This is a genomic window from Snodgrassella sp. W6238H11 (genome assembly GCF_016100525.1).
GTDB classification, from domain to species: domain Bacteria; phylum Pseudomonadota; class Gammaproteobacteria; order Burkholderiales; family Neisseriaceae; genus Snodgrassella; species Snodgrassella alvi.
Genome location: NZ_JACFSH010000004.1, coordinates 1 through 200,503, shown reverse-complemented (window position 1 = coordinate 200,503; position 200,503 = coordinate 1). Strand labels below are relative to the sequence as shown.

General features: G+C 42.6%; 199 protein-coding genes and 1 tRNA gene. 54 read left to right on the top strand and 146 right to left on the bottom strand.

Annotated elements, in window-relative coordinates; genetic code table 11:
- The first annotated feature begins 268 nt into the window (after nucleotides 1-268).
- The 3 genes from H3V00_RS09080 to H3V00_RS09070 all read left to right on the top strand — a co-directional run bounded on the left by H3V00_RS09080 (nucleotide 269) and on the right by H3V00_RS09070 (nucleotide 2,733).
- A complete protein-coding gene (locus tag H3V00_RS09080; protein WP_025330151.1) occupies nucleotides 269-988 on the top strand; it encodes a helix-turn-helix transcriptional regulator in 720 nt (239 codons plus the stop codon).
- 516 nt (nucleotides 989-1,504) lie between these two features.
- The gene (locus tag H3V00_RS09075) at nucleotides 1,505-1,771 is read left to right on the top strand and encodes a S24 family peptidase (protein ID WP_198207501.1); all 267 of its coding nucleotides are present in this window, start codon (nucleotides 1,505-1,507) and stop codon (nucleotides 1,769-1,771) included.
- A 263-nt stretch (nucleotides 1,772-2,034) separates the two neighbouring features.
- Nucleotides 2,035-2,733: a S24 family peptidase gene (locus H3V00_RS09070; RefSeq protein WP_025330150.1), complete on the top strand. Its 699-nt coding sequence runs from the start codon at nucleotides 2,035-2,037 to the stop codon at nucleotides 2,731-2,733.
- A gap of 126 nt (nucleotides 2,734-2,859) precedes the next feature.
- On the opposite strand, the gene H3V00_RS09065 is transcribed toward H3V00_RS09070, so the two are convergent.
- The 40 genes from H3V00_RS09065 to H3V00_RS08870 all read right to left on the bottom strand — a co-directional run bounded on the left by H3V00_RS09065 (nucleotide 2,860) and on the right by H3V00_RS08870 (nucleotide 31,516).
- Complete coding sequence (locus H3V00_RS09065; protein ID WP_198207502.1) at nucleotides 2,860-3,006, bottom strand: hypothetical protein; 147 nt, start codon at nucleotides 3,004-3,006, stop codon at nucleotides 2,860-2,862.
- Nucleotides 3,007-3,416: 410 nt separating this feature from the next.
- Entirely contained in the window at nucleotides 3,417-3,629 is a 213-nt protein-coding gene (locus H3V00_RS09060; protein ID WP_025330149.1) for a BrnA antitoxin family protein, read from the bottom strand.
- The gene (locus H3V00_RS09055; protein WP_198207503.1) at nucleotides 3,626-3,907 is read right to left on the bottom strand and encodes a BrnT family toxin; all 282 of its coding nucleotides are present in this window, start codon (nucleotides 3,905-3,907) and stop codon (nucleotides 3,626-3,628) included. Before H3V00_RS09055 ends, H3V00_RS09060 begins: the two co-directional genes overlap by 4 nt.
- A gap of 191 nt (nucleotides 3,908-4,098) precedes the next feature.
- Nucleotides 4,099-4,431 carry a hypothetical protein gene (locus H3V00_RS09050; RefSeq protein WP_025330147.1) on the bottom strand — a complete coding sequence of 111 codons (333 nt, stop codon included), beginning with the start codon at nucleotides 4,429-4,431 and terminating at the stop codon, nucleotides 4,099-4,101.
- Nucleotides 4,431-4,907, bottom strand: coding sequence for a hypothetical protein (locus H3V00_RS09045; RefSeq protein WP_025330146.1), 477 nt, complete (start codon nucleotides 4,905-4,907; stop codon nucleotides 4,431-4,433). The genes H3V00_RS09050 and H3V00_RS09045 overlap by 1 nt, the downstream gene beginning before the upstream one ends.
- A 44-nt stretch (nucleotides 4,908-4,951) precedes the next feature.
- Nucleotides 4,952-5,593, bottom strand: coding sequence for a hypothetical protein (locus tag H3V00_RS09040; RefSeq protein WP_025330145.1), 642 nt, complete (start codon nucleotides 5,591-5,593; stop codon nucleotides 4,952-4,954).
- A gap of 10 nt (nucleotides 5,594-5,603) precedes the next feature.
- A complete protein-coding gene (locus H3V00_RS09035) occupies nucleotides 5,604-6,542 on the bottom strand; it encodes a phage tail protein (protein WP_198207505.1) in 939 nt (312 codons plus the stop codon).
- Between the two features lie 128 nt (nucleotides 6,543-6,670).
- Nucleotides 6,671-7,279 (bottom strand): DUF2612 domain-containing protein, encoded by a 609-nt coding sequence (locus H3V00_RS09030; RefSeq protein ID WP_198207507.1) that lies wholly within the window; start codon nucleotides 7,277-7,279, stop codon nucleotides 6,671-6,673.
- 20 nt (nucleotides 7,280-7,299) lie between these two features.
- Nucleotides 7,300-8,496 (bottom strand): baseplate J/gp47 family protein, encoded by a 1,197-nt coding sequence (locus H3V00_RS09025; RefSeq protein ID WP_198207509.1) that lies wholly within the window; start codon nucleotides 8,494-8,496, stop codon nucleotides 7,300-7,302.
- Entirely contained in the window at nucleotides 8,493-8,846 is a 354-nt protein-coding gene (locus H3V00_RS09020; RefSeq protein ID WP_174829849.1) for a hypothetical protein, read from the bottom strand. The genes H3V00_RS09025 and H3V00_RS09020 overlap by 4 nt, the downstream gene beginning before the upstream one ends.
- The gene (locus H3V00_RS09015) at nucleotides 8,843-9,553 is read right to left on the bottom strand and encodes a phage baseplate protein (protein WP_198207511.1); all 711 of its coding nucleotides are present in this window, start codon (nucleotides 9,551-9,553) and stop codon (nucleotides 8,843-8,845) included. The genes H3V00_RS09020 and H3V00_RS09015 overlap by 4 nt, the downstream gene beginning before the upstream one ends.
- Entirely contained in the window at nucleotides 9,531-10,427 is an 897-nt protein-coding gene (locus H3V00_RS09010; RefSeq protein ID WP_198207513.1) for a hypothetical protein, read from the bottom strand. Before H3V00_RS09010 ends, H3V00_RS09015 begins: the two co-directional genes overlap by 23 nt.
- Nucleotides 10,417-10,695 carry a hypothetical protein gene (locus H3V00_RS09005; RefSeq protein ID WP_198207515.1) on the bottom strand — a complete coding sequence of 93 codons (279 nt, stop codon included), beginning with the start codon at nucleotides 10,693-10,695 and terminating at the stop codon, nucleotides 10,417-10,419. The genes H3V00_RS09010 and H3V00_RS09005 overlap by 11 nt, the downstream gene beginning before the upstream one ends.
- Entirely contained in the window at nucleotides 10,692-11,318 is a 627-nt protein-coding gene (locus tag H3V00_RS09000; protein ID WP_198207517.1) for a phage baseplate protein, read from the bottom strand. Before H3V00_RS09000 ends, H3V00_RS09005 begins: the two co-directional genes overlap by 4 nt.
- Before the next feature lie 98 nt (nucleotides 11,319-11,416).
- Nucleotides 11,417-12,049, bottom strand: a complete 633-nt coding sequence (locus tag H3V00_RS08995; RefSeq protein WP_198207525.1) for a type II toxin-antitoxin system death-on-curing family toxin — start codon at nucleotides 12,047-12,049, stop codon at nucleotides 11,417-11,419.
- On the bottom strand, nucleotides 12,046-12,255 hold the full coding sequence (locus H3V00_RS08990; RefSeq protein WP_084585036.1) for a hypothetical protein: 210 nt from the start codon (nucleotides 12,253-12,255) through the stop codon (nucleotides 12,046-12,048). The genes H3V00_RS08995 and H3V00_RS08990 overlap by 4 nt, the downstream gene beginning before the upstream one ends.
- Before the next feature lie 80 nt (nucleotides 12,256-12,335).
- The gene (locus H3V00_RS08985; RefSeq protein ID WP_198207527.1) at nucleotides 12,336-12,620 is read right to left on the bottom strand and encodes a HigA family addiction module antitoxin; all 285 of its coding nucleotides are present in this window, start codon (nucleotides 12,618-12,620) and stop codon (nucleotides 12,336-12,338) included.
- Between the two features lie 61 nt (nucleotides 12,621-12,681).
- Complete coding sequence (locus H3V00_RS08980; protein WP_198207529.1) at nucleotides 12,682-13,326, bottom strand: RDD family protein; 645 nt, start codon at nucleotides 13,324-13,326, stop codon at nucleotides 12,682-12,684.
- Nucleotides 13,327-13,429: 103 nt separating this feature from the next.
- Nucleotides 13,430-13,936, bottom strand: a complete 507-nt coding sequence (locus H3V00_RS08975) for a hypothetical protein (protein WP_110413954.1) — start codon at nucleotides 13,934-13,936, stop codon at nucleotides 13,430-13,432.
- A 573-nt stretch (nucleotides 13,937-14,509) separates the two neighbouring features.
- Entirely contained in the window at nucleotides 14,510-15,100 is a 591-nt protein-coding gene (locus H3V00_RS08970) for a DUF4236 domain-containing protein (protein WP_198207531.1), read from the bottom strand.
- A 58-nt stretch (nucleotides 15,101-15,158) separates the two neighbouring features.
- On the bottom strand, nucleotides 15,159-15,596 hold the full coding sequence (locus tag H3V00_RS08965) for a hypothetical protein (protein WP_198207533.1): 438 nt from the start codon (nucleotides 15,594-15,596) through the stop codon (nucleotides 15,159-15,161).
- Nucleotides 15,593-18,025 (bottom strand): glycoside hydrolase family 19 protein, encoded by a 2,433-nt coding sequence (locus tag H3V00_RS08960; protein WP_198207535.1) that lies wholly within the window; start codon nucleotides 18,023-18,025, stop codon nucleotides 15,593-15,595. The genes H3V00_RS08965 and H3V00_RS08960 overlap by 4 nt, the downstream gene beginning before the upstream one ends.
- A complete protein-coding gene (locus H3V00_RS08955; RefSeq protein WP_025330135.1) occupies nucleotides 18,006-18,206 on the bottom strand; it encodes a hypothetical protein in 201 nt (66 codons plus the stop codon). Before H3V00_RS08955 ends, H3V00_RS08960 begins: the two co-directional genes overlap by 20 nt.
- An 8-nt stretch (nucleotides 18,207-18,214) precedes the next feature.
- The gene (locus H3V00_RS08950; protein ID WP_198207537.1) at nucleotides 18,215-18,622 is read right to left on the bottom strand and encodes a hypothetical protein; all 408 of its coding nucleotides are present in this window, start codon (nucleotides 18,620-18,622) and stop codon (nucleotides 18,215-18,217) included.
- Complete coding sequence (locus tag H3V00_RS08945; RefSeq protein ID WP_198207539.1) at nucleotides 18,622-19,071, bottom strand: hypothetical protein; 450 nt, start codon at nucleotides 19,069-19,071, stop codon at nucleotides 18,622-18,624. The genes H3V00_RS08950 and H3V00_RS08945 overlap by 1 nt, the downstream gene beginning before the upstream one ends.
- 3 nt (nucleotides 19,072-19,074) lie before the next feature.
- The gene (locus tag H3V00_RS08940) at nucleotides 19,075-19,596 is read right to left on the bottom strand and encodes a Rha family transcriptional regulator (protein WP_198207541.1); all 522 of its coding nucleotides are present in this window, start codon (nucleotides 19,594-19,596) and stop codon (nucleotides 19,075-19,077) included.
- Between the two features lie 92 nt (nucleotides 19,597-19,688).
- Nucleotides 19,689-21,155, bottom strand: a complete 1,467-nt coding sequence (locus H3V00_RS08935; RefSeq protein ID WP_198207543.1) for a DUF3383 domain-containing protein — start codon at nucleotides 21,153-21,155, stop codon at nucleotides 19,689-19,691.
- 8 nt (nucleotides 21,156-21,163) lie between these two features.
- The gene (locus H3V00_RS08930) at nucleotides 21,164-21,670 is read right to left on the bottom strand and encodes a hypothetical protein (RefSeq protein WP_198207545.1); all 507 of its coding nucleotides are present in this window, start codon (nucleotides 21,668-21,670) and stop codon (nucleotides 21,164-21,166) included.
- A complete protein-coding gene (locus tag H3V00_RS08925) occupies nucleotides 21,640-22,020 on the bottom strand; it encodes a hypothetical protein (protein ID WP_232335968.1) in 381 nt (126 codons plus the stop codon). The genes H3V00_RS08930 and H3V00_RS08925 overlap by 31 nt, the downstream gene beginning before the upstream one ends.
- Nucleotides 22,007-22,588: a hypothetical protein gene (locus H3V00_RS08920; RefSeq protein ID WP_198207547.1), complete on the bottom strand. Its 582-nt coding sequence runs from the start codon at nucleotides 22,586-22,588 to the stop codon at nucleotides 22,007-22,009. Before H3V00_RS08920 ends, H3V00_RS08925 begins: the two co-directional genes overlap by 14 nt.
- 1 nt (nucleotide 22,589) lies before the next feature.
- A complete protein-coding gene (locus tag H3V00_RS08915) occupies nucleotides 22,590-22,997 on the bottom strand; it encodes a DUF4054 domain-containing protein (RefSeq protein ID WP_198207549.1) in 408 nt (135 codons plus the stop codon).
- A 9-nt stretch (nucleotides 22,998-23,006) separates the two neighbouring features.
- Nucleotides 23,007-23,318, bottom strand: a complete 312-nt coding sequence (locus tag H3V00_RS08910; RefSeq protein ID WP_198207551.1) for a hypothetical protein — start codon at nucleotides 23,316-23,318, stop codon at nucleotides 23,007-23,009.
- Nucleotides 23,319-23,371: 53 nt separating this feature from the next.
- On the bottom strand, nucleotides 23,372-24,373 hold the full coding sequence (locus H3V00_RS08905; RefSeq protein WP_198207553.1) for a DUF2184 domain-containing protein: 1,002 nt from the start codon (nucleotides 24,371-24,373) through the stop codon (nucleotides 23,372-23,374).
- 11 nt (nucleotides 24,374-24,384) lie between these two features.
- Nucleotides 24,385-24,861 (bottom strand): hypothetical protein, encoded by a 477-nt coding sequence (locus H3V00_RS08900; protein ID WP_198207555.1) that lies wholly within the window; start codon nucleotides 24,859-24,861, stop codon nucleotides 24,385-24,387.
- 10 nt (nucleotides 24,862-24,871) lie between these two features.
- Nucleotides 24,872-25,990, bottom strand: coding sequence for a DUF2213 domain-containing protein (locus H3V00_RS08895; protein ID WP_198207557.1), 1,119 nt, complete (start codon nucleotides 25,988-25,990; stop codon nucleotides 24,872-24,874).
- Nucleotides 25,987-26,790 carry a phage minor head protein gene (locus tag H3V00_RS08890; protein ID WP_198207559.1) on the bottom strand — a complete coding sequence of 268 codons (804 nt, stop codon included), beginning with the start codon at nucleotides 26,788-26,790 and terminating at the stop codon, nucleotides 25,987-25,989. The genes H3V00_RS08895 and H3V00_RS08890 overlap by 4 nt, the downstream gene beginning before the upstream one ends.
- A complete protein-coding gene (locus H3V00_RS08885) occupies nucleotides 26,741-28,294 on the bottom strand; it encodes a DUF1073 domain-containing protein (protein WP_198207561.1) in 1,554 nt (517 codons plus the stop codon). The genes H3V00_RS08890 and H3V00_RS08885 overlap by 50 nt, the downstream gene beginning before the upstream one ends.
- The gene (locus tag H3V00_RS08880) at nucleotides 28,291-29,634 is read right to left on the bottom strand and encodes a PBSX family phage terminase large subunit (protein WP_198207563.1); all 1,344 of its coding nucleotides are present in this window, start codon (nucleotides 29,632-29,634) and stop codon (nucleotides 28,291-28,293) included. The genes H3V00_RS08885 and H3V00_RS08880 overlap by 4 nt, the downstream gene beginning before the upstream one ends.
- Nucleotides 29,627-30,175 (bottom strand): terminase small subunit, encoded by a 549-nt coding sequence (locus tag H3V00_RS08875; protein ID WP_198207565.1) that lies wholly within the window; start codon nucleotides 30,173-30,175, stop codon nucleotides 29,627-29,629. The genes H3V00_RS08880 and H3V00_RS08875 overlap by 8 nt, the downstream gene beginning before the upstream one ends.
- Nucleotides 30,176-30,406: 231 nt before the next feature.
- Nucleotides 30,407-31,516, bottom strand: a complete 1,110-nt coding sequence (locus H3V00_RS08870; RefSeq protein ID WP_198207567.1) for a Fic family protein — start codon at nucleotides 31,514-31,516, stop codon at nucleotides 30,407-30,409.
- A 188-nt stretch (nucleotides 31,517-31,704) separates the two neighbouring features.
- Between H3V00_RS08870 and H3V00_RS08865 the strand changes: the two genes are divergently transcribed.
- From H3V00_RS08865 to H3V00_RS08855, 3 genes are all read left to right on the top strand, one after another.
- Complete coding sequence (locus H3V00_RS08865; RefSeq protein ID WP_198207569.1) at nucleotides 31,705-31,953, top strand: helix-turn-helix domain-containing protein; 249 nt, start codon at nucleotides 31,705-31,707, stop codon at nucleotides 31,951-31,953.
- Nucleotides 31,954-32,259: 306 nt separating this feature from the next.
- A complete protein-coding gene (locus H3V00_RS08860) occupies nucleotides 32,260-32,433 on the top strand; it encodes a type II toxin-antitoxin system HicA family toxin (RefSeq protein ID WP_100126501.1) in 174 nt (57 codons plus the stop codon).
- A gap of 161 nt (nucleotides 32,434-32,594) precedes the next feature.
- The gene (locus H3V00_RS08855; RefSeq protein WP_084585141.1) at nucleotides 32,595-33,026 is read left to right on the top strand and encodes a type II toxin-antitoxin system HicB family antitoxin; all 432 of its coding nucleotides are present in this window, start codon (nucleotides 32,595-32,597) and stop codon (nucleotides 33,024-33,026) included.
- Between the two features lie 200 nt (nucleotides 33,027-33,226).
- On the opposite strand, the gene H3V00_RS08850 is transcribed toward H3V00_RS08855, so the two are convergent.
- The 9 genes from H3V00_RS08850 to H3V00_RS11680 all read right to left on the bottom strand — a co-directional run bounded on the left by H3V00_RS08850 (nucleotide 33,227) and on the right by H3V00_RS11680 (nucleotide 36,668).
- Nucleotides 33,227-33,742, bottom strand: a complete 516-nt coding sequence (locus H3V00_RS08850; RefSeq protein WP_198207571.1) for a hypothetical protein — start codon at nucleotides 33,740-33,742, stop codon at nucleotides 33,227-33,229.
- An 18-nt stretch (nucleotides 33,743-33,760) separates the two neighbouring features.
- Nucleotides 33,761-34,039: a hypothetical protein gene (locus tag H3V00_RS08845; protein WP_084585126.1), complete on the bottom strand. Its 279-nt coding sequence runs from the start codon at nucleotides 34,037-34,039 to the stop codon at nucleotides 33,761-33,763.
- 9 nt (nucleotides 34,040-34,048) lie between these two features.
- The gene (locus H3V00_RS08840; RefSeq protein WP_084585127.1) at nucleotides 34,049-34,342 is read right to left on the bottom strand and encodes a DUF1364 domain-containing protein; all 294 of its coding nucleotides are present in this window, start codon (nucleotides 34,340-34,342) and stop codon (nucleotides 34,049-34,051) included.
- A gap of 2 nt (nucleotides 34,343-34,344) precedes the next feature.
- Nucleotides 34,345-34,944 carry a DUF1367 family protein gene (locus tag H3V00_RS08835; protein WP_084585128.1) on the bottom strand — a complete coding sequence of 200 codons (600 nt, stop codon included), beginning with the start codon at nucleotides 34,942-34,944 and terminating at the stop codon, nucleotides 34,345-34,347.
- 2 nt (nucleotides 34,945-34,946) lie between these two features.
- Nucleotides 34,947-35,294, bottom strand: coding sequence for a DUF1064 domain-containing protein (locus H3V00_RS08830; RefSeq protein ID WP_084562290.1), 348 nt, complete (start codon nucleotides 35,292-35,294; stop codon nucleotides 34,947-34,949).
- Nucleotides 35,224-35,574: a hypothetical protein gene (locus H3V00_RS08825; protein WP_084585129.1), complete on the bottom strand. Its 351-nt coding sequence runs from the start codon at nucleotides 35,572-35,574 to the stop codon at nucleotides 35,224-35,226. The genes H3V00_RS08830 and H3V00_RS08825 overlap by 71 nt, the downstream gene beginning before the upstream one ends.
- Nucleotides 35,575-35,844: 270 nt before the next feature.
- Nucleotides 35,845-36,198 carry a hypothetical protein gene (locus tag H3V00_RS08820; RefSeq protein WP_100125139.1) on the bottom strand — a complete coding sequence of 118 codons (354 nt, stop codon included), beginning with the start codon at nucleotides 36,196-36,198 and terminating at the stop codon, nucleotides 35,845-35,847.
- A gap of 42 nt (nucleotides 36,199-36,240) precedes the next feature.
- Entirely contained in the window at nucleotides 36,241-36,363 is a 123-nt protein-coding gene (locus H3V00_RS11575; protein ID WP_084551498.1) for a helix-turn-helix domain-containing protein, read from the bottom strand.
- Between the two features lie 200 nt (nucleotides 36,364-36,563).
- The gene (locus H3V00_RS11680) at nucleotides 36,564-36,668 is read right to left on the bottom strand and encodes a Cro/CI family transcriptional regulator (RefSeq protein WP_110413925.1); all 105 of its coding nucleotides are present in this window, start codon (nucleotides 36,666-36,668) and stop codon (nucleotides 36,564-36,566) included.
- Between the two features lie 112 nt (nucleotides 36,669-36,780).
- On the opposite strand from H3V00_RS11680, the gene H3V00_RS08805 reads away from it, so the two are divergent.
- Nucleotides 36,781-37,503 carry a S24 family peptidase gene (locus tag H3V00_RS08805; RefSeq protein ID WP_084585132.1) on the top strand — a complete coding sequence of 241 codons (723 nt, stop codon included), beginning with the start codon at nucleotides 36,781-36,783 and terminating at the stop codon, nucleotides 37,501-37,503.
- A 62-nt stretch (nucleotides 37,504-37,565) separates the two neighbouring features.
- Here H3V00_RS08805 and H3V00_RS08800 read toward each other — a convergent pair whose 3' ends face one another.
- On the bottom strand, nucleotides 37,566-38,312 hold the full coding sequence (locus H3V00_RS08800; protein ID WP_084551450.1) for a LexA family transcriptional regulator: 747 nt from the start codon (nucleotides 38,310-38,312) through the stop codon (nucleotides 37,566-37,568).
- An 811-nt stretch (nucleotides 38,313-39,123) separates the two neighbouring features.
- Between H3V00_RS08800 and H3V00_RS08795 the strand changes: the two genes are divergently transcribed.
- The 10 genes from H3V00_RS08795 (at nucleotide 39,124) to H3V00_RS08755 (ending at nucleotide 45,827) form a co-directional block, all read left to right on the top strand.
- Complete coding sequence (locus H3V00_RS08795) at nucleotides 39,124-39,495, top strand: hypothetical protein (RefSeq protein ID WP_100125138.1); 372 nt, start codon at nucleotides 39,124-39,126, stop codon at nucleotides 39,493-39,495.
- 188 nt (nucleotides 39,496-39,683) lie between these two features.
- Nucleotides 39,684-40,520, top strand: a complete 837-nt coding sequence (locus H3V00_RS08790; protein WP_084551452.1) for a hypothetical protein — start codon at nucleotides 39,684-39,686, stop codon at nucleotides 40,518-40,520.
- Nucleotides 40,521-40,603: 83 nt separating this feature from the next.
- Nucleotides 40,604-40,942 carry a hypothetical protein gene (locus tag H3V00_RS08785; protein WP_084551453.1) on the top strand — a complete coding sequence of 113 codons (339 nt, stop codon included), beginning with the start codon at nucleotides 40,604-40,606 and terminating at the stop codon, nucleotides 40,940-40,942.
- A gap of 162 nt (nucleotides 40,943-41,104) precedes the next feature.
- Nucleotides 41,105-41,929 carry a hypothetical protein gene (locus H3V00_RS08780; protein WP_084551454.1) on the top strand — a complete coding sequence of 275 codons (825 nt, stop codon included), beginning with the start codon at nucleotides 41,105-41,107 and terminating at the stop codon, nucleotides 41,927-41,929.
- Between the two features lie 235 nt (nucleotides 41,930-42,164).
- Entirely contained in the window at nucleotides 42,165-42,299 is a 135-nt protein-coding gene (locus H3V00_RS11570) for a hypothetical protein (protein WP_255454428.1), read from the top strand.
- A gap of 215 nt (nucleotides 42,300-42,514) precedes the next feature.
- Nucleotides 42,515-42,766, top strand: a complete 252-nt coding sequence (locus H3V00_RS08775; RefSeq protein ID WP_174829823.1) for a hypothetical protein — start codon at nucleotides 42,515-42,517, stop codon at nucleotides 42,764-42,766.
- Nucleotides 42,767-42,778: 12 nt separating this feature from the next.
- Nucleotides 42,779-43,246, top strand: coding sequence for a single-stranded DNA-binding protein (locus tag H3V00_RS08770; protein ID WP_084585134.1), 468 nt, complete (start codon nucleotides 42,779-42,781; stop codon nucleotides 43,244-43,246).
- Between the two features lie 143 nt (nucleotides 43,247-43,389).
- On the top strand, nucleotides 43,390-43,959 hold the full coding sequence (locus H3V00_RS08765; RefSeq protein ID WP_084585135.1) for a hypothetical protein: 570 nt from the start codon (nucleotides 43,390-43,392) through the stop codon (nucleotides 43,957-43,959).
- A 96-nt stretch (nucleotides 43,960-44,055) separates the two neighbouring features.
- Nucleotides 44,056-44,319: an ORF6C domain-containing protein gene (locus H3V00_RS08760; protein ID WP_084551457.1), complete on the top strand. Its 264-nt coding sequence runs from the start codon at nucleotides 44,056-44,058 to the stop codon at nucleotides 44,317-44,319.
- A 977-nt stretch (nucleotides 44,320-45,296) separates the two neighbouring features.
- Nucleotides 45,297-45,827 carry a site-specific integrase gene (locus H3V00_RS08755; protein WP_198207573.1) on the top strand — a complete coding sequence of 177 codons (531 nt, stop codon included), beginning with the start codon at nucleotides 45,297-45,299 and terminating at the stop codon, nucleotides 45,825-45,827.
- Between the two features lie 51 nt (nucleotides 45,828-45,878).
- Here H3V00_RS08755 and H3V00_RS08750 read toward each other — a convergent pair.
- Nucleotides 45,879-45,954, bottom strand: a tRNA-Ala gene (locus H3V00_RS08750).
- Between the two features lie 238 nt (nucleotides 45,955-46,192).
- On the opposite strand from H3V00_RS08750, the gene mltG reads away from it, so the two are divergent.
- The 6 genes from mltG to H3V00_RS08720 are packed head-to-tail and all read left to right on the top strand — an operon-like array spanning nucleotide 46,193 to nucleotide 50,764.
- The gene (gene mltG / locus H3V00_RS08745; RefSeq protein ID WP_198207575.1) at nucleotides 46,193-47,197 is read left to right on the top strand and encodes an endolytic transglycosylase MltG; all 1,005 of its coding nucleotides are present in this window, start codon (nucleotides 46,193-46,195) and stop codon (nucleotides 47,195-47,197) included.
- A gap of 15 nt (nucleotides 47,198-47,212) precedes the next feature.
- The gene (tmk, locus tag H3V00_RS08740) at nucleotides 47,213-47,839 is read left to right on the top strand and encodes a dTMP kinase (protein ID WP_025330087.1); all 627 of its coding nucleotides are present in this window, start codon (nucleotides 47,213-47,215) and stop codon (nucleotides 47,837-47,839) included.
- The gene (gene holB, locus H3V00_RS08735) at nucleotides 47,836-48,825 is read left to right on the top strand and encodes a DNA polymerase III subunit delta' (protein ID WP_198207576.1); all 990 of its coding nucleotides are present in this window, start codon (nucleotides 47,836-47,838) and stop codon (nucleotides 48,823-48,825) included. The genes tmk and holB overlap by 4 nt, the downstream gene beginning before the upstream one ends.
- A gap of 9 nt (nucleotides 48,826-48,834) precedes the next feature.
- Nucleotides 48,835-49,194 (top strand): PilZ domain-containing protein, encoded by a 360-nt coding sequence (locus H3V00_RS08730; protein ID WP_025330085.1) that lies wholly within the window; start codon nucleotides 48,835-48,837, stop codon nucleotides 49,192-49,194.
- Nucleotides 49,194-49,970 (top strand): TatD family hydrolase, encoded by a 777-nt coding sequence (locus H3V00_RS08725; RefSeq protein ID WP_078474247.1) that lies wholly within the window; start codon nucleotides 49,194-49,196, stop codon nucleotides 49,968-49,970. Before H3V00_RS08730 ends, H3V00_RS08725 begins: the two co-directional genes overlap by 1 nt.
- A 2-nt stretch (nucleotides 49,971-49,972) precedes the next feature.
- The gene (locus tag H3V00_RS08720; protein ID WP_078474246.1) at nucleotides 49,973-50,764 is read left to right on the top strand and encodes an MBL fold metallo-hydrolase; all 792 of its coding nucleotides are present in this window, start codon (nucleotides 49,973-49,975) and stop codon (nucleotides 50,762-50,764) included.
- Nucleotides 50,765-50,864: 100 nt separating this feature from the next.
- On the opposite strand, the gene H3V00_RS08715 is transcribed toward H3V00_RS08720, so the two are convergent.
- The 12 genes from H3V00_RS08715 to H3V00_RS08660 all read right to left on the bottom strand — a co-directional run bounded on the left by H3V00_RS08715 (nucleotide 50,865) and on the right by H3V00_RS08660 (nucleotide 61,655).
- The gene (locus H3V00_RS08715; RefSeq protein WP_078474245.1) at nucleotides 50,865-51,974 is read right to left on the bottom strand and encodes a hypothetical protein; all 1,110 of its coding nucleotides are present in this window, start codon (nucleotides 51,972-51,974) and stop codon (nucleotides 50,865-50,867) included.
- A 269-nt stretch (nucleotides 51,975-52,243) separates the two neighbouring features.
- Complete coding sequence (locus H3V00_RS08710) at nucleotides 52,244-53,056, bottom strand: urease accessory protein UreD (RefSeq protein WP_198207578.1); 813 nt, start codon at nucleotides 53,054-53,056, stop codon at nucleotides 52,244-52,246.
- Nucleotides 53,056-53,691, bottom strand: coding sequence for an urease accessory protein UreG (ureG, locus tag H3V00_RS08705; RefSeq protein WP_084553257.1), 636 nt, complete (start codon nucleotides 53,689-53,691; stop codon nucleotides 53,056-53,058). The genes H3V00_RS08710 and ureG overlap by 1 nt, the downstream gene beginning before the upstream one ends.
- 151 nt (nucleotides 53,692-53,842) lie before the next feature.
- Nucleotides 53,843-54,400 (bottom strand): HupE/UreJ family protein, encoded by a 558-nt coding sequence (locus tag H3V00_RS08700; RefSeq protein ID WP_084553258.1) that lies wholly within the window; start codon nucleotides 54,398-54,400, stop codon nucleotides 53,843-53,845.
- Between the two features lie 22 nt (nucleotides 54,401-54,422).
- Entirely contained in the window at nucleotides 54,423-55,142 is a 720-nt protein-coding gene (locus H3V00_RS08695) for an urease accessory protein UreF (protein WP_198207580.1), read from the bottom strand.
- 13 nt (nucleotides 55,143-55,155) lie between these two features.
- Nucleotides 55,156-55,671, bottom strand: a complete 516-nt coding sequence (gene ureE / locus H3V00_RS08690) for an urease accessory protein UreE (RefSeq protein ID WP_084548079.1) — start codon at nucleotides 55,669-55,671, stop codon at nucleotides 55,156-55,158.
- Nucleotides 55,668-56,168, bottom strand: coding sequence for a hypothetical protein (locus H3V00_RS08685; protein ID WP_084553261.1), 501 nt, complete (start codon nucleotides 56,166-56,168; stop codon nucleotides 55,668-55,670). The genes ureE and H3V00_RS08685 overlap by 4 nt, the downstream gene beginning before the upstream one ends.
- Before the next feature lie 20 nt (nucleotides 56,169-56,188).
- On the bottom strand, nucleotides 56,189-57,910 hold the full coding sequence (gene ureC, locus H3V00_RS08680) for an urease subunit alpha (RefSeq protein WP_198207582.1): 1,722 nt from the start codon (nucleotides 57,908-57,910) through the stop codon (nucleotides 56,189-56,191).
- 100 nt (nucleotides 57,911-58,010) lie between these two features.
- Nucleotides 58,011-58,325: an urease subunit beta gene (gene ureB, locus H3V00_RS08675; RefSeq protein ID WP_084551343.1), complete on the bottom strand. Its 315-nt coding sequence runs from the start codon at nucleotides 58,323-58,325 to the stop codon at nucleotides 58,011-58,013.
- A 91-nt stretch (nucleotides 58,326-58,416) separates the two neighbouring features.
- Nucleotides 58,417-58,719, bottom strand: a complete 303-nt coding sequence (ureA, locus tag H3V00_RS08670) for an urease subunit gamma (protein ID WP_025330073.1) — start codon at nucleotides 58,717-58,719, stop codon at nucleotides 58,417-58,419.
- A gap of 480 nt (nucleotides 58,720-59,199) precedes the next feature.
- On the bottom strand, nucleotides 59,200-60,990 hold the full coding sequence (locus tag H3V00_RS08665) for a 2-isopropylmalate synthase (protein ID WP_025330072.1): 1,791 nt from the start codon (nucleotides 60,988-60,990) through the stop codon (nucleotides 59,200-59,202).
- Between the two features lie 239 nt (nucleotides 60,991-61,229).
- Nucleotides 61,230-61,655: an excinuclease ATPase subunit gene (locus tag H3V00_RS08660; RefSeq protein ID WP_198207584.1), complete on the bottom strand. Its 426-nt coding sequence runs from the start codon at nucleotides 61,653-61,655 to the stop codon at nucleotides 61,230-61,232.
- A 33-nt stretch (nucleotides 61,656-61,688) separates the two neighbouring features.
- On the opposite strand from H3V00_RS08660, the gene H3V00_RS08655 reads away from it, so the two are divergent.
- Nucleotides 61,689-62,333 (top strand): 4'-phosphopantetheinyl transferase superfamily protein, encoded by a 645-nt coding sequence (locus H3V00_RS08655; RefSeq protein WP_198207586.1) that lies wholly within the window; start codon nucleotides 61,689-61,691, stop codon nucleotides 62,331-62,333.
- Here H3V00_RS08655 and H3V00_RS08650 read toward each other — a convergent pair.
- The 20 genes from H3V00_RS08650 to rluD form a co-directional block, all read right to left on the bottom strand.
- Nucleotides 62,317-63,543, bottom strand: coding sequence for a beta-ketoacyl-ACP synthase (locus H3V00_RS08650; protein WP_198207588.1), 1,227 nt, complete (start codon nucleotides 63,541-63,543; stop codon nucleotides 62,317-62,319). The two genes, H3V00_RS08655 and H3V00_RS08650, sit on opposite strands and share 17 nt — an antisense overlap.
- Complete coding sequence (fabG, locus tag H3V00_RS08645) at nucleotides 63,537-64,271, bottom strand: 3-oxoacyl-ACP reductase FabG (RefSeq protein WP_370570104.1); 735 nt, start codon at nucleotides 64,269-64,271, stop codon at nucleotides 63,537-63,539. The genes H3V00_RS08650 and fabG overlap by 7 nt, the downstream gene beginning before the upstream one ends.
- Nucleotides 64,264-64,731, bottom strand: coding sequence for a hypothetical protein (locus tag H3V00_RS08640; RefSeq protein ID WP_078474304.1), 468 nt, complete (start codon nucleotides 64,729-64,731; stop codon nucleotides 64,264-64,266). The genes fabG and H3V00_RS08640 overlap by 8 nt, the downstream gene beginning before the upstream one ends.
- Nucleotides 64,712-65,932 carry a beta-ketoacyl-ACP synthase gene (locus H3V00_RS08635; protein ID WP_198207592.1) on the bottom strand — a complete coding sequence of 407 codons (1,221 nt, stop codon included), beginning with the start codon at nucleotides 65,930-65,932 and terminating at the stop codon, nucleotides 64,712-64,714. The genes H3V00_RS08640 and H3V00_RS08635 overlap by 20 nt, the downstream gene beginning before the upstream one ends.
- Nucleotides 65,925-66,365, bottom strand: coding sequence for a hypothetical protein (locus H3V00_RS08630; RefSeq protein WP_198207594.1), 441 nt, complete (start codon nucleotides 66,363-66,365; stop codon nucleotides 65,925-65,927). The genes H3V00_RS08635 and H3V00_RS08630 overlap by 8 nt, the downstream gene beginning before the upstream one ends.
- Nucleotides 66,359-67,612, bottom strand: coding sequence for an NAD(P)/FAD-dependent oxidoreductase (locus H3V00_RS08625; RefSeq protein ID WP_084551340.1), 1,254 nt, complete (start codon nucleotides 67,610-67,612; stop codon nucleotides 66,359-66,361). Before H3V00_RS08625 ends, H3V00_RS08630 begins: the two co-directional genes overlap by 7 nt.
- A complete protein-coding gene (locus H3V00_RS08620; RefSeq protein ID WP_110413907.1) occupies nucleotides 67,599-69,947 on the bottom strand; it encodes an MMPL family transporter in 2,349 nt (782 codons plus the stop codon). Before H3V00_RS08620 ends, H3V00_RS08625 begins: the two co-directional genes overlap by 14 nt.
- On the bottom strand, nucleotides 69,931-70,533 hold the full coding sequence (locus tag H3V00_RS08615; protein WP_078474300.1) for an outer membrane lipoprotein carrier protein LolA: 603 nt from the start codon (nucleotides 70,531-70,533) through the stop codon (nucleotides 69,931-69,933). Before H3V00_RS08615 ends, H3V00_RS08620 begins: the two co-directional genes overlap by 17 nt.
- Before the next feature lies 1 nt (nucleotide 70,534).
- Complete coding sequence (locus H3V00_RS08610) at nucleotides 70,535-70,984, bottom strand: thioesterase family protein (RefSeq protein ID WP_096765686.1); 450 nt, start codon at nucleotides 70,982-70,984, stop codon at nucleotides 70,535-70,537.
- A complete protein-coding gene (locus H3V00_RS08605; RefSeq protein ID WP_041879321.1) occupies nucleotides 70,968-71,918 on the bottom strand; it encodes a glycosyl transferase family 2 in 951 nt (316 codons plus the stop codon). Before H3V00_RS08605 ends, H3V00_RS08610 begins: the two co-directional genes overlap by 17 nt.
- Nucleotides 71,911-72,651 carry a glycosyltransferase family 2 protein gene (locus H3V00_RS08600; RefSeq protein WP_198207596.1) on the bottom strand — a complete coding sequence of 247 codons (741 nt, stop codon included), beginning with the start codon at nucleotides 72,649-72,651 and terminating at the stop codon, nucleotides 71,911-71,913. The genes H3V00_RS08605 and H3V00_RS08600 overlap by 8 nt, the downstream gene beginning before the upstream one ends.
- Nucleotides 72,648-74,351, bottom strand: coding sequence for an AMP-binding protein (locus H3V00_RS08595; RefSeq protein WP_198207598.1), 1,704 nt, complete (start codon nucleotides 74,349-74,351; stop codon nucleotides 72,648-72,650). Before H3V00_RS08595 ends, H3V00_RS08600 begins: the two co-directional genes overlap by 4 nt.
- A gap of 2 nt (nucleotides 74,352-74,353) precedes the next feature.
- Nucleotides 74,354-74,902, bottom strand: a complete 549-nt coding sequence (locus H3V00_RS08590) for a membrane protein (RefSeq protein WP_041879327.1) — start codon at nucleotides 74,900-74,902, stop codon at nucleotides 74,354-74,356.
- Complete coding sequence (locus H3V00_RS08585) at nucleotides 74,895-75,152, bottom strand: acyl carrier protein (protein ID WP_025330056.1); 258 nt, start codon at nucleotides 75,150-75,152, stop codon at nucleotides 74,895-74,897. The genes H3V00_RS08590 and H3V00_RS08585 overlap by 8 nt, the downstream gene beginning before the upstream one ends.
- Nucleotides 75,153-75,189: 37 nt before the next feature.
- A complete protein-coding gene (locus tag H3V00_RS08580) occupies nucleotides 75,190-75,447 on the bottom strand; it encodes a phosphopantetheine-binding protein (protein WP_025330055.1) in 258 nt (85 codons plus the stop codon).
- 3 nt (nucleotides 75,448-75,450) lie between these two features.
- Nucleotides 75,451-76,176 (bottom strand): 1-acyl-sn-glycerol-3-phosphate acyltransferase, encoded by a 726-nt coding sequence (locus tag H3V00_RS08575; protein WP_232335973.1) that lies wholly within the window; start codon nucleotides 76,174-76,176, stop codon nucleotides 75,451-75,453.
- A gap of 41 nt (nucleotides 76,177-76,217) precedes the next feature.
- Nucleotides 76,218-76,949 (bottom strand): beta-ketoacyl synthase chain length factor, encoded by a 732-nt coding sequence (locus tag H3V00_RS08570; RefSeq protein WP_037392580.1) that lies wholly within the window; start codon nucleotides 76,947-76,949, stop codon nucleotides 76,218-76,220.
- A gap of 401 nt (nucleotides 76,950-77,350) precedes the next feature.
- On the bottom strand, nucleotides 77,351-77,878 hold the full coding sequence (locus tag H3V00_RS08565; RefSeq protein ID WP_198207602.1) for a DUF6882 domain-containing protein: 528 nt from the start codon (nucleotides 77,876-77,878) through the stop codon (nucleotides 77,351-77,353).
- A gap of 320 nt (nucleotides 77,879-78,198) precedes the next feature.
- Nucleotides 78,199-78,990: a peptidoglycan editing factor PgeF gene (pgeF, locus tag H3V00_RS08560; protein ID WP_174831600.1), complete on the bottom strand. Its 792-nt coding sequence runs from the start codon at nucleotides 78,988-78,990 to the stop codon at nucleotides 78,199-78,201.
- A gap of 9 nt (nucleotides 78,991-78,999) precedes the next feature.
- Complete coding sequence (gene rluD, locus H3V00_RS08555; RefSeq protein WP_084553288.1) at nucleotides 79,000-80,130, bottom strand: 23S rRNA pseudouridine(1911/1915/1917) synthase RluD; 1,131 nt, start codon at nucleotides 80,128-80,130, stop codon at nucleotides 79,000-79,002.
- On the opposite strand from rluD, the gene H3V00_RS08550 reads away from it, so the two are divergent.
- Nucleotides 80,129-80,935, top strand: coding sequence for an outer membrane protein assembly factor BamD (locus H3V00_RS08550; RefSeq protein ID WP_038648650.1), 807 nt, complete (start codon nucleotides 80,129-80,131; stop codon nucleotides 80,933-80,935). The two genes, rluD and H3V00_RS08550, sit on opposite strands and share 2 nt — an antisense overlap.
- 304 nt (nucleotides 80,936-81,239) lie before the next feature.
- Here H3V00_RS08550 and speD read toward each other — a convergent pair whose 3' ends face one another.
- From speD to H3V00_RS08530, 4 genes are read right to left on the bottom strand one after another with little or no spacing between them, the layout of a single operon-like run.
- Complete coding sequence (speD, locus tag H3V00_RS08545) at nucleotides 81,240-81,617, bottom strand: adenosylmethionine decarboxylase (RefSeq protein ID WP_025330048.1); 378 nt, start codon at nucleotides 81,615-81,617, stop codon at nucleotides 81,240-81,242.
- Nucleotides 81,605-83,443, bottom strand: coding sequence for a DUF4178 domain-containing protein (locus H3V00_RS08540; protein ID WP_198207604.1), 1,839 nt, complete (start codon nucleotides 83,441-83,443; stop codon nucleotides 81,605-81,607). The genes speD and H3V00_RS08540 overlap by 13 nt, the downstream gene beginning before the upstream one ends.
- A gap of 8 nt (nucleotides 83,444-83,451) precedes the next feature.
- Nucleotides 83,452-84,495: an SPFH domain-containing protein gene (locus tag H3V00_RS08535; RefSeq protein ID WP_084551306.1), complete on the bottom strand. Its 1,044-nt coding sequence runs from the start codon at nucleotides 84,493-84,495 to the stop codon at nucleotides 83,452-83,454.
- A 31-nt stretch (nucleotides 84,496-84,526) separates the two neighbouring features.
- On the bottom strand, nucleotides 84,527-84,925 hold the full coding sequence (locus H3V00_RS08530; protein ID WP_037391781.1) for a DUF350 domain-containing protein: 399 nt from the start codon (nucleotides 84,923-84,925) through the stop codon (nucleotides 84,527-84,529).
- 197 nt (nucleotides 84,926-85,122) lie between these two features.
- Between H3V00_RS08530 and H3V00_RS08525 the strand changes: the two genes are divergently transcribed.
- Together H3V00_RS08525 and H3V00_RS08520 are read left to right on the top strand one after the other, a co-directional pair.
- Entirely contained in the window at nucleotides 85,123-86,631 is a 1,509-nt protein-coding gene (locus H3V00_RS08525) for a polyamine aminopropyltransferase (RefSeq protein WP_198207606.1), read from the top strand.
- Nucleotides 86,632-86,644: 13 nt separating this feature from the next.
- Nucleotides 86,645-88,273 carry an FAD-dependent oxidoreductase gene (locus H3V00_RS08520; RefSeq protein WP_198207608.1) on the top strand — a complete coding sequence of 543 codons (1,629 nt, stop codon included), beginning with the start codon at nucleotides 86,645-86,647 and terminating at the stop codon, nucleotides 88,271-88,273.
- A gap of 77 nt (nucleotides 88,274-88,350) precedes the next feature.
- Here H3V00_RS08520 and H3V00_RS08515 read toward each other — a convergent pair whose 3' ends face one another.
- The 6 genes from H3V00_RS08515 to queC form a co-directional block, all read right to left on the bottom strand.
- Nucleotides 88,351-89,760 (bottom strand): FAD-dependent oxidoreductase, encoded by a 1,410-nt coding sequence (locus H3V00_RS08515; RefSeq protein WP_198207610.1) that lies wholly within the window; start codon nucleotides 89,758-89,760, stop codon nucleotides 88,351-88,353.
- Between the two features lie 49 nt (nucleotides 89,761-89,809).
- Complete coding sequence (gene gltB, locus H3V00_RS08510) at nucleotides 89,810-94,276, bottom strand: glutamate synthase large subunit (protein ID WP_198207612.1); 4,467 nt, start codon at nucleotides 94,274-94,276, stop codon at nucleotides 89,810-89,812.
- Between the two features lie 463 nt (nucleotides 94,277-94,739).
- Entirely contained in the window at nucleotides 94,740-95,696 is a 957-nt protein-coding gene (gene lipA / locus H3V00_RS08505) for a lipoyl synthase (protein WP_025330040.1), read from the bottom strand.
- On the bottom strand, nucleotides 95,693-96,337 hold the full coding sequence (lipB, locus tag H3V00_RS08500; protein ID WP_025330039.1) for a lipoyl(octanoyl) transferase LipB: 645 nt from the start codon (nucleotides 96,335-96,337) through the stop codon (nucleotides 95,693-95,695). The genes lipA and lipB overlap by 4 nt, the downstream gene beginning before the upstream one ends.
- Nucleotides 96,334-96,606 carry a YbeD family protein gene (locus H3V00_RS08495; protein WP_025330038.1) on the bottom strand — a complete coding sequence of 91 codons (273 nt, stop codon included), beginning with the start codon at nucleotides 96,604-96,606 and terminating at the stop codon, nucleotides 96,334-96,336. Before H3V00_RS08495 ends, lipB begins: the two co-directional genes overlap by 4 nt.
- Nucleotides 96,607-96,716: 110 nt before the next feature.
- A complete protein-coding gene (gene queC, locus H3V00_RS08490; RefSeq protein WP_198207614.1) occupies nucleotides 96,717-97,379 on the bottom strand; it encodes a 7-cyano-7-deazaguanine synthase QueC in 663 nt (220 codons plus the stop codon).
- A gap of 201 nt (nucleotides 97,380-97,580) precedes the next feature.
- On the opposite strand from queC, the gene tsaD reads away from it, so the two are divergent.
- The 4 genes from tsaD to H3V00_RS08470 are packed head-to-tail and all read left to right on the top strand — an operon-like array spanning nucleotide 97,581 to nucleotide 101,500.
- Nucleotides 97,581-98,603: a tRNA (adenosine(37)-N6)-threonylcarbamoyltransferase complex transferase subunit TsaD gene (tsaD, locus tag H3V00_RS08485; protein WP_174829796.1), complete on the top strand. Its 1,023-nt coding sequence runs from the start codon at nucleotides 97,581-97,583 to the stop codon at nucleotides 98,601-98,603.
- Nucleotides 98,604-98,642: 39 nt separating this feature from the next.
- Nucleotides 98,643-100,547 (top strand): ATP-binding cassette domain-containing protein, encoded by a 1,905-nt coding sequence (locus H3V00_RS08480; protein WP_198207616.1) that lies wholly within the window; start codon nucleotides 98,643-98,645, stop codon nucleotides 100,545-100,547.
- A gap of 24 nt (nucleotides 100,548-100,571) precedes the next feature.
- A complete protein-coding gene (locus H3V00_RS08475) occupies nucleotides 100,572-101,057 on the top strand; it encodes a hypothetical protein (RefSeq protein ID WP_025330034.1) in 486 nt (161 codons plus the stop codon).
- A 20-nt stretch (nucleotides 101,058-101,077) separates the two neighbouring features.
- Nucleotides 101,078-101,500, top strand: coding sequence for a DUF4124 domain-containing protein (locus tag H3V00_RS08470; RefSeq protein WP_198190273.1), 423 nt, complete (start codon nucleotides 101,078-101,080; stop codon nucleotides 101,498-101,500).
- 318 nt (nucleotides 101,501-101,818) lie between these two features.
- On the opposite strand, the gene H3V00_RS08465 is transcribed toward H3V00_RS08470, so the two are convergent.
- The 5 genes from H3V00_RS08465 to H3V00_RS11450 form a co-directional block, all read right to left on the bottom strand.
- Complete coding sequence (locus H3V00_RS08465; RefSeq protein ID WP_198207618.1) at nucleotides 101,819-102,766, bottom strand: hypothetical protein; 948 nt, start codon at nucleotides 102,764-102,766, stop codon at nucleotides 101,819-101,821.
- 110 nt (nucleotides 102,767-102,876) lie between these two features.
- Nucleotides 102,877-104,442 (bottom strand): glycine betaine/L-proline transporter ProP, encoded by a 1,566-nt coding sequence (proP, locus tag H3V00_RS08460; RefSeq protein WP_084550064.1) that lies wholly within the window; start codon nucleotides 104,440-104,442, stop codon nucleotides 102,877-102,879.
- 191 nt (nucleotides 104,443-104,633) lie between these two features.
- Nucleotides 104,634-106,790, bottom strand: coding sequence for a YccS family putative transporter (yccS, locus tag H3V00_RS08455; protein ID WP_198207620.1), 2,157 nt, complete (start codon nucleotides 106,788-106,790; stop codon nucleotides 104,634-104,636).
- Nucleotides 106,791-106,918: 128 nt separating this feature from the next.
- Nucleotides 106,919-108,610 carry a glutamine--tRNA ligase/YqeY domain fusion protein gene (locus H3V00_RS08450; protein WP_198207622.1) on the bottom strand — a complete coding sequence of 564 codons (1,692 nt, stop codon included), beginning with the start codon at nucleotides 108,608-108,610 and terminating at the stop codon, nucleotides 106,919-106,921.
- 262 nt (nucleotides 108,611-108,872) lie between these two features.
- Nucleotides 108,873-109,031, bottom strand: coding sequence for a hypothetical protein (locus H3V00_RS11450; protein WP_180296330.1), 159 nt, complete (start codon nucleotides 109,029-109,031; stop codon nucleotides 108,873-108,875).
- Nucleotides 109,032-109,450: 419 nt separating this feature from the next.
- On the opposite strand from H3V00_RS11450, the gene H3V00_RS08445 reads away from it, so the two are divergent.
- The gene (locus tag H3V00_RS08445; RefSeq protein ID WP_198207623.1) at nucleotides 109,451-109,879 is read left to right on the top strand and encodes a hypothetical protein; all 429 of its coding nucleotides are present in this window, start codon (nucleotides 109,451-109,453) and stop codon (nucleotides 109,877-109,879) included.
- A gap of 487 nt (nucleotides 109,880-110,366) precedes the next feature.
- Here H3V00_RS08445 and H3V00_RS08440 read toward each other — a convergent pair whose 3' ends face one another.
- On the bottom strand, nucleotides 110,367-111,149 hold the full coding sequence (locus tag H3V00_RS08440; protein WP_198207625.1) for a DUF3304 domain-containing protein: 783 nt from the start codon (nucleotides 111,147-111,149) through the stop codon (nucleotides 110,367-110,369).
- A 57-nt stretch (nucleotides 111,150-111,206) separates the two neighbouring features.
- On the opposite strand from H3V00_RS08440, the gene H3V00_RS08435 reads away from it, so the two are divergent.
- A complete protein-coding gene (locus tag H3V00_RS08435) occupies nucleotides 111,207-111,437 on the top strand; it encodes a hypothetical protein (RefSeq protein WP_198207627.1) in 231 nt (76 codons plus the stop codon).
- Between the two features lie 101 nt (nucleotides 111,438-111,538).
- Here H3V00_RS08435 and H3V00_RS08430 read toward each other — a convergent pair whose 3' ends face one another.
- From H3V00_RS08430 to H3V00_RS08355, 16 genes are all read right to left on the bottom strand, one after another.
- Nucleotides 111,539-112,315 (bottom strand): DUF3304 domain-containing protein, encoded by a 777-nt coding sequence (locus H3V00_RS08430; protein WP_198207629.1) that lies wholly within the window; start codon nucleotides 112,313-112,315, stop codon nucleotides 111,539-111,541.
- A gap of 324 nt (nucleotides 112,316-112,639) precedes the next feature.
- Nucleotides 112,640-117,196, bottom strand: coding sequence for a phospholipase effector Tle1 domain-containing protein (locus H3V00_RS08425; protein WP_198207631.1), 4,557 nt, complete (start codon nucleotides 117,194-117,196; stop codon nucleotides 112,640-112,642).
- A 308-nt stretch (nucleotides 117,197-117,504) separates the two neighbouring features.
- The gene (locus H3V00_RS08420; protein WP_198185602.1) at nucleotides 117,505-118,281 is read right to left on the bottom strand and encodes a DUF3304 domain-containing protein; all 777 of its coding nucleotides are present in this window, start codon (nucleotides 118,279-118,281) and stop codon (nucleotides 117,505-117,507) included.
- A gap of 400 nt (nucleotides 118,282-118,681) precedes the next feature.
- Complete coding sequence (locus tag H3V00_RS08415) at nucleotides 118,682-119,458, bottom strand: DUF3304 domain-containing protein (RefSeq protein ID WP_198207633.1); 777 nt, start codon at nucleotides 119,456-119,458, stop codon at nucleotides 118,682-118,684.
- A gap of 67 nt (nucleotides 119,459-119,525) precedes the next feature.
- Entirely contained in the window at nucleotides 119,526-120,302 is a 777-nt protein-coding gene (locus H3V00_RS08410; RefSeq protein ID WP_198207635.1) for a DUF3304 domain-containing protein, read from the bottom strand.
- Between the two features lie 405 nt (nucleotides 120,303-120,707).
- The gene (locus H3V00_RS08405) at nucleotides 120,708-121,490 is read right to left on the bottom strand and encodes a DUF3304 domain-containing protein (RefSeq protein WP_198207637.1); all 783 of its coding nucleotides are present in this window, start codon (nucleotides 121,488-121,490) and stop codon (nucleotides 120,708-120,710) included.
- A 67-nt stretch (nucleotides 121,491-121,557) separates the two neighbouring features.
- Entirely contained in the window at nucleotides 121,558-122,334 is a 777-nt protein-coding gene (locus H3V00_RS08400; protein WP_198207639.1) for a DUF3304 domain-containing protein, read from the bottom strand.
- 398 nt (nucleotides 122,335-122,732) lie between these two features.
- On the bottom strand, nucleotides 122,733-123,515 hold the full coding sequence (locus H3V00_RS08395; protein ID WP_198207641.1) for a DUF3304 domain-containing protein: 783 nt from the start codon (nucleotides 123,513-123,515) through the stop codon (nucleotides 122,733-122,735).
- 389 nt (nucleotides 123,516-123,904) lie between these two features.
- Entirely contained in the window at nucleotides 123,905-124,687 is a 783-nt protein-coding gene (locus H3V00_RS08390) for a DUF3304 domain-containing protein (RefSeq protein ID WP_198207643.1), read from the bottom strand.
- A 337-nt stretch (nucleotides 124,688-125,024) separates the two neighbouring features.
- The gene (locus tag H3V00_RS08385) at nucleotides 125,025-129,521 is read right to left on the bottom strand and encodes a phospholipase effector Tle1 domain-containing protein (RefSeq protein WP_198207645.1); all 4,497 of its coding nucleotides are present in this window, start codon (nucleotides 129,519-129,521) and stop codon (nucleotides 125,025-125,027) included.
- Between the two features lie 19 nt (nucleotides 129,522-129,540).
- Entirely contained in the window at nucleotides 129,541-129,681 is a 141-nt protein-coding gene (locus H3V00_RS08380; protein ID WP_157785007.1) for a hypothetical protein, read from the bottom strand.
- A gap of 136 nt (nucleotides 129,682-129,817) precedes the next feature.
- A complete protein-coding gene (locus H3V00_RS08375) occupies nucleotides 129,818-130,594 on the bottom strand; it encodes a DUF3304 domain-containing protein (RefSeq protein ID WP_198207647.1) in 777 nt (258 codons plus the stop codon).
- Between the two features lie 400 nt (nucleotides 130,595-130,994).
- Nucleotides 130,995-131,777, bottom strand: a complete 783-nt coding sequence (locus H3V00_RS08370) for a DUF3304 domain-containing protein (protein ID WP_198207649.1) — start codon at nucleotides 131,775-131,777, stop codon at nucleotides 130,995-130,997.
- A 398-nt stretch (nucleotides 131,778-132,175) separates the two neighbouring features.
- Nucleotides 132,176-132,958: a DUF3304 domain-containing protein gene (locus H3V00_RS08365; RefSeq protein WP_198207651.1), complete on the bottom strand. Its 783-nt coding sequence runs from the start codon at nucleotides 132,956-132,958 to the stop codon at nucleotides 132,176-132,178.
- 400 nt (nucleotides 132,959-133,358) lie between these two features.
- Complete coding sequence (locus tag H3V00_RS08360) at nucleotides 133,359-134,141, bottom strand: DUF3304 domain-containing protein (protein ID WP_198207653.1); 783 nt, start codon at nucleotides 134,139-134,141, stop codon at nucleotides 133,359-133,361.
- A 401-nt stretch (nucleotides 134,142-134,542) separates the two neighbouring features.
- Complete coding sequence (locus H3V00_RS08355; RefSeq protein ID WP_198207655.1) at nucleotides 134,543-135,319, bottom strand: DUF3304 domain-containing protein; 777 nt, start codon at nucleotides 135,317-135,319, stop codon at nucleotides 134,543-134,545.
- A 543-nt stretch (nucleotides 135,320-135,862) separates the two neighbouring features.
- Here H3V00_RS08355 and H3V00_RS11675 point away from each other — a divergent pair.
- From H3V00_RS11675 to rnz, 3 genes are all read left to right on the top strand, one after another.
- On the top strand, nucleotides 135,863-136,105 hold the full coding sequence (locus tag H3V00_RS11675) for an MFS transporter (RefSeq protein WP_198207734.1): 243 nt from the start codon (nucleotides 135,863-135,865) through the stop codon (nucleotides 136,103-136,105).
- Between the two features lie 63 nt (nucleotides 136,106-136,168).
- Complete coding sequence (locus H3V00_RS11670; RefSeq protein ID WP_198207658.1) at nucleotides 136,169-136,402, top strand: lysozyme inhibitor LprI family protein; 234 nt, start codon at nucleotides 136,169-136,171, stop codon at nucleotides 136,400-136,402.
- Nucleotides 136,403-136,505: 103 nt separating this feature from the next.
- On the top strand, nucleotides 136,506-137,423 hold the full coding sequence (gene rnz / locus H3V00_RS08340; protein WP_198207660.1) for a ribonuclease Z: 918 nt from the start codon (nucleotides 136,506-136,508) through the stop codon (nucleotides 137,421-137,423).
- Between the two features lie 261 nt (nucleotides 137,424-137,684).
- Here the strand turns inward: rnz and H3V00_RS08335 are convergent, their stop codons facing one another.
- Nucleotides 137,685-138,245: an NAD(P)H-dependent oxidoreductase gene (locus H3V00_RS08335; RefSeq protein ID WP_198207662.1), complete on the bottom strand. Its 561-nt coding sequence runs from the start codon at nucleotides 138,243-138,245 to the stop codon at nucleotides 137,685-137,687.
- A 114-nt stretch (nucleotides 138,246-138,359) separates the two neighbouring features.
- Here H3V00_RS08335 and H3V00_RS08330 point away from each other — a divergent pair, with 114 nt between their 5' ends.
- A complete protein-coding gene (locus H3V00_RS08330) occupies nucleotides 138,360-138,707 on the top strand; it encodes a helix-turn-helix domain-containing protein (protein WP_198207664.1) in 348 nt (115 codons plus the stop codon).
- 934 nt (nucleotides 138,708-139,641) lie between these two features.
- On the opposite strand, the gene mqo is transcribed toward H3V00_RS08330, so the two are convergent.
- From mqo to uvrB, 3 genes are all read right to left on the bottom strand, one after another.
- A complete protein-coding gene (mqo, locus tag H3V00_RS08325) occupies nucleotides 139,642-141,153 on the bottom strand; it encodes a malate dehydrogenase (quinone) (RefSeq protein ID WP_198207666.1) in 1,512 nt (503 codons plus the stop codon).
- Between the two features lie 399 nt (nucleotides 141,154-141,552).
- The gene (locus H3V00_RS08320; RefSeq protein ID WP_198207668.1) at nucleotides 141,553-141,993 is read right to left on the bottom strand and encodes a hypothetical protein; all 441 of its coding nucleotides are present in this window, start codon (nucleotides 141,991-141,993) and stop codon (nucleotides 141,553-141,555) included.
- A 163-nt stretch (nucleotides 141,994-142,156) separates the two neighbouring features.
- The gene (gene uvrB / locus H3V00_RS08315) at nucleotides 142,157-144,184 is read right to left on the bottom strand and encodes an excinuclease ABC subunit UvrB (protein WP_084547167.1); all 2,028 of its coding nucleotides are present in this window, start codon (nucleotides 144,182-144,184) and stop codon (nucleotides 142,157-142,159) included.
- A 499-nt stretch (nucleotides 144,185-144,683) separates the two neighbouring features.
- On the opposite strand from uvrB, the gene H3V00_RS08310 reads away from it, so the two are divergent.
- Nucleotides 144,684-146,099 carry a P-loop NTPase fold protein gene (locus H3V00_RS08310; protein WP_198207670.1) on the top strand — a complete coding sequence of 472 codons (1,416 nt, stop codon included), beginning with the start codon at nucleotides 144,684-144,686 and terminating at the stop codon, nucleotides 146,097-146,099.
- A gap of 129 nt (nucleotides 146,100-146,228) precedes the next feature.
- Here the strand turns inward: H3V00_RS08310 and H3V00_RS08305 are convergent, their stop codons facing one another.
- The 3 genes from H3V00_RS08305 to H3V00_RS08295 all read right to left on the bottom strand — a co-directional run bounded on the left by H3V00_RS08305 (nucleotide 146,229) and on the right by H3V00_RS08295 (nucleotide 149,166).
- Nucleotides 146,229-146,690: a hypothetical protein gene (locus H3V00_RS08305; protein WP_198207672.1), complete on the bottom strand. Its 462-nt coding sequence runs from the start codon at nucleotides 146,688-146,690 to the stop codon at nucleotides 146,229-146,231.
- Between the two features lie 360 nt (nucleotides 146,691-147,050).
- Nucleotides 147,051-147,875, bottom strand: coding sequence for an amidohydrolase (locus H3V00_RS08300; RefSeq protein ID WP_198207674.1), 825 nt, complete (start codon nucleotides 147,873-147,875; stop codon nucleotides 147,051-147,053).
- 22 nt (nucleotides 147,876-147,897) lie between these two features.
- Nucleotides 147,898-149,166, bottom strand: a complete 1,269-nt coding sequence (locus H3V00_RS08295) for an MFS transporter (protein ID WP_198207676.1) — start codon at nucleotides 149,164-149,166, stop codon at nucleotides 147,898-147,900.
- Nucleotides 149,167-150,183: 1,017 nt separating this feature from the next.
- Here H3V00_RS08295 and H3V00_RS08290 point away from each other — a divergent pair.
- Nucleotides 150,184-150,444: a hypothetical protein gene (locus tag H3V00_RS08290; protein WP_025330001.1), complete on the top strand. Its 261-nt coding sequence runs from the start codon at nucleotides 150,184-150,186 to the stop codon at nucleotides 150,442-150,444.
- Between the two features lie 461 nt (nucleotides 150,445-150,905).
- Nucleotides 150,906-151,334 carry a hypothetical protein gene (locus H3V00_RS08285; protein WP_144353310.1) on the top strand — a complete coding sequence of 143 codons (429 nt, stop codon included), beginning with the start codon at nucleotides 150,906-150,908 and terminating at the stop codon, nucleotides 151,332-151,334.
- Nucleotides 151,335-151,343: 9 nt separating this feature from the next.
- Here H3V00_RS08285 and H3V00_RS08280 read toward each other — a convergent pair whose 3' ends face one another.
- The 7 genes from H3V00_RS08280 to H3V00_RS08250 all read right to left on the bottom strand — a co-directional run bounded on the left by H3V00_RS08280 (nucleotide 151,344) and on the right by H3V00_RS08250 (nucleotide 159,846).
- On the bottom strand, nucleotides 151,344-152,261 hold the full coding sequence (locus H3V00_RS08280) for a lysine exporter LysO family protein (protein ID WP_198207678.1): 918 nt from the start codon (nucleotides 152,259-152,261) through the stop codon (nucleotides 151,344-151,346).
- 112 nt (nucleotides 152,262-152,373) lie between these two features.
- Entirely contained in the window at nucleotides 152,374-153,150 is a 777-nt protein-coding gene (locus H3V00_RS08275; RefSeq protein WP_025329998.1) for a ferredoxin--NADP reductase, read from the bottom strand.
- 268 nt (nucleotides 153,151-153,418) lie between these two features.
- Nucleotides 153,419-156,088 (bottom strand): preprotein translocase subunit SecA, encoded by a 2,670-nt coding sequence (gene secA, locus H3V00_RS08270; RefSeq protein ID WP_198207687.1) that lies wholly within the window; start codon nucleotides 156,086-156,088, stop codon nucleotides 153,419-153,421.
- Between the two features lie 449 nt (nucleotides 156,089-156,537).
- The gene (locus H3V00_RS08265) at nucleotides 156,538-156,954 is read right to left on the bottom strand and encodes a DciA family protein (protein WP_198207689.1); all 417 of its coding nucleotides are present in this window, start codon (nucleotides 156,952-156,954) and stop codon (nucleotides 156,538-156,540) included.
- Between the two features lie 107 nt (nucleotides 156,955-157,061).
- Nucleotides 157,062-157,838 carry a ferredoxin--NADP reductase gene (locus H3V00_RS08260; protein WP_198207691.1) on the bottom strand — a complete coding sequence of 259 codons (777 nt, stop codon included), beginning with the start codon at nucleotides 157,836-157,838 and terminating at the stop codon, nucleotides 157,062-157,064.
- 47 nt (nucleotides 157,839-157,885) lie between these two features.
- A complete protein-coding gene (locus H3V00_RS08255; protein WP_084547743.1) occupies nucleotides 157,886-158,668 on the bottom strand; it encodes a J domain-containing protein in 783 nt (260 codons plus the stop codon).
- 20 nt (nucleotides 158,669-158,688) lie between these two features.
- Complete coding sequence (locus tag H3V00_RS08250) at nucleotides 158,689-159,846, bottom strand: PLP-dependent aspartate aminotransferase family protein (RefSeq protein ID WP_084564614.1); 1,158 nt, start codon at nucleotides 159,844-159,846, stop codon at nucleotides 158,689-158,691.
- A gap of 256 nt (nucleotides 159,847-160,102) precedes the next feature.
- On the opposite strand from H3V00_RS08250, the gene folE2 reads away from it, so the two are divergent.
- Together folE2 and dsbD are read left to right on the top strand one after the other, a co-directional pair.
- Nucleotides 160,103-160,876, top strand: coding sequence for a GTP cyclohydrolase FolE2 (gene folE2, locus H3V00_RS08245; RefSeq protein WP_084550769.1), 774 nt, complete (start codon nucleotides 160,103-160,105; stop codon nucleotides 160,874-160,876).
- Between the two features lie 149 nt (nucleotides 160,877-161,025).
- Complete coding sequence (dsbD, locus tag H3V00_RS08240) at nucleotides 161,026-162,885, top strand: protein-disulfide reductase DsbD (protein WP_232335970.1); 1,860 nt, start codon at nucleotides 161,026-161,028, stop codon at nucleotides 162,883-162,885.
- 77 nt (nucleotides 162,886-162,962) lie between these two features.
- Here the strand turns inward: dsbD and H3V00_RS08235 are convergent, their stop codons facing one another.
- The gene (locus H3V00_RS08235) at nucleotides 162,963-163,334 is read right to left on the bottom strand and encodes a hypothetical protein (RefSeq protein ID WP_025329990.1); all 372 of its coding nucleotides are present in this window, start codon (nucleotides 163,332-163,334) and stop codon (nucleotides 162,963-162,965) included.
- Between the two features lie 251 nt (nucleotides 163,335-163,585).
- Between H3V00_RS08235 and recC the strand changes: the two genes are divergently transcribed.
- From recC to H3V00_RS08205, 6 genes are all read left to right on the top strand, one after another.
- On the top strand, nucleotides 163,586-166,810 hold the full coding sequence (gene recC, locus H3V00_RS08230; RefSeq protein WP_198207693.1) for an exodeoxyribonuclease V subunit gamma: 3,225 nt from the start codon (nucleotides 163,586-163,588) through the stop codon (nucleotides 166,808-166,810).
- The gene (gene recB, locus H3V00_RS08225) at nucleotides 166,810-170,436 is read left to right on the top strand and encodes an exodeoxyribonuclease V subunit beta (RefSeq protein WP_198207695.1); all 3,627 of its coding nucleotides are present in this window, start codon (nucleotides 166,810-166,812) and stop codon (nucleotides 170,434-170,436) included. Before recC ends, recB begins: the two co-directional genes overlap by 1 nt.
- 54 nt (nucleotides 170,437-170,490) lie before the next feature.
- Entirely contained in the window at nucleotides 170,491-170,892 is a 402-nt protein-coding gene (locus H3V00_RS08220; RefSeq protein WP_025329987.1) for a hypothetical protein, read from the top strand.
- A gap of 480 nt (nucleotides 170,893-171,372) precedes the next feature.
- Entirely contained in the window at nucleotides 171,373-172,008 is a 636-nt protein-coding gene (locus H3V00_RS08215; protein ID WP_198231801.1) for a hypothetical protein, read from the top strand.
- A 296-nt stretch (nucleotides 172,009-172,304) separates the two neighbouring features.
- Nucleotides 172,305-173,621, top strand: a complete 1,317-nt coding sequence (locus H3V00_RS08210) for a DUF445 domain-containing protein (RefSeq protein WP_198207699.1) — start codon at nucleotides 172,305-172,307, stop codon at nucleotides 173,619-173,621.
- A gap of 105 nt (nucleotides 173,622-173,726) precedes the next feature.
- A complete protein-coding gene (locus tag H3V00_RS08205; protein WP_198207701.1) occupies nucleotides 173,727-175,808 on the top strand; it encodes a TonB-dependent receptor domain-containing protein in 2,082 nt (693 codons plus the stop codon).
- 81 nt (nucleotides 175,809-175,889) lie between these two features.
- On the opposite strand, the gene H3V00_RS08200 is transcribed toward H3V00_RS08205, so the two are convergent.
- From H3V00_RS08200 to H3V00_RS08190, 3 genes are all read right to left on the bottom strand, one after another.
- Nucleotides 175,890-176,408: a Spy/CpxP family protein refolding chaperone gene (locus H3V00_RS08200; RefSeq protein ID WP_198207704.1), complete on the bottom strand. Its 519-nt coding sequence runs from the start codon at nucleotides 176,406-176,408 to the stop codon at nucleotides 175,890-175,892.
- Nucleotides 176,409-176,577: 169 nt separating this feature from the next.
- Nucleotides 176,578-178,986 carry a membrane-bound PQQ-dependent dehydrogenase, glucose/quinate/shikimate family gene (locus H3V00_RS08195; protein ID WP_198207706.1) on the bottom strand — a complete coding sequence of 803 codons (2,409 nt, stop codon included), beginning with the start codon at nucleotides 178,984-178,986 and terminating at the stop codon, nucleotides 176,578-176,580.
- 444 nt (nucleotides 178,987-179,430) lie between these two features.
- Nucleotides 179,431-180,606, bottom strand: coding sequence for a phosphoglycerate kinase (locus tag H3V00_RS08190; protein WP_198207708.1), 1,176 nt, complete (start codon nucleotides 180,604-180,606; stop codon nucleotides 179,431-179,433).
- A 252-nt stretch (nucleotides 180,607-180,858) separates the two neighbouring features.
- Here H3V00_RS08190 and H3V00_RS08185 point away from each other — a divergent pair, with 252 nt between their 5' ends.
- The 3 genes from H3V00_RS08185 (at nucleotide 180,859) to H3V00_RS08175 (ending at nucleotide 182,342) form a co-directional block, all read left to right on the top strand.
- On the top strand, nucleotides 180,859-181,242 hold the full coding sequence (locus H3V00_RS08185) for an MAPEG family protein (RefSeq protein WP_025329980.1): 384 nt from the start codon (nucleotides 180,859-180,861) through the stop codon (nucleotides 181,240-181,242).
- 54 nt (nucleotides 181,243-181,296) lie between these two features.
- On the top strand, nucleotides 181,297-181,716 hold the full coding sequence (locus tag H3V00_RS08180) for a GFA family protein (protein WP_198207710.1): 420 nt from the start codon (nucleotides 181,297-181,299) through the stop codon (nucleotides 181,714-181,716).
- Nucleotides 181,717-181,871: 155 nt separating this feature from the next.
- A complete protein-coding gene (locus tag H3V00_RS08175; protein ID WP_198207712.1) occupies nucleotides 181,872-182,342 on the top strand; it encodes an ester cyclase in 471 nt (156 codons plus the stop codon).
- 118 nt (nucleotides 182,343-182,460) lie between these two features.
- On the opposite strand, the gene H3V00_RS08170 is transcribed toward H3V00_RS08175, so the two are convergent.
- From H3V00_RS08170 to H3V00_RS08145, 6 genes are all read right to left on the bottom strand, one after another.
- Nucleotides 182,461-183,642, bottom strand: coding sequence for an acetyl-CoA C-acetyltransferase (locus H3V00_RS08170; protein WP_198207714.1), 1,182 nt, complete (start codon nucleotides 183,640-183,642; stop codon nucleotides 182,461-182,463).
- Nucleotides 183,643-183,672: 30 nt separating this feature from the next.
- Nucleotides 183,673-184,338, bottom strand: a complete 666-nt coding sequence (locus H3V00_RS08165) for a 3-oxoacid CoA-transferase subunit B (protein ID WP_174831638.1) — start codon at nucleotides 184,336-184,338, stop codon at nucleotides 183,673-183,675.
- 13 nt (nucleotides 184,339-184,351) lie between these two features.
- The gene (gene atoD / locus H3V00_RS08160) at nucleotides 184,352-185,005 is read right to left on the bottom strand and encodes an acetate CoA-transferase subunit alpha (RefSeq protein ID WP_025329975.1); all 654 of its coding nucleotides are present in this window, start codon (nucleotides 185,003-185,005) and stop codon (nucleotides 184,352-184,354) included.
- Nucleotides 185,006-185,128: 123 nt separating this feature from the next.
- On the bottom strand, nucleotides 185,129-185,431 hold the full coding sequence (locus H3V00_RS08155; RefSeq protein ID WP_025329974.1) for a hypothetical protein: 303 nt from the start codon (nucleotides 185,429-185,431) through the stop codon (nucleotides 185,129-185,131).
- A gap of 2 nt (nucleotides 185,432-185,433) precedes the next feature.
- Nucleotides 185,434-186,771 (bottom strand): acyclic terpene utilization AtuA family protein, encoded by a 1,338-nt coding sequence (locus H3V00_RS08150; RefSeq protein WP_198207716.1) that lies wholly within the window; start codon nucleotides 186,769-186,771, stop codon nucleotides 185,434-185,436.
- A 43-nt stretch (nucleotides 186,772-186,814) separates the two neighbouring features.
- On the bottom strand, nucleotides 186,815-188,179 hold the full coding sequence (locus H3V00_RS08145; RefSeq protein WP_198207718.1) for a CitMHS family transporter: 1,365 nt from the start codon (nucleotides 188,177-188,179) through the stop codon (nucleotides 186,815-186,817).
- Nucleotides 188,180-188,414: 235 nt separating this feature from the next.
- Here H3V00_RS08145 and H3V00_RS08140 point away from each other — a divergent pair, with 235 nt between their 5' ends.
- On the top strand, nucleotides 188,415-189,302 hold the full coding sequence (locus H3V00_RS08140) for a LysR family transcriptional regulator (protein WP_025329971.1): 888 nt from the start codon (nucleotides 188,415-188,417) through the stop codon (nucleotides 189,300-189,302).
- A 23-nt stretch (nucleotides 189,303-189,325) separates the two neighbouring features.
- On the opposite strand, the gene H3V00_RS08135 is transcribed toward H3V00_RS08140, so the two are convergent.
- A complete protein-coding gene (locus tag H3V00_RS08135; protein ID WP_370570103.1) occupies nucleotides 189,326-189,643 on the bottom strand; it encodes a ComEA family DNA-binding protein in 318 nt (105 codons plus the stop codon).
- A 311-nt stretch (nucleotides 189,644-189,954) separates the two neighbouring features.
- Between H3V00_RS08135 and tkt the strand changes: the two genes are divergently transcribed.
- The gene (gene tkt, locus H3V00_RS08130; RefSeq protein WP_198207720.1) at nucleotides 189,955-191,940 is read left to right on the top strand and encodes a transketolase; all 1,986 of its coding nucleotides are present in this window, start codon (nucleotides 189,955-189,957) and stop codon (nucleotides 191,938-191,940) included.
- Between the two features lie 61 nt (nucleotides 191,941-192,001).
- On the opposite strand, the gene H3V00_RS08125 is transcribed toward tkt, so the two are convergent.
- The 6 genes from H3V00_RS08125 to H3V00_RS08100 all read right to left on the bottom strand — a co-directional run bounded on the left by H3V00_RS08125 (nucleotide 192,002) and on the right by H3V00_RS08100 (nucleotide 199,977).
- On the bottom strand, nucleotides 192,002-193,288 hold the full coding sequence (locus H3V00_RS08125; RefSeq protein ID WP_025329968.1) for an MFS transporter: 1,287 nt from the start codon (nucleotides 193,286-193,288) through the stop codon (nucleotides 192,002-192,004).
- A gap of 40 nt (nucleotides 193,289-193,328) precedes the next feature.
- Nucleotides 193,329-194,516: a M20 aminoacylase family protein gene (locus tag H3V00_RS08120; RefSeq protein WP_198207722.1), complete on the bottom strand. Its 1,188-nt coding sequence runs from the start codon at nucleotides 194,514-194,516 to the stop codon at nucleotides 193,329-193,331.
- 305 nt (nucleotides 194,517-194,821) lie between these two features.
- Complete coding sequence (locus H3V00_RS08115) at nucleotides 194,822-196,687, bottom strand: hypothetical protein (RefSeq protein WP_198207724.1); 1,866 nt, start codon at nucleotides 196,685-196,687, stop codon at nucleotides 194,822-194,824.
- A gap of 485 nt (nucleotides 196,688-197,172) precedes the next feature.
- Complete coding sequence (locus H3V00_RS08110) at nucleotides 197,173-198,147, bottom strand: NAD(P)-dependent oxidoreductase (protein WP_198207726.1); 975 nt, start codon at nucleotides 198,145-198,147, stop codon at nucleotides 197,173-197,175.
- A 1-nt stretch (nucleotide 198,148) separates the two neighbouring features.
- On the bottom strand, nucleotides 198,149-198,505 hold the full coding sequence (locus H3V00_RS08105; RefSeq protein ID WP_198231800.1) for an EamA family transporter: 357 nt from the start codon (nucleotides 198,503-198,505) through the stop codon (nucleotides 198,149-198,151).
- 41 nt (nucleotides 198,506-198,546) lie between these two features.
- On the bottom strand, nucleotides 198,547-199,977 hold the full coding sequence (locus tag H3V00_RS08100) for a UbiA family prenyltransferase (RefSeq protein ID WP_198207730.1): 1,431 nt from the start codon (nucleotides 199,975-199,977) through the stop codon (nucleotides 198,547-198,549).
- Nucleotides 199,978-200,067: 90 nt separating this feature from the next.
- Between H3V00_RS08100 and H3V00_RS08095 the strand changes: the two genes are divergently transcribed.
- A complete protein-coding gene (locus H3V00_RS08095; protein WP_198207732.1) occupies nucleotides 200,068-200,343 on the top strand; it encodes a tRNA (cytidine(34)-2'-O)-methyltransferase in 276 nt (91 codons plus the stop codon).
- Nucleotides 200,344-200,503 lie beyond the last annotated feature (160 nt).

Genomic DNA, 200,503 nt, shown 5'->3' with positions numbered 1-200,503 from the left:
AAATTTTTTCATATTGAAATTCTCCTTAAAAATATCATAGAGAATTTTCTACTTTCTTGCTGTACTATTTTAGGGGATAGTTACACCCCGTTTAACCGGGACTTTTTTAGTTATTAAAGCAAATAAAACACGACAATCCCTGATAATTAAACCGCTATAAAAGCGCTCCTTTTATCTTTTGAATATATTGATAAAATTTTAATAAAAAACTAGTGAAAATAAAAAGTCAAAACTAGAATTGTGTTTTGGAAATTATTTAGGATAAGTTATGAAAATTACATCTAAAATAAGACTTGAAAATTTAAACCTATTAGTCAAAGAAGCTGGAGGTGTAACGCAACTAGCTAAAAGAGCAGGATATAAACAGTCTAGTTACTTATATCAAATCATTAATCGCACACCTGTTCAAAATGGCAAAGCAAAAAATATCGGATCAAATATGGCTTCAAAATTAGAAGAAGCCATGAATAAACCTAAGGGATGGATGGATCAAGAACACCAAAAAAATTCAAAATCAAATTCTGTGTATCTCGGCACTCTAGAAATCTGGGGCTATTCTAAACCTTCAGGTGACATTGAAATAGAAGTACCGTTTTATAAGGAAATTAGTTTTTCGGCAAGTAATGATTTTGCAGAATACATCAAAGATTACAATATATATAAACTTTGTTTTGCGCGTTCTATTTTTGCAAAGCACGGCATTAATCCAGAATCCGTTGTGTGCGTTACAGCAAATGGCAATAGTATGTATCCTGTTATTCCAGATAGCAGTACTATCGGGATCAATACAGATGATAAAGATATTCGAGATGGCAAAATATATGCAATAAACCATAATGGATTACTGCGTATAAATATTTTAAAAAGACGCCCAGGAAACAAATTATTGATCCAAAGTTTTAATTCTTCAGAATATAAGGACGAAGAAGTCAATCGGGAAGAAATACATATAATTGGTAGGGTGTTTTGGTGGTCTGTTTTAGCTTAATGCGTAGATCTATTTAAGAATAAATTATAATAAAACTTTCTATCGATATTTATTACAAATAAAATGCCTAGTACACTAAGAGATCGTTTAATAGAATTAATGGCTAAGTGTGGGCTCAGCAAACAAATCGAACTAGCCAATCTTGCTAAGTTTAGTAAAGAATTGGTTAATCAATGGTTTAATGGTGATACAGGCTTAGTAAAAAACCTTTGTTAGAACTGTCAAAAATACAGCTTTTTCAGCTCAATGGTTAGTAGATGGAACAGATCCAAAATATAAAACAAATGACACTGATTCATTAGCTCAAAAATCAAGCACATTGGAAACAGTAAATAGCAATTCTACAATCCTGAAATTATATGATAGGAGTGCTTTTTGCGGTCAAGGAACCATAATTTCTGAATTTCCAGTACAGTACTTCTTAGGACAGTTGAGATTCCTAACGATGCTATTATAAAGCTATTGGGCACAACAAATTTACAAAGTGTTTAGCTTATGCCTCCTGACGGGGATTTAATGGAATCTACTATACCCAGACGCTCCATAACATTCATTAAAACTGATATAGATAAATTTCAAGATAGCGGAGTTTATCTTATAACATTTGATGGTTATACCTATATTAAAAGACTAGCAAGAGGGAAATCGGGGGTAATCAATGTAATATCTGATAATAAACTTTATTCATATACAGATTTTGATATTGCACCAGATGATTTAGATCGATTAATAATTCACGGTAAATTTTGGAAAGCATTACCTTTAGATTTTTTTGATATATAATTTAAATTAACAGTTTATTTTCATTATTTAAATGATTTCAGCCGTATTAACACAGTATTTTTGCATGTAAATACCGGCAGCTGTTTACCGGTGTTTTTTGTTTGAAGGACATCTAAATCTCTATAGTATACATTCCAAGCAACCATAATAAACTTGGCAGAAAAACTAATTAATTCTAAATGTTACACAGCTGATCAATTTCTAGGTAAACAATAGATTTTACAATTAACTATAATTCACAACTCTAATATTAGGATTTAAAAATGGATAGACGAGATAAAATATTGTATTTAATAAATAATTCATTCAACGGAAGCCAAGTAAAATTTGCAGAGGCAATTAAAAGATCTCCAGCTCAAGTTAATCAATGGGTAACTAATCGCAGGGCTGTTGGCGACGTTTTGGCTTTACATATAGAACGAACTTTAAATCTACCATCAGGTTGGTTAGCTAAAGAAGAAGACAATAAAATCAAAATTAATCAATCAAATGCCTTTCATTTAGGAGCACCCAGATATATATATGACGAATCATGCCCATTGGGGAATGATGAGATTGAAGTTCCTTTTTATACGGATAATATTTTAAGCGCAGGTAACGGATTTGTATCAGATATACAAAATTTTAATAATATGAAAATGCGCTTTTCACGAACAATGTTAAATCAAAAAGGTATTGATCTAAGATGTTTAGTATGTATTGTGGCTGATAATGATAGTATGGAACCAGCTATTCCAGATGGAGCAATTGTTGGAATCAATACGAGTAATACTCAGATTAAAGATGGTAAATTATACGCAATTAATCATGACGGTTTATTATGTATCAAAATCCTAAAAAGACGACCTGGCAACAAAATTCTGATACAAAGTTATAATTTTAACTCATATCCTGATGAAGAGGTTGATACAGGAGCAATTACTGTTATTGGAAAAATATTTTGGTGGTCAGTTTTGCTATAACATAAATTTATGTTTTAAATTGCAAGAAAAGAAAAAGAGAGAGATTATTACATTAAATTGCTATTTTATCTAAATAGCCGAAAATCTAGTCATTTATAGTGTGGAGGACATCAAAATTCGCACATATTAAATGGCAATACCTTGATAAATGTTGCCGCCCCAGTTGATTTTTACGCCCAGCTCCTTGGCTGCCTGTTGCATGGCTTCATTAATTGCAGCGAATTTCTTCGGGTCGTTATCTTTCCTATTGATAGGGTACGGATAAATATCCACCGCGCGCCTTGTTGCGTGCTTACTCGCCAGCGGTGTACTTACACAAGTCACTTTTTTCTCATTCGGCCGCGCGTATTTCGGATCAACTCCCTTTTTCACACATTCAATAGCAGTACGTCCTTTACCATAATTGATGAAACACTGTTTCTTACTTCTTTTCTCCTCAAAAACGGTAAAATCCTGCTTAGAGATTTCAATGGCTCGTTTAACGACCTTAACCAGATTGGCATTAACATCACGTAAATTGTTCAGAGAACGGCTGCTATGTATAGACTATTTACATTTATTAATGTATTATTAAATTTAATCCCCTTTAATTAATTTAAAGCCCTCAAAAACTCCTCCGTCTTGAGGGTATTTTTTTGCCATAAAAAAGCTGCCTACTGGCAGCTTATTCAATTCCCCAAAACTCACTTAGTCCATTTAATATCAAGCTTACGCTTATTTTCGGCGCAATCTTTTAAATACATATTCATTAAAACCTGATACGGTAATCCGGTTTCATCAGCCATATCTTTGAAATAAGTAATACTATCTTCATCAATCCGAATAGTGATTGTTTTCTTTAACTGTCCGGAATACGGATTGCGTTTTGCTTGACTAAAATCGTACTCTTTTTTCATAAATGTGCCTCGTACTGTTTGCGTTCTTGCTTGGTGGCCGTCCTTGCTGAAATCAAACGGATTGTATTGCCTCTTTCACAATGAATAACCACTAATATGCGTAAATTCTCACTCATCCCTAGCAATATGAAACAGTCTTCATCTTCGGAATGATCTGGATCATTAATTATCAAGGCATTTTCGTCCCAAAATACTGTAACAGCTTCATCAAATGATACACCGTGCTTTTTGATATTGCTTGCTGCTTTTCCCTGATTCCATTCAAAGCCATTAATCATTCTATCCCCTTAGTTGTAAATATATTATATTTATATTTTAAATATATAACAAGTAGTTAATTTTCATATAGATGATTTTTTCACATCATCTATAGTTACAACTGTATCAATGGCACCAGCGCTCCAAATAGAAAAGCTGGCATTTAGCTGGCTTAAATCAGTTAAATAATCAAAAAACTACAATCAAATCACTATTTATGCTTATCATCTGTATCACCGATTATCTTTTCTGCCCTGTTACACACAGCATTAATCAGTTTTTTAGCCAGCTTCGGCGCAGTTGCTTTGAATGCGTCTAACAGAGATTTTGAGGCCATACCGGCAAACACACCAGCACCGGCAAACAGCCACGGGTGATCCTGTGTAAAGAAATACTCTGTTACTGCGGCTGAAAAAACCATGCCTATAATGATGAATGTCACAGTGAGCATGACGCCATAGCGTCGGTAATCAGACACTACCAGTGAGCCGAGAAAGCCACCAGCAAGGGCGAAACAGTTGGACAGTGTAAAAACTTCATTCATTATTTCCCGCCTTTTTTATCTTCTGCCTGTTGCGTGTTTTTAATCAGATTCCTGCCAACCAGTGCGCATATGATGGCAATCAGCGGATAGGTAGTCATGCCTGTGGACAGTGGCGGATAGGCGGCGATAAATGTTCCGGATATCACAAACCAGATCAGTGCCGACCATAACAGGCAGCAACCGGAAAGAATATTGCTGCGGCTGGAATGACAAAAGGCAGTAAATAGTTGCCCGATGGCAACCACAATTAAAATGGTCACAAACACCTTAGGGTATAAATGCGGGAATTTGCCGTATAGATCCTCCTTAATTATCTCGTCACCATGCAGGCCGAACACCAGCGCAAAACCCAGCATAGCGAATCCGTTCAGTACTTCGATTATTCGCGTACCGGTACCGAACAGCCAGTTTTGCAGTCTGTCCGGTAAAAACCGGAAGTCCAGTAACCAGTAAAACCATTTAATCACTTTTGTCATGACATATTTACTCCATAAAAAAACCGCTTTTCAGCGGTTATCAGTTAATAGTTGCTTTTAGCTTCTTCCCATAGCCGGAACAGCCTGTCCTGATCAATATCCAAGGTATCAGTAAAAAACTGCCAGATATCATCATTTTCCAGTGTGAATGTCTGTGCTTCCATGATGGCATTACGCACTTTAATCAGATGAATACCAGTTAATTCTCGCTCAGCGATTTCCACCAGTTTTTCCTTATTTTTCCCGTACTCCAGCTCAATCTGAGTTAATATCTGGCTGCGATTCAGCATACCGGCATTTTTTCTTTTATCGAGCTGACGCAATTCATCGGCATTAGACACTTCTATCCATGTTTCTGCCTTTTCTAACCATTCGCTATAGGGTAATGGCGCCTGCGTTGTTACATCATCCGGTAGCACTCCCAGTTCAGATATGCGAATGCGTTCGCCGGTTTGTTTGCTGTAAACGGTTTCGCCGCGATGATCTTCAATATATTTCCAGACGTTGCCCAACCATTGCGGAATATAGCCTGCTTTTAATTCAGGCTCATCAGCGATGATGCACAGCCAAGGTATCAGGTAATTACCATCCGTGTTAAGAGGGTCTAAATCCGCTATAGTCATACCGATAAAATAGTTATTTTCGTCCAGCTGGCAGACGGGAATAGTTGGTGAATATTCTTTCATTCATTACTCCTTAAATTTTAATACAGGCAAGCAGTGCAACATTGCGTGGTCGTGTTTCTGCTGATGTTCTTGCTACTTCCGCATTGTCAAATTTAACTTTAAAGTTTAGTGTTAATGGTGTGACCGTTCCGATTTTTGCTGTACTCACATTCTCTCTGCTAAAAACACCATTGGAATAATCCTTACCCACGAAAGTGATATCACCAATTTCACCAGTCATACGCTGTACTGTATCTGACTGGGTGGTACCCAACTGCCTGCCATCATCAACGCCTCTACCCTCATCATATGCGCGTAAAAACTCACCTCTTAAATCCGGCAGGTTAAAGGTAGTTTTCCCGTCCCCTGCACCGAAGCGTGTACCAATAGCCGCATACAGACTGGCATATGATATGCGTGATACTGCTACGCCATTAGCCTTTAACCAGCCGACAGGTGCGGTATCCATAGCGAAAAACTGCACAGCTCCGGCAGGCGTGGCATTAATATCTTTGCTACCGTCAAACGGTATGCCATTAATACAGACTGCATTCTGTAGCCTTGTGGCAGTTGCGGCATTGCCTGTTGTATCTTGGTTACCTCTGGTATTCACGCCGGGCAGATCTATGTCCTGTGTACCATCAAAGAAAACCCCGCCGATATTGCGCCCATCAAGTAATTTTGAGGCTGTAACAGCGTTAAGTCCTATGCCGGCAATAACCTCCCAGTACTGGGGATTCTGATTAGGGTTATTGGTGTTCTTATCTGCAACTGAGATAAAAACTTTCGTGCCATCATCAGCCAGCAATACCGCACCTTTCTGATACCCGCCAAAAGCATCACAGTAGGCTTTATCAAAATAGAACAGATTGCCTTTCTGCATATGTACAATAGTGGCGGATAAGGCGTTAAGAATGCCGTTAAAGTCCATACCCTTTGGAGGCAGGCCGCCCGATTCTACCGGCTGCATGGTTACGTTCGGAAAACCGTCGCTCCATGTTGCATCCTCCGGATCTTATCCGGGCTGCCGGGTGTTCTGAATATTGTTTTTACTGCCGTTAGCCGCAAATGCCTGCGGGATTAATACTGGATTTTTACTCATGCGAAACTTCCCTGGTTAAATGGTTGAAAACCTGTTCCGGAAAAACCAAAAATCCCCGCAGGCGGGGATTCACGATAATCAATTAAAACGCCGGACGGGCGCGGTAATAATTGCAGGTTATAGATAATATGCCTTTCAAATTTATTGGGCGTAAATTCAAAAAAATACCGCCCTTTCATGTGGCCGGTAATTAAAAAATACACGCGCTTCTCAGGAAATATCATGCGCAGGTATTTATTAATATTCGGTGCTGTTGCATGAAGAATATTGGCAGCCGCCTTAATCATAATAAGCAGGCGGAAACGCTCATCCGATAAATGATAGGAACTGAACCGTGCACCTGCCGAACTGAACGGATAGCTGTTAAATGGCTGGAAAGCCTGCGGACTGGTTTTAAAGCCGAAAGTATCGATATCATCAGGCGGAATACTGATATTGCGATTCACCCCCACAATCCGCCCCCAGATATCCAGCCCGAAACTCTGTGCAGTTTTCACATTGAAAGCCAGCCGGTAAAAATCATCAATTGATCCGGCAGGGTCTATGCATTCATTCATGCTGTCAATCAGATTGCAGATAACCGGACTGTTTGCATACTGTGACATTAAAGTGTCTTGAATATTTTTCATGATATTTTAATCTGATAAATTGAGGCTGCCGGGTATTCATCCACGCCGATTTCGAGCATGTCTGCCCATTTTTTACCGTCCTTACTTACCCGCAGGGACACTACACTTAAATGAGGAATAGCAGCAGCAACCGGACAGATGAATTTAGAAGCAATAACCGGCTGTCCGATTGCGGCCTTTGCGGGTCCGGTTGTAAAACCGGTAATAATGGCCGCTTTTACAGCTTCGCTATCCTGATATGACAGCAAATCAGGATCATCAACCATAACCTGAAAAAAAACCGGCACAAAAGCCGGTCGTAAAAATTTTACGGTGTATGTCGGCGGTCTGACGGGGAAATTTTCTGTATCCGCTATCACGCATTCTGTATTGCCATTAAAAGAACAGCCCGAGCCGGCTTTGTTCAAAATGGTACGAGCAATGGTTTCATCATCTCCGCCCACTACAGAAACCAGAATACTGTTACGGATGACCGGATAATTGGTAGTACCAACCTGTATAGTCTCATCTGTCGGGTTGTCGATAACATACACATCTTTAACATCGGCTAAATCAGCCACTGCACCATAAGTTGAGGCATTGGTATTTTTGCTGTTAATCGCTACCGATGCCCGCCGGCGTTTTTCAAAATCCAGACGGCTTTCTTCCTCGACCCCGGCAATGGCAGCATATGGGTTGGTTACCCGATCTAAGCCGGTAATTGCTTTAGGGATACCGGTTATCGTATCGGGTACGGCATTGATATTGCCGGCAGATACGCACTGCGCATGCACGCTTACTTTACCGTCTTGAGTTATGGTTGCTTCGTTAGTTAACTGCCATTTATTACCGTTATCGTCGTTAAATACCGTACCGGCTGGAATAGTTACCCCGGCCAGCCCGTTCAGCACCAGCATTACACTGGAATGTGTAGCCTGCTTTCGGGTCATAAAATAAATATAACCCAGCCCGTCCTGCCAGATACCCTGCGCATAACGCGGATCGAACTGATTCAGCAGGGTTATCATCTGATTGCGCTCATCGGTAATAATGGCAGCCAGAGAAGTTACTAACTGCCCTTGCGGTGTGTTCATGGCCGTATTCAAGTCCTGCCCGAAAGCATTTCTGAACAGTTCCCATAAGCCACTAATTACTTCATCTGTAGACGGTGCAATAATCCCCTTATCAGTAACCTGTAATTGCGGAATGCTCATAAACCAATTACTCCCGTTTTATGATTGCTGTTGGTAAATTTAATCTGTCCGTGGATAATCCGGTCACCGTCAAGCATTAACTCTGCCTGAGCTGTGACGACTCCGGGGACGCTCAGCGCGGCATCATGAAGATGTTTGCGATATAAAGCCAGTGGATAGCGACCATTGCCAAGAATGCGCGTTAAATACGGTATTCCCTCCTGCTGGTTAAAATACATATCTTCTTTTATGGTACGGCAGGCGCTGGCAATGTCCTGTGCTTGCTGATAGGTACTTTCAGCGACAGCAATATTGCCATTAGCATCAAGCACCAGATCCCATGTATCAGGCATTAAAAATAATGTTTTCATGAATTGGGCTTCCCTGTATTGCCGTTGCCAGTAGTTACACCTTTGTGAGTGTGATTTTGCAGACTGACTGAACCGGCTTTAATATCTCCATCGGCACTGATACCGCCGCCACCGGTAAACTGTGCGGTCTGTAAAGCATTGACCGCATAGCTGCCTGTCGTAGTAGTTACCGCTGAAGCTTGCATGTTGATTGATGGTGCCTCCAGCGTGATACTGGTCGGTGAGTGAATCACTATGCCGCTGTCTGAAAAACTAATGTACTGCTGCGGTGTACCGTTTAAAAATCCGCCGATATACAGCCCGTCATTCCAGTCATGCTGGCGGCGGCTGCCGGGTGCGGATTCGGCTTTATTGCGCTTAACTGCGGATATGTCGCGTGAGGCAAAAGCACATAAGCCGATATCGCCTGCGACCGGATCGCAGATAACCGCATTGCTGCTGCCCTGTAAGCGGAAATACGGAACGCTGAATATTCTGCCTGGTGAGTAGACATTACCTGCACCGTCAAGCATCTGCACCAGCGGCTGTACGTTTACTTCACCCACCGGACTGACACCGGTACCTGAAACCGCCAGCACTTTGACAAGGGTTACGGTCTGAACCCGCGATATCAGGTTGGAAATAACCGCGTTAAATTCTGCTGCTCCGCCTAGTGAATGATTGATATTCAGGTTGTCCAGATTTTCATATTCTGCTGATTGCTGCATCTTTGCTGTCTCTCCATGTTGCGGCTATATCACAAAACCAGTTCCCGTCCGGCTGATTGGATTCAAGGCTTTTATGCATGCCGTATATGCGCCATTCGCCGTTACATACTTCAACCTGGCTATCCTGTATCTTGCAGATACCGCCGAAACGCAATAACGGGTCGTACAGGCATTTAAAAGTTACGCCGCGTATATCGGGTACCGGATAGCTGATCAATCCTGAGGCGGGCGTAATGACCGGAATTTTGATGTTGCGTGAGCCGCCTTTCGGTGTAACCGCAATCAGGTTATTCTCAATGTACATATCAAACTCAAAATCATGTTCAAGCGTTTTAAGCTTATCCAGATTAGAGCCGTTTAAGGTCAGATTTTTGGGGATTGCAGATACGCCGTTATTCTCAAGCTGATAACCCATACTGTCGCAGATATCCTTGATTGCATCGGCAATATCCACCTCACCTTCTTTTTCATATGGCGGCTGCGGTTTTTTGTACTCCAGAATGGCCGCCTGAGATTCAATAACCAGACAGACATCGGGAGCCACGGAAAAATCCATTGTCGCAAAAGTAATATTGCCCTCAAATTCAGTAATCAGCTGATCACTCTCTTCTCCGACTTCAACTTTTACCCTGTTCATCAGTGCATCAAGCGTATTCCAGTGCACACGGAACAGTTTGGCCATTTTCTCTAATGCCAGCCCGTAGATTCGTATTTGTGCTACCGGCATTACTGAGCCGTAACCGAACATGATGTTACACATCACACGAAAGCCGGTTGCGCTGATCTGGTTATAGTTGCCGGTAAAAACAATCTGCTCACCCTGTTTGTCCTTGTCCCGCAGGGTAACGGTTACTTTTATCTGTTTACGTTTCATCGGTATATACCAAAACAAACCGGCCATTCAGGCCGGTGTAAGCCGGGTTATCGCTGCCATGTGTATCTATGAATACAAGATTTCTGGTTATCGGCGTTCCGTTGAGACAGACGCGGTTTTGTACCTGTACGCCTTCTTTGTCGTTTTCTACGCTGGCAAAAAGCTGCCCGAGCCGCGTAAACAATCGGATATGCCAGCGACTGCCGTTAATCACAAAAGATATATTCTGATTAGGATTAGCATCCAGCGGTATGGTTACTGTTGTCATTTAAACCACCCTTTAATAGCGTTTACAGCCTGAGATAACAAAGATTCCCCGGGTTTTTCGGGCTGTTTTTCTCCACCATCGCTTTCTTTTGCATCATCAGGATTTTTTACCTCTTCGGTATCGTATTTCACTACCACTTCGCGCACTTCTTCTAGATGGAGATTTACTTTAATCAGTTGCGCACCGTCTGACGCTTCACGCGCGGTGTCGTAACCAACAATACAGGCGTTGGTATAAACATATTCAGGTGTAATGATGTAAAACAGCAATGTACTGGCTGCCAGTGTTTCAATCTGTCCGAGAAATACGCCGCGCATTAAAGTGCCTCCTGAGCCTTTGGTAAGCTGTACGGTGGCTTTATACGGATTGGCGACTTTGTTGTAACAGGCGAATGAGCCTTTTTCAACCGGTGCCTGTGCTATTTTGGCGGAATTACTGTACTTGAGAGAGGTGACGTTATCAGCCAGCAGAATAGGTATTCCGTACTCGTTAAATACACCCCAGTAATTACCGAATACGGCATTTATCAATGCGGCACCACCCAGACTGATCAGGGCATTAGTACCGGCAACATTCAAGCCTTTAAAGTTTGGTATGTTAGGAATACCGTCAATTGGCAGCATAGTTTACTCCAATAAAAAAGCAGCCCGAAGGCTGCAATAGAAAAGCCAGCACATGGCTGGCTTGAATCCGTTAAAATAAAAGAAAAAACACTAATAAATTAATTTTGAAGAAATTTTAATATCAATTCCCATATTTTTATTTGCGTTTGTGCTGAACGTATCTCTTTTTCTGCATTAGTTATTCTATCTTCATGAATTTGTATTTCATTGATCCGATTCGTTTTTTTTAATTCGCTAATCATAATATTAGCCATTTGAATTATATTAAGATAGTTCTTTTCTATCTCTCTCTGAGTTATTACAAGCTTTTTAATCCACAAACAATGATCATCTTTATCACTTTCAAATTTACAAAATAAAAACATTATTATTAATGCTAGAGTATTTTTAGTAATTTCATCATTTGCAAGCCATACAACTACTTCTTCCATCGTAATAATGAAATCTGAAACAAACTCAGATGGCAATCCATTCTTTAACAGAAATGATCCCGCTAAGCTAACTGATGCACGTTTATTACCATCTATAAAACAATGATTTTTATTTATTGAAAAGATTAAATGAACTAATTTTGAAGAAAATGTTGGATAATACAAATCGTTTTGAATCAGTGTTAAAGTACTAATTAACAATCCCTCATCACGAAGCCCTAATAATCCTCCGCTTGCCAAAATTATTGCATCATGTTTGGCAATAGCTTCTTCTAATGTAATATACGTAATTGAATTCATTTATCACGCAAACGAATAAATACATTTAATATTTCTGGTTTTTTTAGTAATTCATCAAAGGCTTTATCTGCATCAACCGTTTTCATTCTCAATTGTCTTTCCTCCATAGATTCCTGAAATATCTTATCTGCTTTGGCTGAAACTTTATTGATAATATCTGTCTCTAATGACTTTATAATACTAAGATTTTTCTCAATATTTTCCATAATTTATTCCTCAAATTATTTTATTCTATCATACACTTTAATAAGAGTATAAAAAGCCGGAATAGTACCGGCTTGTTTTGTTAGGTGGATAATACCGTATTTAGTGGAACTACATCGGCGTATGATTTCTGACTAGCTATCCATAAATCATAATTAACCTGCAAATTAATCCAGAATTGCGGGCTGGTATTCAATAAGATGGATAACCTTACTGCCATATCAGTACTAATTCCAGCTTTCCCATTAATGATTCTAGATAGAGCTGGCCGTTTTATTCCTAAATGTTTGGCGGCTGTACTGATGCTGGTCTCACCTAAATATTCTTTTAATACTTCACCTGCATGGCAAGGATTGTGTATACTCATACGCTTAACCTCCTAAAACCCAGATAAACCACTCCGAAGAGTGGTTTTATTGTGATTAGAATCAAATAATAAGCTTATTATTTGAGACATTTTGTACTACCCTAGTTTTTGCAAGTTTATCCTGTAAAGTTACAGATAAAAACTTATTCGAAAATAAACGATATAAACACATCAAATTGAATATATCTATCAAAAGAAGCAAAGGTACTAATGGAGCAGTCTCTACTGAAAAAAACAAATCAGGTGGCATAAACATGAGACATATATAAAAAAACACATCCTGCAGACCTTGTGAATAAAAACAACTTCTTGCAAGAATATACATATATATATAATAAATAAATTCCCTTTTTATCACATTATTCCAAAAATCAGGCGATCTGTTATCAAGGCGTATTACCTTAATACCCATTATTTTTTTACCTATAGACTGCCCCCGTTTCCACATCCAGAAACATTGCCAGAATGGAAGAATCATTAAAAATATAATGCTAGCTAGTGTGAGACAAACAAAAGGAATGGCAAAAATAGCTTTAATATATTTAGTATGAAAAAAGATATATACGACATTTGCAGGAATAAAAAATAATAGTATATTGATTATGCCTGCTATTAATCGTTTTAAGGGAGTAGCCGCCACATAATCTTGTGCAGTATTGCCATCTTTATTTAGATTTTGTATTTTTGTAAAATCACGTACACTCATACTATTCTCAATAAATTATTATAAAATCAATATACAATAATTATGTTTAGAATAACAATAGTACTGAATTTTGTTCTTTGACATAATTGGTTAAACGTATAGTTTATTTATGTCGTTGCTTTTTGATTTCAGTGCGATAAAAATCATCAAGACATTTAGATTTATCTTTTGTGAAAAGTTTCCCTCTTTCAAATATCTCAGTGATTTTGCAATCATTAGTTTCTTTTAGACATATAACCTGATAAGTAACCGAGCGTTTTTCAAACCCTTTTGTAGCTCCGATTGTTACTTTAACTTTATTTCCGGTTGGCTGGGTAAATGTTAGCTTAGCATTTGGATCTAAATCTTGCCCCTGCCATAAAACATCATAATCAATACAAGCTATACCACCAGTTGCCTTTTGGTATTCATCATCTCTTTCGTATATTTTTCTGAGGTTGCTATCAAAATATTTTAAATAAAAATGAGGGTTATAAGTTGTTCCTCCGCTTTCAAGTCTTATGCTTTCTTCATAAATTCTTTTTATGTAGTTCACTTTAGGTCTGAATATTTCGGCAAAAACGCATGAACTGATACATAATCCCAAAACAGCAAGTAATAGTTTTTTCATATAACAGAACTTTCAAGTTAATTAAATATATAATTGTTTATTTTCTAAATCGCACGCTGTCGATAGTGCACAGCATGGCTGTTGAAACAATTAATTTCTTAATCATGTCATCAATACTCTAAACTGATTAAACATATAGTTTTGTGTTTCTTTCATCGCGACTATAGTATCCAAGCTAACAGTATTTGATAAATATTTAACATTTATGCTTTTATATTAACATAAACATGCTTTTTATATTAACCAAAACATTGCAACGCTCTTTACCGAACACTTTGGCTACAAATTCACTATCTGATAGCACTGATAATCTCAGGCAACCTCCACGCAATTATAATCATCAGAATAATTAATGCAGCCGTCCACATGGTTTTGCGTAATTCTTTGGGTGTGAAATTAATAGCTTCCATATGCACTCCTAGAAACTTAAATGTAAATCGTTTATCATTAGCCATGTTGTTCAAGCGCTCTTTGAATAACAAAGCCCACAAAGAGTACGAATCTTTGCGGGCATTTTTTTGCCATAAAAAACCACTCCGAAGAGTGGTTTTGATTGTGTTACGGAACCAACTTTTAAAACAAATTATCAAGCGATTTGTTATCTTTCTTGTTTTTGTGCTTATCTGTTTTATCTACATTTTCATCATATCGAAGACGTCTATCAATTACTTTTTCCTCAATAGTATTAGGAGGAGGTAAATTAATCGATTTAACGGAGTCTACTTTTGGCTGAGAATTATGCTTTTGATAAATTGAATATCCCATGAATAAAACGAAAATAAAAAATATCCATTTTATTAATGTCCATAGTGAAGTAAAACAACCTTTTTTAGGGACTTCTTCATTTGAGTATGAATAACCTAAAATATCAGCACGTAATTGTTGATATTCAAAATCAGAAATCTTTCCATTACTATGCAGCCTTTCTAATTTTTCTAATTGGTTTATCTTACTGGCTTTCATATTTCCAGTCCCCTTCGATTTTATTTTTTTGCGATAAGACAGCCCTGTTCCTGGAATACCTAAATTTGCATATGTCCCCCTTTTCCCAATATTGATACTGGCACCACGCTTACCTATCGTTGCACTTGTTATTCCTCTCTTGCCTACATTAATTTTTAAACCTGGTGCAAGCTTAATTGTTTTACGAAATCTCCATCCCATGCCTGCCCTATCCTTTGTGATAAATATAATTTTATATTGTATGCCCTCAAGAGTTTATTTAGTATCCAGATAAATCCTCATCAAAATTTATATATAAATCTTTTTTTCTTTTATCACAAATAATACTAGATATTTCTTTATCATTTCGCTTAACCGACACGCTAGCCTCAGTTGCAATTTTGCCGTTTTTATCTGGATTCCCAATATACGTTCTTGGCATATATATATACTCTCCGTTTTTTAGAACAATCCATTGCTCATGATAATTCAGAGGGGGATTTTCTTTTGTCTGTTTTGCAACTTGTGTTTTAGAATTTTTAAAAACTAATTCAGGATTTCCCGGACGACCAAAACTATACTGTATATTTTTCCCAATCTCTTTAACCTCTACTTTTTTGCCTTGATTATTGGTACAAGAAAAAATTAAATGATTAGCTGCAAATCCAGATACAGATATGGTCGATACTAAAACAGCCACAATTATTTTTTTTATCATGTCATCGATACTCCAAGTTGATTAAACGTATAGTTTTGTACTTCTTTCATCGCTGCTACAGTATTTCCGCTAACTGTATTTGATGAAGTGTTAACATTCATATTTGGTATATTAACATTAACATATTTTCTGTTGTCATTATGCGTCACAGGAGCAGTTTGCATTCGTTGCCCGTATGCAATCATACTTTGAGCCTTTAAAGCATTTTCTTGTATGTTGTTATTTGACAGCACTCCTTTCCCTTGCAAATATTGACCATACAGCCTCATGTAGTTATTCATACCAATAGTGCCGCCGTTTACCGTTTTTCTCGCACCTGCAATATCACCCGCTTGTGCCTGTTGTCCCGCTTTACTCCTTTTCATAAAAAACCAAGCAGCAGAATCAGCAGCTAAACGAGGATCTGTTGCTATTAAATCAGGGTTAGACATAATATCTTGCCTACCAGAATAATCCGCATAGGCTTGATAATTTGCACGTCCGGTAAGCTGCATTCCTCCGCGCCCTCTAAATTTCCATGGATCATCTGCATATTTATTGCCAATCATTTTATTGTACATAATATTAACCTTATCCTGTTGAGATAAAGCTTTAAATGCAGCATCTTGATTATCTTTATGAGCATTAAGCCAATTTCTAATATTTTTTTGGTTATTAGCCAATTCCCTCCAACGTTTAAGTGAAAAGTTTGGATTTTCAGTAAGTTTTTTCCCTCCACCGGTCTCATTGTCGACATTTGATAGGAATGAAGCGCGAGCCTTTGCGTCTTTTATTCCATATCTATCCATTGCTGCATTCAATTCCTGAGCAAAAGAACCTTTACTTTCAGTAACTGAGCCTTTGGCAACAGAGCCTCGACTAGTATTAGCTTTTACAGGCTTTTGAGTACTATTCTGTTCAAAGTAATCCTTACCGCCATGAAATAGCTTGTACATACTTTCACCAACGAAATCTGCTACATCTTCTTTCTTTTGTCCTGTCGCATCAGCAATTGCCCCTATTACAATATCAGAAAAAGTACCAGACACCTTTTTGGTTTGCTCAGCTTTTTTAGCCTGTTCAACCTTTTTGGTTTGCTTAGCTTTTTTAGCTTGTTCAACCTGTTTAGCTTGTTCAACCTGTTTAGCTTGTTCAACCTGTTCAACCTGTTTAGCTTGCTCTGCTTGCTCAACCTGTTTGTCGGGACCATTATAATCATCGTGTGCTAGTATGCCTACAGCCTCCGCATAACTTTTCAGGGCAGGAATAGCGTTATTTTTCACCGCTTTAACCATATTACCAAATGCAGTACACAGAGTATCAACAGATATTTTGATGCCTTTAATAGCAGTACTGAATGCACCCCAGTCAAACAGAGATTTACCGCCCTTAGCCCAAGTGTCGTAATCGTCGTACAGGAGCAAAAAGGCACCCGCCAGAGCTGTTACCGCAGCAATTGCCGGTGCAAACGGAGCAACAAACCCTAGCAGCGCACGTCCGGCACTAAGTAAGGTAGGAATCAGTAGCATACCGATTACGATGGCTGCGGTCTGGAATACTGCCTTAATAACTTTTTCATGCCGTTGCAGAAAATCAAAGAAGCTGTTTACTACCTTAATCAGAGTAAGCAGTATTGGCGTTAATGCATCACCCACCAACTGCTTCATGCTTTGCCAGTGTGCGCTCAATATCGCCTGCTGTTTGGTTAATTCGCGACTACGGGCAATGGCTTCCCCGTCTGAGTGATACATTCTTTTCTGAATATCCAGAATTTCCTGTAACTCTTTGCGACCAGAAATTAAGGCGTTGATTGTGCCGTCATCAAAGCCCATTTTTTTACCGATTGTATAAGCCTGTTCTTTTGGCATTTTCTGGAATGAATCAGCCAGATCAAGCATTACATCATCCAGCTTGCGAACCTTACCGGCATTATCAACAACACTGACGCCCAAGGCATTGAAATAAGGCAGCATGCTGGCGTCACCAAACATAACCAGCCCGTTCATAGCCTGCTTAATGCCGGTTAAAGAGGCTGTCATACCCTGCGAACTGCCACCGAAAGCGCCTGCCGCATTCTGCCAGTCTGTAATACTCGCAGTAGCCATACCTAGCTGCCCGGAAAGCTTTGACACTTCCATATTGGCATGCGCAGCATCATTAGCCAGTTTAAACAGGCCTGTAGAGCCAATGATAACCGCAAAAAATCCGGTTAACTCCTTAGTTACTTTTGCAATGGCCTGACCGAATTTTGCTGTCTGTTCGATAGAGGAATGATATTTCTTCGCTAGTTCCTCGTTAGCCTTTCCTGCCTGCTTTGAGGCTTTTTCGGTCTTATCCAGAGACTTTTCGAGTGCCTGATTTTTCTTTTCCGCTTTATCTGCCTGCGCAGCAAATTTAGATGTATCAAGCATTAGCTCGACAAGCATTTGTTCAACTATATTCGTTGTCATACTTATTCACCAACATTTTGTTATGTTCAGAAACCTGATAAACCTCAAGAATATTCAGGACATCCTCAAGCCCCAGCACACTATCAAGCTCAACGTAAGAAGCCAGTCCGGCTGTAATAACCTGACTGGCTAAAGAAGAGACATTCACTGTTTGTGCTAGTACGCCTTCACGGAAAGGCAATCCCGCCGTTAGTTCGTATCTGGGGAATTGCCGTCCGCTAAAAAATCGATATGCACCAGTAAAGCCTCTTTGCGTAACTCAAACAGTGTTTTTAAATCCTCAATGTCACTTTCTATGTCCAGACTGCGCGCTAGTCCGCCAGATGGCACTATCTTCACGCAGGTAAGTAGTTCATCCAGTAATTCACCGCCTATTTGCGGGTCTATCTTTCCGATAACACTAATGGCCAGTTTTGCCATTTCCAACATGCCGCCGTTTGGATTGATACCCGCTGTATCAATGCCGCTTCCGGCAAGGGCAAACAGGGCACGCTGCGCCCATTTATCCGCCTGTATAATCGGCATTTCAGTGATCAGAAAAGTTTTACCTTTATCGCGACCGGTATCTATTTGAATTGTTTTTGTTTTACGTGCCATTAGTTAGTCTCCTCTGCGCCATTCAGAACTAATCTGAATGTGTACTGGCTGCCTGCCAGTAATTTCTGACCGGAAGCCCCGCCGGTTAATTTAACTAATGCACCAGTGGCGCTATAGCGTTTTTTTACAGACGGAATTTCAACCACAATATCAATCGGGCGTGTTTCCATGTTGGCATTAAAGTCTTTGCGGATATTCTCCATATGCTCGATTGACGGGCTGTTTGCTTCTAAATGCAGCGTCCATTCCACTTCGTGCGGCGTATAGCCCATTGACTGTTTACCATCCACACCCATGCGGGTTTCTGCAATGTTTGCATCACCAAAGCCCCATGCGTTATCCGCCTGAAAGCCTTGCATCGTAATATAGTTGTCGTATACACCTGTGCAGCGCACCATAAGTACGGAATTGGCAGATGTAATCGTTAGCGGGTTATGTCCCATTGGCATGATTTAATCTCCTAAAACTTCAAAATTGTTTAATAAGGGCTGTAACTGCTGTATATAAGACATTATTTTTGCCTGGTTAATTGGCTTTTCAGTTTGTCGTTTGCGTAGAATTTTGCCGGCTAGGCTCGCTGTGGCAAATGACTGTTTTTCTGCTTCTAGCGCAGCCAGCAATTTAGTCATTATTGATGTATTTAGATTATTGAGCATGGACTGCATGCAATTAAATTCTTTGATATATGCCACTTTAATCTGCATAGCCTGTTCAGTGCTGTAACCCATCACCAGCAACATAAAGCCGTCTTTGGTCATCTCATACATTGGGCGAAGTTGGCCTTTACCATCAATATATTCAACCAATCCAAAATTGGATTGGATAAAAGAATCAGGTAGTTGTGCTGTAATATTCTTAATATCACGCATTACATGGAAGTGTTTCTTCCCAAATGCACCAGCCACTTTAAGGCTATTTGTTTTCAATTCTTCGCCATGTACAAATACTGAATTTTCAGGTAATTCAATTTGCATTGTTGTCTTCCTAAAATGAATAAATAAAAACCCGTACATCTGTACGGGTTTTCAGGGTGGTTTTAGGGTTGTTCCCTTATTTGAATTCAGTGTTATTGCACCGCGATAGAAGCCAGATTCACAGTATGAACACTGCCGCCGTCTGCATACCAGAGCTTTAACGGCAATGATTCGCGCTGACCGCGTACCTGTGCTGAAGCTTGATTTATCAGCAGGCAGTAACCGGTTGTTTCAATCTGCCGCGCTGCATCAAAACCGGCCTCATAATTAATCTGCGATTTCTGCGCTTCGGAAAGGTTTACCCCGCGCTGGATACCGCCAAAATTAAGCATTTCATTAATCGGGTCTTGTGCGGCTGCGCGATGAATAGCTATACCCTGCGCGTTATACGGGATAGCTTTATAGCTGATAAGCATATTCATAAACGCCAGTTGCAGCTGAGCGTTGAAATACACCTGATTCAGGTAAGTATCCACCCAGGCAAAATCGCCGCTTACTCTGGTATTTCTGAAAAAGATAAACCGCTCATTCGCTGTTGCCCACGCGCCATAATAGGCGTAGCCGTTGCTTTCCAGTGCTGTGGCATCTTTAAGGGCGGTGACAGAGGCGGCGATACCGCTTTGCCGCTTGAATTCCATAGTCGAGCGACCGTTTAATTCCCTAAAATTGATGGAGGCTGCATAACCGCAGGCCAGTCCAGCCTGTTCGAGCGTGCCGTAAATCGCTGTTGTTCCGGATATGGCATTTTCTTTCAGCCATGAGGCGAAGCAGTTGGTGTTATTGGCAATCAGAGCTGTGGGCTCCTGCGCATAATAAACAAACCAGTAACGGCTATTCTGTTTACTGTTCCACTTAGCCAGTGCTTTCAGAACATCCTGAGTAAATGCATCGCCAATGGTAGTAATAACAGCATAATTCAGGGTATAGCCTGATACACGCTCCATTACAGAATCCGGACTGTCTGCCTTAGTGGCATTATCAACAATCGCCCCAGTATTTTCAGTCAGGCAGAGGGCTTCTGCTGCTGTTCCACTGGCAAAGGAAATAGCCGAACTTGCACCAACAGACGGCGAACTGATAATAAATGCCTGTAACTGCGTATCAAAGACAACATCGTTAGTTAAAGCCTCTTTGATTTTTACCGCAGCATCACTAAAGCTTTTGGCTTTGCTTAAATCGACTGTACCAGTGGTTACCGTGCCGTCTATGGTTAGGGTTATTTCCCCTTTGATGGCTTGCAGTTCATGCAACTGCAATGATTTAACACTGGCACCAATCAGCTGAGCATTAATATCTGTCTGATTGTATCGGGCGATAAACAGGGTTGAGGGCTTGATAGTTGAACCGACATAACCATCAAAATAACACTGAGCAAACTGATACTCTTTACTGTTATAACCGTATACAGTGCCTACATCGGCGGCACTGGCATACTGATTTATCGGGTAAATGCTGCTATCTGACAGTACAACGGTATTTAAGTCCAGCGCATCACCGCCTGTACCGATTACCGCCGGATTGACGGTAACAATATTACTTGCAGGAATTGAAGGTAACATAATATTTCCTATAGGTTTTTCAAAGTTATAACCGGCATGTCCAGATAAGTCTGTTCATGCGTAAATTCAGGGTTGTATTGCAAAAGCAGTTCAACCATCCAGCGTTGCTCATAACGTGACTGCTCATTGATAAACGTCATCTGCACAGGGTCTTTGCAGTAAAGCGGCTGGCAGGAGATCAGCCGCGCCGTGGAATAGTGGCTTTTCCAGAGATTGCACAGCTTGCGCGCTTTATCGCCTGAATCAGCCCCGTAAAAATCAATCTGCATGGTTATCTCAACTGACTGCTGCACAAAGGTCTGATTGTCTGCCAGCTCGTAATAATGCGCGGAGACATCCAGTGCCTGCTCAAACAGAATTGACATAACAATTGCCTGATCAGGCAAAGGTGCATCATTCTGATAACCCTGTATGACTGATTCAGGCGGGCATAAAAAAAGCCCGAGCAAATATGCGCGGACTTCTGTGTAAATCTGTTTATGCGTTACTGTCGCCATAGCAGCACCTTGCACCATGCCGGAAAGGATTCCAGCACCTGTTTAACCATCCATTCTGAGGTCTCGTTTTCGCCGTATGCGGTAAAAATTACCCGTTCCGCACCTTTGCCCTGTGAGCGGCGGATTGCAGCTATCTGACCGGTTAGATAGGCATAGATAAACTGCCCTTGCTGGTTAATCAGGTTAAGGTGCTCGAGATCGGCGGAGGAAATGCTTTGCAACTGAATAGTTATAGGCTTTTCCTCAAAGCATGGCACAACGGCACCGGATTCATCTACTGCTGAGCCGGAATTGATTTTTAATACTGCCTCCTGATTAGGATTAACCCCAGCAATAATGCTGTTAGCCATTCCTCTAAGATTCATCATTATCTGATACCTCTACACCGATCGATCTAGACATCTGCATGGTGTCACGCAATGGAGCGTCTCTGCCTTTTCTGGCAATAGTCGCTTTAGAGTTAGGTGGGTCTGTCCATGTCATGATTGATTCAACCAGATCGCCTTTCATCGCCTCGCCGACCAGTTCCAGTCCTTTAGCTGCACCATGCTGGCTAACCAGACCCGGTAAAGCCCTAATCCATTTGCCCTTATTCACCCGTACTGTTTTACGAAAGAATGAGCGCGCCGGAATGTTGATTGTGTGCGCCGGTACGGTATGAGTAGTGGCAAAATTGGCTTTAGACTGTTTAACAAAACGACCGTTAAGCCGGAAATCCCCGGTTTTTTCACTAACCAGCCGGTAAACGGTTACCTGATGTTCCGGAACCTGAATCTGTGCGCCGTATTCATTCCAATAAGCAACTTGCGCAACATGTAAAGGCTCTTTATCTGCTTGTGCATAGGTTGCACTCTCAAAAATACCTGCCCGCACCTTTTTATTTTTGCCGGCTGCATATTTTTTCAGTGCATCCGATAAATCACCGATTTTTTTCATACTAACGCCTAACTGGCATGGGAAACTTGCCGAGCACATAAAAGAATGAGCGGTATTGTTTGATCAATGCCCAGTAGCGCGCCCCGTATGGTGTCTGCTGGTACCACTTTTCCGACTGGGTAGTCTGGCCATTATCCAGTGATACAGACACACTGCCCTCAGAAGCACTGGCAATACGACCGACCGCCTCGTTACCGCTGTCTGTACGCTGCTGTAAGGTAGCAATATGCGCCACCAGCAGAAACAGCATCAATTCACGCTCATCAAGATTTTTAATAATGCTTTTATCGGTGTTATTGCACTGCATGCAGGCTTCAATAAAAAACATACTAAGCTGATCATCTGTTGCAATGATTTTTGGGTACAGTTCCCGGAACTTTAAGAGGTTAAACTGAACAATACCGCTCATAGTTGCACCTTATTCCAGCTCGTTGTCTTTGGGTGGCGTAATAGGCTCTGTGCTAGATTTAGTTTTGCGTTTCTCTTTAGCTTCTGCCGTAGTGTCTTTGGTGTTGACATGCGCAAAAATCAGCCCGTTTTTAACGAGATCGCGATCCTTATTTTTGACCAGCCATGCCTGCCAGAAATCCGCCGGCACATTTTCAGTAATACCATGCCCACCAATAACATTAGATGTATTAAACCCGTTAATCTTTACGGTTTTATCATCAACCTGTAAAAGCAAGCCATTAGCTATCTTGCAACCAATAATAACTGTGTCATTCGACATATGAACTCCTAAAATAAAAACCACCCCTAAGGGTGGTCGTCTTTATATAAAAATTAAGAAGCCAGCATGCTTGCAATAAACAGCGGCCGGTAAATAATAGCTCCCAATGTTCCCTGTGACCGCTTCTGCTCATAACCTGATGACATCTGAATCAGCGGGTGTACGCGCATTTTTTCGGTAAATCCCAGTTCTACTGTCGGCTGACCTTCGTACTCATCTACAATTAACTGAACTAATTCGCCAGCTTCGGTTTTATATTCCGGTATTGTGACTATTTTCAGATTCGGGAAATTTTTATTAACCTGATCGGTCACGTTTACATTGTAGGTATTGGTTTTCGTTAGTTGTACAGATGCATTTGGAGACAACAGCATAGTCATTGGTGTTTCAAGATCAACCAAACCTTCCGTTTGTTTTATGAGTTGAGCGAAAAGCCGCTGGATTGAATCATAAACCTCTTGTCCGTCCATGCTCTCCCATGATGAATCAACTATTGACGGCAATAGTCGCGGATCATTTATCAAGCCGTAATTCTGCAAGCCTTCAATTCCGCGAAGATAGCTCTTGTTCTGAAATTTATTTAAAGTCAAGGCAGCCGCAATCTGCTTACGGCTTGCCCAATCCAGTCCGGCAGCACCAGCTATTGCTAATTCCCGTTCACCAATACGAATAAATGTCTGGTAGTGATAAGGCTGACGAGACGGATAGTTAACATTCGCATCACTTAGTCCGTTATTATTGAAATCACCATAGGACGAAGTCTCACCAGTGCTTTCCAGTACCTGAAATGTCACTGTTGTTGAGGTAAAATCACCTTTTTTACATTCAGCGAATGCTTTTGCCGTTTTCATTGGCGTTACCAATACCTCAATAACCTTTGGATCAACATAAGTTGTAAACAAAGCGGGAATACCGGCATTTGGCGAAGTTTGCAGGTTGCTGGCACTATCCATAGCCAGCGCCATTCGATTTTTATCGGTTAGCTCTACGGGAGCCTTACCCGTTGCAAATACAATCCCTGCACGTTGATTTAAAGTATTAAAATTTAATTCCATTTTAAACCCTTTTAATGTTTTGAAATCTTGGCTAATGCGCCGGCTTCTGCTTTGCTGGCCACAATAAAGCCTGTTTCTTCGTAATCAGCAGGTGCTGTATCAGCAGCAACAACACTGCCATTAGCCGTATTGGCAAAAACTTTCTGTCCGATATTTGCGCCACCAGCGAAACGCGCCCAAAAATCGCCGCCATCATAAAGTGTTACGATAAAACCTTTTGGAATAATTAGACTGGATTCAGCCAGATATTCATTAAGGAGTGCGGTATTATCGCGACGCACAAACCCGATTAACCCATTGGTAACTTTGGTATTAGTCGCCAATCCTGTTTCAGGATCGAACCAGGCAAAGCTGCCAACAATTACGCCTTTTTCACCAGCTTTGATTTGTCCCTCACCAGCAAGTACAGAGTAATAGGGATTGGTAGAGGCAAAATCACCCTCAACACCAACCGGCAGATCATTATTTAAATATGTTTGAAATCCCATTTTTAATCCTTTATTTAAAACGTTCTGTAAGCTTATCCGCAGGTGCTAACATGCTATCCATCGCCACGGCGGTTTTAGTTTCCGCAGTACCAAGCATTCCAACCATTGCCTTATAGGCACTAGGGTGCACGCCATTAATATTTATGCCTTTTTGCTGTAAGGCATATTTATAAACCGCTTCGGCACTGTCCATAGCCACCACACCAACCAGCTTCTTAACCCGTTCGCGCGCTTCAAAAAGCTCAGTAACATCCTTTACTGCTGCGGCACGGATTGAATCAGCATCCATAGCCGGCTTGGATTTTTCTGTATCGTCCGGCTCTTCGTCTTCTGCCTTTTCTTCCTTGTTATCAGATTCCTCATCTTCGGCGGTTTTTTCTGTTTCATCTTCGTCTTCCGCTTCTTTTGCCGGCTCTTCTGTGTCACTGGCAGCGGGTACCAGCATATTGTCTGCAACCGTTTTAATTACTCCCTCGACAACATCTGGCGTAATATCGCCATCCATGCCCATAAGAGGCTTTAGCACTTCTGCTACAGCCTCAATTGCACCTTGTTTCAGCTTCATTGAATTCTCCATAAGTCCGATTGGTAAACTATCTGCAATAACTGCATCTCTTCCTATCCGTCCGCGCTCAACCATAGCTACATGATTGCCGTGGATATTCCTCATAATTCCGTCATATTTCTGTCCCTCAAATTCGCCCGAAGTCATATCTGCGGTGTAGGCATATCCGGCAGACAGTTCGTTCAGCTTTTCGTTTTCAATCAGTGCAATGGCTTCTTTGTCAAAAATACGCAAGCTGGCATAAACATCGTTACCCTCTAGCTGCGGGTTAATTACTGTTCCTACCGTAATATCGTTATGCGGCTCTTCTGCGCTGACCGGCGTATGCCTGAGCAGCAATTGCACCCCGTTAAAAGAAAGGAGAGCTTTTTCAAGCTCTCCCTTGTCACGTAGCAGGTAATAGATTTTGTCCGGTTGCAGTTGCAGCCTTTCGTAATCCGGTATTTCCCGCCCGAAATACGGATTAACGGCAGCCTTACTGATAATTGTTCTTTCAACCAGTAAATGTCCGTTACCGTCATAAGAACGCATGGATTTATCCATGGCCAGAGTTTTTTCGGTCATTGTCCTATCCCGTCTATAATGCTTTTACTGCCGCAGCGGCAATTAATCAGCATGCCCGGCTGTACCCATTCACCGTCCAGATACATTCCTTTGCTCACCTCAAATACTTTACCGTTTGCCTGTAAATGTGATTGCCGTGGCTTTTTGCTGCGGTGTGAATGCAACCAGATTGCCTTGGTAATACCCAGCTCCTGCCGTTTGGCGCATTCAATGACCGCATGCGCCTTTGCCCCCTGATCTCTTGCAATCAGTTCAGCACGGCGTTTACTGATGTCATAATTTTTTTCAAGTTCTGTTGCCAGTCCCGAAAGGTCATAACCGCTGGTAACGCACTGCCATACCTGCTTCTGTACCCGTTCCAGATACTGTGAAGCAATAGATTTAATTTCCCCGACATTAGTTTCAATTGTCGCCTGTAACGCTTCACGCTGATATGGTGTTATCTGAAACCGGACAGTAAAACCGGCTTTACGCATGTGTGTTTTTAACAGGCTTTCGTAGTTAGTTACGGTCTTACTGACAAATGCTTCAGCAATTTCCGGCGCCAGCCTGTCCAGCCTGTCTGACCATTTAGACGCCAGATAATCAACCACGTGGGCAACCCAGTCGACTATGCCGTCCATAGCCATCTGAGCCTTTTCCTGAGCGGCACGTTTGCGAAATTCTGTCACCAGCCCCTGATTCACTTCATCGGAAATCTGATTAAGCAGTTTAATAAGTGCTTTGCGGTAGCTGTTTTCTATGCCGGCATTAGGCCATAGTGCCGGCAGTGTTGTCGGCTTCTTCCTGATTATTGCCATGATTAAAATCCCACTGCGGCTGTTCCGGTACGTCTTCCACATCAATACCTGAGTAATCGCCGCTTTCGTCTTTAGCCAGACGCGCGCGTACTTCTTCCTGAGAAAGCACACCGGCGCTAATCAGTACATTGTCTCTTTCCGCCTTAACTTTATCGGTGTTGGCTTCCTGTTCTTTATTCAACTGCTCCAGCGGTTTAAATACAAAGACAATCTGCGGGTCTATTTCCCCGAACAGGTCAAGCTGAATCAGTTTGATAATGGCAGTAAGCTGTGGCAGTAAATGCGCTTCCTGCATACCGGAAATGTACTCGTGATAAACCTGAATCTCACCATCACTACTGGCGTTTAATCCGCTTGGCGTAATCCCCAGCAATTTAACCAGTGGCGTACGGCTTGGTGCGGCCATTTGTTCCTGTGATTTTTGCAGCAGGTTGTCCAGCGTGGATAGCGGTGTGTTGAATTGGAAAAACTCTTCATTATCGTTATCCAACAGCATCAGATTCTGATTGCCGCGTAACTGCGAAAACAGTTTAGAGCGCAGCAATAACTGAGTAACACCATCATCACCGCCGGCTAGGATATTGCTCATATCGGTTTTAATGCCGGTGAGTGAAAACGAATGAATCAGCTCAGACACGCTGTCGACTGTACGCTGCCACCTTTCCACATACGGCTGCATAAGCTGCAACATGGATATACCACTAAAGTTATAGGCCGGCTTGAGCATATCCGTCACCGGACGCATAACCAGTGTTAGCAAACGGTCTGCATGTACCTCTTCGCCCATAACAAACCATTTTGACGGCTTAAAGAAATCCGCAGCAGTTGCATCACTGGCGTTGTAAAAACTTGGTGTAGTCCAGATCGGCTCAATCAGTTTAAACCCTTTAAGACAGCCTTTACCCAGTACAGCCTTATCAATCAGCAGCGGTATGTCTTTTTGGTTTTCATGCCCTTTGATATTAATGAATATTTGCGAACGCCCGAAAATCATTTCATTTTCAATATGGCGGCGCATCAGCTCACGAATATTCAGTGCTTCCATACGCGCTTCAATGCTTTTGATTTTGTCGCGGTAGTCTTTATCGTTGCTGTCACTGGCGACTTTGACTTCGCCCCATGTGCGGGTCATTTCCTGCGCTGTGGCTTCATAAACGCAGCGGTAATCCGTAGACTGGGACATGCTGGCCAGTGCCTGATACCCGATAAAGCATGGGTAAAAGTGAGGCGCATTAATATCAAAAGCATATGAAGATGTAAGACTGTCCTGAGCAATAGCCGGCTTTCTGCCCTTCGGTACCACACCAGCAGGAATATCAGGCATTTGGTAGCCGTGTGGTGGAGTATTCGCTGATTGCATTTCTTGCATAAAGGCAATTGCCCGCTCATTAGCCATACTTTGCTTATGCTTGGCTTCCAGCTCAAGCTTTTTAAGCCGGCTGGCTTCTTCCTGCGCAGCCAGCTCACGCTCTCTTAGTTTGTTGCGTTTCCAGAATTTCATCATAAATTATTCAGACTGTTAGGATTGATATTTAAACCAACGGATACCGGAGCAAAAGCCATGATTAAGGCATCAGCACGGTTAGGTGATGGAATGCCGCGCTTTTTCATATCCTTTTTACTTTCTACCCGCACCCGCCCGTTATCGTCATACGCTACCTGCGGCCGGCTTAATTCAGCCTTAAGATATTCAATATCCCTGATACTTCCATCCAGACTGATCAGCTCATCCGCAGGGTAGTTATCGCCTTTCTCAACTGCACGCCACGTTTTGTAAAACCGGTCACGCACATGCCACCACGCTTGCGCTTTGATATTGGCAAACATATCTTTGTTCTTTTTAGCCGGCATATACGGCGATTCAGGCTTATAAACCTTGCCGCCGGCATTAAATCCCACTGTCTGAATGCGGCCTTTTTTACGTGCAAACTGAGCCTTGACGCCGGCACCCACACCAATACTGTCATATATAACCTTATCAATATTGGCTTCGAGTGCATCCTGATAGACTTTATCAGCGGAATAGATGACATCCTGCCCGCGCCATTCATCCATACAGAACACAATCGAGCCATGCCGCCCGACAGTTGCGTTAGCGTCCTCACCCTCGTCTGCCACATCAAACCCTAAAATGCGTTTGCCTGCTGCGGTTAAATCCAGACGAGTATGCGCATTTGTTGCCGCCTCAATCCATGCCGGTTTAATAATAGCCAGCTCACTGTCTGCAACCGGCTCACCAAGCCAGATATGCCGGTACAGCTCATAATCCCGTTCTTTGCAGGCTTCCATCTCAACGCGCAGCACTTCTGGGAAGTTCAGGTTATCGTAATAGTTAGCTTTAATAACAATTGCGTTATCCGGGGGACGGATTACAAACCGCTGGTGTGTATCGTCCAGCATGTTCTTAGGATTGTAAGAAACCCATATCTCACTGCCCAGTGTCCGGATTGTAGGAATCAGGGTATCCCACATCTCCTGAGTGATACTTTCTGCCTCTTCTATCCAGCATACGCCGGCACCCTCAAGTGACTTTATCTTTCCCGGGTCATTCTTAATCCCGAAAAAGATAAAGTTTGTACCTGTCCCTCTATGGATAATGGTTGATTTCTGTATTTCAAATTCATCATCATAGCCAAGGCGGGAAATAGTATTTGAGAGTAGCTTGTGTACTGAATCAGCAATCGATAACTGTAATTCGCGTACACACGGGATAGTCGTCTTTGTACGTCTGGCTATTTCAATTGCCAGCTCAGCAAACATCCACGACTTACCCGATCCACGACCACCATACGCAACCTTGTAACGCGCCGCTCTGGCAAATTTGGCAAAGTGTTTACTAATCATCTGCCTGCTCAAATATCGCACTAATCGGGCGTGTTTCTATTTTTAACTCACCTGATACAGAAGTCTTTTCATTAAACGCCTGTACAGTTACATGCTTGCCCAGTAGTTCAAGATTCTTCACCTTGTCCGGCCATTTAATTTTTTTGAGAATACTCTGGCCATCTTCTTTATCCGTCATGGTAAGTACATCAAAGCCGCTTAATGTCTTTCTCCATACTTCCGGCCATTCCTTAACCGGTAATACTGAGCCATCTGCATTAAGAATATCCGCAACATCCATCTGGTCAATCTCAACCAGACGCTGCAGAACATAATCAGCATTAATCTGTGTACGCATGCAGCGTTTTTGCTTTGCTTCGTTCAGTGCCTTTACAATCTCAGGTTTTTTGAGGTTTTCATGCCCTACCGCACTCGCCGTTCTGGCACTGTATCCTGCCCTGATTGCAGCCTGTGTGGCATTAAAATCTATTAGGTACTCTTCAATAAAACGCTGCTGTTTTTCTGTTAATCCGCTTATGGCGGAGTTGTTGGTATCCACCATGGCAATCTCCAATAAAAAAGCCCACGCGCGCGTAGGCTTGTCTCTTTTTGCTGGTTAATATGCATACACCAACAAAAAAAGCGGATTAGCTATTAGCCAACCCGCTATAAATAAATATCATATGTAATATAAGTAATTTGCTACTAAATCCTACAAAAAAAGCCCAGTATCTCTGGGCTTTATTATGCGTGGACGGGAACAGGTGTTTTTATGCGTTCCCTTATTTGCATGTTAATGATTTAGAATATCCATCAGTTCGTAATTGCGGTACACAATACCTCTTTTTTTATTGTTCGGATAGATTATTCCCTTTTCAACAAAATATTTCAGCCATTTATTAACTGTTGCATTGGAAATATTGAGTTCCTGCTGAATATTTTTAGCTGTAAAAACGGGATTTGAAAACACCTGAAGCAGAATTTTATATCCATTCATGCTTTCCATAATTGTTTTATTCTTAGTATAAAAATCCAACAGATGAAAAATCTTTTTGGCCTTAAATATTTCATTTTGTGCCTGATTACTAATGCTTTTCAGAAAAAACGCCAACCAGTCAAACCATCTTGGCTGTTCAGTTCTTAAATTATTCAGAAGTGAATAATATTTAAATTTATTGCGTTCCAGTTCTTCACTAACAAATACAATATGATCTCCGCATACTTTCTCTTTGAGCAGAAACAGAGAAATTAACAAGCGTCCTACCCTGCCGTTACCATCCAGAAACGGGTGGATACTTTCAAACTGAGCATGAATAATGCCGGCCATGATAAGCGGGTGAAACTTGTCATTAGTCTCATTAATAAATTTATCCAGATTTCCCATGAGTTCGGGTACACGTGCAGCTATAGGCGGTACATACTGAGCATTTTCTATTCCGCCTGTTTCTGAGCCAATCCAATTTTGATTAGTCCGAAATTCTCCAGGATTTCTTGATGCGCCGCGTGCACGATATAAAATCTCTTTATGAATGTCTTTTAACAAAGATGTACTCAGCGGATAATCATTTCTAATGGCTATATTAATGCCCAAATCAAGAGCCTTCTGATAATTTAACACCTCCTGAACATCAACATTGCCCTCTCTCTGTACTGCTTCTGCTTCCATTACTTCATCTAAAGTTGTCTGTGTGCCCTCGATTCTGGTTGATTGTACAGATTCGGTCAGTTTAAATACTGATGTCAGATCGGTCGGAATAACTTTGCGCAACATATTCAACTCATTCAGACTTTCTGTTGCCACAAAGGCATAACGCATCAGTTCCAGATGTTCATTGATACTGAATAATTGCGGTTCTTCCTGATATGGAGGCAATGGTAACGGCTGAAGGTTGAAAGCAAGCATGATAAAATATTCAAAGATTAGAGATATAAAATTAAAAAAAAAAGAAATAATAAATTTATTTTTTTATTATACCTGTTTAAGATTAATTTTTAATTATTTTTAATCTTATTTAGTAATAAGATATAAAAAAAGGTACATATGTTACTCTACATTGCTATTCACAAAAATGAAAATACCGGCATAGCTAAATGATATCCGGAATAAATCTTCAAAATGCTATTCCCAGTGAGGTAGTAAGCCTTATTTTTGATAATGGCTCTACACCAGCCCGTGCATGGCGTGAATACTTACAGCTTACTCAGGAAGAATGCGCCAGAAAGTTAGGAATATCTCAGGCAGCATACTCCCAGCTAGAAACATCAAATAACCCACGCAAAACCACAAGAAATAAGCTGGCTACTGCACTAGGGATTAATCCTGAACAACTTGATTGCTGAACATAACAAAACCAGCCTTTCGGGCTGGTTTATCATTTAGATTAAATCTCGCAAACTTACCAATTATTATCGTAAGTGTCTTTTAAAAATATAAACATTTTGCTTACATTCCTCTTGAAAATGTAAGCAAAAATGTTTATACTTCGGATTAGTTACTTCTTGATGTAAAGATGTAACTGATTGTGATTTATGTTTAACTTTTATTTTTTATATAACTAATAACCAATAACTAAATTTTTTGACCTAAATATAGAGAGGCTAGGGATATGTCATATAATTTTTTATTATGGAGCAATCGATTAATATATGAAAGTAAAACAATTTTTAACCTCATTAATCAGTCAAGGAGTAAAAGCGAAAGATGGCACTAAACACATAAAACTTTACTATAATGGTAAACAATCGACTTTGCCCAGACACCCCAGTAAAGAGATTCCAAAGTGGTTGGTTGAAAAAATCAAAAAGCAGTTGGGATTATAACATTAGCAGCCCTCATTTTAAGTGAGAGCTGCTTAAATCTAAATTTATCAATATATTAAAATTAATTAAAATATAAATAATATAAAATTAGCTTTAATTCAGTTAAGGAAATGGTTCAAATATCAGAAATGTATTCTCAAAATACAAACTGTAAAACAGATATGTCTTACAGCGCATTAATACAAAAAGAAGCAAATTCATATGTAGTCACTTTTCGCGACTTACCAGAAGCATTAACCTGTGGAGATACGCTTGAAGAAGCACGTATTATGGCCGCAGATGCGTTACTTACTGCTTTAGAATTTTATTTTGAAGACCGTCGGCCAGTGCCTATGCCTTCGAAAATGCAGAAAGGTGAAGAATTGATTTCTTTACCTCCTAGTGTCACTGCAAAAGTACTTTTACTTAATGAAATGATTAAGCAAAATGTTTCCAATGCAGAGTTAGCCAGACGTTTACTTACACGTCCTCAGGATGTTCAAAGGCTTACCAATCTTCGTCATGCAACTAAAATTGATGCTATTAACGCTGCGTTAAATCAACTAGGTAAACAACTACATATTAGTTTAATACCCATTCATCATTCAGCATAATATTAATCAGGTAATATCATGCATAAAAACAAAGAAAGACTGGTTTTTAGCCAGTCTTTTATCTTGATATTACCACTCATCAGTACTTGATATTATTAAGATTTAAAATACTCTTAAGTCTTATCCGAATAATAGCAAAACTGTAAATTATTTCCCCGCTTTTTTCAAGCAAAATCAGGCTTAAATTAATATATTTACATTTATTTACTTAAAAGCTCTTCCATGTCGATTTCAAGCTTTGTTATACAGTCGTTGTATAACCTATTAACCTGTTTTCTAACTTTAGCCATCTTTCTAAATAATTGACCTTTACTCCAATTAAATCTATCTTGGATATCTATTTGTCGCATCTTTCTTTGTTTATGCAAATCTTTAGGCAAAAAAAGGTGCTCCAATAATGCATCGCACTCAAGCATAGTTAATCCACTTGTATTACTAGTTATAAAATTAGTTAAATCTACAATGCCAGATAAATCATTTCCATAATGAGCATTTAATAAGCTCCATTCGACATCATTTAGAATTAATTTTGCCCGACTTAAAATTATAACGCTATCAGCATGATAATCATGCTGGCTTAATCCTGATTCACATCTATCTACCACACCTCTGGTTTTAATCCATTCCTCAATGCGCGCTGAATTACTTTTACCCATGATTAGCGTATTTTTTATGAAAAACACTTCACACAGCATGTGATCTATTGATGTATACATGTTTTCTCCATGGCCGGCTTAACTTGCATCTGCATCTTTCTCTACGAAAAACGTTACTGGCTTTTTTAATTCTTTTACTCCGCATATAGGGTTAACCCATACAGGCTGCTTTGAATGCTGAGCCTTTAGTGCATACAGAGGTACGATCAGGTTATTTAATATTACGATAGCAATATCCAGCAGCCATGAAAGGTGATATCTATGGTGTATTTCCGGATTTTCAAAATTTGGATTGATGTATATAGGGCAAAACAAAAACCAGCCAGTGTGTGTAAAGTCAACTCTTTCAAATTCCATTTTTCTACCTCAGTTTATTTGTATCAGATTATTTGCATTCAATAGCAGTTGCATCCTCAGTACGCCTTCTGCGTGGTACAGGTTCGCAGTTTCTGCATCTAGTATCGTTGTTCTTCTATCCGCCTCATCATGGCAGGCACTGCATGCGTATGCGCCTAATAGATCACTGGGTTTAATTCCGATACCGCAACTGCCTGCCAGCCTGTAATGAGCGAAAACCACTGTTTCAGGATTACCGTTACAAATACCGGGCATGCGCACCTGACATTGCTGCCCTCGTGCTGATCGGGTTATTTTGCTCATGATTAATTCCCTAAAGATAAAAGCTGATCAATAGCCTGCTGTGCTTCATCTTCACTAGAGAAGCGGTTGCATAAAATCATGTTCCAGCAAACGTTAAAACAGGCTTTATAAAAGGCGTTAAACTCGTCCTGATCCATACTGGCAAAACTGATTGATTTAGGTTCTTTCACTACGCCTGCTGGTGTTAAGCGATAATTAAAATATCCGGCTTCGATAGTTAGCCAGCGACGAAATGAATTAATGTCTTTGTCTATAACGAGTAGTTTTTCGGCGCGCTTTTTAGCCAGTAAGTTAAGTGCTTCCTCTGCGGCTGTAACAATAATGCCTTTATTACCGGCGAACTTATCCAGCCTCTTAGCTATCCACAGCACAACATCCCGCTCTTTAGGGCTGATAACTCCGCCTGCCGGTTGCCAGTAATCAAAAGCAAAAGGCAGTAAGCCGCCAAAGAATAAACGGTGATGAGGCAGGCTCCGGTCTTTTTGTCTTGTTACTTGTATCTTTACCGGTTGGCCAATCTTAACTTGCTTGAGACTATCGGCATCAATTGCTGTAACTGGTCGCAAGCTGTTATCAATTGCCTTAACTGCTACTAATTCCATGATTAAAATTCCTCAATGCTCCAGCCTCCGCCGTTCTTCTTGGCCCGGCGTTTTACCGCAATAAATTTAAGCGGGTACATATCAGCGGCTACTTTGATTTTTACCCTTGCATCATCCTGCCAGAAGCCCTTTACTTCGTGCATTTCCATCGTGCCGTCACTGCGCATAACGCAATAATCCGGTGTGTAAAAGGTGTTATCTGCCAGCCTGAGTTTTACGCCTTCAAACCGGTACCAGCTTACTGATCCGTCCTGCATGGCTGGCTTTAATACTTCAAGCTCATATGCCTGCTCTGTTTTGTTTTTTTGTCCGGTTTTTAATCTTCCCAGTGCGTAAAAATTTTTTGACATCTTTTCTCCAGTATTTGTTTTTCCAGTTTCTTAAGCCACGCAGCTTTGCTTCAATGTCATCCGGGCTTATATCGATTTCTGCTAGAGCGCAGACTTCTTGAAAACCTCTACTCCTGAAATATCCCATTTCCTGTTCAACCGCCTTATCCAGATCTCTGGAATCGCCTATAGCTTCAGTAGCGTCCTGCAATGCCTGAATAATGACCATTCCCCATAAGGCTCTGCATGCGTGATATTGTTCATAAGGGGATTCAACATAATCATCCGGCTGCTTATCCATGCTACCTCCTGACATACTTACTCCGCTTATTATTTCGGGCTTCCCACCACTCTTCGCGCTTTATTCTCAGATCTTCGGTTATAGGCTCAAATTTGTTGTTTGCACATTCTCTGTGACCGGGGAAATAGTGCCATTTTTCATCATGAGCACAATAGCCATATCCGAGTGCCGCCATTTCGTGGGGGATATATTCGCCTTTATTATTTTTTTCTCTTAGCGTCCAGAATCGGCATGCTATACAGGTATTTTCAGACACGATGTGATCCCCTGTTAATTCAGCGCGCATTTTTGCGTTATTAAATTAAGCAGTTTTCCTAACTGGGCTTTGCCCTCTTCTTTTTGTTTATCGGTTAGAAGATTTCCGGCTTCAATATTCATGCGCTCTTCGCCTGCTGGCAATAAAGCTAAGGCATAATCGTTTGTAATTTTCCCTGTTGCCGCCGCTTCTGTGATTAGTTGCGCTAACTGTTCTTTATCAAGCCCTGCGCTAACGTACCAATCTGGCTGTATACCTTTTGCCTTCTTCTCGCTAACGATGCGCTCATATGCAGTTTTAAACGCAAGCCCTGCACGGTATTTGTCTCCTGCGTTGAATAATGCTGATGCACTTTCTGCTGCATGCATAGCTGTGTGAATTGTAAGGAATGAATTAATGACATATCCTTTCTATCGTAAATCGTAGATACGCACACCCAGTCTCAGGCAATTAAATTTGCGCAAGGCTTCTAAGGGCGTTAAAGCGTTACCTGCCTGCAGGTATTTCAGAATTTGTTCTGATTGGGAATTTATTACTAACCCTCTTAAATTACCTAAACTCGTGCTTGGTTTTAATTGCAGTCATAACTAACCACATTCTTTTAGTACCGAAAAAATAAACACTATTAATTAAAAAGTTATTAATAAAACTTTTAATTTTTACTTATAAAAGTATTTAAATATTCTTCTTTTCGCAGTGTCTTTAAATAATTTAGTTGAGCTTTTGGAATACCTCATTTTTCCCATTGCGAAACAGCACCGCGTGTTATACCGCATAATTTTGCTACAGCCGTATCGCTACCTAATATCTCTATGAATCTATTATCCTTTTCATACATTTTGTTAGCTTTCTATTCTTAAACTATAAAAAGTATAGTTTACTAAATAGTGTAAAGTAAACTATACTTTTTATAGTTTAGAATACTAAACAAATAAAAGGACATTTATACTATGACAAATAAGCTAAAAGAACGTCTTCATGAATTAATGCGGGAGTATGGATTAAAAACCCAAACACAGCTTGCAGATTTTGCTAAGGTTAGCAAAGGATTAGTTCATCAGTGGTTTAATGGTGATACAGGTCTTGGGAAAAAGCCGTTACTAGAATTAGAGAAGAAAACACGATTTTCAGCACAATGGCTAGCAAATGGAACAGGAAATAAATATAAAGATAATGCTATTAATTTATCTGATTCATATAAAATGTATAGTCCATTGGAAGCAGCCGATAGTAATACCACAACCCTGAAATTATATGATATGAATGCTTCTTGCGGTCAAGGAATCATAATTCCTGAATTTCCAGAACTCCTTAGAACTATTGAAATTCCTAATGATGCTCTTTTAGAGTTACTAGGAACAACTAATTTACAAGGAGTACAACTAATGCCTCCTGATGGCGATTCAATGGAGCCAACAATACCAAGGCGATCTATTACATTAATTAAAACAGATATAGATAAATTTCAAGATAGTGGTGTTTATTTAATTACATTTGATGGATATACATACATCAAAAGATTAGCAAGAGGGAAATCAGGTGTAATTAAAGTAATATCTGATAATAAATTATATTCAGATACAGATTTTGACATTAAACCTAATGAAATAGACCAGTTAGTTATCCATGGTAAGTTTTGGAAAGCTTTGCCCTTGGATTTTCTAGATATATAAATTTTAAAATGAATAATGAATATTGCATAAAAGCCGCTTTTAGCGGCTTTATATATTTAATTTTAAATACTTTGAACTACAGACCACCAAAAGGCTACACCGATGATCTCTATTTTATCAATTTTTACTAGCTCATCAGCATATGCTTTATCTTCTTGATTGTAACAACTAATTTTTAAGACATCGCTTGCGATTCTATATAATTTTCTGATTCTAACAAGGCTGCCCTGTTTAATCGCATAAATCCTTCCATCCTTAATAATTTTACTTGATGTATCTATAGCTACAATAGAGCCATCTTTTAAAACAGGCTCCATACTGCTGCCGGCAACTGTTATGCAAACTACGTTCTCTTTTTGGACGCCAAATTTTTTTAATAATTCTTTGGAACATGGCAATTTGAAATCAGATTGATTAAATTGATAACGGTAAATACCTGTTTTTGCGTCAAGTGCATAAGTGTCATGATACAAAGGTATCAGTACATAATGCCCAGAAAAGAGGGAATTTTCATCATACAAAAAGAAATCACCATATAATTCGATATTTGATTGATTATTAATTCCGTCGTTTGGATTATCGATAATTAATTCATTCCCAACTCCTGATACTAACCAATCTGGATTGATTTTTAATTTTTTCTGAATCAGCAGCAATCCTTGTTTTGAGATTCCTCTTTTTTCCCAGTTTACAATTGATTGCTGAACGACACCAAGAACATGAGCTAATTCACTTTGCTTGTGTATATTGTTATTTTTCGCCACGACTTTATACAATCTTGCTGCTGTTTCATGCATTTTCTTATTCATGTAGCTCTGTCAATAAATTAATTTAATATCTAATTGTTACATATTTTTTACATATCACTACCATTTTTATTTTTAAATTTAGTTTTCTAAACTTTTTATTGTTTAAAATCAGAATATAACGTCAATAATAGATAATTTGTTTATTTTTCTATACTCCAACCATTAAAACGATTTAATCAACTCAGTTGATTATTTTTATTCGTAGCATTATCCGCATCGGCTCAAGGCAGCGGAATATAAAAGCCTGAGGCAAGTAGGAGCTTGCTGGCAAGCCGTTAAGCCTTCGCGGGCGGCCGAAACAAAATTGGTAAGTTCATGTAGGACTTACAAACAGAAAAGTCTAAAAATCCAAAGAACTTTATGAAAGGAGAACGACTTTAAATATTAATTTTTGATAGATTCATGAAACAACAAAAGTTAAATTAATATTAAATTTTCAAAGAAAGGAAACGTAATGAAAACTTACTATTTTTATAAATTATAAATTTAAATTCTTTTTCATACTTTAAGTTGATATACGGGCGAGCTAGTGAGTATGCCTGTTGGGAACATCGCCCGACCAGATTGCTAGTGCTGCAAGTTTCTAATTGACATTATGTTTTAATTTTTCCTAAAGAGGTGAACAAGATAACGCCTGATATAGAGGGATATTACAACGTCAGTAATTTAAGAAATGCGCGAACTATTATCAGAAAAGACTGGGAAGAGTTTGGCAGCTTAAATCAATCAGCATAACCAAAGATAAACAGAAATAATTTCTATATCTTTTTATCATTTTATTAATTCAGTTAATAAGTCCGGGGTATTAATCATGAGTAAATTTTCTAGTTATTATGATGATTTGGCTAATTTGATATCTAATGCTGATATTGTGGGAGTTGTAAATAGTTACGCAACGCCAATTGATGAGCAGTTTAAGCATATTAGCGAAGAGGACTTAGCGGATATTATATCGTGCTGCATTAACGTATCGGATAATTCCAACACGATACTAGAAGCATTAAGTATGCTACATATGGGATATGCTAATAAAGATGTGATTGCTTATTTAAAGCTTGAGGATTTTTTGGAGTTTGCAAGTAATATCACATCATTAATAGGCGGTGTTAATAATTGCTTAACACATATTATATCTTCGGCGTGCCGTCTGCAGAATGAAAGACAAGCCTCTGTATCTAATTAATAGATCTATGAATCAATCGAAATTTTAACAATTCAACTATGAGGTGAATAAAGCCAGCTAACCGCTGGCTTTTTAATTCTAACGAAAAGGAAGAAAACATGTAAATTAGATACCTAGGTTTAAAGTCTATTATTTAACCTTCATCGGGTGCTGTGTTAACATTTCATTACCCAGCAAAGGAATAAATAATGGACTTTAAAAATTTATATGCACTTTTAAATATAAAGCCGACAGCATCACAATCAGACATTGCCAAGGCAATGAGGCACGCTGCGCAGCAACAGACAATCACTTTAGATGATTTAAAGCTGTGTAAACAATATCTTTTAAATGAAGAGGAACGAAATAAATACGACGAACGTTTATTTGCCGCATACCCGGAACTTTTAGCCCCTCCGCCTGAACCGAAACCCGAAAAAGCAGAAGAAGTTAAGCCATTAGAACCAGCAAAGACAAAGCAGGGCAATAAAAAGCTGTATCTGATTTTGGTTGTTGTAGCCGCTGCAATTGTGCTGATTGGTACTGTGGCTTATTTCAAACATTTTAAACCCATCGCAGAAGCAAAAGAGGCGGTTAGAGATTTATTGAAAGATCCTGATTCAGCCAAGTTTTATGATGTTAAAAAGGTTGTAAATACCCACAACAAAGAGATATATGTTTGCGGTGAAATGAATGCGAGAGCTCTTGCTGGAGGTTATGCTGGTAAAGAAAAATTTGTATATGAATTAAAATCTAAAAAAGCCACTGTAATCCCAGATAAAAGACCAGATAGTATAATTGTTGAATATTATTATAGTACTTTATATAGAGTAGGCTGTTTAAATACTGATCCTGCAGAATTACTTAAGGCGATGGAAACTACAGGCGATTATGCAGGAAAGGTTTTATCTCTTATTGACAAAAGAAAAGTTTCTGAAAATAGTTTTGAAAGAGAAGAGCTAGCTAAATCTATAGCTAACTTATCCGCGAAGACAAAGGCAGAAGAGCAAAAGCTAACAATTTATACAAATAGTGATGACGATTGATTCAGTTATCACAGCATATGAATAAGTAACAAAGTAAGCAACACAAGCCAGCTAATAGCTGGCTTTTTTAATAGGTTAAAAAAATGAATAGGGTTATTAATAGTTGGAATGAAAATACAACAAACCCAGAACCTGTCGGATACCATGATTTGATAGCGTATGAGGAAGCCTCGCAAAGAGTAAGTGACGCAGCCAAAGAAAAGAAACAAGAAATACTGGAAAAGCTTGGAGACGATGAACTGGTATATATCGCTGGAGAAGCTACAAAATATTCTGATGAAGCGGACAGACTTATAAATGGAATAGTTAAGGCACTTGTATTGGGCTGCCATAAAGATATGACAGTAAGACAACTATTAAGCCATCTATCATTAGAAGCAAGAAAAATCCTAACTGATTATATTTTAAAGCATGCTAATTAAATCAAAAGCCAGCCAAAATGCTGGCTTTAATTTCAAGCCTAAGCTAATCAATCCAAGCACATTTAAACAAGTGTGCTTGGATTGATTAGTAGACATATTTAACATTATTTAACATTTTCTGTGTGCTGTGTTAACATTTTGAAATGTATCAAGGGGAACATAATGGACATTAAAAATTTATATGCACTTTTAAATATAAAGCCGACAGCATCACGCTCAGACATTGCCAAGGCAATGAAGCAAGCAGCGCAGCAACAGACAATTACTTTAGAGGATTTAAAACTATGCAAACTAAATCTTTTAGATGTAGAGGCGCGCAAACAATACAATGCTCGTTTATTTGCAGAATATCCAGAACTTTTAACCCCTCCGCCTGAGCCTGAATCAGTAGAAAAAGCAAAACCACAGCCACCAGCAAAGACAAAACAGGGTAATAAAAAACTGTATCTGATTTTGGTTGTTGTAATTGCACTGATTACCGGTACAGCAGTTTACTTCATGCACTCTAAACTCATCGCGGAAGCAAAAGAGGCGGTTAGAAATACATTGAAAAATCTTGATTCAGCTGAGTTTTATCATGTTGAAATGTCTGTAAATACCCACTACAAAGAACATCTATATGTTTGCGGTGAAGTGGAAGGGAAAACTCTTGATGGTGGTTATACCGGTATAAAAAAATTTGTATATAGATTAAAATCTAAAAAAGCCATTGTAATTTCAAATAAAAGATCAAATGATATAATGCTTGAATATGCTGATAGTTTTACATATAGAGTAGGCTGTTTAAATGCTGATCCTGCCGAGTTGATTAAGGTAGTGAAAACTACAGACACTTATTTAGAAGAGCTTAGATCACTTACTTGGGGACCTGCTCCTAAAAATAATTTTGAAAGAGAAGAGCTAACTAGATCTATAAATAACGTAATCGCGAAAATAAAGGCAGATCGGAAAAAGATAACAATTTATGCAGATAGTGATGACGATTGATTTAGTTATCACAACATATGAATAAGTAATAAAGTAAGCAACATAAGCCAGCTAAATAGCTGGCTTTTTTATTAGCTATAGAGGTGATATTCCAACACGATAAATTAACCCATGTAACAGCAACAACGAGGGAATTGTACATGATTAAAATTCTATAACTGGATTTATTGCAGTTTTTTTAATGTCTGCTGCTCTTTCAGTGTCCCCTGCTTTGTCTGATAAGGAGCAATTAGATATGCAGCGCAGTTATACAGCAAGACAAATGCAGCAGAAAGAATACCAGGCAGATCTGGAAGTAAAACGGTTAGCTGATACATATGCGCGCATGAGTGATAGCGAACGCATGAAAGGTGATGCAGAGCTTAAATGATTTTAGGTGATGATTGTTGACATTCCCGCCCAGCTAAATAGCTGGTTTTTTATGAGACGCGCTTAGAAAATGACTGGATCACAGGTGAATGTGATATTTATGACCCTAAAGAACGTTTTATTATTGATACAAAATGTTCTTGGGATATAGGCACTCACCCGTTTTTTATTGAAGAGGCGCAAAAAAAGGCAGAAAAAGCAGGATATATCTATCAGATGCAGGGTTATATGTGGCTATTTGATTGTGATAAAGCTGATATAGATTTTTGGCTATTCCCCTGCCCTGAAAATCTGCTGGGTACTTACGATAATCCGGCCATGTTGATTGATGCGGTTGAAGATATTCCTATCGCTAAGAGGTTAACAACGGTTACGGTAACAAGAGATGAAAAAATAATCGAAAAGATTAAAGAAAAAGTAGAAATTTGCCAGGAATATTATGACTTGCTGCTAAAACAGGTCGCATAAAAGGATTTCATTATGTCTGTTAATAAAGTAATTCTAATTGGTCGCCTTGGGCGCGACCCTGAAACACGATATATGCCCAATGGCGACGCCATAACGAATTTCTCGCTAGCAACTGATGAACAGTGGCGTGACCGTAATGGAGAACGCCAGACTCGTACAGAGTGGCATAACGTATCCCTGTACGGCAAACTAGGAGAAATAGCTAACCAGTACCTGAGAAAAGGTAGCCAAGTGTTTGTTGAGGGCAAAATTCAGAGCCGTAAATATACCGATAAAGATGGTATCGAACGCATGGCATACAATATTATCGGCAATGAGATGAAAATGCCGAGCAATCGTAATGATGGTTCTGATTCTGGCAATAATAACGCTGCACCACTTACATCATCGAACCCACCACCAGCACCACATCGGCAACCGCCTCAACATGAATCTACAACCGCGCCAATAGATGATATTGATGACGATATTCCGTTTTGATTGAAAAAAATTAAATTGATCAAAATCAAAAATATTAAACCTTTTAAATATTGAAATATTTAAAGGTTTTTTTATATACTCAAAGAAATGTAAATGTAATATTATAAATATATAAATTTTCTTATTGTGGAAAGAAAATAACTATGAAAAAAATCCTTTTTTTATTATTGCTTCCAATTACCTGTTTCGCACAAAGTGAAATAAGTAATTTTTGGGAATATGGCAATGGCACTCGGGCAATTAGTATTAGTTCCGTTATAAATGATAAAGTTGATTCATATATGATATATAAAGATGTAAAACAGGATTCAGATAGTTTTAGATTTCGTTATAGTCCAATTTTATATCTTAAGGCTGATGGTACTTACTTTTCAACGACCACTTCTGAATGTGGTAACGATTGTTTTTATTATTCGGACGGTATCTTTAAAAAAATTGATGAAACACATATACAATTACAAATTGAAGAATCCGGGCAATCGGATTTGTGTCCGGGTGGGAAAAAAGTCAATAGAAAACGACGAGATTTGGGTATTTTTGAAATTAAAACTGATGAAGATGATAGTATAGTAATGAAAAGACAACCCTCATTAATAATGAGGATCGAGCTGGACGAGGTGCTCAGAGCTATAACATCATCAATGAAAGCGGCTTTTACTGACTTATATTACATAGTCACAAAACTGAGGCTAAACAGTTTAAGAAATGGGTAACTAGTGAAGTCCTGCCCTCTATCCGTAAAACAGGCGGCTACTCTCTAACATTAAATAAGCAGCAGCAATATTTGATTAAAGAGGCTGTACTTAATAATGAATGCTGCCCAAACAGGCAAAACATATCAGTCTGTGTATAGAAGTCTCTATACCAAGTTTAAAGTACCCAGATACCAAGACATTCTTGCTAAGAATTTTGATGAGGCACTTTCATTTTTAGGTGGCTCAGTTAAGCCAATCAATAATCAGTCTGCATTATCTAATATGAATCAGGACGGACGCTGGCTGGTAATTGTCGAAAATTACAAAGTTACATATGCAGAGAATATCAACGGTTATAACTGTATCAAGGCCGACTAAAATTATTATTTGATTCTGTAACAAAAACAAGCCAGCTAATTGCTGGCTTTTATTTTGGAGAAATTTATTTGTTGTTCTATAAAACAATATAGTTGAATTATCGAACCGATATAGCTGAATTATCGAACAGGTATAGCTGGATTATTGAACAAATGTCAAACTTGATAACGAGGCACAAAAGGGACACATTTTACTGCATTTTGAAAATATCCCTATGACAGTTTTTGGCCTCACTTTAAAATAGCTACGTTGTAACCAAAATACAAAATAAGTAATCAATATTAAATTTTTTAATATGATAAGCCGCTTTTAAGCGACTTTTTAATGGAGATTACCATGATTGGCAATTATTTAAAGGAACCAGATAAATATTTATATGGAATTTTTGTAAGTGGAGATCCTGGAAATAATAAAAATTACGTGCATTGCTCTATAGAAGAAGCCATCTTTTTTGTTTTTTTGTTCGAGATATTTTAATTTATCATACACATGAAAATATAACAGTTTATATTTATCGGAGAGAGCAAATTGTACCGAGTGAATGTAACGGACAGCGAATACGGCAGGCTGCCGGGACTGACGACAAAAAACAAGCGAATGAATTAGCAGCTAAACATTATTATGAAATGTTTGAGGTGCAAAAGCTTGGTTATAGCCGTGAATACACATGGCGCGAATGTGTTGTTGAATGATTAAAAGAAAACCCGCATAAACAGGAGGATAAAACCACATTATCATATTTACGCTGGCTGGATCATTTTCTTGGTATGCTCACGGTTAATCAGATTGAGCGTGTAAATATTCGCGAAATACGCGACGCTAAGCTGAATCAAGGACGTAAACCAAGGACAGTAAATGCGTATTTAAATCAAGTTAAAACTGTTTTATTAGCTGCTAATAAATAGGGATGGCTGCCTAAAGTACCAGATATTGAGATGCTCAAGGAGCCAGAACCAAGGGAGCGATGGCTTACCGCTATGGAAAAAGAAAGATTGTTCAAGGAGCTGCCAGAGCATTTAAAACCAATTGTAACTTTTGCACTGGCGACAGGTTTAAAAAGGGCGAATGTTGCAGGCTTGAAATGGTCGCAAATTGATTTATCTCGAAGGATCGCATGGATTTTTGCTACTCAGGCAAAATCATCAAAGCCCATAGGAATTCAGCTAAATGATGAAGTCATGAGCGCAATTTTAAGCCAGCGAGGTAAGCATAAAACGAATGTCTTTACTTACAACGGTAAGCCAATTAAAAACCCTGCCGGCACCGCATGGAAAAAAGCATTAAAGCGAGCCAAGATTGAAAATTATAGATTTCATGATAACCGGCATACGTGGGCAACTAATCACGCAGTACAAGGAACACCCACGCGGCAACTAACTGAGTTAGGCGACTGGTCTAGTGAGAAGATGGTAAAAAGATATGTGCATATGAATGTTGAGCACTTAAAACAGTACGCGGCAAACTCGGCGCAAATTGACACCAAATTGACACCAGCTAAGCTTCAATAAAAAAAGCCACAGTGCGAATGTGGCTTTTTTTATTGAAGCTTTGATGTAAATTGGTGGAGGTAAGCGGGATCGAACCGCTGACCTCTTGCATGCCATGCAAGCGCTCTACCAACTGAGCTATACCCCCACTGTATACATCGAGTTACTGCTGAATAGGTTGCGCATTTTACCTGAACTACCGAATTTTGCAAGCCCTGATTCAATCTTTGCTGAGAATAAGAGAAAATATGGTTTTCAACCGGTATGATTTTAAATATAACACTTATCCCATAATAAACATGGATTGATAAAGTAGTCGCATCTGATAATTAAATTTATACTTACATGCTAACCCAGATTTTTTGTTCTCAAACAGGAAAGCGTTTATGCAGCGCAAAAAAAGACAGACTATACTTTTAATATTAACAGGCTTACTGGTATTTGCGCTGGTGTGGGCAACACTTTTATTCCTGCCTAAAAGCAATACAGGCTATCGGTTAAAAGTACCGGCTGGCTACGGCATTAGCGGAGTAAGTCGTAATTTATCTGCTAATGATGTGATTTACAGCCGCTGGGTTTTTGTCGGTACTGCTTATATGCTGGGTATGGGAGATAAAATCAATCGGGGTAATTATCGCATTCCCCATTCAGCTTCCAGCTGGCAGATTTTACAAAGGCTGCGCAACGGTAAACCAGACAGTATTACAGTGCAGATTATTGAAGGCAGTACATTTGCGCAAATGCGCAGGTTAATTGATAACACACCGGATATTGAGCATATTACGAAAGACTGGCCAGACAGCAAATTGCTACAGCAGCTAAATGCTGAAAGTAATTACACTCAGGCGGAGGGGCTGTTTTTTCCGGCTACTTATGATATTAGTTCAGACAGTAGTGATTTATCTCTTTATCAGCAGGCATTTAATACGATGCAGCGACATTTACAGGCTGCATGGGAAGAGCGTCGCAGTGATTTACCCTATCAGTCTGCCTATGATTTACTAATTATGGCCAGCCTGATTGAAAAAGAAACCGGTCATGCTGAAGACAGAAACAATGTAGCAGCTGTATTTGTTAACCGACTCAATCAGCACATGAGATTACAAACAGATCCTACTGTCATTTATGGTATGGGTTCCCGTTATAAAGGCAAGATTGGAAAAGCGGATTTACGCCGTGATACACCATACAATACTTATACTCGTTCTGGTCTGCCGCCTACTCCTATTGCGTTGCCGGGTAAAGCAGCGCTCGAAGCAGCGGCACATCCGGCCAATAACAATTATCTTTACTTTGTAGCGCGAAATGATGGTACAGGACGCAGCCAGTTCAGCCACAATCTGAATGAACACAATGCTGCTGTCCGCCAATATATTCTGAAAAAGCATTAACCGGGTTAACTATAGATGAAAGCAAAATTTATTACTCTGGATGGAATTGACGGTGCCGGTAAATCAACCAACCTCAATACCATACGTAACTGGTTTGAAAAACACCAGCTGCCGGTACTCTTTACCCGGGAACCCGGCGGTACGCCCATTGGTGAGGCATTACGCGAATTATTATTAAACCCGGCTACTCATGCTAATGCCCGTACTGAAACTCTGATGATATTTGCTGCACGCCAGCAGCATCTGGATGAGGTCATTAAACCGGCACTGGAAAAAGGCATACATGTAGTCAGTGATCGTTTTACCGATGCTACATTCGCCTATCAGGGAGGTGGTCGTGGTTTACCGCTGACAGATATCACTATTCTGGAAAACTGGGTGCAGCAAGGTTTTCAGCCCGATTTAACTTTATTACTGGATGTACCTCTTACAGTTGCACAGCAACGTCTCAGCCAAAATAGCCATCCTGACCGCTTTGAACAACTGGATACTGCGTTTTTTGAGCACACTCGCGCTGTCTATCTGGAACGAGCTGCGGCCACACCCCAACGCTATTCTATTATTGATAGCAGTTTGAATCTTCAGGATGTGGCACAGCAAATTAACCAAGGATTAGCACAGTTGTTTGGATTAGATTCATGATTTATCCATGGCTTGAACCAGTCTGGCAACAGATAGCCCGACACTGGCAGCAACAACCGCATGCATGGCTGCTTTATGGTCATCCGGGAATTGGTAAACGGGAATTTGCTGAATATCTGGCACAAGCATTATTGTGCGAGTCGCTGGGTACTAACCATCAGCCGTGTGGTGAATGTACATCCTGTCATTTATACAGTCAGCACAGCCATCCCGATTTTCTGTTGGTTACCCCCGATGAAACAGATGGCGAAGGCGGAGAACGTAAACAGCCACTGATTAAGGTAGAAACTATACGGAACGTTCTGGATTTTGCTCATCTGAGTGCTCATCGTGGCGGCAAGCGTGTAGCTCTGATTTATCCGGCAGAAAATATGAATCTGCAGGCAGCCAACGCCCTGCTGAAAATTCTGGAAGAACCGCCGCAAGGTATGGTATTTATTCTGGTAAGCCATCAGAAAGACCGTCTGTTACCAACAATTAAAAGCCGCTGCCGGCAAGTGGTGTTGACCATACCGGCGCCTGCACAGGCACTGGCTTATGCACAGCAGCAACACGGAGATAATGCAGCTGAACTACTAGCCTTTCACGGCGGAGCCCCCTTGTTTAATGAAAACGACAGCCATACCCGGCTTCGTAACGAATTAATCGCCTTGCTGGTTAAGCCGCGTCTGATTGCTTTATTGGATTATGCCGCTACTTTTGATAAACACAAACTGGCATTGGCTACTTTTCTCGACTGGCTGGCTAAATGGTTACTTGATCTGTCACTAGCCCAGCAAAATATGCAACCCATGTATTATCCTGTATGGAGTAAAGCATTAAATGAGATTAGCCGGCAAGCAGATACATTATCGTTGTTTGCCTTAATTGATAAAGTAAACAAACTTACCCCTTACGGTAAACATACACTCAATGTTAAAATGCAGCTGGAAGATTTATTAATTGAATATCTGAATATTTGGCAGCAAAAAAACACAAAATCTTAAAGGAAATCTATGGCTGAAGCTCCTGTTAATCTGCCGGGCAAAATGCTCAATTTAACGATACCCGACAAACCGGAACTGTATCGCAGTTACATGGCTTTTCTGCAGCATGGCGGTCTGTTTGCCCCTACCACTGATACATTTAATATGGGTGAAGAAGTATTACTGGTCGTTAACTTGCCAGAATTCAACGAAGCCAAATATTTGCGTACCACAGTAGTATGGATCAACACTGCTACCACTTCCACCGGGCAGCCACAGGGAATCGGGCTGGCATTTGGTAAAGATGAAGATAGCATTGCAGTAAAGCAGTCAATTGAAGATATTTTGCCCGGAATACTGTTAAGCGAACGCCCTACCTATACTTTGTAATCATGCTTATCGATTCACACTGCCATTTAAATATGCCTGATCTGGCTGTCAGATTACCGCAAATACTGGAAAATATGGCTCAGGCAGACATAGGTCAGGCTATTGCTATTAGCGTAGACCGTACCAGCGCTGCTGAGGTACTGGCGCTGGCCGAACAGCATACTAATCTGTTTGCCAGCGTTGGTGTTCATCCTGAAGATCAGAATTCAGCAGAAATGAGTGTGGATGAATTGGTTGCCGCTGCCCGACATCCAAAAGTAGTGGGTATCGGAGAAACCGGACTCGATTATCATTGGTGTAGCGGAGATCTGGCATGGCAGCATCAACGTTTCAGTACGCATATTCAGGCATCTAATCAGACCGGCTTGCCTCTGATTATCCATACCCGGGAAGCTGCCAGCGATACATTGCGCTTATTGCATGAAAATCAAGCACAACAAGGTGTGATTCACTGTTTTACAGAAGATACTGCATTTGCCAAAGCTGTACTGGATTTGGGATTTTATATTTCCTTTTCCGGAATTGTAACCTTTAAAAATGCCAGACAGATACAGGAAGCCTGTCGCTATGTTCCGTTAGACCGGATACTGGTGGAAACTGATGCTCCCTATCTGGCACCTGTGCCTAAACGCGGTAAACAAAATGAACCGGCTTACGTGCGTTATACTGCCGAATTTATAGCACAACTGCGCGGAGACAGCATCACCAGCATTGAAGAAGCCACAATGGCTAATACCTATCGGCTTTTTAATAAAATTCCGCCAATCAGCAATTAGTCATGACACAGATTACCGTTACTGTACTTGGCTGCGGCAGCTCATCCGGTACACCGGTTATTGGGTGTGACTGTCCTGCATGTACCAGCACAGATCCCAAAAACCGGCGTACCCGTTGCAGTGCACATGTACAGATTGGTAAACAATACTGGCAAATTGATACTGGAACTGATTTTTACCATCAGGCCTTACAACATAAACTGCAGCGTATCGATGGGGTGCTTTATACTCATCCACATGCAGACCACCTTAACGGCATTGATGATTTGCGTGCATTCTGCTACAGACAACGCGCAGCTATTCCTATTTACGGACACCATGACACCTTGTCCAATATTCAGAACCGTTTCGATTATGCCTTTCTGGAACAGAATAACCATTGGAACCGGCCGGTATTACGTGCATATGAACTGCCATTGAATCAAGGTAAAAATAGCGTTCTGACTATTGAAGGTGTACCTGTATGGCACTTCGGTGTGCCGCATGGTAGTTGGACAACCAGTGCCTTTCGTATTGGCAACATCGCCTGGTTTACCGATCTTAACCATATAGATGAATCTATATTTGCGTACTTAAACGGGCTGGATTATCTCTTTCTTGATTGCCTGATGGATACCCCATATCCAAGTCATCTGAGTACTGAACAAGCTTTTACTTATGCTAAGCGTATCAATGCCAGACAAACTTACTTTATTCATATGACTCATAATCAGGAATATCACGCACTCAAGCATTGCTGCCCCAAAAACTCCGCACCGGCTTATGATGGTTTAATTGTAAGCAGCTATTATTAATATACTTTTATCATAAATATCTTAACATTACTAATAATAAATTTTTACTATATTTTAATTATAAAAATCATCAATTTAAATTTTGAAAAATAAATCAAAATTACAATTCTGCTTGTTCATCATAATCATCCAATACCCCATCATTCATTCTGTCTAAATGCTTTTGTTTACTTAGTTCTTTCAGCTTACTATAAGAAATATAACTACAACTTTCAGATAAAGGACCTTTTTCCAATAGAGAAAACACCGGTCTGAGTATTTCCTGAAAAACCTTTTCCTGTCGGTAATCGGGTGCAACAATATGTAATTTGATATTCATATTCGGTTGCAGTGCAAGTAAATCGGCCATTCTTAATAAACCTGAATAAACCGAAGTCGTATGCTCTACTTCGAACGCCCGAACAATTGAACGCCCTTTTAACCAAATAACATCTATTTGTTCAATCGTACTTATTGTCGCTTCATCATAATTAAGCGGTAATCTGTCCAATAAAGCTTCGGTACCTTTGTTCCATTCTTTTAAGACTCTGCTGCGATCTGCCTTAGGTAACCAAATTCGATGTCCCATACAAGCTCCTATCTGAGCCAGTAATGCCTGCATTTTAATTGATTCACGAACATCATTATTTTGACTGCCTTCATTATCATCTATAGATTCATCATTTTCAGGCACAGAAACTTGAACGACCTTATCTACACGATTCACAGTATGTTTTTTTAAGTTTTTCAACTCTTTTTCATCTAAAGGATATGGAAAAGGATTATTAGCCTGCATCGATAGCATCTCTGCCAATAACTCTCCGTCTTTATCATTAAGTTTATTTAAACTGTTTCGCAGAATACCGGTCCAGATACTACTATTTTTAGGATATGACTGAGTAAAAGAAAGATGCTGCCAGATTTTATCGTCACGAATTGGGATTGAATCAGGTAAGGATAACCATACTTTTGGTCGTACATGAAAACACAAAACATGCTGATCGTCTGTTTCTACAAAATCAGGTTTAATAGCCCTAAACGGTTCGTTATCTAGTATTTCAAGTAAACCACACCAGCGAGAGATGCGGGTAACATAACAAACTAAAATATCTCCGGCTTTAACCCGTTTCGCAACCTCTTTATGTCGTTCATAAAAACCATCAATCGTTCGATCTGATTGAGTAAAAGCCTGATATGTTTCCGGAGTAAAAATTTCGGTGTAGTAAGCCATAGACCGCATCCTGTCCACATTTAATTATGATAACTATTATTGTCTATATCAGAATCACAAAAATTAATGACAGCTCTGAATAAAACTAAGTAAAACAATTATTTTTAATAATTACTGATTCAGATACAGAGTTATACACAATTTACTAAAATAAATTTCTCTATTAACTATATTATCCAAAAATAAAAAATATTTATACAAAAATTATTAAAAAATTAACAATAGCATTAGTTCATTTTAATCATTATCCGGATAAATATAAGATTGTATTAACTTAAATAATGTGTTGTTTGTTCTAATATCTGCTGTAATGTTTCTGCGCTCAACCCTAATGCACGTATACATAAAGCACAATCGGCCGACTGAGTAATCCCCCACAGATATTGATTATTTTCTAACGGCCAGTCTGGCTGTAGTGCAGAATAGATTTCGTTAACCAGTTGCTGGATTTCGTTTTTGCTGGCAGCGGTATTGACATAATAAAGACAAGCCTGATGGGTATATTGCTCCATCTGTCCCAGTACATTCAATGGCTGCTGGTTTGGCTGCCAGTATATATTGTCATTAAGCAATGCCTGTTGCCGGTAATCAATGTTAATGCGTGAAGACAGATAGCGAAAATCCCAGCTTTCCTGATTAAGCACGCGCCCGCAGGCTATGATTTCACCTAGAATGAGCTGACAGTTATCTGCCAGAGTAATGTGCATGGTTTGTGTTAAAGCTGCATCACGATGCAATACCAAAGGATGAGGCAGATAGCATAGCCGGCTGTGTTCATGCAAGCAGATACGGGTATGCTGCTGTGCTTCCGTAGCAGCCGGCATGGATTGCACACGGGTAAATGCCTGAGTAAACAAATACAATTGGGTTTGCTCAGCCAGTTCTATGCCAATATCGATACTATCCCCTGCCAGTAATCCCGGTGATGAACTCATCTGTATCGCCGGCAAAGCCTGCGACCATACCGGTGATATCATTTGCGGTAAAGGCAGAATTTTCAGCGGTGGTGTATAAAAGCAACTGGCAAAGGTAGTCTGTCCGTGCCGGTTTAGCTGAGTAGATAGATGTAAGCGGCTGTGCATTAACGTATCAGACCGGCTGGTTCGTCTGTGTTCTCAAGTAAGGCGTATTTTTTAATCCATTTGATTACAGTGTTAATACCTTCCTCTGCCATCAGATTGGTAAATACAAATGGCTGCCCTTTTCGCATACGCTGTGCATCATGCTGCATCACTTCAAGGCTGGCACCTACATACGGCGCTAAATCAGTTTTATTGATAACCAGCAAATCAGAACGGGTAATACCCGGTCCGCCTTTGCGCGGAATTTTTTCTCCCTGCGCCACATCAATAACAAACAGCGTAACATCAGCCAGATCAGGGCTGAAAGTAGCTGAAAGATTATCACCGCCACTTTCGATAAATACTATCTGAATATCTGGAAAGCGTGCTGTCATTTCATCTACTGCTTCCAGATTCATACTGGCATCTTCACGAATGGCAGTATGCGGACAGCCACCGGTTTCTACGCCCATAATTCGTTCTGGTGGCAACAGGCTGTTTTTGGTCAGAAATTCAGCATCTTCCTGCGTATAGATATCATTGGTAATCACCGCAATACTATATTCCTTAGTCATATGACGGGTAAGTTTTTCAATCAATGCAGTTTTACCGGAACCTACCGGACCGGCAACGCCGATTTTAATGTATTCACGCATGGTGTTCCTTCTGCATCGATTCCGTTTATTCGGATTGATACAGTATTTCACGACTAACTCAGCTGCTTCTATTCAGACAGAACAGCTTGTTTATTAAACAATCAGTTCAGAAGCCATTTCTGTCTGAACTGATTTTATCCGGGTATTGTTATCAGCCTGCAAACAGCATACCGAAACCAATCAGACCAATCACGCTGCCGGTAAAACGTAATACCCACTGATGTTTACTCATTACAGTACCCAGTGCAAATCCGATGGCATGCAAAACCGCCGTTGCAATAATAAAGCCACAGGCATAACTGAATGCACCATGTGAGCCCATTTCGGCACCATGTGCAATACCATGAAACAAAGCAAACAAGCCAACCAGCAGCATAGCAGCACCAGCCGGTACTTTTTTCAGCCAGGCCGCAGCTAGCCCCAATACCAGTACGGAAACGGCAATCCCCTGCTCCAGCATTGGTATTCGGATATCCTGTGCTCCCATCACAAATCCAGCAGTCATCACACTGACAAAAGTAACAGGAATCAGCCAGCGTGCTTTACCCTGAAAAGTTGCCGCCCATAAACCCACTGCTACCATAGCCAGCAGATGATCCCAGCCACTGAGCGGATGCTGAACACCTGCCATCCAGCCTTCGGTAAGGTGTCCGGGATGAGCAAAGGCAAATGCCGGGGTTAATAATAACAAAGCAAATATTTTTTTCATGTTTTCCTCCAGTGTTGAGACATTAACTCATATACAAACGGCTATACAAACGCTCGTGCTGCATTGCCCGAATGTCCGTTGCCAGTGTTGTAGCGCCAAGTTGCTGTTGTTGCGGTTGCATACTTGCAATAACGATATGAGCTATTACTGCATGCAATTCAATTAACATTTCCTGTCCGGCCATCTGGCTCAGCGGTATCAGCTTAACCCCGTTGGTAATTAAACCTATTACGGCATTGTAATAAAATGCCTGCAATGCTGCCGCTTTATCCAGTTGCAGGGACGCAGCAAGTAATCCAAATACCAGCGGGTAAAACCCGCGTACCTGCTGTGCTGTTAACGCAGCCTGATAGGAAGCCACTATTGCTGCGCTGGTATGTGGTGCAAAAATTTTCAGCAGACGTATGCCGAGCTTATAACTGCTTTCCCGTAATTCACGTGCAATTTTTGTCGCCCCTATCTGCCTGTCCAGAGATATCAGGGCATTCAGATTATGTTCAGTAGCAGCAGTATAAGCCAGAGACATATAAGCACCATCATTATGTAACCAATTTTGCTTTAGCTGTGTTTCAGCAAATGCTTTCAGTGTAACAGCATCATAAATAATGCCCTGCTGAACAAAAGTCTCCAGCCCTCCGGAATGGTTAAAACTACCGATTGGCAGCGTCGGGTCGGCCAGTTGCAGCAATAATCCTGCACGTGTCAGTGTTTCAATATCAATTTTTCGGTCTAAGCCGGACATATAGTGCAATTCATTAATGATGGTGATGACCGGTTATATCATGGCTATGGCTGTGTCCTGCACCGATACCCGGCGCTGAATTAGCCCGCAACTGTTCACTTAATCTTCGTTGCTGACGTGTCGGTGCAAATCCGGCAGCCTGCAGCCACTCAAATAAAGGTTTATCAAACGGCAACAGTAATTCATTACCATCCAGAAACAATGGTGTGTGTTTATTGCCGATTTCATAGCAGGCACGTGCCATTTCCGGCAAAGTTTGCGGAGCAAGTACCATGACTTCACTTGGCTCGATTTGCACTGCAATGACCAGCTGTTTATCCAGATAAACCACATCATCATGATGCAGTCGCTGCCCCTCTTTCAGCAGGCGAAAAGCAATTTCGCGCCCGCCGGCAGTTGTAGTACGGATAATGCGCCGGTCTGCTTCAAACCATTGCAGGCAGACAGTATCCAGCATCTGAGTAGTAATCTGCTTCTCCTGTGTAAGTGTTTGCAGATTGCCGATAATGGTTTGGATAATTAGATTCATTTTAAGCTTAATTCGTTATTTTGCTCAGAACGAGCTTCAAATTGATTAATTAAAAAATCAATTGCATTAAAAGAAATAGCACCAATTACCCCAATAATAAAAATTTTGACACTTATAATTAAAAAATTATCAATTTCAGAAAAATTTTTCAATGACCATATAAACGTATTATTTAAAGTGGCAAAAAAAACAATATATAAATTGAATACACTTTTTTTCAGGAGTTTTATTAAATCCAGATTAATGACATGTGATTTATTTGTATTTAAATTAAACAAAAAATTAAATATTATCGAAAACAAAAATAAAATTATTGATACAAAATAAATACTGTTTAGTCTCAGCTTATCACTTAACATAATAATTATTTGAGTCCAAACTGGATCACTGTACAATATCAAAGTCACTGTTGATAATTTAATACTTTTAAAAAATATTTTTTTACATTCAGAATTAATTTCTAAACATGATTTCATAAATATATAGAAAATTTCCATAAATTTCGATTCCTATAAAATCAAAACAGAAAATATCGCTGCGCCAAAGCCACTCTATTTACTGGTTTACAGGTAATATGTTCGCCATTCACCTGCACTTCATAAGTTTCCGGATTTACGCTGATTTCCGGCATAGCATTATTGTGAATCAGGTCTTTTTTACCGATTGCACGGCAATTATGCACTGGCAGAGTCTGTTTAGATAAACCGTATTTTTTGCGAATATCATTATCCACTCCTGCCTGAGAGACAAATAACACGGCAGTATCTTGAACAGCACGCCCCAGCGCGCCAAACATCGGCCGGTAAATGACTGGCTGCGGAGTCGGAATCGAGGCATTCGGATCACCCATACGTGCATAACTGATGCTGCCGCCCTTGATAATAATTTCCGGCTTAACTCCAAAAAATGCCGGTTTCCACAGAACCAAATCGGCAATTTTACCTGCTTCAATTGAGCCGACATAATCACTGATACCCTGAGCAATAGCCGGATTAATGGTGTATTTCGCCAGATATCGCTTAATACGGAAATTGTCATTCGCACCTGTTTCTTCGGTCAGACGTCCGCGCTGCTGTTTCATTTTATCGGCAGTTTGCCATGTTCGCAGAATGACTTCTGCCACTCTGCCCATAGCCTGCGAATCTGAACTCATAATCGAAAATACACCCATATCATGCAAAATATCTTCGGCAGCAATGGTTTCAGGACGAATTCGTGAATCAGCAAACGCCACATCTTCTGCTACACTTTTATCCAGATGATGGCACACCATCAGCATATCCAGATGTTCGTCTATGGTATTAACTGTAAACGGACGGGTAGGATTGGTGGAAGCCGGTAATACATTCGGATACATCGCAGCCTTAATAATATCCGGAGCATGCCCGCCACCTGCACCTTCAGTATGAAAGGTATGGATTACACGGCCATTAATTGCCCGCATGGTATCTTCAAGAAAACCGCCTTCATTCAGCGTATCAGTATGAATTGCCACCTGTACGTCCATCTCATCGGCCACCCGTAATGATGCATCGATGACGGCGGCTGTAGCACCCCAGTCTTCATGGATTTTTAACCCAAGTGCTCCGGCATTTATCTGTTCACGCAGCGGCTCCGGAGTCCCACAGTTACCTTTGCCGAAAAAACCAAGGTTAACCGGCGCTTGTTCAGCAGCCTGTAACATTTTCTGAATATGCCATGCGCCCGGTGTGACTGTGGTGGCATTGGTACCATCGGCCGGACCGGTACCACCGCCAATCATGGTAGTAATACCCGATTCGATGGCATGAGTAATCTGTTGCGGAGAAATAAAGTGAATATGGGTATCAATCCCGCCTGCGGTCGCGATCAGGTTGGCGCCATTATGCACTTCGGTAGCAGCACCAATAATCATCCCGGGGTGCACTCCGTCCATTGTATCCGGATTACCTGACTGACCTACAGCAACAATTTTGCCGTCACGAATACCAATATCAGCTTTTACAATGCCCCAATAGTCGATTATCAGTACATTGGTGATAACCATATCAAGCACATTTCCATTACTGCGCGTTGCTGTAGCAGACTGTGCCATTCCGTCCCGGATGGATTTACCACCACCGAATTTTCCTTCGTCACCATATGTAAGCAAATCACGCTCTACTTCTGCAAATAATTCGGTATCACCCAAACGTACTTTATCGCCTACTGTTGGTCCGTAAGTAGCAACATATTGCCGGCGGGAAATTTTCAGGCTCATAGCTGGTTTCTCTGTCTAAATAATTTGTATCGATTTTCGGTAAGTTATTTTTGCTATTAATCAGAATATATATCAATCTGTTATTGCTCAGACGGATAAATTATTCACTGTTTACGCTGCCATTTATGGCATTATGAAAACCAAATATTTTTTTGTACCCGCCAAATTCCGTCAGTTCAACCGTTTTCGATTCTCCGGGTTCAAATCGGACTGCGTTACCGGAAGGAACATTCAGACGCATGCCGCGTGTCTGCTCCCGATCAAAATCAAGTGCCGGATTGGTTTCATAAAAATGATAGTGGGAACCCACTTGTATCGGACGGTCACCACGATTAATGACAACAATGGTCATTGTACGGCGGTTCTGATTGGCCATGATGTCATCTGCGGCCAGAATATATTCTCCCGGAATCATGCTATTTCTCCTGAATTTGTTTTGAGCAGATATTATTTGCTGTTTAATAATAAATCGCCTGCAGCTAATCTCAGAATAACTGACGTTTTTTTCATCGGATAGGCTGATGTACGGTAACCAGCTTTGTACCGTCCGGAAAAGTAGCTTCAATCTGGACTTCATCTACCATATCGGCAACACCTTCCATAACATCAGCAGTGGTGAGCAGTGTTGCTCCGTACTGCATAAGTTCGGCCACGCTCATACCATCCCGTGCAGCTTCTTGTAGCTGGCTGCTGATATAAGCTATCGCTTCCGGATAGTTTAGTTTTACTCCCCGCGCCCGGCGTTTGGCCGCAAGTTCTCCTGCCAGAAACAGCATCAGTTTTTCCTGTTCACGACTGGTTAAGTGCATAGTTTCTCTCTGTAAATTATTGGATTGATGAATTAATTTTATATGACTTTATTATATATCTTAGATAGATTTATCTATCTTTATAATATTGATAAATTTTATAAATGATCAGACTTAGAAAAATAATTAAAAATATTCTTCCTAAGATGGAGCCAGTTTTATAGGTGGTACTATTTTCATCCACATTCGCAAAAGCATTTGTTATAGGAATAGTAAATATGGCACTTGACCATAAAAAATGTTTTATGTATTTCATAATCTGATTAAATTTGAGTTAAAAAATTAGCTTTCAAAATGCTTATTTAAACTTAAATTTATTAAACAAATGTTATAAAAACATAATAAACTTAAATAAAACAGTTTGTACAGTTAAATCGTAAATCCTTATATAAAAATGCCTGTTCTGATTACTTATACCGTAACAGAAGCAGGCATTTTAAAATATTTAATTTTTAAGTCTTTTAACTTGCTTTACACTGATTAAATCACCCCCTGAGCTTTAATCCGCGGCTGACTATCCAGCTTATTCAAAGCAGACAAATAAGCTTTGGCACTGGCGACGAGAATATCGGTATCAGCTCCCTGGCCATTAACTATATAGCCTTCGCGTGATAAACGCACGGTTACTTCACCTTGACTTTCAGGGCCAGCAGTAATCGCATTTACCGAATAAAGCTGTAAATCGGCAGAACTGTTAACTTTAGACTCAATGGCTTTGAATACCGCATCTATCGGTCCTGAACCATGACCGCTAGCCCGTTTTTCGTTTCCGTCCAGATTAAAAACAATTTCTGCTACCGGCTCTTCTCCGGTTTCACTGTGAATACTCAGAGATACATATTTGTAACGATCCGGTGCACGGCTAACCAGCTCATCTGAAACCAGCGCATGCAAGTCTTCATCAAAAATTTCACGTTTTTTATCTGCCAGCTCTTTAAAGCGGGCAAAGGCTGCATTCAGTGCTTCTTCACTATCCAGCTCGATACCCAGCTCCTGTAATTTAGTCCGGAAAGCATTACGACCGGAAAGTTTACCCAGTGTAAGCCGGTTTGTACTCCAGCCTACTGATTCAGCCGACATGATTTCATAAGTTTCGCGGCATTTCAGCACTCCATCCTGATGGATACCGGACTCATGGGCGAAAGCATTAGCGCCTACAATGGCTTTATTTGGCTGGACAGGATACCCGGTAACTGTAGAAACCATTTTTGAGGTAGGAACAATTTGTGTGGTATCAATATTGGTTTCCAGACCAAAAATGTCGTGACGGGTCTTCAGTGCCATTACTACTTCTTCCAGACTGGCATTACCTGCCCGTTCACCCAGACCATTAATAGTACACTCTACCTGTCGTGCACCTCCGCTTACGGCGGCCAGTGAGTTTCCTACGGCCAGCCCCAGATCATTATGACAGTGTGCCGACCAGATAACCTTATCACTGCCGGGTGTTTTCTGAATCAATTCACGGAAAAATGCCTCAGTCTGAAAAGGAATGGCATAACCCACTGTATCCGGAATATTGATGGTAGTAGCACCTGCCTCAATAACTGCCTGACAAATCTCGGCAAGAAAATTGATATCACTGCGCAATGCATCTTCGCAGGAAAACTCCACATCATCAGTATATTCGCGTGCAATTTTTACTGCTTTAACTGCGGTTTCTTTAACCTGTTGCGGTTTCATGCGCAGTTTATGTTCCATATGCAACGGGCTGGTAGCAATAAAAGTATGAATGCGTTTGCGCTTTGCCGGTGCAATGGCTTCGCCGGCCTTACGTACATCTCGTTCATTAGCTCGTGACAGTGAACATACCGTTGCATTCTGAATAATTTCGGCAATACTGTGAATAGCATCGAAATCACCCGGACTGGCAGCAGCAAATCCTGCCTCAATGACATCTACACCTAACTTCTCCAACTGGCGTGCGATGCGGATTTTTTCTTCTTTGGTCATGGCTGCACCCGGCGACTGTTCTCCATCGCGCAGAGTGGTGTCAAATATAATGACTCGATTATTGGTACTGGTCATTCTTGGTCTCTCCAAGGTAGTGTTATTGTGTTGCATAAATGCATTGATATCCAGCGGCTTATTTTGTTTCTCAGCCATTAGAATAATTTTTTGTAACTGATTTAATGGTAATGAACCACGCTTACGCCATTTATAAATAGCAGCTGTAGAAGCAGCATTATCTGGATAATGTTGTTTGAGTGCTTCTGCCAAAGCATTGACGCCACCAAAATAGGCAATTAAGCGGTCTATATTCAATTGCATAACTGACCTTTTGTCCAATTTACTCATTTTATTGTGCTACAATATATTCCGTTAAGCTAATATACGTAAAATTAGACATTAAAGCAAGTTAAATTTCTATTTTTCTTAATAGAATAATTTTATTTAGACATTTTAGACAAAAGAGAGATAATTATTTTTGAGTTTATACTTGTGATAAAAAACCGCCGGTTTATCTTTTATTCAGATAAATGGCGGTTGTATGGCAAACAGCTGTGATTTTAATTTGCCAGATCCCCTTTCAGAGCAACACCTGCAACCACTCCGCCGACATGACACTCATATTCTTTTGTACTAGCCATACTGTTTTTCTTATAATAGCTGACAATATTGGTTACTTTACTGGCTTTATGAGCAACGGCCTGTTCCTGTAGCTGTTTTACAGCAGATAGAAATGCCCAACGGCAGGCTTCTTCATCTGTTTTGCCTACACTATTGGTTTTACGGTTGCTAACCAGACCGGCACGCACTACCCGTCCGGAACTCTGAGCAAAATAAACTTTTATTTTCGGATTCAATACCTGTGCAGCTTCCGGTGCATTAATTGCATCCTGAATAGACAAAAGCAATTTATCATCACGTGCATAAGCAGCAGACACACAAGCCAGCAATGCTGCCAGCGTTATTACTTTAGAAAACTTTTTCATTCCTTACTCCTTTTAATTAATGAAGTGTACTACATGATGAATCAAGATTGTCTGATTTTGCTTGCATCATCCGAAGTCTCCGGACAATACAATAACCTGAAACTGGATCAGGCAGACAAACAGCGTTTACAGAAAAATCCGCATTTAGCTCTGCGTACCGACTGGCAAAGCAGCCGGTTTTTGAAACAGCAGCTTTCAGCTTTCTATAAACAGCTTTCTCTAACACATAAGAAAGGTTATGCCGGTTTAATCGCCTGTTCTTCAATACAGCATATTCCAGGTATTGATATGGAGTATGCACAGGAACGTGATTTTATATCACTGGCAAAGCTCTGCTGTACAGATAACGAACAGAAATGGCTATTTGAACAGCAGAATTTATCTTGCTCTTTTTACCAGTTATGGACACTTAAAGAAGCATTAATTAAAGTCAGACATGGTCAGTTATCTGATATGCACCAATATAATTTAATACCTGACGGATATGATGGAATTTATATTCCGGCATTGGATAATCCGGTTCAGGCATACAGCTGTATTGTCGATAATTGCTGGCATATCAGTGTAGTCTATCCTGCTGACTGCTCGGCATCCCCGTTAAATTGTACTTATGGATTTGGTCGCTGGCATAACTACAAATTTAACTGGCATCAATGGCCCGTTAGCTCATCCGTTTAAATATCAGAGATGAATTTACCCCTCCGAAAGCAAAATTATTATTCATAACAAACTCTGTATCAATTTCGCGGGCTTTATTGACAATATAATCCAGCTCACCGCACCGGCTATCAATCTGATTGAGATTCAAAGTTGGTGCAAACCAGCCTTCATTCATCATGTGAATTGAAAACCATGATTCCAGTGCGCCGCAGGCGCCAAGAGTATGTCCAAGATAACTTTTTTGCGAACTGATCGGCACGTATCCGAATACATCCGCCGTAGCAAGAGTTTCCGCAATATCTCCCTGTTCAGTTGCTGTACCGTGACCATTAACATAACCAACTTCAGCAGCCGGCAGATGCGCATCTTCAAGTGCCATCTGCATACAACGGCGCATTGTTGTACGTTCCGGTCGGGTGATGTGCGAGCCATCACTAGTACAGGCAAATCCCACAACTTCAGCATAAATTCTGGCTCCGCGTGCTTTAGCCATTTCGTACTCTTCCAGTACAAGAATACCTGCACCTTCACCAATAACCAGTCCATCACGATCAGCATCATAAGGACTTGGTGATAGCTCCGGAGTCTCATTACGCAAACTTGTTGCATATAACGAATCAAACACGAAAGCTTCAGAAACACATAACTCCTCACCACCTCCGGCTAGCATCATATCAATTTTGCCAGATTTAATTGCTTCATAAGCATAACCAATTGCCTGATTACCTGAAGCACAGGCACTGGATGTAGGAATCACCCTTCCGGTCAGACCAAAGAAAATTGACAGATTAGCAGCCGTAGTATGCGGCATTATACGTACGTAGGTATTGGCATTAAAATTTGCAGAGCTGCCATTAAGAACAAGTTCGCTGATGTCGCGAATATCCTGCGGACTACCTGTAGACGAACCACATGCTACACCCATCCGCCCGTCCTTAATAGACTCATCTCCGAGCAGTCCTGCATCTGCCAGTGCATTTTCAGCAGCCTGTGTACACATCTGGGCTACTTTTCCCATACTGCGCAGTTGTTTGCGCGTCCAGTGTGCAGGAGGAGAATAGTCTGTCACCGGCGCAGCCAGTCTGGTATTTAAATCCTGATACCGATCCCAGCTTTCCATACGGACTACTTTATTTTTATAAGCCAGCAAACCGCTTTTAACTGTAGACCAGTCATTTCCCAGCGCGCTGACACCGCTCATGCCTGTAATCACAACACGTCTCAACATAAACCTCCGTTTACAGCCAGCACCTGCCGGGTAATGTAAGCAGCCTGTTCTGATACCAGAAAAGCTACTGCATGGGCTACTTCCTCTGCCCGTCCCATACGATTCATAGGTATAGCCTTCAGAATCTCAGCAACAGGTACATGTTCATCAATCATTTCTGTTTCGATCAGCCCGGGCGCTATACAATTAACAGTAATTTTGCGTCTGGCCAGCTCAACTGCCAGTGCCTTGGCTGCCCCAATCATACCGGCTTTGGATGCACTGTAATTTACCTGTCCCCGATTACCTATTATTCCGGAAACAGAAGCAACGCAAACAATACGCCCGGCTTTCCGCCGGCGTATCATAGGCATCATCAGCGGATGCAGTACATTGAAAAAACCATCCAGATTGGTATCCAGCACCTGATCCCAGTCATCGTTACTTAGTGCCGGAAAAGCGTTATCACGAGTAATACCAGCATTCAGTACCACACCATAATAAGCACCATGCTGTTCTATATCATTTAGTAAAACTTCCTGACAGGCTTGCCGGTCACTGATATCAAAAGTCAGTATGCGGCTGTGAGAGCCAAATGCCGCTATTTCAGCAGCTACTTTTTCGGCATCAGCACGCCGGCTGCGGCAATGCAGTACAATATCCCAGCCAGCCTGAGCCAGCGTCAGTGCGATTGCTCTGCCGATTCCGCGTGCGGAACCGGTAACCAGAATGGTTTTATCATTATTCATCATGTATTAGATCATTTTCAGTAGGACTGTATACATTAAGTGCTGCTTCCGCCAGCAACTGATTCGGATTTCTGGCTTCATCACACAACCATAACTGGCTGTCAAAAACACCAAAGCCGTTTGTATCCTGTAAAGAAGCATGAATTTTAATTTGCAAGATAACGGGTACTGGTAATGCTGAAAAATAAAGTTGAAGCTTTCTTGTTCCCAGTAAGAAACCTAGCCGCACCGGTTCACCGGCATCATGAGCTAATGCTCCGGCCCATGCCGCTACGCCCTGCGCCATGATTTCCATTGCTGCCCATGAATGAAGACATTCTCCCTTTACCAGGATCTGATTTGGTTTTACGTATGCATAGGCTGTTAAGCTATGTTCATTGTAATTTACAATTTCATCCAGTAACACCATTTTGCCACTATGCGGCAGCAGGGAAGCCACATCATAAATCGGGGTTTGCATTATTGCTCCCCATAATCAGTGCGGTATTATTACCACCAAAAGCAAATGAAGTACTTAATGCTATGCGCGGACTATCAGCATTGAATGCTTCCTGAAATTGTGTCAGATGAATGAATGCTAATTCGGGATCAAGATTTGTTTTTGCCCGATGCGGGGGTAATTTACCATCAGGATTAATTTGGCGACTGATTACTGTCCATAAGAAAGCTGCTTCGAGTGCACCTGCTGCCCCAAGTGTATGACCAGTAAGTGCTTTAGTTGAAGCACAGGATACTTCCTCACCCAATTCGTTATGAATAGCCAGCGCTTCCATAGCATCATTCTGAGTAGTGCCAGTACCATGCAGATTAACCCAGCCAATAGCACTGGCTGGCAACTGTGCTTTAAGTAAAGCCTGCTGAATTACTTTTCTGGCTCCTTCTGCATCAGGGCGCGGACTGGACATATGATAGGCATCACTGCTTGAACCATATCCTAATAGAGGCAGACCTCTGGCCGGATTCCGGGTCATTACAAATACAGCTGCTGCTTCACCAATATTGATACCATCGCGCATGGCGGTAAACGGCTGACATTGCCCGGAAGATAATACCTGTAATGCATGAAAACCATTAATAGTCAGCGCCGAAAGAGTATCTACTCCGCCACAAATTACAGCGTCGCACATACCAGTACGCAATAACCGTGCCGCACTTATGAGTGCTCGTGCTCCTGAAGTACAGGCAGTTGATATACCATAGCGGACATTACGCAACTGATACATCTCAGCCACAAAATCTGCCGGTGAAGACATTAACTGCAAGGTCTGATTATAACCACTGTTTGCCCAGTCCTGCCGCGTAAAACCATACTCAATAGCGGCCCTGTTATCATCACTTCCAGTTGTCGATGTACCGAGTACAACTGCTACCCGATCGTTCCCATATTCAGTTATGGCAGCCTGAATGTCTTCTTCAATCTGTGAAAGTGCGTGCCAGAGCAACTGATTATTACGACTACAGAAATCCGGGTTCAATCCGGCCGGAAAGGGTCTTAATGCTGTCTCGACTGATCCGAATAAATATGATTTACCATTTACCCAGAAATCGCTACGGGTAAGATAACTGTCTGCTTCACCCAGCAAAGCACTTATATGCTCATGTACACCACAGCCCAAAGCACTGACCATAGCAGGACGACTTAGAAAAACCGGTTTATTCATCAGTCACCTCCCGGATTTTCCAATGCTGTTTATGCCATTCTATTTCTGCAGCCATACCATCTGTACCAGAAGAAACTCTTACATCATTCAGTTCAGCAGGTACAGACCAGTGATACTGATAACCAAGATAAGCATAGACAGCAGTAAATAGCTGACGTGCTTTGGGATTAGGAGGTAAAAAACCGTCATTATGCCATTTTCCCTGTTGCAGAATCTGTCTGGATATCGGTGCACCTAAACCATCAACCTGTACAAACCGCCATTGCTGCTCCGACAACGGTTCAATTAACAGCAGACTGTTACTGCCATTTTTATCTGTAACCTGCAAAGTGAGCGTTTGCTTCAATACCGGTAACGAATCAATCACAGGTAAACTTTGACAGGCGCTCAGACAAAACAACATCATCAGCCAAATAACAAAATTCTTTAACATATTTTGGCTTGACCACAAATTTCTGCCAGAACAGCCAAACGACGTTCTGAATTGATAACATAAGGGTTGGTTTCATCCCATGCATAGCCGGCAAGAATAGAGCTTATCATGCGTCTGATTTCAGGATTAATTTTTTCAGCATATATAACATCCTGAAAAGCTGTGCTATACCAGCCATTGACATAAGTCTTAAAGGTGTTAATACCTATCTGTAATTTATCAGCAAAATCCTGCTGCCAGTTTACTGTTTCTCCGGAAAACTGCCGGTGCAACACATCTGTAGCCAGTTTGGCCGAATGCATGGCAATCGTTACGCCGGATGAAAAAACCGGATCAAGAAATTCTGAAGCATTTCCTAATAAAGCAAAGCGTTTTCCATACAGACTTTTAACGTTAGCAGAATAATTGCGTAAGGTCCGGAATGGTACATCGTTGTGCCATTGTGCATTGACCAGAATGCGTCTAAGCATTGGCACTTCACTGACAAATTTTTGTAAAATAGCCTCCGCTCCCTCTGCTCCATGATTGTTCAGACATTCCGGCAAGCCGACCACACCAATAGAGGTACGATTGTTACTGAACGGAATAAACCAGAACCACACATCACGTAAATCAGGATGGGTACATATCAGAATTTTGTTACGGTCAAATACCGGATCTGTAACATTATCATCAATATGAGTAAAATAAGCCATGCGTTCAGGCAAGAAAGACGGCTGTTCCAGATCAAGCAATTTTGCCAATACCCGTCCGTATCCGCTGGCATCCAGCACAAATTGCGTCCGAATCTGATAAGGCATTCCCTGTGTATCCGTTACTGACAGAACAGCAGCATCCTCCTCAAACTCAATCCCGTTAACACTGTGCTCAAAACGAACTTCTACGCCCTGTTTCTGTGCTTCACTAATAAGAATATGATCAAAACGCCCCCGCATTACCTGAAAGGTAGTACCCGGACCCGGTGAAAATTTATCGGTAAAATCTATAGTGGTATAGCGATTACCCCAGCTAAATGCCGCACCATTTTTAAACTGGAAACCATCGTCAACACCTGCATTTACTGCTTCCAGCATTCCGGCCTCTGCAATAAATTCCATGCAATGAGGTAACAGGCTTTCGCCAATCACAAACCGGGGAAAAACTTGTTTTTCAAGTACACAAACCCGATAACCTTTTTTATTTAATAAAGCACCGGCAATAGCTCCGGACGGACCGGCACCAATTATTACTACATCAAACTGACTCATTACACCTCCCCCTGTTATCGGCTCCGGGCAACAAGGCCAGAGCCAGTATCATGCTAAAAAATACCCCAAGAGCAACACTGCGACCAAAACTGGCAATAGCCGGAGTTGCGCTGAAACCAAGAATAGCAAACGAAATCATTGTTGTTGTCGCAGCCAGCAATACACCGGCCAGACGTTCGGCTACTGCCATCTGTTTGACGGAAACATAGATTGCATAATCCATACCTATTGCCGTTACCAGAAACAGACCAAAAATAGCAAATAAAGACAATGGCCAGCCTGCATAAGCAAATACAGCCAGACAGGCTAATGAAGACAGAACAGGTACAGCCAGCATTAAAAGTCCTTTACGCCAGCCAAAAGCATAAGCCAGCAATACGATGGCCACCAGATAAGAAGCTATCTTCAAAGCAATTGCCTGATTTCGCGTATGTGTAAATAACTGATTTAATGCCTGTAAATTATTAACAAAATAAATACCGTTATTTTTATCGGCCAGCTTCTGTAAAGCAGTAACCTGACTTACTCCTGACAAACTGACAATAGCCGCAACTTTTCCGTTACTCATTTTGCCCAGATACAAATCCTGCCATGCGGTTCCCAGTTCATTATCAAGACTTTGGGAAATTGTTTGCAAAGGTAGTTTTTGTAAACCAGTCAGATAATCCCGGATACTGTGATCATCTATGCCCAAATTAACTAAATCACGCCAGTTATCTGTATTGCTTGACAGACGACTTACATCCTGCTGGCGCTGCTTTTGGATGCTAAGCGGCATAACCCACTGATCAAGAGACTGAAAACCAGATAATTGTTTTTGTATAACCAAATCCTGTAATGATTTGCCCAGAGTACGACTTTTCAGTAACAATTCATCATCATTATCTGCCTGTAATACAAAATACTGTCCGGACGGCATCGTCTGAGTAAGTAAACCGATTTTTTGTGCCTGTGCCATCCATTGTGGTGACAGATTGGCCCACTGGCGGATATCATCCTGAGTGTTCAGCCGCAATAAGCCTCCGCCAATAAGCAGCAGAATCAGTAATACCGGCCATTTTTTCTGTACCATAATCTGCCTCTTGCGGACGATAAATTTACCGAAAGACAACATGGCACTCAAAGCCTGAGGATAGATATATGCCTGAGTAGTAGAAAAAAATGCAGGTAAACAAAGTAAGCTGAATAAAAATGCACTAATCAGCGCAGCAGCAGAAAATATCGCCGTCTGCTGCAATATCGGCAAAGGTGTAATCAGTAAAGCCGCATAACCCAGTAAAGTAATAATCAAACTTAATAAAAAGGCTTTAGCTGCAATATGTAAAGCCTGCCAGCGATTCCATTGCTGCTGAATCACGCCACTGGCCAGCCAGTGCAAAGGAAAATCCAGCAATACACCCATCAAACTGGTTCCCACTACCAGAGTGAGAATATGGATATGTCCGAAGAGCATTACGGTAGCTGCCAGACCAAATAAGATGCCTACTGCCAGAGGAAGTAATAAATATAAAATACGCAGACTGCGGAAAAGCAACAACAGCAGCAGAAAAGTTAAGCCCATACCCAGTATACTCATATACTGGCTTTCCTTCTCTCCGGTGGCTTTATTTTCTGCGGCAAAAATAGCACCACCAGCCATCAGTACCTGCACATCCTGAGATGCCTGAGTATCATGAATTACTTTAAGAAGACCATCTGGTACATTAATCAGTCCGGCTTTTTCCGGTAAACGCGCCCGTAGTAAAACCCATGTAGTATCACCATCATCTATATTCAGCCAGCCCGTCTGAAAATTATAATAAACAGGTCCGTCCTGACTGGCCTGATGCATAATGATGTTACCCAGTCCGAGCCAGTCCTGATCAACAGGCAATATGCTACGCTCAGCAAACGGATTAACGAGTGTTTGCGCCTGTCTGGCAAAAGCTTCTTCAGGCTGATTGATAATATTGCGCCAGCTTTGTTCTGAAACGACAGCCAGGCTCAGTCGTTGCATACTGGCCTGCAAAGCGGCAATATCTGGCTCAAGTTTACCTGTAACAGACTGGAATATATGACTATCCTGCCATTTTTGCTGAATCATCTGTGCCGCCTCAACCGCCTTGTCAGGCGATTTACTGCCCACTAAAACCACAATATCACGGTTCATGCGCTGATTCATGCGCATTTTAGCCATTTGCTGTGCCTGTGTATTCTGCCCGTCATCAGGCAACAGGCTGGTTAAATCAGTATCCAGACGATTCTGTTGCAGAAAGCTATAAAATAACGCTACCGCCACAAAAAATATCAGCAGTAAATAAAGACCAGCCCAGACGCGTTTACGGTAAAACGGCATTTTGCTCAAACCTGTTCAGGGCTGTATTAATTTTCAAAGCGGAAAATGTAATTTCTGTACGATCGCCCTGCACTTCAGACAGTACAATTTTTTTCACCGACTCATCACCCTGAATATCAATTCTGGTGAAAATTTGTTTCATCAATACACTTTTCGGCTGTAATTGTAATTTCCAGTTTTGAGCAGTACCTTGCAACTGCATAGTAAACTGGCTTTGTATGCTATTGGTTTGCCCGGCAAGCAGATCCAGAAAAAGCTTTACCTGATTTTTTTGCGCACTGGCTGATTGTTTGCTGGCAATCCATTTATTATTGGCGTTTAGCTGATCAATACCTGATTTACGCACCCTCATGGTATCTGCAAAAGGTTTTTTCATCTGCCATAATAAGCCGGCTTTTGGTACCAGTACAAACTGTCCCTGTGCAATAATGGGTTTATTGGTACCACGCAAAAAACGCTGCTGCGTGAAATCACCTTTTATATTTTGCGGCCGTTGCAATTGATTTTGTAACTCAGTTAAATCAAAAGCCCATAACAATCCACTAAACAGGCAACACCAGCAAATAAATAAAATTTTTCTCAACATATTAATCTTCCCCTTTCAAACCATTTTGCATGGCACTCCGCACTGCCTGTAACCAGCTTTCCGGAGTCTGAAACTGAGTTTCCCGTGTCTGCATACACACAGCAACCTGCATACTTGATGCCTTGGTAAGCTTTTTGCCGCTGATAATGTCACTGATGACATAATCAAACTTCAAACAGCTTTCATATTCTTTTAATACAACTTCAACGCGGATTTTCTGTCCGAAAACAGCCGGTCGTACATACTTGAGATTAAGTTGCACAATCGGCCAGCCATAACCGTTGGTTTTCATGACATTGTAATCATAACCTATAGCACTTAAAAAAGCACAGCGTGCTACTTCCAGATATTTGACATAATGTCCGTGCCAGACAATATCCATTGAGTCGACATCAAAGAAAGGTACTTCAATAATCACACTGTGCCGTAACTGCTTATATTGCCCTGTCATCCTGATTCCAAAAATCAAAAAAATTAAACCATTGTCTTGGTGCTTTACAGCAATAAGTACCTAATAATTGAGCATATTGCTGAACATATTGTTTAATACAATGCTCCCTTTTTTGCCGTTTCCAGTTCACATTTGCTGCAAAACGCTGAATATGTAAATGATACTTACCCTGCTGTTTAAAGCAGAACAAGGTATTGACTGGTACTTTTAATAATCCGGCTAATAACCATGGTCCCTGTGGCCAGTTTGCTGTCTGCCCGAGAAAAGGGATGGCTACAATTTTCTCTCCTCTTACCGGTACACGGTCAGCAGCAATAGCCAGCCACTCACCACGCTGCACTCTTTCATTCAGCTCCATCATTACCTTTGTATCCAGAGATGTCACCTGAATTAAACGAATCCGTGAAGCACCGGCGTCTTTTAAAGCCTGATTAAATTTCACTGCATGGCTGCTATGAATCAGCACATTCAGTATAAGACTCTTATGTTTTTTGACTAATGCACGGCAGATTTCTGTATTTCCTAAATGTGAACAGACAAATATCTGACCCGTAGTACCTGCAACAGGTTGATCAATATACTGAGTAAGATTATCCGGATCATGAATAATCAGATCTTCATATCTGATGCGCCCCTGCCAGACCGCGAAGCGGTCGACTATAGCCTGAGCAAAAGCATAAAATTGCCGGAATACAGATCCTTTTACGGACAGAATCCGGGACAGCTCTGTATGGTTTTCTGCTAATAAATGCTGATAACAGGCAACATTTCGGCGTGCCGATGACGCGGTCAGATAAAAATATGCCACTACTATACAAACTATCGGTGACAAAAGCAGTACAGGACAATATTTAACCAGATAACGGGTCAGAAGCAAGGCAAAGCTACTTCCCCGTTCCTGCTGATTAGCCCAGTGGCGGATTGAATTAGCCATGGAGCTTCCTTTTCCGGCGATTTCGTAAAATATCCGGTAAATTCAATAACATATTGAAAAATAAACGTGCATGCATTCTGGAAATCAGAACATTATCCTTCCAGACCCGAAAATGGGAAATACCATCGGAAGCATAAGTAATCGGGGTATCAATCCAGATAAAGACACAGCCCCGCCGATGCAGATGCACCAGAAGCTCAGCATCAAAATCCATGTAATTACCGATTTTTTTTTCTCTGATCACATCAAAGGTAGGAACCAGCGGATAAATACGGAATCCGCACATTCCATCTTGAATATCCATTGATAACGTATTTACTGCCAACCAGAAATTAGTAATTTTACGTCCATAAAGACGTGCTTTTGGTGTATCGTCATTGTAAACCGGTCGCCCGCAAATAACTGCATGAGGCTGTGCTTCAGCGGCAGTTATCAGTTTTTGCGTATCTTCCAGACAATGCTGTGCATCAGCATCTACCTGCAAAATATGTGTATAGCCATGTACGGCAGCATACTTTATGCCATCCTTAACCGCTGCACCTTTGCCACCGTTACTGGCACGATAAATTATTTCAATACCGGGTTGTAATAATTCACGTAATTGCGTACGAATTGTTTCATCAGAACCGTCATCTACAATCAGACAATCTATCCCGTAGCCCAGCATCGACTGAGCTACCTTACCTACTGTATGCAAATGGTTATAATGCGGAATCAATGCCAGCACTTTCATGATGCATCACTTTCACTATCAGGTATCACCAACCGGCCGGAAGTAATTTTTTTATCCTGCATTGTGCATTGAAAGGAAATTTTTCTGCGGACACAATCACGCTTAAATACCAGTTCAACAACATCAGCCGGCCGAAGAAAATGTTGAAATTTCAGATTTTCCATTTGTAACGGTGCCTGAACCAGCCACGAACATTGTTGTAGCAGTTCTATTATCCATTTAATCTGAATAACGCCCGGTACCAGATGAAATACATCGAAATGACCTTTGAAATACTCCAGATCCAGAGGGACCTGAATACGTAACCAGTATTCATCTGCAGAAATCATTTTTTGATCCAGAACAACAGGATTGATAACTGGCTGTAAAATGGCCTGTTGTACATCCTCCGGATTCAGTTTACTTTGTGTATTGCGCGGTAACACTGTTGTAAACCGCCAATGGCGCGGCAAGGCAATTTTTTCCTGACTTTTAGCCAGATAGTTTTTTAACTGATGAATAATAACTTTGCGTCCCTGTTTGCACCATTCCTGAATGCCGGCATCGGTCAAAGCCACCCATGCCGCAAGATGAGTACCCTCAGGATGCTTTAGAATATGAATATCAGCAACCCATTCATGCTGCATAAGCTGATTTTCCAGTTGCATAAGGGAAATACGTTTATCTGCCAGTTTGATAATCCGGTCTATCCTGCCTAACAAATCAAAACCATTTTCATGCTCCACCACTGCATCAGCCAGTAATTGCTCGGTAGTACAGCGCTGCGACTGAACAGCCAAACCATTCTGACTAACGCTATAACTAATATCAGGAAAAAACTGCCAGTATGGCTGTTTGATTCGACTGGCTACTGCGCCAGTTTCAGTACTACCATAAATTTCAATTACTTCAGAGCAGATATGTTCATGCAAAAAATCTTTATTGGTTTGTGCCAGTATTCCGCCGGCAGAAATAACAGCACTCACATGCCCTTTAGCCAGAGAGATATCATGAGTTTGCCGGAATGTATGCAGTAAAGTCGGGCTGCTGATCCAGATAACTTTTTTAAAAGCCTGACTAGTTACCAGCAATAACTCCGGAAAAATAAGGCGCTGGCGATAAAGCGGCAATCCAAGATACATGCTGAGCATAATAAGAAAGCTCAGCCCATACATATGCTGTACACTGACACTGCCCAGCACAACCGGCTGGTCTTTGATAACTGAATCCGGTAATACCGCTGCCAGAATCTGTGCCTCAAGACACAATACGTTCCAGTCTTTTTTAATCAGTTTGGCTTTACCGGTAGAACCTGATGTTTGCAAAAATACCGCGATATTATTTATTGGCTTTCTGTCAGACTCACTGTAACTCTGTGAAATCCATGCAGATGCCGGTAATGACGGAATATTTAGTTGATTATTAATTTCATCAGACAGATAAATATCTACAGTCTGCTCCAGCCACTGAGCATTTTCATCAGAAAGATTAGCCGGCAGATAAACATCTGTACCGGCCTGCACACATGCCAGTAAAGCGATAGCAAAATGAGCACTATCATCAAAATACAGACCGGCACGTTTGACAGAATGATCAGACAAATACTGGCTTAATGCCGTTATTTGTGCCATGGCCTGCTGCCAGCTCAGGCTGCTCTGACCAGTAGTAAATAAAGCCTGACTTCGGGCCCGCTCTGCCCAGAATTGCTCTGACGTCATCATATTTATATTTTTAATATTAACCGCCGATACAGAAACTCTCCGCCAAACAGTATTCCCATCAGCAGATAAGAAATCAGCCCTGTATATACAGTCCATGCGTGCCAGTATTCACCGGTAATCAAACCAGCGGTAATTATGATATTCACACAAAAAAAACCGCACCATATCTGAGTAATACGTCTGGTATAGCGTACACCTGAAGCAGGCAGATCAGGACGCTGTAAGCGGGCAAGACGCTCAATTAAAGACTGCCGGCTATACAGACTTGCACCAAATACCAGCAAAAGCAGCGCACTTACCATTACCGGATACCAGTACATGGCTTTAGCTGAATGCAGCCATGCTAAAACGATAAACAGTAACATTACTGCACATGACAACAGCTTTTGTAATGGCTGACGATTAAGTAATGCCCGTAACAGCCAGATCAGCGCCATTAATACTGCAACCGGAATAACACCGGTGTATTTTTGACCAAAATACCAGATAAACGGGTAAAGGATACTGACCAGAACGAGTACAGTATTAATTACCGGATATAATTTAGGCATTCTCGGCCTGTTTGGCCTTGTTCATGACTGCCTGAATTACATCAGCTACCGTACGCACATTGCGAAAATCCTCTGCCTGTAATTTGTGTCCAGTCTGGCGCTTGATATAATCAATCAGATCAATAGCATCAATACTGTCAATTTCTAAATCCGCAAATAAATCGGCTTCCGGTTTGATTCGCTCTGGAGCAATTTCAAACAGATTTTCCAGTGCATTTGCCAGAATGGCATAAATTTCCTGTTCAGTCATACACAGGTTTCCCTTTTAAAATAAAAACAGGTTATCTTTAACGTTTGCTTTGGATGTAATTTGCTAATGTATTAACACTAAAAAAATACTCGCGCAGCTGGCTGCTGTCATTTTCCATTTGCAAACCAAATTTTTTCTGGATAGCCAGACCTAACTCCAGAGCATCTACTGAATCAAGTCCTAGACCATCATCCCCGAATAAGGCCATATCATCACCTATATCATCTGTTGTGATATCTTCCAGCCCTAAACTGTCAATAATTAATTCTTTAATCTGAATAACTAAATCGCTCATTTACTACTTTCTTCTACTGCATTCCTGCTGGAAATATTCCTGCAACTGCTGGTTAAGTTGTCTTGCCGCAATTGGCAAAGGTTTGCGTTGTAACCACTGCTGTGGATCGATATCATCACCAACATAAAAATCATAATGAATTTTCTGTTTTGGTATCTGATACCAGGGTTGGTTTTTTTTCAGTGCCGGCGGATTCATGACAATCACGACCGGAGTAATTACGCTGGCACTGCGTAATCCGATAGACACAGCACCACGATTAAAACAAATTTTATTATCCCATCCGGTACGTGTGCCTTCAGGAAAAATCAGCATACTCTGCCCGCTGCGCAGTATTGCATCCGCATCCTCAATAACCTGTAAGGATTCATCATTCGGTAAAAATCCACAGGCAAGTATCGAGTTTTTCATTACCGGATTATGCAACAAATCCTTCTTAACAATACAGTTGAGCACCGGTACTTTGGCCAGCATAAACACAACATCCAGTAATGAAGGATGATTCACTAAAATCAGTTGCCCGGGGCGACCCAAACGTTCAAAACCATGATAGCGGACAGCAATAACTCCTGTGATACTCAGATAACGGATAAATGCCGCCCAGACAGATGCAACCAGCCGTCGCGCCTTTATCTGGCTGCCTGCATTTTTTCTTGCAGCAGGTAAGGTATAAGGCCACAGAATTATTTTAAACAGCAGCCCGAATACACCAAAAATTACAAAACCCATTGCTGTTGCACACCAGCGCCACAGCCAGTTACACCAATCCGTTAACCAATTTGCCACTGCCAGATACCTTGCTCCGCAGATTGATGACGCACCGGTTGCGCTGTAATCTGCTGTGTAATCCATTCCAGTGCACTACTGTAATAATTCAGTTCACCAGATAATAATTCGTTGCCAGTATCTGCTGTTGAATAAGTCAGGCTTACCTGTTCACCTCTGGTAATAATTAACCCCAGTGCCAGCGGAAACGGAGCACGTACAGCAGCTACGTTATATTCCTCAGCCAGAGGTTCTTCTACTACGACTACCAAAACCTGTGATGCCCCCTCTTCCAGCAGACCTACAGCCTCAGTAACTCCGATTTCTAAACCATTGTATCTGGCAGTCAGCGCAATACTTTCGCTCATATCACCCCGCATCAGCGACCATTGTCCGATAATGGCATTATGTACTGATAAGGCAAACGAAGTGGGTGATAACTCTTCTTGCTGTATCAGGCTTTTCCACAATTGAAAACTGCGGTTGATCTCACCATCATGAGAAACAAAAACTACCGGACAGGAAGCATCCTCTTGCAGCAGCGGCCATGACGCAGCAAACATCAAACGAGCAGCAGAGCTTAAGCGGCGTCTTTTCATTGCCGGCAAAAAAGATAAATCCACATCTTTAACCGGTAAACCACCTACATTTCTGCGCTGAGCAACCCATTTTTGCCAGTCTTCCGGCGTATGATGAAAAGGACTAACAGCATGCCAGTCAGATATTGAAAATTTCATATATCTGTTGAAAATCTTATAAACTTGGCATTATATGTAAATATATAACAATAAACAATAAGATTTTTTGTTAATTGTTAATGTCATTTGAATCAATTTAATTTCAATATATTTGGTAAATTTTAAAGTATTTGATTATACAATATTAAATACCATAAATATCTAATAGTTAATGATTAAAAATATTAAGAGTAAATGGTTAAATGTAATTTAAAATTTAAATTAAGTGTTAATTATTATTTGGATTTTAAATTAATTTATTTGCAGATATTAGTATATACCTATCAGCACATAAAAGCAGTGCTCCTCTGTTAAAGCGCTTATTTATGGAAATTTCAATGTCATATCCGCAAAGTAATGCACATCTAATCTTACTGATTACTTCGATAATAGATTGCTGGTTAGTCTTTATTACTTATTGTTACCGTACCATAGACCATGAATATTTTTGTTGTGTCTGCCGAACCGGTATAGCAGCCTTCACCGCCGCTGAGGTAACACGCAAGTGCAGCAAATCCCCATGCATCATCCATAGAAACCATAAGTTTGCGAGTGGTGAGTTTTTCCAGATGATACTCAGTACCAAAATCTCGCACTTTTTGTGCAGCTATACTGAGCGATTCACTGACTGACGGATGATCCCACCCCCATAACCAGGTATTGTCTTCAGTATTGTATGTACCAACTATTTGTACTGGGGCAGTTACCATCAGTTTTTTTTCATGACTGACAAAAGTAATCGTACCGGTATCAAGGTCTGCACTCCATTCAGCGGTATCAAGACCCCAGGTATCTATTGCTATCTGCGTGCGTAATTGTATCTCGTTATTTGCGCGGGCAATGGTAAGCTCTGGCTCGGAAAGCTCTGTTGTATGCTGATCAGTATTTTTTTCTTTGCTGCCAAAAAGTTTTTTTAAGAAATTACCCATGTTTTATCCCCTGTTTATAATACTGGTTAAGAAACAATTATTTTATATATTTATTGCTTGTTATAACTATTTGAATTATATCACGATAATTATCAACTTCTAAATCAGTTTTATATAGTTAACTAAACAAAGTATATACTTACAATATTATTAAGCATTTATTATCAGATATTTACCACTTTATTAGCATGCATGACCGGATTAAATTTTTCGCCAGAAGCATCTACGATTTATTTTTTAAGTTGATTATTTTCTATAAAATATTGATGATCTGGCTAAAAAATGAATTCAATTTGTAAGCAATTTAATCCATTGCGGTTTTATTCGAGCCAGATTGCACTGAGCATACGGCCGGTTTTCCCGTCTCGACGATAAGAAAAATAACGCTCACGCTGCAATACGGTACATTCCGTTCCACCATATACCTGATGCACACCGGCATCTGCGAGAGCCAGCCGTGCCAGAGCATAAATATCAGCCAGATAGTGCTCGTTACCAATATCCGTAAATGCAGTCTGTGCCTTTGGCTGTTTCAGACAAAACACCTCCCATACCTCAGCGCCGACTTCAAAAGCTTCCGGCCCAATTGCAGGACCAAGGTAAGCTAATATTTCCAGAGGGTTAACCTGCATAGCCTCTACAGTATTCTGCAATACTCCGTTTGCCAGTCCACGCCAGCCGGCATGTGCAGCAGCAACTACTGTTCCGGCACGGTCACACAATAATACCGGCAAACAATCGGCTGTCATAATCGCACAGGCTGCCGATTCGCCGCGGTGACAAAAGCTTGCATCAGCATTGGCCGGTGTACCTGACTGCAACGCAGTTAACGCAGACACAGCATTAATAACATCTGCGCTGTGCACCTGATTCAGATAAGCCAGAGGTTTTGCTACCTGTTGTTGTACTAATGCACGATTATGCTGCACGGCATCTGCGTTATCACCGACATGTGCTCCGACATTCAATGAATTGAACGGTGGCTGGCTCACACCGCCCTGACGTGTTGTAAACAGGGTATGCACACTGGCTGGTGCCGGCCATTGTGCATTAAAAAAGACATTTTTATTCTGATTCAGACCGAGTGCCTGATTCATGTCCCATTGATTCATTCCTCTGTCCTATTCGCGTACATAAATAACATCCACATCATAATCATCGTCGTCCCAGTCATCATCTTCTGCTGCTTCCGCACTCAGCCGCTGCTGCCATTGATCTTCTGTTTTAATGGAAGAGTCCATGCCAGCCTGTAAACGCAGTACAGACAGTAAATGATAAATATCAGCCGGTAACGGAGCTTCAAATTGCATATTCTCCTGAGTTTGCGGATGAATAAAACTCAGCCGGTAGGCATGCAGTGCCTGACGTGCCAGCATTTTAATAGCGTCTCTGACTTCTGTTGTGGCGTGATGGCGCGGATTACCATAAAGAGCATCTCCGGCAAGCGGATGTCCGGCAGCTTTCATATGCACGCGAATCTGATGAGTACGGCCGGTTTCCAGCTGACATTCGATATAGCTGAAATCGGCATAACGTTCGAGTACTTTAACATGCGTAATGGCCTCTTTGCCGCCAAAAGGGACAACAGCCATACGGGTACGATTATGCGGATCACGTCCGATCAGTGTTTCAATTTTACCGTCAAACGGCACTACCCCGTCAGCAACAGCACGATAGGTACGTTTGACTGTCCGTGCCTGTAACTGACGAACCAGATGAGTTTGTGCGACTATGGTTTTGGCGACAACCATTAATCCGCTGGTATCTTTATCCAGACGATGTACGATACCGGCTCGTGGTACTTGTGTCAGTGCCGGGCAATACGCGAGCAGACCATTGAGTAATGTGCCCTGCCAGTTTCCTGCTGCAGGATGTACAACCAGCTCGGCCGGTTTATTCAGTACCAGTACACTATCATCTTCATATATAATATCCAGTGACATAGCCTGCGGTATGAAAGCCAGCTGGCTTTCATCCTGCTGGATGGCTGCCTGTATGGCTTCGCCGCCTATCAGTTTATACTTGGGCGGGACTACGCTGCCATTGACTGTGACATGGCCGTCTTTTATCCACGCAGTCAGCCGGCTGCGGGAAAATTCCGGTGCCAGTTTTGCCAGTGCGGCATCCAGACGCAGGCCGGCCAGTTCATTAGGTACTGTCCAATTTTTATAACTTTGTGTACTATCATCTGCCGTAAATGGCAAATCATCGTTATAATCGTCATCATTCTCTAACAAAGAAGTGTCTTTCATGAAAAATTTGTTTTTGGCGGTGGCCTTAGGCCTGTTACTGAGTGCCTGTGCCAGCACAAGTACGGTAGATAAAGATTCCCAGATTACCCAGGACTGGTCAGTTCAGCGTCTGTACAATGAAGCACATGATGAGCTGATGCACCGTAATTATACTCATGCAGAGAAATTATACGAAATTCTGCAGGCACGTTTTCCTTATGGTTCTTATGCCGAACAGGCTCAGCTGGATACGGCTTATGCTTATTATAAGGATGATGAGAACGATAAGGCACTGGCTGCTATTGAACAGTTCCAGCGTCTTTATCCGCAACATCCGAATATGGATTATGCGCTATATTTGAAAGCGCTGATTCAGCTCAATGAAGACAAATCATTTGTCAGCAAACTGGCAAAACAGGACTGGTCTGACCGCGATCCTAAAGCAAACCGTGAAGCTTATGCTACTTTTGCTCTGCTCGTACAGTATTTTCCACAGAGCAAATATGCTGACGACGCCCGTGCCAAAATGCAGAAACTGCTGGATGCACTGGGTGGTAATGAACTCTCCGTGGCACGCTATTATATGAAGCGCGGTGCGTGGCTTGCTGCGGTAGGACGGGCACAGACTGTCATTTCTCAATTTCAGAACACGCCAAATGTTGAAGAAGCTCTGGCAATCATGGTTTCAGCATATGCAAATCTGGGCGAGCAGAAACTCAGTGATGATACCAAACGTGTACTGGCACAGAATTTCCCGAACAGCCCGTATTTACAGAAACCATGGCAGGATCACAATACCATTCCATGGTGGCGTTACTGGAAGTAATTACGGCTGATATTCCGGTACTCAGTCTCAGATAAGCTACACTTCTTAATCAGACCAATGCGCAGATGTTGGTCTGATTTTTTGTATATGCGCAATTGATTATTCTGCTCTGTATAGTTATTGCACATGGTGCACAGAAGTAATCAGGACTTACAAATACAAGTACAAGTACAAGTACAAGTAATCTGTATTCTTTTTTACAGCAAATATTTATTTAATATGCTCGGAATTTCTGCAGGCATCGTTTCTGAAATTGAAAAGTATGTTCTGATTATTGTTACCCTGATTTCAGTTCAGAAAAATTTTATACTTTTGGCAAATATTCGCGTGCTAACCAGCGAATCTGCATCTGTGCATCCGGTAATAATTTTTGTAATTTTGCCACAGCAGCTTCAGTCAGTAACTGTCCGCACATAAATATATCAATGGCAGCATAGTGATGTTCAGGCCATGTATGGATACTGATATGTGATTCAGCCAATAACAATACACCCGTAACACCACCGTTGCCGCCGAAAGTATGAAAATGACTGGTAAGAATATGCGCCTGTGCTGCCTGCGCAGCCTGACGCAATAATTCTTCGATGGCAACAGCATCCTGCAACCAGTTACCGTTTGTTTGATAAACATCCAGTAAACAGTGCTGCCCTACACTATGACTAAGCTGTTTTATTTGTGCCATCGCCCGCTGCTACTATAATAATGCCCGCCCGAAGAGTTTGTATCTGTTTCATGCGCGGCATAATCTATCCATGTAAATGCAATTAATAGTATTGCAGCAATATAAATATTATATTTTCTGGTTTTATTTAATTGACGAGTTTTTAATTTGGGCACAGTCGACAGTAAACTAAAAGCAAATATAAACACTAGCACCGCATCAATTCCATAGTCATAATCAGCCGGTCCGCCGACCAATATTATAAAAATTACTGGTAAATTTAAAACAACAAATAAAGCTATCCAGAAATTAGGGTTATAAATATTAAACAGAGAATTTATAAAGGTTTGCCGGGACCATTTTCTGATATTGTCGGCATTAAAATCTTTTGCTTTAATGCCTTGATGTTCACGCACAATTTCAACAGCTTTATCCCGCTCAAGGGGTTTTGCTTTAATACTGATATTTTTATCATTTTGAAACCATGCAGCCACCAGAGAAGCAGGGATGGTGCTGACCACAGACCATGATTGCTCGTTGTCCGTGAGCGTTGTAGACAGTTTATGCGCCTTGCAACCATAATCGATATAATACATTCTATCGCCCGGAGCAACCTGCCAGTAAAATGCACCGGCAGCATACATTACATGGGCAGCATAATCATATAAAAACGGAATATCTTCTCTTTTTAAATCGAGCGGTTGTAATGGTCCGTTTAAAATAGGCCAATCGTCCAGTGTTGAAGACATTGCCCATTGATTATTTTCCAGCTCCAGCAGCCATAAAAAGCCTTTTCTGGGTGAGTAAAGCAGATATTCAGTCCAGCCAAGACTGTCTTCTTCCTCTGTCTCTTCACGCATAACCTGAACATACAAAGGTACATCCGGAAAAGCTATCTGTACTGGTAATTCCACCAGTATCATTGCACCCAGTACCCACCAGTCTTCATTGTTGATACGTGCTTTACTGCCAATTTTAATGGTTAACTGACGCTCATACCATTCACGCTTCTCACTGATGTTTTTCTGTAATGCCGCGTCTTCACTCATATCCATCTGACCGTGGCAATACTGGCATAGTACGTAATCGGTTACCCCGCTTACCCAGAGAATTTCACCGCCGCAACTCGGGCATTTACCTCTTTTAGTTCTGCCTTTTACATAACCGGCCTGGCTGCGTATCTGTTCTTTTCTGCGAGTGTTTTGCAGTTTCAGTGATTTCAGGGTCACTCCCCGGCCTGCAAATACTTCAGGCTGTTGCTGACCGGATGAGTAATCCAGCGTAATAAATGACAAACCATTACGGCAATCAGCTACCAGTGCTGTTTCAGAATTTGGCAGCGATACAGGTAACTCACCTTCAGCCACATACTGACCGCGGCTGGTTTTGTGAATATCAGCTACAGCATACCAACGTGACTGATACTTAAAAAATGTTTTACCGACTTTCAGACTACTGAATTCGGGTAATTTTTCCTCACCGGCAGATGCCGGCTGCAAACGGGTAAAAGCAAAACGGTCATTAGTTTCAGACAGCCATGCACTGCTGCCATCTTCTAACAGTGCATGCCACTCATTCCATAAACCTGCTTCATAATGTACTTGAATACGCCCGATCAGAATAAATGACTTACCCTGCCACTTACCGGTAGTACCGATTTGCAGCGGAGATAAATCATTCAATACTGCAGAATGGCGCCCTGACTGAAGCAGTTTATTCTGATTAACTAATAAAACAGAATGACAATAGCCGCAAACCGCAGTGACTGCGGTGGCTGAACGGATTCCGATTTCAGCCCCGCAGCTGGGACAGCTTGTGTGCAGAAGATAAGAGGATGAACTATTCATACTGCGAATTAACCGGTGATTTTTTTGATAATCTCAGCCTTGGCAGTATCATAATCATTCTGACTAATCAGATTTTGCTCCAGCAATGTTTTCAGTTGCGCGAGCCGCGCAGTTAAATCTGAAGATCCGTTTTCAGTACTACCGGCCGGTGCAGTCTGTGCAGCCACCGTTCCGGTCAGGCCTGAAGTCATCACAGTGGCTATATTCATACCGGCAGCCAGTCCGGCACCAATTCCGGCAATACCGCCTTCATTCTCCGCTGCCAGCGGAATGGCCTGTGCAGTCTGATACTGGGTGTAACGTGCTATATCTCCGACAATACCCATGCCGATACGCTCATCGAGACGCTTTTGCAGATTTTCCGGCAGAGTAATGCTTTCCACAGTAAACTTTTCCAGCTCCAGTCCGAGCTCTGCAAAAGCTGGTTTCAGTAATGTTATCATTTGCTGTGACAGCATTAGCTGGTTAGCAGCCATATCCAGAAAAGGAATAGAAGAATTGCCAAAAGCAGTGGCCATCTGAGTAATAACTAGATTACGCAGCTGCTCTTCCAGTGTTTCAGTTCGGTATTCTTCACAGACACCGCTTACTTCACGAAAGAAAACTGCCGGCTGGGCAATGCGGAAAGTGTACATGCCAAACGAGCGTACAGCGATGGCACCAAAATCACTGTCGCGAATGGTAACCGGCTGTGCAGTTCCCCAGCGTCTGGATAATTGCTGACGCAGATTGAAAAAATACACATCCGATTTAAATGGAGACTGAAATAATTTACTCCAGTTTTTCAGATTGGTGAGTAAAGGCAGATTCTGGGTATTAAGGGTAAATGTTCCTGTACCAAACTGATCTGCAATCTGACCTTCATCCACAAAAAGAGCAGACTGTGCTTCACGCACCACCAGAGCAGCACCATTCTGAATTTCCTGATCCTGTAAGGGAAACCGCCACATTAATACATCCGGGTCAGGATTTTCCCACTGGATAACGTCAATAAATTGTTTCTTAATGAAGCCACCCAGACCATTACTGCCAAAAATTGAATTCATTACCATTGTTCGTATCCAGTTTAAATAAAGTTAATTTTTAACTTAATGCTGCAGCATTGAGAATACCGATAGCCACAGACAAACCAAAAAACAGAATTCCGACTGCAATATTATTATTAACCAGTTCCTGATTAGCTTTAGGTATCAGCAGGGTAGCAATCAAATACACCAGAATCTGAATAATCATGGCTGCTATGCCCCAGATAATAAAACTGACCAGATTAACTGATTGCAGCATACTGGAAGTCAGAGTGATGCAAAAACCAATCATTGAGCCGCTCAGTGAAACAGCACAGGCAATATTCCCCTGTTTAATTAATTTCAGCTCAGCTATAGGAGTAATACGCATATATAACAAAGCAAATGCGATTAGCATGGATAGCGCCACCGCAAAATATTTCAAATATTGGAGATATTGCAATAAAGGAATTGTCATTATTTATTATCCCGATTATTTCTGATGTTAAACATACCGTATAATAATTATTTTGTATAGTATTGAATTTACTTTAATATGCATAAATTTAACATCTGAATATAACTATTGCCTTATCAGTATATACAGTTTAGTCAGATAGGATGCCTCACAGCAGCCTGTGCCTGAAGCAGACAAAATGAATAAAAGGATAAACGGTGAATCCTGCTTTAATTGTATCGGTATTTGTGGTAGCCAGTTGCGGTCTGGCATATGAACTGATTATTGCTGCTCTGGCCAGTTATCTGCTTGGTGATTCGATACTTCAGTTTTCTTCAATTATCGGCGTGTACATGTTTGCGATGGGTATCGGTGCACATATGACACGCTATATTAAGGACAAAGATGCATTAAGCCGTTTTATTGATATCGAAATTCTGGTGGGTATCGTTGGCGGTATTTCTGCGCTGCTGCTGTTTGTTCTGTTTGGTTTCTCTGAGACACCTTTTCGTTCGATACTGTACGGAATGGTGCTGACCATTGGTATTGTTACCGGAATGGAACTGCCACTGGTCATGCGGGTACTCAATTTGCGGGAAGTTGAATTTAAAGAAGTTGTTAGCCGGGTGCTGACTTTTGATTATCTGGGTGCACTGGCTGTTTCCCTGCTCTTTCCTTTGATTCTGGCACCCAAACTCGGTATGGCCAGAAGTGCTCTGCTGTTCGGTATTCTGAATACGGTTGTTGCATTATTAACTGCGCGATTATTTAAAAGAAACTTACGCCGCTACCGCAGCCTGTATCTGCGCGGTAATGTAGTTCTGCTTATTCTGATTCTTCTTTTCTGCTATGCCAATAAAATTACCGATAAGGCAGAACAGCATTATTTCGGCGATCCGGTCGTATACAGCACAGCCTCTCCTTACCAGCGTCTGGTCATTACAAAATGGCATAATGATACCCGTTTATTTATCAACGGCAATTTACAATTTTCTTCAATAGATGAAGCCCGTTATCACGAAGCACTGGTCTTGCCTGTAATGGAACAGAATCCTCAGACTGCCAGTGTTCTGATACTGGGCGGCGGTGACGGACTGGCTGCTCGTGAAGTACTGAAATACCCTCAGGTTAAGCAGGTTACTCTGGTCGATCTGGATGCCAGCATGACTAAAGTATTCCGTAACTCTACTCATTTGCGCCAGCTAAACCAGAATTCACTGAATAATCCGAAAATGCATATTATCAATGCGGATGCGGCACAGTGGCTGGAACACAATCAGCAGAAATTTGATGCAATCATTATCGATTTTCCCGACCCGTCTAATTTTTCTCTGGGCAAGCTGTATTCAGTTCCGATGTACCGGATGGTTGCACAGCATCTAAATCCGCTGGGCAATATCGTAGTGCAGTCCACTTCACCTTATTTTGCCCCGAATGCGTTCTGGTGTATTGTGAACACGCTGGAAACGGCCGGCTTAAAGACTCTGCCTTACCATGTTTATGTTCCGTCATTCGGTGAATGGGGTTATGTAATGGCAAATCAGAGCGGTGAATTTCTGATTCCTGATCATTATCAGGTAACAACACGCTATCTGGATGCCGATAGTACAAGAGAAATGTTTATTTTTCCGAAAGATATGCAACGCCGCTCTGTTGAACCCAATCATCTGAATACACAAAAGCTGGTAGAGTATTTTGAAGCTGACTGGCGCGCTGTCATGCGCTAAAGGAATAGCAGAAATGAAAATCAGTCGTCGCCGTTTTCTCAGCCATGTGCTCGGTGCCAGTATGATAGGTCTAACCGGCTATGAGGCATGGCGCTATTTCAGACCCGGGCAGCCGCCTGTCAGTATAGATTTTCCCGGTAAGGCAACCGGTCATGCTATTCGTGATGCTCGTATAAATGTCCCGGCAGAGATACCCAGATTCAGCGTGAATACTGTGATTGTCGGCAGCGGGGCGGCAGCTCTGGCTGCGGCGTGGCAATTATCCAGACAAGGCATGCAGGATTATATTTTACTTGACGGGGCTGAACGCAATGGCAATAACCGCGGCGAACAGCAGTTTGGCGTAAACTATCCGACCGGAGCCCATTATCTGCCCCTGCCTTCGCCTGAATCAGAACATATTCGCGAACTACTTAGTGATTTACAGCTTTATCAGCATGGTGTCTATGATGAGCGGGCTTTACTTCAAGTACCCAATGAGCGTCTGTTTTATCAGCAGCAATGGCAGAACGATTTACTGCCGCATACAGATGCCGACAGTAAACGCTTTTTTCAGTTTATACACAGGCTCAGTAGTCAGCGTGGTACGGATGGTAAGCGTTTATTCACTATTCCGCTTGATTTAGCCAGCATGGATAGCCAATGGCGCCGTCTGGAAAAAATAACATTTGCTGACTGGCTTGAGCAGCAAAACTATCGTTCGCCGACATTTTTATGGTATCTGGACTATTGCTGCCGTGATGATTACGGACAAGGTATCAGACAAATTAGTGCCTGGGCAGGTTTGCACTATTTTTGTGCACGCGGTAATCAGCAAAATGAGCATGGCACAATAATGACATGGCCTGATGGTTTGAATGAACTGTCGCAACGGATACGCACATTCTGCCGCCTGCATCCGGCAACCGGTCTGGCGGATATTAGTTTGCCGCGCACTCAGCCATATAGCATCAATGCCTTTGCTGTTTCAATTGAGGAGCATAATCAGGGTGTTCGCCTGCTTATCTGTACAGAGCGGCAACAATATTACTGGCTCGAGGCTCAGCATGCTGTATGTGCCATGCCACTTTATATTGCAGCTCATGTGGTTAAAGATATTCAGCAGTACGGATTCAAACCGGATATCCATATGCCGCAATATGCACCATGGATTGTGGCAAACTTTCTGCTGCGTGGTTTTCCGGCAGAACGCAAGGGCAGCAAACTCGCCTGGGATAATATCCTCTATCAGGGAAAAGGACTGGGTTATGTGGTGGCAACCCACCAGCAAATCCGGCAAGGGCCACCAGCCTATACCTCATTTACCGCCTATACTGCGCTGAATCATGATACCCCTGCTAATGTGCGCCGCTGGATGCTGTCTGCCTCAACCGATGAAATTTATCAATGTGCGGCCGCAGAACTGGAGCAAATCTATGGAGTTAAACTACGCCGGCGTATGTTGCAGGCGCGTTTAAGTTTACGTGGCCATGCCATGGCTGTACCGCAACCGGGCTATCTGTCCAATCAGGGTTTACAGTCGCTGCGTACTTATACCGGTCGCTTACAGTTTGCACACAGTGATTTATCCGGTTATTCGATTTTTGAAGAAGCCTGCTACTGGGGTAAACGTGCGGCAGTTCAGATACTGACACAACCCTAATATGCGGTATCAGAACAATTAAACAGCCTGCTGCCAGAAATATGGCAGCAGGCTGTTTGATTCAGATAACAAACTTTCTAAACTTCAAGATAATCCATAATACTTTGTGCCGCATCTCTACCTTCGGCAATAGCAGTAACTACCAGATCAGAACCACGGGTAATATCACCACCGGCAAAAATTCTGGGGTTGGCTGTTTGCTGTTTATATTCACCACAGGTTTGAATCCGGCCGCGTTCATCCACAGTAACACCAACACTGTTTAACCAGGGCATACTGTGCGGAGCAAAACCAAACGCCACAATCACCGCATCGCAGGCAATCACTTCTTCACTGCCGGCAACAATTTCAGCACGCCGGCGCCCGCGCTCATCCGGCGCGCCCATTATGGTTTTTACTACCTGAATACCGCTTACTGTGCCATCAGCATCAGTCACTACTGCCTGTGGCTGCACATTGAATCTGAACTGAACACCTTCTTCACGCGCATTATTGAATTCTTTTTTTGACCCGGGCATATTGGCCGCATCGCGGCGATAGGCGCAGATAATCTCTTTTGCTTGCTGACGTAAAGCTGTACGCACACAATCCATGGCAGTATCACCACCGCCAAGAACCACTACGCGCTTATCGGCCATAGAAACATAATCTTTACTGGGAATATTCAGCAAATGTTCGGTATTGCCGATTAAATAAGGTAATGCCAGATAAACACCAGCGGCATCTTCATTTTCAATACCTGCACGCAGCCCCTGATAAGTACCCACACCCAGAAATACTGCATCATACTGCTGTTCCAGTTCCTGCAGAGTAACATCTTCACCTACTGTTACCCCCAGTCTGAACTCAATACCCATATCAGTCAGTACATGACGGCGGCGCATCATCACTTCTTTTTCCAGTTTAAAAGCCGGAATACCGAAAGTCAGTAAACCGCCGATTTCTGTCGCCCGTTCGTAGACCGTAACATCCACTCCATTGCGAATCAGTACATCGGCACAACCCAGCCCGGCCGGACCGGCACCGACTACCGCGACTTTTTTGCCTACTTTTTCCACCTTACTGATATCGGGATGCCATCCCTGTGCAAAAGCCTGTTCAGTAATATATTTTTCAATGGCGCCAATCGTAACCGCTCCGAATTCAGCATTCAGCGTGCAATCACCTTCACACAAGCGGTCTTGCGGGCAAACCCGTCCGCATACTTCCGGCAGACTATTGGTGGAGTGTGCCAGTTCAACTGCTTCGATAATTCTTCCTTCATTGGCCAGTCGCAGCCAGTTGGGAATATTATTGTGTAAAGGGCATTTATTCTGACAGTACGGATTACCACAGGCCAGACAGCGGTCTGCCTGCGCAATAGCCTGTGCAGTAGTAAACGGCTGATAAATTTCCGCGAACTCATGCCGACGTACAGTCAGCGGTTCTTTCGGGGGATCGACACGCGGCACATCAATAAACTGATAAACATTTTCGCGTTGACTCATCTGGTGTTCCTTGCAATATTTCTAATTATTTCTGCATTATCCGGCGGGCTTACTGGGTCACTGCACGCAGTTCTGTAACTGTACGCGGCTTATGTCCCAGTAACGCATCCACATCATTGGCTTTCGGTTTAACCAGCACAAAACGGCTGACATAATTATCCCATTCTGCCAGAATGCGCTCTCCTAACGGACTGTGGGTATTCTCTACATGCTCGGCAATTAACCCGCGCAGATTTTCCTGATGCATAGTTAATTCGCTGATATCTAGTCCTTCCACCAGCTCCGGATTAATCCGCTGTTTAAAGCAGCCGTCTACATCCAGTACATAGGCAAAGCCACCGGTCATACCAGCACCAAAATTAATTCCGGTTTTACCGAGTACGCATACCACACCACCAGTCATATATTCACAGCCATTGTCACCAATGCCTTCTACGACCACCGTAGCGCCGGAATTGCGCACAGCAAAACGCTCTCCGGCCTTACCGGAAGCAAAAAGCTTGCCACCGGTAGCACCATACAGACAGGTATTGCCGATAATTGTCGTGTCTTCAGGACGGAAAGCTGTGCCACCGTGCGGATGAATCACAATTTTGCCGCCAGCCATACCTTTACCCACATAATCGTTGGCATCCCCGGTGAGATATAAATTTACTGTTCCGGCCAGCCATACGCCAAAACTTTGTCCGGCTGTTCCGGTCAAATAAATATCAAAACGCTGAGGCACGTGACCGCGATTACCGTAAGTTTCTGCAATCCGGCCGGATAATGAGGCACCTACTGAACGGTCGGTATTATTAATATCATAATTTAATTCAACATCCTCACCGCTTTGTATCTCATCGCCAATATCCTCCATGATGGTACGGTTAAGGCGTCCCGGATCAAACGGAGGATTGGTCTGGGTACAGTAGCGTGAGCTGCCATCCGGTACTTTCGGGGAATACAGCAGCTTGCTCAAATCCAGCGTACCTTGTTTAGGCGTAATTCCGGAAACAATTTCCAGTAACTCAGTACGGCCGATTAAATCCGTTAACTGAGTTACACCGAGCTGCGCCATAATTTCGCGTACATCCTGTGCGATGAATTTGAAATAATTCATTGCTTTCTCAGGCAGGCCGTGGAAATGTTCATGGCGCAAAGTATCATCCTGTGTCGCCACACCGGTAGCGCAGTTATTCAGATGGCAAATGCGCAGATAGCGGCAGCCCAGTGCAATCATCGGTCCGGTACCAAAACCAAAACTTTCAGCCCCCAGAATAGCTGCCTTCACAATATCCAGCCCGGTTTTCAGACCACCGTCAACCTGTAAGCGCACTTTATGGCGCAGATTATTTTCTACCAGAGCCTGCTGAGTTTCAGCCAGACCCAGTTCCCACGGGCTGCCGGCATATTTCACACTGGTTATCGGACTGGCACCGGTACCGCCGTCATAGCCGGAAATAGTAATCAGATCCGCATATGCCTTAGCCACACCGGTAGCAATCGTCCCCACACCCGGTAAAGACACCAGCTTAACTGAAATCAACGCACGCGGATTAATCTGTTTCAAGTCAAAAATCAGCTGTGCCAAATCTTCAATTGAATAAATATCATGATGCGGTGGCGGCGAAATCAGCGTAGACCCGGGTACGGCAAAGCGCAGCTGAGCAATATACGGAGTCACCTTATCCCCGGGTAACTGACCACCTTCGCCCGGCTTGGCACCCTGTGCCACTTTAATCTGAATAACATCAGCACTCATCAGATAAGCCGGTGTTACACCAAAACGGCCGGAAGCCACCTGTTTAATCCGTGATACCCGTTCAGTGCCGTAGCGGTTCGGATCTTCGCCACCCTCTCCTGAATTGGAGAAACCGCCCAGACGGTTCATCGCAGTAGCCAGCGCTTCATGCGCTTCCGGACTCAGTGCACCGATAGACATTGCCGCACTGTCAAAGCGCTTATACAGATTTTCTGCTGCTTCTACTTGTTCCAGTTTAACCGGCGTTGCATTATCAGTTTTCAGACGCAGCAAATCTCGCAACATAGCAGGCGGACGGTGGTTAACTGCATCTGCATAGCAACGGTAACGGCTATAGTCTCCGGTATTTATGGCCGCCTGCAATGTATTCACCACCTCAGGATTATAGGCATGATATTCACCCTGCGGCTTGTATTTCAGATAACCGCCGATTTCCAGTCCGCGGCTTTTCTGCCATGCCCGCTTGTGAAGCCATCTGAGCTCATCATCCAGCTGGGCAAATGTTGCACCTTCAATCCGGTTAATCATATTCTTAAAGCATAACTGCATCACTTCGTGATGAAAGCCCACAGCTTCGAACAAACAGGCACAACGATAGGAAGAAATCGTTGAAATACCCATTTTGGAGATGATTTTATACAGTCCCTTATTAATACCATTGCGGAAATTCAGCATTACCTGCCGTAATGGTTTGGTAATTGCACCAATGCTAACCATTCTGGCCAGACTTTCATACGCCAGATACGGATACACTGCCGTGGCACCCAGACCAATCAGTACCGCAAAATGGTGCGGATTACGTGCCGAGGCAGTTTCAACAATAATATTGGCATCACAGCGCAAATTGGTTTCGACCAGACGCTGCTGAATAGCACCGACACTGAAAACAGCAGGAATAGCAATAGCATTCCGGCTGACATTGCGGTCTGATATCACTAGCAGAACAGCACCGTTTCTGACAGCAGCCACAGCTTCATCGCATAAATGTACCAGCGCTTCCTGCAAACTGGTTTCATTCGGGTTATAGACAGCATCCAGATGATGATGCTGATAATGCTCAGCTGATAACTGCAATAACTGCTGCATATCAGAGTACAGCAATACCGGCGATTTAAAATTCACCCGATGTGACATTCCCTCAGCTTCAAAAAACACACTCATTTCGCGCCCGATACAAGTATTCAGGCTCATCACATGTTTTTCGCGCAAGGGGTCAATCGGCGGATTGGTTACCTGAGCAAAATACTGACGGAAATAGTCGTACAGTACCCGCGGACGTTGTGACAACACCGCAAATGGCGTATCGTCACCCATTGATCCTACCGGTTCCTGTCCGTTTTCTCCCAGTATCCGCACCACATTTTCCAGCTCTTCCATGTCATAACCGAACAGTTTCTGGTAAACCAGCAACTGGTCTGCTGACAAACTGGAGGTACCGGCCTCTTCATCCGGCAGTTTTTCAAATGGAATCAGCGATAATACATTTTTATCCAGCCATTCTTTATACGGATGCCGGGTTTTCAGCTCAGTATTGATATCCGCTGAATGCATCAGCCGGCCTTCACGCGTATCAATCACCAGCAACTCACCCGGTCCGACACGGCCTTTTTCCAGTACTTCATCCGGTGCGTAATCCCAGATGCCCACTTCAGAAGCAATCGTAATCAGTTTATCCTGAGTAATAACATAGCGCGCCGGCCGTAAACCATTTCTGTCCAGCGTACAGGCCGCATAGCGGCCGTCACTCAGTACAATACCGGCCGGGCCGTCCCATGGTTCCATATGCATGGAATTAAAATCGTAAAATGCACGCAAATCCTCATCCATATCCGGATTGTGCTGCCATGCCGGCGGTACCAGCAGACGCATAGCCCGGAACAAATCCATACCGCCGTTCACAAACAGCTCCAGCATATTGTCCAGAGAACTGGAATCCGAACCGGTTTCATTTACAAACGGCGCAGCAGTCTGCAAATCGGGAATCAGCGGAGTATGGTATTTATACGAGCGTGCGCGCGCCCAGGCACGATTCCCTGAAATAGTATTAATTTCACCATTGTGTGCCAGATAACGGAATGGCTGTGCCAGCTGCCAGCGTGGCAATGTATTGGTTGAAAAGCGCTGGTGAAACAGACAAATAGCACTTTGCATGCGCAAATCAGCCAGATCAGGATAAAACCGCGGCAAATCCTTGGGCATACACAGCCCTTTATAAATCATCGTCTGATTGGATAAGCTGCAAATATAAAAATCACGATGATTAATCCGTTTTTCAACACGCCGGCGGGTCATAAACAGCCGCCGTTCCAAATCACGCGGCAGCCAGCCGGCAGGCGCATTAACAAACACCTGCTGAATATACGGCATATCCGCCAGAGCAATGGAACCAAGCATTTTCGGATTGGTGGGAACAGGCCGCCAGAATGAAATATTCAGCGTTTCACGGGTCAGTTCTTCCTCAATTATTGCTTTATATTCTTCTAGCAAAGCCTCATCACGGGGAAAGAAAATCATCCCTACGGCAAAATTTTTGGCCAGCGTAATTCCTTCTTCTTCGGCAACAGCCTGAAAGAATTTTTTCGGCATTTGCAGTAACAGGCCACAACCATCACCTGTTTTGCCATCCGATAAAATCGCACCGCGATGCTGCATGCGTGACAGCCCAAGAATTGCGGTACGCACCACCTTGTGGCTGGCTTCGCCTTCAATATTGGCAATCAATCCAAAACCGCAGTTTTCTTTTACCAGAGAGTGGTCATATAAGCTGGACATCGGGAAACCTCATTTGCTGCACTAACTGCAAAGCACAAATTAATTAGACAAGGTAACAAACATACAAAAATTTACCTATAAGCGTCAAAACCTTTTTTCTCCGGCACCGCAAAAAAAACTCTGTGATTTCATTTAAATTTAGATTAAATCACTACGATAATCCGTTTTACTGCATATAAAAATGGAATTGAGTACAATATCTGCTATTTTTCACCAATTTAGAGATAATTAATAATAACTGTCTAAAAGGCTAAAAAAATTGCCAAAAGCACAAATTATGCTATTGGCAAATTATTTTAATTGAGAATAATAATCAATTATTATTCTAATTCAACAATATAAAATTATCTGATTTAATTATTTCCGGCTTTAAATATAAAAAAACAGGCGCATTCTGTTTTTATACTTTTCGGCTGTGCTGTAATGAATAAAAAAGGAGATGCCGGCATCTCCCCGATAAATATTACTCATTAACGACACCCGCATGTTCAGCCTGAACATCAGCATGATAACTGGAGCGTACCATGGCACCAATGGCACCATGCTTAAAGCCCATCTCGTAAGCACGCTTTTCAAACTCCTTAAACTGCTGCGGCGTAACATAACGCAATACCGGCAAATGGCTGTTACTTGGCTGTAAATACTGGCCGATAGTAATCATTTCCACATCATGAGCACGTAAATCCTGCATAACTTCCAGAATTTCCTCATCACTCTCTCCCAGCCCTACCATCAGACCGGATTTGGTTGCCACTTCCGGCCTTAATGCCTTGTACTGTTTCAGCAGTTTCAGTGAATGCTGATAATCAGCTCCGGGACGAGCCTGCTTATACAGACGCGGTGCGGTTTCCAGATTGTGATTCAGTACATCCGGCGGTGTCTGTGCCAGAATATCCAGTGCAGTATCCAGACGGCCGCGAAAATCAGGCACCAGCACCTCAATCTGTGTATGCGGGCTGGACTCGCGAATGGCAGTAATGCAGTCAGCAAAATGCTGTGCCCCGCCATCGCGTAAATCATCACGGTCAACCGAAGTAATCACCACATAACGTAAATTCATTGCTTTCACTGAAGCAGCCAGATGCTTTGGTTCCTGCGGATCAAGCGGATTAGGACGGCCATGTCCCACATCACAGAACGGACAGCGGCGGGTGCAGATATCACCCATAATCATAAATGTTGCCGTACCCTTGCTGAAACATTCTCCAATATTCGGGCAGCTGGCTTCTTCGCATACCGTATGCAGCTTCTGCTCACGCACAATGCTTTTAATTTCAAAAAACTTCTGACTGCTTGGCAGCCGTGCCCGTATCCATTCCGGCTTTTTCAGTTTTTCTTCCAGCGGCACAACCTTAATCGGAATGCGCGCAGTTTTTTCCGCACCTTTATGTTTTACCCCTTGGCTGTTATCTTGATTCATAGTACAACTTTCTGTGTAGATTTCCGCTCAGGCGGAGGTGCATTCAATTCTAAAGTCAGGTAGCCGGTTAAACGCTCAGCCACATCGGCCAGCTCAGGGCAGGGCTTAACAAAATCCGCTATCTGGGTCATATGCAAACCGGCATAACCGCACGGATTAATATGTGTAAACGGAGTCAGATCCATATTCACATTCAGTGCCAGCCCATGATACACCGCGCCTTGTTTAATACGCAGACCAAGCGAAGCAATTTTCTGCCCGTTCACATAAACACCGGGACGTTTCGGATCATTCACCGCTGTAATTCCGTAATCAGCCAGCGTAGCAATAATACTGTTTTCCAGCCGGCTGACCAGCTCACGCACAGTAATATGCCGGCGCTTGAAATCAATCAGCGTATATACCACCAGCTGCCCCGGACCGTGATAAGTGACCTGTCCGCCACGGTCAATCTGCACTACCTCAATATCATCATGCACCAGAATATGTTCGGGCTTACCAGCCATACCCTGAGTAAAAACCGGCGGATGTTCAACTACCCACAATTCATCTTCAGTATCAGCCGTACGCTGTGCAGTAAATTCCTGCATAGCCGCAAAAACCGGCTGATAGGAGCGTAAACCCAGCTGCACCACTTTCATAGTACAACTTTCACCATCGGATGGCTGCTTAAAGCACGATAAATATTATCCAGCTGTTCCTGATTTTCAGCACGAACCACCACCGTTGCACTAATATAATTACCCTTACTGCTCGGACGGGTATTAATATTTTCTGCCGCTGTATCCGGTGCATGCTGCTGCACCACCTCCAGCACTTTAGCCTCAAATTCCGGATGCTGTGCACCCATTACCTTAATCGGGAAATCCAGCGGAAATTCAATAATACTGGTTTTCAGATTATCACTCATTTCTGTACCTTTCCTGTCTGCTCACGTTTGTACCATGTAAATCCCATGCAAAACAGGCTTATTCACGTAAATTTTTTTAATCCAAAGCTAAGAACAGCTGTACAGCCAGACTAAACACCTGTTTTTTGTGCCAGATAGGCCTGTAATCCCCGTTCGCGCAACACACAGCTCGGGCATTTACCACAACCGCCCTCTATACCATCATAACAGGTATGTGTGTGTTTCCGTACATAGTCCAGATAGCCCAGCTCATCCGCCAATGCCCATGTTTGCGCCTTATCCAGATACATCAGCGGCGTTATCAGCCTGAATTCATAATCCATAGCCAGATTCAGCGTTACATTCATAGACTGGACAAACACATTACGGCAATCAGGATAGCCGGAAAAATCTGTTTCACAGACACCGGCAATAACATCATGAATACCCTGCCCCTTAGCAAAAATGGCCGCATACAGCAAAAACAGCGCATTCCGTCCGTCGACAAAAGTATTGGGCAACCCTTCAGCCGGTGCCTCAATCGTCTGCTGTTTATCCATCAGCGCATTATGGGTAATACTTTGCAACAACGACAAATCCATTACTGTCTGTGCCACACCCTGATCCTGTGCAATCCAGCGTGCTTTTTCCAGCTCAATCGCATGACGCTGACCATACTGAAACGTAATCGTCTGCACATTCTCACGCCCGTAAGCAGCAATGGCCTGCAACAGACAGGTAGTTGAGTCCTGACCGCCGGAAAAAATTACCAGAGCCTTAGAATATTGTTTCATTATCCAGATTCCTTAGTTTTGATTTCAGAACCAGCCGGAAAGCCCTCTTTCCGGCCGCCTGACGTGGGAGGTTTGCGAACCACGCAGTCATTTATTACAAATTATAAAACATTTGCCCTCTTATACTGACAGTTTGGTCACGAAAGCGTGTAAAACAGGTAAAATAACCGGCTTTATTGCTGATATTTCAAATACACAAACATGTTGGTACTGGGAATAGAATCTTCTTGTGATGAAACCGGCGTCGCCCTGTACGACAGCACGCGCGGTCTGCTGGCTCATCAACTGCATACACAAATTGCCATGCATGCAGAATATGGCGGTGTCGTGCCTGAACTGGCCAGCCGCGATCACATCCGCCGGCTGACACCGCTTACTCAGGCCTGTCTGCAAGAGGCAGATAAAACATACAGTGATATCGACGCTATTGCCTACACACAGGGACCAGGTCTGGGCGGTGCACTTTTGGCCGGTGCCAGCTTTGCCAATGCACTGGCATTCGCCCTGAACAAACCGGTTATTCCGGTACATCACCTTGAAGGACACATGCTCTCGCCATTACTGAGCGAAGACAAACCTGTCTTTCCCTTCGTCGCCTTACTGGTTTCCGGCGGCCATACCCAGTTTATGGCCGTAAAAGGGATTGGCGACTATACCCTTCTAGGGGAAAGCATCGATGACGCTGCCGGAGAAGCTTTCGATAAAACCGCCAAACTGCTTGGTCTGCCTTATCCCGGCGGTGCCAGACTGTCAGAACTGGCCAGACTGGGACAACCGGGCAGCCTGCATTTTCCCCGCCCCATGCTGCATTCACACGACTTAAACATGAGTTTTTCCGGTTTAAAAACCGCAGTATTAACCGCAGTAAACAAAATCCGCACAGAAACAGGCTGTAAAGAACAGCTTCCGGAGCAAATTCGCAATGATATTTGCCGTGAATTTCAGAACGCTGTAGTAGATGTACTCACCAGCAAAGCCAGACAGGCATTAAAACAAACCGGTTATCAGCAGCTGGTTGTTGCCGGCGGTGTCGGCGCAAACTGGCAGTTACGCCAGAGCCTCAGCAACTTGCCGGGAATACAAACATTCTTTCCGCCAATGGCCTACTGCACAGATAATGGCGCCATGATTGCTTTTGCCGGTGCCATGCACCTGAGCAACGCACAGCCTGCTGCCGGTTTTAATGTAAAACCGCGCTGGCCGCTCAGCCAGATTGTTCAGTAATACCGTGCACCCTCAGCACGGTTAACCGCACAGATTAATATGATTGAAATTAAAAACCTTAGTTTACAACGTGGTAATAAACAACTTTTAAATAATGCCAGCCTGACCATCTATCCGGGTCAGCGTATCGGCCTGATTGGTAAAAACGGCACCGGCAAATCCAGCCTGTTCGCTCTGATTGAAGGTAAAATCAGCCATGACAGCGGTGATATCCGTTTACCCAAACACTGGCAACTGGCCACTGTCAAACAGGAAACACCGGCACTGGATATACCCGCGCTGGACTATGTTTTGCAGGGCGACAGCGAATTGCAGCAACTGCAACAGCTACTGCAACAGGCCGAAGATGACGACGACGGCTTCAAACAGGCAGAATATCATGCAAGGCTGGATGAAATCGGCGCCTACAGTGCACCGGCACGTGCAGCCAAACTGCTCAACGGTCTTGGCTTCTCACAGCAGGAACAGCAGCAACCGGTAAAATCATTCAGCGGCGGCTGGCGTATGCGCCTGAATCTGGCTCAGGCACTGATGTGCCGTACGGATTTACTCCTGCTGGATGAACCTACCAACCATCTGGATCTGGAAACAGTATTGTGGCTGGAACAGCATCTGGCCGGTCTGGATACCACCCAGATAATCATTTCGCATGACCGTGATTTTCTGAATGCCACCACCACTCAGACAGTTGAACTGACACAACAGCAGCTTATCCTCTACGGCGGCAACTATGATTTTTATCAGCAGGAACGTGCACAGCGGCTGACTCAGCAGCAGGCTGCCTATCTTAAACAGCAGGCTCATATTCAGCACCTGCAATCCTTTATCGACCGCTTTAAAGCCAAAGCCACCAAGGCAGTACAGGCACAAAGCCGAATCAAAGCACTGGCACGGCTTGAACGCATTGCCCCGGCACATCTGGACAGTGAGTTTTCGTTTCAGTTTGCGCAGCCTGACCATCTGCCCAATCCGCTGCTGAAACTGGAACACATCAGCCTTGGCTATGGTGACAAAACCGTTCTGCACGATATCGGCCTTTCAGTTGAATCCGGAGCACGTTATGGTCTGCTCGGGGTAAACGGCAGCGGTAAATCCACCCTTATCAAAGCCATTTCCGGCAGCCTGAAACCACTAAGCGGCCAGATTATCCGTGCCGAAAAACTCAAAATCGGCTATTTCGCCCAGCATCAGCTCGAAACACTGCGTGCTGACCAAAGTCCGGTCTGGCATATCCAGCAGTTATCACCGGCCGTACGCGAACAGGAAATCCGCAACTTCCTCGGTAGCTTTGCCTTCATCGGAGATATGGCTTTACAACCAATCGCCCCCTTTTCCGGTGGAGAAAAAGCCCGTCTGGCACTGGCAATGATAGTCTGGCAAAAACCAAACCTGCTGCTACTGGACGAACCCACAAACCATCTTGATCTGGACATGCGCCATGCATTAACTGTAGCATTACAGACGTTTAAAGGCGCACTGATCGTAGTCTCTCACGACCGCAGTCTGCTTGAATCCACTACTGATGCCTTAATTTATCTCAGTGATGGCGAACTGAAACACTTTGATGGTGACCTCAGTAATTACCGCCAGTGGCGTTTAACTCAGGATCAGCATAACGGTGAACAGCCGCAGGATTCGCGTGATAACCACAATCGCAAAGAGCAGAAACGCATTGAAGCACAACAACGTCAGCAGCGTGCCCGTCTGATTAAACCGTTATTGAAAAATATCGAAAAAGCCGAACGGGATATGGGAAACTGGCAGCAGCAACGCAAACAACATGAAGCATTTCTTGCCAGTGAAGAAGCATATCTTGACGAAAATCAGACAAAATTACAACAAACCCTTACCCAATTGGCCGAGCTCAAAGTAAAATTAGCTCAGACTGAAGAAAAATGGCTTGAATGGCAGCAAGAAGTCGAAAACATTAACCAGACTACTTGAATTATTGCAGTATAAGGCTCAATAATGACATACAAAAAAATCATTCCCATACTAATATTTACCAGTGGCCTGTTTATAGGACAGAGTGCCGTTGCAAAAGTGTATACCTGTCTTGAAAACGGCGAAGTTGTCTATACCTCAAAACTAAAGGGTAATTGTGCCGTAGCCAACTTACCGGCTATCGGTAGCTACAGCGACAGCCGTCCCAGCTACCGCAACAGTAGCGCTTCGGCCACAATACGCAGCCGCCCGCGGCCTGCAACCAAGGTAGCAACAGCCTATAGCGGCCTGCAACCCACAGTTAATATCGTTCCCAAAGGCAGCGACAATACCCGTCGTGCCATTTTGCAGCAGGAGCTGACCAATGAACGTAATGCTCTTGCTCAGGCACAGCAGGCACTGAACCGCAGCCGTACCGGTAAAGGCGGTAATATTACCGAACTGCAAAGTGCGGTACTTGACCGGCAGCAGAACATTCAGGCCATACAGCGGGAACTTGGTCGTATGTAAACCCAGATAAAGGATAAATCATGAGAAAATCCCTGATACTTGCCACATTGTGTACGCTGATAAGCACTTCTGCACTGGCACAGATATATGAATGCACCGACAGCCGGGGGAATCACAGTTACAGCGAAGTTCCGAAAGGTAAAAACTGCCATTCTGTCAGCAATCTGGGCGGGAATTTCTCAACCACTTCTGCCTACAAACCTGCGGTAGCTACTCCTGATACCAAAGATGCAGATTCAGCCGCCCGCAACCAGCCTGATCAGGCCGCGATTTCTGCTGCCCGTAAAAACCTTGCCGATGCCAAAAAAGCACTGGAAGACGGTAAAAAAATTCGTATGGGAAATGAACGCAACTACGTGCGCTATCAGGAACGTATAAAAGGTCTGGAAGATGCCGTAAAATCCCGGCAGCAGGATTTGGATAAAGCTTTGAATGGCAAATAAAATTTGCTTAGAATTTACCGGCTTAAAATACTTTTTAGCCGGTAAATAACTTGAATGATTCATTAAAAGTATATATCTGAGAATTAACTCTATTATTCAGGCAGTATTATCAAATATAAATCGTAGATAAACCATATAAAAACACTCCTGATATAAAGTAATAACATCATTCTCAGCCTCAACGCATCGATCAAATATCTGTTAAAACTACTATCAATATTGATTAAATAATAGATAATCATCACTATCAGTACAAAAAGATTTTCATTTCCTGATTAATCAATCTACGTCTGATGATTCTTTTCTCAAATTTTTAACTTAATTACTTTGAGAATAATCCTTTAGATTTAATTTTATCGCACTGTTTGGTAACTCCACACATAAACCTTTTGTCTTATTCTCTATTGACGGAATAAAAATTAAAGTTTTAGAACCAACGTTAGTCAGTAGAATATCTATATGTTTTAATTCGCAAAAATCATCATTACATGTAATTTTGAAGTTGGATTTAGAATTTTTCGAATTTAATCCATTTATTTTTTTTTGCTGTACTAAGTTAAAATAATTTTTATCTATAAATATTGATACATCAGTTTGTCTAAAGCCATAAATATTAAAAGGAAATTCAAATAAATTAGTTGAAAACAGACCAGCTCCTATTGGAATTAGTATCAATAAAAATATATAAAATATAATATTTTTAATTTTTTTATTTTTATCAGATTTTTCTTTTTCAATTTTTTGAGTTCGTGCTTTTTTTAATTTTTTAAAGATATTATTATCAGCACAGAATTTAAAACTAAAAAATATAACCATTAGAATTTGTACTATACCTATTTTTTTAAAACTAAAAATATCCGATCCAATACTAAATGCTAATATAAATACTTCTGATATTAATCCATAAGCTATTATAAATATTATAATAATGAATGACGGAATTCCTTTTAATTTATAATTTTTAATTTTATAAGCTTTTACTTTATAATAAATAATAGACGGAAATCCTAATATTAACATATAAATAGAAAAGAAAATTGCTATACTTGAAACATATAGCAAACCAACAATTAATATATATATCATACCAAAACTTATAGTTATTAATATAAATATTAATGTTTCACTAATTTGTACATCTGGAGGATAAAAATGTATCTTCATACAGTACAAAGTAAAAATAATAATCCCAATAGCTGGGCATGTAATACTTATAATCTTGAATATATTTAGTATCAATTGGGTAATTTCTTTAATTTTTTCCATAAATAAATTTTTACATATCATCATGTTATATCAACAAAAAATCCACCAATATTAACATACACAAGTTAACATTAGTGGATTTGATTTTATTCCATCTTTTTAATTATTATTTACTCCAGCTTCGGATGTAAATCAATATATTGCTGCTTACGCTTTTCCAGCTCACCTATCTGCTCCTGTAAGCGGGCAATTTCTGCATCAATATCATCCACACTCTGCTCAATATGCTGATAAGTCTGCACCAGCAGCTCACGCGCTTCCTGCTTATTCGAAGCAGAAGGAGACACACCGCGCAGCGGGCGGTTGGCCGTTTCTTTCAGGCAGATACCGGTAACAATACCGATAATTCCTACCAGCATCAGATAATAAGCCGGAATAAACAAATCATTAGTAGCATCCACCAGCGCAGCGGCAATAGTCGGCGTTAAACCGGCAATAATAATCGCAATATTAAATGCACTGGCCAGAGCACTGTAACGGATACGGGTAGGAAACAGTGCCGGCAGCGTAGAAGCCATAACACCGGTAAAAGAATTCAGAATCAGCGCCAGAATAAACAGCCCGAGAAAAATCAGCCCTACTTTGCCACTGGTAATCAGCTGAAAACACGGAATAGCCAGAATCAGCAATGCAATTGAGCCGCCAATCACAAATGGCTTGCGTCCGATTTTATCGCTGACAAAACCAATAATCGGCTGCATAAACATCATACCAATCATAATTGCAATAATAATCAGCACACCGCGATCTTCACCATAATGCAGATTATGCGATAGATAGCTGGGCATATAAGTCAGCAGCATGTAGTAAGTGATATTTGTGGTTAACACCAGCCCCACACTCACCAGCAATGTCGGCCAGAAACGCTGCACAATTTTCTTAAACGAAACCTGAGGCCGGTTACCAACATCTTCCTGCTCGGCCTTTTCCATCATATCCAGATGTTGCTGAAAAGCCGGAGTTTCCTCCGCAGCATGGCGCAAATACAAGCCCAGCAGACCTAAAGGAGCAGCCAGAAAAAACGGAATGCGCCAGCCCCAAGAGAGAAAATGTGCCGAACCCATAATATTTTCCAGCAATACCACCAGCCCTGCCCCAAGCACAAACCCGCAGATTGAACCAAAATCCAGAAAACTGCCCAGAAACCCGCGCTGCCGGTCGGGTGAATATTCCGCGACAAAAATAGCGGCTCCGGTATATTCTCCGCCCACAGAAAACCCTTGAGCCAGCTTACACAACAGCAACAGCACAGGTGCCCACATACCAATACTGTTATACGATGGAATCAGACCGATACAAAAAGTACTGAGTGCCATAATAATAATGGTAGTCGACAATACTTTCTGCCGGCCGAAGCGATCGCCAAGAATCCCGAAAAATACACCACCAAGCGGGCGCACCAGAAATGGTACGGAAAAAGTACCCAATGCGGCGATTATCTGCACACTAGGCGAAGCAGACGGAAAAAATACCTGTCCCAGCGCATAAGCCACAAAACCATATACCCCAAAATCAAACCACTCCATGGCATTACCCAGTGCAGCGGCAGAAATGGCCTTTTTAAGCTTATTCTGGTCAACAATAGTGATATCGTGTAATTCCAGCGTTCCGTTCTGAGTAGGAATCAGTGGTGGAACATGAGAAGAAGCCTCATTTTGTTTATTAACAGCTGTCATGATAATCCTCTCATTATTAATATTTAAATGATATTTCAATTATAACATGCGTCTGAAAAACGCTTTGTAATTGAATTTTAAAGAAAACTATCTACAGCATAATCGATAAAAGAGCGCTTGTGCTACAATTATTTCATTCCACCCCGATTTTTCATAGTTTATTAATTCACTTTCACAGCCTGTTTGCCGCATTACTGAGCCGCTATCCTGCCTGCTCCGGCATCAGCCCGCAAAGCCTGCCTGTACAGTGGCAGCTGTACATGAATCTGATGCAATTGCCGCCATAATACCTTTTCAACCACATCATCATCCGGCAGCGGCCTGCTCACTTTTAACAGCTCTGCCAATGCCTCCCACTTAGTTTGAAAAAGTGCGGAATCGGGTTTCTGCTCCATCAATTCTGCCAGACTGCCGGCAATCGTCATCCAGTATTGCACCTGTTCCGGCGTCAGCTGTGGACGCAGGCGATCCACCTGAGCACGAATCGCACCCAGTGCAGAAATACAGCTTAACAATACATAATTCAGTTGCAGCAAGGTTTTACCCTCAGCCAGATGTTGCCCGTAACGTTTTGGTTCCATCGACATATCAGCTACAGTATTACTCAGCGTAACCGCCAGCTCGTGTGCATTGCGTCGCGCCGCGCGATAAACAACATCGTCGCTTAGCCCGTTCTGCAACTGCTGCGCTACCTGTCGCAGATAGACACCATCACTACTTAAGGCGCGCCCGGCAATCCGCCCCAGCGTCAGATAACGCCAGTCCGGCCACAAATACGATACCGCACACCATGCCAGCACAGAGCCAAGAATCGTATCCGTAAAGCGTGACAGCATGGCTGACTGCGTATCCATACCGATAATCGCAAAACCCACCAGCACCTGAACCGTAATAAAAAACGTGGAGAAACTGTAGCGGCGAACCCTGAATGCAAAAAACAGCACCGTACTAACCACCACAATTATCAGCCTGCCAGACAGCGCAGGCACAAAATAAGGCAATGCCGAACCCACTACTACCCCAAGCAGCGTACCCACAATTCTTTGTTTCAGCCTGGCTGTTGTTGCCGAATAATTCGGCTGACAGACAATAACCCCGGTCAGCAAAATCCAGTAACCCATTTTCAGATGGAAACTTTCAACCACCACACAGGTAACAGCAGTCAGAATGGCCAGACGCACAGCATGGCGCAACACATTCGACTGAAAAGTAAAATGTGCTTTTAACGCCGGCAGAATATCGCGTATCCGGTCAACATCCAGCCCGGCAATCTGCAAATCACCGATGTTTTGTTCTTTACTGTTATTCTTTACCTGTTCCAGCCACAACAGCTGTTCATTAATCGCCAGAATATTAGCCGTTAACTGCTGTAAACCCGGTAAATCCTCATCACTGCCATGTTCTGCACAATAACGTGCCACAGCCTGCTGTACACCTTCACCGGCACGCTGAAGCATCAGATTAAATGCATACGGCTTATCTTCCTGCAGGCATTCACCCATCTGCCGGCAAGCCTGAGCCTGCAACACAATCAGGCGCTGAATACGGTAAATTAAATCAGAATGTGCCAGCTTATGCGCCAGTGCCGCATAATCAACATGACGCGAACTGATACGTTCATGGATATTCTGTGCAGTCAGATAATATTGCAGCAGCATGCCAATACTACGCTGCCGGTGCTGCCGGCGCAGACGATAAAACAAAGCAGTACGGCACTGATTAAAACCATTAATCACCGCCGTATTTTTCATTGCCAGCTCAAGTTCCCTTTCTGCAAGCAAATCCACCTCATCCGGGTCAAAAAACTGAGCTTTTACCAGCATATAATCGGCCAATCTGGCAAAAGAGCCGGCCAGATTGTCCTGCACCGGCCGGTTAGGAAACAGCAGATGCAGCACCAGCGTACACAGACTAAACAAACTGGTACCGCAAACCAGCATAACCGGATTGGTATACCAGGGTAAAAGCGGCGAATAAGTCAGCACCGTATACAGCATCACCAGCAGCGTACCAAAAGCAATCGTACGGTATCGCACATCAATAGCGCCCATCATCGTCATACTGAATGCCGCCCACACCATCAGCAGCGAAAACGCCAGCGGATGCCCGAATGTCCACTGCACCGCAGTAGCAGCCAGAGAAAAATGTATCAGCGTAAAAAACAGATTGCGTAAACGGCCGGTAAATCCATCATCCAGATCCACCAGCCCGCCGGCAATAATTCCCAGAAACAGCGCCGTACTTTCTGCCGTATTGCCCGTATACCATACCCACAGTGCCGCCAGCATCATACTGAGCAGCATCGGTAAATTGGCCAGATAACCTGTACGTACCGGAATTGTTCGCATCAAATCGCCTCTAATGACCAGAAAACACAACCTGCCCCATTTTAGCAAGCTGCCGGATAAACCGGACAGATTATTTACAGCATAAAAAAACCGGCTTCAAAAAGCCGGTTTTCCATATACAGACACAATTATTTCTTCTCAGCCTGCGCCTGCCAGGTATCACGCAAAGTTACAGTACGGTTAAATACCGGATTTTCCGCAGTATGGTCATAGCGGTCAGTCACAAAATAGCCCAGACGCTCAAACTGATAGCGTGTTTCCGGTACCAGCGTATTTGCTACCGGCTCCACCAGTGCATCAATTTCCGTTACCGAGGCCGGATTCAGAAACTCAGTAAAATCACGATACTGACCATCATCACCGCGTACCGCATCCGGACGTTCCACAGTAAACAGCCGGTCATACAACCGCACCTTAGCCGGCACAGCATGTTCAGTAGACAGCCAGTGAATAACACCTTTCACCTTACGTCCCTGTGGCTTAGAAGCCAGCGTGTCATGATCTATCGAGCATTTCAGCGACACCACCCGTCCGGACGCATCCTGCACCACTTCCTCACACTTAATCACATAGCTGTAACGCAGGCGCACTTCACCGCCCAGCGTTAAACGCTGCCAGCCTTTAGGCGGCTCCAGCGCAAAATCGTCTGCTTCAATATAAATCGTTTTCGTCAGCGGTATCAGACGCTCGCCCATTTCCGGATGATGCGGATGAAACGGTGCTTCACGGCTTTGCGTTATCGCCTCATCAAAATTAATCAGCTCAACTTTAATCGGATTGAGCACCGCAATCATCCGAGGTGCCACACTTTCCAGATCTTCACGAATAGCACCTTCCAGAACACTCATATCCACCACATTTTCGCTCTTGGAAATACCTACCCGTTTGGCAAACAGACGCAGCCCTTCCGGCGTATAACCGCGGCGGCGCATACCGGAAATAGTTGGCATACGCGGGTCGTCCCAGCCGGACACATGGTCTTGCACTACCAGCTGATTCAGCTTGCGTTTGGAAGTAATCGAATACAGCAGTTCCAGCCGAGAAAATTCATACTGATGCGGCTGATGCGCAATCGTAATATTCTCCACCACCCAGTCATACAGCGGCCGGTGTGATTCAAATTCCAGCGTACACAGCGAATGAGTAATATTTTCAATCGCATCCGAAATCGCATGCGTATAATCATACATCGGATAAATAACCCATTTATCACCAGTGCGATGATGATGCACACGGCGGATACGGTAGATTACCGGATCACGCAGATTAATATTGCCCGCAGCCATATCAATTTTCAGCCGCAGCGTTTTACTGCCGTCCGGAAACTCCCCATTGCGCATACGGGCAAACAAATCCAGATTTTCTTCTATCGTACGCTCACGATACGGGCTGTTTTTACCCGGCTCCGTTAACGTACCGCGATACTGACGCATTTCCTCAGCATCCAGATCATCCACATACGCCTTACCTGCTTTAATCAGCTCCAGCGCATACTCATACAAACGTTCAAAATAATCTGAAGCAAAACGTTCCTCATGCCACTGAAAACCCAGCCACTGCACATCTTCCTTAATCGAGCGCACATACTCATCCGATTCTTTCTCAGGATTCGTATCATCAAAGCGCAGATTACACAAACCATCATAAATATAAGCCAGACCAAAATTCAGGCAAATCGATTTAGCATGGCCGATATGCAGATAACCATTAGGTTCGGGAGGGAAACGCGTAATTACCTGCCGGCATTTCCCGCTTTGCAGGTCTTCCTCAATAATAGAGCGTATAAAATGATTATCGGCAAACTGATCTTTATTAAGCATAGTTCTTCTGAATATGTGCAAATGTGTTTTGCAGAATAAAAACGCCTGAAAACACCAACTAAAAGGTAATAATTATATACCCAATTTATATAAGCAATATACAATTATACTAACCAAAAACGTATCAATTAAACAGTTTAGTAATAATTAAGCAAATACTAAACCAAATCAGATGAAATACAAACAATAATTTACCGATTAATTAAATTCAGCATCCATCACCGGAAAAACCCAAATTGCCTTTGTCTGCCATCGGGCAGACTCAACAGCGACAATACCTACCTGTCAGACGCACACTGCCCGTACCAAATAAAATATGCTTAATATTCAAAGCATAAAAATCCAGCCAGCCGTAAAGCACAGAATACAACACACAAGCTGTAATACCACATCCGTTAAAATGGCATTGCGCCTTCAACACAATTCATTCCGTAAACATATTTTCAGCAAAACATCTTCCGGAAACGAACCCCATCACATCAGCCAGTTACAAAAAGCCATAATAAATCACTGAGCCGCCATAAACCCATGCATACATTAATATCAGCATTAATTTATTTCATATAATAATCAGACTACAAAACAAAGTTTTTATGTACAATTATCAGAATTAAATTTGAAAATTCATTCAAATAAAAATACACACATCTTTACCCGCACAATCAACAACCCGAAATTTTTATCAACACATGCTTTCTTCCGGTTTAGTGCCAGACACAATCCGGCATACAGCCTGCGCAGTTACCATCTTTAGTGCAGGTCTTAATACCGGCAAATAGTTATTCAGGCATTAAGAGCACGAATATCCGGCAGGAAGCAACTGATATCAAAGGATTAATCATGGTACGAGTAAACAAATTCAACCGGCAGAATAAATTTAAAAAAATAAACCGGCAACAAACAGGCAGTGATAAACAGCCCCAAAGCAAAGGGAAAATCAGCCCGGAAACACAGACATCTGCACGCACCGCAACCCCTTCCCTGCTTTTGCGCCTGTATCATTACTATTTCAACCCTGATAAAACCGTAAGAAGAAAAAACCGCATAAGCTCACTGCAAACAAGCGCCAGATTCTCCGTATTAATATGTATTGCTTTAATTATCTTTGCATCGGTCAGAAATATTATCAGATTAAAACATGCCAGCATCACCAACACACACACTTTACCGAATTCCGGTATCAAAAATACACCTGCTCCCATCAAAATCCGCAATAGCAGTACACAATCCCGAAACAAAGAGCACAAAATCCGGCAAGAACATCATTAACCAAATAAATTTTTAATAGTCACATACCGTATTATTAGCGAGAGAATAATAACAGAGAAAATAATTTATAATATCAAATAAAACCATCGGCATATCTAACCAATCCGGCAAAATTAACAGCTGAACGTTTTATCTTTATATTCAGGATTTAGCTGTTAATTTATTTTTCCACTGGTCTGTATTCCTATTTATATTTATTGCTTTATTAAAAATAATTAAATACATCCATCAGCATTTTATGCAAATATATTATCAATAACCAGCACGGAACTGGAGATTTGTTATTATTCAAACGATATTTGCCATATTCACTGCGGATAATAAAACGCCACTGCACCCGTATGGGAACAATGGCGTTATTTTCAGGAGATTCAGGCTATGGCTGAATCAGCCGGCTTTTTTGCAAAGACAACAGTTCAGGCTTGCCGGCGCAAGCTTACTTGCACCGGTAAATTGTCAGCCGGCGACCACACCAAACCTGCAGAATTTACTTACTGCTAACCGGCAGCTTGCCCTGCTGCTCCAGTTCCTTAATATATTCCGGCAGGATTACCTGCTTAATATTAGCCCGCTCCTGCTTAATTGCATCCATCTTGGCTTTATTACGCCGGTAATCTGCCATGGTTTTTACTATAGGGCGCGGCGTGCATAGTTTCTCGCTTTTAGCATACAATTCAAATTGTTTTTTTACCACTTCCGGTGCATTTTCCTGTCGGGTACCATAATCAATAAATATCTGGTTACAGGCTAAAAAATGAACGGTAATATTTCTTACCTTGCCAAAATCATCACCTGCAAACGCTGGTGGAGGAGGCAAAGGTATTACGGCTGAATAATTTTCAGCATACTGATCCATAATAGCTGATTCTTCACGATCTATAACTAAGCCCGGTTTATTCAATATTTTTGGTCGCCAATCTGGATAAGGTAGAACTCGCCAGTTAATACGAGCTGTCATACCGGGCTTCCATTTCGCCGGCAGATAGGCTGCCCCACAAGAACCACCACCACCATAGCGTTTTTTACCAACCTCATAATCATCTACGCCCGGTGTTTTTGGAATACAACCACCATTGATTGAACCTCCTGACAGATCTTCATAATTGTATTCCAATGCTTCTACTGGCGCGGCATAGGATTTGTTTTTACCGGAAGTAACGCCAACAAAAGGTTCAAACCCGCCGCCGCAGGAGGTAATAGCGGTTACCGATAGCAGCAATAAACTTAGCCGGATAAGACGGCTTACACTGAATATTTTTTTAGCAGACATTTGATTCTCACTCTTCTTGGGTTAAACACTGTGATTACTGCATTGGGTATTTAATAATTGATTTCATCGCTGCATCTGCACCTTCCCCTTTATTCCGGTTTTTGTTATCACCCTGTTGCCGGTACTGCTTACATCTGTCGGTTTTTATGCAATGATATTACCAATATCTGGCGCAGAAACGGAAATTTTTTATTAGTCGAACCGGTATTTGCACTGCGGATAATAAAACGCCACTGCACCCGTATGGGAACAATGGCGTTATTTTCAGGAGATTCCGGCTATGGCTAAATCAGCCGGCTTTTTTGCAAAGAGAACAGTTCAGGCTTACCGGCGCAAGCTTACATGCATCGGTAAATTGTCAGCCGGCGACCACAGCTAGCCTGCAAAACTTACTTACTGCTAACCGGCAGCTTGCCCTGCTGCTCCAGTTCTTTAATATATTCCGGCAGGATTACTTGCTTAATATTTGCCCGCTCCTGCTTGATTGCATCCATCTTGGCTTTATTGCGCCGGTAATCTGCCATGGATTTGATTGATGGGCGCGGGGTGCACAGTTTCTGGCTTTTCGCAAACAATTTGTAATGCATCGGGGTATTTCTACCTTCTTCTATTGTCCCATAAGTTATAAATATTTGATTACAAGCTAAAAAATGCACTGTGATATTTGCTACCTTACCAAAATCATCACCTGCAGATGGCGGCGGGGGTGGTAATGGTATGACTGCAGAATGATCTTCATCATATTGTTCTATTGCATTTTTTTCATTTTGATCAAATTTTAATCCAGGCACATTAAGAACTTTTGCATGCCAACCCGGATAAGGTAATACATTCCAATAAATTTTTGCTGTCATCCCTGGCTTCCATTTCGCCGGCAGATAGGCTGCTCCACAGGTAGAACCGCCGCCATAACGTTTTTTACCAACTTCGTAATCATCTACACCCGGTGTAATTGGTATACAACCACCATTAATCGAACCTCCATGTACATTTTCATAGTTGTATTCCAATGCCTCTACTGGCGCAGCATAGGATTTATTTTTGCCGGAAGTAACACCCACAAAGGGTTCAAAACCTCCGCCACAGGATGTTATGGCAGTTGCCGACAGCAGCAATAAACTCAGCCGGATAAGACGGCTTACAGTAAATATTTTTTTAGCAGACATTTGATTCTCACTCTTCTTGGGTTAAACGCTGTGATTACTGCATTGTGTATTTAATAATTGCATCTCTATATCCCCTTTATTGAATTGTTAGTATCGTACTAATTCCGGCATTTATTCCATATATCAACATATTACACAATTATACGCAGTAGCGCAGTATCTTTGTTAACAGCCTGAGCGATTAAGCGACGATGATAAGAATTCTGGCTATGCGCTTTACTCACAGTACAGGCAAAGCAGCAGAATAAACGCCACTGCCCCGGCATGGCGGCAATGGCGTTACAACAAAGGCAGTTTGAATAAAACGCTGCGTGCCGCTTACAACTACAGCAGCCAGCTTTGCAGTACTTTTTTAATCAATTCCATCTTTTGCGGCGAAATCGCCTGCATCTGCGCCGGAATATTACCGCTTTGCAGCTGCTGCAACAGGCTGGCGATTTCCGGCTGGCTGCGGCTGGCAATGTTTTCCGGCAGATACTGGTTGATTTCCAGATCGCCGAGACCAAGCCGGCTGAGCGCGGATTTACCCATCTGCTCTACCGCCTGATCGTAAATATCGCCGTTGCTGTTATTGTAAAAAGCCTGCGCAAGCGTCTGCGGATCCTGTGCACCGCTCTCCAGCAACGCTGTACTGTTCTGCGCGCTGATGCGGCTATTTTGCTGGTACTGGCTGATTTGCTGGCGCAGATGGTCGGCCAGACTGTCTTTACTGATGTCTTCCAGACCGGGCGACTGCATCAGGCTTGCCTGCGGCAGCGCTGCTACCGGATCGGAATAAACAGTCATCCCCTGCTTCAGAGCTTCCTGCAGCTGCTGCTTATCCAGTGTGCCGGCTTTAGCCTGCTGCACCGCATTTTCCAGCTGCTTCTGATTCTCGGTAACCTTATCCAGCATTTTTTTCACCTGCTCTGCCTGCTGCTTCAGCTGCGCATTGGACTCTTTCATCTGATCCAGCGCTTTTTGCTGCTCGGTAAGCAGTTCGCGGATTTCATTCAAATTCTTGATGGTTTCATCACTGCTCTGAATAACCTGGCCGAGAGTTTTGTCGAGAAATTCCTTATCAGTCCACGGTTGCTGTTTGTCATATTGAGCTTTAATCTGCTTGGTGGCGGTTTCCAGATCCTTGGTGAACTTGCGCAGCTTTTTCAGATTGTCGGCAGTCGGCAGAATTTTACCGGTATCCGGATCAATGGCCAGTGCCTGATAGTCTTGAGTGAGCAGCCCCCATGCGGCTCTGTCTGCATCGGTAACAAACAGCTCGGGATTATTCAGACCAATCAGAATATAGGCCGGATTGCCGTATTTCACGCTCATATAGGCGCTGCGGGCAATCCCCGCTATCCCGACCACGCGATTGGCCAGCAGCACCGGCGACAGCGGTTTATTTGAAAAGCCGCCGCTGAACACCAGACGGTGGGAAAAATAGCTGGTAAACGGTTCGCGGCTTTTCAGCAGCGAATCATGCATAAACCAGGCACGCGAATCATGAATCTGGTCGTCAAAAATCCGCACCATCTGCGGATAATTGGCCGAATATTTTTCTGCATGGGTTTTCAGCCGTTTGTGGATAACAATTTTTTCGCGCAAATCTGCCTGTTGCAGCCGCTGCCAGATATCCTTAACCGCATTTGTCGCCAGATCACGACCGTGCAGATTATTCTGATAGCGCTGGCGTAGGACATTAAGCATGGTACCGGTAACTAGTGCGCCTTTATCGGCATTCTGGAACATCTCGCTGATTTGCTTCGCCGAGTATTCCCATGGCTTTTTGCTTTTGTTTGCGTCTGTCGGGGCTTTGCCATCGGCAGGGGCTTTGTCGTCTGCCGGTGCCTTACCATCAGCCGGTGCCTTACCATCGGCCGGGGCATTGCCCTCAGCTGGTGTGCTACCCCCCGGCGGCGTGTCTGAGGCAACAATATTTTTCGCCATTGGCGGCAGAGGAATGGTACCGGTGTTACCCGATGCCGGCGTTTTAAGATCAGCAACTTTCGCGCCGAAATACAGCTCGTCGCCGTTATCATGGATGTCTTTGTATTCTGCCGCCTCGTCGTCGTTATTCAGCATATACATGCTGCCGGCAAACATGGTATTAAGCAGGAAGCCGGCGGAGAGCATATTTTCCAGATTAAACTCATGCAGATAATCGGCCTTGAAATCCTTGGCACCTTCAATCAGATCCCAGCCGTCGTTACCGGCTACATAATTTTTATTGATAATGCCGTCGAGAAATTCCTGCCGTTTCTCTTTCGGAATATCCTCCAGACCGGCCTGCTTCCACATTTCATCATTATCGGCAACCGGCTTATCAGGGAAATTGCCTTTACCGGCTTCATTGGATTCTTTACGCCCCTTGTCAATAATTTCAGTACGGCCTTTTTTGGTGTCTTTATCTTCTTTTTCCCCGATGCTGCCACCAGGCGTAAGCTGTAAGCCGAGGAAACGCGCATAACCGGCAATACCGGAGCGCACCCAGCGCAGAATCCGGTAGGCGGTGAAATGATGAATCTGCTTTTGCAGCGCAGTGCTGATATTCGAGGTTTCCAGCGTTTTCAGCCACGCATTAAAGCGCTCTACCATTTCTGGTTCAGTTGCAAATTCATTCTCAGTTTTATTATCCATATATTCATTGTTTTTCAACTGAAAGCGCGGATGCTTTTGCATATCTTTCTTTAAAGCCGGATGATCTCGTAATACTTGCAGTGGCATACCATGCTCCCAGCAGCGCGCATACATATCATGCAAAGTAATCTGCGCCAGAACATGCCCCATACCATAATTGCTTTTAAACTGCTCGCCGGGCGGATAGCCACCACCGATATCGGAATGCACACCAGGATAGATATATTCCTTAAAATTACCTTTTGGATAGCCGCCGTCAACACAGATGCTGTCGACCGAGAAACTCTTACGCTGCTCATGCGCGGAAACAAAGTGGTAGCAATTTTTGATAAAGCCGGCGCTGCCGGCGCGCTGCAGCGACATGGTGCGGTGCGCCCATGAGCAGTGGCCGGTTACCATAGCTACCAGCGGAGACATACCGACAGTAGCAACAGTATCAAACAAACCGCACATCTCCACATAAATCGGGATACCCAGCAGTTTCAGCTCAATGCCTTCATAAGGTTTTTCTTTTTCTTTTTCTTTATCATTGGCTTTGGCCGGTTTTTTGCCTTTGGAAGCATCGGCAGTCATGCTGGCAGCCTGCGCCTGCACCCGCTGCATGGCAGCTTTGTCGGCACTGCTGTTTACCGGTCCACAGGCAGCCAGTACCGGCTGCTGGGCTTTATCCTTACTCTGAGCATCCGGCTGGTCTTTATCTTTACCCTGTGCATCGGCCGGGGTTTTATCCTTGTCCTGCCCGGCTGACTTGTCTTTGTTTTTCGCCTCGGCTTCCTGTTTGGCTTTAGCCGCTGCCTCTGCTGCGGCACGGTCGTCCTTACGCTGTTTGGTGCGCTCTTCTGCCTGCTGCGCCACCAGCTTCTCCAGCTGCTCGCGCGCCGCGGCATTTTCATCACGGTCGAGCAGGTAGTCGAGCAGCCAGTTCAGAAAGGTGCGCGCTTCGGCAGCGCCGCGGGAGAAGCCGACCACATACAGCTTAATTGCCTTCGGCAATGGTTTGGAATCCGGGCGCTGCAAGGTATTCAGAAAGCTGTCGAGCTGGCTTTTGCGCCCAGCACGCGAATCCATGCCCTTTACCATTTTCTGCGCGGTTGCCAGTGGCAGCTCTTTCTCATTAAATATTTTACACATACCCAAACTGGCACATAAACGGGTTAAGCCCCAGTTAATCCGCGCTTGACCGAATTTTGCCAGTGCCTCGCCGAGTATCACTGGATTATCATCGCCGATTTCTTCAAAGCGCGTACCGACGCCCTGAATATAATGCTTAAACCAGCCGTTTTTAATCATTTCCTCATCACGGTTAATTTCTCCAGGGGTACCACCGGCACCCATACAGGCATGAAACAGGCGCGCGGCATTGGAAGTACGCGGATAAGTATACGGTTTAATCAGCTTTGCCTGCTGAGCCGCGGCGTCTTTAAGCGGATCAAGCTGCTCTGCGGTTGGCGGCGTGGCACCGGATACCACCTTGTCGGCTTTTTCATGATTATCGGTACCATCAAAAAAGAAGCTGATTTTAAGTACTTTCTGGCACGGCTTGGCTTTAGTGCGGTCGACAAAATTATTGTCTTTGCGGTTTTCCTGAATACTGCTGATGGAAGCCGGCAGGCGGCCACCGGCGGCAGTGGGAAACTCATCCGGCTTAAGCACCCCCGGCCACTGAAATTCAATCGGCTTAATCGTCGGCAAATACGGCTCAAGCATATCGCCGATCTTTTTTTCGATACTCGGTGGTTTGTCCAGAGCGGGTGCTCCCGGCACGGTTGATGGCAGGTTTTTGCCGTCGGTCTTGTTACCATCCGGTGTTTTAGCATCAGGCTTTTTACCGTCCGGTGTTGTACTCGCCGGCGTTTTACCGCCCGGTTTTTTACCCGGCTGCGAAGCTCCCGGCTTATTTGGCTGTTTTTTCCCGGCCTCCGGTTTTTTCTGCTCGGCAGAAGGCAGACGGTTGGCTGCGGCAGCAGCGTCGCCATCCTGATAAATACCGTAATCATTCTGCTCTGTCGAGTGGCCGGCAGTGATATCCGTTATACTGATTTCTTTATTGTGCGGATTATTCGGCGTTGGCAGCGGCGCTTTGCCGCCACCCGGCTTGCCCGCTCCTGCGCCAGCAGCCGGTTTATCTCCTGCACCCGGTTTACCACCTGCGGCACCGCCGGGCTTTCCGCCTGCACCCGGTTTACCGCCGCCGGCACCTCCCGGCTGCGCAGCACCGGCAGGTGCATCCGGCTGTTTTTTATTATCGTCGTTACTCGCCATAACTGGTTTCCTCTTTAACTTAGAAATACAAATAAGCTGAGTGCCGGTGGCCGGTAGTGCTCCATATTGTCTGGCAGGCTGATTCTGTTTGCCCGGATGCCGACGCTGCTCCCTTGTCTGTTTTGTGCATTTATTCAGATATAATCATTATTTGCATACCCGATACACAATTTTTTGTAACTACTTATTTTAACATATCTAATACAGTTTATATAGATTTGTTTACATAATTATAAATAAAAATACAAGATAAAAAACGCAGCCATACCGGCAAGCTGCGGTATGGCTGCGAAAAATTAAATGATATTTTATTTACTCGGCGTAGGAATTTTGCCCTGCTGCTCGAGTTCCTTAATATATTCCGGCAGAATTACCTGCTTAATATTAGCTCGTTCCTGTTTGATTGCATCCATTTTGGCTTTATTGCGCCGGTAATCCGCCATGGATTTAATTGATGGACGCGGCGTACACAGCTTCTGGCTTTTGGCAAAAAGCTTATAATGCATTGGCGTATTTCTGCCTTCCTCGATTGTACCGTAAGTAATATACAATTGATTACAAGCCAGAAAATGCACTGTGATATTTGCCACCTTGCCAAAATCATCACCGGCAGATGGTGGCGGGGGTGGTAAAGGTATTACTGCTGAATAGTGTTCATCATACTGATCAATGATATTTGCTTCTTTACGATCTATTACTACTCCAGGTACATTTAATCCACGCGCACGCCAACCGGGGTAAGGGAAAACTCTCCAGTTAATACGCGCCGTCATACCCGGTTTCCATTTCGCTGGTAGATAAGCTGCGCCACACGTAGAACCACCTCCATAGCGTTTTTTACCCACCTCATAATCGTCAACACCATTGGTACCGGGAATGCAGCCACCATTGATTGAACCACCACCTACATTTTCATAGACGTATACAAGCGCCTCCACTGGTGCGGCATAGGATTTGTTTTTGCCGGAAGTAACGCCGACAAAAGGTTCAAAGCCTCCGCCGCAGGAGGTAACCGCGGTAGCCGACAGCAGTAATAAGCTCAGCCGGATAAGGCGGCTTGCAGTAAATATTTTTCTTCCGGACATTTGATTCTCACTATTCTTGAATTGATACGGTATTTTTATTCAAAATTCGGGGTTAACTTTGCATTAGCAGCCGTGTCTAATTTACCTGCTTTATGCCGGTATTAATTGATGGTATCGCTTCCGGCTTTTACTACCTATATCAACATTTTACACAATTACAACCACCGGCGCAGAATATTGTTTACATTAATATGCTGAATATAATTGGTTATCCGGATTAAAAAATTTTATTTATATATTAACATTTTTACAGCATAATATTGCGCCATTCTGGTTTTTTATTTATTTTTATGGCTATGCGGGATTAATTCTGTTGTGGTGAAATTGCCGGTTGTAGCGCCGGCGATGGCTGTCACTGTTGCCAAATCATCCGGCGCACCAAGCAGCAAAAACTGCCCGTCTATTTACCCGTAACCGGCAACTTGCCCTGCTGCTCGAGTTCCTTTATATATTCCGGCAGGATTACCTGCTTAATATTAGCCCGCTCCTGTTTGATTGCATCCAGTTTGGCTTTATTACGCCGGTAATCTGCCATGGATTTGATTGACGGGCGCGGGGTACATAGTTTCTGGCTTTTCGCAAAAAGCTGGTAATGCATCGGCGTATTTCTGCCTTCTTCTACTGTACCGTAAGTAATATATAATTGATTACAGGCCAGAAAATGTACTGTGATATTTCTTACTTTGCCAAAATCATCACCGGCAGACGGTGGCGGAGGTGGTAATGGGATTACTGCTGAATAGTTTTCACTGTATTGCTGAATTGTTGCCCGTTCTTTTTCGTCAAAATTTAATCCAGGCAGATTTAATACTCTGGCATGCCAGCCAGGATATGGCAATACCCGCCAGTTGATACGTGCTGTCATACCCGGCTTCCATTTCGCCGGCAAATAGGCAGCTCCACAAGTAGATCCTCCACCAAAGCGTTTTTTACCAACTTCATAATCGTCGACACCATTAGTATTCGGAATGCAGCCACCATTGATTGAGCCACCGGAAATATTTTCATAGACGTATACAAGTGCCTCAACTGGTGCTGCGTAGGCTTTATTTTTGCCGGAAGTAACGCCGACAAAAGGTTCAAAACCGCCGCCGCAGGAGGTAATAGCGGTAGCCGACAGCAGCAATAAACTTAGCCGGATAAAGCGGCTAGCGGTGAATATTTTTTTACCATACATTTAATGCTCACTCTTCTATTCTTGTTTTAAAAAGCACTACAGATAAAATTTAAAGCCTGTTATGTATCTATTTACCAGTAACCGGCAGCTTGCCCTGCTGCTCCAATTCCTTTATATATTCGGGCAGAATCACCTGCTTAATATTTGCCCGTTCCTGTTTGATTGCATCCATCTTAGCTTTATTACGCCGGTAATCTGCCATGGATTTGATTGATGGGCGGGGGGTACATAGTTTCTGGCTTTTCGCAAAAAGCTGGTAATGCATCGGGGTATTTCTGCCTTCTTCTACTGTACCGTAAGTAATATACAATTGATTACAGGCCAGAAAATGGACAGTGATATTACTTACTTTGCCAAAATCATCACCGGCAGACGGTGGCGGAGGTGGTAATGGTATTACTGCTGAATAGTTTTCATCATATTGATCAAGAATAGCTAATTCTTTAGGATCCCTAACCATTCCAGGAACATTTAATCCTCTGGCATGCCAGCCTGGGTAAGGTAAAACCTCCCAGTTGATACGTGCTGTCATACCCGGTTTCCATTTCGCAGGCAAATAGGCAGCTCCACAAGTAGATCCTCCACCAAAGCGTTTTTTACCAACTTCATAATCGTCGACACCATTAGTCCCGGGAATACAGCCACCATTAATCGAACCACCGGACATATTTTCATAGTTATACTCCAGTGCCTCGACCGGCGCGGCATAGGATTTGTTTTTACCGGAGGTAACACCAACAAATGGTTCAAAACCGCCGCCGCAGGAGGTGATGGCAGTAGCCGACAGCAGTAATAAACTTAGCCGAATAAGGCGGCTTGCAGTAAATATTTTTCTTCCGGACATTTGATTCTCACTATTCTTGGATTGATACGGTATTTTTATTCAATATTCGGTGTTAACTTTGTATTAGCAGCCGTGTCTGATTTGCCTGCTTTATGCCGGTTTTAATTGATGGTATCGCTTCCAGCTTTTATTACATATCAATATTTTACACAATTACAGCTACCGGCACAGAATATTGTTTACATTAATATGCTGAATATAATTAATTTTCCGGACTAAGACATTTTTATGTATATGCTAAGTTTTTTACAGCATAATATTGCGATATTCTGGTTTTTATTTAGTTTTATGGCTATGCGGAATTAATTCTGTTGTGGTGAAAGTGCCGGTTGCAGAGCCGGCAGCGGCTGTCACTGTTGCCGTTGCCAAATCAACTAGCCGCACTAAGCAGCAAAAACTACCAGTCTATTTACCAGTAACTGGCAGCTTGCCCTGTTGCTCTAATTCTTTAATGTATTCCGGCAGAATCACCTGCTTAATATTTGCCCGCTCCTGTTTGATTGCATCCAGTTTGGCTTTATTACGCCGGTAATCTGCCATGGATTTGATTGACGGGCGCGGTGTGCATAGTTTCTGGCTTTTCGCAAACAGTTCAAACTGTTTTTTTACTACTTCCGGTGCATTTTCCTGTCTAGTACCGTAATCAATAAAAATTTGGTTACAAGCAAGAAAATGAACTGTAATATTTCTCACTTTACCAAAATCATCACCTGCAAAAGCTGGTGGGGGTGGTAATGGTATTACGGCTGAATAGTTTTCACTGTATTGCTGAATAGCAGCCCGTTCTTTTTCGTCAAAATTTAATCCAGGCAGATTTAATACCCTGGCATTCCAGCCAGGATATGGCAATACCCGCCAGTTGATACGTGCTGTCATACCCGGCTTCCATTTCGCCGGCAAATAGGCTGCGCCACACGTAGCACCACCGCCGTAGCGTTTTTTACCAACTTCATAATCATCTATGCCTGGTGTTTTGGGAATACAACCACCATTAATCGAACCGCCAGACATATTTTCATAATTGTATTCCAATGCCTCCACTGGTGCCGCATAGGCTTTGTTTTTACCGGAAGTAACGCCGACAAAAGGTTCGAAGCCGCCGCCGCAGGAGGTAATAGCGGTAGCCGATAGCAGTAATAAACTTAGCCGGATAAAACGGCTAGCGGTGAATATTTTTTTACCAGACATTTAATGCTCACTCTTCTATTTTTGTTTTAAAAAGCACTACAGATAAAATTTAAAGCCTGTTATGTATCTATTTACCTGTAACCGGCAGCTTGCTCTGCTGTTCCAGTTCCTTTATATATTCCGGCAAGATTACCTGCTTAATATTTGCCCGCTCCTGCTTAATTGCATCCATTTTTGCTTTGTTACGCCGGTAATCTGCCATGGATTTGATTGACGGGCGCGGTGTGCATAGTTTCTGGCTTTTCGCAAAAAGCTGGTAATGCATCGGGGTATTTCTGCCTTCTTCTACTGTACCGTAAGTAATATACAATTGATTACAGGCCAGAAAATGCACTGTGATATTTGCTACCTTGCCAAAATCATCACCGGCAGACGGTGGCGGAGGTGGTAATGGGATTACTGCGGAATAGTTTTCATAATATTGCCTCATTATACTTTTTTGACTTTCATCAAAATTAACTCCCGGCATATCTAACATACGCGCTTTCCAGCCAGGATATGGCAATACCCGCCAGTTGATACGTGCTGTCATACCCGGCTTCCATTTCGCCGGCAAATAGGCAGCTCCACAAGTAGATCCTCCACCAAAGCGTTTTTTACCAACCTCATAATCATCTACGCCCGGTGTTTTGGGAATACAGCCACCATTAATCGAACCGCCAGACATATTTTCATAATTGTATTCCAGTGCCTCCACCGGCGCCGCATAGGATTTATTTTTGCCGGAAGTAACGCCGACAAAAGGTTCGAAGCCTCCGCCACAGGAGGTAACAGCAGTAGCCGACAGCAGCAATAAACTTAGCCGGATAAGACAGCTTGCCGTAAATATTTTTCTTCCAGACATTTGATTCTCACTATTCTTGGATTGATACGGTATTTTTATTCAATATTCGGTGTTAACTTTGTATTAGCAGCCGTGTCTGATTTGCCGGCTTTATGCCGGTTCTAGTTAATGGTATCGCTTCCAGCTTTTATTACATATCAATATTTTACACAATTACAACTATCGGCACAGAATATTGTTTACATTAATATGCTGAATATAATTAATTTTCCGGACTAAGACATTATTTATGTATATATTAATTTTTTACAGCATAATATTGCGATATTCTGGTTTTTATTTGTTTTTATGGCTATGCGGGATTAATTCCGTTGTGGTGAAAGTGCCGGTTGCAGCGCCGGCGATGGCTGTCACTGTTGCCAAATCAACCGGCGCACTAAGCAGCAAAAACCGCCAGTCTATTTACTAGTAACCGGCAACTTGCCCTGCTGCTCCAGTTCTTTAATGTATTCCGGCAGGATTACCTGCTTAATATTTGCCCGCTCCTGTTTGATTGCATCCAGTTTGGCTTTATTACGCCGGTAATCTGCCATGGATTTAATCGAGGGGCGTGGGGTACATAGTTTCTGGCTTTTCTTAAATAGTTCAAACTGTTTCTTTACTGCCTCACGGGTATCATCATCTGTAGTACCGTAATCAATATATAACTGATTACAAGCCAGAAAATGAACAGTAATATTACTTACTTTACCAAAATCATCACCGGCAGATGGTGGAGGTGGTGGTAATGGTATGACAGCAGAATGATCTTCATGATATTGTGCTATTGCATTTTTTTCATTTTGGTCAAATTCTAATCCAGGCACATTAAGAACTTTTGCATGCCAACCCGGATAAGGTAATACATTCCAATAAATTTTTGCTGTCATACCCGGTTTCCATTTCGCCGGCAAATAGGCGGCTCCACAAGTAGATCCTCCACCAAAGCGTTTTTTACCAACTTCATAATCATCGACACCATTGGTATTGGGAATACAACCACCATTAATTGAACCACCGTGCACATTTTCATAGTTGTATTCCAGTGCTTCAACCGGCGCGGCATAGGATTTGTTTTTACCGGAAGTAACGCCGACAAAAGGTTCGAAGCCGCCGCCACAGGAGGTAATGGCGGTAGCCGACAGCAGCAATACACTTAGCCGGATAAGGCGGTTTACGGTGAATATTTTTTTACCAGACATTTGATTCTCACTCTTTTTGGGTTAAACACTGTGATTACTGCATTGTGTATTTAATAATTGATTTCGTAGCTGCATCTCTGATTTCCGCTTTATTCCGGTTTTTGTTATCGTCCTGTTACCGGTACTGCTTACATCTGTCAGTTTTTATGCAATGATATTACCAATATCTGGCGCAGAAACGAAAGTTTTTTATTAGTCGAACCGATATTTACACTGCGGATAATAAAACGCCACTGTACCCGTATGGGAACAATGGCGTTATTTTCAGAAGATTCCGGCTATGGCTGAATCAGCCGGCTTTTTTGCAAAGACAACAGTTCAGGCTTGCCGGCGCAAGCTTACTTGCACCGGTATATTATCAGCCGGCGACCATAGCAAGTCTGCAAAACTTATTTACTGCTAACCGGCAGCTTGCCCTGCTGCTCCAGTTCCTTAATATATTCCGGCAGGATTACCTGCTGGATATTGTCACGTTCTTTTTTAATTGCATCCATTTTGGCTTTATTGCGCCGGTAATCTGCCATGGATTTAATCGACGGGCGCGGCGTGCACAACTTCTGACTTTTGGCAAATAATGCAAATTGTTTCTTTACTGCCTCACGAGCATCATCATCTTTGGTGCCATAATCAATATATATTTGGTTACAAGCTAGGAAATGGACAGTAATATTACTTGTCTTACCAAAATCATCACCCATAGATGGAGGTGGAGGTGGAAGTGGAATTACCGCTGAATGATGTTCTTCATATTGATCTATAGCTGCTGATTCTTTTTGGTCAAAATTAACCCCTGGTAAATTTAACATCTTTGGACGCCATCCTGGATAAGGCAGAACTGTCCAGTAAATGCGTGCAGTCATACCCGGTTTCCATTTTGCTGGTAGATAAGCGGCTCCACAGGTAGAACCACCACCAAAGCGCTTCTTACCAACTTCATAATCATCGACACCATTGGTATTGGGAATACAACCACCATTAATTGAACCACCATGTACATTTTCATAATTGTATTCAAGAGCCTCTACCGGCGCGGCATAGGATTTGTTTTTACCGGAGGTAACACCGACAAATGGTTCAAAACCGCCGCCACAGGAGGTAATGGCGGTAGCCGACAGCAGCAATAAACTTAGCCGGATAAGGCGGCTTACAGTAAATATTTTTTTACCAGACATTTGATTCTCACTCTTCTTGGGTTAAACGCTGTGATTACTGCATTGTGTATTTAATAATTGATTTCATCGCTGCATCTCTGCCTTCCCTTTATTCAATTGTTAGCTATCGTATTACTTCCGGCATTTATTCCATATATCAATATATTACACAATCATACACAATAGCGCAGTATATTTGTTAACAGCTTAAGCAATTAAGCGGCGATGATAAAAATTCTGACTATGCGCTTTACTCACATACAGGCAGAGCAGCAGAATAAAACGCCATTGCCCCGGTATGGCGGCAATGGCGTTGCAACAAAGGCAGCGTGAATACAACGCTGCGTGCCGCTTACGGCTACAGCAGCCAGCTTTGCAGTACTTTTTTAATCAATTCGATTTTTTGCGGCGAAATCGCCTGCATCTGCGGCGGAATATTACCGCTTTGCAGCTGCTGCAACAGGCTGGCAATTTCCGGCTGGCTGCGGCTGGCAATATTTTCCGGCAGATACTGGTTGATTTCCAGGTCGCCGAGACCAAGACGGTTGAGCGCGGATTTACCCATCTGCTCTACCGCCTGATCGTAAATATCGCCGCCGCTGTTGTTGTAAAAAGCCTGCGCAAGGGTTTGCGGATCCTGTGCACCGCTCTCCAGCAAGGCAGTACTGTTTTGCGCGCTGATGCGGCTGTTTTGCTGGTACTGGCTGATTTGCTGGCGTAAATGCTCGGCCAGACTGTCTTTGCTGATGTCTTCCAGACCGGGCGGCTGCATCAGGCTCGCCTGCGGCAGCGCCGCTACCGGATCGGAATAAACGGTCATCCCCTGTTTAAGGGCTTCCTGTAGCTGCTGCTTATCCAGTGTGCCGGCTTTAGCCTGCTGCACCGCATTTTCCAGTTGTTTCTGATTCTCGGTAACCTTATCCAGCATTTGTTTCACCTGCTCAGCCTGCTGCTTCAGCTGGGCATTGGACTCTTTCATCTTATCCAGCGCCTTTTGCTGTTCGGTAAGCAGCTCGCGGATTTCATTCAGATTCTTGATGGTTTCATCACTGCTCTGAATAACCTGACCGAGGGTCTTATCGAGAAATTCCTTATCAGTCCACGGCTTCTGCTTGTCATATTCGGCTTTAATCTGCTGGGTGGCGGTTTGCAAATCCTTGGTGAACTGACGCAGCTTTTTCAGGTTGTCAGCAGTCGGCAGAATTTTACCGGTATCCGGATCAATAGCCAGTGCCTGATAGTCCTGAGTAAGCAGATTCCATGCAGCTCTGTCTGCATCGGTAACAAACAGCTCGGGATTATTCAGACCAATCAGAATATAGGCCGGATTGCCGTATTTCACACTCATATAGGCGCTGCGGGCAATCCCGGCAATCCCGACCACACGATTCGCCAGCAGCACCGGCGACAGCGGTTTATTCGAAAAGCCGCCGCTGAACACCAGACGGTGGGCAAAATAGCTGGTAAACGGTTCACGGCTTTGCAGCAGCGAATCATGCATAAACCAGGCGCGCGAATCATGAATCTGGTCGTCGAAAATCTGCACCATCTGCGGATAATTGGCGGAATATTTTTCTGCATGATTTTTCAGCCGGTTGATAATCGCCGTTTTCTCGCTCAAATCTGCCTTTTGCAGCCGCTGCCAGATATCCATCACCGAACTTGTAGCTAGTTCGAGACCGTGGAGATTCTTCTGATAACGCTGGCGCAGGACATCAAGCATGGTACCGGTAACCAGTGCGCCTTTATCGGCATTCTTGAACATCTCGCTGATTTCCTGCGTTGAATAATCCCATGGCATTTTGGTTTTATTCTCGCCTTTCTGCCCTTTACCGTCTGCCGGTGCACTACCGCCTGCCGGTGCACTACCGCCTGCCGGCGGGCCTGAGGCAACAATATTTTTCGCCAGTGGCGGCAGCGGAATGGTGCCGGTATTACCCGATGCCGGCGTTTTAAGATCAGCAACTTTTGCGCCGAAATACAGCTCATCGCCATTATCATGAATGTCTTTGTATTCGGCAGCTTCGTCGTCGTTATTCAGCATATACATGCTGCCGGCAAACAGGGTATCAAGCAGGAAACCGGCGGAAAGCATATTCTCCAGATGAAATTCATGCAGATAATCGGCTTTGAAATCCTTGGCGCCTTCAATTAAATCCCAGCCGTCGTTGCCGGGTACGTAATTTTTATTGATAATGCCGTCGAGAAACTCCTGCCGTTTTTCTTTCGGAATATCTTCCAGACCGGCCTGCTTCCACATTTCATCATTATCGGCAACCGGTTTATCGGGGAAATTGCCTTTACCGGCTTCGTTGGCTTCTTTACGCCCTTTATTGATAATATCCGTACGGCCTTTTTTGGTGTCTTTGTCTTCCTTTTCTCCGACGCTGCCATCCTTCGAAAGCTGTAAACCAAGGAAACGCGCATAGCCGGCGATACCGGAGCGTACCCAGCGTAAAATCCGATAGGCAGTAAAATGATGGACTTGCTTTTGTAGTGCGGTGCTGATATTCGAGGTTTCCAGCGTTTTCAACCACGCATTAAAGCGCTCAACCATCTCTGGCTGAGTATCAAACTCTGGTATAGTATCTTCATCCATGAATTCATAGTTTTTCAGCTGAAAACGCGGATGCTTTTGTAAATCCTTTTTTAAAGCAGGATGTTCTGTCCATACTTGCAAAGGCATACCATGCTGCCAGCAGCGCGCATACATATCATGCAGAGCAATCTGCGACAGCACATGCCCCATACCATAATTACTTTTAAACTGCTCACCGGGCGGATAGCCGCCGCCAATATCGGAATGCACACCAGGATAGATATATTCCTTGAAATTGCCTTTCGGATAGCCGCCATCAACACAGATACTGTCAACCGAGAAGCTTTTGCGCTGCTCATGCGCAGAAACAAAGTGGTAGCAGTTTTTAATGAAGCCGGCGCTGCCAGCGCGCTGCAGCGACATGGTGCCATGCGCCCATGAGCAGTGACCGGTTACCATAGCCACCAGCGGCGACATACCAACTGTGGCAACGGTATCAAATAAACCGCACATCTCCACATAAATCGGGATACCGAGCAGTTTCAGCTCAATGCCTTCATAGGGTTTTTCTGTTTCCTTATCATCGGCCTTAGCCGGTTTGTTGCCTTTCGGAGCACTGGCGTTCATGGTAGCAGCCTGAGCCTGCACCCGCTGCATGGCGGCTTTGGTAGCGCTGCTGTTTACCGGCGCGGCGGCGGTAGGAGCCGGCTGCTTGGCTTTATCCTTGTCCTGCTCATCTGATTTGTCTTTGTTTTTCGCCTCAGCTTCCTCTTTGGCTTTAGCCTCTGCCGCAGCGCGGTCGTCCTTACGCTGTTTGATGCGCTCTTTCGCCTGCTCCGCCATCAGCTTTTCCAACTGCTCGCGTGCATCAGCATTTTCATCACGGTCGAGCAGATAGTCGAGTAGCCAGTTCATAAAAGTGCGCGCCTCGGCGGCACCGCGGGAAAAGCCGACCACATACAGCTTAATTGCATCGGGTAATGGTTTGGAATCCGGGCGCTGCAAGGTATCCAGAAAGCTGTCGAGCTGGCTTTTGCGCCCGGCACGCGAATCCATGCCTTTTACCATTTTCTGCGCGGTTTCCAGTGGTAGCTCTTTTATATTAAATATTTCACTGATACCTAAGCTATCGCAGATACGGGTTAAGCCCCAGTTAATCCGCGCCTGGCCGAATTTAGCCAGCGCCTCGCCGAGCATCCCCGGATCATCATCGCCGATTTCCTCAAAGCGGGTACCGACGCCCTGAATATAATGCTTAAACCAGCCGTATTTAATCATTTCCTTATCACGGTTACTTTCTCCCGGTGTACCGCCGGCACCCATACAGGCATGAAACAGGCGCGCGGCATTGGAAGTACGCGGATAAGTATACGGCTTAATCAGCTTTGCCTGCTGAGCCGCAGCATCTTTAAGCGGATCAAGCTGCTCTTCGGTCGGTGGCGTGGCACCGGAAACTACTTTATCGGCTTTTTCATGATTATTGGTGCCATCAAAAAAGAAGTTGATTTTAAGCACTTTCTGGCACGGCTTGGCTTTAGTGCGGTCGACAAAATTATTGTCTTTGCGGTTTTCCTGAATGCTGCTGATTGAAGCCGGCAGACGACCACCGGCGGCAGTAGGAAACTCATCCGGTTTAAGCACGCCCGGCCACTGAAATTCAATCGGCTTAATCGTCGGCAAATACGGCTTAAGCTTATCGCCGATCTTTTTTCCGATACTCGGCGGTTTGTCCAGAGGGGGGACTCCTGGCCCGGTTTGCGGCAGAAATTTGTCGTCGGGCTTGTTACCATTCGCTGTTGTATTCGCCGGTGTTTTAGCGCCCGGTTTTTGACCTTGCTGCGAAGCTGCCGGCTTGTTTGGCTGGTTTTGCCCGGACTGCGGTTTATTCGACTGGTTTTGCCCAGACTGCGGCTTGTTCGGCTGATTCTGTCCAGACTGCGGCTTATTCGACTGGTTTTGCCCGGACTGCGGTTTTTTCGGGTTGGCAGGAGGCGGATGATTGGCAGCATCGGCAGCGTCACCATCCTTATAAATTCCGAAATCATTCTGCTCTGGCGAGTGGCCGGCAGTGATGCTGTCTATACTGATTCCTTTATTGTGCGGATTATTCGGCGTTGGCAGCGGCGCTTTGCCGCCACCCGGCTTGCCCGCTCCTGCGGCACCGGCAGGTTTATCACCTGCACCCGGCTTACCGCCTGCGGCACCGCCACCGGCAGGTTTTCCGCCTGCACCCGGTTTACCGCCGCCGGCACCTCCCGGCTGCGGAGCACCGGCAGGTGCATTCGGCTGTTTTTTATTATCGTCGTTACTCGCCATAACTGGTTTCCCTCTTTAACTAAGAAATACAAATAAGCTGAGTGCCGGTGGCCGGTAGTACTTCGTATTGTGAGGCAGGCTGATTCTGTTTGCCCGGATGCCGACGCTGCTCCCTGGTCTGTGCATTTATGCCGATATAAGCGCTATCTGAATGCACCATTTCCGTAACCATTTATTTTAACATATTTAATACATTTTATGTAGTTTTGTTTACATAATTATAAATAAAAACACAATATAAAAAACGCAGCCATACCGGCAAGCTGCGGTATGGCTGCGAAAAATTAAATGATATTTTATTTACTCGGCGTAGGTAATTTACCCTGCTGCTCCAGTTCTTTAATATATTCCGGCAGGATTACCTGCTTAATATTTGCCCGTTCCTGCTTGATTGCATCCAGCTTGGCTTTATTGCGCCGGTAATCTGCCATAGATTTAATTGACGGACGTGGCGTACATAGTTTCTGGCTTTTCGCAAACAATTTGTAATGCATTGGCGTATTTCTGCCTTCCTCGACTGTACCGTAAGTAATATACAATTGATTACAAGCCAGAAAATGCACTGTGATATTCCTTACTTTGCCAAAATCATCACCGGCAGACGGTGGCGGTGGTGGTAATGGTATTACTGCTGAATAGTTTTCACTGTATTGCTGAATAGTAGCACGTTCATTTTGATCAACATTCACACCAGGCAAATCTAATCCTCTCGCATGCCAACCCGGATAAGGCAAAACCCGCCAGTTTATACGTGCGGTCATTCCCGGTTTCCATTTCGCCGATAGATAAGCTGCTCCACATGTAGAACCACCGCCAAAGCGTTTTTTACCTACCTCATAATCATCTACACCCGGTGTCTTAGGAATACAACCGCCATTGATTGAACCGCCAGACATATTTTCATAGTTGTATTCCAGTGCCTCTACCGGTGCAGCGTAGGCTTTGTTTTTACCGGAAGTAACACCGACAAAAGGTTCGAAACCTCCACCACAGGAAGTAACAGCGGTTACCGACAGCAGCAATAAGCTCAGCCGGATAAGGCGGCTTGCCGTAAATATTTTTCTTCCAGACATTTGATTCTCACTATTCTTAAATTGATACGGTATTTTTATGAAAAATTCGGTGTTAACTTTGTATTAGCAGCCGTGTCTGATTTGCCGGCTTTATGCCGGTTTTGGTTGATGGTATCGCTTCCGGCTTTTACTACCTATATCAATATTTTACACAATTACCACTACCGGCGCAGAATATTATTTATATTAATATGCTGAATATAATTAATTTTCCGGACTAAGACATTATTTATGTATATATTAATTTTTTACAGCATAATATTGCGATATTCTGGTTTTTATTTAGTTTTATGGCTATGCGGGATTAATTCCGTTGTGGTGAAAGTGTCGGTTGCAGCGCCGGCGATGGCTGTCACTGTTGCCAAATCAACCGGCGCACTAAGCAGCAAAAACCGCCAGTCTATTTACCAGTAACCGGCAGCTTGCCCTGCTGCTCCAGTTCTTTAATGTACTCCGGCAGAATCACCTGCTTAATATTTGCCCGTTCCTGCTTAATTGCATCCAGCTTGGCTTTATTACGCCGGTAATCTGCCATGGATTTGATTGACGGGCGGGGGGTGCATAGTTTCTGGCTTTTGGCAAATAGTTCAAACTGTTTTTTTACTACTTCCGGGGCATTTTCCTGTCGGGTACCGTAATCAATAAATATCTGATTACATGCCAGAAAATGCACTGTGATATTTCTTACCTTGCCAAAATCATCACCAGCAAATGCTGGCGGTGGTGGTAATGGAATTACTGCTGAATAGTTTTCATCATACTGATCAAGAATGGCTAATTCTTTAGGATCTCTAACCATACCAGGAACATTTAATCCTCTGGCATGCCAGCCAGGATAAGGCAAAACCCGCCAGTTAATACGTGCCATCATGCCCGGTTTCCATTTCGCCGGCAGATAGGCAGCGCCACAAGAACCACCACCACCATAACGCTTTTTACCTACTTCGTAATCATCTACACCCGGTGTTTTGGGAATACAGCCGCCATTGATTGAACCACCAGAGATATTTTCATAATTGTATACAAGCGCCTCGACCGGTGCGGCATAGGCTTTGTTTTTACCGGAAGTAACGCCGACAAAAGGCTCAAACCTGCCGCCGCAGGAGGTAACTGCAGTAGCCGACAGCAGCAATAAGCTCAGCCGGATAAGGCGGTTTGCGGTGAATATTTTTCTTCCAGTCATTTAATGTTCACTATTCTTGGATTGATACAGTATTTTTATGCAAAATTCGGTGTTAACTTTGTATTAGCAGCCGTGTCTGTTTTTTCTGCTTTATGCCGGTTTTAATTGATGGTATCGCTTCCAGCTTTTATTACATATCAATATTTTACACAATTACAGCTACCGGCGCAGAATATTGTTTATATTAATATGCTGAATATAATTAATTTTCAGGACTAAGACATTATTTATGTATATATTAATTTTTTACAGCATTATATTGCGATATTCTGGTTTTTATTTGTTTTTATGGCTATGCGGGATTAATTCCGTTGTGGTGAAAGTGTCGGTTGCAGCGCCGGCGATGGCTGTCACTGTTGCCAAATCAACCGGCGCACTAAACAGCAAAAACCGCCAGTCTATTTACCAGTAACCGGCAGCTTGCCCTGCTGCTCCAATTCTTTAATGTACTCCGGCAGAATCACCTGCTTAATATTAGCCCGTTCCTGCTTGATTGCATCCATTTTGGCTTTATTGCGCCGATAATCTGCCATGGATTTGATTGACGGGCGGGGGGTACACAGCTTCTGGCTTTTCTTAAATAGTTCAAACTGTTTCTTTACCGCTTCGCGGGTATCATCATCTGTAGTACCGTAATCAATATATAACTGATTACAAGCCAGAAAATGGACAGTAATATTACTTACTTTGCCAAAATCATCACCGGCAGACGGTGGCGGTGGTGGTAATGGTATTACTGCGGAATAGTTTTCATAATATTGCCTCATTATACTTTTTTGACTTTCATCAAAATTAACTCCCGGCATATCTAACATACGGGCTTTCCAGCCGGGGTAAGGTAACACTCGCCAGTTAATACGCGCAGTCATACCCGGCTTCCATTTCGCCTGCAGATAAGCTGCACCACAAGTAGATCCCCCCCCAAAGCGTTTTTTACCAACCTCATAATCGTCAACACCATTAGTATTCGGAATGCAGCCACCATTGATTGAACCACCAGAGATATTTTCATAGACGTATACAAGTGCCTCCACCGGCGCAGCATAAGCTTTGTTTTTACCGGAAGTAACGCCGACAAAAGGTTCAAATCCTCCGCCACAAGAAGTAACAGCGGTTACCGACAATAGCAATAAGCTCAGCCGGATAAGGCGGCTTGCCGTAAATATTTTTCTTCCAGACATTTGATTCTCACTATTCTTAAATTGATACGGTATTTTTATGCAAAATTCGGTGTTAACTTTGTATTAGCAGCCGTGTCTGTTTTTTCTGCTTTATGCCGGTTTTGGTTGATGGTATCGCTTCCGGCTTTTACTACCTATATCAATATTTTACACAATTACCACTACCGGCGCAGAATATTATTTATATTAATATGCTGAATATAATTAATTTTCCGAACTAAGACATTATTTATGTATATATTAATTTTTTACAGCATAATATTGCGATATTCTGATTTTTATTTGTTTTTATGGCTATGCGGGATTAATTCCGTTGTGGTGAAAGTGTCCGTTGCAGCGCCGGCGATGGCTGTCACTGTTGCCAAATCAACCGGCGTACTAAGCAGCAAAAACCGCCAGTCTATTTACCAGTAACCGGCAGCTTGCCCTGCTGCTCCAGTTCCTTAATATATTCGGGCAGGATTACCTGCTTAATATTTGCCCGCTCCTGTTTGATTGCATCCAGTTTGGCTTTATTGCGCCGGTAATCCGCCATGAATTTGATTGACGGGCGCGGTGTGCATAGTTTCTGGCTTTTCCTAAATAGTTCAAACTGTTTCTTTACTGCTTCACGGGTATCATCATCTGTAGTACCGTAATCAATATATAACTGATTACAAGCCAGAAAATGCACTGTGATATTACTTACCTTGCCAAAATCATCACCGGCAGACGGTGGCGGAGGTGGTAAAGGAATTACCGCTGAATGATTTTCATCATATTGACCAATAATAGCTGATTCTTTTTCATCAAAATTCACACCGGGCAAATTTAACATTTTTGGATGCCATTTAGGATATGGTAGCACTCGCCAGTGAATTCGCGCAGTCATACCTGGTTTCCATTTCGCCGGCAAATAGGCAGCGCCGCAAGTTGCACCTCCACCAAAGCGTTTTTTACCAACTTCATAATCATCTACGCCCGGTGTTTTGGGAATACAACCACCATTGATTGAACCACCAGACATATTTTCATAATTGTATTCCAATGCCTCCACTGGCGCCGCATAAGCTTTGTTCTTGCCGGACGTAACGCCGACAAAAGGTTCGAAACCTCCGCCACAGGAGGTAACCGCGGTTACCGACAATAGCAATAAGCTCAGCCGGATAAGGCGGTTTGCGGTGAATATTTTTCTTCCAGACATTTAATGCTCACTATTCTTGAATTGATACGGTATTTTTATGCAAAATTCGGTGTTAACTTTGTATTAGCAGCCGTGTCTGTTTTTTCTGCTTTATGCCGGTTTTAATTGATGGTATCGCTTCCAGCTTTTATTACATATCAATATTTTACACAATTACAGCTACCGGCGCAGGATATTGTTTACATTAATATGCTGAATATAATTAATTTTCCGGACCAAGACATTATTTATGTATATATTAATTTTTTACAGCATAATATTGCGATATTCTGGTTTTTATTTGTTTTTATGGCTATGCGGGATTCATTCCGTTGTGGTGAAAGTGCCGGTTGCAGCGCCGGCAGCTGTCACTGTTGCCGTTGCCAAATCAACCGGCGCACCAAGCAGCAAAATCTGCCCGTCTATTTAGCAGTAACCGGCAGCTTACCCTGCTGCTCGAGTTCCTTAATATATTCGGGCAGGATTACCTGCTTAATATTTGCCCGCTCCTGCTTGATTGCATCCAGCTTGGCTTTATTGCGCCGGTAATCTGCCATGGATTTGATTGATGGACGTGGGGTGCATAGTTTCTGGCTTTTCGCAAACAATTTGTAATGCATTGGCGTATTTCTGCCTTCTTCTACTGTACCGTAAGTAATATACAATTGATTACAGGCCAGAAAATGCACTGTGATATTTGCTACCTTGCCAAAATCATCACCGGCAGATGGTGGTGGAGGTGGTAATGGGATTACTGCTGAATAGTTTTCACTGTATTGCTGAATAGTAGCACGTTCATTTTGATCAACATTCACACCAGGCAAATCTAATCCTCTCGCATGCCAGCCCGGATATGGCAAAACCCTCCAGTTAATACGTGCCATCATGCCCGGTTTCCATTTCGCCGATAGATAAGCTGCTCCACATGTAGAACCACCACCATAACGCTTTTTACCTACTTCGTAATCGTCGACACCATTAGTATTCGGTATACAACCACCATTGATTGAACCACCGGAAATATTTTCATAGACGTATACAAGTGCCTCCACTGGTGCAGCGTAGGCTTTGTTTTTGCCGGAAGTAACGCCGACAAAAGGCTCAAACCCGCCGCCGCAGGAGGTAACTGCGGTAGCCGACAGTAGTAATAAGCTCAGCCGGATAAGGCGGCTTGCGGTGAATATTTTTCTTCCTGACATTTAATGCTCACTTTATAGATATAAAAGACAATATTAGTTTCTGTGGCCTACAGATTTAATCAATAATAGATAGCGGACTATCATCCGATAAATGCGCTTACTGTATTTTATCTGCACTAAATCTGTTTGTTATTGAATTAAACAAACAGTATAGCAATGGATTAATTATATTGAGCAATGCTAATTCACTCTCAACAGATTGAATATTATATTTAATTTTTGCTGATGAAGGTTTGATTTATGTCGAAAATTTGTATATGAATCAATTTATTATGATTGATGGAATTGATATTTCTTCTTTAGGATTGGTTGTTGAAATAATTTCGATAAAGTTGATTATAAATAATTAATGAGGATCGTTGAAAGACGCGCCGGCTCTCTGTAATCTTTATTATATAATTAAAATGTATTTGTTAATCATTTGATATATAAATGAAAATATTCAGGACTATAATAGTGACCTGATAGCTAAAATTTTTTCGATATGTAACAAAATGTATAACTCAGAATATTAAGCTGAATTAATGATGAATTTTATAAAAAATTTATTTTGTTCTTATCTTACCCGGATTTGCTGGGTTTATTTCAGCCGCAGATAATTGGGTTGCTTCACTTCTTTTACCCGATATTTCAGTGGATTTTGGCAGCCCTATTTCTCAGGCAAGTATTATTTTAACTGCATATCTCTTTCCGTATGGTGTGCTGCAACCGTTTTATGGTTTTTATAGTGATTGGTATGGCTGTAAGAAGATTCTATTACTCCTCTTCAGAAGCAGAATTGACTAAATGTTTAGAAAAAATTTTATATCAGTCAGGCTGAGTTAAATAGATCGCCGCAGAAATTTTTTAATGTATTTTCAAATTTTTATGAAGAAAAAGTGTACATCGGTAATTGCAAAAAATAAACTTAAAAAATCTGATAAAGAATTGATTAAATATCGTGATTTACAGTGTGACTTTGCTTATTCGTTAGGGGGTGGAGCAATTGGTAATGCTCTAAATATGTTAAAATACACTTATTTAGCTGAACTAAATTTTCAACGAACAAAACAACTTGATCTTTATCGGTCTGATTGTTTGTAACTGCTATAAATTTTTTTCTACTTATTGTTATTGCATCAAAATAAAGTTATGTATTGTTATTCTCAGTATGTAATAAGACATTCAATAAAAGATTGATATAGTTATGAAACTCACTTTTTTAGGAACAAGCTCAGGCTCACCGACCGCTGAGCGCAATGTCAGTAGTATTATGCTCGATCTCCGACAAGAAAGAGGACGATTATGGCTTTTTGATTGTGGTGAGGCAACTCAAATGCAAATGCAGAAAGCAAAATTCAGCTTAGCCAAATTAGAGATGATATTTATAACACATTTGCATGGTGATCATCTGTTTGGTTTACCGGGTGTTTTAACTACACGTTCATTAATCCAAAATCAATCGGAACTAACTTTGATTGGCCCTAAAGGTATCAAACAATTTATTCAAACTGTGATTGATATTAGTTATTCCTGGATAACTTATCCTTTAAACATTATTGAACTTGATCAAGATGGTTTGGTATTTGAAGATACTAAATTACGGGTTGAAGCCAAATTATTGGCGCATCGGGTACCTTGTTTTGGTTATCGTGTTATTGAAAAGGATTCATCACCTGTCTTAGATATCGACAAATTACAGCAAGATAATATTAATCCTGGTCCACATTATGCCTATTTAAAAGAAGGTAAAACAGTAACACTAGCTGATGGCCGTGTCATTGATGGTCGAAATTATCTTGGTGATTTTAAACAAGGGAAAAAACTGGCTATTTTAGGTGATACAGTACCTTGTGATGCTTCAATTGAATTAGCTAAAGATGTTGACGTACTTGTGCATGAAGCAACGCATGAAAGTGCATTAGGACAAAAAGCAATTGAGCATGGTCATTCTACCACTGTTCATGCAGCCACGATTGCTAAACAAGCCAATGTTAAAAGATTGATTATAACGCATATAAGCCCCCGATATTCTCTCAATGACAATGCTAAATTAGTTAATGAGGCTAAGAGTATTTTTATCCATACTGAAATCGCAACTGATTTTGCCACGTTCCAGGTATAGAAGAATATGCCGACATTATCGGCTAGTTTGCTGATGTTTCAATTAGTAATAAAATTTCGCAGGAAAAGCTCATTGAGCCTGAAATTTATAGATTTTGTAAAAAATATTCAGGAGTCTGTACCGTTTCATTTTTTATTCAGAATAAAATCATTAAATACCCATTACTTTAGGAAAATAAGAAATATGCAGTATATTTCTTAATTTTTAGTCCAGAGCAGATTTTATTTAGTAATAAGCTTGGATGAACTTTAATGATCTGTTTTAAATTAGCATTCCTAATTTTTTCATCCAGTTCACATAATCATCTGCACTTTTATCTATATCTTTTTGTGTAATTTTATCCGGATAGTCTGGCTCATTATTTGCGCCATAAATTGCAAAAACGGGCTGATAATCAGCCTGAACGTAATTTATTGTTAATTCAAAGGGGCTGAGAATTTGCTCAAGTGTATATTTATAATGTCCTGTTTGAGAATAGTCCGCTTTCTTTATACCTGCCGAAACAGCTAAACCTACTTTTTTACTTTTTAATTTATCGCCTAAGGCACCAAATGCCCATCCGTAAGTGAAAACGTCATCTAACCATTGTTTTAATAATGGTGGACAATTAAACCAATATATCGGAAATTGAATTACCAAATTTTGATGATTTTCAATTAAGTTTTGTTCGAAGCTTGAGTCTATTTTATAAGAGGGATAGTAAGAATATAAATCATGTATGGTTATTTGTTCATGATACTGATTTAATCTATTAACCCAGCATCGGTTAACACTTGAAGAGGCTAGGTGAGGATGAGCTACAATCACTAAAGTGCGTTTCATTGTTAAATATTCCATCTATATTATTATCAATAATTAAGTCATACTAATATTAATACGATTATTTTTGAAGTACGGTAATTACTGTTATGTACTATCTTTATGGAAAGTATCTACATGGAAAATCATCATTGTGCCGAAGATCATTTTGAGGATAGTGGATTTAATTACACTCTCTCAATGATTCGAGGTAAGTATAAAATTGTTATTCTTTATTGGTTAAACGAAAATCAACCCTCAATGCGATTCAATGAACTTAAACGAAGCATTAATCATATTTCTTTTAAGACACTGAGTAATACCCTAAAAGAGATGGAAAAAGATAAATTAATTTTTAGAAAAGAATATCCGCAAATTCCACCTAAAGTGGAATATGGGTTATTAGAACGAGGTAAATCTTTAGTTCCTATTTTAGATATGCTTTGCCAATGGGGAAATAATCATAAAAATGACCTATTATCATAATCTGAAAAAACTTTATCCGCCGACATTGTCGGCGTATTTATATGACTAAAGGCAGAATTTGGTGGCGGAGGGATTGGTAATCCTGGAAGCTTTAAATTATCAAATTCTATTTATGGTATTTCTTTGCCTGATCTTTATTCCTCTGCTGATTACAATACGCAGTAAAGATATATAAATCAATATATCAGACTATATTTAAGCTTTAGTATCAATGTGATAGCTGATGTCGATGCAGTTATACGGAATTCTTGCATAATCAGTTTGTTTGTTTATCTTGAGTTTATTGTGTTATCGATATAGCGGTATTTTTATGTGTATGGATTTTCTATATAAGTTTTAGCGATAAGCACGGATATGCGGCTATTGTTCAGAAAATAAGATTTCTGCTGTGTCTGATAGTGATACACGGAAAAAAACAGTGTCCTATATCCGCTGGATTAAGCGGTATTATTATAAACGGAATATTGCTTGAAGATGCCGGATTGACGGTGAATGCAGGCTCTGCCCTGCTATCAGGAAAAATTTTATCCGGTGATATAAATCATACTTGTTGCGACCGGGCTGATACAAAAACAACGCCACCGCATTTTTGAAAAATGAAGTGGCGCTTATTACTGCACTATATAGTTATAAGTGTTAGTTATAATTATATATTTTTGTATGTCTATGTTATTTACTTTTAACTTATACTAAATAAATTTAATCCGTACAGCAAGTGTTTTTTTTCAGTTTTATGCTTTAGTTGCGATTTTAAAATTATAGTGTTGGAAAGTAACTACAGTATAACCAGTACAGTAATAATTACAGACGAAACTATCACTGTATACCGGTACGTGTATGCTCTAAATTGCGGCAATAACACAAAAAAAAACCAAATTCAGCAAGAATTTGGTAAGGAAGTTTATGGCAATAATGGTTTTTAGTATGTGTGTGTTCAGTTGTTTATGGTTTGTTGTTGCGGAGTATGTAAGTTAAGCGATTTAATTGTCCAGTCGCGAATACGCTGTACCAGCTCGGGGTTTTGTTCCAGTTTCTGACCATAGCTCGGTATCCATTCATGCAGTTTTTGCTTCCATTCGCCGCTGACTTTATCGGCAAAGCAGTGTTCGAGTAATTCAAGCATAATGGATACGGAAGTAGAAGCACCCGGAGATGCGCCTAACAGGGCAGCCAGTGTACCATCGGTAGATTTTACCAGCTCAGTACCAAACTGTAGCACGCCACCTTTTTGCGGATCTTTTTTGATTACCTGTACGCGATTGCCGGCAACGGCCAGATGCCAGTCTTCATCGCGGGCTTCGGGATAAAAGGTACGTAATTCCTGCATGCGGTCGGTAAAGCTTAATCGTACCTGCTGTATCAGGTAATGCTCAAGGGCGAAGTTATGTACGCCGACGGTGAGCATGGGGCAAATATTGGCAAAATTCAGAGTCTGGAACAGATCTTTAAATGAGCCGCATTTGAGAAATTTGGTGGTAAAGCCGGCAAAAGGACCAAAAAGCAATGCATCTTCGCCATCGATAACCCGTTTATCAAGATGCGGTACACTCATCGGCGGGGCGCCGACTGATGCTTTGCCATATACTTTGGCATTATGCTGTCTGACAATTTCGGGATTTTTACATACCAGCCACTGACCGGATACGGGAAAGCCGCCGTAGCCTTTGCTGGCTTCAATCTGGCTTTTCTGCAGCAGTCTGAGAGAGCCGCCACCTGCGCCGATAAATACAAAGCGGGCAGATACTTGGTGACAGGTTTGATTAGTTAAATCTTTGATTTTCAGGTGCCAGCGGCCATCTTGCTGTTTCAAGTCGATAATTTCGTGTTGCAGATGCAGTTGACAGCCGTGACTGGTGAGGTTGTTAATCAGGATGCGGCTTAAGGCGCCGTAATTGACATCGGTACCCAGATCCGACCAGGTAACGGCTATTGGCTCACTGTTATCCCGCCCCTGCATCATGAGCGGCACCCACTGGCTAATCTGCTCTTTATCTTCGGTATAAACCATATCCTGAAACAGGCGGTATTGCTGCAAGGCGGCAAAACGTTTACGCAGAAAAGCAACATCAGTTTCACCGCGTACAAGGCTCATATGCGGCACACTGCGGATAAATTCACTGGGATTGGCAATCATGCCGGCATCGACAAGTGATGCCCAGAATTGTTTGGACAATTCAAACTGTTCGATAATTTTAATTGCTTTGGATACTTCGATTGTGCCGTCTTTCAGCTCAGGGGTGTAATTGAGTTCGCATAGGGCTGAATGACCGGTACCGGCATTATTCCATGCATCTGAGCTTTCTGTAGCCACTCCAGCGAGACGTTCGTAGATATTAATCTGCCAGTCTGGCTGTAACCCCTTAAGAAAGGTTCCCAGTGTCGCGCTCATTATGCCGGCGCCGATTAATACTACGTCTGCTGAGCTATCGCTATTGGTGTTTTTCATAACGCAAACTCTTTTCTCTTCTCTTCAGGCTACTCTGATTAAATGTTTATCTGGAAGTTCGCACACGGAGTAATCAATATTGGTGTGATTTACTTGTTTTTGACTTAAATCATTGACAATAACAAGTGGTTAATTTAAGCACTTTTACTAACAGGCAGCAATAGCAAAATACGGTATGTACCAGACTCTATGGCTTTTTATTAACTATTTTATTGTTTATTAAGAAAATTGTTTTTTATTAGCATGACAATGCTATTTTATAGTAACAGCAAATGATTATATCTTTATTGTTTTAAATTAATTTTTATATATTTTTATACAAATTTTTACAAATCAATAACAAGGGTATTATAACTATGCCGGCTATGACCGCTGCGGTTATGGCTATTTTTTCTGTGCCTATTGTTGCAAACGGCTTACACACAGCGCACTGATGGCGGTGGCCAGTGCATTAAACAGTATCGGTATCCAGTCCAGCGGCCAGCTAAATAGCCAGTTTTGCAGGAGTGCGACTGAAAAGGCAATAATGGCTGCGGCTGCGGCTGCGCTGAGCAGAAAGCGCGGCAGACGCCAGATAAAATAAGAGCAGAATACGGCCGCCAATAGTGAAGGGACTAACGCAAAAAGCATGCAGCCACAGATAAGTACAAGAATAAGCTTGATATCATTGAAATTAAGTAAGCTGATCTGCATCAAGGGCAGTTCACTATTGGCGCGCCAGTAAAATAATATAGTACAGAATAAAGCGGTGATGATTACACTGCTTAGCGTTTGCAGCATAATTGCGGGCAGTCTGGCCAAAGCTGATGGATGATGGGTATGGATCTGCTTGTGCTGCATGATGCTGTCCCGTTCTGATCGGCCGGCTAACAGGAGCCGGCTTGTGTTATTCAGTGTACCTGACAATGCCGTATGCAAGTATGCTGTTTGGTGTTAAGTATCTCTGACTACTCCGGCATGATACTAGATACTTTACCGCAGCCGGTGCAGAAAAAGCCAGTGATTAAGCTTCGCTGGCACCAAATAACAGATTTTCTTTAATCGCACGGATTTTGTCCCGAATCTGTGCTGCCTCTTCAAACTGTAAATCACGTGCAGCAGCCTGCATGGCTTTTTCCAGTTTGGCGATTTCTTTAACAGCATCATCTTCGTTATGGATTTCTCCAACTTTGAGTTTGCTGCGACCTCGCCCTTTGCTGCCGTTTTCATCGTGGTAAACGCCATCTATCAGGTCGCGTACCTGTTTTTTAATTTGCTGAGGCACGATACCGTGTTCTGCATTAAAGGATATCTGACGGGCACGGCGGCGCTCGGTTTCGTCTATGGCGGCTTTCATGGAATCGGTAATTTTATCGGCATACAGTATAGCTTTACCGTTAACATTGCGTGCAGCGCGACCTATGGTCTGAATCAGGCTGCGGTGACTGCGCAGAAAACCTTCTTTATCCGCATCCAGAATTGCCACCAGTGAAACTTCGGGAATATCCAGCCCTTCACGCAGCAGGTTAATGCCTACCAGTACATCAAACAATCCCAGACGCAGGTCACGAATGATTTCTACCCGTTCGACGGTATCAATGTCACTGTGCAGATAGCGCACTTTTACACCCAGCTCAGCGTAGTAATCGGTAAGCTGTTCGGCCATGCGTTTGGTTAGCGTGGTGACCAGCACGCGCTCGCCCAGCTCGCGGCGGATATTGATTTCCGAGAGTAAGTCGTCTACCTGTGTAGCCACAGGACGGATAATGATTTCCGGATCCACCAGACCGGTGGGTCGCACCACCTGCTCGACTACCTGACCGGCATGTTCTTCTTCATATTTCGCCGGTGTAGCCGACACAAATATGGTTTGCGGCATCACCCGCTCAAATTCATGGAATTTTAACGGCCGGTTATCCCGCGCAGACGGCAGGCGAAAGCCATAATCCACCAGATTCTGCTTACGTGAAGCATCGCCCTTGTACATACCGCCAATCTGGCTGACGGTAACATGGCTTTCATCAATAAACATCAGCGCATTTTTGGGCAGATAATCCATTAAAGTAGGCGGCGGCTCTCCTTCCGGTTTGCCGGAAAAGTGGCGTGAGTAGTTTTCAATACCTTTGCAAAAGCCCATTTCATAGAGCATTTCCAGATCAAAGCGGGTGCGCTGTTCAATGCGCTGCGCTTCGACCAGACGTCCTTCATGGGTAAACCATTTAATCCGGTCGCCCAGCTCCTGTTTGATATTTTCACATGCCCGCAATACGGTTTCGCGCGGGGTAACATAGTGGCTGGACGGAAATACAGTATAGCGCCCTACCCGCTGTTGCAGGCTGCCGGATATCGGGTCGAACAGCTGCATACGGTCTACTTCGTCGTCAAACAGGCTGACACGCAAAGCCAGCTCAGAGCTTTCCGCGGGAAAAATATCAATCACATCACCGCGCACGCGGAAAGAACCACGGGCAAAGTCGATATCACCACGCTCATACTGCATGGCTACCAGACGCGCGATGATATCGCGCTGGTCGATTTTCTGTCCTTCTTTCAGGTGCAGAATCATCTGGTGATACTCATTAGGGTCACCAATACCATAAATGGCCGATACAGTTGCCACAATCACCACATCCTGACGCTGCATCAGGCTTTTGGTGGCACTCAGACGCATCTGCTCGATATGCTCGTTAATGGCCGAATCTTTTTCGATAAACAGGTCACGGCTGGGCACATAGGCTTCCGGCTGATAGTAATCATAATAGGAAACAAAATACTCGACTGCGTTTTCCGGAAAAAACTCGCGCATTTCCGCATACAACTGGGCGGCAAGCGTTTTGTTATGCGCCATGATAATCGCCGGCCGGCCGCTTTGCGCAATCACATTGGCCATGGTGAATGTTTTACCGGAACCGGTAACCCCGAGCAGGGTCTGGCCGGACAAACCGTCTTCCAGTCCCTCCAGCAATCCTTTGATTGCAGCCGGCTGATCACCGGCAGGCGGAAATGGCTGGTGCAGTTTAAACACACTACCCGGATACTGAATAACATCCATAAGTTTGTAACCTAAATAAAATTCAACTCAGCAAAAAATCACGGCTGAAACAGCCAAAACCGCCGGCAGCGGTTTTGGCTTACAAATAAGGCCATTACAGGTAAAAAGCAAGTTTGAACATAATGCTTTATATCACTTTTGCTTGCTGAAATACCGGCTGCTGCCAGACTTTACTTTTTATAGGGGTTTTCTAACAAATCAGTTATTTAATCAGAAAGTTAATATTCCACAGCAGCCAATCAGGCATATTATGCCGAGCCTGCCCTGCCGGCCGGTGGTTTTGCGTTAGCCGACAGCAGGCAAGAGATAGTTGGTGAAATCATACTGCGCCCTGTCTGGCTGTGTTGTAAAACCCGCAAAGGGTATATTTTTATGCGCTTTTCCGGATTGATTTCTGTATTACAGCCATTCAGAAATATTATAATCAAATCATTGATTACACCAACCAGAATAACCGGTGAGTACCGGCAGAATATTGTTATACAGGGGAAAAAGTTTTATGGGTAAACTCAGCCTGGGCAAATGCCAGCCTATCGAAATTGATGCCGATAATCCGTTTAAAAACGATGCACTGGGCAGAAAAGAGAATATCGAGAATCTAACCCAATTTATTACCAGCTTTGAACAGTCTATTGTACTGTGTATTGATGGTGGCTGGGGACAGGGTAAAACCACCTTTATCAAAATGTGGCAGCAATACCTGAAGAATCAGCATATACCTACAATTTATTTTAATGCATGGGAAAATGATTATACTGACGACGCCTTGATTGCACTGATTGGGGAAATTAGTTTATCTATAAAGAAATTAAAGCAGCTAGATAAATCTAAAGTCGATGAAACATTTGAGTTTATTTATAAATATGCAGCCAATTTTGCTAAAGCTGTTGCACCTTCTGCTGCCAATCTAAGTATTAAAGCTATTTCAGGTGGTTTAACCAATGCTGATGAATTATCTAAAACCTTAAGTGCATTGGGGGAATCAATGGTGAAAGAACAGATAAAAAAATACGAAGAATCTCGGAGAACTTTAAGCAAATTTAAAGAAGAATTAAGTAAACTGGCACAATGCTATACCGGTGGCGATAAACAAAAGCCGTTGGTAATTTTTATTGATGAGCTGGATCGCTGCCGCCCTGATTTTGCGATTGAGGTACTGGAAAAAGCCAAACATTTGTTTAACGTAGACAATATCATTTTTGTACTGGCGACGGATAAAACTCAGCTTAGCCATTCTATCAGGGCTGTGTATGGCCAAGGGCTGGATGTTAACGGCTATCTGCGCCGGTTTATTGATTTTGATTATCTGCTTCCGCGATCATCAATTCAACCATATATTATTCGTTTGATTCGTAAATTCTCCCTTGAAAAATATTTTTTAAATAAAGGAAAACGCTTAACCAATCCTAAAAATTTTTTAGTAGATATTGTCAATAAATATAATGTAACTTTAAGAGAACAAGAGGTATTCTTTAATATTTTTAATATTGTTATTAGAACCGATGCTACAATTAACTTAGAACATTGGTCAAATATTATTATGTTAATATTTTTAATTATATTAAAATTAAAATCCCTAAATATATATAAAAATTTGGGCTTTGGAGATACTAGGGGGTTTTATGATACATTAAAAGATATTCAATCTCACTGTACTCCAATTGATGATGGTTGCAATAATTATTTAGAGTTATTAGAATTTTTATTTTTAGAAATTTTTGGAAGCTTTCAACAAACTCCATTCCAAATAGAGCAAGCAATTGAAAAATATGCATATATGTTTAATTTTAATGAAAGCAAAAAAACTAGACTTATATTGCTTGAATATGAGTATGGAGATCATTGCATAAATTTACAAAGTGTGTTAGGCATAAAAGAATCCATTGAAATTTCTTATTCATTTAAATTTAATTAATTTTCCGGATAGGTACTTATCTACATTTTTTATCTTTTTTACGAATAAAGAATTAATATCCAGAAATATTGAAAACTGCTGGCAAAAATAAAGTTTGAATAAAAAACCGCCATACAGGCGGTTGAGTATTTATTTTTTCGGCGTACGTTTAGAATAATCAATGGCTTTGTAATAATCTGCGCCACTGCCTGCCGGTGGTTTGGCTGCCTTTTTAAGACAGGCATTAATCACTGTTTCATCATTCAGTCTGAACTGTTTACTGTCCAGTTTACCGCTTAAGGCCTGATTTTTGATTTTTTTAGCGATATCGATTAAATCCTCACGTGACATGAAACCGGTCAGATTATAAATCCGGTTCTCTGCAATTTCCTTTTCAAGGCCGTTTCTTTTTATCAGATTATAATATTGCAGCATGCCATTATTCAGATATTCTTCCGGCGTCCCTTTCAGAAACGCCGCTCTGATTTCGGTGGAAACAACATTATCGGCAGCAGATAAAGATTTTTGCCCTTTATAGGCCATGTCATACTGATTGTTGGCTGTGGATACAAAAGCTTTTAATGTAATGCACTGCGGCGGCAGATCGTTCACATCGCTGGTTTCATAATTTTATTCTTTGGCAGCAGCACCGGCGGATATACAAAACAATAAGAAAGAGGTAAGCAGCAGTTTGTTCATACAGTTTTCCTGATTAATCAGATTTTGCTTTAACTTTATATATCAAATCAGATATAGCCAGAGCCTCCATGCAGACAGCGACAATAAAGCTTAAATTCTGTTTCTCTTAATCCATGATAACTTCACAATAAAGATATCAATGAATTATTAATATTTAAAGATATAGTGTGTAGGGTAAATAAGTTTTATATTTTTTGTCTGCTGAAGCCAGTTTCTCCGCATACTGAGCTGATTACTTACCTGAATGGTTTCAGTTAGTCGAATCAGCATTTTTTAGATAAATCTGAACAGCTTTGCCGGTGTATCCCAGAGTATATTGTGTGTCAGCTGTTTATCCTGCAACAGCATATTCAGCTGTGCAGACAGATAATCAGGGGTAATCTGCTGTTCAAATTGGGTATGCGGCCAGTCGCTGCCCCACATCAGCCGGTGGCTGCCCAGATTTTCTACTAATAAAGGGATGGCAGAAGCAAAGAATTTGTGACCTTCTGCTGCGGCAGCACTAATCCGGTATGCTCCAGACAGTTTGCACCATATCATTCCGCTACGCCCCCACTCGAGCAACTGCTGAAAACCATAATCGCGGGCAGGCTGACAATCCGAAGGTCGGCCGAAATGATCAATCACCACTTTCACATCCTGTTTGAGCAGTGTTGCAATCATGTCATTAAGTTTGTTACTGCGGCAATGTACTTCTACATGCCAGTTTAGCTCTTTTACTTTATCAAGCAGATTTTGCCATGAATCGGTTTGTAAATCCGGCTGGACACCATTAATAATATTCAGGCGTATACCGACAATACCGGCTTTATCCAGTGCTTCAAGTTCAGGCATTGTGACAGATGGCTCAACACAGGCAACGCCTCTGAGACGGGGTTTAGTCTGTGCAATAGCCTGAAGCATAAAGCTGTTGTCATAACCCAGAAAACTGGGCTGAATCAATACGCCATGTGTACAGCCATGAGCATCCAGATGTGCCAGATAATCAGCGAGCGGCGCATTCTGTGCCGGTGTATATCGGCGGCCGGCCACCATCGGTAAATACAGCATAAAAACATGGGCGTGGCTGTCTATAATACCCACCGACTCCTGATTCATGTTATTTCTCTTTCTCAATCTGCTATTTGTCAAATATCTGACCGTCCTGATCAATCTCGCTTAAGTTGCGCCCTTTGGTTTCCGGTAACAGCAGTACGCTAATGACCACGATTGAATAAGCCCAGTTGGCATCTATACCAATGGCTGAACCCAGCGACATTGAAGCACTCATATGCCCGACCAGAAATGGAAATACAGGGGAAAGAATACGACCAAAGTTATAACAGAAACCTACTCCGGCACCTCTGTACTTCTGCGGATACAACTCATTGAATAATGCGCCCAGACTGGAAGGAATACCGGCAGCAAAAAATCCCAGCGGAAAACCCAGAAACAGCATCTGGGTATTGGTTAAGGGGACAAACAGATAAACACGTACTGTAATTACACAGCAGATAGCAAAACAGGCAACATTAAAACGCCTGCCGATTTTATCGATTAAAACTGAACTGACCATACAGCCACACCAGAAAGCAACGATGATTACTGCCAGATAAGCACTGGAATTGAGCACAGAAAGGTGGCGTTCTGCTTTCAGATACGTAGGCAGCCACGACATGATTGCATAATAACCACCATGTGCGCCCAACCCCAGCAAACCGCCTAGTAAAGTAGTACGAATCAGTGAAGGAGAAAAAATGCCGAACAGTGCTTCGGTAATAGACATGCTGTTTTCATTTTTCGAAACTACGCTAGTTTGTTTTACCGGCTCCTGTACATGCCGGCATACATAAAAAATCAGTAGTGCCGGCAATAAACCAACTGCAAACATGATGCGCCAGGCGAAAGTTTCTGGAACCAGACTGAATACAACGGAAAACAGTATAACGGCCAGTCCCCATCCCACTGCCCATGCACTTTGTACTGTTGCCATCACTTTGCCGCGATACTGGCTGGAGATGGTTTCTGCCATCAGTACAGCTCCGGCAGCCCATTCACCGCCAATACCAAATCCCTGTAAAGCTTTCAGTACCAGCAACCAGTGATATTCGGTAACAAATGCCGCCAAAAATGTAAAAATTGCAAACCATATAATCATAATTTGCAATGTTTTAACGCGTCCGTACCGGTCTGAAAGAGCTCCTGCAAACCAGCCACCCAGTGCTGAAGTGACAAGTGTGACACTACTGAATAAGCAGACCTCCCCTTTACTGATAGCAAAATATGCAAGTAGTGACGGAATCACCAATCCAAACATCTGTGTTCCCAGAGCATCAAGTGCCCAGCCACTAAAGCATACCCAAAAGGTTTTTCTTTCATTTGCTGATACTGCCCGGTACCACTTAAACATAAAGTTTCTCTTTCTTTGTTTATTTTTGAGAAGATCAATTTGTTGTGCTTGCAGCAGAGATAAAACTTAATTTTTAAAACTTTATGTCTTTAATTTACGCTTAATAGCATTTAAAGCCAATAAAAAAACATAATGTAATTCAAAATAAAATAAAACAGATGAAATTTTTTATTAATGACCTTTTTTCGATAATCAATATATTAAACATTAAGATATAAAATATTTATCGTTCCAGATATATTCACTAGTATATTAATCTTTTTCCGTTTAACTACAATTATATACAATAAAGTTTTGATTTTAAGCAAATCTTTAAGTCTTTATTGCATATAAAGGTTATTAATTAATAAATTATTTTAATTCTAATAAAATTGAAACATTTTGTGCACCTTTTTTTCTATTATATTTGTTTTAGCAATAAATTATTAAAATTTATTATTAATGAAAAATATTATTTTAATAAAAATATATTTTTTAAAAATAAATACCAATAAATATCTAATATTTATCCTTAGTTATCCCTGAAAAGTGTTAAAACATACATTTTATTTGGCATATAATTTATGCAAATAATATTAAATGATTATTATGGCGAATGAACTATTTTATGGTCAGACAATGTATATATTTTTATTTTTATAAAAAATTATATATATCTCTGTCTTGATGCTTACTTATAATCCATCTTATCCTCCCTAAGTTTAAGCTTTGATTAAATTAAAACAAACCTATATATCAGATTATATTTTTAAACAATATATTTAATCAAATTAATTTTTATATAAAAAATTTAATCTTAACATTAAATTTCTCTTACTTTATTCGATTTCTCTTACATAAATTTTTAATAACCACTGCTTATCTTTTTAAAATTGATTATTTCAACCTCAAAAATAATACTGGTACTAATTAAAACTGATATTTTGAGGATTTTTATTAAATTATGTAATATTTTTCTTTACAATATAAGTTATATTAATAAAATTGTTGGTATTTTAAAAAAGAAATTATATTTAAATGGATATTAAACAAATTAAAACTGATTCAGACAAAACAACTGAATCACTTAACGCTGAGGAACAACAAGTAGTAAATGAGCATTTTAAATTACTTGTGCATAATGCAATAGATTTTTTAGAAAAATCAGTCAATTATTTTGAAAATGATTTGAAGGTTTCTATTATTTGCATGTGCTCTGCTTTTGAACTTTTTCTCAAAGCTCGAATAATTAAAATTGACTGGAAACTAATTTTTTTAATGCAAAAAATGCAACGATAGAAAATTTTATTAACAAAGAGTTTAGTTCTATTACCACTTCCCAAGCTCAAAAAATTCTCGAAGAACATGATGAAGATAGTCTTTGTTTAATTAATCATGAAGTTTTTAAAGAATTAAGAAAACTTAGAAATAAAATTATTCATTTTTTTTCAGAAGAAACTCAAAATGAAGACAAAAATAGGATTATCATAAACCGATATAAGGCTCTTTATTATTTAGATAAATTATTACAAAATCAATGGAAAGAATTCTTTAAGGATTTCTATAGTGAACTTAAGATTATTACAAAATTGCTATTAAAGCATAAATCATATCTGCAAATTAAATATGACAACTTACAGGATGAATTAAAAAGTTATGAGACTAAAGAAACATGTAATGTTTGCAGCTTTAAGTCATCAGTTAAAACAAATATATACCATAAATTAATTACAGAATTTACCTGTAAAGTATGTGAAACAATGCAATTACAAATTAAATATAATTGCCATAATTGTAAAACAGATATACTCTTAAAAATTCCATCCTCAATAAAATTAGAACCCCAAGAATTAAACACACTAATTTGCACGAAATGCGATGATGAAATTGTAACTGATGATATTCATACCTATTTAGCCAATAATCAAAAAACTATATATGCTACTGATTCTGATAATTTAGACCAAGAATGGGTAAGTTGTGGGTACTGTGAAAAAGAAGGTTCTTGTGTCGAATTAGAAAAAGATTATTATTTTTGTTTAAACTGCTTTGCTTTTGCATCAGGTATTTCTAAATGCCAATACTGTAATCACTCATTTACGGGTAAAGATACATTAGATGAAGAAAATAGTTATGTTTTTGGATGCCGATTTTGTGAAGGATATTTAGGGAATAATTGTCATAATTAATATTATCTGTTAAAACTTTAGTGATGAAAAAAACACCATCAATACTGGCGAAGTAATATTAACAATAAAACCAAAGCTGATTGCCACCGGTACGGCAGTAATGCCGCCGGAAGACTGAATTACTGGCAAAGTAAAATCCAGACTGGTTGCACCACCTACGCTGACGGCTGTAGTGGGATAACGACGTATCAGTACGGGAATAAAAATAAGGGCAAAGAATTCGCGTGCCAGATCATTAAACATGGCAATACTGCCCCAGACTGCACCGTAAGCCTGACTCATGATAATGCTGGAAAGTGAATACCAGCCATAACCGCTGCTGAGTGCCAGCCCTTTACTTACAGACACATCAGGCATAATCAAGGCAAATAGCAAACCACCAAGCAGGCTGGCCAGTGTGAATAATCCGGCACAGATAACGCCGCGGCGATTAAGAAATACCTGATGCAGGGTAATGCCGCTGCTGCGCAACTGCATGCCCACCAGTAAAAGCAAAATTATCAATGCTTTATTAACAGCAGCCAGCGGGCTGCCCAGCCAGTCAAAAGAGAGATAATTGCCGGCGATTAGCCCAGCAAGCAGACAACCAACCTGCTTGAGACTGCCCATAATACTGGTATTGCCGGACTGGCCTGTTTGTTGCTGCCGTTTCAGCCGCCACGGATAACGGCGGTCAAACCAGATAAATATCAGGAGGTTGGCTGCGATAAGGCAGACGAATAATACCGCTACTGTTAAGCTGATATTAGCCAGTTGTGCGCCCAGATTGGGTTCTTGCGCCAGTGATAATCCTATTAGAAATAAAATCAGATATACCAGCCATGCCAGCCCGTAATTCAGCCAGTTTACAACCCGTGCCGGTGTGGGTATGCAAAATCCGATAAACAAGGGAATCAGGATGATTAGCAGGGAGATTAAATGTTGCATGGATAATTGTGTACGGCAGAATTAGGGATAATAAACGGTTTGGCTACAGGCTGGTACAGAACAGGCAGCACATTGTATGACAATGGCTGCCTGTGAAATATACGTTCAGGTTTTATTGGTCAACGAAAGCGCGTTCGATAACGTAGTCACCACGCTGCCCCATTTTCGGGGAAATAGTCAAACCAAAACTGTTAAGTGTTTCACAGCTGTCTCTGAGCATTTCGGGGCTGCCGCAAATCATCGCCCGGTCGTCAGCAGGATTAATCGGCGGCAAGCCAATGTCGGTAAACAGTTTACCCGATTTCATTAAATCAGTCAGGCGTCCGTGATGGATGAAATCTTCCCGGGAAACCACCGGATAGTAAATCAGTTTTTCACGTACTAATTCACCCAGATATTCATGATTGGGTAACTCTGTGGTGAAATGATCATAATAGGCCAGATCTTTTTTATAGCGCACGCCGTGAATCAGAATAATTTTTTCAAACTGTTCATATATGTCTGGGTCTTTGGTTACGCTGAGAAATGGTGCCAGACCGGTACCGGTAGACAGCAGATACAGGTGTTTGCCAGGGTTAAGGTCACCGACAATCAGGGTACCGGTAGGCTTTTTACTCACCAGTACTTCGTCACCCGGTTTCAGATGTTGAAGGCGGCTGGTTAACGGGCCATCCTGTACTTTAATACTGAAAAAAGCCAGCTCTTCTTCCCAATTGGCACTGGCAATACTGTAGGCTCTCATCAGGGGTTTACCGTCTACCATCAGACCAATCATCACAAACTGACCATTCTGAAAACGTAATGATTCGTCCCGTGTGCAGGTAAATGTGAAATATGCGTCTGTCCAGTGGTGTACAGACAATACTTTTTGTGTGTTATAGGCTGCCATTAATTATCCATGGTTAAGGAAAGCGGTATTATTAGCGTAAACCGAAAACACGCCAGCTTTCTGTTGCCATTCAGGGACATTTTATGCTCTGGTCGCTGACGTAAGGTGTGAATTTTAAGACAATTTGATGTGCTGTTCAATGGGTTTTAGAGTATTCACTTTAATAAAAGTACTCTGTTTCAGACAGTTTTATCTGAACAGCAGTAAATATATCAACAGGTTGCCATAATTATAGCAACCTGTTGATGTTAAGCTGGTTTATCCGCAGTTACAGACGGCCATGGCACAGTTTATATTTCAAACCGCTGCCACACGGGCACGGATCGTTACGACGAATAACAATACCGCGCGCTTCCAAAGCTTCCGGGCTGAAATCTTCATCTTCTGCTACATTATCAGCAGCGAATACTTCGTGCTGTTCTTCTTCAGAGGCCGGTTGAAAACGCACTGAAATCAGCAATGAAGCAACGGTATGGCGAATATTGCTCCACATGGCCTGAAACATTTCAAATGCTTCACGTTTGTATTCCTGTTTCGGGTTTTTCTGGGCATAACCGCGCAGATGAATACCCTGACGCAGGTAATCCATATCGGCCAGATGTTCGCGCCAGCGGCTGTCAATGATTTGCAGCATGATGTCGCGTTCAAATTTGCGCATGGTGTCGATGCCAACTAGTTCGACTTTATGAGCATAATCTTTTTCTACTATATCCAGCAGACGTTCAGAAATGCTTTCGTTGTCGAGGCTGTTGTCTTCTTTAAGCCAGTCATTGATGGAAACTTCAATGTTGTAATCAGCAGCCAGTTTGTTTTCCAGACCGGAAATATCCCACTGCTCTTCCATGCTATCCGGCGGAATAAAGCTGTCTACAGTATCAACAATTGCATCATGGCGTATTTCCTGCATCAGACCGTCAATATCGTTGCTGGCCAGAATATCGGCACGCTGATGATAAATAACCTTACGCTGGTCGTTGGCTACATCGTCGTATTCGAGTACCTGTTTGCGCATGTCGAAGTTACGGTTTTCGACTTTGCGCTGTGCTCCTTCAATCTGACGGTTGAGCATTCCGGCTTCTATGGCTACGCCACGTTCAGGAGCCAGACGGTTAAGAATGGCTGTTGCACGGTCAAGTGCAAACAGGCGCAACAGCGGATCTTCAAACGACAGGTAAAAGCGGCTGGAACCGGCATCACCCTGACGACCGGCACGGCCGCGCAGCTGATTATCAATACGGCGGCTTTCATGGCGTTCGGTACCGATAATGTGTAAACCGCCAGCCGCAATCACGGCATCGTGGTCAATCTGCCATTGCTGCTGTAATTTGTCGATTTCACTTTTTTTCGCTTCTTCGCTGAGGCTGTCATCGGCATTAATGGCATCTATTTGCGGCTTGATATTGCCACCAAGCACAATATCCGTACCACGACCGGCCATGTTGGTGGCTACGGTAATCATGCCGGGGCGTCCTGCCTGAGCAATAATATCCGCTTCACGCGCATGTTCTTTGGCATTGAGAACATTGTGCCTGAGGTGCTCTTTATCCAGTAAGGCGGATACCAGTTCGGAATTTTCAATACTGGTGGTACCAACAAGGATTGGCTGACCTTTGGCATGGCGCTCTTTGATATCGGCAACCACAGCTTCGTATTTTTCTTCGATAGAACGATATATCTGGTCGTTCAGATCTTTACGTATCATTGGGCGGTTTGGCGGGATGATAACGGTTTCCAGACCGTAAATATTCTGGAATTCGAAGGCTTCCGTGTCGGCAGTACCGGTCATGCCGGCCAGTTTGTCATACAGACGGAAGAAATTCTGGAAAGTAATGGAAGCCAGTGTCTGATTTTCTTTATTGATTTCCACGCCTTCTTTGGCTTCAACAGCCTGATGCAGACCATCAGACCAGCGCCGGCCGGCCATCAGGCGGCCGGTAAATTCGTCAACAATAATTACTTCGCCATCCTGTACCACATAATGCTGGTCGCGCTGGTAGAGTGTATAAGCACGCAGCGCAGCCATCAGATGATGCATCAGCATGATATTGGTGGTGGAATACAGGGAATCGCCTTCCTGCAGCAAACCCATTTTGGTGAGAATCTGCTCGGCATGCTCATGCCCCTGATCACTGAGCACTACCTGCCGTGCTTTCTCGTCTACCCAGTAATCGCCATCACCGTCTTCGCTTTTCTGGACAATCAGCTGTGGCGGAATCTGATTCATTACCTGATAAAGAGTGACGTTATCGTCAGCCTGACCGGAAATAATCAACGGTGTACGGGCTTCGTCAATCAGAATGGAGTCTACTTCATCAACTACTGCAAATGAGAGCTCACGCTGCACTTTTTCGCTTTGATCACTTACCATGTTGTCGCGTAAATAATCGAAGCCGTATTCATTGTTGGTACCGTAGGTAATATCAGCCAGATAAGCGGCTTTTTTATCAGCATGATCCATGTTGCTGATAATGATGCCGACAGACATGCCCAGAAATTCATACAGCGGGCGCATGATTCCGGCATCACGAGCAGCCAGATAATCATTCACGGTAACTACATGTACGCCTTTACCGGTCAGAGCATTCAGATAGACGGCTGTCGTGGCAACCAGTGTTTTCCCTTCACCGGTACGCATTTCGGCAATTTTGCCATAATGCAGTACCATACCGCCGATAAGCTGCACATCAAAATGCCGCATACCGAGTACACGCTTACTGGCTTCACGGCATACAGCAAAAGCTTCTACCAGCAGGCTATCGAGTTTTTCCCCATCAGCCAGACGTTGTTTGAATTCAGCAGTTTTAGCCTGTAGTTCAGTATCGCTTAAAGCTTGAAGTTGTGGTTCGAGCGCATTGATTCTGGATACTTCTTTACGATATTGTTTCAAAAGCCGGTCGTTGCGGCTTCCGAGAATTTTTTTAGCTAAGTTTTTCAACATAAATCAACAGTCCGGCACCTGCTGGCGCAATAAATAGTAAGCTGGAAATAGGAGATTTTAACACAAGCGCCTACGCTGCTGTGCGGCTGTTTGCATGCCTGTGTCAATTATGTGCAATCTGAAGCTGTTCAGAAGTTACTGATTGCTGTTTATGGTGCTTAATATAATGGTAAAACCCTTTTTTCCAAGCACTGTCTGACACAACACAAACTGCTCACGTCCTTAACGCTGCTATGTGAAGATAAGAAAATTTATATGTAATACCGATTATTACTGTTCCGGCAACTGAATTTTGTTTTAAAAATAGTTGATTGCACACCAGTATAAGAATAATGATTCATAATCAGAACTGAATAAATATTATTTATATTTATTTAATTTTGTCATCCTGATTAAATTATTTTTTATCATTGCTTAAAGCATCAGACAAATACACAGACTGAAATAGCTCAATTGCTCTTTTCACTTAAACGACGCAGTGCTGCCGCCAGTTCCGGATGATGTGTTAAAACCTCTGCCGAACGTGCCAGCGTATCGCGCGCCACAGGGCTTAAACTGGCATGCTTTACTGCTTCCGGTTTTGATTCTGCCGGCTGAACTTTAACCTTTACAGTTTCAATTGAAGCATCAATCTGCCGCAGTTGCGGTAATAATGCTGGCAACACCATACGTAAACGTGAAGCAGCCATACTATTTTGCGCAATCACCACCAGACAACCGGTGCGTACACAGGCGACATTAAACTGAGTTCGCATACTTGCCGGCAACTCCTGTTTCAGACAGTTACTCAGGCGTTGCCAGTGTGCGGATTGCTGCAATAATTGATTAAGCTGGGCGTTTTTTTTGCCGAATTGATTCAGGTTCATACTGCCATACTAACTTAATTTGCCGGTGACATCAGAATATTTGGTTTAGTTTGAAAGTTATAGCTAAGTTTACACTCGTTATATCAGAAGCTGATTTTATCCGGTGATTAAAAGCCGTTTTCCATAATAATCTGTCCCGGTACTCTGTTACGGTGCATGCTATAGCCCATATCCAGTAAGGTCTGGAAAGTATCGGTGACCATGGCCGGATTACCACACAGCATAAAACGGGTTTGTTCAGGGGTGAAATTCAAACCCAGACCTTCTGCCAGCGTACCATTCTGCAATAATTGCGGCAGACGCTGACCGAGTGCTCCGGCAGTAGGTTCACGGGTAACCACCGGCTGGTAAGTCAGTTGATCTGTATATTCACCAATCAGAGGGTGATGGATTAAATCGTTTATATGCTGGCTGAAAATCAGTTCATTGGCATGTGAAACGGAATGTACCAGTCCGATATGCCGGAAACGTTCCCAGACAGCAGGCTGTTGCAGCATAGACAGAAACGGCGCAATGCCGCTACCGGTACTGAGCATGATCAGCTGCTCGCCATCAGTAAACCGCCCTGGCAGAAAAAAGCCAAAAGCGGTTTTATCCAGCAGTATAGAGTCACCCGCCTGCAATTGTGCCAGCCGGGCACTCATCGGTCCGCCTTCAATCAATACCACAAAGTATTCGAGTGTATCTGCATATTCGGCAGATACAACAGAATAGGCGCGCCAGATAAAACCTGCGCCGTCACGAAAGCCCAGACGCGAAAACTGACCGGCACTGAAGCGATAGGCTTCAGGCCGTGTGATGGCAAAAGTCAGCAGTTTAGGGGTATGCTGTTTGACCCAGAGTACGGTTTCTTCAGTAAATTTGGCTTCTGCGGCAGCCTGCATGCAGTTATTCCTGTGTGTGAACCACCGCCTGAGCGGTGACAGTATGATTACAGTCTGATATCGATATCCTGATATTTTCGGCTGGCTTCGGTATGACTGATTTCAATACCATCACTTACTGCCCATTTTCCATCATTAATACGCTGGTATTGCAGGCTGAAACTGCCATCACCGATTTTATGCAGGGTAAAGGTTTCGCCCGCCGGAATATAAAAGGTGCGTATAGCTGTAAATTTACCGGCGTGCAATTCGTATAATTGGGCAAATACCGGCGATTGCAAGGAGGTGGCATGTACGACAATATTGTTATTGCCGCGCTCACGCAAAACCGGATAGCCGGATACATAAGCAGCTTTAAGCGGAAAAAGCTGCCCATTGGGTGCCGCGGTAACTGGCATGCTACTCTGCTCATTAACGTTATTAGCCGGCGGATATGCCAGCCTCCACCACACTCCGCCCATAGCAATCAGTACGGCAATCCCCACAATCCATAACCAGCCATGACCGCGTTCGTGCAGGTCGACAACTTTATCCTGATGGTTAGGCAATAAAACCGGAGGCGCAAATGGTGTCTGCCGGCGCGCCAGCAATGCAGGTGACAACCTTGCCTGCAGGCTTTGCCGCGCAATCCACACATCATGATGATGGCGCTGCTCCGGATCAGACAATACTGCATATGCTTTATTAATCTCAGCCATACGCTGATGTGCCTGCGGATTATGCGGATTGCGGTCAGGATGGTATTTTTGTGACAAAGCCCGATAGGCCGCACGAATGACTTCGTCGGATGCCCCTTGAGCAACATTTAATACTTCATAATAATTGTGCACGGATTTTTCACTTACACAGGTTAAATCAAGGTATTGAGTGCATGATTGATATCATTCCAGATATCTTCAATGTCTTCAATACCCGCTGAAATACGCAGCAGACCTTCACGGATGCCCAGTGATTCTTTAACTTCTTTACTCATGCCGCTATGCGACTGGCTGGCACTGTGATTAATCAGGCTTTCGACGCCGCCAAGGCTGGCCGCCATCCGAATCATGCGCAGATTTTTTATCACACTATTGGCTGCTTCGCGACTGTTCTGACGTAAATAAATGGAGACCACTCCGCCAAAACCATGCTGCATCTGTTTACAGGCGATATCATGGTGTTCATGTTCCGCCAGACCCGGATAAAATACTTTTTCTACCGCAGGGTGCTGCTGCAAGCGTCTGGCCAGCTCAGCCGCATTGGATAAATGCCGGTCCATACGTACAACCAGTGTTTTGATACCGCGTAATACCAGTGCACAGTCCATCGGACCGGCCACGCCGCCGGTATTAATACTTAAGGCACGTAATAATTTTGCATGTGCAGGATCTTTTACCACAACAATACCCATCAGCACATCTGAATGTCCGCACAGGTATTTGGTTGCGGAATGAAAGACGATATCCACACCCAGATTCAGCGGATTCTGTACGTAGGGTGTCGCAAAAGTATTATCCATACCGACAATGGCACCGGCAGCTTTGGCTTTAGCAGACAGTTCGGCGATGTCTACCAGACGCAGCAGCGGATTACTCGGGGTTTCCAGCCATACCATTTTTACTTTGGTCTGTGCCAGTATCCGGTCCAGATTATCCGGATTGGTAAGATCGGCAAAAATAACGTTAACACCCCACTGGGCATATACTTCGGTTAATAAATCATAAGCTCCGCCATAAATATCGGCTACCGCAACAATGGTATCACCCGGCCGCAGAAAAGTACGCCACACAGCATCGATTCCGGCCATACCACTGCCATAGGCAAAACCGGCACAGCCATTTTCCAGCTCAGCGACTGTGTCTTCAAGTACTTGCCGTGTCGGATTGGAAATACGCGCATAACGGAACGGAATATTTTCGCCGATTTCATTCATGGCGAACATGCTGTTCTGATAAATAGGCGGCATTAGGGCACGGTTATGCTCTTCCGGCTGATAACTGGAATGAATGGTCTGTGTGGCAAATTTCATATTTTCTCCGTTTGATTACTGGTTTTGCTGTTCAGACAGCTGTTTATACGGGTAACGGCATTAATACTGAGGCTGCTAGTTTAGCACGCACTCTGGTTATCAGGCAGCATGCTGTTTCTTTTACACTAATCCCGACTGATTTGCTCGGAATTAAGGCATACAGTATAATTTTATGCCTTATATGCCGGCGGTTTCTGTGGTTTCACTATACTGCGCCGGCTGGATTCAGATTTGTTTTGCAAGGAAAAGTATCAGAATGGACACTATTGCCGACGTGCAAAGCAGTGTTGATAAACGCAATATGCCAATCAATCAGGTTGGTGTGAAAGGCTTACGCCTGCCGCTGAGTATTATTTGTGCTGCAGGTAAACAACATACTGTTGCTGATTTAACCATGACTGTGTCACTGCCGGCCGAACAGAAAGGCACACATATGTCACGCTTTATTGAGTTAATGCAGACACAGCATGACAGTATTGATTTTGCTGTACTGCGACAGCTGACTGCCGCCATGTTAGAAAAACTTCAGGCAACGGCTGGTAAAATCAGTATGCGCTTTCCTTTTTTCCGGCAAAAGCAGGCTCCGGTAAGCGGCATTTCCAGCCTGCTGGATTATGAAGTGGTACTCAGTGGCGAAATTCAGGCTGGTATTTATCAGCAAACATTACAGATCATTATTCCGGTTACCAGCCTGTGTCCGTGCAGTAAGGAAATTTCTGCTTACGGGGCGCATAATCAGCGTTCACATGTCACTGTTACGCTGGTATGCACTGAATCAATTGCTGTTGAAGAAATTATTGATCTGGTAGAACAACAGGGTTCATGTCAGTTATACGGTTTGCTGAAACGGCCGGATGAAAAGTATGTTACTGAATATGCTTATGATAACCCCAAATTTGTTGAAGATATGGTTCGTGATGTTGCTACCGCGCTAAAAACTGATACACGTATTCAGTCTTTTACTGTAGAAAGTGAAAATTTTGAATCTATTCATAACCATTCTGCCTATGCACTGATACAATACCCGTAAACTGATTGTTTGCAGACTTAGCTTTATCTGGTAAACGAAATCAGAAAGCACTTAAGGGGAGATAATGACTACCCTTCGGTTCTGCCGGTAGTCATTTTCTTTGTTGATTGTTCAGGTTGAAATTACACTGGTTACAGTGACCATTTTTTATGTATCACAGTCCTACCCGTTCTCGTGTCTGTATGACTTCCCTGTTAAAACTGATGTTTATGCTGCTGGTATTGCTGCCGGGGCTGAATAGTGCAGTGCTGGCTGCGGACAATAAAAAATTATTACCGCCGGAACAGGCTTTTGTACCGGAACTGATTGTTCATAATCAGGATATTCGTGTACATTTTGTTATTGCCGACGGCTATTACCTGTATCGGAATAAAATTCAGATTACTACTGAACCGGCAGATATCTTTGGTGAAGGACAATTTATCCGGCAGGGACAGCAAAAGCACGATGAGTTTTTTGGTACCCAGCAGGTTTACTATAATTATGCAGACGCAGTCTGGCACTATAGATCAGATGCACAGACTGTTCCGTATCAGTTAACTTTATCTTATCAGGGCTGTGCAGATGCAGGAATCTGTTATCCGCCGGTAGAAAATACATTTACCATCAGCCGTACCGGCAAATATCGTATTACGCCACAATCAACGCATATTCAGCCAGTCCCGCAGGATACTTTTACTGATCCTCCGGTTAAAGCTCCGCCACCGGAGTGGTCAGGCAGCTCAGGCGGTGACAGTCTGTTTCAGCTTTCCCGCGCAACACTGATTACCAATTTAATGACATTTTTTATTGCCGGTATGGGATTGAGTCTGACAGCATGCATGTATCCGCTGCTGCCGATAGTATCAGCCATCGTCATGGGTACCCGCCGGAAAACCACTAAATTGCGGGCATTTATCCTGTCATTTGTTTATGTACAGGGGCTTGCTTTTACCTATACTATTGTTGGTATTGTTACTGCCCGTACCGGTGCGTTTCTGACCGGATGGCTGCAACAGCCTGCGGTAGTGCTGGCTGCCGCAGCCATACTGGTGATACTGGCTTTATCAATGTTTGATTTATACAGTATTCAGTTGCCGGCACGCTGGCAGACGTTTTTTCAGCGGGTCAGCGGCCGCTTTCATGGCGGACATTTGCTCTCTGTGCTGATAATGGGGGCATTGTCAGCGCTGATTGTCGGCCCCTGTGTCGCACCACCGCTGGCTTTTGCACTGGGTTATATTGCGCAGAGCGGGGATGCTGCTCTGGGCGGCATGGCTCTGTATGTTATGGCACTGGGTACCGGCATCCCGCTGATTCTGATTTCTGTATTCGGTGTGCATATTCTGCCCCGTGCCGGTAAGTGGATGATTGGCGTCAAATATCTGTTCGGTCTGATGCTGCTGGGTGCCGCTACCTATATTGCCACTCCGTTTCTGAATTACTATCTGGTAGTCACTATTTATACTTTGCTGATGCTGATACCGGCAATCTATTTAGGCTGGCAGTGGTATCATTCATCAGCACGCCAGCGCTGGTTTAATGCGATTACCGGTATACTGTTTCTGGCTTGCGGGATTGGTTTTGTTTCTGCCAGCATAATGCACTGTGTGACACCTTTACATCGTTTTCTTACTTTAACTCCGCCAAACGGTCAGCATTTCGGTCGTTATTTCGATAAGCCGGAACAATTGCGTCAGGCTATGCAAGAGTTGTTTGATGAAGATCCGAATAAGCCGGTACTGGTAGATTTTTATGCAGACTGGTGTATATCCTGCAAGGAAATGACCGCATTTACTTTAAGTAAAGCTTCAGTCAGACGGGTAATTGAAGAAAAGCGTTTTTTGCAGATTGATGTAACCAATAATACGCCGGCACAACGCAGAATGATGCAACGCTATGGTCTGTACGGGCCTCCGGGATTATTTGTTGTACACAGAAACGGCTATCGCAGCCAGCCACTGATTGGCTATGTACCGGCATCAGAATTGTTAAGCTGGTATGACAAACAAGTACAGAAAGCACAATAAATTCACAGCCTCTTTGCTTGCAAAGAGGCTGTTGCACAGAGAGTTAACAGTGCTTACTTTTTTTGTTTGAGTGTGTTTCAATCCTGATAATGACGATCAGCCACTTTTAAAGCGCGCCGTGCCAGTGCCAGATTGGCTGTTTTGCGGTCGAGTACCATAAACATAAACACACCTTGAACATTCTTCATCGGCCGCAATAAATAATATTGTTTATGCAGGCTGATAAGAATATCGTCTATAGCATCTTCATTGTTGTCCTGACCATAAAGGCGCTCAATAGCCTTTATTTCTGAACGCACAATTTCGGTATTGCCGGCGGACAGAATGTCAAGATCCATGCCTGACGGACTAACTCCGTCTATAAACATTCCGCTTTCATAATCCACGACAGCACACGCCATGACACCTTTAGTTGCCGCTAACTCATCAATGACGCCATCAAATCTCACTGTGATATCCTTCTTTATATTGCCAGTATTTTAATTATGGCAGAGTATTTAATTACCTATTTTCCAATTTTTTCCAGCTTTTGACCAGTATTAACTATTTTTATAAAGAAATTTTTTTAATTTGATATCTGTAAACATGCATTTATGTCATAGCAATAAAATTGACATAGGAGCAAATTTGTATTCGGCTAATCGCTCAAGTTACTTTGGTACAGCTATAATAACAGTCTTAACTGGTGCCGGATGCTGTTATGCTGTATGTTTATCAATCCAATCAACTATCTGATTTAGCTGCTTTGTTTGCCAGCGTATATCAGCATACCTCACCACAGTCAGCATGGGCTGCAACAGAAATCGTGGTACAGAGTCAGGGTATGCGCCGCTATCTGAATCACTATCTGGCTCAGGAGCACGGTATTGCCGCTAATCTGCATTTCAGTCTGCCGGCCAGCTACATCTGGCAATTAACTCATCAGGTCTTACCGCAAACACCAGCACTTAACCCGTTTCAGTCAGAAGTATTGCGCTGGCGCTTACTGGGATTGTTTCATAGCCCGGCATTCAGACAACCCCAGTTATGCCAAACTGCTACCGCACTACATTCTTATCTTGATAGCAGTACTCAGGCACCTTACCATCTGGCCGGAAAACTTGCTGATATGTTTGACCAATATTTAATCTATCGCAATGATTGGATAAATAATTGGCAGGAAAACAAATCTGCGAATCTGGGTGAAGATGAGCAATGGCAGGCAGAGCTATGGCGCTGGCTGAATAATGAATCAGATTTACCACACCGTGCCGGCTTAATGCAGGAATTTCTGAGCAAACTTGGTTCTGAACATTTACCCGAGCGGATATTCGTATACGGTATTGCCACACTGGCACCGGTTTATCTGCATGCATTACAGGTAATAGCACAATATACTGATGTGCATATATTTGCGGTAAACCCGTGTGGTGAGTACTGGGGCAATGTGCTCTCAGCAGATATGCTGCTCAATAGTCAGGAAACTGACCTGAGTGTGGTTGGCCATCCTTTACTGGCCAGTCTGGGCAAACAGGGGCGGGATTTTTTTGATGCACTCAATGATCTGGGTGAAGTAGTGTATATGCCTTCTGTCTATGCTCAGTGTGATGAAGTGGCAGATACTCTGTTACACCGGCTGCAAAACGATATCCAGTGTCTGCAACATCCGAAACAGTCTGAACCACCCTACCGGCTGCAGGAATATGATAATTCCATTCAGATTGTGGCGGCGCATTCCTGCCTGCGTGAACTGCAAATTCTCAAAGAGCAGCTGATTCAGGACCTGGCCGCACATCCGCACTGGCAGCCGCAGGATATTGCGGTACTTACACCACATATTGGGCCTTATCTGCCTTTTATCCACGCAGTATTCGGACAAACGCAGGGCGACACGCCTGCTCTGCATTACAACATCGCCGACGTTAAAATCAGCCTGCATGAACCCCTACTGCAATTATTCGAAAAACTGCTGCAACTGATGCAGAGCCGGTTTGATATTGAAACTGTGCTGCCTTTGCTGGATGAATCTGCTCTGCGCGCACGTTTTGACTTAAACGACAGCGATGCAGAACTGATTCACCGTGTCTGGAGCGAACAAGGGGTACGCTGGGGCGTGGATGCAGATATGCGTCATGAATATGGCGGACAGGGTAAGCACTTTACCTGGCAGCAGGCGCGTGAACGTACGATACTCGGCTGGCTGCTGCCGGAAAATAAATATACGGCACTGTGGCAGCAACAGCTTCCATGGTTCGGTGATATCGGCCAGACTGAAATTCTGGCACGCGCACAACAGTTAATAGACTGTCTGATTAAACATCATAGCTGCTGGCAAAAAGCAGCTACCATTCCCGAATGGATTGCGCGTACACGACAACTTCTGCGGGATTTAGCCGATACCGATTCCTTGTCCGGACATGCCATGCAGCAACTGGAAACCAGTCTGGCTGAATGGCAGGCGCAGGCAGCACTGGCACAATTTAATCTGACTATTGAACCGGCCATTGCAATCGAGCATTTGCAGAATTATTTATCCACTACCCGTCAGGCCGGATTTCTGCGCGGCGGGATTACCTTTTGCAGTATGGTACCGATGCGCAGCCTGCCCTTTCGCTGTATCTGTCTGCTCGGTCTGAATGACGGCGAATTTCCCCGTACTACAAAATCTGCTGCTTTCGACCTGATTGCACAGCACCCGCGCCGTGGCGATCGTGCCCGTCGCAACGATGACCGTTATCTGTTTCTTGAATCTATTTTAAGTGCGCGCGAAAAACTGTATTTGTCGTATATCGGTAAAGATATTCGTAAAAACGAAGAACTAGCCCCCTCTGCTCTGCTTTATGAGCTGACCGATGTTCTGGCCGCCATGACCGGCTGTAATCCGCTGGTATTTAATCAGCAGCATATCATCAGACACCCATTACAACCCTTTTCCTATCGCTATTTTAACGGCGATTTAGTCAGCTGCCGCAGTGATTACGCCACGGCACTGAATCAGAATACAGATAAGCCTGCGCCATTTTATGCAAAAATAACTGAACCGGAAAAACAAAATCAGGAAGTTGATATTGAATCCTTTATCCGGTTCTGGCGTAATCCGGTACGTCACTGGCTTCAGCAGCAGTTACAATGGCAGGCACCCTATCAGGAAACACCAATCAGTGCAGCAGAACCGTTTGCAATTGAAAACAGTGCATCGATTTATACTGCCTATACCCGTGCACGCCGGCAGCATCTGGATTTTGCTGAGGTAGATGCAGCACTGGCAGTAAGCGGACTGGTGCCTGAAGGCGAGCTGGGCGTGATTGTCAGCCAGGTTTTACGCAATCAGACACTGGCTCTGGACAGCAGCATACTGTTCAGTCCCGCTGTCGCCGATATTGCCTTTATTTTTGAACACGAACAGTTACAGCTAAGTGGCAACATCAGCCGTTTACATCAGTGCGGGCAGCTGATTGAACGGAATCACGCCCCGACAGCACCGGATAATATTGAGTTATATCTGCGCCATTTACTCCTCTGCGCTACTGAAAGCGAAGGTGCACAGGACACATATGAGCTTTATCCGGCCAAACCGCGCATGCTGGCAGCAATGAGCCTGATTGATGCGCAAGCACAACTGGCTTTATGGCTTGAGTATTACCAGCTAGGACAAAGCCGGCCACTGCCCTTTTTTCCGAAAACCAGCCTTACCACTGCCCTTAAGTGGTATCGTAACCGGCAAAAGAAAAACCGTGCACCTGAATATGGTGCCGAAGAACGCAGTACCGCGTTTAAAGTCTATGCAGACAGCCATAACGGAAAACCGCAGGCCGACTATCCTGAAGTAGCTCAGGTATTTGGCCGCGATGAAGAACTGCCGATTGACACCCCTCTGTTCTGGCAACTGATTGAAGAATTACTGCTGCCCATGACAGCAGCGTTGGAAACCGCTGATAAATTATAATGAGCCAAGCATTAAATCCGATTACCATGCCCTTAAACGGCAGCAGCCTGATTGAAGCTTCTGCCGGTACCGGGAAAACCTTTAACATTGCCGCCCTGTTTGCACGGCTGGTGTTACTGGAACGCATGCCGGTTGACGCTATTCTGGTGGTCACTTTTACCAAAGCAGCTACAGCGGAGCTGAAAACCCGTCTGCGTACCCGCCTTAATCAGGCTCTGGCTCTGTTACAAAATAATCTGCCTGCGGAACAGAATGACCCGATACTGCAACAGCTGATTGACTGTGCCCGCAGTCAGGATGATGATGCCAGCCTGATTCTACGTCTGCAGGCAGCCATTACCCAGTTTGACCGTGCAGCCGTTTACACCATTCACGGATTCTGCCAGCGCGTACTCACTGATTATGCCTTTTTATGCCAGACCCCATTTGATACGGAAACTATTGAAACTGATCCGGAAATGCTGTGCCGGTTTGCCGAAGACTTCTGGCGGCAGCAAGTAAGCAATAACAGCAGTATGGCCACGCTGGCTGTCACTTACAAACTTACCCCTGCCCGGCTTATGCAGGAAATGGGACGGCACTGCGGCATGGTAGATTTACAGGTACGCCAGCCGCCGGTTGCGGATATAGCCGGCATAAATAACTGCTGGCAACAGGCATGGCAGAGCGTATGTACACATTTCAGCCTTATTCAGGATTCATTCTGGCAGTTACATCAGCAACTAAATGGCAATATTTACCGCCAGAAAAGTTATCAGCAGCTTTTCACCGACCTGCAGCAGGTAATGGAAAGCGAAGTAAACTGCCATACTTTTTCATCTTCTGTACTGGAAAAATGTGCCAAACTGGCTTCATCCCAGCTACAGGAAAACACCAAAAAAAATCAAACACTCAATAATGAGCTGATAGCTAACATTGCCCCACTGGTCGAACTGGCAGAAGCTGTTACTGCCATGCTGATTGCGGAAGACAGCATATCACTGCAATTACAGCTGGACTGTTTTAATTACGTGCGCCAGTGTCTTAATCAGCACCGGCGCAACAGCCATCAGCGCAGCTTTGACGATTTACTGGCAGATCTGGGGCTGGCACTGTCTGAGGATAATCCCATGTCTGAAACACTGGCCGCAGCACTGGCACAAACATGGCAGATTGCACTGGTAGACGAATGTCAGGATACTGATCCGTTGCAGTACCGAATTTTCAAAACTGCGTTTGCCGAACAAAACCGCCCGCTTATTATGGTGGGTGACCCGAAACAGGCTATTTACCGTTTCCGTGGTGCTGATATTCACGCCTATCTGCGCGCCGCTGCCGATACCCCGCCACAGCAGCGCTATACCCTGACCACCAATTACCGCAGCCATCAGGCACTGGTACAGGCCATTGGCCGCCTGTTCAGCGGCAAAAAGCTGCCTTTTATTCTTGAGGGTATCAGCTATCCACAGGTACAGGCACAGGCTGAAAATAACTGTCTGCATTACAGTCATAGCAATACTGTTATACCGGCGGTAGTGGTGCGCTGGCTGCATGAAAAAATAGATGTCAGCGATAAGGGGGCGGAAATTATCCCGAATAAAGACAGTCTGCGGACACGTTCGGCCGAATACTGTGCCTATGAAATTGCCGGCATGATTAATCAGGGTATGCGCGGAGAACTGCTACTGAGTAACCGGCCGTTACAGGCTGGCGATATTGCCGTATTGGTGCATTCACATAATGAAGGTCGCATGATTGCCGGCGCATTGAAACGCTGCGGCATCATGAGCGTCTCTCTTGGTAACCATTCAGTTTTTTCCAGCACTGAGGCACAAGCTGTCGAGGCTCTGTTACGTTTCTGGCTGCAACCGCAGCGCACCGAAACATTACGCTTTATCCTTGGCGGTGTACTGTTCGGCTGGACAGCAGCACAGCTGGCAGAACTGAACCGGAATGAAAATACACTGAGCGAATGGATACAGCTGGCACTGCAAACCCGCGAACAATGGCAGCAGTATGGTATTTATCCTGCCATACAGTGGTTTGCCGGCCAGACCGGCATGGAAATCAGACTACTTACGCAGCGCAATGAGCGCAGCCTGACCAATCTGTGGCAACTGGCCGAATTACTGGCTGCTGCTGAACAAACCCTGCCAACGGCCAACGCCCTGCTGAACTGGCTGACCAGTGCCATCAGCAACGAACGGTCAGCAGGTGAAAGTAGTTTGCTGCGACTGGAAAGTGATGAAGCACTGGTTAAAATTGTGACCATGCATGCTTCCAAAGGGCTGGAATATCCGGTGGTATTCTGTCCGTTTGCATGGGATGGTAAAGAGACCATTAATAATCAGGAACACTGGCAACGTCTGCATCAGCAGGATAAAGTGGAACTGATTGCCAATAGTTTGCTCAGCGACAGCGACCGGGATGAGCTGGAATGCGAAAGTATGGCCGAACGTTTGCGTCTGTATTATGTAGCCTTTACCCGGGCACGCGAACAATTGATACTGTACACTGCCGCCTGCAACAATACCGCCAGTAACCCCATGGCATGGCTACTGGACGGACAGCCGGACAATACCCTGAAAGAATCCCGCCAATTCTGGCAGGAAACACATAAGCCCAATCTGCCCAGTACTTTACGTGCTGCATGGCATCAATGTCTGGCTGCCGGCAACCCTGAGCTGTTTCAATGGTGTGAAGGCAATGTAGCCCCTGCCTGTATTGATATCAGTAAAAAACCCGAACAACCTTATCGTGCGCTAACACCGACAGTACGGACTTTTCAATCCATACGCTATACCAGCTTCACCAGTCTGAGCCGGCATGATTACAGTCACCGCGAATCTGCTCCGGAAGAAGAAAAAATAGCACCTGCGCTGGATCAGGCTGAAGTACAGATTCAGCCGCTGAGCCCCGATACAGAAGCGGAAACACCTGTGCTCGCATTCGAGCGCGGTATCAACGCCGGACTTTGTCTGCATGCCATACTGGAACAGACCGAATTCAGCCTGCCGGCTACTGCAACGGAACAGGAGCATATTCTCGACTGTCTGGCGCGTTATGGTTTCGACAGCCGGCACAGCACCACCATGCAGACGCTTACTGATACCGTACGCCAATGCCAGCTGTCACCACAAACCATTATTGCAAACATACCTAAAGCACAACGAGTGGCTGAAATGAATTTCATGCTGCGGGTTGCCGATTTCAGTATCGCAGATTTACAACAGTGGTTTACCCACACATCCGGATTACCGCAATGCTGTGTTCAGGCAGCACAGGAACTGGATTTTGCTACGGTAAACGGATTTATCAACGGGGCTATCGATCTTCTAGGCGAAGACCGGCATGGTCAGGTATATGTTATTGATTACAAATCCAACCATTTGGGAAATCGTCTGTCAGACTATACCCGGGAAAACATGGACGAGGCTATTGCCAGACATCACTACTATCTTCAGGCACTCATTTACAGCATTGCCTGTGCACGATTTCTGCACAGTCGCCGGCAGCTGCCGCCCAGTATCAGCGTACGTTATCTCTTCCTGCGCGGACTTAATCCGCACAACCAGAATGGCATATGGAAATGGGATATAGACACAGCCAGTCTCAGACCATGGCTGGTAGAACATGACAAAGTATAGCAGCTGCGGTATATTAACCATTCCAGCCGTATTTTTCGCTAAGGAAGCAACAACATGCTCAACAAGCCCGAAGAATTTATCATGGCCATACTTGCCGGCATATGGGTCGTTATCACCTTTATTATCTGTCGCTATCTGCATCTGCCAACTGATACGGGTTTATTAGTTACTACCCTGACATTGATATGGGCGCTGGTATTTTTCCTGTTATGGCAGCGCGGGCGTACATGCAAAATCTGGCCGGTTTTTCTGGGGCTTCTGGTTATGTGCTGGTGGCGCGCTATTTGTTACTCATCTACCGAGATTATTCTTAACAATGATAACAGTACCTCCACACTGGTACACTGGTACGGCAGCTGGACAGCTCTGATTATTTATGCGCTGATTCCGGTCATTGCCGGTTACGGATTCAAGTGGTGGCAACATAAACGCCGTAAACCACAAGTAACGGCTTGAGGTTGCAATTTACCTGAGATAGTCTGATACATATTGTTAAAAATACAATTAATACAAAACTCCGGATTGATGAAATTACAGGTAATTAAATAAGGTTATCGCCAGGAGCTGAACAAATTGAATAAAAAAAATCAATTTATTGAATTTTTTAATACAAAAAACTCCCTGAAACTTTCATTAATTTGTTTAACTATTTTTCATCTTTTCTGGAAGCTTCTGCCGCCACCTTTGTGGTACCCCGATTTTAATAATGGCATAATAGCTTTTATTGAATCACTATTAATTTATGGCTGCTTATATGTCTGCGGTCTTTTACTAATATGGGTATTCGGGCTAACAATAACACAGATATTTTCTTCATACTTCAATGATATAAATAGTCCGAATAAGACACCATCAACCGTTACACTATTGTGTTATTCAATCAGTAATTTTCTGATTTTTGCCTTATCCTTTTCCTTAGGGAAAAACGCACATCCCATGTTCTTTATTTTTAATAGCTATCCTGTTTTTACTTATGCCTTTGTTAATAGCATTGGTGCTTTTATTATTTTGATATTTAAACTTATCTGTCAGGTTTTATCACTTAAACGTTGTAAAACAGCTTCTGCTTCCGATAATTCATTAACCATCAAAAAAGCTAACACTGATCAAAAAGCCGACACGGGTAAATTCAGTATTAAAAAATTGCTCATTTTCGCGGCAGTTTATCTATTTGTGCTGACTTGCAGTAACAGCATAATTGGTAAAGGATTAATGACTCCTTATTTTGAAGGTGACATACATGATATCCTCTCTGTAGTAATGTTTCTGTGCTTTATACTTTACTGGATTGATATATTACTGGCCTTTGCTCTCGCTATCAAAGATAGTGTTACCCGAAAAAATCAAGTTACATGGTCTGATTTATTCAATTATTTAACTTACAGCTCGGTCTATTATTTACTGGCACTCACTATTTTATATCCGCTAACAGGCGAATTATCTGGTACAACAGCCGGAGAACAATTCGGAATAGTATGGCTGATCAACTATTCGCTCTATATTATTTTAAATTATATTGCTGTACTCATTATTCTGCCGGTAAAAGCATTCAAAAAAGCATTACCCGAATAATCAGTTTCCAGTGTTATTTTTATCAGCCAAAAAGCATAATGTCATATTAATAAAATATTCATGTAATATTAAATAATATGTATTATTCAATATAGGGTCCGGGTAAAAAATTTATTATAAAATCAAATCCAGCTAACGATAACCAACTTTTAACTGCCGGTTATTTCTCCCTTATTAAGATTGATACTTTCATTCAGTTGAGTAAATTCAGGAAATCACACCGGCAATAAGACCAATTAACCAGTAAGCTTATATACTGAAAATTTTTATCCGGATATCTGAAACACACCGATATTATGAACACAGCCATCATTACCAGCCTGATACAGCGCCGGCGTCTGCAACGCATGCGATTACTGGCTACCAGTATGCTGATTATTGCCTGTGTTTTATTTGTTTTAAGCTGCCTGCTGCAAAAACAATATCCGGCTCTGGCCTATCTTAAAGCATTCACCGAAGCCGCCATGGTAGGTGCACTGGCAGACTGGTTCGCAGTTACTGCCCTGTTTCGCCATCCCCTTGGTCTGCCTATTCCTCATACCGCAATTCTGCCTCAGAAACAGGAAAGAATCGCCAATGAATTCGGACGTTTTATTGAAAATAATTTTTTGCAGGATAAAGCAATTTCCGGACGCATCTACCGTATGCATCCGGCCAGCAGAACCCTGCAATGGCTATGTGCTCCGCAAAATCAGCAAAAATGGCTGCCTGTTCTGACCAGCCAGATTCCGCTGCTGTTAAATACCGCCAGTGCCCGTGAAGTAGCCGGATTTTGCAGTCAGCTGCTAAACACCCAGTACAGCGGTGCACGTCTGGGCAAAACACTGGCTAACTTTCTTCATTTAATCCATAAACAGGGTATCGATACACTGCTGGTACGATCTTTACTGCAACAAATACGCCAATGGCTGCAAAACGAACAGACACGGGCACAACTTGAAAAAAGTCTGTTATCTTGGGTAAGTAAAATTGAAAAAAGCGATCCCAATACTTGGGATAAATTTAAGGCTTCGCTGAAAACGACACTGACTGCACGTATTGATGACTGGGTCGCCGGCAAAGCACTCGATTGGGCAGATTCCTATATAGATGCGGTATTGGCGAACCCGAAGCATTCTTTCTGGCGCGCCTGCCGGAAACAGCTTCTCGTTACCGAACGCAAATTACGTCGCAGCCGGAGCTGGCACAGACGGCTTGCGGCAGGACGGCAGCAACTGCTGCGCTCTACAGCATTGCAACAAAGCATAATGGATTTATGGGATAGTTTTGTGGCATGGAGTGAACACGACACCAGCCAGAGTAATTCATGGTGGCAGCAACAGCTCGGCCGGTTATCTACCCATATACAGCAGCAAGCCATGCAAAACCCGCGATTTATGCAGCGTCTGGATACCCGAATTACATTGTGTGCAAAACTCATCACTCGCCAGTATAAAAATCGCGTCAGTCAGTTCATTGCCGATAAAGTCAAAAGCTGGGACAGTAAACAAATGGTTGATAAACTCGAATTGAGTGTCGGGCGTGATTTACAATTTATCCGCATTAACGGTACCCTCGTTGGCGGATGCATCGGTCTGATTATTTACATTGTATCCCAGTGGATAGCTGCCTGAATATATTATATTTACATTTAATTTAATTGATAAATTTATTAAAATATTTGCTTAGATAATTTAAGATATAATAAATTACATTATTTCAGCCATTCAGGCACTCCCATGCATTATCGTGACAAATCTCTTTTTTTCTTAGCTCTGTCCTGTCTCATTTCTACAGTTCGTGCCCAGCCACAATCAGAAAACACAGAACCGCATACAGCAGAATTAAGTCCGATAGTAGTGGTCGCTTCAAAACAAAATACACCGGGTGTTGAAGTAATCAACCCCAAAACAGCCCTTCAGCCTTTACCGGCACAGGACGGTGCTGATTTACTTAAATCAGTTGCAGGAATGAGTGTCACACGTAAAGGTGGCAGCTCAGGTGATCCTCTGCTACGCGGTCTGGGCGGTTCACGCCTGCTGATCAGTGCTGACGACCAGTTTGTACTGGGCGGCTGTCCCGGACGCATGGACCCGCCCACCTCCTATCTGTTTCCGGCCAGCTACGACAGAGTCATTATTACCAAGGGACCACAAGCAGTTAATCAGGGGCCGGGAATGATTAGCGGTTCTGTACGTTTTATCCGTGATGAAAAACCGCTATCTCAGCCCACTGCCAAATTAGACAGTGCCTTTACAAAAGGATCCTTCGGGCGCAGTGATGCCTATATCGACGGTACACTAGGTAATCAGTACGGCTGGCTGCGGCTCAATGCCAGTCACAATGAGTCTAAAGATTACAAAGACGGTAATGGAGACACCATTCATTCTGCATTCAAACGCAATAATCAGATGGCTCAGGCAGCTCTTACCCCATTTACTGACACCCTGCTGGCTGTACAATATGAACACAGCACCGGCCATGCCCGCTACGCCGACCGCAGCATGGATGGTACCCAGTTCGACCGTCATGGCTGGTCAATGAAATTGCGCCAGCAAAATATCACCAACTGGCTGAGTCAGCTACAGTTTGAATATGGTCGCAGCAAAATCGACCATGTGATGGATAATTTCAGTCTGCGTACTCCTGCACCGATGAAAATGGCTTCCGGTATGAGCAAAATGGCATCGGATATGCCAAATATGAATGGTATGCATACCACCATGCCGGTACGCCGCATGTATTCAGTAATGAATCCTTCGCGTGAAATAAAATCAGCTAAATTGTCAGCACAGATAGAGCTGGGAAATACACACAGTGAAATCGGTGCAGACTGGCAGAATGATGAAGTCAGCACCCGGCCTATGGTAATGAGTACCAATAAACAGCAGGCAGAAAATTATTACAAACTGCCCTTTATCTGGAACCAGACTTATAAACGTCACGGTGCCTATATTCAGAGTGAATGGAATATAAATGATAATAACAGTCTCTTTGGCGGTTTTCGTCATGACTGGACCAGTACCCTATTTAATCCGCAGAAAAATGCCATTGCCTCAAAGTATTTGCGCCAGCATCAGGGACTGAATGCCGGTTTTATCCGTCTGGAACACCGCAACAATAAACTAACCAGCTATCTCGGCTATGGTATTGCCGAGCGTGCTCCTGATTACTGGGAACGCAGTAAAGCCAACGGCGAAAAATTGCGTAAGGAAACCAATCATGAAATCGATGCCGGTTTAAGTTATCAGGGTAACAGCATCAGCAGCTCAATTGATATTTTTGCAGGACAAATCAATGATTTTATTCTGATTGAAAGCATTAACAGCAAAAATTCAGCCCGCCAGATAGATGCGCGCCGCTATGGCTTCGAAGCCAGAACCAACTGGCAATTCGCACCACACTGGAATCTTGGCGGCAGCCTCGCCTATACCTATGCTAGTAACCGCAGTGATAAACGACCACTGGCACAAACCCCGCCACTGGAATGGCGTACTTATCTCAACTGGGAAAACGAGCATTTCAGCGCCGGTGCCTTGTGGCGTGTTGTTACTAGTCAGCACCGCTATGCCAAAAATCAGGGCAACATTGTTGGCATGGACTTAGGTCAGAGCAGCGGCTTTGGGACACTGGCATTAAATGCCGGCTGGAAACCCGGTAAAAATATGCTGGTACAAATCGGTATCGACAATGTTTTTAACAAAACCTATGCCGAAGCAGTAAATAAATCTGCTTATGATTTCGACACCTATTCCGTACAACAATACCGGGTTAACGAGCCAGGACGTACACTGTGGGCACGGGCACAGATTAAATTCTGATAAAGATTTCTTACCAGAGAAAAATAAAAACCCCGCAATGCGGGGTTTTAAATCACAAAACCGAACTACAGTAACAATAAATTATCGCGCTTTGGAGTGCAGCAACTTCTGTTGCTGACGCAAACGCCAATATTGCTGTTGCTGTTTCGGAGTCAGAATCTGATAGATATCATGTTCGCGTTTTAACTGTAAAAAATCATAATCAGCACGTGCCTGTTGCTGTTCAGCCCAAAGACGCTGTTCCTGTGCAATCATATTTTTAGCTTTAACATCATCAAATTGTTTATTTAATACCAGATTTTTACGCTCCTGTTGCAAATTAGCCAGAATCTGACGATTTTCATTGCTCATAAGCGGACGCTGGCTGGCATACTGATGATCAATTTTCTGTACCAGTGCCCTTTGCTGATTACTTAAATTCAACTGAGGCAAAATTGAATGTGGATTTACCGGACCCAAAACCGGTTTCTGCTCATGCACAACCACTGTTTCAGTTTCAGTGACTAGTGCTGTCGGCGGCTGTTCTGTTCCAGCAGCAAAAGCACCCATACTCATTGAAGACAAAGCAGCAAGCGTTACTACACGGATAAAAGTTTTCATAACACAACTCCTTGTTATTTGAGTTAAGAATACATTCATATTTAACAAATAGTATTTCATAGTAGTATGTAAAATCATGAATATAATTGAAATTAATTAGTAAACAATTTTATTAATTCTTTAAAAAACAGCACCCGTCCCAGGTGCTGTTTTTTAGTGCCGGTCAGATTTACTTTTTATCCGGCAACGCATAAGCAATTACATAGTCACCAACATCATTTGAATGGCTGGTACCACCGGCTGAAATAACCACATACTCCTTACCGGTTTTCGGAGAGACATAAATCAGCGGAGCAGCAACCGAACCCACTGGCAGGCGTGCTTTCCAAACTTCCTTACCAGTTTTGGCATCTATTGCACGCAGATAATAATCCTGCGTACCGGCAAAAAATACCAGACCTGAGGCAGTGGCTGTCGGACCACCCAGCGTAGGCATACCAATCGGCATTGGCTGTTTTGTCTTAATATTCAGAGGTCCGGTATCCTGAACTGTGCCCATTGGCACCTGCCATACTAGCTGCTTGGTGTTCAAATCAATAGCACTCAGCGTACCAAATGGCGGCTGCTGACATGGTACACCCAGCGGAGATTGCAGAATGTCGATTTTCACACCGCCATAAATACCGGCAACCTGCGGCCGAATCGTACCCATAAATCCCGGTACTTCATCAGTAGAAACCTTGAACTGTTTTGCCTCCTCACGGGTAACCAACTGCATACGCAGTGCCATGCGCATATCGTTCACAAACATCAGATTCCGTGATTCATCAATTGAGATACCACCCCAGTTCATGCCGCCAAGCAGACTTGGCCATTCAATATACGGCTGTGCACCCGGTGGCGTAAACCGGCCTTTGTATACAGAATTCTTAAACAGAATACGGCAATATAACTGGTCAAACGGTGTGATACCCCACATACTGCGTTCAGTCAGCGGCTCATTACCAATATTGGGCATACCCACAGAATCAGGCTGCGTAGCAGACAAATGTTCACCTTCGGCTGCCGGAACTGTAGGTACAGGGCTTTCCACAACTTTAGTGACAAATTCCCCGTTTCGCCGGTCAATTACAAAAATCTGCCCGGTTTTAGTAGTTTGAATCAGAGCAGGAATTTTCTGGCCTTTATCATTGGTAACATCATACAGTACAGGTTGAGAAGGCAAATCATAATCCCATACATCATGGTGAACCAGCTGACGTACCCAGCGTAATTTACCGGTGCTGGCATCCAGAGCAACCACTGCTGCCCCGAATTTTTCCTTAATATGATTGCGGTCACCACCCCAGTAATCCGGCGGTCCATTGCCGGTTGGTAAATAAACCAGATTCAGTTCTTTATCATAAGTAGGAATAGTCCAGACATTAGGTGTTTCAAGTGTGTAATTCTGACCGGGCTTAGCCAGACCTTCAGGTTTACCAATATCCCATGTCCACACCAGCTTACCGTCACGTACATCAAATGCCCGTACCGCACCAGATGGTTCACCGTGAACAATATCGCGAACCCAGCCGCCTACAACAGTTAAATGTCCCATCATTACCGGCAGAGAAGTCGGATGATAGCGCTTACTGTTTTCAGTCGGCCCCATATAAGCCTTGAGATTCACATAACCATTGTCACCAAAACCCGGACATAACGTCCCTTTATCTGCATCCAGAGTAAACAGACGTGCATCCACTGTAGATACAACAATTCTGCGCCGGCATACAGACTGAGTATAAGCGGCTTTTTCAGCATTGGTCAGGCTATCATCCTTATCCATATCATAATAGCCTACCCCGCGGCAGGTTACATGCTCCGCAGTACGTGCTTTAGGATCAAAGCGCCAGATTAGCTTACCGGTATCCGCATCAATTGCAGATACCAAATTTTCCGGTGTGCATGAATACAGCTTGTCACCAATCTGCAATGGTGTATTTTCGTCTACACCGATTGCTTTACCAGAAGTACGGCGGCCAGTATGAAATGTCCATGCCACCTGCAGATTACGCACATTATCCGGATTTATCTGGGTATACGGCGCAAAGCGGGTACCGCGCTGATTTCTGCCAAAAAATGCCCAGTCAGACGGATTTTGAGCATTTTCATGTGCCGCATCAGCATTCTCACTGATATTAACCTGATTACGAATCTGACCATGCGGATAAAACGACGCAATCAGCGTGGCCAGTAAAGCCAGAAATATAACAACACCGCTAAAATTATAAAAACGGCGGCCGGAAGCTGAAACACCCTGATAGCCACTGCCTGACCACAAAGTCATCATAAGAAACAGTGCAGGTATAACCAGACGCGGCATCAGAGCCCAATAAGTTAACTCCGTTGCATCTGTTAATGCCCAGATTAGCGTTGCCACAAACACTGCCAGCGAAAACAAGGCAGTATAAGACTTACGCAAACCAACCATTATCGCAAGTACCAGATAAGCAATACCAGCCAGTAAATAATAGCCGGAACCGCCCAGTATCAATAGCTTAATTCCGCCATAGCCTAGCGCCAGACCGCCAGCCAGCAATATCAATACAAGCAGCCAGCGTGGCAGATTACGCCAGCAACTTCCTGAAGAACCAGACATCAACTACTCCTAACCTGAATGTGTGAATAAATATTGCTAACCAACATGCAAAGTACATAAAACTTTACTTATCAGGCAGCAATATTTTTAAATTATTTAAAATTAGTTATTTATAAATTAATAAATACAAAAAGATACTTTAAATAAACATAAATAAATTAAAATTTACAAAGCAACTAAATTATTAACCTTTAAATAAGCCATTGTCAAAAAATTAACATTCGGTTTTTTTAATACAGGATGGATGCCCGAATAATGTACTTATCTCAGCACAATCCGAGTTTTATTCACATACAACAAAATATGTTTCTGCCAGAAAGTAGTTTACTTCTTATGCTATTGAATCATCATAAAAACAACAGACATGAAAAAAGCGAAATTGCGGTATTAAGCAATTTCGCCTAAAAAAGCATCTGTAACGATGCCGATAAATAAAATTAGCAATCAGGCTTGTGCAGTCAGCGCGGCAACGGCCGGTAAAGTCTTACCTTCAAGAAACTCCAGAAATGCCCCGCCACCGGTACTGATATAACTGATATCATCAGTAATACCAAACTGAGCAATTGCAGCCAGCGTATCACCGCCACCGGCAATTGAATAAGCATCACTATCAGCAATTGCCTTTGCCAGCACCTTAGTACCATGAGCAAATGCAGCAAATTCGAATACACCTACAGGACCATTCCAGACAATCGTTTTTGCCTCTTTCATCATCTCAGCCAGTCTCTGTGCTGATTGCGGACCAATATCCAGAATCATATCGTCTTCGGCCACATCGGCTACGTTTTTAATTTCAGCAGCTGCATCAGCAGCAAAACGTTTGGCTACCACCACATCAACAGGCAAAGGAATATCACCGCCCTTAGCAGCTATCTTAGCCATAATCTGCCGTGCACTATCAACCAGATCAGCTTCAGCCAGCGATTGCCCTACAGGCAGTCCCTTTGCCAGTAAAAATGTATTGGCAATTCCGCCACCTACAATTAAATGATCCACCTTATCGGCCAGACTTTCCAGAATCGTTAGTTTAGTTGATACTTTACTTCCGCCCACAATAGCCACTACCGGAGCCTGCGGATTCTGTACTGCATGAGTTAACGCATCCAGTTCGGCTGTCAGCAGCATACCGGCACAGGCCAGCGGTGCAAATTCTGCCACTGCGGCTGTAGATGCTTCTGCACGATGTGCAGTACCAAAAGCATCATTAACATAGACATCACCAAGCGCAGCATAAGCTGCAGCCAGAGCATGGTCATTTTCCTTTTCGCCGATATTCAGACGAACATTAGGCAGCATGATTACATGTCCGGCCTGCACCTGTGGTTTGTGTTCACGCCAGTCTTCTGCCACACTGACATTCTGACCTAATAATTCTCCTAATCGCTGCGCCACCGGAGCAACACTGTCTTCCGGTTTTGGAGCGCCGGCTTTCGGTCGTCCCAGATGTGTCAGCACCACAACAGCTGCACTCTGCTGCAAACAAAAACGAATCGAAGCTAAAGAAGCACGAATACGCGTATCATCAACAATAACACCATCTTTAATAGGCACATTCATGTCTACCCGAATCACAACGGTCTTGCCAGACACATCCTGATCAGCTAACTTTTTAAACAACATGGTTGAGTTCCCGCAATAAAAAACGCTGATAAATTTGCTATATCACTCCGTACCTCCCAAAGAATGACAACATCAGCGCATCACAAACAGATAAAATAGTTATAAATCACAAAAAGCTTGAAAAACTTTGAATTATCTTATAATTTACCCATAGGGTAAAGTCACAGACAGGATAAAACTGCCGGTACTTAACCAGCCTCATCACATAATTTATTTAATTGCAGTACACACATACTACCGAGGTATAACATTATGACTCTTGCTTACTGGTGTGTTTTAATAGCCATGCTTCTGCCATGGATTGCAGCATCTTATGCTAAAAAAAGTGGTGGTTTTAAAGCTGATGATAATCATCAGCCCCGTGAATTCATGGCTAAAGCTCAGGGTAAAGCTGCACGTGCTAATGCTGCACAGCAAAATGGTTACGAAATATTTGCACCTTTCGCTGCTGCGGTCATTATTGCCCATGCAACTGATAACGCTGCCCAGTTCACCATTAACTTCTGGAGCGTATTGTTTATTCTCAGTCGTCTTGGTTATTTTTATTGTTACATTAAAGATAAATCTTTTGCCCGTTCATGTATCTGGGGAGTGGGCGTTATCTGTATCATTGCACTTTACATAGCTGCAATCTGAATACAATACTGGCAAGTAATTTTGATAATTTAATCTGCAATAAAGGGGGAGTATATGAGCAAACAATCAGGTTCATGTCTTTGCGGCAAAGTTAAATTTTCTCTGGAAACAGATAACCACTCACTGAGTGCCTGCCATTGCAGCACCTGCCGCAAATGGAGTGCAGGTCCGCTGATGACGATTATGCATAATGGTAAGATTCAGTTTGAAAATACAGAATTCATCAAAAATTACAATTCATCAGAATGGGCGGAACGCGGATTTTGCTCAGAGTGCGGTACTCATCTGTATTATCACTTAAAAAATAGCAACCAATACTACATAGCCGCATGGACACTTAACCAGCCTGATGCCCTGGATTTCAATCTTCAGGTTTATATAGATAACAAACCGGAATGCTATTCTTTCGCCAATCAGACACATAACCTGACCGAAGCTGATATTCAGCAAATGATAGCAGAGCAGCAGAAATAATCACGACCGGATTAGTCTATCCAACAGCTCTTATCCGAATAAATAACTATATTGTTTTATTTAGTTTATTGCGACCATTCAAACGGTCTGCATTATAGATTAATAACGCATTATAGATAGAGTTTATCTAAATTAAAATAGGAATTGGAGTTGGTATGAATGTAATTAAAAAAAGCTCTTTAATTGGTATTTGTTTGTTGAGTTTCACAGGTGTTGCCGCTGCAAAAGATCTAAAGCATAGAAATATCGCTCAAGAAGAAGAAAATCGTACACTAGTTATCAATTTTTATAATAACTTCTTTAATAAACATCAACTTTCTGAGGCAACAAAAACACTGGCTGAAGATTATAAACAACATAATCCTTATGTCGCTAATGGTAGAACACCTGCGATTACTTATTTCGAAGATTTCTTTAAACAAAATCCGCAATCAAGTGCCATCATAATTCGTTCATCTGTGGAGGGCGATATTGTATGGTTACATGCCCATTCTAAAATCAATAAAGATGATCTTGGTAAAGCAGTAGTTGATATATTCCGAGTTAAAGATGGAAAAATAGTTGAGCATTGGGATGTGATCCAAAATGTACCAGAGCAGGCAGAAAATAATAATACAATGTTTTAATGATTAATCCGATAACTTATAAGCGCCTTAATGGCGCTTTCTTCGTTCAAGCAAAAACAGACCATATATGTTTTATATATAGTCTGTTTTCAATTGGATATTCAGTGAAATAACTGTATTACATACGCTCAACAATCATTGCAATACCCTGACCGCCGCCGATACACAGCGTAGCCAGCCCGAACTGAACATCTTTTGCCTGCATACCATATAACAGACTTACGAGAATGCGTGTACCACTGGCTCCAATCGGATGACCAATCGCGATCGCACCACCATGGATATTGGTCTTATCCATATCAAAATGCAATTCGCGGCCTACTCCGAGGAATTGTGCAGCAAAAGCTTCATTTGCCTCTACCAAATCAATATCTGTCAGTGCCAGACCGGCCTTCTGCAAAGCTTTCTGTGTCGCAGGTACAGGTCCCAGTCCCATCAGTGCAGGGCTTACACCAGCACTGGCATAACTGCGAATACGTGCCAGAGGCTGTAATCCGAGTTCTTTTGCTTTGCTTTCCGCCATCACCAACACAGCAGCAGCACCATCATTAATTCCTGATGAGTTGCCGGCAGTCACCGTTCCATCGGCACTGAATGCCGGTTTCAATTTAGCCAGTGCTTCAGCAGTTGCCTCAGCCCGCGGATATTCATCACGTGCAAATACAGTCTCACCTTTACGTGACTTAATTGTTACGGGCACAATTTCTGTATCAAATACACCGGCTGCAACCGCCTGCGCAGCCAGCTGCTGAGAACGTAAAGCCAGCTCATCCTGTTCCTGCCGGCTGATCTGATATTTCTGTGCAATATTTTCAGCAGTAATCCCCATATGATAATGATTGGTAGCACAGGTCAGCCCGTCGTGTACCATAGTATCAATTACCTGCTGATTACCCATACGATAGCCCCAGCGTGCACGGCTATCCAGCAGATATGGTGCCCGCGTCATATTTTCCATACCGCCGGCTATCACTACCTCTGCATTCTGTGCGGCAATAGACTGAGCGGCCAGTGCTACCGTTTTTAATCCCGAACCGCATACTTTATTAACAGTATATGCTGGTACACTATCAGCCAGTCCGGCTGCCAGGGCTGCCTGTCGTGCCGGATTCTGTCCCAGCCCGGCCTGCAGCACATTTCCCATCACTACTTCATCAACCAGCCCGCTTTCAACACCGGCACGGTTTAAAGTTTCAGCAATAACCAGCTTACCCAAATCTACCGTACCTACACTGGCCAGCGAACCATTAAAGCTGCCTACAGGTGTACGAGCTGCACTGACAATAACTGCATTTTCCATATTCAACTCCTAAATCTGACTGTTACCAGCCTATAAACCACGCTGGCTGATTGCCATTTCACGGAAATCTTCAGCCACAGTAAATTCAGCCTGAGTTTTAGCCTTAATTGTTTCCAGATCAACGCCTGGGGCATGTTCCAGTAAAACCAGTTGTCCGTCTTTAAAACCAAACACAGCTAATTCAGTAACAATCAGATTAACTTTGTTTTTTGCTGTTAGCGGTAAAGTACATTGTTTCAGAATTTTGGATTCACCATTTTTAGTACAATGCTCCATACCAATAATAACCCGGCGCGAACCGGTTACCAGATCCATTGCACCACCCATGCCCGGTACCATTTTTCCCGGCACCATCCAGTTTGCCAGATTTGCCTGCTGATCGACTTCCAGACCACCCAGTACACAAGCATCAACATGGCCGCCGCGAATCAGTGCAAATGAAAATGCACTGTCAAAAGTACAACCGCCGGCAGCGATACCACATGGCTGACCACCTGCATTCACCAGATTAGGATTGGCTTTTTCAGGATCCAGTGCAGCCAGACCGAGAAAACCGTTTTCAGACTGCAAAGTAATATGAATATCTTCCGGTACATAATTGGCTACCTGAGTCGGCAGACCGATACCCAGATTCACCACATCCCCGTCATTGAATTCCAACGCAATTCTGCGTGCAATTAATTCTTTTGCATTCATGGTGACTCTTCCTTTATTCCGGATAAACAATATAATCAACCAGCGCTGCCGGTGTAGTCGCCGCATCAGGTGAAATCTCACCCACTTCAACCACATTACCTGCTTCAACAATTACCTTTTTCGCAGCCAGAGCAACCAGCGGATTAAAATTCTGAGCAGACAGTTCATACACCAGATTACCCAGCTTATCTGCCGTTTTTGCTTCCACAATGGCCAGATCAGCCTGTAATGGCAATTCAAGCAGGTATTCCTGTCCGTTTACCGCGATTTTCTGTTTGCCTTCTTCGACAATTGTTCCCAATCCGGTAGGTGTCAGCACACCACCCAAACCTGCGCCGGCAGCACGAATCCGCTCTGCCAGCGTACCCTGCGGTACCAGTTCAACTTCAATCTCACCGGCAATCATTTTCTTACCGGTTTCCGGATTAGTACCGATATGCGAAGTAATCACTTTTTTGACACGATTATTCGTAATCAGCGGGCCGACACCGGTTTCTACAAACGCAGTATCATTTCCAATAATAGTTAAATCCTTAACCCCTGAATCCAGAATAGCCTGTACCAGTCTGGCGGGCGTACCGATTCCCATAAAACCGCCAAACATAATGGTCATTCCATCCCACAGATGATTTTTTACATCCGCTAAACTGAGCTGTTTTGTTTTCATACTCTTCTAACCTGAGATAAACCAAAGACCGGACAAATACATAACAACTGATTTTGTTATAGATCCATGACAATATTTGATTTGCCGGCGATACCCTGAAAAGTACCGCCGGCAAGTGATTAATTACTCAATGTCCATATCCAGAATTGCTGCACTCAAACCTTTACCATGCATATCATGTGCCAGCGTACGGGTAACACCGCCACCCAAAGCACCATACATAACAAAATTCAGTGCACCAATATTCGGTAATTCATAGCGCACAACATCACCAGTCACAATGTCTGCAAAAAACGCTTTAACCTTTTCCGCAGTCACTGCTGCTTTAATACGTTCATAATCTTCAGGCCGATAAGCAATTACCGAAATATTTGAAGTATTACCTTTATCACCAGTACGAGAGTGTGCAATTTCACGTAACTTCATTATCAAACCTCCAGATAGTCAATACTGGTTGTTACCAGATTACGGGGAATAAATGTTGAATCCATAGCTACAATTTCTTTTACAGATTTCATAGCACCGCCACCGCCGGCCGGACCATTGGTATATAAAGCTTCAACTTCATTACCCACAACTGCTGCCGCAGCTTTAGTTGCGAAACGTCCGGCTACACGTACACGAACTTCATACGGCTGGCTGTTCTGTGACAAAGTTGCCCCATGCAGAGAATCAATACCAATCAGATCAAAACGCACCTCTTGTGGTTCTGCATGTGCGATTTCAAACCGCTCTTTTACGATGGCCAGTGCCAGACGACCGCGCTCTACCGCTCCCGGACCGGCATAGCTCATCTCACCCTCACCAATAAAACCATCTTCATAACCTACAGATACCTTCAGCGTCTCAGGACGGGCACGACCTGTACCGCCAGTAACAGCAACACGGTCTTTACCTACTTGTGTAAAGGTTACCTGCGTGAAATCTGCGGTGACATCCGGTGTTTTATATTCATCCGGGCGATGAATTTCATACAGCATCTGTTCCTTACAGGTATCAGGAGTAACCATGCCGCCAGAGCCCTCAACTTTAGTAATTACTGCATCACCATCGGCACTGATTTCGGCAATCGGAAAGCCCAGACGTGCCAGATCAGGTACATCGCGGTAACCCGGATCAGCAAAATAACCACCAGTAATCTGGCCGGCACACTCAAGCAAGTGTCCCAGAATAGTGCCCTTACCCAGATGCTCCCAATCTTCTGCACCCCATTTAAACTCATGCATCATGATTGACAGGAACAGAGACGGGTCAGAAACACGACCGGCAATAACAATATCAGCACCATTGTCCAGCGCCTGTACCATTGGTTCAGCGCCGATATAAGCATTGGCTGAAACAATTTTCTTACCGCATTGTGAAATCGGTTTTTGTAACTCATCCAGTGGCAGATCCTGCTGCATAACCTGTTCGTAAACATCATCGCCTTCAATAATGGCAATTTTCAGATTTTTTGCGCCCAGAGAACGTGCGATTTCGGCAGTTACTTTGGCTGCTGCACGCGGATTGGCAGAACCCATATTAGTAACAATCTTGATTCCCTTTTCCAGACAGGCCGGTAATACTGCCTGCATACGCGCTGCCAGTAATTCATTAAAACCGGTTTCCGGATTATGCTTTTTCTGGCGCTGACCGATAGCAATCGTGCGTTCAGCCAGACATTCAAATACCAGATACTGAATATCCCCTTTTTCCGCCAGCTCTACAGCCGGTTCAATCCGGTCGCCACCATATCCGGCACCACAACCAATTCTGATTTTTTTCATATGTCATATCCTTTTTACATTCAACAACTTAAAAACAACCTGTTTATATCGGGAATACTCCGAATAACATCGCACCTACAGCCATCACGATAGAAGCCAGCCAAAGTATCGGAATAGAGAATTTCTGATGGTCAGCCAAATCCACGCCGGACAGACTGCACAACAGGAAGGTAGCCGGAGTCAGCGGACTAACCGGGAAACCAGTAGTCATCTGTCCAAGTAAAGAAGCCTGAGCTACCTGAATAGGCGGGAAACCACCAATATTGGCCACCACCGGCATAATGCCGAAATAATAGGAATCAGGGTCAAACACCAGACTCAGCGGCATTGCTACCAGACTGACAATAAACGGAATATGAGAAGACAAGCTGTCAGGTACAAAATGACCGGCTGAATTTGCCATAGCTTTGAGCATACCGGATTCACCCATAATGCCTGTGAACACACCGGCAGCAAACAAAATGGATGCCATCATCAGCGCGCCCTTAGCATGAGCATTAATCCGTGCAGATTGTTCAGCAGGCTTGCGGTAATTTAATGTCAGCGCAATACAGCAGGCCACCATAAAAATAACCACTGGTGATATTTTTGTGGCTACCATACACGTAATTACCAGAATCACCAGAGTAATATTCGCCCAGAATAAATGCGGCCGACGCAGCTTTTGCTCTTCTTCGGTTAATTCTTTTGGCGCAAAATGTGTTGCTGTTTCTTCATTTTCACCACCGATTACTGCACCAGCACCGGCTCCGGCCAGACCTAAGCGTTTTTCTTCTTTGCGTCCCCAGTACCAGCCCATAAACACCATAAATGCCAGCCCGCAAATTTGCGCCGGAATCAGTGGCGTAAACAGATCATGTGTAGATACCTCCAGTGCTGCGGAAGCACGAATCATCGGTCCGGTCCATGGCAGGAAATTTACACCGGCACTCAGTGCTGTAATCCCGGCAAGAATTCGCTTATCAATACCAAGTTTGTTATATAAAGGCAGCATGGCCGGTACTGTAATCAAAAATGTCACTGCTCCATTACCATCCAGATGCGCAATCAGTGCCAGAACACCAGTACCAATAATAATTCTCTTGGGATTAGTACCTACCACCTTCAGAATCTTGGCAATAATCGGATCAAACATCCCGGCATCACTTACCACACCGAAGAAAATAATGGCAAACACAAACATCGCTGCCATAGGTGCCAGTTTGGATATTCCTGTTACCACCATTTTTGGTATAACGGTGTAATGAGGTACTACATCCAGACTACCCTGAAACAACGGTACGATATATAGTGCGATTACAGCCCCTAGAATAGGAATAATAATCAAAGCGACTATTGGCGATAACCGCTTGCTCATAATGCAAAATAGCAAAGTTGCAATAGTTAATATGCCTACTAAAGCCAGCATAAGAATCCCCTTTTTGGGTTATTATTAAAAAAGAATAAATGAATAAATATTTAAGAAAGCCTTTGCATTCTCACCATAACGACACACCCTGTCTAATCGATAATAAAAATCGATTAATAAACAAATTCGATAAATCCGGCAGCATATGAAAAATTTGATAAAACTCAATATGTATTAACGCTAAATATGCTATTGTAGATAGCAATATGGATTAAAATACGGCAAATAATGCTATATGAATATATCAATCAAGCAGATAAAAGCCTTTCTGGCGCTGGTAGAAGAAGATAACTTCACTCGTGCAGCCCAGAAGATCCATTTGTCTCAGCCTGCATTCAGTAGTCTGATTGCCAATCTGGAACAGGAAATCGGCTACCGCCTGTTTGACAGGGATACCCGTAAAGTTCAGCTTAATGAAGACGGAATCCACTTCATCAAACTGGCACGTGAACTTATGTTTGCCTATGAGCGCACTACCAAAGAAATCCGCTCACATGCCAATAATCATAAGGAAAAACTGGTACTGGCAGTTATGCCGTCTATCGTCGTACAATGGGTTTCACAGCTACTGGCTACTTTTCATCATCAGCATGCCAATGTCCAAGTTGAATTACTCGATACACAATGGGATTTGTGCCTGCAAGCCCTGTTACAAGGACATGCAGAACTGGCATTAACCGCAAAATCTCCCTCTTTAACTGAAATTTCTGCTGAGTTCCTTTTTTCTGATAAGTTCCATCTCATATGTCATATCAATCATCCACTGGCCAGCAAAGCAGATATTGAATTAAAAGATTTACTAGAATATGGCATGATTGGATTTACTAAAGGCACCAGCATTCGCCATTTTGTTGATAAAATTGTAGATTTATTCGGAATAAATTATGTAGTAGAAGTTAGCCAGCTCACCACCATGATGGGACTGGTAGCGGCCAATTACGGCATTGGCATAGTGCCGAGATTAACATTATTTCAATTTGAACATAAAAATCTCGTAGTCAGAGATGTCAGAGACATGAATCTGGAACGGTCCATTTATCTGATTAAACATAAAGAACGCAAACTATCACCGCAGGCTGAGAATTTTTATCATCACATTAAAGCCAATATATTCAGAGACTAAAAAGTATATGCAGATAGCTAATACTATCTGGATGCAGCGGTAGCCGGTACAGCACGACGATATTTAGAAGCTGGGTTCGAATTAATCGTTACACCACTGACACTAATATCATTTTGCAATTTTTCATAAGTTGCCTTACCAATGCCTTTTACACGCATAATATCTTCGGTGGAATGAAAAGGGCCATGGGCATTACGATAATCAATAATTGCCTGCGCTTTAACTGCACCAATATTCGGTAAAGATTGTAACTGCTGTGAAGAAGCAGTATTAATATTAACAGCGGCCCATAACGAAGCCATAGCAAACAACAGTACCAGAATCATACAAATCTTTTGCACTCTGTATTCTCCTTTGATTGATAAGATGTGCTGATCAAATCATACTTATAAATTGACAATAGCATAAAATATAGACTCAAATTATGCAATTATTATTTTAATTAATAAGAGTACGATACTATTATGAATATCCCAACTTAACTGTCCCTTTTTCAAACCATCAAAATCAGATAAAAACAGTCTTTCCTTGAAAGGTTTGTGCAGATTCAGGATAATTCGCACTGGATAACCTTTGTCTCTTGCGGCAGAGTACAGTCCATTAACTCACATTGCTATCGCAACCAGCAATTCCCTCATCAAAAGGCAACTTCATGGCTTCACATCTCGCTAATGCTATTCGCTTCCTGGCAATGGACGCAATTGAACAGGCTAACTCAGGGCATCCGGGCGCACCAATGGGCATGGCCGAAATGGCTACTGTAGTGTGGCGCGAATTCCTGCAACACAATCCAGCTAATCCTAAGTTTTACAACCGCGACCGTTTCATCCTTTCGAACGGACACGCGTCCATGCTGCTGTATAGTCTGCTGCATCTGAGCGGTTACAATCTCAGTATTGAAGATCTGAAAAACTTTCGCCAGCTGCACAGCAAAACCCCGGGACATCCGGAATATGGCTACACTGATGGTGTAGAAACCACAACCGGACCATTAGGACAAGGAATTGGTAATGCCGTTGGTATGGCACTAGCAGAAAAAATTCTGGCTGCCCGATTTAATAAACCGGGCTTAAATATTGTTGATCACCATACTTACGTATTTGTCGGCGATGGCTGTCTGATGGAAGGAATATCCCATGAAGTATGTTCACTGGCCGGCACGCTTAAACTGGGCAAACTCATTGTTCTGTATGATGACAACAACATCTCAATTGATGGCAAAGTAGACAATTGGTTCAGCGAAAACATTCCTGAACGCTTTAACTCTTACGGCTGGCACACAGTTGCCAATGTAGACGGCCATGATGAAACCGCTATCCGCGCAGCCATTACCGCAGCAAAAGCCGAAACCGAGAAACCATCGATTATCTGCTGTAAAACCAGAATCGGCAAAGGTGCCGCTAACAAAGAAGGCAGCCATAAAACCCATGGCGCACCATTAGGTGCCGAAGAAATTGCCGCTACCCGCGCTGCTCTGAAGTGGACACATGAACCATTTACCATTCCACAGGAAATCTATGACGACTGGAGTGCGGTTAAAGCCGGTACTCAACTGGAACAGCAGTGGCAAAATCTATTTAACCGGTATCAGCAACAATACCCTGCTGAAGCAGCTGAATTTATTCGCCGCATGGACGGTAAACTGCCGGAAAATTTTGCAGAACACGTTCAAAATGCATTAAATGAAATATGCAGCAAAGCTGAAAAAGTGGCCACCCGCAAAGCCAGTCAGAATAGCATCGAAATTCTGGCACAAATTGTACCTGAATTTGTAGGCGGATCTGCAGATCTTACCCCCTCAAACCTGACTAACTGGTCTGGTAGTACTGCCGTGACAGCCACCAGTGGCGGCAATTACATTCATTATGGCGTGCGAGAATTTGGTATGGCAGCCATTATGAATGGTTTGAGCCTGCACGGTGGTATCAAACCATTCGGAGCTACTTTCCTGATGTTCAGTGAATACGCCCGTAATGCTTTGCGCATGGCTGCACTAATGAAAATCAACCCGATATTTGTATTCACACACGATTCTATCGGCTTGGGAGAAGATGGTCCGACACACCAGCCGGTTGAACAAATTGCCACCCTGCGTCTGATTCCGAACATGAGTGTATGGCGACCGTGTGACAGTGCCGAATCACTGATAGCGTGGGCAGATGCCGCCGCTGCAACCAATCACCCCAGTTGCCTGATATTCAGCCGTCAGGGGTTACCATTTATGCCCCGAGATAACCAGCAGCTAGCCAATATCCGTCGTGGCGGTTATGTACTGAAAGCACCCGATACAAAGGCTGCACAGGCAGTACTTATTGCCACAGGATCTGAAGTGGAGCTGGCTATCAATGCTCAGAGCAAATTAGCTGAACAAGGTATTGCCACAACAGTTGTATCTATGCCTAATACCCATATCTTTGATCAGCAGGATCAAGCCTACCGTGACAGCGTCTTACCTGCTCATCTGCCTCGTATTGCCATTGAAGCCGGTGTCAGTGATTCATGGTACAAATACGTGGGTACGAATGGTGCCATTATTGGTATTAATCGTTTTGGTGAATCCGCACCAGCTGAGAAACTCTTTCAGGAATTTGGTTTCACTATCGAACAGGTTGTTGAAGTAGTGAAAAATATCATTTAAATGAGTATATAAAAAAACGCCGGCATTGTTTGCCGGCATTTTTTATATCATTATGATAGATTTAATCTTTTACATTTATATGACGTGTTTCCGGCATCATCAGAATAGCTATTACAGATAATAAACTGGTACCTGCTACATAATAAGCCGGCGATACTGCACCAAAATGCTTGATCAGCCAAGTAATCACAAATTGTGCCGTACCACCAAACAAAGTTATACTAATAGCATAAATTAGTGATACAGCGGTTGCGCGTAGTTTAAACGGTATCATTTCCGGAATAGCCACTAAACTACTGGCGCCGCTCATCCCTGTTAACAACGTTACCATCATTGTTACCAGCAACAGCATCGCCACACTTTCAGTTTTTACCAACAGATAAAACATCGGCACAATCAGCAACATTAAAGCCACCCGTGGCCATAATATAATACTTTTACGACCATATTTATCAGCCAGCATACCTGCCAGTAATGAAAACACAAACATCATCAACCCACCCGAAGTAGTGCAGATTTGCGCAATATTTGGCTTAAGTTTAAACGTATCGATAGCAAAAGTAGTCATATAATTACCTACCTGAGCGGTAATAGCCGTCGACATCAGCACCATAACTCCCAGTATCACCTCGTTCCTATAACGGGAAAATATGATTTTTATCATCTGAGTACCACTGTGATGAGTCGGTTCTTCCAGTGTTTCCGGTAAGGCTCGGCGAATATACAGAGCAATCGGAATTAATACCAGACTTATCAGAAAAGGGATGCGCCAGCCCCATGCATTCAACTGTTCCAGAGTCAGAATACTGGAAACAGTAAAACCAACCAAACCACCAACCACTACCGCAATTCCCTGACTGGCCATTTGCCAGCTGGCATAAAAAGCACGTTTATCTGGCGGAGCAGATTCAATCAGCATTGCTGAAGCCGGACCTACTTCTCCACCTAAAGCCAGCCCCTGAACCATACGTGCAATAACCACAATAATAGGAGCTGCAATCCCGATCACCTCATAGCTGGGTGTAACAGCCAGCCCCAGTGTTCCCAGCGTGATTAATGCCACAGTCAGCATCATCGCTGCCCGACGACCTTTCTTGTCTGCATAGGCACCAATAAGTAAACCACCCAACGGTCGCGTAAAAAAACCGACACCATATACAGCTACTGCAGCAAGCAAACTGGTGTATTTATCATTATTGGTTGAGGGAAAAAACGATTGCGCAATATACACTGCAAAAAATGAATAAATAATAAAATCATAAAATTCCAGTGCATTCCCTGCCACCGCCGCCGCAATCGCTTTCGCCGGTGGCTTATTATGCTCTATAGCTACTTGTCCTGTATTCATATCATTACTCCAATTATTTTATAAAATATTCAAATTAGATTTATTTTAAAAAGCGCTCAGCCAGTGCTACCCAGTATGTCGCACCAATAGCTATATTTTTATCATTGAAATCATAATAAGGATTATGCAAATCAAAACCGGAAGCAGCATCAACTTCTTTCAGACCATTACCAATAAACAAATAACTTCCCGGACATTTTTCCAGCATAAATGCAAAATCTTCACTTCCGGCCATTGGTTCAGTCTGATCGACAATATTTTCTTCCGCTACCACTTCACGTGCCACCTGACGTGCAAACTGAGTTTCTTTACTGGTATTAAATACAGGAGCATATCCATGCTGATAATCCACTTCAGCCACAACATTAAAGCTTTGTGCCTGAGCCTGAGCGATTGCCACAATACGTTGCTGTAACAGCTTACGTACTTCAGGCTTGAAGCAACGCACAGTCAACTTTAGCTCAGCTTGTTCAGGAATTACGTTATTCGCCACACCGGCATGAAACATACCTACTGTAACCACAGCCGAATCCAGCGGACTGACATTACGTGACACAATTGTCTGTAAAGCCATTACGATAGAAGATGCAGCTACAATCGGATCATGCGTATTGTGCGGTTTCGCGCCATGCCCGCCCACACCTTTTACTGTAATAGTGGCCACATCAGATGAAGCCATCATCCAGCCATCATAAAAATGTAACTGTCCCTGCGGATAACCCGGCATATTATGCATACCATATACGGCATCACACGGATATTTTTCAAACAGACCATCAGCAATCATCCGCATAGCACCACTACCAGATTTGCCATATTCCTCCGCCGGCTGAAAAATCAGATTCAATGTACCATTAAACGATTTTCTGCTGGCTAATACTTTAGCCGCAGCCAATAGCATTACAGTATGTCCATCATGGCCACATGCATGCATTTTGCCTGTATGCTGGCTTGTATGCGCAACACCGCTTTCTTCAGTAATCGGCAATGCATCCATATCAGCCCGGATACCAATCCGTCTGTCACCATTTCCAGCTTGAAGTTGCGCTACCAGACCAGTACCACCAATACCCCGTTCAACTTTATATCCCCACTGCTCCAGCAAACCGGCAACTTTATCGCTGGTTCGATTTTCTGCAAAAGCCAATTCAGGGTGTTGATGAATATCATGACGCAGCTGAACAAAAGTACTTAACTCAGCTTCAATCAGCTCATGAATCTCTTTCATAAACATACCTTTACATTTTTAATGAATTAAGAAGACTATAGCTTAACAAACAAAATTATTATTGACAAAACAAAATAATTTAGTACATTGTCTTATAAGATTAATTTTTTAAGTATATTTAAAACAAAATATGAATAATAAAAACCAGTTATTTATATAGCCCAAAAAAGTTTTCAATTTTAATCTGTTTTGTCTCTTTTACATTAAAAAATCTAAACACCCGTCTGATGACAGAAAAAAAATGCACTTTTAGAAATTTAAAGTGCATTTTTATATTTAGAAAAGTTATTTAATTAAACCCTGATTTAAAATATTTTTAACTCAAGTTTTAATCTTTCTTTAATTTTACCATTAAAAAACAATAAAGTTATCAACCCCATTATTGCCAATATAGGTAAAAACCATAAATATCGCCAAGTTACCGGAAAATAACTCAGACGTAACACTCCATTAAAATCAGACGGTACGGAAACCTGTACCAATGAACCTGAACTATCTGCAGTAACAGATAATATATGATCATTAATATTAGCAGAATAACCATACCACCATAAACGCGGGAATATCAGAGTAATATTATCTTTATGCTCTGGAATCTGAACCCAATCTGTATTATTTTCGTGTTTCACAATTCTGACACCAGCTATATCAGGATATACAAATGGAGAATTATTTTCCCACCCTTTTGTCAGAGTAAATGGTAACGATACATACAAATCACTACGGCTATCTGCTGATTGAACTTCACTATATCCGCACTGCTTAAACTGATGACTAAAGGCAGCATAATCATCCTTATTAACGATAATAGTGCTAATCCGCATCAACACTGCCTGACAAACATTGAATCCTTTTGCACTCTGTAAAATATTCTCCAATGCCTGTTTAGATGTAAAAATACCATGTGCAGACTGATTAACCGGTAATATTTTCTCGAGTCTTTTACTACCTACAGGAGAATAACCATTTATTGATTTAATATCATAAAAACCGAACTGAGCTGAAGCAATATCATTTAATTGCCGGGTTTGTTTTAAATAAATATTTAATGGAAGAGACAAAACATAACCTTGTAAATTAACATTATCTGGTAACTGAATACGTTCAGCTAATTCAGTCTGACGCTGATAAGAACCGCCTAATGTAGGTAATCCGTTAAGGAACAATAATAAAATTAATAAAGTTAAGCCTATCATCCCGTATGAACTTTTTCTCTCTATTATTTTCGGGCTCAATATAAGCAGCCAGACAGAAAAAATTTGCAATACAATATAAAACGGATGAAGATTCCAAGAATTAAAAAACACCAGACAAAATACAAATAGAATAACTAAAAAATATTTTTTATTAAAATTAACTAATATACTTTTTTTAAAATTAAATAAATCATGTTCAAGTAAAAACAGCATCAACACTAAACTCAGAATCAATGTTAATGTATCAAAGCCCGCATAAGCTGGTAAAAATAAAAAAAATCCACCTAAGATAATATATAAAGAAATATAAATTTTTTTATTTAATATTATCTTTTTACCTTGGATAATATGTGCATACTGTAAAATATAGAATACAGCCAGACAGATAAAAAAAGAAATAAAGGGTAAAAATCGAAATGGCCAGCGCAAAGGGCCAAACTGGGATGGCATTTGTGATAAAAGAAAAAATATTATAATTAATGTGGAAAACCATTTCAGAATATTATCTCGTTGCCAAAGTTCTTTGATATTTCGGTAAAAAAATACCATAGGTAAAAATAAAGTAGAAAAACCCAAAGGTACTAACACCAGCCTATAGCTGATATAAGTCATATAATCATAAAAAGTAGGAAAAAAACCCAGAATAATAGTAGACCATGAAGGAATAAAAGTTCTGAGTGAACTATCAAATCCACTTACGCGATTAGTTAAATCATGCGAAAAAATATATTCGGAATAAATTGGGAAAGAAAAAATAAGTGCCAGAATAGCCGGAATACTCAAGTAAACAACTTTATTTAATTTACCTGATTGTTTAAATTCAAAAACCAGAGTTATTCCGACAAACACAGCATAACCTATTACTCCATGTGGCCAGCCGGAAGAAAGCAAAAAAATAACTGATATAAAGTTTAGAATAATATTGATTTTAGAGTAATTTTTTTTAAGTAATAAAAATGTGGCAATAGACACCATTGCCCAAGCCTGTCCGTTTGCCGCATTCCACCAGGCACCCAGATACTGATAAAGAAAGACCGGCTGAATAACTGTAAATGCGGCCAGTGTATAAGCATAACATTTATGTAATCTGAATACTCTGGCAATAACCAAAGAAGATAGCGAAACCAATACGATATTTATAAAAGCCAGTATCCAGCCAGATAACAGAATATGATGAAAACGAGAAGTAATAAGAGAAACCAGAATATTCTGAGGTAAAAATATACCTTTACCTAAATCAATCATCTCATTACCACCGATATACATAGAGTCAACTATAAAAGGTATTCTCCCTTCTGACCAAATATGGCCAATCTGTCTGAAAAAACCAAGCATTTCATAAGAAGCATCATCAATACAAAAAAAATCACTCTGAAACAGACTACATATAATAATTATTGAAATTGCATAAAATATTGAAAATAACAATGCCTCTTTAACATTTACGTTTTCATTACTCATTATTGGGTTTTCTTTATATTAATATAATTATCATATGCAGCACACATAGCAGTTATATCTGAACATGAAGGTGACCAGCCTAGCAACTGATTAACTTTTGTAATATCAAGCAAAGTATTCTGATCAGCAATGGCATACTGCTCAGGATATAATAGTGTCATACCTATTTTATCCAGTCTGGACAGTACCGGTTTAATCAATCTTGCAGGAACCGGTATTAAAAAAGATTTTGAATTAGCATGTTTGATGATTGCCTCTAACAGCTCTCTGGTTGTCGGAGGATTTAATGAACCCAAATTAAAATTTTTTCTGGGAAAGTTATTTTTACAGGCCTGCAAAGCGGCAGTAACACAATCATCAACACTTACCATTTGATAACGATTAGTACCATTTCCTATCATCGGCACAGGTAAATTTAAAGATATCAGCCTGAATAATTTACCTAATATACCTAAACGCCCAGCACCAGTAATCAGTCTGGGACGAAAAATAGTAGCATTTAATTTTTCATAACTTCGAATTAATTTTTCTGCTTCAACTTTACTGCTTCCATATGGCCCCAAAGGATTTTGGGGATGATCCTCTGATACCGGACATGAATTCACCATACCATAGGTCATATCAGTAGAAAAGAATACCATTCTGGTTGTACCTGCTGCTGACATTGCCTGCAAAATATTTTGAGTACCAGCAACATTCACCTCAAAAAACCAAGCCTGACGATTTGATCTGGGTACATTATCAGCAAACTGTCGTGCAGCCAAATGATAAACAATATCATCCGGTTGAAGATTTAATTTTCTTATATCCTGAACTGAACGTATATCACCATAAACAAACTGACTTTGTTTTTCCAGAGTGCAATCAGTATATTTTTTTATGTCAAAATTAACTACTTCATTACCATTCTGCAATAATTTTCTTATGAGAATCTGTCCTGTGAACCCGCTACCTCCGGTAATAATATGACGCAATTTACGCACTCCTGGAAATAATTATGATTCCTATACAAATAGTAACCAAACCTATAATACGAAGTAGATTAACATTTTCATGTAAAAAGAAATACCCGATAAAAGCAGTAATGATATAACCAATTGATAAAAGTGGATAAGCCAGACTTACTTCAGTTTTACCCAATACAGCCATCCATAAGCCAATACTAATTGCATAAAGGCACATACCAATAATAAACCATGCATTCAATATTAGCTGATATCCAAAGTAAAAATAATCAGAAGCATTTTGAGGAAACGCTCCAAGTGTCTGCATAGTTTTACGTAATGCAATTTGCGCCAGAGCATTTAGTGTAACGCTGATAACTGCAAGCATAAATGTTAATAGATTCACTCTAACTCTTCCAAATCAGAAAACTAAATATATCTGGCTAACAATATAATATATATTATTAAAGTCAGTAAAATCAGACTTTTTTTATCTTGAATAAAAAATACGATTGGATCATCGTGCATTAAACCTCTTTTAGTCATCATCCATAAATTACCAATCAGATAGACCATCAATAATTGTGCCAACCATAATAAAGCAGGAGTTCTATAATAAACAATGGTTTCCGGAGCATTAATATAAAGACCAAAAACAATAATGGCACCAATATATGTACTGATACCTAATGGCCAGAGAATATCTAAATCGGATTTTATATACCCTCTACCGGCAATCGAATTATTTTCATCAGACTTTGAAACTAGCTCAGCACACCTTTTCACAGTAGCCAAACTTAAAAATATTAAGACAGAAAATGCCAGTAAAGAGTAACTTAATTCTATATTAGCAACTACTCCGCCTGCTAATATTCTGACGGTATATAAAACGGATAAAACTATTATATCTAATAATATAATCTGTTTTAATCTTAAACTATATAATGTTGTTATTAATAAATATAATAAAAATATACCAAAAAAATATCTTGATATCAAAATAGAAATTAATCCTGCACTCATTAAAAGCAATAAACTTACCCTGAGACCCTGAGCAATCGATAAATTTCCAGAAGCAAACGGTCGATGTCTTTTATTCAAATGCTGACGGTCATTTTCCAGATCCCATAAATCATTTAAAATATATGTTGCTGATGCACCTAAAGAAAAAGCAATAAAAGCAGTAGATACTATTAAAAATTTTTGAAAATCATAAAACTGAAAAGAAGTAAGGAGTGGAACAAAGAGAAGTAGATTTTTTAAACATTGATGTAAACGTATGGCTTTCAGCCATGACATCATTTTTTCATCTTTATTGCTGAACTGTTTTAATACCGGCGTTCCGCTTTGCTTTATTATTTTTATAAGTTTATCAGTTTTATTTCCTGTAACAATAGCTCCGCTAGCCTCTTTCCAAATTGGCAAATCAGCACTATCATCTCCTGCATATATAAATTTTCGTCCGATTTTCTGTTCTATCGCATTAAATTTGTTTATTCCTTTTAAATTTTTTTGTGAATCCGTAGCAATAACATCATCAAAGCAATTCAAAAAATCCGCTACTTTATATGCAATATCTTTATAGGCAGCAGTAGCAAGTATGACTTTTCTTCCTTGTTGTCGTTGCTTTTGTATGTATTTTACTAATTCATGACGATAAGGTACTTTATCAGCATTAAAATTACTATGTTCATAGACAAATTTTTTAAATTCTGCCTTACCTTGAAAATACACTCTTATTAATTTAAAAAGCTTAAACGGATATAATTTAAGCATACTGATCAGGGTTTCATGTAATGAATCAGTCAGAATTAATGTTCCATCTAAATCCACAACTAACGGAAGACTTGATTCTGTCACTATTTTCCCCTGCATATCGATAAAATAATGCAATAATTTTACATAGTTGTTTACTCATCATCAATACACTTATCTAAAGCATTCATCAGCATGACTGAAACCCAGACTAATGCACAAGTTTACCTGATAGAAACCTACGGCACACGCAACTACACTCAGTTCGACTACAGCGACCCCAATCAGCAAATCTATTTTCTCTTCGGTCGCGAAACAACTGGACTGCCCCGGGCATTCGCGCAGGCACGCGCAGAGCAATGTCTGCGAATCCCGCAGTCAGGGCACATCCGCTCACTAAACCTGTCCAACGCCGCCGCTATCGTTCTCTACGAAGCACTGCGTCAGCAGTCCTTCCCCTCTCTAACCTAGATACAGCAACAGCAGCCAAATGGCTGCTGCGGTATTGTTCTCTTCTCTGTATAAAGTAAGAAACCCGGCTGACTAATCAACCGGGTTCTTCTATGGGGAGTCTGGCGGTGTCCTACTTTCACATGGGCAATCCATACTATCATCGGCGCTAGGTCGTTTC

Bases quoted from the DNA above. Each gene is read 5' to 3' on its own strand.
- H3V00_RS08890 (WP_198207559.1), bottom strand. From the start codon at position 26,790: ATGGCAATAATCAGGAAGAAGCCGACAACACTGCCGGCACTATGGCCT.
- H3V00_RS08795 (WP_100125138.1), top strand. From the start codon at position 39,124: ATGAGTAAATTTTCTAGTTATTATGATGATTTGGCTAATTTGATATCT.
- queC (WP_198207614.1), bottom strand. From the start codon at position 97,379: ATGAAACAATATTCTAAGGCTCTGGTAATTTTTTCCGGCGGTCAGGAC.
- H3V00_RS08850 (WP_198207571.1), bottom strand. From the start codon at position 33,742: ATGTATACATCAATAGATCACATGCTGTGTGAAGTGTTTTTCATAAAA.
- H3V00_RS09005 (WP_198207515.1), bottom strand. From the start codon at position 10,695: ATGACAACAGTAACCATACCGCTGGATGCTAATCCTAATCAGAATATA.
- H3V00_RS08720 (WP_078474246.1), top strand. From the start codon at position 49,973: ATGACACAGATTACCGTTACTGTACTTGGCTGCGGCAGCTCATCCGGT.
- H3V00_RS11680 (WP_110413925.1), bottom strand. From the start codon at position 36,668: ATGTATGAAAAGGATAATAGATTCATAGAGATATTAGGTAGCGATACG.
- H3V00_RS08175 (WP_198207712.1), top strand. From the start codon at position 181,872: ATGAATGTAATTAAAAAAAGCTCTTTAATTGGTATTTGTTTGTTGAGT.
- H3V00_RS08250 (WP_084564614.1), bottom strand. From the start codon at position 159,846: ATGAAATTTGCCACACAGACCATTCATTCCAGTTATCAGCCGGAAGAG.
- H3V00_RS08825 (WP_084585129.1), bottom strand. From the start codon at position 35,574: ATGGATAAGCAGCCGGATGATTATGTTGAATCCCCTTATGAACAATAT.
- H3V00_RS08605 (WP_041879321.1), bottom strand. From the start codon at position 71,918: ATGGCTAATTCAATCCGCCACTGGGCTAATCAGCAGGAACGGGGAAGT.
- H3V00_RS08800 (WP_084551450.1), bottom strand. From the start codon at position 38,312: ATGAATAAGAAAATGCATGAAACAGCAGCAAGATTGTATAAAGTCGTG.
- H3V00_RS08320 (WP_198207668.1), bottom strand. From the start codon at position 141,993: ATGCAGCACAAGCAGATCCATACCCATCATCCATCAGCTTTGGCCAGA.
- H3V00_RS08295 (WP_198207676.1), bottom strand. From the start codon at position 149,166: ATGTTTAAGTGGTACCGGGCAGTATCAGCAAATGAAAGAAAAACCTTT.
- H3V00_RS08150 (WP_198207716.1), bottom strand. From the start codon at position 186,771: ATGAAAAAAATCAGAATTGGTTGTGGTGCCGGATATGGTGGCGACCGG.
- H3V00_RS08580 (WP_025330055.1), bottom strand. From the start codon at position 75,447: ATGAGCGATTTAGTTATTCAGATTAAAGAATTAATTATTGACAGTTTA.
- H3V00_RS08220 (WP_025329987.1), top strand. From the start codon at position 170,491: ATGCTCAACAAGCCCGAAGAATTTATCATGGCCATACTTGCCGGCATA.
- rluD (WP_084553288.1), bottom strand. From the start codon at position 80,130: ATGAAAGACACTTCTTTGTTAGAGAATGATGACGATTATAACGATGAT.
- H3V00_RS08170 (WP_198207714.1), bottom strand. From the start codon at position 183,642: ATGGAAAATGCAGTTATTGTCAGTGCAGCTCGTACACCTGTAGGCAGC.
- H3V00_RS08590 (WP_041879327.1), bottom strand. From the start codon at position 74,902: ATGCCTAAATTATATCCGGTAATTAATACTGTACTCGTTCTGGTCAGT.
- dsbD (WP_232335970.1), top strand. From the start codon at position 161,026: ATGTATCACAGTCCTACCCGTTCTCGTGTCTGTATGACTTCCCTGTTA.
- H3V00_RS08215 (WP_198231801.1), top strand. From the start codon at position 171,373: ATGTTCTTTATTTTTAATAGCTATCCTGTTTTTACTTATGCCTTTGTT.
- recC (WP_198207693.1), top strand. From the start codon at position 163,586: ATGCTGTATGTTTATCAATCCAATCAACTATCTGATTTAGCTGCTTTG.
- H3V00_RS08410 (WP_198207635.1), bottom strand. From the start codon at position 120,302: ATGTCCGGAAGAAAAATATTTACTGCAAGCCGCCTTATTCGGCTAAGT.
- H3V00_RS09010 (WP_198207513.1), bottom strand. From the start codon at position 10,427: ATGAAACGTAAACAGATAAAAGTAACCGTTACCCTGCGGGACAAGGAC.
- H3V00_RS08980 (WP_198207529.1), bottom strand. From the start codon at position 13,326: ATGAGTGTACGTGATTTTACAAAAATACAAAATCTAAATAAAGATGGC.
- H3V00_RS08775 (WP_174829823.1), top strand. From the start codon at position 42,515: ATGCAGGGTTATATGTGGCTATTTGATTGTGATAAAGCTGATATAGAT.
- H3V00_RS08290 (WP_025330001.1), top strand. From the start codon at position 150,184: ATGGATATTAAACAAATTAAAACTGATTCAGACAAAACAACTGAATCA.
- H3V00_RS08515 (WP_198207610.1), bottom strand. From the start codon at position 89,760: ATGAGTCAACGCGAAAATGTTTATCAGTTTATTGATGTGCCGCGTGTC.
- H3V00_RS08710 (WP_198207578.1), bottom strand. From the start codon at position 53,056: ATGCACAGCCGCTTACATCTATCTACTCAGCTAAACCGGCACGGACAG.
- H3V00_RS08425 (WP_198207631.1), bottom strand. From the start codon at position 117,196: ATGGCGAGTAACGACGATAATAAAAAACAGCCGGATGCACCTGCCGGT.
- ureE (WP_084548079.1), bottom strand. From the start codon at position 55,671: ATGAATCTAATTATCCAAACCATTATCGGCAATCTGCAAACACTTACA.
- H3V00_RS08990 (WP_084585036.1), bottom strand. From the start codon at position 12,255: ATGGAAAATATTGAGAAAAATCTTAGTATTATAAAGTCATTAGAGACA.
- H3V00_RS08805 (WP_084585132.1), top strand. From the start codon at position 36,781: ATGACAAATAAGCTAAAAGAACGTCTTCATGAATTAATGCGGGAGTAT.
- holB (WP_198207576.1), top strand. From the start codon at position 47,836: ATGATTTATCCATGGCTTGAACCAGTCTGGCAACAGATAGCCCGACAC.
- H3V00_RS08765 (WP_084585135.1), top strand. From the start codon at position 43,390: ATGAAAAAAATCCTTTTTTTATTATTGCTTCCAATTACCTGTTTCGCA.
- H3V00_RS08860 (WP_100126501.1), top strand. From the start codon at position 32,260: ATGAAAGTAAAACAATTTTTAACCTCATTAATCAGTCAAGGAGTAAAA.
- atoD (WP_025329975.1), bottom strand. From the start codon at position 185,005: ATGAAAACAAAACAGCTCAGTTTAGCGGATGTAAAAAATCATCTGTGG.
- H3V00_RS08950 (WP_198207537.1), bottom strand. From the start codon at position 18,622: ATGGCACGTAAAACAAAAACAATTCAAATAGATACCGGTCGCGATAAA.
- H3V00_RS08630 (WP_198207594.1), bottom strand. From the start codon at position 66,365: ATGTTAAAGAATTTTGTTATTTGGCTGATGATGTTGTTTTGTCTGAGC.
- H3V00_RS08495 (WP_025330038.1), bottom strand. From the start codon at position 96,606: ATGAGTGATAATCTGAAAACCAGTATTATTGAATTTCCGCTGGATTTC.
- H3V00_RS08620 (WP_110413907.1), bottom strand. From the start codon at position 69,947: ATGCCGTTTTACCGTAAACGCGTCTGGGCTGGTCTTTATTTACTGCTG.
- H3V00_RS09055 (WP_198207503.1), bottom strand. From the start codon at position 3,907: ATGATTAATGGCTTTGAATGGAATCAGGGAAAAGCAGCAAGCAATATC.
- H3V00_RS08370 (WP_198207649.1), bottom strand. From the start codon at position 131,777: ATGACTGGAAGAAAAATATTCACCGCAAACCGCCTTATCCGGCTGAGC.
- tkt (WP_198207720.1), top strand. From the start codon at position 189,955: ATGGCTTCACATCTCGCTAATGCTATTCGCTTCCTGGCAATGGACGCA.
- H3V00_RS08855 (WP_084585141.1), top strand. From the start codon at position 32,595: ATGTCTTACAGCGCATTAATACAAAAAGAAGCAAATTCATATGTAGTC.
- H3V00_RS08380 (WP_157785007.1), bottom strand. From the start codon at position 129,681: ATGGTGCATTCAGATAGCGCTTATATCGGCATAAATGCACAGACCAGG.
- H3V00_RS08520 (WP_198207608.1), top strand. From the start codon at position 86,645: ATGAAAATCAGTCGTCGCCGTTTTCTCAGCCATGTGCTCGGTGCCAGT.
- H3V00_RS08335 (WP_198207662.1), bottom strand. From the start codon at position 138,245: ATGAAACGCACTTTAGTGATTGTAGCTCATCCTCACCTAGCCTCTTCA.
- H3V00_RS08260 (WP_198207691.1), bottom strand. From the start codon at position 157,838: ATGCAGGCTGCCGCAGAAGCCAAATTTACTGAAGAAACCGTACTCTGG.
- H3V00_RS08965 (WP_198207533.1), bottom strand. From the start codon at position 15,596: ATGATAAAAAAAATAATTGTGGCTGTTTTAGTATCGACCATATCTGTA.
- H3V00_RS08540 (WP_198207604.1), bottom strand. From the start codon at position 83,443: ATGAATAGTTCATCCTCTTATCTTCTGCACACAAGCTGTCCCAGCTGC.
- H3V00_RS08125 (WP_025329968.1), bottom strand. From the start codon at position 193,288: ATGAATACAGGACAAGTAGCTATAGAGCATAATAAGCCACCGGCGAAA.
- H3V00_RS08275 (WP_025329998.1), bottom strand. From the start codon at position 153,150: ATGGCAGCCTATAACACACAAAAAGTATTGTCTGTACACCACTGGACA.
- H3V00_RS08875 (WP_198207565.1), bottom strand. From the start codon at position 30,175: ATGGTGGATACCAACAACTCCGCCATAAGCGGATTAACAGAAAAACAG.
- H3V00_RS08995 (WP_198207525.1), bottom strand. From the start codon at position 12,049: ATGAATTCAATTACGTATATTACATTAGAAGAAGCTATTGCCAAACAT.
- H3V00_RS08265 (WP_198207689.1), bottom strand. From the start codon at position 156,954: ATGAACCTGAATCAATTCGGCAAAAAAAACGCCCAGCTTAATCAATTA.
- H3V00_RS08360 (WP_198207653.1), bottom strand. From the start codon at position 134,141: ATGTCTGGAAGAAAAATATTCACCGCAAACCGCCTTATCCGGCTGAGC.
- H3V00_RS08975 (WP_110413954.1), bottom strand. From the start codon at position 13,936: ATGAAAAAACTATTACTTGCTGTTTTGGGATTATGTATCAGTTCATGC.
- H3V00_RS08940 (WP_198207541.1), bottom strand. From the start codon at position 19,596: ATGCAAATTGAATTACCTGAAAATTCAGTATTTGTACATGGCGAAGAA.
- H3V00_RS08185 (WP_025329980.1), top strand. From the start codon at position 180,859: ATGACTCTTGCTTACTGGTGTGTTTTAATAGCCATGCTTCTGCCATGG.
- H3V00_RS08715 (WP_078474245.1), bottom strand. From the start codon at position 51,974: ATGGCTTACTACACCGAAATTTTTACTCCGGAAACATATCAGGCTTTT.
- H3V00_RS08365 (WP_198207651.1), bottom strand. From the start codon at position 132,958: ATGTCTGGAAGAAAAATATTTACGGCAAGCCGCCTTATCCGGCTGAGC.
- H3V00_RS09050 (WP_025330147.1), bottom strand. From the start codon at position 4,431: ATGAATGAAGTTTTTACACTGTCCAACTGTTTCGCCCTTGCTGGTGGC.
- H3V00_RS08685 (WP_084553261.1), bottom strand. From the start codon at position 56,168: ATGGAAATTTTCTATATATTTATGAAATCATGTTTAGAAATTAATTCT.
- H3V00_RS08565 (WP_198207602.1), bottom strand. From the start codon at position 77,878: ATGGGTAATTTCTTAAAAAAACTTTTTGGCAGCAAAGAAAAAAATACT.
- H3V00_RS08845 (WP_084585126.1), bottom strand. From the start codon at position 34,039: ATGGAATTTGAAAGAGTTGACTTTACACACACTGGCTGGTTTTTGTTT.
- H3V00_RS09080 (WP_025330151.1), top strand. From the start codon at position 269: ATGAAAATTACATCTAAAATAAGACTTGAAAATTTAAACCTATTAGTC.
- H3V00_RS08885 (WP_198207561.1), bottom strand. From the start codon at position 28,294: ATGATGAAATTCTGGAAACGCAACAAACTAAGAGAGCGTGAGCTGGCT.
- gltB (WP_198207612.1), bottom strand. From the start codon at position 94,276: ATGTCCAGCTTATATGACCACTCTCTGGTAAAAGAAAACTGCGGTTTT.
- H3V00_RS08695 (WP_198207580.1), bottom strand. From the start codon at position 55,142: ATGTCCGGCTTAGACCGAAAAATTGATATTGAAACACTGACACGTGCA.
- H3V00_RS08785 (WP_084551453.1), top strand. From the start codon at position 40,604: ATGAATAGGGTTATTAATAGTTGGAATGAAAATACAACAAACCCAGAA.
- H3V00_RS08300 (WP_198207674.1), bottom strand. From the start codon at position 147,875: ATGAATCAGGAGTCGGTGGGTATTATAGACAGCCACGCCCATGTTTTT.
- H3V00_RS08575 (WP_232335973.1), bottom strand. From the start codon at position 76,176: ATGGGTTTTGTAATTTTTGGTGTATTCGGGCTGCTGTTTAAAATAATT.
- H3V00_RS08480 (WP_198207616.1), top strand. From the start codon at position 98,643: ATGATTGAAATTAAAAACCTTAGTTTACAACGTGGTAATAAACAACTT.
- H3V00_RS08730 (WP_025330085.1), top strand. From the start codon at position 48,835: ATGGCTGAAGCTCCTGTTAATCTGCCGGGCAAAATGCTCAATTTAACG.
- H3V00_RS08880 (WP_198207563.1), bottom strand. From the start codon at position 29,634: ATGATTAGTAAACACTTTGCCAAATTTGCCAGAGCGGCGCGTTACAAG.
- H3V00_RS08355 (WP_198207655.1), bottom strand. From the start codon at position 135,319: ATGTCAGGAAGAAAAATATTCACCGCAAGCCGCCTTATCCGGCTGAGC.
- H3V00_RS08330 (WP_198207664.1), top strand. From the start codon at position 138,360: ATGGAAAATCATCATTGTGCCGAAGATCATTTTGAGGATAGTGGATTT.
- H3V00_RS08755 (WP_198207573.1), top strand. From the start codon at position 45,297: ATGGAAAAAGAAAGATTGTTCAAGGAGCTGCCAGAGCATTTAAAACCA.
- ureA (WP_025330073.1), bottom strand. From the start codon at position 58,719: ATGCACTTAACCAGTCGTGAACAGGAAAAACTGATGCTGTTTCTGGCA.
- H3V00_RS08930 (WP_198207545.1), bottom strand. From the start codon at position 21,670: ATGGTGCAAGGTGCTGCTATGGCGACAGTAACGCATAAACAGATTTAC.
- H3V00_RS08900 (WP_198207555.1), bottom strand. From the start codon at position 24,861: ATGGGATTTCAAACATATTTAAATAATGATCTGCCGGTTGGTGTTGAG.
- H3V00_RS09040 (WP_025330145.1), bottom strand. From the start codon at position 5,593: ATGAAAGAATATTCACCAACTATTCCCGTCTGCCAGCTGGACGAAAAT.
- H3V00_RS08640 (WP_078474304.1), bottom strand. From the start codon at position 64,731: ATGCAAACCCCGATTTATGATGTGGCTTCCCTGCTGCCGCATAGTGGC.
- tmk (WP_025330087.1), top strand. From the start codon at position 47,213: ATGAAAGCAAAATTTATTACTCTGGATGGAATTGACGGTGCCGGTAAA.
- proP (WP_084550064.1), bottom strand. From the start codon at position 104,442: ATGACAGCTGTTAATAAACAAAATGAGGCTTCTTCTCATGTTCCACCA.
- H3V00_RS08985 (WP_198207527.1), bottom strand. From the start codon at position 12,620: ATGAGTATACACAATCCTTGCCATGCAGGTGAAGTATTAAAAGAATAT.
- secA (WP_198207687.1), bottom strand. From the start codon at position 156,088: ATGTTGAAAAACTTAGCTAAAAAAATTCTCGGAAGCCGCAACGACCGG.
- H3V00_RS08180 (WP_198207710.1), top strand. From the start codon at position 181,297: ATGAGCAAACAATCAGGTTCATGTCTTTGCGGCAAAGTTAAATTTTCT.
- H3V00_RS08780 (WP_084551454.1), top strand. From the start codon at position 41,105: ATGGACATTAAAAATTTATATGCACTTTTAAATATAAAGCCGACAGCA.
- H3V00_RS08770 (WP_084585134.1), top strand. From the start codon at position 42,779: ATGTCTGTTAATAAAGTAATTCTAATTGGTCGCCTTGGGCGCGACCCT.
- H3V00_RS08415 (WP_198207633.1), bottom strand. From the start codon at position 119,458: ATGTATGGTAAAAAAATATTCACCGCTAGCCGCTTTATCCGGCTAAGT.
- H3V00_RS09000 (WP_198207517.1), bottom strand. From the start codon at position 11,318: ATGCTGCCAATTGACGGTATTCCTAACATACCAAACTTTAAAGGCTTG.
- H3V00_RS08870 (WP_198207567.1), bottom strand. From the start codon at position 31,516: ATGCTTGCTTTCAACCTTCAGCCGTTACCATTGCCTCCATATCAGGAA.
- H3V00_RS08115 (WP_198207724.1), bottom strand. From the start codon at position 196,687: ATGGTGTCTATTGCCACATTTTTATTACTTAAAAAAAATTACTCTAAA.
- H3V00_RS08945 (WP_198207539.1), bottom strand. From the start codon at position 19,071: ATGCCAATGGGACATAACCCGCTAACGATTACATCTGCCAATTCCGTA.
- H3V00_RS08925 (WP_232335968.1), bottom strand. From the start codon at position 22,020: ATGATGAATCTTAGAGGAATGGCTAACAGCATTATTGCTGGGGTTAAT.
- H3V00_RS08550 (WP_038648650.1), top strand. From the start codon at position 80,129: ATGAAAAATTTGTTTTTGGCGGTGGCCTTAGGCCTGTTACTGAGTGCC.
- fabG (WP_370570104.1), bottom strand. From the start codon at position 64,271: ATGAATAATGATAAAACCATTCTGGTTACCGGTTCCGCACGCGGAATC.
- pgeF (WP_174831600.1), bottom strand. From the start codon at position 78,990: ATGAATCAATGGGACATGAATCAGGCACTCGGTCTGAATCAGAATAAA.
- H3V00_RS08960 (WP_198207535.1), bottom strand. From the start codon at position 18,025: ATGACAACGAATATAGTTGAACAAATGCTTGTCGAGCTAATGCTTGAT.
- H3V00_RS08570 (WP_037392580.1), bottom strand. From the start codon at position 76,949: ATGAAATTTTCAATATCTGACTGGCATGCTGTTAGTCCTTTTCATCAT.
- H3V00_RS09070 (WP_025330150.1), top strand. From the start codon at position 2,035: ATGGATAGACGAGATAAAATATTGTATTTAATAAATAATTCATTCAAC.
- H3V00_RS08375 (WP_198207647.1), bottom strand. From the start codon at position 130,594: ATGTCTGGAAGAAAAATATTTACGGCAAGCCGCCTTATCCGGCTGAGC.
- H3V00_RS08660 (WP_198207584.1), bottom strand. From the start codon at position 61,655: ATGAAAAAGTTTTCTAAAGTAATAACGCTGGCAGCATTGCTGGCTTGT.
- H3V00_RS08615 (WP_078474300.1), bottom strand. From the start codon at position 70,533: ATGTTGAGAAAAATTTTATTTATTTGCTGGTGTTGCCTGTTTAGTGGA.
- H3V00_RS08585 (WP_025330056.1), bottom strand. From the start codon at position 75,152: ATGACTGAACAGGAAATTTATGCCATTCTGGCAAATGCACTGGAAAAT.
- H3V00_RS08405 (WP_198207637.1), bottom strand. From the start codon at position 121,490: ATGTCTGGTAAAAAAATATTCACCGCTAGCCGTTTTATCCGGCTAAGT.
- H3V00_RS08140 (WP_025329971.1), top strand. From the start codon at position 188,415: ATGAATATATCAATCAAGCAGATAAAAGCCTTTCTGGCGCTGGTAGAA.
- speD (WP_025330048.1), bottom strand. From the start codon at position 81,617: ATGGCACAAATAAAACAGCTTAGTCATAGTGTAGGGCAGCACTGTTTA.
- H3V00_RS08280 (WP_198207678.1), bottom strand. From the start codon at position 152,261: ATGCAACATTTAATCTCCCTGCTAATCATCCTGATTCCCTTGTTTATC.
- H3V00_RS08920 (WP_198207547.1), bottom strand. From the start codon at position 22,588: ATGAAAAAAATCGGTGATTTATCGGATGCACTGAAAAAATATGCAGCC.
- H3V00_RS08205 (WP_198207701.1), top strand. From the start codon at position 173,727: ATGCATTATCGTGACAAATCTCTTTTTTTCTTAGCTCTGTCCTGTCTC.
- H3V00_RS08635 (WP_198207592.1), bottom strand. From the start codon at position 65,932: ATGAATAAACCGGTTTTTCTAAGTCGTCCTGCTATGGTCAGTGCTTTG.
- H3V00_RS08895 (WP_198207557.1), bottom strand. From the start codon at position 25,990: ATGACCGAAAAAACTCTGGCCATGGATAAATCCATGCGTTCTTATGAC.
- H3V00_RS08760 (WP_084551457.1), top strand. From the start codon at position 44,056: ATGAATGCTGCCCAAACAGGCAAAACATATCAGTCTGTGTATAGAAGT.
- H3V00_RS08445 (WP_198207623.1), top strand. From the start codon at position 109,451: ATGGTACGAGTAAACAAATTCAACCGGCAGAATAAATTTAAAAAAATA.
- H3V00_RS09030 (WP_198207507.1), bottom strand. From the start codon at position 7,279: ATGTCACAGTATGCAAACAGTCCGGTTATCTGCAATCTGATTGACAGC.
- uvrB (WP_084547167.1), bottom strand. From the start codon at position 144,184: ATGGATGTTATTCAGTATCCGGGTAGTGTGTTTAAACTGCACCAGCCA.
- H3V00_RS08835 (WP_084585128.1), bottom strand. From the start codon at position 34,944: ATGGAATTAGTAGCAGTTAAGGCAATTGATAACAGCTTGCGACCAGTT.
- H3V00_RS09060 (WP_025330149.1), bottom strand. From the start codon at position 3,629: ATGAAAAAAGAGTACGATTTTAGTCAAGCAAAACGCAATCCGTATTCC.
- H3V00_RS08105 (WP_198231800.1), bottom strand. From the start codon at position 198,505: ATGCTTGCAGTTATCAGCGTTACACTAAATGCTCTGGCGCAAATTGCA.
- H3V00_RS08790 (WP_084551452.1), top strand. From the start codon at position 39,684: ATGGACTTTAAAAATTTATATGCACTTTTAAATATAAAGCCGACAGCA.
- ureB (WP_084551343.1), bottom strand. From the start codon at position 58,325: ATGATTCCGGGAGAATATATTCTGGCCGCAGATGACATCATGGCCAAT.
- H3V00_RS08310 (WP_198207670.1), top strand. From the start codon at position 144,684: ATGGGTAAACTCAGCCTGGGCAAATGCCAGCCTATCGAAATTGATGCC.
- H3V00_RS08905 (WP_198207553.1), bottom strand. From the start codon at position 24,373: ATGGAATTAAATTTTAATACTTTAAATCAACGTGCAGGGATTGTATTT.
- ureC (WP_198207582.1), bottom strand. From the start codon at position 57,910: ATGAGCCTGAAAATTTCCCGCCGGCAATATGTTGCTACTTACGGACCA.
- ureG (WP_084553257.1), bottom strand. From the start codon at position 53,691: ATGCGTGAATACATTAAAATCGGCGTTGCCGGTCCGGTAGGTTCCGGT.
- yccS (WP_198207620.1), bottom strand. From the start codon at position 106,790: ATGCGAACAATTCCGGTACGTACAGGTTATCTGGCCAATTTACCGATG.
- H3V00_RS08655 (WP_198207586.1), top strand. From the start codon at position 61,689: ATGATGAATCAAGATTGTCTGATTTTGCTTGCATCATCCGAAGTCTCC.
- folE2 (WP_084550769.1), top strand. From the start codon at position 160,103: ATGGACACTATTGCCGACGTGCAAAGCAGTGTTGATAAACGCAATATG.
- lipB (WP_025330039.1), bottom strand. From the start codon at position 96,337: ATGAAAGTGGTGCAGCTGGGTTTACGCTCCTATCAGCCGGTTTTTGCG.
- H3V00_RS09045 (WP_025330146.1), bottom strand. From the start codon at position 4,907: ATGACAAAAGTGATTAAATGGTTTTACTGGTTACTGGACTTCCGGTTT.
- H3V00_RS08700 (WP_084553258.1), bottom strand. From the start codon at position 54,400: ATGAAAAAAATATTTGCTTTGTTATTATTAACCCCGGCATTTGCCTTT.
- tsaD (WP_174829796.1), top strand. From the start codon at position 97,581: ATGTTGGTACTGGGAATAGAATCTTCTTGTGATGAAACCGGCGTCGCC.
- mltG (WP_198207575.1), top strand. From the start codon at position 46,193: ATGCAGCGCAAAAAAAGACAGACTATACTTTTAATATTAACAGGCTTA.
- H3V00_RS08610 (WP_096765686.1), bottom strand. From the start codon at position 70,984: ATGACAGGGCAATATAAGCAGTTACGGCACAGTGTGATTATTGAAGTA.
- H3V00_RS09075 (WP_198207501.1), top strand. From the start codon at position 1,505: ATGGAATCTACTATACCCAGACGCTCCATAACATTCATTAAAACTGAT.
- H3V00_RS08970 (WP_198207531.1), bottom strand. From the start codon at position 15,100: ATGGGATGGAGATTTCGTAAAACAATTAAGCTTGCACCAGGTTTAAAA.
- H3V00_RS11570 (WP_255454428.1), top strand. From the start codon at position 42,165: ATGCAGCGCAGTTATACAGCAAGACAAATGCAGCAGAAAGAATACCAG.
- H3V00_RS08625 (WP_084551340.1), bottom strand. From the start codon at position 67,612: ATGAGTCAGTTTGATGTAGTAATAATTGGTGCCGGTCCGTCCGGAGCT.
- H3V00_RS08840 (WP_084585127.1), bottom strand. From the start codon at position 34,342: ATGAGCAAAATAACCCGATCAGCACGAGGGCAGCAATGTCAGGTGCGC.
- H3V00_RS08665 (WP_025330072.1), bottom strand. From the start codon at position 60,990: ATGCAATTGAATATAGACCGCTTAATTGCCTATTTTGGTGGCGTCAAT.
- H3V00_RS08385 (WP_198207645.1), bottom strand. From the start codon at position 129,521: ATGGCGAGTAACGACGATAATAAAAAACAGCCGAATGCACCTGCCGGT.
- H3V00_RS08650 (WP_198207588.1), bottom strand. From the start codon at position 63,543: ATGTTGAGACGTGTTGTGATTACAGGCATGAGCGGTGTCAGCGCGCTG.
- H3V00_RS09035 (WP_198207505.1), bottom strand. From the start codon at position 6,542: ATGCAGCCGGTAGAATCGGGCGGCCTGCCTCCAAAGGGTATGGACTTT.
- H3V00_RS08530 (WP_037391781.1), bottom strand. From the start codon at position 84,925: ATGACAATTCCTTTATTGCAATATCTCCAATATTTGAAATATTTTGCG.
- H3V00_RS08595 (WP_198207598.1), bottom strand. From the start codon at position 74,351: ATGATGACGTCAGAGCAATTCTGGGCAGAGCGGGCCCGAAGTCAGGCT.
- H3V00_RS08285 (WP_144353310.1), top strand. From the start codon at position 150,906: ATGCAATTACAAATTAAATATAATTGCCATAATTGTAAAACAGATATA.
- H3V00_RS08535 (WP_084551306.1), bottom strand. From the start codon at position 84,495: ATGGTAATGAATTCAATTTTTGGCAGTAATGGTCTGGGTGGCTTCATT.
- mqo (WP_198207666.1), bottom strand. From the start codon at position 141,153: ATGAAAAACACCAATAGCGATAGCTCAGCAGACGTAGTATTAATCGGC.
- H3V00_RS08450 (WP_198207622.1), bottom strand. From the start codon at position 108,610: ATGCTTAATAAAGATCAGTTTGCCGATAATCATTTTATACGCTCTATT.
- lipA (WP_025330040.1), bottom strand. From the start codon at position 95,696: ATGAATCAAGATAACAGCCAAGGGGTAAAACATAAAGGTGCGGAAAAA.
- H3V00_RS08390 (WP_198207643.1), bottom strand. From the start codon at position 124,687: ATGTCTGGTAAAAAAATATTTACTGTAAGCCGCCTTATCCGGCTAAGT.
- H3V00_RS08465 (WP_198207618.1), bottom strand. From the start codon at position 102,766: ATGGAAAAAATTAAAGAAATTACCCAATTGATACTAAATATATTCAAG.
- H3V00_RS08820 (WP_100125139.1), bottom strand. From the start codon at position 36,198: ATGCATGCAGCAGAAAGTGCATCAGCATTATTCAACGCAGGAGACAAA.
- H3V00_RS08830 (WP_084562290.1), bottom strand. From the start codon at position 35,294: ATGTCAAAAAATTTTTACGCACTGGGAAGATTAAAAACCGGACAAAAA.
- H3V00_RS09015 (WP_198207511.1), bottom strand. From the start codon at position 9,553: ATGCAGCAATCAGCAGAATATGAAAATCTGGACAACCTGAATATCAAT.
- H3V00_RS08600 (WP_198207596.1), bottom strand. From the start codon at position 72,651: ATGAAAGTGCTGGCATTGATTCCGCATTATAACCATTTGCATACAGTA.
- H3V00_RS08420 (WP_198185602.1), bottom strand. From the start codon at position 118,281: ATGTCCGGAAGAAAAATATTTACTGCAAGCCGCCTTATCCGGCTGAGC.
- H3V00_RS08095 (WP_198207732.1), top strand. From the start codon at position 200,068: ATGACTGAAACCCAGACTAATGCACAAGTTTACCTGATAGAAACCTAC.
- H3V00_RS08400 (WP_198207639.1), bottom strand. From the start codon at position 122,334: ATGTCTGGAAGAAAAATATTTACGGCAAGCTGTCTTATCCGGCTAAGT.
- H3V00_RS08155 (WP_025329974.1), bottom strand. From the start codon at position 185,431: ATGAAGTTACGTGAAATTGCACACTCTCGTACTGGTGATAAAGGTAAT.
- H3V00_RS08915 (WP_198207549.1), bottom strand. From the start codon at position 22,997: ATGAGCGGTATTGTTCAGTTTAACCTCTTAAAGTTCCGGGAACTGTAC.
- H3V00_RS08165 (WP_174831638.1), bottom strand. From the start codon at position 184,338: ATGAATGCAAAAGAATTAATTGCACGCAGAATTGCGTTGGAATTCAAT.
- H3V00_RS09025 (WP_198207509.1), bottom strand. From the start codon at position 8,496: ATGAGCATTCCGCAATTACAGGTTACTGATAAGGGGATTATTGCACCG.
- H3V00_RS08200 (WP_198207704.1), bottom strand. From the start codon at position 176,408: ATGAAAACTTTTATCCGTGTAGTAACGCTTGCTGCTTTGTCTTCAATG.
- H3V00_RS08865 (WP_198207569.1), top strand. From the start codon at position 31,705: ATGATATCCGGAATAAATCTTCAAAATGCTATTCCCAGTGAGGTAGTA.
- H3V00_RS08195 (WP_198207706.1), bottom strand. From the start codon at position 178,986: ATGTCTGGTTCTTCAGGAAGTTGCTGGCGTAATCTGCCACGCTGGCTG.
- H3V00_RS08210 (WP_198207699.1), top strand. From the start codon at position 172,305: ATGAACACAGCCATCATTACCAGCCTGATACAGCGCCGGCGTCTGCAA.
- H3V00_RS08430 (WP_198207629.1), bottom strand. From the start codon at position 112,315: ATGTCTGCTAAAAAAATATTTACTGTAAGCCGTCTTATCCGGCTGAGT.
- H3V00_RS09020 (WP_174829849.1), bottom strand. From the start codon at position 8,846: ATGAAAACATTATTTTTAATGCCTGATACATGGGATCTGGTGCTTGAT.
- H3V00_RS08910 (WP_198207551.1), bottom strand. From the start codon at position 23,318: ATGTCGAATGACACAGTTATTATTGGTTGCAAGATAGCTAATGGCTTG.
- H3V00_RS08440 (WP_198207625.1), bottom strand. From the start codon at position 111,149: ATGTCTGCTAAAAAAATATTCAGTGTAAGCCGTCTTATCCGGCTAAGT.
- H3V00_RS11670 (WP_198207658.1), top strand. From the start codon at position 136,169: ATGTATTTTCAAATTTTTATGAAGAAAAAGTGTACATCGGTAATTGCA.
- recB (WP_198207695.1), top strand. From the start codon at position 166,810: ATGAGCCAAGCATTAAATCCGATTACCATGCCCTTAAACGGCAGCAGC.
- H3V00_RS08145 (WP_198207718.1), bottom strand. From the start codon at position 188,179: ATGCTGGCTTTAGTAGGCATATTAACTATTGCAACTTTGCTATTTTGC.
- H3V00_RS08935 (WP_198207543.1), bottom strand. From the start codon at position 21,155: ATGTTACCTTCAATTCCTGCAAGTAATATTGTTACCGTCAATCCGGCG.
- H3V00_RS08120 (WP_198207722.1), bottom strand. From the start codon at position 194,516: ATGAAAGAGATTCATGAGCTGATTGAAGCTGAGTTAAGTACTTTTGTT.
- H3V00_RS08470 (WP_198190273.1), top strand. From the start codon at position 101,078: ATGAGAAAATCCCTGATACTTGCCACATTGTGTACGCTGATAAGCACT.
- rnz (WP_198207660.1), top strand. From the start codon at position 136,506: ATGAAACTCACTTTTTTAGGAACAAGCTCAGGCTCACCGACCGCTGAG.
- H3V00_RS08475 (WP_025330034.1), top strand. From the start codon at position 100,572: ATGACATACAAAAAAATCATTCCCATACTAATATTTACCAGTGGCCTG.
- H3V00_RS08395 (WP_198207641.1), bottom strand. From the start codon at position 123,515: ATGTCTGGTAAAAAAATATTCACCGTAAACCGCCTTATCCGGCTAAGT.
- H3V00_RS08190 (WP_198207708.1), bottom strand. From the start codon at position 180,606: ATGTTGTTTAAAAAGTTAGCTGATCAGGATGTGTCTGGCAAGACCGTT.